This is a genomic window from Paenibacillus sp. FSL W7-1088 (genome assembly GCF_037969855.1).
Classification (GTDB): domain Bacteria; phylum Bacillota; class Bacilli; order Paenibacillales; family Paenibacillaceae; genus Paenibacillus.
The window spans coordinates 288,357-519,042 of sequence record NZ_CP150216.1; the positions used below are offsets into that span (position 1 = coordinate 288,357).

Genomic DNA, 230,686 nt, shown 5'->3' on the forward strand with positions numbered 1-230,686 from the left:
GTGTACTTGAACATCCTTCGTCTGTCCCATCCGATAGGCACGGTCTGTAGCCTGATTTTCCACGGCAGGGTTCCACCAGCGGTCAAAGTGGAATACATGATTCGCTGCGGTCAGGTTCAAGCCCACGCCGCCTGCTTTGATGGACAGAATAAAGACCGAAGGCTGCTCTGCGGCAGGCAGCGTCCGGGACTGAAACTCGTCAATCATGCGATCCCTGGCTGTCTTGGACGTACCCCCATGCAGATACAGTACAGGCTCCTGCAACTCTTGTCTTAACACCTGCTGCAGCATCTGTCCCATGCCGATGTATTGTGTGAAAATCAGGCAACGTTCGCCCTCATCCCGTAGTTCACGGACCAGTTCCATCAGTCGTTCCAGCTTTGCGGAGCGGCTGATCAGCATGGCCATGTCCTGCGGACTGTACAGGTCATACTCTGTTACAGAGCCTTCCGAGGAGATCGTTTCCGGCAAGGCTTCTTTAGTCAGCAGCAGGGGATGATCACACAACTGCTTGAGCTGGGTTAAGGCAGAGAGAATCGCACCTTTGCGCTTGATGCCTTCCAGCTCTTTCATCTTGTCCATCAGTTCCTGAACGGACTGATCATACAGTGCACTTTGTTCACCCGTAAGGTGAATGTAAGTTTTCATTTCATTTTTGTCCGGCAGATCGAGTTGAATATTCGGATCTTTTTTCTTGCGGCGCAGCATGAATGGCTTCACTAACTGCTGCAAATCCTGCATGCGCTGCTCGTCCTTATCCTTCTCGATCGCACTGATAAAGCGAGTCTGGAATGCTCGTGCGCTGCCCAGATAGCCTGGATTAATAAAATCATAGATGGACCACAGCTCGGACAGCCGATTTTCAATCGGCGTACCCGTCAGTGCAATACGGTGTTTTGCCGGGAAGCTGCGTACCGCCATGGACTGCTTCGTTTGGGCATTTTTAATATTTTGCGCTTCATCCAGACAGATCGATGCCCACGTATAGGACTGTAACATCTCCTGATCGAGAGTAGCTGTTGCATACGAGGTAATGATAATATCCACCTGTTCAGTTTGTTCCCGGAACGCTTCTCCGCTCAGTCTTCGTGCTCCGTAGTGCAAACTGACGTTAATTGAAGGCGCGAAGCGACTGATTTCCTTTTGCCAGTTCCCCAATACGGAAGTGGGGCAGACGAGAAGGGCCGGGGCCTGCCCAGGCAAGCGCTGCTCATGCTCTTTGAGATGAAGTAAATACGTAATGAACTGTATCGTTTTTCCCAGTCCCATGTCATCCGCAAGACAAGCACCGAGACCGAATCTACGCAGGAATCCAAGCCAAGCGAAACCTTCCTTTTGATAAGAACGCAGCTCAGCATGCAACCCTTCCGGAATAGGCAGGGAAGGAGCGCCGCCTTGCCCTCCGCCAAGCTGTGCGATTATCCGGTTCAGGTGTTCGTTCAGTTCCACCTCAAGTCGAATGTTCTCGTTGGATTGTGGCTGTTCTTCTTCCTCTTCCTGTCCTTCCTTGCGTTTCTGGTTGCGATATTCCCGCTGCTCATTATGAAGTAGATGCAGGTGCAGAATATCCTGAAAAGACAGCCCCTGTTCCTGATCCACACCGCCCATGGCCCGGCGGATCTGCTCAAGCAAGGCCGGATCAAGGGGAACCCATTCTCCACGGAAGCGGACCAGCCGTTCATTACGGGCCACGAGGTCAGCGAATTCTTCCTCACTGAGATCCGTATCCCCAATCGCAATACGCCAGTCAAAATGAATGATCGAGTCCAGTCCAAAGAACGACTGTCCCCGTTCACTGCCTTCCTCCGGTTTCACCTTGGCACGCAGCTTGGGTTTCTTCTTGCGTGCAGCTTCCCACCAACCCGGAAGCAGCACTTGCCACCCGGCCTCGAGCAGTCGTCCGCTGTCTTGCGTCAGGAACAGCCAAGCATCCTGATCTCCCAATGGATCACTGAGCACATCCCGGCTGCCGCTGATAGCGCGGCGAATTCGGGGCAGATGTGCACGCAGCTGCTCCAGCCATCCTGCGGAACGATCAAGGATGAACGGCGTCCATACGTCCGGCCATTCACCTTCCAACCGGCCACGTGAATCCAGGCGTACGGGAACCAGAACAGCTGCATCCAGTTTGTTCTGCAATACCAGCCGTAGTCGCCATGCTGGTTCATCATCTTCCGGCTCCAGCAATTGCAGGAGCGGACGGAATGGGGCTGCGTCTGCTTTCCAGCCGATGGACACGAGCCAGGATTGGGCATCCATGCCGGCCGTTTGCGGAGCTGTTCCGCTTTGTGGAAACAACTGCGGGAACTCGCGCCGCAGATCGGTGGCCGCTTCCTCCGTACTGTACCATCGTTGGAACACGGAAGCCGAATAGGCAGCACTCAGTCCTTCGGCGTAGCTCTCATCCGTTTGTTCCAGGGCTTTGCCAAGAGCGGTTCGATCCTGCTTTTTCAAGCTGTCGGGGTCCCAGGTCCATTGCAGTTGTCCGGTACGAAATGCGGTGAAGCTGGGGATGTATTTACGATTCTCAATCGATGCTGCAAGTACCGGGGCCAACCGGATTAAATGCTCTGCCTGCTCGTCCCATTTCCATTCAATGTGCAGAAGGGTGTTCATTTCGCTGAAGAAAGGAATCACTTCTTCCGCAGGCAGGACGACGAGTTCAATTTCTTCGATCTGTCTTGTTTCCAGTTCTGTTCCGTAGAAGGAAGGGGCATGCCATGCAAATAATCGCTGCTTGAGCGATTGTCCCGATACAAAGTGATGGGTGTTCAACGCTCCATAGAACAAAGCATCCCCGTATCCTGTCAATGCAACATGGACCTCAATCGTTTCGGTGTAAGGGTGCATTAGGCTCATGAGATCAACTTACCTTTCCGAAGCTCTTCCTGCAGGGCGCGCAGTCGGCTGTTGCGGACAGCCAATGTGGTGATAAACTGCTCCCAATGCTCTTCCTGCTTCAATTTTTTATAAATTTTGGACAGACGCTTCAACAGTTTCACTGCTGCTTTGTATCCGTCCCTGTTTTTGTGTCCGATATAACGATCCACAGCCTGATGGTAGAAAGGCAATAGCAACTCGGGTGCATCCTTTTCAATCGGCTGTAGCACCGCTACCCGGAATTCAAGCGGCTCCGTCTCCGTGCTCAGTTGAAAATCAATCCACCGCCGCCACTGTCCCCGGGAATGCATTGCTTCCTCATAAGCCGGACGGGAATGAGGAAGCATGCTGACCAATGTGTCCCACATGCGGTGCTCTACATCAGGCAGATGATGAATGGCTGTGTCCCACAACTGCATGTAATCATTCAAAGGGGAGTTCCGTCGGTTCGCCAGCAAAGGTCCGAGCTGCACTAACCACTCGCTCAGCCGCTTCCAGTCGGAAGAATCTGCAAGAACGTGAAGAAAATGCAGCAGATGCTCCGGCGGGATGCCATATGCCGAGCTTCCGCTGATTAATCGCTGCCAAGCCTGTTCATCTTGCCCCAAATGGAAATACATCCAGCTCTGCGCCAATACCAGCGGTAAGGGCAGCGTGACAGATTTAATCGGCCCACGGCTCCCGTTTTCCGTCAGATTTGCTACACTCAGCACGCTCTCACCAGGTTTGACGGGTTTGGACGCAGCAGCCAGGCCATTCTCTATTTCCTGTAGAAATGCCAGCTCTGACTCCAGCGTTTCCCGGTTCCCCTGAAGATTTGGCACGATCCAGTTTAACCAAAGCTCCCGATAAATCGGGGTGAAGAACATCATGCTGGACGTCTCGGAGATCATCTGCGTACGCAGGTAAGCCGAGGTTTCCTCAAGCCTGTTCCAAAGTTGTTCAAGCCTCGTGCCCTTCAGACCAGAGAGTTCCAACGGACGGCTAAAGATCTGTTCCAGCCCTTTCTGGAGCGCATCCACGGCAAGTTGAGCAGGATAGCTCAGATACACCGGTGTATGTGTGATTGAATTGCGGCCAGGCACACAGAAGCGAATCAGGTATAACTGAACATGCAGCTCAAATAACTGGTCCATGCCAGCGGACAACTTAGGTTTGATGGAATAGAGCTCGTCCGCTGCGGCCTGCACGTATGATGTACTTGGCGTGCCTATCCCGAGTCGTTTCAGGCATGCTCGAAACAGCTCATGCCACTCCGTGATTTCAAGTTCTGCAAGTTCCGTTGCACGTTCCTTGATCTGGCTATACTGGTTATCAGGGATAGTGAGATCCTCTTCGTGCGCTGCGTAATCCGAACGTCCAGAAGGCGCAATAGCAGCAGGTTTTGGAGCCTGTTTCAGTGCCGTACTGGAGTGGGCGTTCACAATGCCATGTACGGGTCGGCCCAGTTGCTCCGCATAACTCATTAGAACCGCTATCATATGTTTGCAATGAGAACCAACCGGACAGGTACAGTGACTGGTGTTCAACGATTGCAAACTCAGCGTTACCTCATAATCATCGGAGCCTTGTACTTTAGCCAAAATTCCGTTTTGTTCGGTGTAGGTTAATGGGCCGACACGTTTCTGTTTATAATATTGGAATCCACGCATAATCGTCAGGTTGTTAAAATATTCAGCGACCTGCCTGATCAGCTGTTGCCACTGCGCATCATCCATGTTCATGTCATTAGGTATGTTCATCATTCCATCTCCTGGGGAAATCATAGGTTCAGTAATCACCACGTCTTGACGTAATGGTGTTCATTTTATGTATCCATCATATCAGTTATCGTGTGCTCCGTGCATCGGTTCTGAGAACTTGGACCATGCATAATAGGCTCGTCTTGTGTATGCTTAGCGTATGTATTCCTTTCAGGAACGATGCAGGCCGGGATTCGGCTTAATTTCAAACAACAGGAGAGTGCATAATGAAAATACTTACGTTAAATACACACGCTTGGGCAGAAGAAGACCAACTGAACAAGATCAGTCAGCTGGCTGATTTTATCAATACACATCAATTTGATGTCATCTCCATGCAGGAGGTCAACCAATCCATGCATGAAACAGCGCTGTCCGCGGAGGAACTGAAACATTACTTTGCCACGGAATTGGATGCTGTGATCAAAAAAGACAACTACGCCTACGTTCTGCTTACGCAACTGACCGAAACCTATTACTGGACATGGATTCCGACTCATATCGGTTTCCAAAAATACGATGAAGGGCTGGCCATCCTGAGCCGGACGCCAATTACACAGGCTTTTGGTGAATATGTATCCCATATGCGAGATTACGACAACTACCGGACACGCAAAATTATGGGTATACAGACGGCCGTCCAAGGTGAAGCAACCTGGTTTGTAAATGGACACTATAACTGGTGGGATGATGAACAAGAGCCTTTCAAGGGACAGTGGGAACTAACCGAGAGCAAGCTTGCTCCATATATGGACCAGCCGCTGTATATTATGGGTGATTTCAATAATGTCGCGGAAGTACGTGGGGAAGGCTACGATTATATGATGAGCAAGGGCTGGAATGACCTGTATACGACGGCTGAGCAAAAGGATGACGGTGCAACCGTGGTCAAAGCCATTGCCGGCTGGGCGGATAACAAACGCGATCTGCGTATTGATTATATTTTCTCGAATCGTCCGGTACAGGCGAAGTCTTCGACGGTAGTTCTCAACGGAAAGAACGGCCCTGTGGTCTCTGACCATTACGGCGTAGCTGTGGAAATTTAACACTTGGTCATCCTTGTACACATTGTTATAGTGCCAGCCACATCTGTATATGAAGAAACCGAGAAGCTATTCATTAAATTTGACATCTTCGGATAATTTTAATTTACATGAGACGGACTACAACGATGTAGTCCGTTGTTTTGTCTTATCGTCAGACTGACAATACAATTATTTATTTGTAAGCGCAAACAAAAACCTGTAGCCACCGGGAAGCAGGTCAGTTATACTTGGTTTATTATTCGGCTGTTCCAACGATAAACGAGGTTCTTCAACGTTAGCCAAAAAGGGATTTTCTCACAAAGGTTAAGCGCTATACCTATATAATCCATCGGGAAAGGAATGTGGGCATTCAATGACAACGTATTTCAGTGAACCGCAGAGCATGTATTATCGATTCGGAGAAGATCAGGATCAGGTGCTGAAGGTGCTGGCTGAGAGGTATATAGGCGCCAATGCGCAGGCTGGTTTTGTATATCGGGTATTTCAGAAGTCTGGTATTTTGCAAAATGAGAAGGGTCTGTATGATCTGAATTTGAGTAAACGTTTCCCTGATGCACATAAAGGGCAGACTTCCTATGCCGCAGCGCTGGTCTGGGGAGATGAAGATCGAAATCTGGATGTGCTGGTCCGCTGTTATGGACCGGTTCGCTTCTATTTTAACGAGCAATTGGTATATCGCTCCACGGTCATGGATGAGATCAACCTGGACGCGACTATAAAGCTGGGAATCGACATAAAGCCGGGATGGAATACGTTGCTCCTGGAGATGAAGTATACACCTGCGGGATTTGGATGCCAGTTTGGCTCGGACGAGGGGAAAGTACGAATTCTGAATGTGCTTGCTCCTTTCCAGGAGAGACAGGGACAGGCCGGATGGGTATATTCCAAACCTGTGAGTTCGGAGGACAGTCATCCGGAATGGAATCTGCTCGGGTCAGAAGAGGATCACAGACTGGAGTGGCTGCCTGATGCGCTGTGGTCAGAGGAAAAGCAGATGCAACCGTCTTTGGAGAGAATGTACGGACATCTTCCTGGTCAGCAAGTCTATGCGTGGACACGGTTGATGAACAGGGATTTAAGCGATGGTCCAATCCGTTTGTCTGGTCAATCTTCCGGGCCGCTGACTATATGGATGAACGGCGTATCGGCAGTGCAATTAAAGGAAGCGGGTCCATTCGAGGTGAACATACCCGCATCTTTTGGACGGAACGACCTGTTGGTTCGCAGTGAATGTAGTGATACGGATGAGCCATGGAGTTTTGTGATAAACGCAACGGTGAATGGAGAGCAACTGGAGATGGAGCTTCCCCAACGTGTGCACGGAGCTTCTGGAGAGTCGTGGCTATATCTTGGACCTTTTGCATCGGAGGACGTCGAACCTGATTTGCAGGATCTAATGCGTATAGATCGAGTCTATAAAGGACGGAAGGAACGCATATATTGGCGATTGGACAGACCGGATGCGTGGATACGTCCATATTATGAAAATGCAATGCTCAGTAACAAATGGACAGTAGGCAGTGTAACCAACTATGGTCGCTGGGACTATCCTTTAGGTGTCACCGTGTATGGTTTGTTGCAGACTGGACGTTATTTGCAGCGACCTGACATTACACGTTATGCGTCAGAACACGTGCAGTTGTGTACCCGTATGGATGAATACTCATTATGGGATCGGGAGCAGTACGGTTTTCCGGCAATTAACCAGCAGCTGGTTATGATGAAAATGCTGGATAACTGTGGCTCTTTTGGCTCCGCAATGCTGGAGGCCTACTCCGAATGTCAGGAGCCGACGTTCTTGCCGATTGCCGAACGAATTGCAGATTTTATGCTGACTCGGTTGGAGCGACAGGAGGACGGTGCATTTTACCGCGAGTGTATCGGTGAGTTTGCCGAGAATACGATGTGGGCCGACGACCTTTATATGAGCACTCCGTTTCTTGTGCGGTATGCCCGACTGAAGGGGAATAATTCAGCACTGGACGAAGCAGCCAGACAATTTTTATTGTATCGGAAGTATCTGTTCATGCCTGAATTCAAGATCATGTCCCACGTATTCGATTTCAAATATGGACAGGCGACACAGATTCCGTGGGGACGGGGAAATGGTTGGACGCTCTTTTCACTGTCTGAGGTATTGGAAGCTTTGCCAGCAGAGCACCCGGATCGCCCGGCTTTAATTGGCTTCTTTAATGAAATATGTGAAGGATATGCAGCTCTGCAAGGAGAGGGCGGATTGTGGCATCAGGTATTGAATGATTCGGAAACATACCAGGAAGCCTCCTGTACAGCGATGTTTGCATATGGTTTTGCACGGGGAGTGCGGTTTGGCTGGTTAAATCAACCTGCACGTTACTTTGAAGCAGCTGAACGGGCCTGGAGCGGATTAACCCGTAAAGCGATTGACCGTCAGGGCAATGTACATGGTGTATGCAGTGGGTCGAGATATGCCTTTACCGCAGAATATTACAATAAAGACCTGCTCACAGTAACGAATGACAATCACGGTATTGGCATTATGATGCTGGCAGGAACCGAAGTAGCGAAGATGAAGAAACATCTGGCCCAGCCTAAGGTGTCATCAACTGTTGTGACGCAATCCTGAAAGTGTCAGTAAAACCACAGGATACCTTGATCGAAATCTTACATGGTATCTACTTTAACGTTTCAATGCAGACGTCAGGATGACTACCGTTGAGATGGAGCGAGGCACAGTGCGCCGCACGAAGAATGCTGTATATATGAATAACCACCAGGTGCATCAATTCTGGTGGTTATTTAATCACTGGATTATCGATGACAATTGAATGGACACTTGTCCCAACCCCTTACTTTTTTGACAGGAAAGCTTACTTTTGTTTATGTCATGAGCAGCCATAGGCCGTTACAATAGTTTTTGTAAGCGATTCCATAAAAGCAAAAGGGGAGGAAATTCATTCATGTTGAATACCAAAAAGTGGGTAACCTTGTTCTGCCTATCCCTGTTAATGTTTGCTACAGCCTGTTCCGGAGGATCATCAGCCCCGTCTGCTTCAACCAATGAAGGAGAAGAAGGAGACACTTCCGGCAAAATTGAACTTCGTATGACCTGGTGGGGATCACAGACTCGCCACGATCTCACGACCAAAGTGATTAAGCTGTTTGAAGAGAAGCACCCTGGCATTACCATTAAGCCGGAATATTCCGGTTGGGACGGATACTTTGACAAGCTGACTACACAGGTAGCCGGTTCAAATGCACCGGATATCATACAGATGGATTACGCTTTTCTAACCGACTTTGCCCGGCGTGGTGCATTGCTTGACCTGACCCCATATGCAGAGAGCAAAGAGCTGCGCACAGAAGACCATGACAAGAGCATGCTCAAAGCCGGATCGATTGACGATAAATTATACGCCATTACATTGGGTGTAAATGCGCCAGGTGTCATCTATGATGCCACCGTATTCCAGGAGCTCGGGATCGAGGAGCCGCAGGAAAGCTGGACGTGGAAGGATTTTAGCGACATAGCGGCCAAGATTGCAGCAGAGAAAGGTGACGGTTTCTACGGTTCGGCGGATGTATCAGGAACCACGAACATGTTTGAGGTATTTATCCGGCAAACAGGCAAGGGACTATTTGATGGCGGGACGTTGACAGCTACCAGCGAGGAGCTCCAGCAATGGTTTGACATGTGGGGGGCGCTTCGTGAGAACGGGGGGGCAACCTCTGCGGAAGTGACGGCATCCACTACGAATGCACTGGAGACACGCCCGATCTCGCTTGGTACAGCCGCCATGGACTTTGCCTGGTCTAATCAATTGCTGACGTTCCAGCAGGTGAACAAAAACCAGGATCATAAGCTTGGGATACAAGTGCTTCCGCACGGTGTGGGTGAAAAGCAAATCGGTGAATACCTGAAAGCAGGTCAGTTCCTGTCCGGTTATGCCAAAACAAAACATCCGAAGGAAGTGGCGATGTTTATCGACTTCATGGTCAATGATCCCGAAGCTACCGCCATTCTCGGCTCGGAGCGCGGCGTACCCGTCAATGCCAGCATCCGTGAGAAGATGCAGCCTACGCTACCAGAAGCGGAGCAAGCCATCTTCCAATTTATCGATGTGGTATCGAAAAACTCCAGTGAAATTGATCCGCCATACCCACAAGGATTTTCCGAAGTGGATACCAGCTTCAAGAGTGCAAGCGAGCAGATCGCCTTCGGTCAAGGCAATACACCGGATGTGATTGCCCAGTTCATTGAAGGGGCCAAGGCGACACTTGCATCAAGTCAATAACACTTGAATGGTTCCAGACTTCATATTCCGCGGGGAGGTTGCGAAGATGAGTACAACACAGATCAGTCAAGCACGAACCGAGCGTGTAACAGCCCGGCGGGTGAAGCGGAGATATGCCCATAATGGAGCAGCGCTTCTGTTTCTGGCCCCATGGCTGGTTGGTTTATTGTTTCTGACACTTGGGCCGATGCTCGTTTCCTTATACATTTCGTTCACCGACTACAGTATCCTGGCCGCCCCTTCCTGGGTCGGTCTGGATAACTACACCACGATGTTTACATCGGATAAACTGTTTATCCAATCGCTCAAAGTCACATTTACGTATGTCGCTGTCTCCGTACCGATCAAGCTGATTTTTGCCCTGCTGGTGGCGATGCTGTTGAACAAAGGCATTCGTGGGCTCGGCATTTACCGTACGGTGTATTACATCCCAACCCTGCTTGGGGGCAGTGTCGCAATTGCGATGCTGTGGCGCAAAATGCTGGGCGGTGACGGACTGCTTAATGGGGTACTTGCCATGATCGGCATTAAGGCACCCGATTGGGTCGCCAACCCGAAATATGCCCTGTATTCAATCGTACTGCTGTCCGTATGGCAGTTCGGATCGTCGATGATTATTTTCCTGGCAGGCTTGAAACAGATTCCACCTGAGTATGACGAAGCTTCCTCGGTAGATGGAGCAGGACCGCTCCGGAGATTCTTTTATATCACACTGCCGATTCTGTCACCGGTGATCTTTTTCAATCTCGTGATGCAGCTGATTACCTCCTTCCAGTCATTTACTCAGGCTTTTGTCATCAGTAACGGCAGCGGGGGGCCAGTCAATTCAACTTTAATGTACTCTTTATACCTGTACAAAAAAGGGTTCTCGTTCTTCCAGATGGGTTATGCGTCCGCGATGGCCTGGGTGCTGGTGATCCTGATCGGTGTCTTTACATTGCTGGTATTCCGCAGCAGCAAGCTGTGGGTGCACTATGAGGATGGTGGAAAATCATGATTGGACAACGAAATGCTGCTACGTGGGTAGTCGCCAAACATGTACTGATCTCGGTTATTGCCTTTGTCATGCTGTATCCGGTGCTCTGGATGCTGGGCAGTTCATTCAAACCGGGACATATGATTTTCACCGAGACTTGGTTTTGGCCGCGAGAATGGAACTGGCAAAATTACATCAATGGCTGGACGGGCATTCAGGGCAATCCCTTCTCCCGTTTTCTGACCAACTCCGTCGTCCTGTCGCTGGGCGCTGTGCTTGGCAATGTCATCTCTTGCTCGATGGCGGCATATGCCTTTGCCAGATTGAATTTTCGGTTCAAAGCGATTTGCTTTGGCTTAATGCTAATGACGATCATGCTGCCGCACCATGTGACGCTGATCCCTCAATATATTCTGTTTAACCATCTGGAATGGGTGAATACGTATCTGCCGCTGGTGGTGCCGAAATGGCTGGCGACCGATGCCTTCTTCATTTTCCTGATGGTCCAGTTCTTCCGGGGATTGCCCAAAGAGCTGGATGAAGCGGCGACGATTGATGGATGTGGTCCTGTACGAATTTACACCAGAATTATCATTCCGCTGGCCTTTCCGGCGCTGGTGACGACGATGATCTTTACCTTTTTGTGGACATGGGATGACTTCTTCAGTCAGTTGATCTATCTGAGTGATGTCAGCAAATACACGGTGCCGCTGGGCTTACGCCTGTTCCTCGATTCCAGTTCTCAATCGGATTGGGGACCGATGTTTGCAATGTCAGTGCTGTCACTGGTGCCTTGTTTTATCGTATTTATCGTGTGTCAAAAGTATTTCGTGGAAGGAATCGCGACCTCTGGGCTCAAAGGGTAATTCCAAGACGAAACGAGTTGATTCCATGCGGAAACGAAGATTATCGTTATTCCTAAATCATAAGCTGCAACAAAGCAAGCTCTCCACGTTGATGGTGACTTGCTTTATTGCGTTTAATCTACTTCTCGTCTCGGTTATTGTTTGGCTGGCATACCAGTCGTTCTCTGCCGTCACGTTTACCGAGATTAGCAAAGCACGACTTGCTCTTCTGAATGAGAGTACACGCCGCGGGTTTGATTTTATTACAGGTGTGACAGGCACGGCTTATTCTTTGGCGAGCAACCGTGAGCTGTCGAGTCTGCTTGAAACGAAAGGAGCGGGAAGGCTGACACAGATCCACCAACGGCGTGAGGTATCCAAAATACTGGATCATACGGTGGTAGTCAGTGAAGGTATTACCTCCGTGGAGCTGTATACGGATGCCTTCAACGGTGTCGCTGTCACGATGGCCGACCGCATTTATCCAGTGGATACGATTGCCGGTGATTCATGGTTTGCTGCACTGGAGCATGCGGATGCGGCTTGGGTACCTCTGCGGGAAAACGAATCAGGCCAATCGCTAATCGGATACGCCCAGCGAATCTTTGACAGCCGGGGTGGTACGGTAGCCTACGTGCTCATCCGCCTGAGTCGCGCCGATATTGTACGTAGATTTGCGGATATGCCGATGGTGCTGGATGGACAGGTACTGTTGGTGGATACCGCAGGTAACGTCGTCATGCAGATGGGCGATGACAATTTAGAGGTGAATTCTGGTGAGGATTTGAGTTCAATTCATGGAGCCTCGGGAATTTTTCCTTCTATTAGTGTATCTGCTAATTTCGCTGCTGCTGGGGAAAGCGAACCAGTCGTCGATCGTGCATGGATTCAGGAGCATGTTGAACATGGGGAGGACGGCTTTGAAGTGGTTTCCGGCAAGCCTGGTGGAGCGCAGCTTGTACTGTATTCAAGACCTGCCATGCTTCAGTGGCGATTGGTACAGACCATCCCTGTTCACACACTATTATCTCCTGTGAGGCAGGCCGGATGGCAGGTCCTTGGAATAGCTGTGCTGGGGTTACTATTTTCGGCGGTACTTGCGTATCTGTTCGTTTGGCGGATTGTTCGTCCTTTACGTCAGCTGATCAAGCGGATGAGGCAATTGGAGAAGGGGGATTTCAATACCCGGGTTCAGCTTTCGTTTACCGAGGAATATGCCCATTTGGCGTATGGATTCAATCATATGGCATCACAATTGACGGAGTTGATGGAGCGGGTCAAAGAAGAGAGCCGAGCGAAGCGTGAAGCACAGACCGGTTTACTGGAGGCGCAAATCAAACCGCATTTTTTGTACAACACACTCGACATGATCCACTGGCGTGCTCTCGATTATGAGGCCAAGGACATCAGCCGCATGATTGTACAACTCAGCAAACTGCTGCGTATCGGATTGAGCGGCGGCAGACTATTCATCCGGGTACGGGATGAGTTGGAGCATGCTCGTTGTTACGTCAGCATTCAGTCAGAGCGTCTTCCGTTCTCTATTGATTATCAGGAACAGATTGATCCGAGAGTGCGAGGCTGTTACATTCCCAAAATCATTTTACAGCCTTTTATCGAGAATGCAGTCATGCATGGGCATCCAAAGGAAGGAAAACTTCGCATACAGGTGGATATGCGCGAATTGGAGGGCATCGATCCACCATCCAAAATCATCATTTGCATAAGAGATAACGGACAGGGCTTGCCTGAGGGCTGGAAGCTGGAGGAGACAACGGGCATTGGGATACGTAATGTACATCAACGCATTCAACTGTATTGTGGCATGGGGTATGGCATTGATATATGCGCAGGTGAATTGGGCGGAGTAGGAGTGACCATTACGCTGCCGCGTATCGAGACGGAAGAACAATTAAACTTATGGCTGGGCGGTGAAAATGAATGAAAAGCATTATGCTCATAGACGATGACCCGCATATTGTAAAAGCATTGACCGACCATATTGATTGGCCATCCATTGGCCTCCGCATTGCAGGAACTGCTTCCAATGGCGTGGATGCACTGGAGATGTTCCAACAGCTGCGCCCCGATCTTGTGATGACGGACGTCTATTTGCCAGGAATGACAGGACTTGAGCTCACGCAGGCGTTGCGGCGGGACCATCCCCATCTGCCGATCATCATTCTTAGTGGATATGACGAATTCGAGAATGCCCGGGCGGCCATGCGTTGGGGCGTGAATCATTTTTTGCTGAAGCCTGCGGAAGTGGAGGAGATTGAGTCTGTTCTGCGTGAGGTGTTACTGGAACAGGATGTGCGTGAGCGGCATGAGCAGCTAGAGCGGACATACAAACAGGAGATTGGACGGGTGGTTCCTTATCTTCGCAAACTATTTCTTCACGAGCTGTTAACCACGCGCTATCGGGAAGAGGAGCTGCCTGCGGAGCGTATGGATTATGTGGGTATTCGCATACCCTCTCAAGTGCGCGCAATAAGTCTACAGTTGTACCGGCCTGCATTTCTAACAAAGATGAAAGAGCGGGACTGGCAGCTATTAAGATATGGGGCAGCAGATATAATTCAGGAGACCGTCAAAGAGCAGACTTCGCAAATAAACGACTGCCAGGTGGAGATCGTGGATTACTCGGATCAGGTGTTTGTGCTGCTTCTATTTGACGAGAGGGACCCGCTAGAGCAATTTGAGTCCATTGTTGAACGGATGATTGATCAGATTTTTACGTACCTCAAGATCGAAATGAGCGCAGGTATTGGAACGTCCAAAGGGCACTTATGCGAAGTGATGGACTCTTATCTGGAGAGCAGGGAGGCGCTGGAGAAAGCAGAGTTTCAGGGCGGGAGTCGTGTATATCGATATGATTCATCTGCTGCTTTAACGCCGAGCGCAACGGATTACTCGCTATTGCTGCGACAATGGAATGAGTCATGGGCAGATATGAGGACTGATCTGGCAGAGGAGATATGGGTTCAGCTTCGCAATCTGTTGGAGGAAGGGGGTGGTGCCAGTATTCAGGATGTGCAAGTTGTGGCCGTGAGCCTGTTCGACACGTTAATTCATAGTTGGAACCGACATTATCCCATGCTGGCACCGCCGCTCGCGATGAGCCATTTTTTGCGGGAAATCCAATCGAAATATGGGCTGCAGGATCTGATATGCTGGATGGATGGTATTATTCGAAACTGGATGGAACAGATACGTAAAGAAATGGGCGAGAAAAAAACCAATAAACTAGTGGAGCAGGTGAAACAGTACGTGGAAATGCATTATGCTGAAGAAATCAGTTTTGAAGCCATTGCCAAGGGACTGTTTGTGCACCCCAAATATTTGAGTCAGCTGTTCAAGAGAGTGACCGGAGAGAACTTTGTGAGTTATGTAAACGGGTATCGGATTCAACGTGCGTTGGAGCTATTACAGTCAGGGCATTACATGGTCTACGAAGTTAGCGAGATGACAGGGTTCCGCAACGCGACGTATTTCAGTCAGGTGTTCAAGATGCTTACGGGCAAGAGTCCGTCTGAGGTGGGGTAGAGCCATGAATAGGATATGCAAAATAAAATAGAATGGAGGGATTATGGCGTATGATCATCGATCAACAGGAGTTTAATGTAAAAGGATTGACCTATTCGATTAGGTCCGCAATTGAAAAGGATGCTGAGGTATTGTCTTCACTTCGTGTACAGATGGATGGAGAAACCGAGTATATGGATCGTGAGCAAGGTGAAGGCTTTATTGATCCAGCTGGATTTGAACACATAATTCGGTCGGACTCGGAAAAAGAGAGAAACCTGTTTCTCGTTACTGTCGTAAAGGAACAAATCGTCGGGTATTCCAGATGTGAAGGAGTTGATCTAAAGCGATTTTCTCATAAGGTTGAATTTGGTGTTTGTGTAGCGAAAGAGTTCTGGGGATACGGGATCGGCGAGAAACTACTCGAACTATCGATAGATTGGGCAGATACGAATGGAATTGAGAAAATGACCTTGAACGTGGTGGGGACGAACGATAAGGCGATGGAGCTTTACAGAAGAATGGGCTTCGAGATAGAGGGAACTTTGAAAAAGGATCGGCGACACGCGGACGGTCGGTATTACGATACAGTTATGATGGGAAGGTTCAGGGGCTGAGGGGAGAAGGGGATGCTGAGAAGTTTGGCTAGCCATACGCCACTCCTTTTTTGTATCAATGAGTATATATTAGAGAACAGATACTAGAGTCACTACGCATCTTTTATGGAGAGAGTAAGTATCTATTCATTGCAGGTTTATTAAAATTTGATTTCATATATTGCTATAGAAGCTATTGGATAATCGATATAAAACTAAGCATCCCTTTAGCTGCTAGTTAGTGTTTCTTCAAAACGAATAGAATATCAGTTTGCTATGAACAGTAACTATTACCCTTTCTCAATAAGTTAATGATAATTAGTATTGTCATATCTATAGAGTGTAGCAGATAGGGTCTGATTTCAAGACTATGACTTAGTATGATATAGAAGGGGAATATAACGGTTCTATTGTTCTCATAAAACGAGGATAGAGAAATATTAATTAAGGGTTGCAATTTATTTTTGTACATGGTATATTCTAATTCCGGCCAAGAAAACACGAGAAACACGGTGCGGCAAGCAAATGAAATAAGCTTCGAAAGAAACTTAAAAAAGAGCTTGCAAAGTTGGTTCGGATGTGATAAGATATAAAAGTTGCTGAGGTGAACAACACACGGCAATGAAACAAGTTTGATCTTTGAAAACTGAACAACGAGTGAGTAAACATTCTGCTTGCAGAGTGAACGCGAAAGTTTGAGACAAGCCTTGGCTTGGATCGACTGGAGCATAAAATGAGATTTTTAATCTCGTCAGTTTCAAAATGAGCTTATCGCTCTTTTCAATACTTTATTGGAGAGTTTGATCCTGGCTCAGGACGAACGCTGGCGGCATGCCTAATACATGCAAGTCGAGCGGACTTGATGAGAAGCTTGCTTCTCTGATGGTTAGCGGCGGACGGGTGAGTAACACGTAGGCAACCTGCCCTCAAGCTTGGGACAACTACCGGAAACGGTAGCTAATACCGAATAGTTGTTTTCTTCTCCTGAAGAGAACTGGAAAGACGGAGCAATCTGTCACTTGGGGATGGGCCTGCGGCGCATTAGCTAGTTGGTGGGGTAACGGCTCACCAAGGCGACGATGCGTAGCCGACCTGAGAGGGTGATCGGCCACACTGGGACTGAGACACGGCCCAGACTCCTACGGGAGGCAGCAGTAGGGAATCTTCCGCAATGGGCGAAAGCCTGACGGAGCAATGCCGCGTGAGTGATGAAGGTTTTCGGATCGTAAAGCTCTGTTGCCAGGGAAGAACGCTTGGGAGAGTAACTGCTCTCAAGGTGACGGTACCTGAGAAGAAAGCCCCGGCTAACTACGTGCCAGCAGCCGCGGTAATACGTAGGGGGCAAGCGTTGTCCGGAATTATTGGGCGTAAAGCGCGCGCAGGCGGTCATTTAAGTCTGGTGTTTAATCCCGGGGCTCAACCCCGGATCGCACTGGAAACTGGGTGACTTGAGTGCAGAAGAGGAGAGTGGAATTCCACGTGTAGCGGTGAAATGCGTAGATATGTGGAGGAACACCAGTGGCGAAGGCGACTCTCTGGGCTGTAACTGACGCTGAGGCGCGAAAGCGTGGGGAGCAAACAGGATTAGATACCCTGGTAGTCCACGCCGTAAACGATGAGTGCTAGGTGTTAGGGGTTTCGATACCCTTGGTGCCGAAGTTAACACATTAAGCACTCCGCCTGGGGAGTACGGTCGCAAGACTGAAACTCAAAGGAATTGACGGGGACCCGCACAAGCAGTGGAGTATGTGGTTTAATTCGAAGCAACGCGAAGAACCTTACCAGGTCTTGACATCCCTCTGACCGGTACAGAGATGTACCTTTCCTTCGGGACAGAGGAGACAGGTGGTGCATGGTTGTCGTCAGCTCGTGTCGTGAGATGTTGGGTTAAGTCCCGCAACGAGCGCAACCCTTGATCTTAGTTGCCAGCACTTCGGGTGGGCACTCTAAGGTGACTGCCGGTGACAAACCGGAGGAAGGTGGGGATGACGTCAAATCATCATGCCCCTTATGACCTGGGCTACACACGTACTACAATGGCCGGTACAACGGGCTGTGAAGCCGCGAGGTGGAACGAATCCTAAAAAGCCGGTCTCAGTTCGGATTGCAGGCTGCAACTCGCCTGCATGAAGTCGGAATTGCTAGTAATCGCGGATCAGCATGCCGCGGTGAATACGTTCCCGGGTCTTGTACACACCGCCCGTCACACCACGAGAGTTTATAACACCCGAAGTCGGTGGGGTAACCGCAAGGAGCCAGCCGCCGAAGGTGGGATAGATGATTGGGGTGAAGTCGTAACAAGGTAGCCGTATCGGAAGGTGCGGCTGGATCACCTCCTTTCTATGGAGAATCGTTTCCCGCGTGGAAACATTCAAATACGCAGCTTAGCTGCAAAAATTACTCACTCGTTGCTCAGTTTTGAGAGCTCAAACTCTCAAACAGCTTGCTTTTGCATGGAGCTTGTTCTTTGAAAACTAGATATCGAAACGAAATTTTGCGATTTAGAACATTCCTTTTTAAGCTGAACTTGTGTTAAAACAAGTTTCAATAAATAGTGAAAACTGCATTGCGATGGTATCGAATGGGAGTGACTTTTGGCTTTGCGTAAGCAAAACAAGGGAAGCGAGCAGTCGAAACCGGAGCAATTATGGTTAAGCTACTAAGAGCACACGGAGGATGCCTAGGCGCTAGGAGCCGATGAAGGACGTGGCGAACAACGAAACTGCCTCGGGGAGCTGTAAGCAAGCTTTGATCCGGGGGTGTCCGAATGGGGAAACCCAGCTGGGGTAATTTCCAGTTACTCATAACTGAATACATAGGTTATGTAGAGGCATACCAGGGGAACTGAAACATCTAAGTACCCTGAGGAAGAGAAAACAATAGTGATTCCGTCAGTAGCGGCGAGCGAACGCGGAGAAGCCCAAACCAGAGAGCTTGCTCTCTGGGGTTGTGGGACATCTCACATGGAGTTACAAAGGAGCCGGTTAAACGAAGAGGTCTGGAAAGGCCCGCCAAAGAAGGTAAAAGCCCTGTAGTTGAAAGTTGGCTCTCTCCGAGATGTATCCCGAGTAGTGCGGGGCACGTGAAACCCCGTATGAATCCGGCAGGACCATCTGCCAAGGCTAAATACTTCCTAGCGACCGATAGTGAAGCAGTACCGTGAGGGAAAGGTGAAAAGCACCCCGGAAGGGGAGTGAAATAGAACCTGAAACCGTGTGCTTACAAAAAGTCAGAGCCCGTTTTAGGGGTGATGGCGTGCCTTTTGTAGAATGAACCGGCGAGTTACGTTCCCGTGCAAGGTTAAGGTGAAGAGCCGGAGCCGCAGCGAAAGCGAGTCTGAATAGGGCGATGTAGTACGTGGACGTAGACCCGAAACCGGGTGATCTACCCCTGTCCAGGGTGAAGGTGCGGTAACACGCACTGGAGGCCCGAACCCACGCACGTTGAAAAGTGCGGGGATGAGGTGGGGGTAGCGGAGAAATTCCAATCGAACTCGGAGATAGCTGGTTCTCCCCGAAATAGCTTTAGGGCTAGCCTCGGAAAACAGAGTCGTGGAGGTAGAGCACTGATTGGGTGCGGGGCCCGCAAGGGTTACCAAGCTCAGTCAAACTCCGAATGCCATAGACTTACTTCCGGGAGTCAGACAGTGAGTGCTAAGATCCATTGTCAAAAGGGAAACAGCCCAGACCATCAGCTAAGGTCCCCAAGTGTGTGTTAAGTGGGAAAGGATGTGGAGTTGCACAGACAACCAGGATGTTGGCTTAGAAGCAGCCACCATTGAAAGAGTGCGTAATAGCTCACTGGTCGAGTGACTCTGCGCCGAAAATGTAACGGGGCTAAACACACCACCGAAGCTATGGCTTGATGCTTGCATCAGGGGTAGGGGAGCGTTGTATAAGGGTTGAAGGTGTACCGTAAGGAGCGCTGGACATTATACAAGTGAGAATGCCGGTATGAGTAACGAAAAGATCAGTGAGAATCTGATCCGCCGAAAGCCTAAGGGTTCCTGAGGAAGGCTCGTCCGCTCAGGGTAAGTCGGGACCTAAGGCGAGGCCGAAAGGCGTAGTCGAAGGACAACAGGTCGAAATTCCTGTACCACCGTAAGCCGTTATGAGCAATGGGGGGACGCAGCAGGGTAGTGACGCGGACTGATGGATGTCCGTCTAAGCAGTGAGGCTGATGTGTAGGCAAATCCGCACATCGTAAGGCTGGGCTGTAATGGGGAGCGAAAATTATAGTAGCGAAGGTCATGATCTCACACTGCCAAGAAAAGCCTCTAGCCAGGTGATGGTGCCCGTACCGCAAACCGACACAGGTAGGCGAGAAGAGAATTCTAAGGCGCGCGGAAGAACTCTCGTTAAGGAACTCGGCAAAATGACCCCGTAACTTCGGGAGAAGGGGTGCCCCGGTAGTGTGAATAGCACGAGGGGGCCGCAGTGAAAAGGCCCAAGCGACTGTTTAGCAAAAACACAGGTCTGTGCGAAGCCGTAAGGCGAAGTATACGGGCTGACGCCTGCCCGGTGCTGGAAGGTTAAGGGGAGCGGTTAGGAGCAATCCGAAGCTGTGAACCGAAGCCCCAGTAAACGGCGGCCGTAACTATAACGGTCCTAAGGTAGCGAAATTCCTTGTCAGGTAAATTCTGACCCGCACGAATGGCGTAACGACTTGGGCGCTGTCTCAACGAGAGATCCGGTGAAATTTTAATACCTGTGAAGATGCAGGTTACCCGCGACAAGACGGAAAGACCCCATGGAGCTTTACTGCAGCTTGATATTGAATTTGGGTACGATCTGTACAGGATAGGTGGGAGCCTTTGAAGCGTGAGCGCCAGCTTGCGTGGAGGCACCGTTGGGATACCACCCTGATCGTATCTAGGTTCTAACCTGGTACCGTAATCCGGTGCGGGGACAGTGTCAGGTGGGCAGTTTGACTGGGGCGGTCGCCTCCTAAAGAGTAACGGAGGCGCCCAAAGGTTCCCTCAGAATGGTTGGAAATCATTCGAAGAGTGCAAAGGCATAAGGGAGCTTGACTGCGAGACCTACAAGTCGAGCAGGGACGAAAGTCGGGCTTAGTGATCCGGTGGTACCGCATGGAAGGGCCATCGCTCAACGGATAAAAGCTACCCTGGGGATAACAGGCTTATCTCCCCCAAGAGTCCACATCGACGGGGAGGTTTGGCACCTCGATGTCGGCTCATCGCATCCTGGGGCTGAAGTAGGTCCCAAGGGTTGGGCTGTTCGCCCATTAAAGCGGTACGCGAGCTGGGTTCAGAACGTCGTGAGACAGTTCGGTCCCTATCTGTCGTGGGCGTAGGAAATTTGAGAGGAGCTGTCCTTAGTACGAGAGGACCGGGATGGACGTACCGCTGGTGTACCAGTTGTTCCGCCAGGAGCACCGCTGGGTAGCTATGTACGGAAGGGATAAGCGCTGAAAGCATCTAAGCGTGAAGCCCCCCTCAAGATGAGATTTCCCAGTATGTAAGACCCCTTGAAGACGACGAGGTAGATAGGCTGGGGGTGGAAGTGCAGCAATGCATGGAGCTGACCAGTACTAATCGGTCGAGGGCTTATCCAAGATATGCAGGTTCTAACTCGCAAAGTTCGTTTCGGATCTAGTTTTCAGAGAATACACTCTGAAATGTAAGCTAAGCTATGCGTTTGGTGGCGATGGCGGAGGGGTTCCACACGTACCCATCCCGAACACGACCGTTAAGCCCTCTAGCGCCGATGGTACTTGGACCGCAGGGTCCTGGGAGAGTAGGACGCCGCCAAGCGAAACCCCTTTGGGGTATTTTTTTTCGATTTTTCATACGGGCCCTTAGCTCAGTTGGTTAGAGCGCACCTCTGATAAGGGTGAGGCCGGTGGTTCGAGTCCACCAGGGCCCATAGTAATACCAGATAGACTAAAATGTATGGGGCCATAGCTCAGCTGGGAGAGCGCCTGCCTTGCAAGCAGGAGGTCAGCGGTTCGATCCCGCTTGGCTCCACCATTCCCTGATAGCTCAGTTGGTAGAGCACTCGACTGTTAATCGAGTTGTCACAGGTTCGAGTCCTGTTCGGGGAGCCATTAAGGCCCGTTGGTCAAGGGGTTAAGACACCTCCCTTTCACGGAGGTAACAGGGGTTCGAATCCCCTACGGGTCATATATACATGGAGGCTTAGCTCAGCTGGGAGAGCATCTGCCTTACAAGCAGAGGGTCGGGGGTTCGATCCCCTCAGCCTCCACCATATAACTTTTAATAATGACGCGGGGTGGAGCAGCCCGGTAGCTCGTCGGGCTCATAACCCGAAGGCCGCAGGTTCAAATCCTGCCCCCGCAATTAATCTTTCTTTCAAGAAAGTGATCTGGAACCGTGGTGTAGTTGGCCTAACATGCCTGCCTGTCACGCAGGAGATCGCGGGTTCGAATCCCGTCGGTTCCGCCATTAATCTAAAAATTAATTAAGGCTCGGTAGCTCAGTCGGTAGAGCAGAGGACTGAAAATCCTCGTGTCGGCGGTTCGATTCCGTCCCGAGCCACCATTTTCACCACTTAATATGCCGGTGTAGCTCAACTGGTAGAGCAACTGACTTGTAATCAGTAGGTTGGGGGTTCAAGTCCTCTCGCCGGCACCATGTAATCCTGGAGGATTAGCGAAGCGGCCAAACGCATCAGACTGTAAATCTGCTCCCGTACGGGTTCGGTGGTTCGAATCCATCATCCTCCACCAGTTTTTTGAGTCATTAGCTCAGTTGGTAGAGCACCTGACTTTTAATCAGGGTGTCGAAGGTTCGAGCCCTTCATGACTCACCATCATATGCGCGTGTGGCGGAATTGGCAGACGCACTAGACTTAGGATCTAGCGTCTTTGACGTGGGGGTTCAAGTCCCTCCACGCGCATCCTTTATAAGCGGACGTGGCTCAGCGGTAGAGCATCGCCTTGCCAAGGCGAGGGTCGCGGGTTCGATTCCCGTCGTCCGCTCCAATATTTTGCGCCCTTAGCTCAGCTGGATAGAGCGTTTGACTACGAATCAAAAGGCCGGGAGTTCGAATCTCTCAGGGCGCGCCATTTATAACTTCATATGCCGGCGTGGCGGAATGGCAGACGCGCTCGACTCAAAATCGAGTGGGAAACCGTGGAGGTTCGAGTCCTCTCGCCGGTATTAAAATAAAAAAGTTCATTAGAGACTATCTCTATATAATCTGGACCCCATGTCAAGGACACTAAAAAAAAGAGTGGCAATGATCGTTTAAGAAGCGGACAATAGATGATTCCTGTATTGAACAGGGGTCATCTTTTTTAATCCCCATTGATATCTGTGGTTGTTGTAATAGCGAATATAACGATCAATTTCATGTTTGACCTCATATAACGAGTTACAGTTGCGGTAATCTACGTGGTCCTTCATGTGGCCGAAGAATGATTCTTGAGGGGCGTTATCCCAACAATTCCCGCGTCTGGACATCGACTGGCCTAATCCATTCTGCTTTAGCAACGCTTGATACGTGGGGCTGGTATAATGGCTGCCTTGATCGGAGTGGATGAACGCATCTTTATGAAGCTTTAGACGCTTTTGTTTCTGGAGAGCGTCCACTGTATCTGTGGCAATATCTAGTGTGAGTCGGTTGGATACGTTGTAAGAAAGGATTTCACCCGTCGAGGCATCCAATATGGTCGACAAATAGGCCATCTCCGAGTGACCGTATGGAAGGTGTGTGATATCCGTAAGCAAAGCCAAACCCGGAATCTCCCTCTTGAAGTCTCTCTGCAGCTTGTTGGGCAGGGTTCGGTGTTCCAATGTAGCTTTGGCCATACGTTTATAGGGGTTGGGTTTCCTGTGCGGACATACGATGTTAAATTTCTTCATGAGCCTACGGATTTTCTTCAGATTATAGATGACACCAAACTCATGTTCAAGAACCATCTTGATGGAGCGTGATCCTTTCTTGTAACCCTTTCGCTTGAAAGCCTTCTGAATGAGCAGTCCTGCCTCGGTATCCAAACGAGTCTGCTTTAAGCGTGATTCTTCGGCGCGCACGTAGCTGTAATATCCCGAACGGGATACATTAAGTATCGAGCAGAGGTACCTCGTCCTACGCCCCAGACCTTGATCCACGGCGTCCTTAATGAGTTCGAATAGTTTATTCTTGCTTAGATTCATTCCTTGCGCTACCAGCAACCTTTCGTTCACATCTAGCTTTTTTAACAGTTCGATTTGAGATTCAAGTAAATGAATTCGCGCTTCTTGCTTGGCAATGATTTCATCCGGAGATAACTCTCTGCACAATGGACGCCCCGATGCTTCTTTTCGGGAATCCAATAATCCAATGATACCATTCTGGTTGTAGGCTCTCTTCCAGCGTTCAGCAGACTGCTCTACTCGCTTGATTCCGAGTACGGTAATGTCAAATCCATGAGCTTCGAATTTGTTCTTTGACATCTGTTCACGTTCTTCTACTGTAAACCGTTTCTTGCTCATGATGTCATCCCCTCCATTGCTTCCTCCAGTATACAAAAAGGTACCCACAGCCCGCAAACCTTTTTTCTAAGTGTCCAGTCTATGGGTACCAGTGTACTAATGGGCTTTTTTTTATTCCGGTTTTAGTACCTGATTCAATAAGGTGTATGAACATTTGTGAAATTTCAAAAGTTTCGACTAGATGATAGAAATGGATTATCTGATTTCCAATGAAGTTCAGCACTAAGAGCCTATCCGAAAGCTAATTATAACGAGTAGAAAAACCGTGGGAAATGTCGAAGTACTTCAAGAGAAATATTTGGAGGAGATCTAAATGACAAATACACCGAAACCACACTTTACGGTTCCCGATGAGTTGTGGGAAAGAATACAACCCTTGCTGCGGTGCTAAAACCGAAAGGCGGTCGCCCCCGGATGGATGATTGCCAGGCGATGAACGCGATCTTTTATGTGCTGCGAACCGGAATTCAGTGGAAGGCACTGCCCCGTGAAATGGGGCCAGCAAGTACGGTTGTGACCGCTTTCAATATTGGCAGGGCCACGGCGTGTTTAAGCGCATGTGGGAAGCTGGGACGGCAAGCTTACGACGAAGCCAAAGGCATCGAATAGACCTGGCAAGCGCCGCTTTGGGAAAAAAACCGGACCTAACCCAACAGATCACGGCAAGCGCGCCACGAAACGAAGTCTGTGGACGGATGGAAGAAGCATGCCCATTGGCAGTCGCGATCGACGGGGCAAACCGACACGACATGAAGCTGCTTGAGCCTACGTTGCCCAATCCTGAGGTGGCCCGACCGGAACCGGACGAGAAGAGTCCGCAGCATTTGTGTTTGGATAAGGGATACGTACTTCATTTGCGTTTACGTGGTGAAGAAAAGGAAGAAAAAATAACAATCCCGGGATATCGCGTCAGACGGGGGGGCGTCGAACGAACTCATTCCTGGATGAACCGATTTCGTCGCTTACTCATTCTTTGGGAAAAGAGCGCAGATAACTACGAAGTCTTCATCCATTTCGCCTGCGCCTGGATTTGTTTCCGCTCTGCCGGGGTTTTCGGATAGCTCTAACTATAATATTGTATACAGGAATAAGAAGGTATGGAAAGACAGATACAGCGGTTGTTATTCAACATTCATTGAAATTGCTCTTCGAAGATGATATCGTATAGGCGTTTTTCACTATGTGGGTTTATCGAAATAAGTGCAACAGTTCCTATGAAAATGATTAGTAAGCGGTTTTCCACCCTAAAGATTTTCATTGTCTGGATCCATTCTGTGATGTGAGCGAAGTTGATACTCTTACGATAAAACTCTCACAAGAGACCATTCTTGTTCCCGTTCGAATCCGGAAGAATACGGGTTTGTGTCAGAGCCGACCATATTTAGCTCTCACTGATCAAAAGTTTCCTTAAAATGAACCTTTTTTGAAGGAGAGGTGGATCAGCAAATGGAAAACCTGCCGCCGTTGCTCGATCTTTTCGGGGGGCACAGGTGACACCAAGCTTCTCTTTAATCATTCATCCTCTCACCAGTACCGATTTCTTTATAGGAAAAGACACTAGGCGATAGTTGCTTGGGAGTATTCCGACAGACAGGCTCTGTGCCCTGATTTCGAAGCAACTCGCGGCTAATGATGGCGTGATGTTTGCCCAGTTTCTGTGGCGGTTATCTTGGTTTATTAGAGTGAGTTTACAAGTAAGCTGGTTTCAGCTCTGTTTTCGTCAATGTGAGTATCTTCTGTTTCCAAAAGTCTTAGAAGAGTGCAAGTCTAGCACATTACTGACGAATAAGATCAAAGAAGAGAAAAAATTGTATTTCAAAGGTATTTATGATAATATATGCATTGATATTGATAAAATTGTATTTTTATATAAAATTTATGATTGAAAAAGAGGTAGAAGGAAATGAAGGACATTAGTGTAACTTCTAGTGCGCATAATGGGTTGCAGCTTCATTTGTGCAATACAAATAAATTTAAGACAATTAGTGTATTATTCACGATGAAAGTACCTCTTCATAATGATTTAACAACGGCAAGATCATTAGTTTCCCATATTCTAACTGGAGGGTCGGCAGAGTATCCCAACCGTAAGCGCATACAACGATTACTTGATGAAATGTATGGGGCAACTCTCTTTTCGGATGTACATAAAAAGGGCGACGACCAGATTATTACATTTAGAATGGAAATCGCTGCTGATCAATTTCTTACTATATCTAACTCTTTACTGGAATCATCTCTTAATTTATTGCACGAGATCATTTATAATCCGTTGCTCGAGAATGGAGTGTTTAATTCCATAATTGTCGAGCAAGAGAAACGTTCTTTAAGGCAACGACTTATCTCTATGTATGAAGAGAAGGTTGTGTATGCTAATGTACGTTTGATCGAAGAGATGTTTAGAGGTGAACCGTATGAGTTTCCTGCTTCAGGGAGAGAGGAAGATATTGCAGGGTTAAATGCTTCATTTATTTATGAAGTGTATGAAGAACTACTTCGTAATAGTCGCTGTGATTTATTCATTGTTGGCGCTTTTAATGCGGACGAAGCCAAGTCGATGGTAGAGCATATTTTTTCTGAACAACACAACTACACACCTATAGAGGAGATTTCTCTACATAGAAAGGGTGGGGGCGAGGTTAAGGTTGTTCAAGATAAAATGGATGTGAATCAAGGAAAGCTTTGTTTGGGATACCGTACTTTTTGCACTATACAAGACGAGGAGTATGAAGCGACAAGAGTAGCGAATGCGATTTTTGGTAGGTTTCCTTCTTCAAAATTGTTTGTTAATGTACGTGAAAAGGAAAGTCTTGCTTACTATGTACATTCACAGATTGAAGGTTCTAAAGGTTTGCTAATAACTATGGCAGGAATTGATTTTAAAAACTACAAGCAAGCAGTCGAAATCATAAGAGAACAAGAGTATGCAATGAAACAAGGTAACTTTACTGATGGCGAACTAGAAAAAGCAAAATCGATGCTGATTAGCCTACTGCTGGAAGCAGATGATACCCCGCTGGGAATTATGGAGATCGCTATGCAGGCAGTCGATGATGGATTATCTAATAAGATAAGTAATCGGATTGAAAGACTAAGTAAGGTGTCGAGAAACGATGTCATTCAAGCGGTCAATAAGTGGGAGCTTGATACCATTTATTTTCTAAACAGAAAAGAGGAATTACAATGAAGTCAGTGACCTATAACAAATTAGGAGAGACGATATATCATGATCGACTTGCCAACGGTCTTGAGGTTTACATACTTCCCAAAAAAGGTTTTCATAAAACATTTGCGACATTTACAACGAAGTACGGATCAATAAATAACAGATTTTCGGTTCAAGGGAAAAGTGGTATCACCCAAGTTCCGGACGGAACAGCACACTTCCTAGAGCATAAAATGTTTGAAAGTGAACAGGGAGATGTCTATCATACTTTTGCAAAACAAGGGGCTTTTGTCAATGCTTTCACAGGTTTTACCCGTACATCCTACACATTGTCCGCGACTACTAATATCAATAGAAACCTGGAATCATTGTTGGACTTTGTTCAGGAACCATATTTTACAGATGAAATGGTTGAGAAGGAGAAAGGGATCATCGAGCAGGAAATCAGAATGTATCAAGATAATCCAGATTGGCGAGCTCGATTTGGAATTCTAGATAATATGTACAAAAGCCATCCAGTAAAAATTGATATAGGTGGTACAATAGCTTCGATTAATCAAATTACCAAAGCGGATTTATATTCTTGCTATAATGCGTTCTATCATCCTAGCAATATGTTGTTGTTTGTGATTGGACCTATTATACCTGAAGAAATAATGAATCTCATTCAAAATAATCAGCAGAAAAAAGATTTTTGGGAGTCTCAAAAAATCCACCGTATATTCCCTAATGAAGGAACTGAAGTGAACAGAAAGTCATCTGTTATGAGGATGTCAGTTCAGACGCCTAAAGTTTTTATTGGACATAAAGAACGTTATCCCGAAAGACAAGGTCAGCAATTGCTTAAATACGAGTTGTGTTTAAATGTTTTACTTGAGTTAATGTTCGGCAGTAGCTCTGAAGCATACGAAAAAATGCATGATGACGGTTATTTGAATAGTCCATTTACATTTAATTACACCAATGAGAAGGGGGTTGGCTATTCGGTAGTTGGCGTAGATTGCCGAGAACCAGAAATTGTGGCATCACTCATAAATGAGACTATCTTCAAATTCAAAGAGGAGTCAATACAAAAAGAAGATGCACAGCGAGTAATTAAGAAGGAAATGGGCAGTTTCTTGAGTGCAATTAACTCACCCCAATTCATTGCTAACCAATTTACAAGGTATCGTTTTAACGAGATGGATTTATTTGAGGTCTTGCCCACACTTGAAAATCTAACTGAAGAAGATCTTACAGATGCCTTGCACTTACACTTTTCGGACGAAGCAAGATCGCTATTAATTGTGAAAGAGAAATAAATTTTATCAACCATCCTTGTTCACTTAAATATTTAAGTTAGAAAGTCGATGGGAAATCTTGAAATAAATAATAATATATTGTATAGTATGAAATAAGAATGACATATTCCGAAAATTTGGTTTTTTCTTGTCGATAAATCCTTCATCATGAATACCTCATCCATTTCTTCCACAACAAGATATACTCGCTGCTCTTCATCATCTCATGAACTTCAAAGCGCAATTCTATTTTCGCAAAGTGTTCGCACTAGAACGAGTACTTCTAGCGTAAGGTAGTTTAAATACTTATTAAGGAAGTGTAGTAATGTCAAATCTGCTAGAAATCAACAATATAAAAAAAACATTTAAAGATAAAGTTGTTCTAAAAGACGTTACCTTCAATGTGCCGGCCGGATCAATAGTAGGGTTCATTGGTGATAACGGGGCAGGAAAATCAACGACATTCAAAGTTATTCTAGGATTGTTATCCCATAATGGTGGTACAGTTAAACTATTCGGTGAAGAAAATATAGAAAAGAACGTCAAGATTAAGGAAAAGATTGGGGTCGTTTTTGATGCTATGAATCTACCAGCTCATCTTACAATAAGGCAGTTAAATAACGTTTTTAATAAAATGTATGATTCGTGGGATCAAGTGAACTTTGATCGGCTGGTAACATTCTTCTCTTTACCTGTAAATAAGAAAGTGGATACATTCTCACGTGGAATGTCGATGAAGCTGTCTGTAGCGGTAGCTTTATCGCACAATGCAAAATTATTATTGCTGGATGAAGCGACGGGAGGTCTTGATTCCTCATCACGAGAAGATTTGTTAAATGAGTTAAAAGATTTTGTTAGTGATGGGAAAGGTAGTATATTGCTTTCAAGCCATATTATGAGTGACATAGAGAGTGTAGCTACACATATCGTTGTTATAAAAAATGGAGAAATTTTATTGAATGAAGAAAAATGGAATATTTTTGAAAACTATGCCATTATAGATGCTGATGAGAAGCAACTCAAATTACTTGACAAAGATATAGTTCTGGCTAAAAGGAAGCAGAACTCTTCATATAGCGTATTGGTATCTGATAAACAAAAGTTGCCAAATGGAATAGTCTTCAAAAGGATTTCAATGGAAGATATAAGCATATTGCTGGCAAGGAGTGAATAAATGAAAAGTCTATTGTTGACAAGTTATTACCTGGTTTATCGAAGTTTTATTGCATATTTAGGAATAGCATTAGTGGTATCTGGGATATTATTTTTTTTTGGAGGTCCTTCGACTCACAGTATTATTGCTATGCTGGTGATCTTGCTTACGACGACACCTGCAACTGAAGTTTTAAAACACGAGGCAAAATCGGGCTATGATAAGTTTGTGCTCACTTTACCAATTAACAGAATTCATGTTGTACAAAACCACTACCTTTTTTATATTATAATCGCAACTATTAGCTCGTTGTTAGCACCTCTACTTCTCTATGCATATGGTCTAATTTCAGGTATATCAATTAACGATGTTACTAAATTCATCTCGTTTGGGATATTCATTATTTTATTTGCTGGTGCACTGGCTTATCCGCTCATCTACGTTTTCGGCCCAGAGAAGTCTGATTCTCTTATAATTGGAAGTGGGATGATCGGAATGTTTGTTTCTTTGGGTTTACAGGGAGTAGCTAGTAATTTGGCAATATCGTTGTCAAATTCAGAGGCCGAAGCGGATTTATATTTTCGTATTATTTATATATTACTCGGTGTTATCATATTTATTCTTTCTTTTTTTATCTCAGTGTTCATATACCGTAAGAAAGAATTCTAAATTGTCCAGATATCTTTGAAGTATTAGAACGGAGGTATACTTAATGGAAGGTAACATGTTATATCATAAGTATTTGAAACCGATGTCCGAATATTATGGGGAGATGGAGATTAGTGACAAGGCGTATTCATATGAACTAGATGAAGTTCCAGATACATATACAGTGGTCACAGAAAGTGATTCTGTATGGAAGTACTACCACTTTAAAGGGGGAACTGTTCCAGATCAAGGCTGGAAAATTCATATAACAACGTTATTAGAAGATTGCCAGGATATCCTAGAGAAGGTCGCACGGATATGCATAGAAATCAATATCGATTTCAAGCATCTAAAGGATAGACGAAGTTTCTTTGAAATGAATTCAAAAAATGCGAATCGCGCTTCTTCTGGTAAGTTTATAACAATTTATCCTACGAGCAATGAAGTGTTCCTTGAATTGTTAGAAACGCTTTCCTTAGTTACTCAAGACTTTAAGAAAGGACCTTATATTCTTAGTGATAAGAGATGGCAAACTAGCAATGTATTTTATAGATATGGAGGATTCAGACGTATACTCAATGAATCTGGTCAACATTGTATCAGGGATAAGAAAGGTGATTTAATTGAGGATCAAAGAACTCCCTTTTATCAGGTTCCTGACTTTGTGAAGGATTTCGACGATTATCTCAATTCTATTAATAATTCAGGAGATATGGAGACTGAAAAAAATAAAAATTTAGCAAGGTATAAGGTTGAAGCAGCATTCAGCTATAGTAACGCTGGCGGAGTGTATCTCGCAACTCGAAAAAAGGATGGTTTGAAGGTTATTATCAAGGAAGCCAGGCCAAATGCTGGTTTAGATGGGGTTGCTCAGGATGCATTAGCAAGGCAAAAAAAAGAGTATGATGCTCTGAACAAGCTTAAAGATGTATCTGGCGTTGTCAATATAATCGATTATTTTAAGGAATGGGAGCATTATTTTTTAGTAGAGGAATTTATTGAAGGACAAGACTTAAGGAAATGGATTGCGCGAGAATTCCCTTTTTTCGGAAATGAGGGTGGTCTGAGAAATCATGCGAATCACGTTAAAAAGATATTGCTACAGATATTCACCATAATAGACGAAATGCATAGTAATGGTGTAGCTATGGGTGATTTGCAACCAGCGAATATAATGGTAGCTGAGGATCTGACCGTTAGTATCATTGATTTTGAAACCGCTACTCCTGTACATTCTGAAGAAAAGATGGGTATGGGCACAGTTGGATTTGTATCTCAGGAGATGAAGGTTAGTGGTGCAAGAGATTGGTTTGCTTTAAAGAGGCTCTCCAGGAATTTAGCTCTTCCTGTCTTGACCTCAGAGGATTTAGAAGGATATCTTCAATATAACCATCTCAATTGGATTAAAGAAAATTATGAAGCTTCATTTTATAATTTCATTTTAGATATGCAAGATAAATGTGATCAAAGAATAAGTGCTTATCAAAAGTATAGTCCTAAAAAAATTAATCTGAATGATCGGACAACTGACCTTATTGTAGAATCTATATTAAGTAAGTTAATATGTGGTATTCAAGATAACTTAACAAGTGATGAAAGGCTCATTAATGGTGACATCCGACAATTTGAGATGAATGATGGGAAATATAACTTCTTAACTGGAGGAAGCGGCGCAGCCTTTACTCTACATAAAAATAACGCCAGCACTATTGAAGTAGATAATTGGATAGAAAATTATTTGTTAGAGAATGTATCACAAATTGAAGACAATGGATTATTTACTGGGAAAACAGGAGCTTGGGCTTTGCTTTATGATAAAGGCTACAAGGAAACTGTCTTATATGAATTAAAACTTCTTAGAGACAATATTCATCAATCAAATATTTCTTTACGATCAGGTCTTTCAGGAATAGGATTGTTCATGATTAGTTTATATCTTGAAACTGGTAATAGTGAACATTTGCAATTTGCTAAAGAGATAGAAGAATTAATTGAAATTAATAGAGTCAAGGCTGAATCGTTAAAAATTAATGATTGGATGGCAGTGGAGATAGGTGCAATTGATGGCTTATCTGGTGTATCTCTGTTCTATTCAGCACTTTATTCAGTTACCCATGATCAGAAGTATTTGAATCAGGCGGAGTCATTGATCCAAGAAGATCTGGAAAAAACCCAAAAAGATAATGTGACTGGTGTATTACAAACATTGGACAAAAGAAATCGCCTATTACCATACCTTTCAGGCGGATCTATTGGAATTGCAGTTTCGATTTGGTACTTAAATCATGTGAGTGGACAAGACCTTTATAGAGAAGAAATGGATGCGATTTTACAATTATCAAAGACAATTTCCACAATCTGTGGAGGCTTATTCGATGGAGCAGGTAGCTTTCTATTGCTTCCTCCCATGGTTAAGTGCGTTGAGCAACGCAAGAAAATGATTGGCGAAATACTAAATTTACTTAATATATTCTTAATCGAGAAGAATGGATACTATGTATACCCAGGGCAGTTTTCGTATAGATTAGCTGATGACATTTATACAGGTAGTTCAGGCATTATATTAGCACTAATGGGGATTGTCAAAGAAAATCCACTTTACTGGCTGCCGTTGGTAAATTCAGATGAATTTCTGGAAAGAACAAAGTTCAACAGCAGTGGGATTCCGGCAAACATGATTGCTGAATGAATGCCTTGAATTAGAAATAGGAGGTGAAAGGATGAATGATGTCTTGGAACTGCAAAAATTAGCACATGAAGCAGATGCTAAAGTTCATGCGGTGGAAGCAATGCTTACAACACCAATAGGACCGATAACTACTATTATGACAACAAACTCAACAATCAGTATTCATAACTGCTAGATGGAAACCTTAAACTAGTACCTTGACCACGTTAAATATGAGGATTGGTTTTCAGTTAGACGATTTAATAGTACGCTTTAAGGCGAAACGAATCCTTGAATTTGATTCAGTCAGGGTACTAGGGCGTGTCTGAAAACTAATTTTAATGGAGCTTCTTTTGAAAAGGTCATCGTTGCTCCACAAACGAAATCGGGAATACACGGTTTTCCAAGGACCAAACCGTTCAGGCAAATCACGCCAAGGCGCACCTGTTTTGACTTTCCAAAGCATTCCATTAAGCATCACTCGGTTGGGTTTGGAGGGTCTGCCTTCTCCCGTGTTTTCGGGTGGCAATACATCTTGTATCCGTTCCCAGTCCTGGTCCTTGATTTCGTGGCGTCTCAGCATCTTTTTACAGGGCTCCCTCGTCATTTTGTCCTTGTAAAATTATGCTATGTTTTCGCTTTTGAAGCAATAGCTTGTTTTAAGACACGCCTTAAGAAAGGAGGTGAGAAAAATGAACGATGTACTTGAACTGCAAAAATTAGCACATGACGTAGACGGTAAAGGTCAAGCAATGGAAATAACACCTATATCTACTACAATAACATGGACGGTAACTGGAACTACAACTGTTTCTACAGCCCTTTCCACTGTCAGTCATAATAATTGTTAAGCATTCTTGATTGATGTAAAACAATGTCCAACGGTTGTTTAGCTGGCCCCAGCTAAACAACCGTTAATTCAATTGTATACACAAATGATTAAAAATACAATTAAGGGTGATAAAGATGGAAAAACTATTAGAAATAGCGCAAAACCCTGAGCCATTTGAGAAAGGGACACAAGAAATCTGGCTTGATTCAGATCGAGGTGATCTTGTCCTTAAAGCACATTTTGATGAGAATTTACCTGGAGGAAGTAGGGGAGTCGATTTCATTAATGAGACCGTTGAATTCATTAGTAAAATTGCTCCGTTAGAGAGCTATCATAAAGTTATTGATTTGGGCTGTGGCCCTGGACTGTATTCTCATAAGTTGGCTTTAAAGGGCTATGGAGTCGTTGGTGTGGATTTCAATAAAACAGCAATTGACTATGCCATCAAAGAGGCCCAAAAAAGTGACCTAGTAATAGAATATAAAAATGAAGATATTACTAACATTAATATTGACAATGAATTTGATCTAGCACTGCTGATTTATCAAATTTATAGTGTCTTCAGCCCAGAGGATAGAAGAAAAATACTTGATAACATCCACCGTGGTTTAAAACCTGGAGGATTGGTTTTGTTAGACGTCTTGTCAGATGTGAGCTTTGAAAAATTCACGAAAAACTTAGTGTGGGGTATTGCCAGAGAAGATAGTCCATTCTCGGATCAAAAGCATCTAATGTTGTACGCTTCAATGAAATACCCTGATCAAGTCTCGCTGGAGAAAACTGTTCTCGTTTTTGGGGATGGTGAGATCGTGAATTATAATTACTGGAACCAACATTTTAGCATCGAAAGTTTTGAAAAAGAAGTGAATGATGCGGGGTTTACGCTTGAAAAGGTGTATGCAGATGTCAATGGTGGGGATCACGCAAGCGATAGTGATTTCTTCGCAGCAGTGTTGAAGAAAAAATAAAGAGACCCCTAAAATGGAGACTAGGGAACTCTCCAGATATATTGCATCAAAGAAACTTTTTATTATGCATAATAGTTATTGTTAACCTCGAGCAAAGTGGACGTTTTTATATAAAGAGGGGCGAATGGGCTTCTCTTTTTGTTGTAATCTGTTGAAGGCTTATCTCGCTCACCAAGTAAGTTGATATTAATATTATGTTATAAGGTACGGTACATATCAAGGAAGAAGAACTCAACAGTGTTGGGATCAGACTAAACCTCCAATTGTTACCTAACTGATCAACAGTCTGGATGCCAAGGAAGTAGTGGATAGATTAATCACTTGCCGCCATGATTAGAATCGATTAGTTATGAACGGAGATGAGACACTTGATTAAATTATTTAAAGAACTGAAACCGTTTAGACTGGGGATTGCTGTGGTGTTGGTGCTTATTTTTTTGCAATCCATGAGCGATTTGTACCTGCCTACATTGATGGCTGATATTGTCGATAAAGGAATTGTGCAGGGTGATAGCGGATATATCCTACAGATTGGTGGCTTTATGCTGCTGGTGGCGGCGATAGGTACGTTGTGTTCGGTTATCGCTAGTTATTGGTCGGCTAAGGTAGCTGCTGGTTTTGGGAAGAATACCCGGGCGAAGATATTCAATCGTGTGGAAAATTTTACGTTACATGAGTTTGGCCAGATTGGTACTGCATCGCTAATTACTCGCACAACCAACGATATCACCCAGGTGCAGGCGGTGCTTACGACGATGTTGCGCATGATGATTAGTGCGCCAATGTTGATGATTGGCGGTATTATTATGGCCGTGTCAGAGGATAGAAAGCTGTCGCTCATTTTTGTCGTGTGTATTCCGCTGCTCGTCGGGGCGATTACATTCATTGGGCTGAAGGGGCTCCGGCTGTTTAAAGCCATGCAGATCAAGCTGGATAAGTTGAACCTTGTGCTGCGGGAACGCTTGACGGGTATTCGCATCATCCGCTCGTTCAACCGTGTTGGTCATGAGAGAGGCAGATTTAGAGAAGCCAACCGTGATTTGACGAATACGGCAATTAAGGTCAACAAGCTGATGGCTGGACTGATGCCGCTTATGATGATCATTATGGACTTTTCCATAATTGCGATCTTTTATTTTGGGGCTATACGCATTGATGACGGGAATCTGCAAGTCGGTTCGCTAATGGCTTTTACCCAGTATGCCATGCAGATCATGTTTTCGCTGATTATGGTTACTATGATGTTCGTGCTTATCCCCCGTGCATCGGCTTCCGCTGTGCGAATCAACGAAGTAATGGATATGCAGCCGGAGATTACTGACCCGAACCATAGTAAGCTTGTAGAATTGGAAGTACGTGCCGAAGGTGCCATGCGCAGTTTCGTTGAATTTGAGAACGTTTCCTTCTCCTATCCAGGCGCCGAACACCCTGCTTTGTCAGGTATTAGCTTCAGCACTCGTCCAGGTGAAGTGACGGCAATTATCGGCGGAACAGGGTCCGGCAAATCCACTCTGCTGAGTCTGCTGTCCAGATTCTATGATGTAAGTGAAGGCGCAGTGCGGATTGACAGCATTGACGTCCGGGATATGATGCAGGAGGAACTGCGGAGCAAGATTGGCTATATCCCACAAAAAGCGGTGTTGTTCTCTGGCACTATTCGGGAGAATATTCGTTACGGCAAAGAGGATGCAACCGATGATGAGATTGTTCATGCCACGAAAGTGGCTCAGGCTTACGATTTTGTCTCTACAATGAAGAAGGGCTTTGATTCTGAGATTGCCCAAGGTGGCAATAATGTGTCCGGCGGACAGAGGCAGCGTCTGTCTATTGCCCGTGCCCTAGTAAGACGGCCTGAGATCTACCTGTTCGATGAGAGCTTCTCAGCGCTTGATTTCAAGACCGAGGCAAAGCTCCGTGCTGCTCTCAGGGATGAGACAACGGAAGCAACCGTTCTGATCGTTGCGCAGCGAGTCAGCACGGTTATGGATGCGGACCGGATTATCGTGCTGGACAATGGCATGATTGCTGGAATCGGTACGCACCGAGAACTGCTGGAGAACAGTGAGGTGTACCGAGAGTTTGTATCCTCACAGTTGTCCGAGGAGGAAATAGCATGAGTGATTTCTCAAAGGAGACAAACAGTCTCCCACGGCGGGAAAGAACTGAGCCAGACACCGAAATGAAGATCCAAGACAAGAAGGCCAGAGTCTTCAAGGGAACGTTGCGCCGCCTACTCCGCTATTTGCGTCCATATCGAATACAACTGTTTATCGTGTTCATAGCTGCAATTGCCAGTACTGTATTCAGCATTTACAGCCCAAAAGTGATAGGCAATGCCACAACCGAGCTGTTCGAGGGTGCTTATGGTAAATTGATGGGTGTACCGGAAGCCGCCATAGATTTCGGATATATCAATGATATTTTGCTCTTACTGGGTTGTCTATACCTGCTCAGCGCAGTGTTCAGTTATGTTCAGCAGTACATTATGGCAGATGTAGCCCAAAAGATTGTTCTCGATATGCGTGAACAGATCAATAGCAAATTGGAGCGGCTGCCGTTGAAGTATTTTGACACTCAAACCCACGGAGAGACGCTAAGTCGTGCGATTAACGATGTTGATAATATTAGCACTACGCTGCAGCAGAGCTTAATGCAACTTATTACGTCTGTAATTACCATTATCGGCGTTATTATCATGATGTTGAGCATTAGTCCGTGGCTTACACTGATTACCATCGCTACGTTGCCGCTCAGTTTGATCTTTATTATGGCGATCAGTAAGTGGTCGCAGACTTATTATGTTATCCAGCAAAAGTCGCTTGGTGAATTAAACGGTCATGTTGAAGAGATGTACACGGGGCACCGTATTATTAAAGCCTTTGGGCGCGAGGAACAATCGCTTCGAGAATTCAATGATATTAACGACAAATTGTACGATTCCGTTTGGCGTGCCCAATTCATATCAGGAATTATAATGCCGCTGATGACATTTGTCGGCAATATTGGTTATGTGCTGATTTGTGTGGTTGGCGGTATTTTTGTTACACAAAAAGCAATAAATATCGGTGATATCCTAGCATTTATCCAATATACTCGCCATTTCATCTCTCCGATTACACAAACAGCAAATATCGCGAACATTATCCAGTCCACTATTGCCTCGGCTGAACGTGTATTTGAACTGTTGGATGAAGATGAGGAAGTCCTGGATACGGTTGCTACAGCCAAGAAAACGGGCGAAATGAACCCCGAATCGAAGGCTGTTATAACTGACAAAGAAGGCGGAGTAGAGTTCCGTCATGTGAAATTCGGATATATTGAGGATGTCATTCTCATTGAGGATATGAATATTAAAGTCAGCCCAGGGCAGACGATTGCGATTGTAGGACCAACTGGTGCAGGCAAGACGACAATGATCAATCTGCTCATGCGCTTTTATGAGCTGAACGGTGGCGAAATTGTTATTGACGGCGTCAATATTGCCGAAATGAAGCGCAGTGATTTGCGCAGCAAATTCAGTATGGTGCTACAGGATACGTGGCTCTTCAATGGAACGATCCGTGATAATATTGCTTACGGCCGTACAGGGGCGACTGAAAGCGAAATTTTGCGGGCTGCCAAAGTGGCCCATGCCGACCACTTTATTCGTACGTTACCACTGGGTTATGATACGGTGCTGAATGAAGAGGCATCCAATATCTCAGAAGGACAGAAGCAGCTTCTGACCATTGCCCGGGCGTTCCTGGCTGACCCGTCAATTCTAATTCTTGATGAGGCTACCAGTAGCGTAGACACGCGAACTGAGGTGCAGATTCAGAAAGGGATAAATACGCTGATGCATGGCAGAACGAGCTTTGTTATCGCCCATCGCTTGTCAACCATCCGCGATGCGGACCTCATTCTGGTCATGAATCAAGGCAGTGTCATCGAGAAAGGAACCCACGAAGAGCTGATGGCGAAAGACGGTTTCTACGCTGATCTTTACAATAGTCAGTTTTCGGAACAAGGGGTGGTTGAAGTTGTGTAAGGTATTCACTGTGCCATAGTCCTGCATGGTGTGCACCTCTTGAATAAAAGGCTAAAATGAATAACAATGTATATAACCGTGAGCTGCCATCTGCGCGGAAGAATTATCTAGATTTTGCTCACACAATTGGTGGGGAAATAACGGATTGATCTATCTGAAGCTTGATCTTGTATCGCAAAGACCTCTAAGAACAGAGTCATGCATTAACTAATGTTTGAGGTCAAGAAGAACAATGTTGTGGGGCAAATAAGCTATACGAACCTGACCCACAATATGGGTATACCCATACCCACCTCCCACAGGGCTAATATACTAAAGTGTCTAAAGACGTATCGTGGGAGGGAAGCGGTGTGAGAAGTGATCTTTTGGCTGTAGTACGAATAAGCATCCCGGATACTTTAGAATTGATCGGCAGGAGCTTCCGGAGGTGGACTTGGTATGTGATATCAATGAGCCGATTCCATTGCCGGATGATTCGGTGGAATTTGTGATGACTAGCCGCTCGCTGCCCCTATGTAGAGGGTATAATGAAGGTGCTGGCTGATCTGTACTGGATGTGTACGCATAAAGTAGTGATGTGCATTCTTGCTCCTTACGCTAATCATTACAATCATATTGTTAATCCTCATTTCAAACAAAAATTCGATGAATCCAGCCCCGTATACTGGGCTCCCCATTTTTATGAACCTACGTTAGGGCCAAGTTGCCCAAGCCTTCTTCTTATGCACAATATCGAGCCCACGTTTGATTTTCGTCTATTACGGATGGAGCTACAGTACCAGCCTCCCTTTGTGCCTCCCTTGTATGAACTGGAGGAGCTTGAGATGCTTCAGCGCATCCAGCCGAATGTAGTGGATGAGATCCTTTATTATGTGGTTGCCGTGGAGCAGCCGATCTCGGAGCGGGAATTGGAATGGATGAGCAGGCAGACCTATCCGCTTCCATCTGTGCTTCGTCCCCCGATAACCATCGGGAATTGAAGGACCACTCGGATAATTCTCCATGGACAGACATGGATCGGTAATTGCAGCATGGGTTAGGGTTGAGGACCGAGTTCCGCAACAAGGGACAATACATTCGGCTAAAAGGCGGGGGAATATCGCTGGCTGCAAGAGCATTGATCGTCAGTAATCCAAGCGAAGGATTGGTGTCAATGATGATGTAGTCGTAGTTCTCCTTCATCGGTTGCGGATCAAAATCGACGAGAAGAACTTTTTTCCCTTCATTAGATAAGGCGTAAGCCAGGTTGTAGGCGGTGGTCGTTTGCCTGTGCCGCCTTTCTGATTGGCAATGGTGATGACAGTTGTTTTGGACATAACATGTACCCTCCCGGGAGCATTCTCGCTCCGCTAATTTGGTCAATGGTAGGGAGCGGGCTGATTCTGCTTTAGTTCTTTCCGGGTTCTTCCTAACGTCTAAAAGAGGCTTCTTTTTCGGTGATCGCAGGGAAGTCTGACTAGCTCTGAATTCAACGAAAAAAACCTGCGAAAAACCTTGTTCTACAAGGCTTTTCGCAGGTTTTATATTCCTCTTCTTGGACTTAACTTCTGCTCATGTCGCAATAGCCTGTGCGACTCAAAATCGAGTGGGAAACCATGGAGGTTCGAGTCCTCTCGCCGGTACCATAATATATAAGTATGAGTTCATTAGATGTTACTTCTAATGAACTTTTTTATTTTCTTTCGTTTATACATTAGCTGGTAAACCTTCGGACTGTGCTCCAAATGAGGATAAACAAGGGCTGTGGTTGTGAAATGACTATGTCCAGGTTACACTTTTGAGCCTAACTCATCCTTACACCATTAGCTAACAGCAATTAGGTTGGAGTACATTAGGACAACAATAAAAACTATTTTCGATTTTTTAAAACGCTTACAAAAATATCTTGCCTAATTCACCAGCCTGTAATACTATATCAATTAAGCGCTTAACCTTAGGGGTAAGGCGCTTAAACTTAACACAGATTAAGCGCTTAACCCGTAAGGGGAAGGGAGATAGTCAATACATGAAAACAATTAGACTAACGATGGCTCAGGCACTGCTCCGATACTTGGATCAGCAATATATTTCCGTTGATGGAGTGGAAACCAAGTTTGTGAAAGGTGTCATTGGCATTTTTGGACACGGCAACGTAACAGGTATGGGAGAAGCACTGGAGCGTAGCCCAGGAAGCCTGACGTATATGCAGGGTAAAAATGAACAAGGCATGGTACATACGGCAGCAGCCTATGCCAAGCAGAAGAACCGTAGACAGATTTATGCCTGCACAACGTCGATCGGACCAGGAGCACTGAACATGATTACCGCAGCGGCAACCGCAACGGTCAATCGGATACCCGTTTTACTGCTTCCGGGTGATAACTTTGCCACGCGTGAGCCAGATCCCGTGTTGCAACAACTGGAGGTAAGCGGCGATTATACGATTTCAGCTACTGACCCGTTCAAAGCGGTCAGCAAATACTGGGATCGCATCGTACGTCCCGAACAGCTGATGATTGCCGCCACGCAGGCGATGCGCGTGCTGACGGACCCGGCGGAGACGGGCGCGGTAACGCTGGCGCTGCCGCAGGATGTGCAGGCAGAGGCGTACGATTACCCTGAATCGTTCTTCGCCCGCAAGGTGCATTACCTGGACCGTCGTCCTCCGGTCCAGGCAGCAATTGAACGGGCAGCGCAGCAGATTGCCCGTGGCAGGAAGCCGCTGATCGTAGCAGGCGGCGGCGTGTTGTATGCGGAGGCATCCACACAGCTGGCTGAATTCGCCGAGGCATTTGGCATTCCGGTTGCCGAGACGCAGGCTGGCAAGAGTGCCTTGGCGTGGGACCACCCACTTAATGTGGGAGCCATCGGCGTAACCGGCTCGCTGGCTGCCAACAGGCTTGCCAGGGAAGCGGATGTGGTAATCGGCGTCGGCACCCGGTTCTCTGATTTTACGACGGCGTCTCGTTCCGCTTTTCAGCATCCCGAAGCGGCTTTCATCAATATAAACCTGAACGGCATGGATGCCGCCAAACTGGGTGGGGAAGCGATTCTGGCGGATGCACGGGAAGGTCTGCAAGCTTTACAAACGGCGTTACAGGGACGGCAGTACCACAGTGGATACGGAACATCCGAGATCGCCGACCTGCGGGATGAGTGGAACGCCGAGGTAGATCGACTCTATGGACTGCAGCATGAGGCAGGACTGGCACAGACGACCGCGGTCGGTGTTATTAATCGGACCATTGACCCTTCTTCCGTCATTGTTTGTGCGGCGGGAAGTTTGCCTGGAGACTTGCACCGTCTATGGCGCGCGTCTGCACCGAAAACATACCACATGGAGTACGGCTTCTCCTGTATGGGTTATGAGGTGAGCGGAGCATTCGGAGCAGCTCTTGCCGAACCGGATCGTGAAGTGTATGCCATGGTGGGTGACGGTAGTTACCTGATGCTGCATTCTGAACTGGTGACGAGCTTACAGGAACAGAAGAAGATGACCATTTTACTATTCAACAACAATGGATTTCAATGTATTCATAATTTGCAACGGGAGCACGGAAGTGACGGGTTCGGCAATGAGTTTCGTTATCGAGAATCGGAGAGCGGACGACTGACCGGGGATTACATGCCTATGGATTTTGCAGCCCATGCCCGCAGCCTTGGAGCCAAAGCCTATAAGGCAGAGACGACGGAACAATTGGAGCAGGCGATCAGAGATGCCCGGAATGAAACCGTGACTACACTGATCGAAATTCCAGTCATACCCGGAACCAATGCAGGTGGGTATGAGTCCTGGTGGAATGTAGGCGTGCCAGAAGTATCCAACGAGGAAAAGGTGGTAACGGCTCACCACGCCATGCAGGCAAACCGTGCCAAAGTTAGACTCGTTTAATAGACCTTTTTGCATAAATTCAAAGAGTGTCTTTCACATCTGCATGATTCAGAGGGGAATGCTTCACGCGTATATATGTTGTATGAATCAGGGTGCTTCTTCCTCTAAATATTTTCACCCAGCAAAGAGTTACATCGAATGATGCAAAAATGTTGAACCACAAAAGGAGACGTGGAGCCATGAACAAGCTGCCATTTCAGCTCGGGATTCATCCGATCAACTGGGTCGGAGAGGATGTAAAGGAGCATGGTGATGCAACAACATGTGAACAGATTCTGGATGACATTCAGCGACTTGGTCTGACAGGTACGGAGATGGGACGCAAATATCCCACGGATCCAGACACATTGCGGGAGGAGCTGGGCAAGCGCAACATCCGCCTCGTTTCCCAGTGGAAATCGGTATTGTTCTCCGACCCGGCATATCGTCAGTCTGAACTGGACAGCTATCGCAGACACGCGGAGTTTCTGCAATCGATGGGCAGCAAGGTGATTAGCACAGCGGAAGTAGGCGGTTCCCTGCATTTCGATCCAAGGCGGACACCGCATGAAAAAGAAGTACTGAGACTCCGTGAATCAGAATGGCACATCCTTGCTGAGGGGCTGAACGAAGCAGGTGCCATCGCCCGTGAGCACGGGTTGAAGCTGACGTACCATCATCATGGTGGTACCGTTGTTGAGCAGCCGGATGAGATCGATAAATTGATGGAACTGACTGACCCATCTCTTGTTTATTTGCTCTATGACACAGGTCATGCTTACTATGGCGGAGCCGACCCGTTAGCTCTCCTACGCAAGCATTATGATCGGATTGCCTATATTCATCTGAAGGATATTCGTCCTCAAGTGCTGGAGGAAGCACGGGCGGAACAGTCTGATTTTGTAGGCTGTATTCGTAAAGGGGTTTTTACGGTTCCCGGAGATGGTTGTATTGATTTTGCACCGATTCTGCAGGAGTTGGTCACACGGGGGTATGATGGCTGGGCGATGCTTGAAGGGGAACAGGACCCTGCGATTCATAATCCGTATGAGTATGCGCGGCGATCGTTGCAATATATGGAGACCTTATACCAGCACAGCTGATAAAGCCATGGCCATCGGGAGAGAGCCATACCATGAGGTAAACCGGATTATGAGTGTGAGTTTGATGAATGTATCATTCCAAATCCCATTACAGAAAGGGGTTCAAATACAATGACTTACGTATCCTTTCCTGATTCCAGGAAGATGGATTTCACCGCGATTGGCCGTCTGTGCATCGACTTGAATGCCAATGAGATCAATCGCCCGATGGAAGAGACGATGACCTTTACGAAATATGTGGGCGGATCTCCGGCTAATATCACGATTGGCATGTCCAGGCTTGGTATGGAAACGGCATTTATCGGCAAAATCGCGAATGACCAGATGGGCAGGTTCATCAACAGTTATCTGGAGCGGAACGGGATCGATACGTCAAATGTGGTAACGGACGATACCGGAGCGGTGACAGGACTTGCTTTTACCGAGATCAAAAGTCCAACTGATTGCAGCATCCTAATGTACCGTGACCATGTGGCTGATCTGCTATTGCAGTCGAGAGAGGTTCAGGAACAGCTGATTGCCGACTCCAAAGTTTTGCTCATTTCAGGCACAGCCCTCGCCCAGAGCCCATCGCGTGAAGCGGTATTCCAGGCGCTGGCGTATGCGAAAAAGCATGGCACAATCATTGTGTTTGATCTGGACTATCGTCCTTACACATGGACATCAGCCGAAGAGACGGCGGTCTATTATAACCTCGCAGCCGAGAAATGCGATATCATTCTGGGCACACGTGAAGAGTTCGACATGATGGAGACGTTTGACCATAATCCAGACCATAGCGATCAGGTGACCGCGCAAAAATGGTTTGACTTTTCAGCTAAAATTGTCGTCATCAAACATGGCAAGGAAGGCTCCATTGCCTATACCGGCGAAGGGCTATCTCATCAAGCGGACAGCTACCCTGCGCGTGTGGTGAAGACGTTTGGAGCAGGTGATTCCTATGCGGCGGGATTCCTGTATGGGTTGATGCAGGGATGGACGATTGAACGCAGCATGGCGTTTGGCAGTGCGGCTGCGTGTATCGTTATCTCCAGCCATAGCTGCTCGGATGCGATGCCAACGGTGGAACAAGTGAATGACTATATCGAACGCTGCAATCGGGGCGAAATTACGGTGTCTTGAAGCGTGTTGAAGTACTTGGAGTACATGGAGTACATGGAGTGATTCGACGCAACGCACATATAAGCGAAGGGAGACAGGGCTATGGGAAAAGGAATTTCGGAAGCGTCAGCAACAGCGACAATGGTTCAAAACTGGATCGGGGGTGCCTGGGTGACCCCGGCGGCAACCCGTACGGAGCCGGTCGTAAATCCGGCTACGGAAGAGGTCATTGCACACGTTCCGCTGTCTGAACAGGCGGATGTGGATTTGGCCGTCCAGACGGCACGGGAGGCATTCCCGTCCTGGAGTGGCACACCGGTTCCCCGCCGTGCACGGATTCTGTTCCGCTACCAGCAGCTGCTGGTGGAGCACTGGGAAGAACTCGCACGGCTGGTTACGCTGGAGAACGGTAAAAGCTACGCGGAAGCTTACGGCGAAGTGCAGCGCGGCATTGAATGCGTCGAATTCGCGGCAGGCGCCCCGAACCTGATGATGGGCAAACAGCTGCCCGACATCGCCACGGGGCTGGAGTCAGGCATGTATCGGTACCCGATCGGTGTTATTGGGGGAATAACCCCCTTCAACTTCCCGATGATGGTACCGTGCTGGATGTTCCCGCTGGCGATTGCGTGCGGCAACACCTTTGTCCTGAAGCCGTCGGAGCGCACACCGCTGCTGGCAGGTCGTCTGGCCGAGCTGTTCAAGGAAGCAGGGCTTCCGGACGGCGTGCTCAATATCGTTCACGGTGCGCATGACGTCGTGAATGGCCTGCTTGAACACAAGGATGTTCAAGCGATCTCTTTTGTCGGATCACAGCCTGTGGCTGAATATGTATACACTACCGCATCCGCACATGGCAAACGGGTACAGGCGCTTGCTGGTGCCAAAAATCACTCGATCGTTATGCCGGATGCCGATCTCGAATTGACGGTGAAAGAAATCACCAGTGCGGCCTTCGGCTCAGCCGGAGAACGCTGTATGGCCTGCTCGGTTGTTGTCGCCGTGGGCGATGTTGCTGACACGCTGGTGCAAAAGCTGGTCGAAGCGGCAGATCGCATCACCATTGGTAACGGCATGGATGAAGGGGTATTCCTGGGTCCTGTCATTCGTGGCCCACATAAGGAACGTACACTTAGTTACATTGAATCCGGAGAACAGGAAGGCGCTGCTCTGATCCGGGATGGTCGCAAAGATGAAGCGACAGGCAAGTCCGGTTATTTCGTTGGTCCGACGGTATTTGATGAGGTGCAGAGCACCATGAAGATCTGGAAGGACGAGATTTTTGCACCGGTGCTCTCGGTAGCGAGGGTGGCTACGCTGGAGGAAGCAGTGGAACTGGCCAACCGTTCCGACTTTGCCAACGGAGCTTGCCTGTTCACCCGCAGTGGAGCAAGCATGCGCCAATTCCGTGAAACGATTGATGCAGGCATGCTGGGCATTAACCTGGGCGTACCTGCGCCAATGGCATTTTTCCCTTTTTCCGGCTGGAAGAAATCCTTCTACGGTGATTTGCATGCCAACGGTACAGACGGCGTTGAATTTTATACTCGCAAAAAGATGGTTACTGCCCGCTGGTAGTCACTCAGGGCATACCCAGCCAATGGAAGAACGTTGAGTCCACATGGACACATACAGGGAGGATAACGGAATGGGCAAGGATAAAGTGAGAATTGGCATCATCGGCGCTGGGCGGATTGGTAAAATTCATGCGGACAATCTCCTGCACAACCCGCATGCCGAGATTGTTGGCATCAGTGATTTGTTTGCAGGACCCGAGCTGGAGGCGTGGGCTTCCAGCCGTGGTATTCCGGTGGTAACGACAGATAGCAGCGAGCTGATCGCCATGCCAAATGTAGATGCAGTACTAATCTGTTCCTCAACAGATACGCATGTACCCCTGATTGAACAGGCAGCCCAGGCGGGCAAACACATTTTTTGCGAGAAGCCGGTCAGTATGGATCTTCATCAGACTCAGGCAGCTGTTGCAGCCGTGCAGAAGGCAGGGGTAAAGCTGCAAATTGGATTCAATCGTCGCTTCGACCATAACTTCAAACGGGTACGTGCACATGTGCAGGAGGGAACGATTGGTGATCCGCATATTATCAAAATCACTTCTCGTGACCCGAGTCCGCCGCCAGCGGAGTACATTCGGGTGTCTGGCGGAATCTTCATGGATATGATGATCCATGATTTCGACATGGCCCGGTATCTGTCCGGGAGTGAGGTGGAGGAAGTCTATGCCCAGGGCAATGTGCTGATTCATCCTGTATTTGCCGAACACGGCGATGTGGATACGGCCATTGTGACGATGAGTTTTGAAAATGGAGCAATTGGCGTCATAGATAACAGCCGCCAGGCGGTATATGGATACGATCAGCGAGTCGAGGTATTTGGTTCGTTGGGCAGCGCCGCAGCTGCGAACGATCATCCGAATACGGCAGAGATTAGTACAGCGACCGGATTGATGCGCGACAAGCCGCTGCACTTTTTCCTGGAGCGATACAACGAAGCGTACGTGCAGGAGACAGCTCTTTTCATCGACGCGATTCGGAATGATACACCTGTCATCGTGAACGGGAATGATGCTGTTCAGGCAGAACGCATTGCACTTGCCGCTCGCATGTCCATGGAACAAGGCAGACCTGTGAAGCTGCGGGAAGTCCCGGGGATGTCGGTGGAATCGCAGACGGTTGCCCCGTAGGGCCATTTTCGTAACAAATTCATTTCATCTAATAGACAGTCATCACGATAAAGGATAAATACCGGAAGGAGTGGAAGGAAGCATGTCAGAACGCGTAGTAAAACCTGTGTTGAATCCAAAAGCAGACGGAACGTTGTTGACGGTCACGCCAGAGTCTGCGGGATGGGAATACGTCGGGTTCCAGGTGGTGCAGCTTGCGGAGGGGCAGACTCTAACTCGTGAGAGCGGGGATCAGGAACTCTGTCTTGTGCTTCTCAGCGGTTTGGCGAATGTAAGTACTCGTGAATATACGTGGGAGAATATCGGGAAAAGAATGAGTGTTTTTGAGAAAATTCCTCCGTATTCGATTTACGTATCCAGTTCAGACCGAGTGGAGTTCACCGCTCTTACCGCATTGGAGATTGCCATATGTGCGGCACCAGGTAAAGGCACGTATCCTGCTCGTCTGATTGCCCCGGAAGATGTAGGTGTTGAGACGCGTGGTTACGGCAATCTGGAACGACAGATTCACAACATTTTGCCGGAACAAAAAGAAGCAGACAGTCTGCTCGTCGTTGAGGTGTTCACGCCAGATGGACATTGGTCGAGTTACCCGCCGCATAAACATGACCGGGATGCACTGCCTGATGAGTCGTTACTAGAGGAGACGTACTATTTCCGAGTGCAGCCTGAGCAGGGGTTTGCCATCCAACGAATATACACAGATGATCGAGCTGTAGATGAGACGATTGCAGTGAACAACGGCGAAGTTGTGCTTGTTCCGTGTGGATACCATCCGGTAGGTGCTCCTCCGGGATACGAGGTCTACTATCTGAATGTGATGGCAGGACCAACCCGGACCTGGAAGTTCCATAACGACCCGGACCATGATTGGCTGATGAATAAAAAGTAGTATCGGCTTCAAGTTGCGTATGCGGACTTCCCCCTGCATAATGAGAAGATAACGATTACCTATATATAAGGGAATTTATATATAGCACAAATGGGGAAATAATAACAATGAAAGCAACCATATATGATATCGCACGCGAGGCGGGGGTATCCATTGCAACCGTCTCACAGGTTATTAACGGCAAAGGTAAAATTAGCGAGAAGCGGCGTGCCGAGATTATGGAGATCATGGAGCGGCTTCACTACCAGCCGAGCGCTATTGCTGCTGCACTTACGGGTAAGCAGACATACACGCTCGGGCTGCTCGTGCCCGATATCTCCAATCCGTATTTTGCCGAGCTGGCCAGAGCGGTAGAAGATCGCAGTCGGCAGTTGGGTTATAGCGTCGTGATTTGCAGCACAGACAATAAGGACGAGCGGGTAGAGCGGTATTTGAATCTGCTTCAGCAAAAAAGGGTCGACGGCATGATGATCGGAACAGGTATCGACAATGCCGAGATTCTCTCTCCACTCCTGCAGCAGTCGATACCTGTTGCTCTGATTGCCCGTCATATGCCGTCGTTGTCGGTACATACCGTTGCGATCGATGACAGGCTTGGCGGCGCCTTGGCAGCACAGCATCTGCTTGAATTGGGTCATACTCACGTAGCGGTGCTATCGGAACCGTTCAAAGTCAGCAGCAGTCAGGAACGTGTACGCGGATTTCGTGAAGCATTGGAGAAGGCGGGTTATTCTCTTGAAGGCAATCGGGTGAGAGAGTCGTCTGCCGATCTGGGTTCAGCCAAAAAAGAGGCGCTCGTGCTGCTCACGGAAAAAAATCGTGCCACAGGCATCTTCTGCTGTAACGACATGCAGGCGATTGGTGCGCTTCAGGCTGCCAAAGAGTTAGGCCTGCGTGTGCCTGAAGATGTATCCATCATCGGATTCGATAATACGATTCTGGCTTCGGTAACCAGTCCGCCTCTGACGACGGTTGCCCAACCTATTGAGGATCTGGGGCGTCGTGCCGTTGATCTATTAATTGATGAGCTGAAAAATGAAGAAAATTCACCGCAGAAAATTGTCCTGAAGCCTGAATTGGTCATTAGAGACTCGACAGGGAATGTATCAGCTCAATCTGAGAACACAGTCACGTAATCGGTTACTTCAACGATTCAGGAAAGATCAACACAAAAAAGCATATGAGTATCAACAAACATATACGTCGTCCATACAAAACAAGCCGCGTGCCCCTAAGGGTGAACGCGGCTTGTTTGAGTTAAATCTTGAACTTCTTCACTTCCTCGTACAGCGTATTGGCATGCTGCGCCAGCTCATTGGAACGTTCCGAGATGCTGGTAATGTAATTGAACTGTTCCTGCGTGGAAGAAGCAACCTCTTCCGTGGAAGCCGCGCTCTGCTCCGACATGGCTGCAACACTGGAAATCACTTCGGCAATCTTACCAGAGCTATCATCCAACTCGGTCGTAGCAGAGGATACCAACTGAAGCTGGCTGTCGATGCCGTCAATGGATTGTTTGATTCGGGTAAACGACTCGCGCATCTCATGCACAGCAGCTACCTGCTGCTCAATACCTTGTTCAGCCGAAGTTACTTCACTCACGCTTTGACGACTTGCCGCCTGAATCTCATCCAGCAGGACAATGATATCCTGTGCCGAGTCCGAAGACTGCTCGGCCAGTTTCCGCACTTCTTCGGCAACGACAGCAAAGCCGCGTCCGTGTTCACCTGCTCTGGCTGCTTCAATGGAAGCGTTCAGGGCGAGCAGATTAGTCTGGGAGGCGATGCCCCGAATCATGCCGACAATATCCTCAATTTTCTGCGACTTGTCCGCCAAAAGCGTGATCGACTCACCCACCCGATCAATAGAACTCCAATTGCTGTCCGCAAGTTCCACCTGATGGTCCACGGCTTGCAATCCGGCAAGCATGGCTTCTCCTGCTTCTCGCATCATCGTTACCGATTGTTCAACACTGCGGTTAATGCCGCCAACACTATTACTCATCTCGGACAGTCGACTTGAACCGTCGTAGACCGATTCCGCCTGTTTGCTTGACCCTTGAGCGAGTTCATCTGTGGCGATGGAGATCTGTTCGGCAATACGTTTGGTATTGTCCGTATGCTCTTCCATCTCACCCGAGATGCTTTGCACCCGGTTAGCGGAGGAGGCGACCTGTTTCAGCAGCAAACTGAGTTGAGCGGACATCTGATTGAATGCCGTACCTAACTCCGCGAACTCATCTTTACCTTTGATCTGCACCCGACCGGTAAAGTCACCACTCGACATCAGTCTGGAGGTCGCCCCCAAGCTTTTCAGTGGTGTGATGAATAGTGTTGCAATCCAGTATGCTGCTGCCATAACAACGATTAGCGTAACAGCGATAATCAGAATGTAGTTATTTCGTAGTTCATAGTATTCTGAATAGGCCAATTTTTCGGAAATAACTGAACCGATCACCCAGCCCGTGCTGGGGATTTGATTATAGAACAGCAGATAATTCTCACCATTGTAGTTGAAATTCTTCTCCCCTGACGGGTTTGCCTGCATATCGGCCAGCAGTGGTTTTAATTCAGCATTGTCAGATGCCGAGGTATTCACCTGTTTCTCGTCAGGGTGAGCCAGAAGCAATCCTTTTTTATCGATTAAAAATGTATAACCTAGCCCGTCCAGATTAATTTTTTCCACCGTATCCGTAAGGGTAGAGAGCAGCAAATCTCCTGCCACTACGCCTTGCAGCTGTCCCGTTTTATTCAAGACCGGCATCGCCATGGACACCGCATATTGCTTCGACATCATATCCAGATAGGGATCAGAGAATACCAGTTGATCGGCCTGCTTCGCTTCCTGGTACCAAGGACGCTGACGTGGATCATACCCCGCATCAGGTGTCCAGTCCGAACCATTCATGAAATGACCGTCTTGTTCTGAACCAAAGTAAAGATCTGATAGACTCTCTTTGTTACTGCCCAGCTTCATGATGTCAAAATAATCTTCGTTCAGTTGTCCAGCCGGAACTCCTTCCTGAATCACAAACCCTAGTGTTTCCACAACTTTGGCATTGCTGCTGATCCAGCCATTCAGTTCGTTGGCCGACGAGGACATTAATCCAGTTAACTTGGAATCAACATTACGAGTGGCTTGTTTCTCTGTTTGGTATAAGCCAAGTGTTGCCAGTGGAATCGCCGTAATGAGTACAGCGGCCAGAAACATCATCATTAATTTCGGTTTAAGTTTCATCCAATTCTCCCCCTTCGATGTCCTGCTAGTATAGGCAAAGCCGAAAGCTTATGTAATATATCGACATTTTTTTCAAAAAGATAATATAGATATTTATCAAGTTAGTTAGCATTATATAAAATTTAAAATGAAGGATTATGAAGAGGTTTTTTCTTTATAAAGTACTTGTATTTAGTGGGTTATTTTAATGATCTAGAACAATATTTGGATGAGATGTTATACTTATAATGGAAAATTTTATTCCCTGTTTTACCCAACGGTGAAAGGAGACTTAATGAAAAAAAGAACCAAAACCATTCTTGGTGTGGTTGTTCTACTCGTGATTGCAGCTATTGTGTTACCAATGTACATTTCGAGACAACATACCACCTTTCGAGCTGAAGTCACGGATCATATGAGTATGCTGGATACACTGGAGATTCTGGTTATCAAAAAAATACCGACCACCGATCCATACGATGAAAAAGAAGTGACTATTAAAGATCCCAAAGAGATTAGAAAGGTGTTGAAGCTTGCGAAGGATATCGAATTAAGAAGACTAACGGAAACAGATATCTCAGGGCGATCCGAGGGGAAGCCGTATTACTATGACTGGCAGATTTTGACTAAGAAAGAAGATCAATTTACAGTAGGCTTTGGAATTACGTTTTATAACGAACATGCCGTCTCTATCTATAGCGGATATAAAACGAGAGACAAGCTTGAAAATTATGAAATTACCAATGATTTTAATTTAAGTGAAATGGAACGCCTATTTACTAATTTGAAGGAGGGAAAGGAATGACGGAGTATCAATTACGTCCGATTGAGGAGCAGGATATCCCTTTTCTGTGGGAGATGTTGTATGCATCCATGTTCAAGCGGGAGGGCGAAGAGCCTTTTGATCCTGAGATCATTCATAGCCCCGGCATGTCCAAGTACGTTGAAGGCTGGGGGAGAGATGGAGATTTCGGATTTATCGCCGTGGATTCTCAGGGCAAACGTATGGGTTCGGTTACGTTGCGGTTTTTTAATGATCAGAATGCGGGATATGGTTATGTAAATGAGGCTACACCTGAGATGGGAATGGCCGTGATTGAGACAGCGCGTGGCAAAGGAATAGGTACCCGTCTCATTCAGGAGGCATTAGAAGAGGCTCGAAAGCGGGGAATTGACGCCGTTTCGCTCAGTGTTGACCCGGACAATGAAGCAATTCGGCTTTATCAGCGTTTCGGATTCGTCGAACAGGGCATGTGCGGCACATCTGTAACGATGGTGTGTGTGATGAACCCATGATCTTATCGCAAACATGATAAACATATTCATTTCATATGGAGAGTTTGAAAATACAAAAGGCGTTCCCCTCATTTGCTGGGAAGCGCCTTAAGATATGACTGCATGCTCCTCACACCGTATTTCCTTTATGCTCACATAACAGCCCTTTTTTAATTAGTTTAATAAAAATGCCAAAGCGTCATCATATGTTTCCCACTGGAATTCGGTCTGATGCTGCGATTCTTTGGAGATCCGGTTTAGCTGCATTTTGGCAATCGCTCCGCCAACCGCTACACTAGCACGCTTCATGCCCCACTGTGCCAGCAGCTTCTGGTGCTCCACCATTTTCTCTTTTGTATCCTGAGGAAATGCCTTCATATTGCGCATGTCCACCAGCACATCAAATGAGTTACCCAATTGCTCCGCTATTTTTTTTATCTCAATATTTGTTTGTTCCACCTGTTCAGGAGTAACCACCCCTTCCCAAACTATTTCAATAATAGGTTTAGGTGAATTCAATCGTTTTACAGACATTTGGCAACTCCCTCGCGATAAAATATTATGTACTATATAAGTCTATTGGCCTATTAATTATACCCTCAATTTGCGGAGATGAAAACAAAGTTCACTATTTTCTAATACTTATGAACTATGTCCTCCTAGCAGATACAGTTTCAGGGAACGAATGTTGATGAGCTAAACCAGACATCAAACATAAAAAGCCGCCCAGTCACGAAGAATCTGGACGGCTCTTAACAATGTCTAAAAACCAATCTTCAAGCTGCTGCCCTCTGTCGCTATTCCTTCCGAGCGGCTGATGGGCAGCTTTTGTTCTGCGGAGAAGCCAATCGTCTCGCCGTCATGCAGAGTTACATCGTTTTCAACAACATAATTCGCAGTCATATACATCATTTCAAATACTTCACTTAAGGGCTTTTCGGATTGAGTGATTTCCATCTCCTCTTTCCCGAAGTTGCGTAGCCCATAAGTATAGGCTGATGCGCCTTCAGGACTTTGGAATAATCCGATGAAAATCCAGAGGGAGACGGGCAGTTCATCATCCTTGATTCCACGACTGATGTTAACGTACTGACCTGCTTCCACCACCAGTGGCGCCATATATATAGCCAGCGCATGGTCAAGCTGGAGCAAAGCACTCGCTGTTTGGGTGAACAGAATATGTGCCTGTATGGCGTCAGTTGCATTCAGTACAGAGACAATAATCTGAGATTGATGTCTTGAAGTGACTTGTACTGCGTCCCGCCACAGCACATTTAATTTGGCATTTTCCTCTACTTCGTGGTCAGGAATTGGAGCATTAATATGTGCACACACGACTTGCATTCCATTCACTTCGAAAAAAAGATTGCCTTCCTCCGGACGTTCCTCAATCTCAATATTCCACTCGTTTTTCATCGTGCTAATAAAGTGATCAAAATTACAATCTTCGTGCTCCAGCAAAACAAATCCGACGATAGTTTCACTATATGGAGCAGTATGTACGGCTCCACCTGCGGTCGCGTTTTCCTTTTTGCGGCGTCGAAGCTTGTCAAACAGTCCCATGAAACGTTCTCCTTTCCAGACCAATCACATGATCAGGCATATTCCGATGCCTTTATAACCATACCTTACCACATTGGAGCTTTTAATGAATCCCGGTATGGTACTGCCCATCAGGTGATCAGAGGAAAAGAACGAGAAGTAATGCAATGATCGCAGGCAGCCCTTGTTTGATAATGATGGACCGAGTAGCGGTTACACCTCCGTAGAGGGCGGCGATAATGACACATGCCAGGAAGAAGATCTGAATGTGCTGTCCGACGGATGCATCCGGATAAACGAGTCCCCAGATCAAACCTGCGGCCAAAAATCCATTGTACAGACCTTGATTGGCTGCCATGGACTTGGTGGATTCGGCTAGTTCAGGGGTAAGACCGAACGTTTTCATCGTGCGTGGACGGGTCCACAGGAACATCTCCATCGCCATGATGTAGAAGTGCTCGATGGCTACAATAGCCACGAAAATGATACTAATCAAAAGAAACACCTTGCTTTCTTATATGTCATTTATTTACTTGTCCTACTCAGTATAAATGTTTACCATCCGAACTGAAAGTATAAATTTAATTTTACACAAATTAATTGTGTAAATTGTTTATGGATTCATGATTTTCATTAATAATGACGCCACGGATTAAGTACAAAGATAAACATACGCTGATTGTCGAAAATCCATTCATTGGGTAATAATGAACAATAAAGAATATGAAATTACTCATGGAAAAGGGGGATTAGCGTGGGTGTGGGAACCGTTCAATTCGTCCTGCTGGCGGATGATCCATCAACATTTGTTACACGAGTCGTACCTTTTATTGATATTGAACTCGCTGGAATTCCGAATGACCGGCATTATGGTCTGTTGCGCCCAGCCGACTCCCGCCAGAAAATATACAAACGGGGAACGCCGGTTGCAAATCGCAGGCAAATCAGTATTGTCTCGGAAGAGGAATGTGCTCTCATAGCACAGAAGATGAATATTCCTGAAGTACGTCCGGAGTGGCTCGGCGCCAACCTATTGGTCCGTGGTGTTGAAAAGTTGACGGAGCTTCCTGTCGGGACCCGACTTCTGTTTCCGGATGGAACCGGGCTGATCTGCGAAGGGGAGAATCTGCCTTGTGTACACCCAGGGAAAATCATTGAGCAAGTCTACGAGCAGGATGGGTTGCGCAAAAAGTTCGTGCCAGCCGCCCGCAAAAAACGCGGAATCGTCTGCTCAGTCGAGCGTGAAGGCGTCATCACCACCGGAGATACCGTCGAAGTTGTTCGCCTGTCCTGAGGCTTCAGGACAGGTTTTTGCATTGCAGTCTAGTCCTTTGCTTCGACTGCAGTTCATCTCACTTTATCCTCTGGAATGGACGTAATCTTCAGGTGTGCTGCCGATGATGGACTTGAAGTCTTTGATAAAATGTGACTGATCATGATATCCAAGGTCCTGGGACAGCTTAACCAGATCGCAATTCACACCCCGCTCCATCAGCTCAGCAGCATTTTGCAGGCGGTAGAGTTTGATGACCATTTTGGGGCTGATGCCCACATACTGATTGAACAGGCGCTGGAGCTTTCTTGTGTGCATTTTCCAGGAGGCAGATAAGTCATCGACTCTTAACATATCCCGATGCTGTTCAATATACAGCACAATCTGGCTGACCAGAATGGCTTGATCATCAGGAGGAGGGAGGTGTTTACAGAGAAGCTGATCCATATAACTGACTTTGTCCGCATCACTTTCATCTCCGAGCAGACGTTCTTCGAGCAGTGGAGCATCGACACCAAGCACACCAGAGACATCCAAGGGGTTCCCATACAATGTGGAGACGGGATTACGAATGAATGGATAGAATCCGCCAGGCTTAAACTTCACCCCAAACACGGTTCCTTTTTCACGGACGAGATAGGAGAATTTCTGTCCGGATGGACCAAAGAAAAAGGTGTTTCCACGCTCTACCACCAGATTGACACATGGATTGGGAACCACATGTTGAGGATAAGGATCATGCCCGGTAAGATCCCAGGAGACGATCCAGAAATGCTTGACCAAAGAACTCAATGCCTCGGAAGGGGCATACCGTGTCAGGCAATATCTTTTGTCGCCCTCATCCAGTTTCAGAAGACCCATACTGGGTCTGATCGCATGATCCTCATGTTTCATCTTGTCGATTCCTCCAGGTATCTAGTCAATTCTGCTTCGTTACGAACCATACACAATTTATGTTGGTGAGGCTGCAAAAACGCCATGATTAGCGCCTTTTCCTTACGGTCATGATGATAGCTCCATGTATACATCTTCCAGAGCATGGTGAATGTCTGTCGGTAATTTCCCTGTTCCAGCCCGAGCTTCTGTACTGTGAAACGTTTGAGAATGCGCACATTCCTTTTCCACACGGGGGTATTTAAATAGACGATAAGATCAGCCTGCTCAAAACTGCTTGCTACCCATTTATAGTGCACACCTTCAATAATCCAATGATTGGAATCCACAGCTTTTTGCAGAAGGGTGTCCCGTGTCTCCGGACTATTGCGAATATCCTGTCCTTGAGGTACACGGTGCCACACTATGTTGTCGAGCTCATAATAAGGAAGGTCTAACCTCGCGGATAAATGGCGGGCCAGTGTAGACTTGCCGCTACCGACTGAGCCGATAATATGTATTTTGTTTGGCCTGAGTTTGATCATGGATTGTTCACCGATCATTCCGTAACCAGTCCCCTTTGTTATTTACCTTTGCTCCCTGAACAGCAACGCACGAACAGCGAAACGTGGCAAAATAAGTTGTCTGCGCCATCTGGAAGGCTGGCTGAGCAGTCGATAAAGCCATTCCAAGTTAAGCTTCTGCCATATGGCAGGTGCTCGTTTGGTTTTGCCGGCCAGAATATCCAGGCTTCCCCCGACTCCGATGGCTACACGAGCATTGAGTTGATGGCGATATTTGTTGATCCAGTGTTCAGCATGGGGTGCTCCCAGGGCCACGATAAGAAAATCAGGTTGTGCCTCGTGAATCTCTTTTACAATGTTTTGCTCCTCGCCCGTTGTGAAAAATCCATGATGTCTGCCATGAACAATGACGCCCGGATAGTTTTGCGTAATAACTTCTACAGCCCGCTTACTGACACTTTCTTCTGCCCCGAGCATATAAAAGGACCAATTCTTCCTGCGTCCTTCCTCCAACAAACGAAAAAGCAGGTCACAACCTGTTACCCGTTCGGTCAATTGTCCACCCCGAAAGCGGGATACCATAACAATGCCCGCGCCGTCAGCGGTAATAAGCCCTGCCTGATCCACGACCGAACGAAGCGCCTGATCCTTCTGGCAGGACATGACGATTTCCGGATTGCCTGTGATGACATGGAACAGTTCGGATTGTCTCTGATCGACTACATCACCAAGAATCGTAACCGTCTGATCCATAGTTATATTGGGAAAAGGAATTCCCATAATATTTGTTGTTTGGTTCATATATTTGTTCCTTTCGAGCTCGATCTATTCGTTCCTAACGGTGTCTATTTCCTGTTATTTCATTCCATTTGAGTATATCTGATCTCCTGGCATTGCACTATAGAATGTTTTCGTTGTCTATACTTGCTAGAAACAAATAAATAGATGAAGATTATCGGAATAAACACTAGAGCGTATCTGTTTTATTAACCTTTTCTTACATATATTACAACTACCCTGCCCGTTAGTACTCTCGGCATACGGTTATGCTTCCAGTTAAACTGTAATGAGGCATGAGGATCTCCCTTTAAAAAAACAAAAGCCGCTAGAAATATAGCGGCTTAAAAGGAACAAAATCTTTACTCCTACATATTTAATCGAAGGTGATTGTTTCAATAGCTCCTGCAGGGAATGAACCATATGCAGCTTCCCGAACGTCTACGCTATCTCCAGGTTGAAATGTAACTACTTGTTGTGGAACGAATTTGATCCATTCTTCACCATTCTTCGAGTACTCAATAGCTGACGTTGAAGCAGAAAGGGTATTCCCTCCTTTAAAAATGTTCACTTTAGATTTAAAAGTGAAACTTTTGGCTGGGGCTGCTGGGAGGTATTGTCCTCCTTTTTCACGAAGCAGAATGGTCAGATCCCCTGGAAACTGAGGAGGGTTGTTTTCATCATATGTTGTCCACGTCTCTCCATTATCTGATGAGTATTCCATGGCTGATGAAATGTAATTTGTATCAAAAGTATTACTTATATCATTTATGCCGGCATACATCACAACATTATCTACAAAAGAGACAGTCTTTGCTTTACCTGCAGGCACTTGATTTACTGGATCAGCCTGAACGCGTACCTGTACAAAAACGCGACCTGGGAAGATGGGAGGATTCTCTTCATCATAGTTATGCCAGTTTGTTCCTCCATCCACAGAGAACTCCATAGTTGAATCTGCTCCAATTAATATATTTTTTGCGTCATCATTATCGATGGACGGTTGTTCAGGCGCAGCTGGCAATGTATCTTTTAATGTGATATAAATTGGGGCAGTTTCTGTACCATCTTGAAGTAAGGCACGGACTAACAGTTGGGTTGCCCCTTCAGGAATCGATGTTCCTTCAGCAATCGTATATCGGTTGGATCCATCCTTATCCACTCGATTAATGGAAGCAATCTCTCTACCTTGACTTCCCCAGATAATTTCATATGAACTCACTTTGTCCTCATTTACACCAGGTGTCCAAACTACGTCTCCCCCAATAAGTCCTACTCTTGTGTCAGTATCTGAAAAATTCAGTGTAGTTGGAGCAGAGGATACAACTTCGTATGCTAGATCGTAATAGCTGCGAATTTGAGCAATGCCAGTAAACTCCCCTTGTGGCAATTGTTCTCTGTATTCTAAAATGATTTTGCCAATCTCAATTCTAGAAGCTGCGTTTAAATTATTGAATGCAGTTAAATCAATATTTAATGCTGATGCATAACGCTTGATATATGACTCCATTAAGGAAGCACTTTGCGCACTATTCAGGGAACGAATAGCAGTGGCTTCATTGGTGCTTGGTGCAGGATATTGTTGATTAACGGCTTCTACAATTTCTTTAACATCGCTGTAGGTTGTGTACTTCCCGGCTTGTTCTGCGAGAGCCTTCTGATAATGCTGAGCATTAAACTCAATCAAGCCTAATTCTTGTTTTAACGGAGAAGGGTATGCTTCAAGAAGGTGCATAACCTCTTCAGCCTGGGTTGGATCAACAATGCTTCCTATTTCGATAGCGAGCTGTTTGGTAATAAGATTCACGACTTCCGGACCTGTATAAGTCCCAAACCCACCAAACCCATGAGCAGTAGGTGTACCGTTAGAGCTTGTAAATTTAATAGACAGAGCATTTTTTACATAGGTCCAGTCTAATCTATAGGAAGTTCCATCTCCCAGTGTGACTGGGTCAAAGTTTAAATTAAGGATAGGCATATCCGGAATAGTTAAATCCCACTCTATCGAATTAATTTCAATAAAACCATAACCATAGTTTCTGAGATGCCCGCCTTCTACAATAGCAGATGGATCGGTCACACTAGTAATTGGTGGTGTAAGCACACCAGTGAACTGAATCCTAATTTGTTCAAGGTTTTTCTTTTTAAATGGCAAGATATCCTCACTATTAGGCAAGTAATTGCTTACCGACATGATATAGCTAGGTTTAGTTTCTTCACCTGTATCGCTATTTTTGAAAACGGCCCAAATACCATATGCTTTTGATTGCTCTAAGCCTTCAATTTTAAAGGTTGTTAATTGGTTAGCTGTTGCTTGTACAACGCCGTTTGCAAATGGTACATCTTCAGTAAGTGTTCCATTCTTTATTTGCTCTGCAGTAGGGCGTACATTATCATCTAACCGAACGGCCATATAATAGATCGTCCCCGTTTGGTTTACGGTGACTAGGCCATCAGCGGATGTTTCCATTCGGTTCTGATAACTAGTTCCTTCAATAAAAGGATATCCTGTTGAAGGTGTAGGCGTTGTTGGATTTGTTCCAGGGTTAGACGGGCTTGTCCCCCCTGAACTGCCTCCATTTGCTCCACTATTAGAGGAACCTCCTCCCCCGGTGACCGGTGGTGTATAGCTTGGATTCGGTGTCCCGTTAATTGTTGCAATTTGTGATTTAACTTTATCGTAATTCAAAATCACTTGTTCTGGTGAGACACCTTCTGGAAGTACAATTTTTTGGACAATTACATTCGCTGGAAGAGATACTTTTGCTGAACGTTCGTTAACGGTGACCGTACCAATCACTTTGGCGTTTTGAACGTTGATCGCTCCGGAACCTTGGATGGTCATAGAATCAATATGACCTGTCCCGGATATTGTTATTTCTTTATCACCGGCGTTAACCTCAAGATTACGAATATGTGCATATAAAGAAGCGTTCTGTACTCCTTGACCTATACTCACAGTTTCATAGGTTATGGAGTTATCTCCCCATAACCCTGAGAGCTTGGATTCGATCTGTACTTCTTTAACTACTGTCTTGTTTAAAGACTCAACACGGACATCTTCTTTGGCAATTCTCATATTTTGAAGATTCGATTGGTCAAAGACAACGGTGTTATCGTCTCCACCATTTACATATGTAGTCCCTAATACAGATATTTGTTCCGCGTAAAAATCGTTATTCACTTCAGATGATATTTCCAAGTTGCCTTTTATAGAGATATTCTTAATTGTTATATAATCTGCAGCAACAGTCAGGTCTTTTTCAACAGAGATTTTACCCCCGTCGAGTACAAGGTTTCCTGAAAATTCAGGTTTTCCTGAGACTGCAGCCTTACCTGGAGTTACAAGCTTCAATTCAAGTACTTGTGTAATAACGCCATTTTCAGCTTTAAATTGAATGCCTGCGTTTTGTAGAACAGGTTCATTCTTGGATGTGAATAATGCCTTCAAATTATCTGCTACTTGATAGGTCTTATCTCCAATAATCACATTTTCATCATTAATTTTCTGTATGAACTGAAGATTACTCACACTGTTTTGTGAATCGAGTCGAATTAAAATAGCTGCTAATTCTTGACGAAGCACATACTGTTTAGGATAGAAGCTACCATTACTACCTGTCATTAAGCCGGAAGATACAACAGAATTAACTGATTGTTTAGCCCATGTAGAGATGTTTTTTTCGTCTTTTAGATTACTTAGTTGGCGCTCTTCTTCTTTAGGATCTATATCTTTATTTTGAGTAATACGGGTTAAAATAGTTGCTAATTCTTCCCTTGTCACAGAGTTCTTTGGACGGAAGTAACCATTGTTATCTCCCAGCATCCAACCATGATTATGTACTGCATCAATAGCTTGTGCACTCCATGTTTCATTTGGAACATCAGAGAACGTTGTGGAGCTAAATTCCTGTACAGGTAGTTGCATTAATTTAGTGATGGCCATTGCAATTTCTTGTCTTGAAACTTCTTGAAGTGGATAAAACATACCCTGCCGATCTCCGCTAAGCAATCCTTTTTCTTGTGCTTCTTGAATAAAGGATTGAGCCCATGAGGATGCCTTACTCAGGTCTTTGAATGAGGTGGTACTGGATTCTGCAAAAGCACTTGAACTGCTTAATGTGAGTGCAATCGTTGCAGCAGCAGCAATACCAAATTTTTTGGGATAAATCAATGAAAATCCTCCTTAAAAATAAGACTATTTACTCATAAATGATTAAATAATACATCTAAAGTCCTGTTAATCATAATACGAAAAAAAATTTCTCACAATATTATTTTTGTTGAATGCTTCCTGCTCATACAAAAGATAGTTTGACTTTATTTATAAATGAGCATATTGGGTTATCATTTGTTTTCACTGTTGTCGCGTTTTTACAATACGCCGATTGGGGTAAACGATAGGATAGTATTGCAAGCATGTCAGTTGAGTTGTACCTTCAATACAACACATATAGGGAGTGAGTTCATGGAATTAAAATATGAGTTCTATATTAATGCCGGACAGGAAGAGGTGTGGAATGCCCTGATCTCGCCGGATGGTACACGGAGCAGCTTTTTTGGCAGCGAACTTCGTTCTAATTTCCAACCAGGTCAGCCGTTTGCCTATGTAGGGCCTGGGAATGACGGTGCAGAGACGGTTCATGTATACGGCGATATTCTGGAATTCGAACCTCTATCTTTGTTAAGTTACCTTGAGCATCCTGGACCTTCCTACCACGCTAATCACGCTGAGCTTCAATCCAGAGTAGTGTTTCAGCTGGAGAAGGTGGGGGAATGTACGAAATTAACCCTGATCAACGACCAATTTACGGACAACCATCCATCCTTTGCGAACGCACAGAGTAGCTGGTGGATGATATTGAGCAGTATCAAGACATGGGTAGAGACAGGCGAAACGCTGAATTTTGGCTGGTAAAGGTCCGATCGCGAGAAAATATATGAATATAACATCATAACAATGTGAGAAAAGCGCTGATAAGGCGTTTTTTTTTTTATGTTGTTTTTCGCAAATGGATGAAAACCCTCTACATTTAATGTCTAATGATGTCGAAATATATATAAATGACTTTAGAGGAGAAATCGATATGTTTGGTAAACGTACCCAAATGATCAAGCAAGCCCCTGCGGGTTCGCTTCAACACTTATTGGAATACAGTCGTAAACTGGTTAAAGACGCAGAGCAAGGGATATATACCAGTGAGCTGGAATTAATCAATGATTCTCAGGAAATTGTTGAAATTGCACATAATATCAATAAAGCGGTACATATGCTGAAGAAGCAAAATGAAGCAGCGGATATGCGCCTCAGAATGCTAAATCAGGCATTGAATATCGGACTCTGGGAATCCGAGATTGTAGCAGGAGATCCTCTGGATAGCAATAATATCGTTGCTTTTTCCAATGAATTTCGTCAAATGTTAGGCTTTAGCAATACGAAGGATTTTCCCGATGCTTTTGCAAGTTGGGCCAAATCCGTCCATCCTGATGACAGACCCCAGCTGGTTCAGGAGATTACGAAAAACGTTAATACAACTTCTGAGAAGGCCGCATACAATGTAACGAGCCGAATGATAACAAAGAGTGGAGAAGTGCGCTGGTTCCGGTGTCTTGGACAAGTTGTTAGAAATGATCAAGGCGTTCCGGTTAAACTTCTGGGAATCATGTTTGATATTCATGATGAGAAGAGTAAATCCGATGAGTTAGAAGCACTCGTTACCCGTTATGACCTGGTAAATCGCGCATTAGTGGAAGCGCCGTGGGATATGACCGTTGTGGCTGGAGATGTGGTTAACCCGAATAATGAATTTTGGTGGTCACCACAGTTTCGCCGAGAGCTTGGATTTACCGATGAGCAGGATTTCCCGAATGTGTTCAGCAGTTGGAGCAGCCGGCTTCACCCGGACGATCATGACCGCACGATCAATGAATTTGCCAAGCACATGAATGACTACAGTGGACGGACACCTTACGATCTGGATTACCGTCTGCAACGTAAGAACGGGGAATATCGCTGGTATCATGCAGGTGGTGAGACGGTTCGGGACAGTAACGGAGTACCGCTCCGTGTAGCGGGAACCATTCGTGACGTGACACATGAGAAGAACAAGGAACAGATCGTCGAAGCGATGAATCAGAAGACGAAGCTTTTATCCGAATCCATCGGTGAGATGGTACGTGGAATTAACTCGATTACTGATCAGGCTCAGGAACTGGTTACTGCACAAGAGTTATCCGCGGACGCGGCCATTCAGGTAAAGAGCAGTGCAGATGATACCAAAAACATTACAGCGTTTATTCGGGAAATTGCCAGCCAAACGAATTTACTGGGTCTGAATGCTGCGATCGAAGCAGCCAGAGCGGGAGAATTGGGTCTTGGTTTTGGAGTTGTGGCCGGAGAAGTTCGGAAGTTGGCTGACCATAGCTCGCAGGCTACCGTCAATATTGAAGATAGCATGCAGGCAATGAAGACCTTCATTGACCAGATTCTGGAGCACATTGGCAACATGTCCACACTGACACAGAATCAGGCTGCCCTGACACAGCAGGTAAACGCCTCGATGGATGAGATTAATATGATGTCGCAGGATTTGGTGAACTACTCACGAAATTTGTAAGATGGGATACGGTTTAACCTTGTTGATTGTTGGATGATAAAATGAATTACACAAGAAAAAACAACCGAGACGCAATTTCTGCTCTCGGTTGTTTTTTTGTATTCTCAACACACGATATATGCAAATCTATCTCTTGAATTATACTTGTTGAACTTTGATCAAGTTGGTGTTACCGGATTGACCAATCGGTACGCCAGCGGACAATACGATGATGTCGCCTTTTTCAATATAACCGGTTTTAATTGCATTGCGTGTAGCGGACTCAAACATTTCATCGGTTGTCGTTACTTTGTCGCCCATAACCGGAATGACACCGGAGAGCAGACAGATTTTCGCAAGTACTTCTTCATGCTGTGTAACCGCAATGATCGGTGCTTTTGGACGATATTTGGAGATCATGCGCGCCGTAAATCCACTCTCGGTAGATGTGATGATCGCTTTGGCATTCAGGACAAGGGAGGAACTAACTGCTCCCTGACTGATAACTTCGGTAATGTCAGCTACTTGTTGAGCGGATTTTTGGTTGAATTGTTCTTTGTAATCAATCATCGTTTCAGCACGGCGAGCAACAGCTGCCATTGTGCGCACGGATTGTACCGGGTATTTACCTGCTGCCGATTCACCAGACAACATCACAACGTCTGCGCCTTGAAGAACAGCGTTAGCAACGTCACTAACTTCCGAACGAGTTGGACGCGGATTCACTTGCATCGATTCCAACATGTGCGTTGCGACGATAACCGGTTTACCTGCGCGGTTACATTTATCGATCATTTCTTTTTGCATCATAGGAACGTCTTCGATTGGTACTTCAACCCCGAGATCTCCACGAGCTACCATGATACCGTCAGATGCTTCAATGATATCGTCCAGGTTGGTCATACCTTCCTGGTTTTCGATTTTGGAGATGATTTGTACATGATCTACACCGCGTTCTTTCAGGATGCTGCGAATTTCACGAATGTCGTCGCCTTTACGAACAAAGGAAGCAGCGATGATTTCGATACCGTTTTCGATTCCGAATCCGATGTGCATAACGTCACGTTCCGTTACACCTGGCAAAGTCGTTTTGATTCCTGGCAAGTTAACCCCTTTACGTGGTTTCAGAATGCCGCCGCTGATGATTTTACAGTGAATATCTGATCCTTCCACGGACAGTACAGTCAGATCCACCAAACCATCATCAATGAGGATGCGATCGCCAGGTTTTACAACAAGGTTCAATTCCGGATAGTTTACCGAAATACGCTCAGCGTCACCAAGAATTTCTTCGGTAGTCAGGATAAGCTCTTTACCTGCTTGCAGATGGCAGGATGCTTCTTTCAGTTTGCCAATACGAACTTCCGGTCCCTTGATATCCATCATAATCGGTACATACGTATTCAATTCGGAAGCTGCTTTGCGGATATTGTTAATCCGTGCCACGTGATCTTCCAGCTCACCATGAGCCATATTCAGACGGGCAACCGTCATCCCTTCCTGGATCATTACTTTTAACAATTCGATTGAGTCACAAGCAGGTCCCATAGTACAAATAATTTTTGTTTTCAACATGCTGTTTTCCTCCTCATATGTTTGCTTATATGTGTATTGTAGCGTTTTCTGTCGAATCAGGGTATGAACTATAGTACAATGATTAGAATATAGTCCAATAATGAGGTGTGTTATGGTCACTCCATTAGAAGTACGACACATTAATGGTGTCGGTTGGTACGAAGAAGCGGTGCAGTCACAGGCCACTTGGCGGTTAAGCCTGGTTACTTATGGAAAATGTGTATATTGGGTGAACGGAGAGAAGCAGATCATGGAGAAAGGTGAGCTGCTGCTAATTCCCGCCGGCATTCCGTATTACGGCAAAAGTATTCCTACCGTAACTCACACGCAAATTGTTGTTCAATTACAGGGGGATCATGCACAAGGTTTGCCTGCGCTGGAACGGAGTGAGGCCTTGCGACATAAGCCCGGATGTTATGAACTGATCCATGAACGTATGAAAGCTATCCAACAACAATGGCAGGAACGTCCGTCTTATTATGTCATGATGAGCCAAGCCTTATTGATGGAAGTGCTTATTTATATAAACAGGGAGCTGGACCGCGGTGTTATTCCACCGGAGAGACATCTTCATGCGGAGCGGATGAAGCGATACATTGAGCGGCATTACCGAGAGAAAGTTACGAAAGAAGAGCTCGGGGATGAGATCGGTAAAACTCCTAATTACGCAGCCGCGTTATTTAAAAGCATGACAAATCAGACGATCAGCCAATATGTTCATGATCAACGGATGAAAAGGGCAGTGTATTTGCTTACCGAGTCACAGCTCTCCATTCAGGAAATTGCAGAATTTCTCGGATACCGAGATCTGTCTTATTTTTACCGGATATTCAAGCGTTTAATGGGAAGCCCTCCATCTGATCTGCTCCATGAACGTCCACCCATTGTATGAAGGACAGGGTCCTCATGGTTGCGTCTTGAAAAGTTCTTTCATTTAAGTATTAACTAAACATCAACTTGCAATCACGCAAAAAAAGAGGGCCGAGGCCCTCTTTCTGGTTTCATGACAGTTGAATTACTCCTGCCGATGCAATATAGATCTTATACTAAGCGGTTGCTGCTTGTATTTGTAGCTGTAAGTGGTTGCTTTGTTTTTTTGCTTGCCAGTCCAGCGCGAACTGCAACTACATGCACAGCCCAGTACGCTGCTTCCGCGAACAGAATGCCGCCAGCTACATCCAGCAGCGAATGCTGCTTTACAAACACCGTCGAAGCAATAATTAGCCACAACCATATCGACCATGAGATCCGCGCCATTGGTTTGAAGTTTAAGTGTCGATTGATGATGATGAAGAGCAGATAACTTGTGAGACAGTGGATGCTTGGAAAACAGTTGTATGGAGCATCATTGGTATAGATAAACTGTACGAGCGTGCTGCTTAAACCTGTTCCGATAGCTTCCGGTCGAGGCACGTAAGTAGGGAAGACCGCAAAAACGATGTTGGCTGCGATTACTCCTACGTTATAGGTAATTATCATACGCCAGAATAGCGATTTGTTTGTTAGACCCAAATAGAGAAATCCAAGATACAGAATCGGCATCCAACTGACATAAGGATAAATAAATTCTTTGATAAAAGGAATCTGTGTATCAATCCAGGCATAATTGTAGAAGACATCACTTCCGGTGTTACTGCCTAACAAAACATAAATGGAACCTTGAAGCGGTATACATAAGATTGCCAGCAAATGTCCCCAGCGCAGAAATAATGCTTTCATAGTATCCCCCTGATTTCGTTCTTCGTTCTTCATTTCACAGCTCTCATCTTAACTCTCCATATATATGACGTTGCAGAAATGTCGTAACCCTGCACCGATTCATTCTTTTAATACTATAATAGACATTTTAGCACTTGAGCCATACCTGATTGTAAGGTAAAAGCTGTAAGAGAAATTCTCTTTTTTGTTACTTTTATAGTTTTATCCAGAAAAGGATAGCAGAATATCGAATAGATATGATAAAACTAAATTGTCATATAAGTTCATATGACAACCAATAAAAATGAAATGAGGCTATTACAATCTATGAACATCCCGCAATCCAAGCAAAACCAATCCTTTTCCACGCGCAGGCCCGTGCTGACGGTAGTCATTATTGAACTGCTCCTTTTGCTCGCGGTTTTCGCGGCAGGGGCGGTAGCTACCGTGAAGCAACTGGACTACACATCACCAGTATTGATGTCGTTTACTCCAATGGCCCTCGTGCTCATTATTTATCTCACCCTGCGACGCAAATGGAGAGAGATCGGATTTCGCTCCATAAGAACTATCCCGGCAAGTCATGCAAAGTATTATATTCCGCTACTCCTTGTACTGGGTACTCTTGCGCTGAAAGGATTTACAGAGTTAGCCTTCTCCAAGGTCGCCTTTTTTATATTTTTCACCTTGCTTGTCGCCTTTGTGGAGGAAACCATTTATCGTGGACTGATCTTCAAAACGTTGCTTCGTAAGAGTGCGGTTGCGGCAGTTGTCACTTCTAGTGTTTTATTTTCCATCACCCATATCATGAATGCATTATCCGGTCAGAGTATGGCAGACACCATTCTGCAACTAATCTATGCATTGCTGCTTGGAGCGGCGCTCGCGCTGTTAATGTTGAAAAACGGGAATATCGTGCCGCTGATCCTCTTTCATTTCATACATAATTTAATTCAATTTCTTGGGAACGACCGGCAAGACACCGGGACACTTGCCTACGATATCTTCATATTGGTTGTGTTGGTTGCTTATTGCGTATGGTTGACGTTTAACGTTCGAACGAAATTATCTTCTTCAGAGAGTACTACACAGGGGAGTTCAGTGGTTCGTTAAACGGGCGTGATAAGCCTAACTCTGTTAACCGCCAGCCATTGGAACGTGGTATACTTCAATCTGGCGGTATGGCAGGCTTGTTCATAATCAATCGGAAGTCCGTCCAACCGTACAATGGGTAGATAAATAGGTGATATTGTGGAAAAGACAGCACAGGCAGTGGCGGAATGGATGGTACAGGAGATTAAATTCACCGGTACACTTCATCAGGAAGCTGCAATTGAATATGTAAGGTCCAATTTTGGAGAAGAATTTGTATTTGTGAATGAGAATGGAAATACTTCGTTATCAAAAGAAGTGAAGAAAGCGTTCCGCAAGCTGCATCGTGGGCAGATTGCATGGGATCGGGATGCCTTTATGTGGGCATGGACCTAGAGTGTTATCCTGTGATTGATTGAGCTTTCATGGATGTGTTGGATATGCATGTCAAAATTTTTTTTAGAAAATGTATAAGTTGGTTCGGATCTGCATATCCTTTCATAAGACCGCAATGAGCGGAAGGGCAAGCGACAAACCCTGTTCCTGTGCGTGCGAATAACATGTATTTCCAAAGCTGTTTGAAAAGAAAATACAAAGATTTGCTTTTTGGTGAAAACGGAGTTATAATAAAAACAAGTTGTAGAGAGTGGAAAACCTAATTCACATATTGTAAAGGGCGATCACTTATAGGTTATGACTGGTACCTTTTTCAATGTGTGAATTTTTATTTGCTTGCTGCAAAGAACAAAGGAACATGTTAATCTTTATTTGGAGGTGTAATTCACATGCAAAACGGAACAGTAAAATGGTTCAACGCTGATAAAGGCTTCGGTTTCATCGAAGTTGAAGGCGGAGAAGATGTATTCGTACACTTCAGCGCTATTACAGGCGAAGGCTTCAAAACGCTGGACGAAGGTCAACGCGTGCAATTTAAAATTGTACAAGGAAACCGTGGTCCTCAAGCAGAAGAAGTTGTAAAACTGTAATTAAAGCATAGCTGCCTTTAACATGTTATAATGGTAAAGGCAGCTTCTTTTTTTTGAGCAGTTATAATGAAAGTCGGCCCAATAGTTGTCGAGACAGAAGTCCGGACGGGACAAAACTTCCGCTAAGTAGTGGCTTCTGTGAAATAACGTCGGATCAGATGTTTTTCCATAACAAAGGGGGTAGAAGTCATGTATAATCGCAAAAAACCGTTGGAAGAGATTCCACAAGCGGATGCGGCAATCTGGGAATGTACGAGTGATACGTGCAAAGGATGGATGCGGGACAATTTTGCGTTTGATAGCGTGCCTACTTGTCCGATATGTGCTTCTGAGATGGTTAGCACGACCAGGATGCTGCCATTGCTTGAAAATTCGAATAGTAATCTGAAAACGATGCCTAAAGGAAATCGGATTTAACATAGCTTACCCGCCTCTAACGAGGTGTTTTTTTTTAAGTTGAACCTGACATCTTGTACAAAGGTAAGGGTATTAAATAAGAAGTTCCCGGCATTCGTTTTGGCGAATGCCTTTTTTTATATCTTTTTTTTCAATTAATACATCCGATTTACAACAATGTTTTTACTTGGATCTAGGGTTTGAATTAACGATAAATGACAAACAAAGAACCTTCTTGCTTCATGCAAGAAGGTTCTTTGTTTGTTTAGAGATTTTAGATGAACAGGAATGGCAGCAGAAACAGGGTTGCTACCAGAGCCAGTTCGATCCCTGCTCCAGCTCCATAGCCGTAACGCCCGTAACCTCCGCCGTATCCTCCATATGGACCGTAGGCCGAAGATTTAACTTTCTTTGTTGCAACAGTGTTTTTCTTGCTGCTTTTTACAAGCTGCTGTTTGGATTTGACTGAACACAGCCGTGGTCCTTCGAAACATCCGTTCAAATAAATTTTACCATCACGACATTGACCAAGCGTACCATACATATGCTTACCGTCGTTCATAACGAGACAAACGGAACGTCCAACGTGCGGAGAAACCGTTTCTTCGCATACCGGATTAATTCTGTACATGCAAATCCTCCTCATTAGGTGCGGTTGCCGCTTGAATTCAACGGTTTGTATATCATAGTAAAAAGAAGACCGATTGGTATGGACGAGTACCCGGAAATTAGATGGGGAGGAGCCGTTTTTATATCTGCTCCATACACTGGAGGGAGTAAAAGGGAGGGGATCTCATGGATTATCATGATTTGCTGGCCCGGCTTGGAGAAGGGAGTGCCCATCCGGGAGGATTTACAGCAACGATGCAACTGTTGGATACGCTGTCTCTGCCTGCGCATAGCAAGGTGCTTGAGGTGGGATGTGGTACAGGGAGGACGGCTTGTTACCTCGCCCGAAAGGGCTATCGGGTAACCGCGGTTGATCTGAATCGGCAGATGTTGGAGAAAGCGGTGCGACGCGCAAGACGGGAGCGCTTGGATATTCGTTTTATTCAGGCGGATGTAAAATCCTTACCTTTTCCGGATCATTATTTTGATGTGGTATTTGTAGAGTCCGTCACCATCTTTACCCAGTGGCGAAGTACCCTTGCGGAATATAAGCGAGTATTGAAGCCAGGTGGTCTATTCATTGATCGGGAGATGGTGTTATCCGGCAGGAAGACAGAAGTGATGAGCCGTAGGTTGAAACAATTTTATGGAATAAGGACCCTGGCAACCATGACTACATGGAAGAAACGTCTCAGACAGTGTGGATTTACTGAGGTCTTGGTCAAGGAACATTCTCGTTCTATGGGAAAATGGGGCGTGGATCATGATCCTCATCGAGAGATGGATATGAGCTTGTTTGAGGATGAGCAAGTGCAGCGTATGGGACGCACCAATGATCGTTTGCTTGCAAGATACGGAAAAAGACTGGGTTATGCGGTTTTTGAAGCAAAGTCATCAATGGATAGCGGTAATAAACAGAAAGAGTAGGAATACTTTTTGGCGGAGAGGGTAGTCCAATAACGAATGTGAAAAAAATAGGCTGATGAAGTCTGGTATTCAAAAAAGCAACCCACTCTAAGTGGATTGCTTTTTCTTTGTTCTTGGACGCTCAATCCAAACCAGTGAGCGATGAATATAGTCCACGCCAGATTTTGGATGAAAGCATTACAGCATATCGTTGTCGATAATGCGCCAGTGATGCTTCAGCAGAGCTTCCAGTTGCGGTTTATCCTTGGCTCGAAAAGCGCTTACGATTTGGCGATGTTCTTCATTTACCTCATTAAGTACACTGGACAGCTTCGGCTTGTTGTCGCTGACATATGATTGGCGAATAAAGCTATTTTTTAACGTGTTTAACATCTCGATGACAGTGGCGTTGCCGCAGCGCTGGATGTACAGGTTATGAAATTGATATTGATTCTTGCTGTAAGCAGCCAGATCGAGCTGGGTGATATCTTCATCCATCCGTGCAATAAGGGCCTCCATCTCCAGGAGCTCAGACGGTTTGAGCTGGTCCGCTGCGAGTGTAGCAGCAAGTGCTTCAAGCGCACCGATGGCCTGCGAGAACTCGAGTTTTTTGCCAGCATCAAATGGAGCCACGATAAATCCCCTGCGTGGGATATATTGCAGAAGATTGTCAGAAGTGAGCTGAAATAAGGCTTCCCGAGTAGGTGTACGGCTGATGTCCAACTTTTTGCAAATCTCCGCTTCATTAATCTTCTGATTGGGGAGCAATGTCCCGTCCTGAATTTTCTGTGCGATATAATCGTAAACGTGATCTTTCAAGGACCGGTATTTGGGTGCCTCCATACCGAATCCCCCCTTCTGTATATAGTGATGATTGGATGTGTGAGGGTGTGAGCCCTGTAATGGTGCGCCGTTCGGGAGTTTCAAGTTTTTATCATCTTAACACCGAGGGGGGAGTTGGGCAAGCAATCTTAATGATCTAAATCAATGTAAGTTTTATGTTAAATAAATTACGTATTATGGAATTAAAGTGTATAAATGTGTTAAATTCATTGCCATGAAATAGATTATTTGTTAGTATTACTTACATCAAAGTCCATATATTGCCTTGTGTATATTGTATACAAGTTATATGTCTTTATCATTCCAAAACAGAACAGGGGTATGTTGAGTGAAAAGAGTGCTTTTGCCAATGATGCTGTTGTTAATGGTGGTAATCATGTCAGCTTGTGGGCAGGAACAAACGACGGGGGCCGGGTCGGAACCTTCTCCATCCTCGGAGAGTGGTAGCGCAGAGAAGAAAGTTATCGTACTTGGCACCAGTGCAGACTACGCACCTTATGAATTTCACAAAAGCATTAATGGCAAGGACACTATTGTTGGTTTTGATATTGAGATTGCCAAGGTGATTGCTGCGGACATGGGAGCTGAGCTGAAGATTGAGGATATGGATTTTGATGGCTTGCTTATGGCGCTGAGCACGGACAAGGTCGATTTTGTTATATCGGGCTTAACACCTACAGTAGAGCGAAAGAAGAACGTTGATTTTACGGATATCTACTATTATGCAGAACAGGCTGTGCTCGTTAGAGCTGACGAAGGCGACTCGATAACCTCACTGGATGATTTGTCGGGTAAGCAGGTAGGTGTGCAGAAAAGCTCCATTCAGGAAGGCATTGCTCAGGATATTCAAGGAGCCAAACTTACTTCTCTTGCCAAAATTCCCGAATTGATTCTTGAATTGCAGACCGGGCGGGTAGATGCGCTTATTCTGGAGAAGCCGGTTGCGCAGCAGTATGTAAAGAACCAGGAGGGACTGGTTGTTGCAAATGTGAAGATTGAACAGGCAGAGGATGAAGGAGGATCGGCAATCGCCGTGAAAAAAGGCAACAAGGAGCTCGTTGATCAGATCAACAGTACGCTGGAGAAGCTCAAAACGGACGGAGATATCGAACGCTTCGTTGTTGAAGCGAATGAGATGTTAGGCGAATAAACCGGGCGAGTGAGGGATATACCGTGAATTTAGATTTCTCCTTTCTATCCGAACATTGGCAGGATTATGCGCGTAGCGCGTGGGTGACGTTGGAGCTTTCCTTCTTTGGGGTGTTATTTGGTACTTTGCTGGGGGTTATGGTGGCACTGCTGCGTATATCACGAGTGTGGCCTATCAAGTTCGCAGCATCCGCGTATATCGAACTCATTCGCGGTACGCCGATGTTGGTGCAAATTCTCATTATTCATTATGGTCTGACCGTAATTGGTGTGAACCTAACCGCATTTATGTCGGGGGTGGTCGCATTGACCATGAACAGCTCGGCATACATGGCAGAGGTGTTCAGGGCGGGGATTCAGGCAATTGATAAAGGACAGACTGAAGTTTCGCGTTCTCTTGGGATGTCCCATAGCATGACGCTTCGCTACATTATACTGCCGCAGGCCTTTCGAAACATGCTTCCGGCGATCGGTAATGAATTCATTATTATCATTAAAGATTCCTCGCTTGTTTCCATGATCGGGATTGCTGAGATTATATATACGGCTAGAGCCATTCAGGGGGTTACCTTCCAGCCGCTTGCCCCGCTCCTTGTTGCTGCTGCCCTCTATTTTGTAATTACATTTACGTTGGCCAACCTGCTCACCTGGCTGGAACGCAGACTTTCCGTATCCCGATAACGGAATACGGAAAGTCTGCGAATGAAGTGAAATTAGGTGATCGCGGAAAAAGTGAGCAGGAGTCGTAAATGGTCGTGGCGAAGCATACATTGATATTGTATTTTGTATACAATATAATCAAAGAGGGGTGCTGGGAGTATATGTCAGATTCGAAAATGTTAATGGATTGGTCGGAACGTTATGCTGCACCTAATTATCATCCGCTCCCGATCGTCATTGAGCAGGCAGAGGGAGTATGGGTCGAAGATCCCGAAGGTCGCCGTTATATGGATATGTTAAGTGCATATTCGGCATTAAATCATGGGCACAGACATCCGGTAATCATTCAGGCGCTGAAAGATCAGGCAGATCGGGTAACATTAACATCACGGGCATTTCACAGCAGTGCGGCATCACTTTTTTATCAGAAGCTCTCGCAATTTACAGGCAAACCCAAAATTCTGGCCATGAACACGGGAGCTGAAGCGGTTGAAACGGCCGTGAAAGCAGTACGAAGATGGGCATATCGCTGCAAGGGTGTACCGGAAAATCAAGCTGAAATTATCGTATGCTCCGGCAATTTTCATGGAAGAACACTGACGGTCACCTCTTTCTCATCTTCAGAAGAGTACAAAAAAGACTTTGGTCCGTTTACACCCGGATTCAAAATCATTCCTTATGGTGACATTGAAGCGCTTAAACTTGCGATTACACCGCATACGGCCGCTTTTCTTGTGGAACCCATTCAGGGGGAGGCCGGTATTGTCATTCCGCCAGAAGGATATCTTGCTGAAGCCTTTACGCTGTGCAAACAGCACCGGGTGTTGACTGTGGCGGATGAAATTCAGACCGGATTCGGACGAACGGGACGCCGTTTTGCCTCTGACTGGGAGGGGGTTGAGCCTGATATCTGGATTATGGGTAAAGCGCTAGGTGGGGGAGTGATACCCATCTCGGCTATTGCTGCAAATGCAGAAATACTGGATTTGTTTGAACCGGGTTCTCATGGCTCCACTTTCGGGGGGAACCCACTTGCCTGCGCAGTGGCTGTTGCGGCACTGGAAGTTCTGGAAAATGAGAAGCTTGCAGGGCGCTCGGAGCGTCTGGGGAATTATTTTATGAAACAGCTTCAGGGAATTCGCAGTTCAGCTGTGCGTGAGGTTCGAGGCAGAGGGTTGTTCATCGGTGTTGATCTGCATGTACCTGCACGCCCATATTGTGAGAAGTTAATGTCTGTTGGACTGCTCTGTAAAGAAACCCATGAAACAACGATCCGTTTTGCACCGCCACTGACCATTACGGAGACTGAGATCGACTGGGCGTTGGAGCGAATTGCTCAGGTGCTGGGTGACTGATAAACCTTTGATTCTTTGATTACTTCATATAAGCAGCGAAGGAGCTGGCCTACATGGGAAACAATGATATGGAATCTGCAGGAACGCTGAGTGCTTCTAATGAAACGAGCCAATTACATTTGCGTCATCATGACGTTGCCGTTATTAAGGTGCCTTTTGGATTAGGCGGGGCCCGAGGTGGTGCTGAGTTAGGTCCGGATGAACTCATTACCGCAGGATTGAAACGTGAAATTGCTAGCCTTGGGTTGAAAGTATCAAAAGAGATCCGTGTAGATTGTCCCTCAGAGTCTGTAGCTCCAATTGAACGCAATCGTGTGAAATATTTATCCGAGGTTAGACAGGTGAGCGAGCGAGTGTGCAATGAAGTGTCTGGCGCGATAGCGGAAGGAGCTTTTCCACTTGTTCTGGGTGGGGATCACAGTGTAGCTATAGGTTCTCTTGCCGGGTTGTCTGCGCATTATTCCAATCTGGGTGTGATCTGGTTTGATGCTCATGCGGATTTGAATACAGAAGAGCGTAGTCTGTCTGGAAATATGCATGGGATGAGTGTTGCTGCCGCTTTGGGGCATTCTGCATTTAACTTGTCACATATTCCGGGCGCGGGGCCGTTCCTTAATCCTTCCAACCTGGTCTATATTGGCTTGCGTGATTTGGATGTATATGAGAAGGAACAGATCCGAGCACTTGGCATCAAGAGCTTTACAATGCATGATATTGACCGGATGGGTATACAACAGGTTGTTGAACAGACGCTGGCTGTAGTCGGAGAAGGAACAGATGGTATTCATATTAGCTTTGATATGGATTGTCTTGATCCGCGTGAGGCTCCGGGTGTGGGTACGCCGGTACCAGGGGGGCTGAATTACCGTGAAGCTCATTTTGCACTGGAGCTGCTCGCTTCCACCAACCAAGTCACGTCTATGGATCTGGTGGAGGTTAACCCGCTGTTTGATCAGAACAGGCATACGGCCCGCCTTGGAGTAGAGCTGATTGCTTCATTGCTGGGTAAACGGATCTTATAACGATCGGATAGCTATTTCGTGTGGGGATGAATTCATGCTTATATAGAAGGTGATGTCGAATCATATAATGTAATGTTATATAAGAGCCAGGGTCTGACTCATCCATATGATCTTCGACTGAATGAAGATAGGTATGAATGACTTCCCTGGCTATAGATGTTGGATGCACCATTTGCTTTTGAATGGATGGGGTGTGAAGTTGGCCTTATAGAGTAAGAATGTTTGGTTATGCGTTGCCTCTTGGTTCCCTTGGGAGTGATGAGTATAATTACGAGGGCCCTTCTAATAGAAGAAAGAGATTGAGATTATCTGATGGAGAATGTGCTTCTAAAGTTATTTGAAAATAAAGCTTGCATTCCAAATCTGTGCATGGTATATTCTAATTCCGGCCAAGAAAACACGAGAAATACGGTGCGGCAAGCAAAACAATTAAGCTTCGAAAGAAACTTAAAAAAAGAGCTTGCAAAGTTGGTTCGGATGTGATAAGATATAAAAGTTGCTGAGGTGAACAACGCACAGCAATGAAACAAGTTTGATCTTTGAAAACTGAACAACGAGTGAGTAAACATTCTGCTTGCAGAATGAACGCGAAAGTTTGAGACAAGCCTTGGCTTGGATCGACTGGAGCAACAATGAGATTTTTAATCTCGTCAGTTTCAAAATGAGCTTATCGCTCTTTTCAATACTTTATTGGAGAGTTTGATCCTGGCTCAGGACGAACGCTGGCGGCATGCCTAATACATGCAAGTCGAGCGGACTTGATGAGAAGCTTGCTTCTCAGATAGTTAGCGGCGGACGGGTGAGTAACACGTAGGCAACCTGCCCTCAAGCTTGGGACAACTACCGGAAACGGTAGCTAATACCGAATAGTTGTTTTCTTCTCCTGAAGGAAACTGGAAAGACGGAGCAATCTGTCACTTGGGGATGGGCCTGCGGCGCATTAGCTAGTTGGTGGGGTAACGGCTCACCAAGGCGACGATGCGTAGCCGACCTGAGAGGGTGATCGGCCACACTGGGACTGAGACACGGCCCAGACTCCTACGGGAGGCAGCAGTAGGGAATCTTCCGCAATGGGCGAAAGCCTGACGGAGCAATGCCGCGTGAGTGATGAAGGTTTTCGGATCGTAAAGCTCTGTTGCCAGGGAAGAACGCTTGGGAGAGTAACTGCTCTCAAGGTGACGGTACCTGAGAAGAAAGCCCCGGCTAACTACGTGCCAGCAGCCGCGGTAATACGTAGGGGGCAAGCGTTGTCCGGAATTATTGGGCGTAAAGCGCGCGCAGGCGGTCATTTAAGTCTGGTGTTTAATCCCGGGGCTCAACCCCGGATCGCACTGGAAACTGGGTGACTTGAGTGCAGAAGAGGAGAGTGGAATTCCACGTGTAGCGGTGAAATGCGTAGATATGTGGAGGAACACCAGTGGCGAAGGCGACTCTCTGGGCTGTAACTGACGCTGAGGCGCGAAAGCGTGGGGAGCAAACAGGATTAGATACCCTGGTAGTCCACGCCGTAAACGATGAGTGCTAGGTGTTAGGGGTTTCGATACCCTTGGTGCCGAAGTTAACACATTAAGCACTCCGCCTGGGGAGTACGGTCGCAAGACTGAAACTCAAAGGAATTGACGGGGACCCGCACAAGCAGTGGAGTATGTGGTTTAATTCGAAGCAACGCGAAGAACCTTACCAGGTCTTGACATCCCTCTGACCGGTACAGAGATGTACCTTTCCTTCGGGACAGAGGAGACAGGTGGTGCATGGTTGTCGTCAGCTCGTGTCGTGAGATGTTGGGTTAAGTCCCGCAACGAGCGCAACCCTTGATCTTAGTTGCCAGCACTTCGGGTGGGCACTCTAAGGTGACTGCCGGTGACAAACCGGAGGAAGGTGGGGATGACGTCAAATCATCATGCCCCTTATGACCTGGGCTACACACGTACTACAATGGCCGGTACAACGGGCTGTGAAGCCGCGAGGTGGAACGAATCCTAAAAAGCCGGTCTCAGTTCGGATTGCAGGCTGCAACTCGCCTGCATGAAGTCGGAATTGCTAGTAATCGCGGATCAGCATGCCGCGGTGAATACGTTCCCGGGTCTTGTACACACCGCCCGTCACACCACGAGAGTTTATAACACCCGAAGTCGGTGGGGTAACCGCAAGGAGCCAGCCGCCGAAGGTGGGATAGATGATTGGGGTGAAGTCGTAACAAGGTAGCCGTATCGGAAGGTGCGGCTGGATCACCTCCTTTCTATGGAGAATCGTTTCCTGTAACGGAAACATTCAAATACGCAGCTTAGCTGCAAAAACTACTCACTCGTTGCTCAGTTTTGAGAGCTCAAACTCTCAAACAGCTTGCTTTTGCATGGAGCTTGTTCTTTGAAAACTAGATATCGAAACGAAATTTTGCGATTTAGAACATTCCTTTTTAAGCTGAACTTGTGTTAAAACAAGTTTCAATAAATAGTGAAAACTGCATTGCGATGGTATCGAATGGGAGTGACTTTTGGCTTTGCGTAAGCAAAACAAGGGAAGCGAGCAGTCGAAACCGGAGCAATTATGGTTAAGCTACTAAGAGCACACGGAGGATGCCTAGGCGCTAGGAGCCGATGAAGGACGTGGCGAACAACGAAACTGCCTCGGGGAGCTGTAAGCAAGCTTTGATCCGGGGGTGTCCGAATGGGGAAACCCAGCTGGGGTAATTTCCAGTTACTCATAACTGAATACATAGGTTATGTAGAGGCATACCAGGGGAACTGAAACATCTAAGTACCCTGAGGAAGAGAAAACAATAGTGATTCCGTCAGTAGCGGCGAGCGAACGCGGAGAAGCCCAAACCAGAGAGCTTGCTCTCTGGGGTTGTGGGACATCTCACATGGAGTTACAAAGGAGCCGGTTAAACGAAGAGGTCTGGAAAGGCCCGCCAAAGAAGGTAAAAGCCCTGTAGTTGAAAGTCTGCTCTCTCCGAGATGTATCCCGAGTAGTGCGGGGCACGTGAAACCCCGTATGAATCCGGCAGGACCATCTGCCAAGGCTAAATACTTCCTAGCGACCGATAGTGAAGCAGTACCGTGAGGGAAAGGTGAAAAGCACCCCGGAAGGGGAGTGAAATAGAACCTGAAACCGTGTGCTTACAAAAAGTCAGAGCCCGTTTTAGGGGTGATGGCGTGCCTTTTGTAGAATGAACCGGCGAGTTACGTTCCCGTGCAAGGTTAAGGTGAAGAGCCGGAGCCGCAGCGAAAGCGAGTCTGAATAGGGCGATGTAGTACGTGGACGTAGACCCGAAACCGGGTGATCTACCCCTGTCCAGGGTGAAGGTGCGGTAACACGCACTGGAGGCCCGAACCCACGCACGTTGAAAAGTGCGGGGATGAGGTGGGGGTAGCGGAGAAATTCCAATCGAACTCGGAGATAGCTGGTTCTCCCCGAAATAGCTTTAGGGCTAGCCTCGGAAAACAGAGTCGTGGAGGTAGAGCACTGATTGGGTGCGGGGCCCGCAAGGGTTACCAAGCTCAGTCAAACTCCGAATGCCATAGACTTACTTCCGGGAGTCAGACAGTGAGTGCTAAGATCCATTGTCAAAAGGGAAACAGCCCAGACCATCAGCTAAGGTCCCCAAGTGTGTGTTAAGTGGGAAAGGATGTGGAGTTGCACAGACAACCAGGATGTTGGCTTAGAAGCAGCCACCATTGAAAGAGTGCGTAATAGCTCACTGGTCGAGTGACTCTGCGCCGAAAATGTAACGGGGCTAAACACACCACCGAAGCTATGGCTTGATGCTTGCATCAGGGGTAGGGGAGCGTTGTATAAGGGTTGAAGGTGTACCGTAAGGAGCGCTGGACATTATACAAGTGAGAATGCCGGTATGAGTAACGAAAAGATCAGTGAGAATCTGATCCGCCGAAAGCCTAAGGGTTCCTGAGGAAGGCTCGTCCGCTCAGGGTAAGTCGGGACCTAAGGCGAGGCCGAAAGGCGTAGTCGAAGGACAACAGGTCGAAATTCCTGTACCACCGTAAGCCGTTATGAGCAATGGGGGGACGCAGCAGGGTAGTGACGCGGACTGATGGATGTCCGTCTAAGCAGTGAGGCTGATGTGTAGGCAAATCCGCACATCGTAAGGCTGGGCTGTAATGGGGAGCGAAAATTATAGTAGCGAAGGTCATGATCTCACACTGCCAAGAAAAGCCTCTAGCCAGGTGATGGTGCCCGTACCGCAAACCGACACAGGTAGGCGAGAAGAGAATTCTAAGGCGCGCGGAAGAACTCTCGTTAAGGAACTCGGCAAAATGACCCCGTAACTTCGGGAGAAGGGGTGCCCCGGTAGTGTGAATAGCACGAGGGGGCCGCAGTGAAAAGGCCCAAGCGACTGTTTAGCAAAAACACAGGTCTGTGCGAAGCCGTAAGGCGAAGTATACGGGCTGACGCCTGCCCGGTGCTGGAAGGTTAAGGGGAGCGGTTAGGAGCAATCCGAAGCTGTGAACCGAAGCCCCAGTAAACGGCGGCCGTAACTATAACGGTCCTAAGGTAGCGAAATTCCTTGTCAGGTAAATTCTGACCCGCACGAATGGCGTAACGACTTGGGCGCTGTCTCAACGAGAGATCCGGTGAAATTTTAATACCTGTGAAGATGCAGGTTACCCGCGACAAGACGGAAAGACCCCATGGAGCTTTACTGCAGCTTGATATTGAATTTGGGTACGATCTGTACAGGATAGGTGGGAGCCTTTGAAGCGTGAGCGCCAGCTTGCGTGGAGGCACCGTTGGGATACCACCCTGATCGTATCTAGGTTCTAACCTGGTACCGTAATCCGGTGCGGGGACAGTGTCAGGTGGGCAGTTTGACTGGGGCGGTCGCCTCCTAAAGAGTAACGGAGGCGCCCAAAGGTTCCCTCAGAATGGTTGGAAATCATTCGAAGAGTGCAAAGGCATAAGGGAGCTTGACTGCGAGACCTACAAGTCGAGCAGGGACGAAAGTCGGGCTTAGTGATCCGGTGGTACCGCATGGAAGGGCCATCGCTCAACGGATAAAAGCTACCCTGGGGATAACAGGCTTATCTCCCCCAAGAGTCCACATCGACGGGGAGGTTTGGCACCTCGATGTCGGCTCATCGCATCCTGGGGCTGAAGTAGGTCCCAAGGGTTGGGCTGTTCGCCCATTAAAGCGGTACGCGAGCTGGGTTCAGAACGTCGTGAGACAGTTCGGTCCCTATCTGTCGTGGGCGTAGGAAATTTGAGAGGAGCTGTCCTTAGTACGAGAGGACCGGGATGGACGTACCGCTGGTGTACCAGTTGTTCCGCCAGGAGCACCGCTGGGTAGCTATGTACGGAAGGGATAAGCGCTGAAAGCATCTAAGCGTGAAGCCCCCCTCAAGATGAGATTTCCCAGTATGTAAGACCCCTTGAAGACGACGAGGTAGATAGGCTGGGGGTGGAAGTGCAGCAATGCATGGAGCTGACCAGTACTAATCGGTCGAGGGCTTATCCAATATGCAGGTTATAACTCGCAAATTTCGTTTCGGATCTAGTTTTCAGAGAATAATCTCTGAAATGAAAATCGGTACATCACAGAATGTGCGTATGATTTTCAGTTCCATATTGGATTTCAAGAAGCTATGCTTCGACAAATCGCGTTTGGTGGCGATGGCGGAGGGGTTCCACACGTACCCATCCCGAACACGACCGTTAAGCCCTCTAGCGCCGATGGTACTTGGACCGCAGGGTCCTGGGAGAGTAGGACGCCGCCAAGCGAATTCCCTTTGGGGTATTTTTTTTGCCCCCCTCGTAAGGAAAAGGGAAATATATTGGGGCCCTTAGCTCAGTTGGTTAGAGCGCACCTCTGATAAGGGTGAGGCCGGTGGTTCGAGTCCACCAGGGCCCACCATATAAGTTTTAAACCACAGTGTATGGGGCCATAGCTCAGCTGGGAGAGCGCCTGCCTTGCAAGCAGGAGGTCAGCGGTTCGATCCCGCTTGGCTCCACCATTCCCTGATAGCTCAGTTGGTAGAGCACTCGACTGTTAATCGAGTTGTCACAGGTTCGAGCCCTGTTCGGGGAGCCATTCAGGAGAGGTGTCCGAGTTGGTCGAAGGAGCACGATTGGAAATCGTGTAGGCGCCAAAAGCGTCTCGAGGGTTCGAATCCCTCTCTCTCCGCCAGATAGAATTTTGTTACTGTGGCCCGTTGGTCAAGGGGTTAAGACACCTCCCTTTCACGGAGGTAACAGGGGTTCGAATCCCCTACGGGTCATATATATGGAGGCTTAGCTCAGCTGGGAGAGCATCTGCCTTACAAGCAGAGGGTCGGGGGTTCGATCCCCTCAGCCTCCACCATATAACTTATAATAACGACGCGGGGTGGAGCAGCCCGGTAGCTCGTCGGGCTCATAACCCGAAGGCCGCAGGTTCAAATCCTGCCCCCGCAATTAACCTTTCTATTAAGAAAGTGATCTGGAACCGTGGTGTAGTTGGCCTAACATGCCTGCCTGTCACGCAGGAGATCGCGGGTTCGAATCCCGTCGGTTCCGCCATTTTTACTCAAGTAACATTTTACACCGTGCCGGTGTAGCTCAACTGGTAGAGCAACTGACTTGTAATCAGTAGGTTGGGGGTTCAAGTCCTCTCGCCGGCACCATTTATTGCATTTACCTCTGAATTTATAATAGAATGTATATTGTAGTTTCAGATGGGAATACTGAGATACTCTCAGCGAATGTAAGGGATAGCTTATGGCGATCGTGGCGAAGTGGTTAACGCACCGGTTTGTGGATCCGGCATTCGGGGGTTCAATTCCCCTCGATCGCCCCATGTTTTCTTAATGGGGATTAGCCAAGCGGTAAGGCAACGGACTTTGACTCCGTCATGCATAGGTTCAAATCCTATATCCCCAGCCATTTTAGTTTTTAGTTTGAGTCATTAGCTCAGTTGGTAGAGCACCTGACTTTTAATCAGGGTGTCGAAGGTTCGAGCCCTTCATGACTCACCATTATATTTTGCGGTCGTGGCGGAATTGGCAGACGCGCACGGTTCAGGTCCGTGTGGGCTAACCCCCGTGGAGGTTCGAGTCCTCTCGACCGCACCATATATTTTGCGGAAGTGGCTCAGCGGTAGAGCATCGCCTTGCCAAGGCGAGGGTCGCGGGTTCGATTCCCGTCTTCCGCTCCAATATTTGCGCCCTTAGCTCAGCTGGATAGAGCGTTTGACTACGAATCAAAAGGCCGGGAGTTCGAATCTCTCAGGGCGCGCCATTATTTTCATAAGTATCGGGATGTAGCTCAGCTTGGTAGAGCACCTGGTTTGGGACCAGGGGGTCGCATGTTCAAATCGTGTCATCCCGATTTTTATTTGCGGGTGTAGTTCAATGGTAGAACTTTAGCCTTCCAAGCTAATAGCGTGGGTTCGATTCCCATCACCCGCTTCATGGTAACAACAAAGAGAGCTCTTGCTTATTGCAAGGGCTCTTTTTGATATAGTAAGCTCATATCAGAAAATAGTGGGAGGACTTATGAAAAATAAAATAGAAACGCCAAAGATTCCCCTGGAACTCGAAGACTTATCGTTAACTTTAGAAACATGGGAGATTAAAGAAGAAATTAAACATGGACGATTTACCAATATCTCTGTGGAGAATCAGAGCGCCAGCAGGGTTTCATTCGATAAAGTGGTCTTTGAGAACGTGATCTTTAGCCAGTCCTCTCTCCCCGAAGTCGAGCTTACTGATGTGATTTTTGATAAATGTGATTTGTCCAATATGGACTTTAACGGTTCTTTCCTTCACCGAACAGAATTTAGAAATTGTAAATTGCTTGGTACTAATTTTTCAAATAGCAGGCTCCAAAATATAAGCTTTCAGGGCTGTGTAGCTGACCTTTCTTTATTTCGATTCTCCAAGTTTAAACAGGTGAAGTACACGGAATGTTCTCTGGTGAGTGGCGATTTCTTTCAAGCTACAGCTCAAAAACTGGAGTTTTCTGAATGCAATATAGATCAAGCTCTTTTGTCGGGTGTTAAGCTTAAAGGAATGGACCTCAGCGACTGTAGCTTTGAAAGGTTGCTCGTGGATATTGAGGATCTGGACGGATGCATCATCTCAGATGCTCAGGCCGCCTCTTTTGTTGGATTATTAGGCTTAATTGTGAAGTAGGTTTGATTATGCGAGTGATCTTTGTTTAAATGGAGAGATCAATGAATGTACAATAGCATGCTTTCACTGATAAAAAGGAGGCGTATTATGAAAAGGGCTCTCGTTATTGGAGGAAATGGAACATTAGGCAAGGCTGTTGTAGCAAAGCTTCAGGAATATTCCGTTGAGGTCATTACAGCCGGCAGGCAATCCGGAGATTACCAGGTGGATATGACATCCACAGAGAGTATTACATCCCTCTTTGAAACGGTGACTAATATAGACTATGTGATTGTTGCAGCAGGTCAGACCCATTATGCGAAGCTGGAGGAACTGACCCCTGAGAACAATATGATTAGTGTGCAGGGGAAATTACTCGGTCAAGTAAACATTGTCTTGATTGGGCAGCACTACATCAACGATAAGGGAAGTTTTACGCTGGTCAGTGGCATTATACAGGACCACCCCATTCTGAAAGGCGCGTCCAGTGCTATGGTTAACGGTGCAATCGATTCGTTTGCCAAAGCAGCAGCGTATGAGTTACCGCGAGGTATACGTCTGAATTCGGTTAGTCCTAACCTGTTTGTTGAATCCGCAGAGAAATATAAGGGTGTGTTTATCGGATTTAATCCGGTGCCGGTGGAGCGTGTCGCCAATACGTTTATCCAGAGTGCCCTTGGGATCGAAACAGCCCAAACCTTTAAAATATACTAACTGTAAGGAATATTAAATAAAGGAGATCGACAGAAAGTTCCTGTTGATCTCCTTTTGTTTTGGATGAAATGGGATTTCAGCTTGATGGCAGATAAACCAAACATATCGTTGTATGTTTAATCGATACGGGAAGGGAAGGGGAAAGACCCTGATCCTTTTCGTTTCATAAGAACATAGACATGCCCATTTTCCCCGTTGTCCCATAAACCGCTAGATACCATACTTAGACTCATACGATATAGACAGCAACAACCAATTAGTATCTTTCCAAGATGAGCTGAGTTTTCAGGCCATCGGCAGGAATGAGCCAGTTTTTGTTTTCCAGCACTTGCATCAGTTGGGTACGCAGTCCCGAAACAGCTGTAGAATCTGCTGTTTTGAACGAGATCTCCACGATATTCTCTACACCTGTGCCTGCTGCGTTGCGAATAGGCCATACTTCAAGGGTGAGTTCTTGTCCATTCCATGAGCCTTCATAACGTTGGAACGTTACCGGGCCGTACGCACGGGAGGCCGTGAGTTGTTGTTTACCCCAGTTGGAGGAGGACCAGTTTTTTAATTTGCCAGGCAGTTTGTCCAATAACATGCTCAAAGCTTCCTGCTGTGATGGAAGTTGTACGCCTGTAGCTTTGGTGTCCACCTTTTTCGTGTTGGAGAAGCTTAATGTTTGTTTGCCATATCCCCAGTCAATTTCAGCCTCGTAGTTATCATCTGACGCATCAAATCCCTCTTGGTTAGCCAGAGTCAACGCCGCATTAACATCACCATTGATAACAGGATAGCGCTTTTTATAAGTCAGTTCATAATTGTTCTTGTCATCCTTCTTCCGAAAACGGACATCCCACCCTGCTTGATTCAGATTAAGTGCGTTGGTGTCGAAATACTCTGCACTAATGTTTCTTGCTGAGGAGCTCAAGCCCAGCGTCTGAATGACTTCATTGCGTGGTGTCCCATCCGTGTTCAATACCAGCTCCGGCTTAGCCAGGAACTTCACTTCATAAGCAGGAACGGCATTGGCTGCTGCGGAAGCCTGTGGTGCTTCCAGAAACGTCAGTCCACTTCCCAATGTCACGATGCTCAGCATGAATGAGGCGGTTACCTTTTTCCATTTTTTCAAAACGAATCACTCCCTAGGCTGGATTAACGTACAGACCCACTTTATCGTCGAAGTATATGAAAGCGATTAAATGGAAGGGGGCGTTGCGTTAACCCTGCATAGATTTGATGAATGCCAAGCGATAGTTTATATGGGTTAGCGGGATCATGAATGAAAAAGAGAGAGGCTGTGGCTCATGTCCCGCAATACTTCCTTGAAGCGGTTGACCTGGACGGAAGGATGACGATCCTTGTTGTGGACGGTATAAATATGTCGCGGAGCCTGCTCCCCCGGAATGGGGAGGACCTTGATCAGTCCATGCTGCTCTTCCCACTGTACGGCCATTCGTGACATGAACGAGATATGACCACCGAGTAGAACCAACTGCTTGATCGCTTCCAAAGAGTCCATCTCAACGGTGCTTCGCAAACGAATATCATGTTGCTCCAGCCATTGGTTCGTTAAACGTCGAGTGCTGGATTCATCCCCATGCAGTGCAAAAGGAACCTGTGCCATATGCTCAGGTTTCAGCACATTCCTCTGAGCCAAGGCATGCTCTGGAGAGCAGATTAATACCAGATCGTCTTCACACAACGTCTCTGCTTGCAGCACCGGCCCTACAAACGGTTCGGAAGAGATTACACCCAGATCAATCTGGTGACGGATCAACATTTCGCGGATGACGGGTGAAGGTTTGACTGATAACATCATTCGAATACCGGGAAATTCCTGAGAAAATGTATTCAAAATAGGTGGCAGTAAATACGTTGCAGGTACATAGCTCGCTCCAATGTGCAGGGTGCCCCGATAGAGGCTGTCATATTCCTGTACTACCCGGCGCGCCTCCTGAGTGAGGGCATTGATTTTGACGGAATAGTGTAAAAGGGCTTGTCCAGCCTCGGTGAGAAATGTCTTTCCACTACGCGATTCGAATAATCGCACCCCCATCTCTTCCTCCAGAGACTTCATATGGAAGGTAACGGTAGGCTGCTTGATGCCGAGAAGCTCGGCCACGCTGGTCATATAATGATGCTTATCAATGAGTTCAACAATTTGCAGTTTAATCAGGTTCAACGAACTCAACACTCCTCTCACTTATACAGGGCCTCCATAATATAAGATGAATTAATGCTTTTTTTCATAAAGACGGAGAGTACAGGACCAATCTGAAGAAGCGGAGCTAAAAGCTTTCTGAAAGAAAGCTACTTCGGAAGCATATGCTTCGCCTTTATCCCCTGATTTCTCCCTTTGTAAAGGGGATCAAGGAAATCTGGGGATAACAGCGATCGGAAGATGGTGCTGTAATCGGAGTAGCAAAATGAAAAATTCATTTTAATCACCTTATATAGATTTAATCTATGAAGATCAACAGAATTCATCTAAAAAGTTAATTCCAATTTTACATTTCTAACATACAACTCGCGAAAGCGGACGTTAGACTGAGAACAGTACAAGAAGACAGGCAGGGATGCTTATGAAAATGGAAATTAGGGGAATTCAAAAATCATTCAATCGCACTCCCGCGCTGCTGCCCACGGATTTAACGCTTCAGCATGGACAGTTTACGACACTGCTCGGCCCATCGGGCTGCGGCAAAACGACGTTGCTGCGCATGCTGGCGGGGCTGGAGCAGCCGGATGCGGGAGAAATCGTCGCGGATGGCAAGAGTTTCTACTCGGCAACGAAGCGGATAGATGTACCGACCCATAAGCGTAATCTGGGTATGGTGTTTCAGGATTTTGCACTATGGCCGCATATGACGGTGTACGAAAATGTGGCGTTCGGCTTGAAAGCCGGAAAGCAGAAATCGGATCTGCGCCAAAAGGTGACCGAAGCACTTGGCATGGTTCGCCTGCAAGGCATGGAAAATCGTTATCCTCATCAGCTGTCGGGAGGACAGCAGCAGCGGGTTGCTTTTGCCAGAGCGGTAGCAGTAAGACCGGGGATTATCCTGTTCGATGAGCCACTAAGTGCACTGGATGCCGTGCTGCGTGAAGAGATGCGAATTGAGATGATGTCATTGGTACGGGATATGGGACTGACAGCGTTGTATGTCACCCATGATCAGGTTGAGGCGATGTCGATGTCAGATGAGATTGTAGTGATGGAGAAGGGGCGCATATTGCAAAAGGGAACTCCGGAAACGATCTACGCATCGCCAAGCGATCCTTTTGTTGCTTCGTTTATCGGAAAGTCCAACTGGCTTACGCCTAATCAGTCCATGGTGAGACCGGAACATGTCTCCTGGAGCAGAACAGGTCATGACGATCTGTGTTATCAGGCGGTAGTGCTCAGCGTCAGTTATGTAGGAGAGCGTTATGAAATTCGGGTGCAGATGGAGGGACTGGGTGTATGGACAGTCTACCTTGATCGAAGAGTACGCGTAGGGGAGAAGGTTCAGCTCTATGTAGCCCCGGAGCGGATCTGCCGAATGAACGGACAAGACACTCCGATTGTGAAGTCGAGAGAGTTCATCGCAGCAGCCAACTGATCATGATGAGCATACAGCTTGAGTTTGCAGAAATGTGAGTACAAATATAATCAGAAACCAAGGGAGATGGAATGAAATGTTGGGTATGAAAACACGGAAAAGAAGCGCAATGCTGTTATTATCAGCGGTAATGAGTATCAGTTTGTTCGGATGCAGCACAGGTAATTCAACTACCGGGAATGCGGGTCAAGCTGCTGGGGAAGGCAGTGCGGCTACTGCATCGGCGGAAACGACAAAATCAGAAGGCGGTAAGCTGGTATTGTACAGTGCAGGACCTCAGAAGCTGGCGGATAACATCATCAGCGGATTTACAGCCAAGACGGGCATTGAAGTGGAGATGTTCCAGGGCACGACAGGCAAAATTCTGGCTCGCATGGAAGCTGAAAAATCCAACCCGGTAGCGGACGTGGTTATTCTAGCCTCCCTGCCTTCGGCACAAGCACTGAAAGCAGATGGACTGACACTCCCATATCCTGATGCGGAGAATGCAGACAAGCTGAACAAGGACTGGTCGGATGCCGACGGCAACTATTTTAGCTCCAGTGCTTCGGCACTCGGAATTGTCTACAATACGAAGCTGGTGTCCGCGCCACCAACCAGTTGGGCTGAGCTGGCAACACCTGCTTGGAAGGACGCAGTCAATATTCCTGATCCTACATTGTCCGGTTCCGCGCTGGACTTCATTACGGGTTACCTGAGTGTAAATGGAGATAAAGGCTGGGACTTGCTGGACAGCTACAAAGCCAATGGTGTAGCGATGGCAGGAGCGAATCAGGAAGCACTTGACCCGGTCATTACCGGAGCGAAAAGCATCGTAGCAGCTGGTGTGGACTACATGGCGTATTCCTCCAAGGCCAAAGGTGAACCGCTGGACATCGTATATCCAGAGGAAGGAACTGTAATCAGTCCAAGACCGGCAGCGATTCTGAAATCGAGTCAGAATGTGGAGAATGCCAAGGCATTTATCGATTACCTGTTGTCTGATGAGGCACAAAAGCTTGTTGCAGATGCTTACCTGATTCCGGGTCGTGAAGACATCGAAGCGACTAACCGGGCGAATCTGAAAGATATCCCGCAGCTTAAAGTGGATTGGAACTGGATGAGTGAACACGGAGATGAGACAGCGGCACGGTTCTCCGAGACTTTTAAATAAGAATAGTGTTACGACCTAACGATTGAGTAACTAGAGCAACTAGAGTGAAGAGACGATTGTCTTGTGGAAGTCATGTGAGGTGAAATCGTAGTGAAACCTGTTGTAGTAGACAACAACCGCATTTTTCGGAGAGTGGGCGTGATTCTGGCCCTCTTTCTGCTAACGATAAGCATTGGTGTACCGCTCTTGCTGATTTTCTGGCAAAGTGTGTATCCGGATGGGCAATGGGATTGGATGGCTCCGATTCGAACCATTACCGGTCAGCATTTATCCGGGGTGCTGCTGAATTCCGTCTGGCTGGGGATCTGCGTGGTAGCTGTAACAACGCTGCTGGCATTGCCACTGGCGTGGATGATGGCGAAGACCCGCATGGGTCAGCATCGCTGGGTGGACGTGATCCTGATGATTCCGTTCATGACCCCGCCGTATATCGGCTCCATGGGATGGATTCTGTTTATGCAAAAAGGGGGATACCTGCAGCAATGGGTGCCTTCCGCTGCGAGCTGGAGTGAGTTGTTCTTCAGCTTCTGGGGCATGGTGCTCATTATGAGCCTGCATCTGTTCCCTTTCCTGTATCTGTTGCTTCGGGATGCCATCATTCGCATTGGAGGCAATTTGGAAGAAGCGGGAGCGGTGCACGGGGGACGTGCGGGATACCGATTCAGACGCATTATTTTGCCACTGCTGTTGTCTTCCTATGGCATGGGCATCATGCTCGTCTTTGTCAAAACGATTGCGGAATTCGGAACACCGGCCACCTTCGGGCGCCGTATCGGTTATTATGTCATGACCTCTGAGATCCACAAGTATATCTCCAGTTGGCCGATTGATTTTGGCAAGGCTACCTCGCTTGCATCGGTGCTGCTGTCGGTCTGTCTGGTGATGTGGTACATGCAGTCTGCCATGAGTCGAAAGTTCACGTACCGTCTGGTAGGGGGCAAGGGGCAGCGTTCCAAACGATACTCCCTACGTGGCGGAGCGGGTTGGTTGTGCGGGTTGTATCTCGCGTTGCTGCTGATTCTGTCGGTGGGCATTCCGTATTTCTCCATTATTGCTGCATCGACCATGAAGCTTCGCGGTGCGGGATTGTCCTTCGACAATCTGACGCTGGATCACTACCGGGAATTGCTGTCCTGGGGATCGGTCAGTATGAAAGCAATAGGGAACAGCCTGGGGCTGTCACTGGCAGCTTCGACGGTTGCGGTTATTATCGGTACAGGTTTGGCACTGGCCATTGGTAAATCGTCTTCCTTTATGCAGCGTGTCATTGACCTGTTCAGTCTGCTGCCGAATACGGTACCTGGCATTGTCATGGTGGTGGGTCTCATCCTGTTCTGGAATTCACCATGGATGCCGTTCACCCTGTACAACTCGTACGGAATGGTTGTTCTGACGTATGTGGTACTTTTCTTGCCGTACACGGTGCAGTATGTCAAATCAAGCTTCACCCAGATCGACGGAACGTTGTTCCAGGCGGGTCAGGTCTTTGGCGGAAGACCGTTATATATTCTGCGGCGCATTCTTCTGCCTCTGATTATCCCCGGTATGTTGGCCGGTTGGATGATGACATTCACCATTGCCACGCGGGAGCTGGTAGGTTCACTGTTGATTTTGCCTCCATCGATGCAGACATCGGCTACGTATATTTTTGCTCAATTTGAACAAGGTCAGGTGTCATTGGGAATGGCGATGGCCGTGGTTACTGTCGGTATGACAGTACTGATGCTGCTCGGCATCGAAGTTCTGAATTCGAAGAGAAAGTGGAATGCATCATGATCAAACTGAAGGTATGGGGCGGCGCCGGGGAACACGGGCGCTCTGCCTATCTCCTGAGAGGGAGCCGGGTTCAACTTTTGCTGGATTGTGGCGTGAAAAAAGAAGGAGCCGGCGAGTATCCGTTGATTGAACCGGAAATCGTTAAAGAGTTAGATGTGGTTTTGTTGTCTCACGCCCATGAGGATCATTCCGTCGCTATTCCATTGCTTTATAAGATGGGTTATCAGGGTGAAGTATGGACGACGCGTGAAACCAGAGAGCAATTGGACACCTACTTCAGAGCTTGGCGAAGAAATATGGAGAGGACAGGACACACCCTCCCATACGAAGAAGGCGATGAACAATTGATTCGCTACCGATTTTTGGAGGACGAAGCCGAGGGTGGAACCTGGTTTGAAATGGTTCCTGGCGTCTCGGTGGTGTGGGGGCGCAGTGGACACCTGGCAGGATCGGTATGGTTCGGGCTGGAAATGGAGGATAAGCGTATATTTTATTCCGGTGATTACACCTCCGAATCCATGCTTTTGCAGGAAGATTGTCCAGCGGACGTATTCTGGCAGGCAAGGGTACCACGTAACAGGCGGGGGCTTGATGCTCCAGTTAGTCAACATTGGAAATCGGATATACGAACCGTCGTGAATGGTGGGCATGCCTTGGCAGGAAAGCCATCCGCGTCGCAGACTCTCCCCTTTGCTGCATCCGAAGGGGTGTTACGATCCCACGTATCAGCAGGTAGACCTGTGGAGCAAGGGGATGCCTATGCCGTATCCAAGGGAGTAGAAGTGATCCATGCATCTTCATCCGGTCTTCTGGATTTGGCGATTATGGATGCTGCCTATGGAACAGATTGCGATACGCAGGCCAACAAGCTGGAACAGCTGGAGCAGGCCATTCATGAGACCATTGCCCGGGGTGGAAAGGTGCTAATGCCTATGCCCTCAGTGGGTCGTGGTCAGGAAATCATGCTGTGGGCACAGCAGCAGTTACCGGACGTTCCAATTGTCGTGGAACAAGGGCTGGTGGACGGTCTGAAGCAGCTTTTACGTGCTCCATATTGGCTAAAAGAAGAGGAAGAACACATATCGGGCTCTGTAAAGGAAGCAATTGAGCGTTTTTTGAGGGGTTATGGTTGGGAAATGCCTGTAACAAAGGAAGATCGAGAGCGGCTACTGCATCAACATGCTGCCTCTTTGTGGTTCATTCCGGACGGGATGATGCAGTCCTCTCTTGCTCGCTGGTACTATAGCCAGTTTGCGGACGATGAACATAATCTGGTACTGCTCACTGGGCATGTCTCTGCCGGCACCTATGCTTACAGGCTGTTGCAGAATCCTGCAAAACACGGAGCGTGCGAGGTACGGAAAATTCGTTATAAGGTGCATCAGGGTTGGAAGGATGTCGAGAGAATGCTGCATCAGGTTCCTGCGAGGCATACGGTACTTGTACATGCGGAACGGGCAGAGACGGATAAACTGAGAGAAGGCTTACTCAGCGAAAAATCGGTCTCGGGGAAAGGGATTTTGCATTCGCTATCTCCTGGAGATGAGCTGCATCTCTAATTTGAATTTCATAAAGATTGGATCTATGTAGGGCGTCCCTGGGGACGTCTTTTTGAATGTGGATTTTTATATAAAAAAAGCATGATGAGAAGTTATGCTTCTCATCATGCATGAGAGATGATTCAAGGGGAGAATCATGAGGATATCATCCAATGGCTTTTGAAATTAGATTAAGGCTCCCGCTGAATAGGATGCTCCAGTTCTGAATGGCCCATCAAGCTATCGAGGGCTTCACCGTCCACCAGAATATCGATACTTTCTACTTCATCGTATTGAAACATCGTCTGGGTCAGCGCATCCAATGCAAGCAGCTCGCCACTGGTTCCCAATTTGGCTTCATCCGGAATATGAACATCCAAAGTAACTTTGCCCTCGCCGTACTGTAAGGAGAGCAATTCGACTTTTTCCCAGAGGGATACGAGCTCCGAATCGGTATTGTTTTGTAAAGCTTCAAATGTTTTTTTGTATTTCTCGGAATCGTCTTTGTATTCAATTTCCTGCTCTTTTTTCTCAAGTTCCAGTACCTGGGCGTCTGCGAAATACACATCAACCGCTTGTATGTTCATTGTGCCCAGATCCACCTTTGTTTCGGATGGGTTTGGTGACTGTCCCCCCTGAACAGCAGGTTCGGCCGATCCGGATTCACTGACTGGCTTCTGAGCACAACCAATGCCAACTATCATTAAGAAGGATAAGACGAGTGCACATCCCAATTTCGTTTTCAATGGATCACATCCTCCAGCATATTTACATCATTTTTTATCATTTAATTTATACCCAGATATTCCTTAATCCCATCTGCTATCGCTTGAGCGGCTTTCATCTGAACAACATCGGAAGACATCAGTTCTTCATCCATAACATTACTCAGGAATCCCACTTCCAAAAGTACTGCAGCCATGGTCGTATCTCTGATCACTTCCAAGTTGCCATTTTTCACACCACGGTCTTTGAGCCCCATGGCTTTAACCAAACGTTCGTGAATAATATTGGCTAATTCCTTGCTGCTGCTGCGTTGATAGTAGAACGTCTCCGTACCTGTTGCCTGGGGTGAGGACTCCACATTATTGCCATGGATAGATACAAATACATCCGCGTTTAATTGATTGGCGAGCCGAACACGCTCCGGGCGAGTGGGATAAGTATCACCGTCACGAGTCATCACCAATTCGATATCCGGTTCATTGAGAAGCAGTGCTTGTACTTTAAGAGCCAATGCCAGATTGTATTCCTTCTCGGGTTTGTTGGTGATGCTGGTCGAACCTGGATCCTTACCCCCATGGCCTGGGTCGATGACAACGACCTTGCGTCCCGAGTCGCCTACAGGATTTACAGGAACGGGTGTGACGTTATCTCCCGAAACATTCAGATCGATAATCAGTTTATCGGCGATGATGTTCTGGCTGTACTGTACATCCTTCACCTGATTCAATTCAACGACAATTCGAACTTGACCAGGGTCTTGTTTAAAAAGAGAATATCTAACTTCCGTTACATTGGGGTATGCGTCCACATCCAATTTGCCATTCATGTTTTGATTCAACGGTTGCGATAGATCACCAAACACTGCTCCGGGCAGATCCACGACCAGACGATCGGGATTCTTCAAAGTCGTCATCACGGGTTTGGATTCGCCATCCATAGACACGACGAGCTGATTGTTGGCAAATTGGATATCGGTAACATGTGTTATTGATGTTGGGCTGCCGTTTCCTGAACCGTTGCCGGGCTCAACAGTGGGCTCTTTACTGGTGTCGGTGTTGACTAAGTATACAATCTTCTCTTTGTTGTTCCATTTCACGTTGAGTCCCATTTGTTCACTGACAAATCGAATGGGTACCACCGTGGTGTTATTTAAAATGAGTGGGGCTGTGTTCAAGGTAACTTGCTTGTCAGCAACCATGGCTTGCTTTTGATCAACGGTTAAAGAAATCGTTTTGTCATTTTGCTGGATCTTTACATTACGTGTATTTTGATTCCAATCGACTTTGAATTTCAAATTTTCGGCAACAACACGAATTGGAATCATAACATTCTTATTCACGATGGTCACCTGAACGTCACTTGGTAGGATTAATTCCTCGCCGTCCAAGAAGATTTTCGACGTGCTTGCAGCCGCATTTCCCTGATGAGGGAGTACAACCAGCAAGAACAGACTTAAAAACAGGAGTAAAATCGTTTTCTTCATTATTTGCACCTCTACTATTTATCGTTACTGTGTGGGATACTTATCCAGCTTGAACCATTCTGCAAACTCATTACGGCTAATTTTCTTAACAGGCTTCACCTTGTTAGTCTCTATGCTATACCTATAAAGTATCATTTGATCAGATGGGTACTCACTGATGTAATCTAGTATTTTTCCGTTTTTTTGCCACAAAATCAGATTGGTACTAATATAATTGGTTGCTCTTGGCAGGAATACAAAGCCCTCTTTCTGAACATTGTAGATGGCTAATGAGCTCTTGGAGGGATCTCCGTAAGAGAAGGCTATCTGATCTTCGTTGGGTGCCCAGTTATAGGTGGCAATGGTTTCTATGTTTTTCTTACCTGCTTGTTTCAATCGTTCATTTAATTCCGTCTTGTCACCTGTTTGAAGGTTAAGAAGCATCAGCGTGTTTCCTGAGCTACGTTTTGCGTGTATAGCAAGCCATGTATTGGAGTTGGAGGCAACAACACTTGTGATATCGAGCCAATTGTCCTCCAGATTACTCGTTTCAATCGTATGTTTCTGGCTCCCCTTGGAGACGACAATGGATTGGATGACGTTTTGTTCAAAAGCAGGCTTACCTTCCAACTTCAATGTAGTAGCGGTTAGAGTAATATTTCCTCCTTTCCAGATAATTTTGTTGGTACTGTTGTTCCTTTTAAACGGTTTGATGCTTGAATAAATGGAAGGAGTTACAGAAGGCGCATTAACGGAACGTTGTGAAATTTGTTCTGGTGCAGCTGGTTTGGCACCCACAACGGATGACGATGTAGTCGTCAGTCCCCCTAGTAATAAAACAGTTGAAAACCAAATAGCAGCGTTGTTCATCTGGGTATCTCCTTCCGCTGGTGACAGTTTATAACCCTCAACATGTCGATTCCAAAATATACCTTCGTTATATAAACGGTAAAATTGTAAAAATGTTTCTTTTTTGATCGTTATTTATCTGTTTTGATTCATAGAAAACCTCTTGTGAGCATGCCAGTTCGGACAAAGAGTCGCTATGGTTGGAAGATTGTAATTAAATTTCATAAAATATTTGACTTGTGAAATTTTATATCATATACTGGGTGAAATTATGGCAAGATGACGTGTTCATCGGGGCTGGCGGGAGGTTGTGAATGGATGGATACAGGCAGCTATCCGATGTGGGAGCAATATCGCTTGAAACGGGAGCATTACATCATTGGACTGATGTCAGGCACGTCCCTCGACGGGACGGATGCGGCATTGGTGCGTATTCTGACAGATGACAGCGGGGCATTGCAAAAGATCACTCTGGTTGACTTCGTCTGCGTACCGTACTCCAATGAATTGAGAGAAGTGCTGATTCGACTATGTTCACCGGAGACGGCACGTGTGGATGAGCTGACGGCTGCACATTTTGGCGTATCGGAGTGGTATGCTCACAGTGTCAGTGAGCTTATTCGATCCTCAGGAATCCGATCCGGGCAGGTGGATGCAATCAGCATGCACGGACAGACCGTATGGCACGCACCTGTAGCTTCGGCTTTTCCAGGGCCAGTAGGCGAGAGTCTTCCAGTGGTGTCCACGCTGCAGATTGGCGAATGCGCCGTTGTACGTGAACGAACGGGCCTGCCAGTGATCGGCAATTTGCGGGCACGGGATATGGCGGCTGGCGGAGAGGGCGCGCCACTTACCCCTTATGCCGATGCGTTGATGTTCCGCAGTCCGGAGGAAGGGCGACTGGTGCAAAATATCGGAGGTATTGGCAACGTTACGGTGCTGCCATCAGCGTCTTCTAATGAAGGTATCTCGGCTTTTGATACGGGACCTGGCAATATGGTGATGGACGCGATCGTACGCCAGGCGACGGGAGGGCGGCAGCACTATGATCCGAATGGAAGCATCGCCGCACAAGGAAAGTTCAATCAGGATCTGGTAGATCTGTGTTTGGACGATACCTATTTCAAAAGGCTGCCTCCCAAGAGCACCGGACGTGAAGTGTACGGTGCGGCATATGCAGCACGCTTGATGGAGATGGCCGCAGCGCGTTCCTTATCCCTTGAAGATACGCTGGCTACTGCCACCTGTCTGACCGCGGAGACGATCGTGCGAGCAGTGAAGGATTTTATCCTGCCCAAGGTGCACATCTCGGCCATGCTCGCCTGCGGTGGTGGCACTTCCAATGCCACGTTAATGGAGATGATCCGTCAGAGACTCCCGGAAGACATCCGTTTGGAGCGAACAGCGGACTATGGTATACCGGATGATGCCCGCGAAGCGATTGGATTTGCCCTCCTTGGCCATGAGGCACTCATGGGCAGAACCAATACACTCCCGGCAGTAACCGGCGCGAAACACGCCGTAATATCGGGCCACCTGACACTGTAGTGCAGCAAGGCTTTTGAATGAGTTGCATATGCAAGGGCGTGTAATCAATTAGACTCTATTGGAATTATAGGATAAAATGCTTGTACATGAAGGCAGTACGGAAAGGAGGAGCGGATGGAAGGCATGAAAGGTGGACTTGTACGTTTACGCGCATTAATGGATGACTTGACTCCGTCAGAACGGAAGATCGGAGCTTACATTCTCGATCATCCTCAAGAGACGGTTCAGTCCTCGGTGGCACAGCTGTCTGAACGGAGCGGTGGCAGCCCGGCTGCCATTATCCGTCTCTGCAAATCACTGGGTGTAACGGGTTTTCAGGAGCTGAAGCTGAAGATTGCCGGAGATTTGCAGACAGGTGAACAATACCAATATACGGAGATTCGTCCCCAGGACTCCATGGAGAGCATTATTCAGCATGTGTCCGCAAATAATATTCAATCGGTGAAGGATACCGTTCATATTTTGGACCCGCGTCTGGTGGAACAGGCAGTGGACGTGCTCCATCGGGCGAACCGGGTCTTTTTCTACGGGGTGGGGGCCTCCAACCTGATTGCGCTGGATGCACACTACAAGTTCATGCGAATCAATCGCACAAGCTTTTCGTTCGCCGATCCGCATATGCAGATTTCGTCCGCAACGACGCTTCGCGAAGATGATGCGGTGGTATGTATCTCATATTCAGGGGAGACTTCGAACGTGATTTCCTGCCTGAAGCATGCTCGTGAAGGCGGCGCTGCAACGATTAGCATTACCAAGTGGGGGAGCAATACGCTCAGCAGTCTAGCGGATGTGCCCCTGATGATTACTTCCACCGAAAGCGATATCCGAAGCGGAGCAACTTCATCACGAATTGCACAGCTGAACGTAATCGACATTTTGTATCTGGCGATTGCCAGCCGCGACTACAACCAGTCGGTGGAATATTTGGAGAAGAGCCGGCAGGCTATTCTGGAGCATAAATGAAGTAGAACCTATGAATCCCTTTCTGTTTATACAGGAGGGGATTTTTTTGGTTTTTTGACGGATTATATCCGCTTTTAGAATAAAAAAATTATAAAAAAAGCCCAGACTTATGTCGGGCTCCTCTCTTTCAACCTCTAGAAATACCCCTGTACGGCTCAGGAAGGCCCCACAATGGCGCTGCGGACAAATCCGTCAGCCAGATCCAGTCTTCGCTGAGCTTCCACCGCGTCCACGCCTGCCATCAGCATGACGATTGCCGTTTTTACATGACCGTCTGCACCGGCAAAAGCCTGTTCAATGTCCGCTTCATTCGCTCCGGTTGCCAGATGGATCATGCGTTTGGCCCGATGGACAAGCTTCTCGTTCGAAGGGTTCAGATCGACCATGAAATTACGGTAAACCTTGCCTAGACGAATCATGGCGGTAGTGGTGAGCATGTTCAGAATCATTTTCTGGGCGCTGCCGGCCTTCATGCGTGTTGATCCCATGACAACCTCCGGGCCAACAACAGCCTCGATGCTCACATCAGCCAGAAGGGTCATCGGTGTACCTGCGTTGTTACTCAGGCTGATCACCGTAGCTCCGATCTCCTTGGCGTGTCTCATCGCACCCAGCACATACGGCGTTCGCCCACTGGCTGCAATGCCAACCACGACATCGTTTTCGTCTAAGCCGTGTTCATCAAGGTCCGCAGCTCCCAATTCCTCACTATCTTCAGCACCTTCCACCGGGTCCTTCACTGCCCGGAATCCTCCTGCAATAATACCCTGCACCATGGAGGGCGGGGTTCCGTAGGTAGGCGGGCATTCCGAAGCGTCAAGTATTCCCAATCGTCCACTGGTACCTGCGCCTACATAGAACAGCCTGCCGCCAGACTGAAAGGCCTCCAAGATCAGGTCCGCCGCTTGGGCAATGACCGGAATCAAGGGCTGAATGAGCTCCGCAATCCGTTGATCCTCTTTATTAATTAGCTCCATAATTTCTGCCGAAGGTAGTTCATCTATATGATCTGTTAATGGATTGGGTTGTTCCGTTAGTAGTGAGTTTAGCATGTGATTCATCCGTATGGCCTCCTTCTCTCTTTTAAAATGATTCATTCAGGGAACAGCGTCTTCTTGCCAGTTGTGCTGCGCCAACCACTGGATCGGGGGCATCTTCACGATATACAAAATCCAACTTTCCATAATATCCCGATAACTTCTGGATAAATGTATTTCGGAAAAGTGCAGCATATCGAAACAATGATCCGGACAGGACAACCTGAGTAGATGCAAATTCGGGATGACGGGCAATCAGCGCCTTGGCGGTATCCGCCAGTTGTGAGGCTTCATCGATGATCAGTGCCCGGGCGGCCTTATCCCCGGATTCAGCTGCTTCTATAGCCAGACGGGCGATGGATGCGGTCTCGGTTTTGCCCCAATCCATCTGATACACCCGTGTCTTTAGCTCCGAGATATCCCGAAGTTTCAGTTTCTTTAGAAGAAGCGGGGTTAAACGGGTGGGAGGAAGAACACCGTCATAGCTCTGCATAACCACTTGAAGTGCACGCTGCCCAATACGATAGCCGCTCCCCTCATCTCCGAGCAGATGACCCCAGCCTCCTGCACGATATCGCTCGCCTTCCAGCGTAAATCCGTACACGATGGACCCTGTTCCAGAGATGCATAATACACCGTGAGTATGTCCGAGAGTGGCCATCAGAGCAATTTCTCCTTCGGATACAACCCAGACTGGACAGCCCTCTGATCCCCGTTGATTGCGGCTCTTCATATAATTATTTACTGTGTCGGCTATAAGTTGCCGTTCTTGAATCGTATCTACACCTGACATGCCGAGGCATATACCTTCACAATTTGTCGATAAATCACTTTTTAGATTAAATAGCTGTTCCAGCACTCGTTGCAGTTCGGAAAGGGCCTGTTCCAGTGGTACGCTGTGAGGATTCGTGGGACCGCCGCTGAGCCGGGCGACAATTTCGCCAGATTCAGAAATGATTGCTGCATCAGTATTGGTACCGCCTCCATCTACGCCTACATATACTCGCAAAGTGGCTCACCTCGATTGCTTGAGTTTTCTTTTTACATAGTATAGAGGCATAAAATGAAAAAGTAAAATTAAATTTTATAATAAAAAATAATGTTGAATTTTTATTTCATAGCTCATATAATGAACTCAATCTACAATTTTGGAAGGAATTAATACTGTTAATGTCAACTAAGTTGACGTTAATATTGCATTTAAGAGATTAATCCTGCGTACGTTCAGGTCTAATCCATAAGGGAGGTGCTTTTTCCTTACTGCCACGCTCAATAATCTGTTAAGTCGTTTAAGGATGGATGATTTCAAAAGGGGTAGCATGGTTAGGCAATGCAATTATCGGGAGACGACACGCGAAGGAGATGAAGGGATGAAAAAGAAGGGTCTGGTATGGGCAATGTTGTTGATGATGGTCTGGGTTACTGCCTGCGGGAATAGCGGGGGCGCTGCTTCAGATGATCCTAATGCGGAAGATACGGTGACCGTATGGACTTATCCAGTACATGGGACATATGAAGATGAACTGAAGGATCTGATTGTTGATTTCAATAAAGAACACCCGAATATTACCGTGAAGACGGAAATGCTCTCCTGGGCGGAAGGGCCCAAAAAATTCGATGTCGCTCTGAACGCGGGCAACCCGCCGGATCTTTACTTTCATAGTGTAGACGGGACATATGTGAATACGGGATTGGCACTTGAGCTGGACAGCTACCTGACACCTGAGATCAAGGATGACTATCTGCCAGGTACGCTTGAATTAGGTCAGATCCAAGGGAAACAGTACGGACTGCCGTTGTATCAATTCCAATGGGCATGGGGTGGCAACAAACGCATTCTCGAGGAAGCGGGCATGGACTGGAAATCCATTCAGCAAAATGGCTGGACCTGGTCCGAATTCAACGCTGCCGCAGCCAAGCTGACCAAAACGCTGGATGGTGGGGCTAAACAATATGCACTGGTTACCGACGGAACCTCGCTTGATTTCATTGAAATGCTGTCTCGAAACAACGGCATGATTGACGTTCTCGACAAAGCTGGCACGTTCCAATGGAATGATGGCCGCATTCTGGATACTCTCTCTTTTATCAAAAATCTGATGGATCAAGGTTATATGCCGAAGGAAACGGCGGCTCTTGCTCCAGCAAAACGGACGGATATGTTCTACGCGGGGGAAACGGCGATCATCTCCAAAGCGATTCCTTATTATGATGTGATGATTCAGAACCGCAACAAGGACATCGATGATGGCAAGGTACAAGGAGAGAAAATTGATTTTGTCCTGCTGCCTGTACCGCATAATGACGATCAACCTGCGGCAACAACGATGGGCGGCGAAGGGTATGTAGCCTTCAAACAGAAGAAGGACAAAGGCGAACAGCATGCCAAAAATACGTTCCTGGTCATGGAGGCACTCAGTGGTGCCAAAGCAGGGAACTCGGCCAATGAACTGGCGCTTCCATTTGTAAGACAGTCCCAGGTGGATCTGTTTAAAGGAAAAGAACTTGGTCAACCGGATAATCTGGCTGCTGCGAAAGTCATGGCAGAGAATATCGCTATGCCGGTTGTACTGGAACTGGATATCGACAAAGCATCACAGCAAAAACAATTCAAGGAACAAGTTGTGAAGCCTAACATTCAGGCGCTGTTCTCGGGTGAGAAGACACCGGAGCAGATCGCAGAAGACTTCAAGAACAAAGGCCAGCAGATGTTTGGACAATAACTCGGACCATAGAACATAACGCAAAACCACACTGATTAGGAGAGGAGGATTCGCCATGCAGACCGCCCTTGCGCCAAAACCGTCTGTGCCCCGGACTACCCGGGTTGCCCGGTTTTGGCGAGACTACGGGTGGGCGTATTTGTTTATTTTGGCGCCTGTCCTGCTGTTTCTCATTTTCACACTGTATCCCGTTCTGACGGCTCTCGTGATGAGCTTCCAGAAATACAACATTATGAATTCGACGTGGGTTGGATTGGATAACTACGAGCGACTGGTGAAAGATGAGACGTTCTGGAAGTCGATTAAAAATACACTCATCTTTACTGTGGGTACGGTACCGGTCAATATTCTCATTACATTTGTACTGTCCTACTTCATCTTCCAGATGAAAAGCAAGTGGCAGACGTTCTTCAAAGCAACATTGTACCTGCCTGCGGTAGCATCCGGGGTAACCATCTCCATCGTATGGCTGGCGATCTTTGACCCGACGGATTCGGGACTGCTGAACCGCTTCCTCGGCCTGTTAGGCCTTGATCGGGTGATCTGGCTGGGCCAATCGGGAACGGCACTCTTTTCACTCATTCTGATGAACTGGCTCGGATCGCACGGCGCGGGCATTATTCTGTATCTGGCAGCCATGGGCGGTATTCCGAAATCGCTGTACGAAGCGGCAGATATTGATCATGCCAGCGGCTGGACCCAGTTCAGCAAGATTACATGGCCGCTGCTCAAACCAACGACGCTGTATCTGCTCGTGACAGGTGTGATCACGTCTTTCCAGGTGTTCATCTCGGTGTATCTGATGACACAGGGTGGACCAAACTTTGCGACAACAACGATCGCTTATCTGATCTACGAGACTGCATTCAAGTTCTATGAGTTCGGATTGGCTTCAGCACAGTCGTTCGTACTGGCGATTATCATCATTGTCATCTCCGTCATTCAGTTCAAATATTTCTCCAGCGATATTGAGTATTAGAGGTAGTTCAAAACACGTACGATTAGAGCACGTTGCATTAAGCATCCGGGGGTGAATGAAATCCATGAAATCAACACAGAAAAAGACACTGCTTGTCGTTGCATCCATTCTGCTGGTGGTCTGGGCACTGGTGACGGTCATTCCGATGTACTGGATGCTGGTCGGTTCGGTGCAGGATAGTGCGATGTCGGCTTCCTTCAAACCGCAGATGATCCCGGAGCAGCTGTCGTTATCACCATATGAGCGCTTTTTTGCCAAAACCGATGCCTGGCGCTGGCTGTACAATTCGCTGCTCATCTCGATCATATTGACCGTGACGAATGTGTTCTTCGCCTCCCTGGCGGGATATGCATTCGCCAAACTGAAATTCCCGGGAAGTCAGGCGGTATTCTGGACCTTGCTGGGCACGATGATGATTCCGGCACAGGTGACGCTGATTCCTTTGTACATTCTGATGGTCAACGTGTTTGACCTGGGAGATACGTATACGGCCATTATTCTGCCTGCTGCGGTCAGTGTGGGCAACATATTCTTGATGAAACAGTTCATGTCAACGCTGCCCACATCGCTGATTCATGCGGCACGTATTGATGCGTGCAGCGAGTTCGGCATCTTCTGGAAAGTGATCCTGCCGATGGCGAAGCCAGGGATCGCGGTGCTGGCGATTTTCACGTTTGTAGCTTCGTGGAATGAATTTTTCTGGCCATTCCTGATCACTAATTCCAACGAGATGCGCACCGTTCAGGTGGGTCTGGCTTCGTTCGTATTTGCCGAATCAACGGACTTCGGCGCCATGATGGCAGGGGCAACGATTGGTGCACTGCCGATGATCATTCTGTTTTTCTCGCTGCAACGTTATTTCCTACAGGGCATTACGATCGGTGCGGTAAAAGGTTAATTCCTATATATGTTCAACTAAACATTTACACCATAACGGAGAGGACAGAAATAACCTGAAGAAGCGAAAGCGTTCGCCTAAAAGCTTTCTAAAAGAAAGCTACATCGGAAGCATACGCTATCACCGGATTTCCCCTTTTTATAAAGGAATCAAAGAAATCTGGGGATAACAGCGATCGGAAGGTTGTTCTGTCATCGGAGTGCCCGTGTAAATATTCGTTAGTGGAGCTTATATAGTTCAGGACAAGCGACAACGTAAAGGGGGATCTACCTATGGCACGCGTGGAGTTTCGCCAAGTGCGCAAAGAATTCAAAGACGATCATAAAGGAACGTTCACGGCTGTGGCCGGCTCGGACTTTGTTATAGAAGATAAGGAATTCGTGGTTTTTGTGGGTCCTTCGGGCTGTGGCAAGACAACGTCACTGCGGATGATTGCGGGTCTGGAAAAACAGACGAGTGGTGATATTGTCATCGGGGAACGGGTCGTGAATGATCTGCATCCGAAGGATCGCGATATCGCGATGGTATTTCAGGATTATGCGCTTTATCCGCACATGACCATCCGTGAAAATCTGTCCTTTGGCCTGAAAAATCTCAAGAAGCCAAAATCCTATATTGATGAACAGGTACAGAATGCGGCCTCCATTCTGGGGCTGGAGGCGATGCTGGAGCGCAAACCGCGCGAGCTGTCCGGTGGTCAGCGCCAGCGTGTGGCGGTAGGGCGTGCGATCGTCCGTGATCCGCAGGTGTTTCTGTTCGACGAGCCGCTCTCCAATCTGGATGCGAAGCTGCGGGTACAGATGCGAGTGGAATTGGGCGAGCTGCATAAGCGGCTCGGTGCCACAATTGTATACGTCACGCATGATCAGGTGGAGGCGATGACACTTGGGGAGCGCATCGTGGTCATGAATCATGGAGATATTCAGCAAGTGGCTTCGCCGAAAGAATTGTATGCGAGTCCCCGTAATATGTTTGTTGCCGGATTTATCGGTTCCCCGGCGATGAATTTCATTGATGCCCGGATTGAAGGCACACAGGTTGTCGTGGACGGTGCATCATTCACCTTGCCAGAAGATGTACTCGCTCGTCTTCAGAGCCATCAAGGCAAGCCGGTAATTATGGGGCTGCGTCCAGAGCATATTTTTGGTGACGATGTCGCTCCGAATATCCCGACAGATCATATGCTGCAGGCGCGGGTCCAGGTAGTAGAGCATCTGGGCTCCGAGAATCTGGTGTATTTCCATTCGGGTGCCCGTACCGTTACGGCCAAGGTTCACCCGGAAACACATGCTTATGTAGGCATGGACAAAAACTTTGTACTGGACCTGCGTAAGGCGCACTTTTTTGACCCGGAGACGGAGTTGGCGATTGGACGGGAGTAAGCGGCGCTGTCCTATAAGCAAAGAGCGTGAATTTTTAACGAACCTTACACACGTTATTCGCACCCATTTGCACCGGTTTGAAATGTAACGAATCACAGAGACGTTATATACTCGATGACGTTGTTTATTAGGCTCTGACGCCTTGTTTGTACTGAAATAACGGCACTGAAGTTCGTTAAAATTTGTATGCCTCGAAAATCCTTCGTTTAAGGTGCGGTAGATTCGTTAGCACATTGGAAGTTTGGGGCACATTGCAAGTTTGGTTGCAACATACTGACCAGCGGTGCGGCCAAGCCAATCGAAATGGGGAGACCTTTTGAGACAGTCCTTATGGGACAACACTTTCTTTTCCATTTTAGTTCTGTCTTCTCCGTTATCGTGTAAATGTGTGGGTCAACTTATATAGAGGGGAGAATGAAAATGCGTAAGCTGAGTGAAGTCTTGGTCAAGTCGGGGGCGGAAATCTATCGGGATATCATTCCGGTGGCCCTGTACAGTGTTGTCAGCTCCATCGTGCTGGTGCCCATTCTGATGTTTGCTCCGCTGCCAATCGCGGTGCTGCTTTTGGCCGTGATTTATATGCCAATCCTGTTCGGTGTCAGTTATGCCGTGCATCACAGGCTGGAACGCAAGGAACGCCGCAATGGGCTTAAGGATATCTGGAACGGAACGATGAAGGGATTCATCCCGGGAGGGGCAGTAGGTGTGCTTTTCGCCGTGCTTGGCTTCATTCTCTGGTCAACCTGGTGGTATTACGGCGGACAGGGCGGAATTACAGGTACAGCGGTGAGCATGTTCCAAACGTTCTTCGTCCTCATGGCGCTCATGTCGCAGTTCTATACCTGGCAGCTTGTTCTGCAAAAGAACATGGGCATCATTCAGGCGATGGGGGAAAGTGTGAAGCTATTCTTCCGTCATCCGGGGTACACGATGGGAGCCTGTTTTCAGGCGCTGTGTCTGACGGCTCTGCTAATGCTGACGGTTGTTGGCTTCGGAGCGCTGTTCGCGGGCATGTTTGCCATCTATCAGCATAAGGTGTCCCTTAATGTGCTGGAACCGGAAGAGGAACCTGTCACATCTGGCGGCAATGACCACCAGCATACGGGGTGGATCAGCCAAGGGAATGTGTGATGGGTGTAAAAACTGGAGTTGATCTTCTGTCGGGAGGATTCTCCCACCAATGGTTAACGGATGCGCGTATTGGATTGATGACAAACCCTACGGGTATTACGGCAAATTTTGTCTCTACGGTGGATGTTTGTGCCAGCTTGGCAGAGGCCAAGCTTACAGCGCTTTATGCGTGTGAGCACGGGCTGGAAGGTGAACTTCAAGCTGGTGTCCGATTCGGGAATACAGTGCATCCACGTCTGGGCATCCCTGTGCTCAGCCTTTATGGGGAACACAAGAAGCCTACCCCTGCGATGCTGGCTGAGGTGGATACGGTGCTGTTTGACATCCAGGATGTGGGTGTCCGTTATTACACGTATGCATCAACCTTGTTCCACATGATGGAGGCCTGTGCCGAAGCAGGCAAACGCCTGCTGGTGCTGGACCGTCCCAATCCGCTGGGCGGGGATACGGTAGAAGGCAGCCTACTAAGCGCGGGGTATGAATCACTCGTTGGCGCTTGGCGTGTTCCTGTCCGCACCGGACTGACGGTAGGTGAATTGGCCCTGTTGGTCAACAGTGAGATGGAGGTGCCCTGCGAACTGGATGTGATCGTAATGGAAGGATGGCGGCGCTCCATGGAGTTTACGGATTGTGAGCTTCCCTGGATGCTGCCCTCTCCCAATATGCCTACAATGGACAGTGTGCGGGTGTATGCGGGTACTTGCCTGTTCGAAGGCACCAATGTATCGGAAGGCAGGGGCACGACCCGCCCATTTGAGTGGATTGGAGCACCTTGGATTGAGGGTGAACGACTGGCGGAACGCTTTCGGGAACACAAACTGGAGGGTGTTCATGTGCATCCGGTGTACATGTCGCCAACCTTCTCCAAACATGCAGGTGAGCTGTGTGGAGGTGTGAGGATTTTCGTGACAGACAGCAGGGCATTCCGGGCGGTAGATACAGGTCTGGTGCTTTTACATGAACTGGCGTCGCTCTATCCGGAGCAATTTCGCTGGTTGGAGCCGCCACAGCCGGGCTCCCGTTATTTTATTGATCTGTTGACCGGAGGCAGGAAAGTCAGGGATGTCATTCATGACCGTGAAGAATTAGTACGCTTGATGGAAGATTGGAACGCAGAGGCAGAGGAATGGAAGGAACGGCGGAAGCCGTTTTTGCTATACCCATAAAGAGTGAAATTCATCAATAGAATGTCGCGTAATGTACGGATGATGTTTGTCCTGGGGAGGAGGCATGGAATGAGTGAGCCAAAAGAGATATACGCGTTGAAGCTGAAACAGATGACCTTGCGTGAGAAAATTGGACAAATGCTGCTTTGCGGCTTTCATGGCACCGAGGCTGCCGGGGAGGTGGACGCTTTTCTGCGAAAGTATCCCATTGGCGGCGTAATCTATTTTGCGCGCAACGTCGAGTCGCCGGAGCAGGTAGAGCGGTTATCGTCGGGGCTGCAACGGATTGCTGTCGATAGCGGTAATGTACCGCTTTGGATATCCATTGATCAGGAGGGCGGCATGGTGGCCCGGATTACCGAAGGGATCGCCCTGATGCCGGGACAAATGGCGATTGCGGCAGCAGGTTCCATCGAGGATGCATACCAGGCAGCCTATATCAGTGGGGTGGAGCTGAGATCCATGGGAATTAACATGAACTTTGCTCCGGTCCTGGATGTAAACAACAACGCTGCCAATCCGGTAATCGGTGTGCGTTCATTTGGGGAATCACCGCAGTCCGTGGCAGCGTATGGGGTCAGAAGCATTGCGGGAGTACAAGATGCTGGCATTTCTGCGACAGCCAAACATTTCCCAGGTCACGGGGATACGGATACCGATTCGCATCTGGATCTCCCGGTCATCACCCATGATCGGGAACGAGTAGAGCATGTCGAGCTGATTCCGTTCCGGGCTGCCATAGCGGCAGGTGTTGATGCGATGATGTCGGCACATATTTATTTTCCGGCTCTGGAACCGGAGCGTCTGCCTGTGACACTATCGCGAGCCGTGTTAAGTGGATTGCTTCGTCAGGAGCTGGGGTATGACGGCATGATAGTAACGGATTGTATGGAGATGGACGCGATTGCCGCCAACTATGGGACTGTAGATGCAGCTGTAATGGCGGTAGAGGCCGGTGCAGATCTGGTGTTGATCAGCCACACAGCTCATCTTCAGGCAGGGGCATTTGAAGCGCTGCTGGCAGCCGTGCAGAGTGGGCGAATCAGCGAGGCGCGCATTGATGAATCTGTAACTCGGTTGCTGAAATACAAGGCCAAACGGCTCGAGAATGGAGCGGGCACAGGTGATGATGGAGTGCACGGAGCGGTGTCGACTGCAATCTCCGCTGAGGCATCAATTCATCCAGCTTCATTCGAGCGCCAAGAGCGTAACCAACCGTCACATCAAGAGGTGGCTCGACGAATCAGTGAGAACAGCATCACGCTGGTGCGTGACCAACTGAACATGCTTCCTTTGAAGCCGGAACGTACACTGGTCATAACGGTTGCTACATCTGTCACAACGATTGCCGACGAACAGCTGACGCAGGCGGTTACCCTAGGCTCGGCTTTGTCGCATTGCGGTCTGGATGTGGTCGATGTAACAGTCTCGCCAGAGGAAGTTGCCATCCGTTCTGCTCGTCTGCTTCAAGCTGCGGAAGAGGATGACATTCGCCAGATTGTAGTGGGGACTTATAATGCAGGCAGTGCCGCCGGTGATCCGCAGTGCAGGTTGATCGGTTGGCTGCAGCAATTGGGCAAGCCGCTCGCTGTTGTGGCGCTCCGCAGTCCCTATGACCTGCTTGCGATCCCGGAGATAAAGGTCTATGTGACAGCGTACGAGAGCAGGCCGCTTGCCATGGATAGCGCTGCTCGGGCGCTGATGGGGCATATTCCTTTTGCTGGAAAGCTTCCTGTATCCATAAAGCAGACAGGCGTTAAATGACGAACGAAGCGAAATTATGATCCGGATTATGAAGACCAATATAGCAGAAGGGACGATCCTGTAATGGACCGTCCCTTCTGCTATATCTAATGAATAATTGCAAAATTATTGCAGATTCAGTGCCTTAGCTGTCTTAGCCTCGACTTCATCCATGAGCGAAGTCATATCCATACCCGCATGATTACCAAGCAGAATAATGGTAACATCGTCTGTTAAATTGCGTGAGAACGCTGTGGCAAAACCACCGCCGCTACCGTTATGGAAGACGGTACGATTCTGATCGTTTTCCTTGAGAATCCAGGCGTAGCCATAATTTTTATCCGAATATGGCTCATACATCTGTTCAATCGTATCCTGGCTCAGAATTTTGTCCGTGTACAGTGCCCGATCCCACTTCAGCAAATCGTCCACGGTGGAGTAGATCGTCCCTGAACCTGATTGTGAAACATAATAAGGGGCAGGTACCCACTGCTTATTCTCCGCAACAAATCCACTATTCGTATGGATCTTGCGGGAAGCTTCTCCGGAGTCCTTCATGCCGAGCGGCTTCAAAATGGTCTGTTGTACATAATCGGCATAACTCATGCCAGAAACCTGTTCAATAACATAGGCCAGCAGAACATAACCACTGTTACTGTATAAATAGGCACTACCTGGTTCGAATTTCAATGTTTTGTGCCGGATTTCCTCTACCGTTTCTTCCAATGAAGTGCCTTCACCCCGGCCAAAGGCGGACGGGAGACCTGAAGTCTGGGATAACAGCATATGGAGCGTGATCTGATCTCCCTTCGGTATACCGGAGATGTATTTGGATATTGGATCTTGCACATCGAGCTTTCCTTTTTCAACCAAGCTCAGAATGGAGGCTGCGGTGAAGGACTTGCTCAGAGAGGCGATTCTAGTCTTCTGATCCGGACGATTCAACGTTTGTTCATCCGCTAGTCCGTAGCCTTGGCGAAGCAGGACTTTTCCATTGCGGGCAATCAGAGCCATACCGGGAAAATCAATTTCGCGCAAATAGCTGTCTACACTGGCGACTTGACTATTTAATAGGCTTACTTTGTCCGTCTCGATATTAACACTCATCTGCCCTGAGGCTGTACGTTGTACTTTAATATCCGCTTTGAGTGCATTGGCAAGCGCGCGGACAGGTAACATCAGTGTGCCGTTAATGGTGCGGGACTGCACACCGGAGGACAGACGAATCTGATTAACCTGTATGAAATCACTGCCAGCCTGGTGAACCAGCTTGTCTCGACCAACGGTAATCGTAGCCGTTTTGGTACGAGCTTCCCACTTCAAGGTGCCATTTACAGAGGTAACAACATCTCGCAATGGAACATATGTTGTGCCTTTGTATACAAGGGGTGCATTTTTCCACGATTGCTCTTGACCATTCACTTCAATGTGAACTGTTTGCGTCTCTTGTGCCGCGGATGCCGTGAAACTGGCTTGTCCCATAATGGGGCCTGCACAAAGGATGAGGGCTAACAGAATACGTAACATGGATGAAAATAATCTGGTAACAGGTTGTTGCACATGCGACTTGCGTAAGATTCGAATCCTCTCCTTCCAGTCGTTTCATGGATAACCAGCTTATGAGATATTGTAAACGATCACGAAGAGGGGGTCAAAACGGGGAATGAGCATCATTTTCTATTATCCTAACAAAAATAATGTAATTTCGATTCATTTTAGTATCCATACATAATATTTTTACTACGTTTGTCCGATAAAAAAGGGTGAAGATGATGATGGGGGATATTTAAATGAAGAAAAGGATTCGCAATTGGTTTACATTAACGGTTAAGAAACGTCTGATCGCTTCGTTGCTCCTGTTCCTGATTGTACCGAGCATTAGTGTGGGATGGTTGTCTTATTTAAAAGCAGCAGATCAGGTCAACGTAGAAATTATTCATTCCGCTCAGGCCAAAACGGAAATGCTCAGTCTGCAGATTAGTCAGATGCTGGATATGGAGAAGGATAATGCAGCGCAATTCGCCGCCGGTATTACTTCAACAGATATTATCAATAAATCACCAGCCCTACAAAGACAAATGGACCGTATGTCCAAGGCTCATAAAGAACTGGGCGTATTAACTGCCGGCGCTGAAGATGGCAGCTGGATGAAATCCCCTGACCCCGGGCAGCAGATCTATGATCCACGGGAGCGCAGCTGGTACACGATGGCGATGTCATCAGATGAACCAATTATCTCAGATACGTTCCAGTCGGTAACCACGGGAGAATGGGTTGTCACCGCAGCTGCCAAGCTGGCCGATGGGAAAGGGGTATTTGGTGCCAATGTAAGTCTCAATCATTTGAAAGAATCTGTTGATAAGATACATATAGGTGAACAAGGAAAACTGTATATGCTGGATAACGGCGGGAAATTTCTTTTCCACTACAAGATTGAATCCGGTGTGCAGTCCAATGAGAGCTACATTAATGAGATGTATAAAAAAAATCAAGGAACTGTAAAGTACACGTATGATGGACAAGAATTGGAAGCCGTATTCTATACGAATCCCGAAACAGGCTGGAAAATTGTCGGTGAGATGGTTCCTTCTGAAGCAGCAGATGCGGTAAGACCGATCTTGATCCGTGCCTACACTCTGGTAGGGGCTTCATTGATTATTGGTATTATTCTGCTCGTATTCATTATTCGCAGCATTCACCGTCCATTGTTGCAATTGACCCAGGCAGCATCCAAAGTAAGCGCGGGTGATCTGACGGTTCGAGTAGGCTTGCAGCGCCGTGACGAGTTCGGACAACTCGGGGAAAGCTTCGATACCATGACATCTTCGCTGCGTAACGTTCTTGGCGAAGTGCATGATACATCAAGCCAGCTAGCGGCATCCTCTGAGGAGCTGATGGCGAGTTCTGAACAGACATCCAGAGCAACGGAACAGGTTGCTGAATTGATGCAGGATGCAGCGTCAGGAACGAACAAACAAAACGCCAGTCTTGCTGCAACGGGTCAACTCGTCAGTGAAATGTCTATTGGGGTCAAAGGAATCTCATCGAGTGCTGAAGACACTGCTCGTATAGCTGTAGAAGCATCTTCCAAGTCCGAAGCGGGTATGGTTACGGTGGAAGATGCGGTTGCTCATATTCAGAAGGTGAATGATGAGAGTGAGGCCATGGCTGTTGTCATACAGGATCTTCGTGCGAAAAATGAAGAGATTGTTGAGATTGTGGCCGAGATCACCAACATCGCCAAACAGACCAATATCCTGGCCTTGAATGCATCTATTGAAGCTTCAAGAGCAGGTGAACAGGGTCGAGGCTTTGCTGTCGTTGCCAACGAAGTGAAGTCTCTAGCTAACAATTCAGGCAGTGCTGCCGAACGTATTAATGAACTTATGCGTGAGATGCAAGAGAAAACGAATGCGGTACAGTCTACCTTTGCCCATACAGGAGAAGGTATGATTAAAAGTACGCAAATGATCACGGAGGCGGGAGAGGCCTTCAAAAATATCCGTAGTGCGGTGCAGTTGGTTGCTGCACAAGCTGGAGAAGTGTCGGCAGCTTCCCGTCAGATCGATGGAGGCATGAGTTATGTGTCCAAGGAAGTGAATGACACCATTGAATTATCCAATCAGATTGCCTCAGGAACCGAGGATGGTTCAGCTGCTGCGCAGGAGCAGCTCGCTACAATGGAAGAGGTTGCAGCTTCTTCTGCGGCATTGTCCCGTATGGCTGAAGATCTGCAAAGCCTGATTGAGAAATTCAAGTTATAGTTCAATATCCATTCTAAAAGAGACTGTGGGGTTGTAACCCTGCAGTCTTTTTCTTATTGATGTCCTTCGTTATTCAACGGTGTATGAAGGCGCGGAATGGATCTGTTCTGATCTGTTCTGATCTGTTCTGATCTGTTATGTTCTGTAAAAATGAATCTGTCTCTCCCTGAATGTCTCATCTTGTGGTATATTTCTAAATTAAAAGTAATCCGCAAGATGTGGATGAGATGGAGAGGGGATGAACCGGATTTGGATAAATCGATACCACTGACATCCGGGCCCGCAAATACCGAAGAGGTGCTGGATGATGCTACATTTATGCAAGGGGTTAAGGACTGTATCCCAACCCTGCTTGGATATTTAAGTATTGGTTTTGCAGCGGGTGTCATTGAAATGACGGCAGGCCTAAGTTTGGCGGAAACGGCACTGCTTAGTCTGATTGTATACGCTGGATCGGCCCAGTTTATTGCCGCGGGCATGCTTGCCTCGAGTGGTTCAGCGACTGCTATCATTTTCACCATATTTTTCGTGAATCTTCGCCATCTGCTGCTGAGTGCAGCCGTATCACCTTACTTTCGTCATCTGACGCCGCTTAAAAATATGTGGATCGGCTCGCTGCTTACCGACGAGTCCTTTGGCGTGGCGATGACGCGAGCGATTGGACGGAAAACGTTGAGTGAGCGCTGGATGCACGGTCTGAACATTACAGCATATCTGAATTGGTTTGTGGCGAATATGGCGGGGGCTTACTTTGGGCGCTGGATAACCAATCCCGAGCGGCTTGGACTTGATTTTGCCCTGCCTGCAATGTTTATTGGTCTGGTAGTGCTTCAACTGATGCAGCGCAAAAATAAAAAAAACCACATCAATGTGGCGATTATCGCTGTTGTCTGTGTAATCTTCGCCAGCATGGCTTCACTTGGCAGCATGAGTGTCATTGTGGCTGCGGTCATTGCGGCAACGATGGGAGTAGTGATGGAACGATGGAAGTAAGATGGGATGTATTCTGGATTATTATGGGTTCGGCTTTGTTAACGTTCATCCCGCGCGTATTGCCGCTCATGCTGTTCAGTAAAATACAGATTCCGATGTGGCTGTTACGCTGGCTTGAGTATGTACCCGTTGCGGTCATGGCGGCACTGATCGGTCAGGAACTGTTCATGGCGGATAACCAGTGGGTGCCGATTACACATAATCCAGCCCTGTGGGCAGCACTGCCTACGATTGCAGTAGCCATCTGGACACGAAGTCTGCTCGGAACCGTACTAGTCGGTATTGTTGCGATGATGATTTTGCGGTACTTGATGGGTTAATATATGGGGCCTTTATGGGATCAGGTAAATCCTTCGCTCTAACGGTTAATAATGTTCTATAAGATCGTAATAGAGCGAAGGGAGCTAAATCCATGAGCGACTCAAAGCACAGAATATTGATTACGGGAGCGGCGGGAGTCATTGGTCGCAGTCTGCTGGATGGGCTGAGGGAAAAGGGCAAGTATGACATCGTAGCTGCCGATCTTCATGAAGATCCTCAAGCAGGCATTGTAACGATGGATGTGACCGACGAAGAACGATTGAAAGAGCTGATGCAGGGTGTTCACACGGTGCTGCATATTGCATGGGCCAAGGATGAAGAAGATTTTCTGGGCAAAGTCCTACCGATCAACGTAACAGGGGCCTACCATGTGTATGAAGCTGCTCGGTTGAATGGTGTACAGCGGGTTATTTTTGCGAGTTCAAATCATGCGACAGGGTTTTATCCAACAGGAGAGGATATCGAAGTGGATGATCCATATCGGCCAGACAGTTTCTACGGGCTCAGCAAATGTTATATCGAGCTGCTTGGGCGATATTACGTGGATAAATATGACCTGTCGTCATTCAATATTCGAATAGGCAACTTCTCGGGTGATGCACATCCACACTCTGAGCGTTCCGCACATATTTGGATCTCTCCCAGAGATATGGTACAGCTTGCCGAGTGCTGCATTGAGGCGGATTCAAGCATGAAATACGTTAATCTATATGGAACTTCAGCGAATACGGACAATTATTATGATATTGGATATCTGGAACAGAAGATTGGGTACCGCCCCAAGGACGACGCGGCAGTGTTGTGGGACGAAGCGAAACGCAAGGGAGCGCCGGATAAGCAGGATGAGACGGAATATCAGGGCGGAGGATATGTCGCGAAGGACCCGAAATCCTGAAATATTAAAGACCTGAAAACGCTATTTTCTATTGCGTCCGAAAGGGATAAAATGGAGACTGAAAGGTTGAGGTTTTCATTTTACATACAGGAAGGAACGGTTTTGATTATGAGTACACATTCATCCGTTATACTTTTTCAGGGAGACTCCATTACAGATGGGGGAAGATCGCGCAATGATGATCCGAATCATTTTCTCGGGCATGGCTATGCGTATCTGATCTCAAGCAAACTGGGTGTGGAACTGGCAGCCAAGCAGCCAACGTTCTACAACAGAGGAATTAGCGGGGACCGCGCTTCCGATCTGTATGCACGTTGGAACGAGGATACCTTTAGTTTGAAGCCGGATCTGATCAGTATTCTAATTGGTGTTAATGATGCATGGCGTACCATGAATGGCGAACCTAGTGGTGTGACGGATCGTCTTGGACGTGCATATCGTCATTTGCTGGAGGAGACACGCGAAGTGATGCCGAATACTGGTTTGGTTTTAATGGAGCCGTTCATTCTTAAAACCGGAGCTACAGTGGAGCTTTGGGACACATGGCAGGAGCGTATCGGGCAGTATCAAAATCTGGTCCGTGAACTCGCAAGTGAGTTCGGGGCCGTCTGGGTACCTTTGCAGCAAACGTTCAACGATGCTCTCGAACAAGCTGACGCTGCCTACTGGTTATGGGATGGTGTGCATCCAACTGCAGCGGGTCATGAGCTGATTGCACGTCAGTGGCTGTCTGTTGTACAGAATTCTCCACTTGCGATTGGTTAATAGACATTGGATATATCAAATCTGCGCTGCAAAGCTGAATGTAACGAGGAACCCGGGGGGTTCTTCGTTTTTTTATATTTGGGGCAGGGATTCTGTGGTTAATTTGGTTGAATATGATGGATAACTCTTCAAAAGTACGGCATTATCCGGTAAAATGAAATCGGTTACATATAATGAAGTCTTCGTATTCCATATAGATTAGGGTGAATTCAATGGAAAACACCAATCAAAGTAAACCCAATTCCTTCACCATGCCGGATCCTGCAGTCATTCAACAGGCAGTACATCGGATGGTACAAGACAGAAAGAGGAGCCAGCAGGTTCTGCTTGCTTCAGCAGCACCCTCAATCTGCTCTATCGATGCCATTGGAAAGGCATTATTGCAACCAGAGCTAGCTTCTTTTTACACAGATCTGAGCAGCTATGGGGAACGTGCCCTGAACGAAAGCTTGCCTTCGCTGTCATTCGGTCTTTATCGGAAGTTTGGGGATATAGGGGAACGAAAGTTGTATGAGGATGCGTATTTTGAACGCAGGGGACGTCTTGCGGCAATAGCGCTGCTCGCTGTGGATTTGAATGCGCCGAGATGGATAGAGACATTGGAAAATATGTTGTGGGATGTATGTGGTGAGTATACATGGTGTTTGCCTGCACATTTGGGTTCGGGGGGAGTGGAACAGGTCAACGGTAATATCGATCTGTTTGCCGCGGAGACGGTACATATGCTGGCCGAAATCGTAACAATTCACGCGGATCGACTGGATCCACGTATCATCCAGCGGATTAGGTCTGAGGCCGAGCGGCGCATCTTCACACCGCTCTATCGGGAACAACGTACCTATCACTGGCAAGATGCAGAGCATAACTGGTCTGCTGTGTGCAGCGGATGCTGTGGCATGGCTGGATTATTACTGCTGGAGGAAGAAGCGATTCTGACGGAATCGGTTGGTCAGACGATTCGTTCCATGCAGGCATTTCTGAGTGGATATGGCATGGATGGCGGCTGTGCAGAAGGCATTGGTTACTGGGTGTATGGGTTCGGCTATTTCGTCTATTATGCCGACATGCTGCGTGAATACAGTGAAGGTAAGTTGGATCTGCTGAGTGGTTCGAAAATAGCGGCGATAGCAGCCTTTCCACTGCGGGTACATCTGTCAGGAGGAACCTTCGTGAATTATTCGGATAGTGCGGAGCAGCAAGAGATTCCTTCGGGCTTGCTCTCACTTCTGGCATCTCGTTTCGGTATACAGGTGGATCTTCCGTTTCATATCCCTTTGTTTATCAATGATCCCTGTCATCGTTGGGCTCACCTGCTGCGTAACGTGATGTGGAGCAGTCCGGCAATGTACCTTCAAGAAGTGGGGGCTGTTCCGGCGGAACGAGGGATCATTTTGGAAGATTTGGGCTGGATGATTGCGAAGGGAGCACTTGATTCTCCAAGCGCAGATCTTACCAGAGATGAACCTCTCGCTATTGCCTTTTCCATCAAGGCCGGGCATAACGAGGAACCCCATAACCATAATGATCTTGGGCAATTTATGATCCATTGTGGTGGCGAAAATATTCTTTGTGATCCGGGAGCAGGGCTGTATACACAAGCCTATTTTGCTCCGGGTAGAGAGCAGTTGTTCCACATTAGTTCGTCCGGGCATAGCGTGCCCCGGATTGAGGGGAAGGAACAGAGCTCAGGGCGCGAGGCGCAAGCACAGATTCTTGAGGCGAAGGTTTCGGACGATGACCGTACACTGGATGCCTGTTTGGAACTGACAGCAGCTTATCCTGAAGCAACTTCGCTCGCTTGTTATACACGCCAGCTGCATTGGAGCGTTCCTGTTAATGATGTCGGGAGCGTGGCAGAACTTCGTCTGAAGGATCGATTTCAATGGAAAAACAGAGCGGCGTCTTCATCAGGCACGTTACATTCGGTGGGAGAATTGCACCGGCCGAGTGTGACGGAGCGGTTTATGAGCAGAAAGGTACCTGAGAAGGTACATGAGGGGCAGATTCAATGGCATGGCGAGAGAGCAACGGTATGTATGACGTACGATGCAAATCAGTGGCAGGCGGATATAGAGGTCATTCATACGGTTGATCATGACAATGTGCCAGTTACATTCTATCGGACATCACTTGAATGGCGAGAGCAGTTGGATAACTCCTTTGCAGGAAGTGAGGAAATTGATCTATCGGAGACGGTGTGTGAGCTGAAGTTCACGATTGAACCAAAGTGAAAGATGGAGGTGAGCATACGTGAGTGAGTATAAAGCCGCATCAACTTATCCATGGAAAGATGTACTCGAGAATTACCGTAAACTGGCGGAAGAGGCGGGGCCTGCCTCGTCAGATGGTTGGAATCAGGCTCGCAAATTGGCCCTTGTGGAGAGTGTTGTTCGGGCTTATACACCATACCAGGACAGTAGTGGCGCCATTATTGATCCGTTCTCGGAGGCGGAGCGATATTATTCCACACCAGCTTATGCAATGGCTGCATCAGTTCTTGTTCAAGCGGGACATATGGATCTGCTTGCTTCGGCCGCCTCGGCCCTGTCACACAGCATCGATGTTGTTGTGGAGGGTTGTGCACCGGATCATCATCCGGACTTTTTTCCTGTGTTGATGATGAGAGCTTACATCCTGTTGAAGCCGCATTTGCCTGAGCAAGCAAAGGTCTGGGCAGAGGCCCTCAAGAAGATACAGCCTGAACAAGATTATGTTTTTACAATGAGCAAAATGAACAATTCCAATCGCATGATCAACTGGAACGCCATCATGATCTCCGGAGAATATCTGCGCTTGAGGGAGCAGCTTGCCAGTGAGGGTACGGATTGGATGGATCGGTATCTGAATCTGTATCATCTGCCACGATTTACGCCGCTTGGACTATATCAGGACGGGCCGCTGGACCGACCGAATTGTCCATTTTCCTATGATATTGCAACACGCTATCATCTGGATGTCATGATTGAAGCGGGATATGACGGGGCGTGTGCTGGTGAGTTGAAGGAACAATTACGTCATGGTGCATTCAGTACGCTGCTTACACTTTCACCGCTGGGGGAGATTCCGCCGCGGGGACGCAGCTCCCAACATCAATGGAATGAAGCGGCAGCAGCCTACGTATGTTCTGCCCATGCAGCACAGGCATTACAGGCTGGAGATCGGGTGATGGCTGGGGCGTTCGCTCGTGCGGCCAATTGGTGTTTCGAAGCGGTGGAGCGTTGGAAGATGGATGATGGGCGTCTGAAAATAGTTCGCAACGAGTATCCCCCTGAGGCGCGTCATGGCTACGAAATCTATACGAATCATACGGGTTATAATCTGTGGACGGCAGCAGCGCTGGCCCATGCCTGCCTTAGCGATCCTGGTGAAGATGTAACGGAAATATACCTTCCTTCTGAGATAGGAAACCGAGTGTTGCAGGCCGATGGATGGTTTGAAACGATTATCGCCTCTGTACCAGGTCAACAAATGATTCTGCATACGGCCATGAATGATCCATACACGGTTCCCGGTCTCGTGCGTATACAACAGGCGGGATTGCCGGGGCTGATCGGTCCATCGGCAGCTGGACATGTGCAATCCGGATTCACGGAGTTTGCGGAAGGGGAAGTTGGTCCGTTGAGCTATTGTCCTGTCTGGAAGACGGCAGATGGGAACTGGCACAGTCTTGCCGGGGGCATTCCGTCAGGTGCTGACTATGACAGGGATGCAGGGATTAATCCTGCCGACGGCGGAGGTTCGATTTTGCTTGAAACGCTAGATCAAGAGGTCGAAGATGTTTCTGCCTCTACAGGGGGAGATGACGGGAAGCATCTGGATCAGACCAATGCATTTACAGTGACATGGCTCGGCCCACTACCCGGGCTCAATTCACTGCGAACCCGTTATGTACAGCGGGCGGAGTTGCTTACTGTGACCTATGAATTCGACGGTGAGCTTGAGGCGGTGGGGGCACTCATTCCATTGATGTTCAATGATGGACGCGAGCAGGCTGACATCACTCATTCCAAGCAGGCTGTGCGCAGCGAGTACCGGGGAGCTTATGTGGAATCCACCGTGCTGGATGAAGGAGCCATCATTCATCTTAAGCAACAGCCGGTGGCATCCCGCAATGGGCTGCTGAAGGAAGCACGGATGGAAGTGAGCGGTGGACGAAGTATAACGTTTACGATCAGATTGGGTATCGTGCATTGATTAGAGGAGGGGTAAGTTAATGAATACATCAACATCTGTGAAATGGCTGGAGGAAGCATGGCGGCAAGGAGCAGCCAAAACGATTCGCAACGCGAAGCGCATCAAGGATACATTTCCGCACACCGCCCCGCAGGGCATATATGACCGGAATGATCCCGAATGGTGGACCGCCGGCTTCTGGCCGGGGCTGTTATGGCTTGTCTATGGCGAGTCACCGGAAAACCAAGCTGTCGCTCCGTTAACCCGCATTGCCGAAAGTTGTGAACGGCAATTGGAAGGTTGTCTGCGTGATCCCGAATCGGTGGATCACGATCTCGGGTTCATCTGGCTGCTTAGTGGCGTAGCCAACTACCGCCAGACCGGCAGCGCAGATGGTCGGCGGCGGGGCATGCTCGCCGCCAATCTGCTCGCTGCCCGCTTTAACGTGCGCGGTGAATTCATCCGCGCCTGGAACTTCAGCTCGTCAACCATGGATACGCGCGGCGTAGCCATCATTGACAGCATGATGAACCTGCCGCTGCTCTATTGGGCATCCGAGCAGAGCGGCGACCCGCGCTTCCGCTGCCTGGCGGAAGCGCATGCGGACACCGTGGCGCGCGAATTCGTCCGCGCTGACGGGTCCATCTGCCACGTGGTGGAGTTCGATCCACTCACGGGGCAGAAGCTGCAGGAGCATGGCGGGCAGGGCCATGCTCCAGGTTCAGCCTGGGCGCGGGGTACCGCCTGGGCGTTGCACGGGTTTGCGCTGTCTTTCCGGTATACGGGCGAAGCCCGCTATCTGGAGACAGCGGAGCGGGCGGCCGATTTCTTCCTCGCCATGCTTGGCGAAGAGATCGTGCCGGTGTGGGATTTCCGCGCACCTGCCGAGCATCAGGTGGCGTGGGACTCGTCCGCTTCGGCAATTGCCGCAAGCGGACTGTTGGAGCTGGCGAAGCTGTCGCCGCGCGGCGAGCAATATGCGGCCGCGGCAGAGCGAATCCTTCGCGGGCTGCATGAGAACTACAGCTCCGGTGAGACGGCCGCGGAAGAAGGTCTAATCATGCAGGGCACGGTGCATTATCCAGAGGGTCGTGGCTTGAATGTGCCGATTATATACGGCGATTATTTCTATATGGAGGCGCTGGCGAAGCTGCGTGGACGTCCAGGTTTATTTTAGAGAAACGAGTATCAGGAACATCACACGTCGAGCGGCGAGTATGAGTGAGAAGGTGCATGAGTATGCGTCCTACTCATACAGCCGTGCGAGTGTGCCTGCCTCCTAGCGGGACAGGGTATTCCTGTCTAGGAGGCGGAGCACACCCTTGGTCTCAGACCGATTTATTTTCGATGTCGGGTGTGCGTCTTAAAATGACAAAATCGGCCGAGGACTGATCGGGATATCGCTGAGGAATAATTTCATGTACCTTGAATTCGGGATAGTCAAACAGATAGTCAAAAATATTCCGGTCCTGAATGGTGCTAACCCCTGGATTACCGTTTTCTTTCAAACGAGTGTACAACACAACCCACTCTGACGTAGAGTGCAGAATGTCGTAGAGTGTATTGCGAAAATCCGTTTCATCCGTAATATGATAGAGTACATCCAGACAGACGGTGAGATCAGCTTGCAGGAAACCACGGTTAATCCATAGACCGGGTGTATATAACATGAAACTTTTGGACGTATCGTTAGCAAATTTGGAGGCGCATAGACGCACCGACGAGGCAGCTACATCGACACCTAGATACGTATTATAGTTCATATATTGCAGTTGATTGCCATCACCGCATCCAAATTCAATGACGCTGGAAATACCCACACGCTGAATCAGTCCATTTACTACCTCTGCCTTGAATTCAGCCAAAGCCCCGTAAGATCCTCTTCCGGATGTCCTGCCATTGCTATAGGTCTGTTCCCAATATCCTTTGTAATCAAAAGGCTGATTCATGTGTCTCCCCCGATCATATAAATGAATTCAAAATAGTGACTATACATAGGTTATGCGTAATATTTGCAGGTATGAACCATTTGGAAATCGATAGATCGTATGAATGAATTTCCACGAAATCCCCTGAAAATTCCCTGAAAGTCTAAACATCTGGAAAGAACTTGCCGACATTAAACTAAGGAACAAAATGAAAAGAATCGGGGGGAAATGATGTTAAAGCCAAGATTGACCAATTACATGGTGATGATGCTGGTATTGGTGCTGAGTATTTCCAACGTAGGCTTGGCCGCTGCGGCAGATAAAGAACTGTCCAAAATTGTAGTTTCCAAAAATGAGCTGTCGCTCGAAGTGGGTGATTCCAGTTCGGTTACGGTGACAGGAGTATATACCGATAATACATCGGCTAACGTAACCATCAGTTCTTCCTGGAGCAGCAGTGATACTTCGATAGCGACTGTATATAATGGTGCCATTACTGCCAAAAAGGAAGGTACGGCAACCATTACAACGTCGTATCTGACTCAGAGTCAGACGGTTCAGGTGAATGTAACCAAAAAAGTCAAAGCCCTTTCCAAGAATGTGCAGTCGCTGGACTTGCGCACAGGAGATAGCAAAGACATTATTTTGACGGCAACTTACAGTGATAATACGACGAATGCAGATGCATCCAAAGTTGCCGAGTGGTCCTCTGATGACGAGAAAGTCGCAACGGTTGTGAATGGTAAAGTTACTGGGCAAAGCGCCGGAACAGCTGTCATCACAGGTAAAGTGGGCAGCCAAAGTGTGACTGTCGATGTTAACGTTGAGGTTGTTAAACGTGTGGATGTGGACAAGAAGCAGGTCAATCTGCTCTTGAACAAAAGCGAAACTGTAAAATTGACAGCCACCTATCCAGATGGCACAACCAAAGATGTAACGGATCTGGCAGAGTGGACGTCAAGTAATGAAAAAGTAGCAGATGTATTAAAAGGTGAAATCACAGGATACTCGGCAGGTTCTACTAAGATCACAGCCAAATACGGAACGAAATCCGTATCGGTAGATGTAGATGTGGATCTGACAAGCAAACTGAGTGTGGAGAAACAGAGCATTTTCTTCCGTCTGAGCGAGTCCAATAAAACGGCAAATGTAGTATTGACTGCCTCTTATCCAAATAGCGCTGATGTGAATGTAACGGATCAAGCGACATGGACATCCAGCAACGAGCAGGTAGCGACGGTATTCAAGGGACAAGTTACAGCGATTGGTGCGGGTTCTACGACAATCAAAGCAACGTATAGCGGCAAAACTGTAGAAATCACGGTTGACGTTGATACGGCAAGATATCTGGATATTGCAGGTGTCGAAGATAAACTGGCTATGAGCGTTACAGGTGATAACAAAACCAAGAAACTGGTAGCCAATGCAGAATATATTGATGCAAGTACAGAAAACGTAACTTCCAAAGCAACTTGGACATCCAGCAATGCGGATGTTGTATATGTATCTGGCGGCGAGCTGATCGCTTATAAATCGGGTACAGCAACCATCACTGCGGCATACGGCGGCAAAACCGTTAAATTCACAGTGAATGTAGATGTTCCGGACAAGTATGAAATGGACAAGAAAAAAGGTTCTGTAGCCGTTGGTGGTACATTGTCTGTGAAAGTATTGGCCGTATATGGTGATACATCCAAAGACGTGTCCGAAGATGCGAATTGGAGCAGCAGCAGTGAGAAACTCGCTGAAGTGGACAGCAAAGGTGTCGTGACAGGTATTGCAACAGGTAAAGTAACCATCACAGCCAAAATTGAAGGTAAAACGTTAACTCTGCCTGTTGAAGTAGGCATGGCTAGTGGGCTGGAGGCAGATGTGAACTTTGTGGTGTTGTCCTCCAAGGAAACACAACAAATCGTACTCACAGCTACGGATGAAGATGGCTTGACCAAGGATGTTTCATCCGATGCAACATGGAAATCAAGCAACTCCCGGGTGGCTGATGTGAAGAAAGGGGTTATCACTGCCAACAGCAGCGGTAAAACCAATATCACGGCTGAATATGGCTCCCAAAAAGTGACGATTGCGGTTGAAGTGGACGTTATTTCACGCATTGAAGCATCCGAACCGGCTCTTTCCCTGAAAACCGGTGATTCCGCTGATCTTACAGTTACTGCTTATCTGAGCGATGGCAGTGAGCGTGATGTCACGGACAAAGCGGAATGGAAAACCAACAGCTACAAAGTAGCTCAGGTAACTAAAGGTAAAGTAAAAGCGACAGGTTCAGGTAAAGCAAAAATTACAGCGAAGTACGGCAGCAAAACGGTAACCATTGCAGTCGATGTAGATACACTGAAATATTTGCAAACCGATAAAGTAACCCTGACCATGAAGCCTGGTGACAAGGCAACCCTGGTTGCTACAGCAACGTATCTCGATGGCAGCGAAGCGAACGTATCCAAGCCGGCACTTTGGAAATCTTCCCGTATTGCGACAGCATCGGTGAAAGATGGCATCATTCAGGCCAATGGTAAGGGTAAAGCAACCATTACCGTGACTTATGCAGGTGTGAAAACCAAAGTAACTGTAGTCGTTGAAGCGAAATAATATTTTCAAGTACGAAGATAAAACAAGCAATTCTATGTACGGTGATGACAGCTTAAATGCTGGCGTCACCGTTTTTTTATAGTGGAGATTGGAAATAAAAAACTAACAATACAAAAAAAGAAACGCCCAGAAACATGTGCATATATCCACTTTGGATATAAAAACACATTGTTCCAAGACGTTCCCCGAATCTAAATAATCAATGAATTACATCGTATGAGACAGAACCAACGCTCCGTATGCAAAAGCAATGACGATGAGTATGGCTGGATGCAGCTTGGTCTTGGTCATGACCCAGAGCGAGATCCCTGCAATGATCAATGTCTGCCAAATGCCGATGGAATTGGTGGATACCTGACCGAATTCCCATGTAAGTAAGATCATAAGTACAGCAATAACCGGTTGTACGAGCAGCGTCATCCCTTTCACCTTTGGTGAAGTACGATGCTTGTTCAGTAAACGAAGCAGCAGAATTAACGCGACAGCCGAAGGTACAACGGTGGCAAAACTGGCGATGAATGCGCCAAACCAGCCAGCTACCTGATAACCGACAAATGCGGCAATTTTGGTCGCGATTGGACCGGGAAGTGCATTACCGATGGCGAGTACATCACCGAATTGCTCGGTGGTCATCCACTTGTAGTGGTTGACCACTTCTTCCTGCATTAACGGAATGGAGGCGGGGCCGCCCCCGTATCCCAAGATATTGGCTACAAAAAATCCCCAAAACAATTCCCACCATGTCTGAAGCATCGCTTAGGACACCCCCTTGTCGGAATTGCCTTTGGATTTGAAACGCTGGACCACATCCAGATGGAAGACGCCATATCCGAGGAAGACGGCAATCACAATACCGGGGTGAATATCTAGCAGCTGCAGCAGCACAAATGCAAGGACACCGAACAGGGCGGCAAAGGTTGTACCGAGTCCCTTCCATGCTTTCTTGGCGAATTCGTATGCCATCATGCCGAGCATGACAAAAATAACCGGGCGAACAGCGGCCACCATGCCTGCTACGATTTTCGATTCGCGGAGCGCGTACATGGAGCCAAGCAGCGCAATGATGGCGATGCTCGTTGGCAAAATGTGGGCCAAAACGGACACAATAGCGCCCAGCACGCCTTTGGTTTTATACCCCAGATACGCAGCCATCTTGGTGGCAATAGGACCAGGCAGGGCGTTGGCAATGGCCAAAATCTCGCCAAACTCATCATCGCTGACCCACTTATAGCGGGTAACGGCTTCATAACGGATCAGCGGAATAACCGAAGGGCCGCCGCCATATCCCAAAATTCCGGTTCGTACCATCCCAATGACGAGACCGTTGTAATCTTTCCAACTCATGCTGAATTCCTCCTAGAGTCTCATGCCCATTCGGCTTTTATATCGTTTTAACAACAACTGTGATTCTACCTTGACGATGCCGGGCATCTTGTAGAGCTTCTCCAGCAGGAACTGCTCCATCTCTTCCATATCTGCAAAAATACCATGCATGTGCAGGGTACTCGGGCCTGTCATATGATAGAGGCTGGTTACTGCTGGTTCTTCGTCCAGTTTCGCGGCCACTTCATCCAGAAATAGCGGTTCTACATCGACATTGAAAAAGGCAGAGACCTGGAGTCCAACTTTGCCCGGATTGAGAACCACAGTGAAGCGTTCAATGATTCCCTTTTCGGATAAGGCATTAATGCGAGCCTGAACGGCCACACGGGACAAACCGATCTGTGCACCCAGATCGGTGTAGGATATCCGGCTATTTTGGTGAAGGGCGGCAATGATTTTACGATCGATTGTATCCAGATTGTGCATTTGCGGAATTTCTCCCCCTTTGGAGGAGCGTTTCTCTGACATGATTGACCATCCTTTTTTTAACTATATAGAATAAAAAATTATGATAGGATCTACGTACAATTTGTATGCAGCATTCATATTTTAATGACGAATCGTAATTGGAGTCAATATATTTATTGTAAATGTTGAATTTATCCGATTCAGAGCTTTCATTTTGTCATTTTTACCAATCAGAGATGATGAATGGGAGCAGAGCAGGAGGCAAGTATGAATCGAAAAAGAGACTGTTCACGGAGCACATCCGTAAAACAGTCTTCTATATAAAGTACAGGTTGCAGCGACTTAATGAACAGTTTTGGGTAGACAAAAGGTCACGACCGTTCCTTCCCCAGGCTCCGAACACACTACGAGTGTACCTCCGGCTCCGCGGGCTCGCTCCTCCATGCTAAACAGACCAACGCCGTTACCAGCCGTCGTACTGTTGAACCCTGCGCCTTGGTCCATGATCTTCACAACGGTTGCCTCTTCCGAATCTTCCACCGTCACATGTGCTTCTGACACATCGGCGTACTTGGCCACATTGGTTAACGCCTCCTGGATAATGCGATACATGGCGATCTCCCGGTTCATCTCCAGCCGTTTTCGCAGATTACATTCCAGCTCCACTTCAATCCCGTAGTGACGGGTATAGTTCTCGATATACGTGCGAATGGCCGGAACGACACCAAGGTCATCCAGTACGGAGGGTCTCAGCTCCCATGCCATGCCGCGTACATCCTCCATAATGCCTGTAACTTGTTTCCGCAGTGCTTCTACGCCAGATTGAGGCTGATCAGCCAGCAGACGATCCATCTGAATGACGAGGGAGAAGAGACTCTGTCCAATGCCGTCATGCAGCTCGCGGGAGATGCGACGCCGTTCCTCTTCCTGAATGTTCATGACCTGGGTCATCATCGTCTGTAACTCGGCTTCGACCTGCTTCAGCTTGGTTACCTCACTACGAACGGCCAAATACTGATAGGGCTCACCATCGTTATCGAGAAAAGGCACAATCGTTGTATTCACCCAATAATGACTGCCATCTCTCGCACGGTTACGGATCTCTCCGTTCCACACTCGTCCGGAAGAGATGGTTTCCCACAGGTTCTTCATAAAGTTCTTGCCGTGATAACCCGAATTAATGATTCGATGATCCTGACCGATCAATTCTTCCCGATTATATTGTGAAATTTCGCAAAACTTATCGTTTACATACTGGATCTTTCCTTTGCGGTCCGTGAGGGCTACAATGGACGACTCATCCAGGGCAAACTTCAGATCACTGAGCTGGTGCAGGGAACCTTTCAGTCTACTGCGGAATTCAGTATCTGTAATGTGACTGTCGATTTCCTCTAATAACTGCCGTACAGGTTGATCGGCAAATCCGCTAAGTCTGTTTTTGCGTGCGCTACTCAAAGTTAAGCAACCCCTTTTTCATCGCAAACTTTACCAGTTCCGGTCTGGTTCGAAGGCCAAGCTTCTCCATCAAATTGCTTTTGTGGGATTCGACCGTTTTGACACTGATCACCAGATGTTCGGCGATCTCCTTGTTGGCGTAACCCTTGGCAATCCAGGACAATATCTCTTTCTCCCGCTCGGATAACGTGTCATATGGTCCGGCGTTCTCCTGTTTCGCTTTGTCCAGGTATTCACTCATCAGCCGCTTGGTCGCACTTGGGTACAGATAGGCGCTACCCTCTGCTACGGAACGAATAGCGGCAAGCAATTCTTCATGTGGCGCGCTCTTGAGAATATATCCGGATGCTCCAGCGTGGATGGCGCGGAACAGATATTCTTCATCGTCATGCATGGTCAGGATCAATATGGAGACATCCGGCATCAATTTCTTCAATTCAGCGGTAGCGGTCAGACCGTCTTTGCCTGGCGGCATGCTGAAATCCATTAAAACCACATCCGGCTTCAGTTCTTGTGCCTTGGCAATAGCTTCATCCCCATCGGCCGCGTCTCCAACAATATGTATATCATTTTTTCCGTCAAGCAGGGCAATCAGCCCGGAGCGTACAACTACATGATCGTCGACAACCAATAATTGAATCACATCATTTTCCTCCTGTCCGGTTCCACAGTTCTTTCTTTATCATACCAAAAAAGAAAGCCATTCAGAGGTTAATCTCTGAATGGCTTCGATTTTCTGTTAGTGCGTGTTACTCCCATAAGGAAATAACAAGACTTCTTAGCATACTCCAGACAGATGTCTTTATCCGTACACTTGTGGCTGCAGCTGTATAGCAACCTGTTCGGTCTGACGGACCATCTCCGGTGAGAACGTGCAGGGTAACCTGCTGCCAAGGAGCAGCACGGCGCCAGGAACACTTCCTTGCTGGAACACAGGCACGGCTATGGCACATACCAACCGCTCCGCAAGCATTAACGGGCAACGGCCGGGTGTATGCTCCCCGGTGGATTGTGCATCAGATAGAGCGGTGCGTCCAGTCCGAAGCGCTGTGCCAACCAGATCTTGTCCAGGGCGCATCTCCATGCGCTTCACTCGCTCGTTGCTGGCGCCGGATGTATACTTCCAGCGCAGCATCGTCCCGGACAGACAGGCCAGTCCGCAAAAATCGCTGGAGGTATTCATGCGCAGGCCGTCGATCATCTCCTGAATGCCAGATGGCAGTTCATCATGCATGAGAGGACACTTCCTTTTTTGGAATCATACCGTACGTTACGGTGTAATCAATATCGTTAACCTGTGGTCAGGGAAATCTTAAAATAAGGGTATTTCGCTGCTGTTTCTATTGTAGCCCCTTTCTTCTGGATTGTAATTCAGGGAAAACCCCTATTTCCGTTCTGCAATTTGCTGATCCTGTGTATGGACAGGCAATTAGGCCAGGAACGGCAAGGCTTTTATCGATTACGGAGTCGTAAAGGGTCCTCATAAGTGTGATTTATCTCACAGCAAATTCAGGGAGTTTCCCCGCGAGGTTCAGGTAATCCCCCGATAACCCCCACGCTATATTCGCGGTATGATGGATACATAAGGAAACACCGAGGGGGACGATGGTAATGGGTACGGTATTTACAGAAAGAACAACCCAGGCGACACAACAAGAACAGACGGAGGCGAGCAAGATGACACGGGAGACAGGTGGAATCCTTTCGTTCGTGACAGCTGAACAATGGGGCTTGATCGAAGCGAAGATGCAGCCGAAACGGGTAAAGTCGGGGTACAGTCTCTTTCTGGAAGGCGATGAAGCCGGATACCTGTACTACATTCGCTCGGGAAGAGTGAAGCTGACCAAGTCGACTGAGGATGGGAAAGAAATCATTTTATCGATTCAGCAAACCGGCGATCTGATTGGAGAGTTTGGCGGTATAGGCGGATTGACTCACAGCTACAGTGCAGAGATGGCAGGCAAAGGGGAGCTGGGGATTATCTCGCTCAGCGACTTGGAAAGTGTGCTCAGCAAACATGGTGATCTTGCCTTGAAATTCCTGCAATGGATGGCGCTCGCCCAGCGTATCACCCAGTCGCGTTTCCGTGATCTCTTGCTCTATGGCAAGGCAGGTGCGCTCGCATCGACGCTGATTCGTGCCAGCAACTCGTATGGCAGAATTACGCCGGATGGCATCGTGCTCGACATGAAGCTGAATCATACCGAGTTGTCGGAAATGATTGGTGCCACGCGGGAGAGTGTAACGCGTATGTTGGGAGCCTGGAAAGAACAGGGGACGCTGGACACCGTGGATGGAAAGCTGATGATTCGTGACCTGGCAGCCTTGCGCTGCATGTGCGGATGTCCTACATTTCCAAGCTGTCCGGTAGAGCTGTGTCGATTGTAATGAAAGCAAGTTGAATAGGGTTGTACCTTCGATGGCGATTGGGGTCGTTACGGAGAAATCAAAAAAAGCTGATGTCCGATGTACTCGGGGTCAGCTTTTTGGCGTAGTTATATGTTTTTTTGTTGTAGGCACGATTAGCGTCCAACGTTTGCACCTATATACTCCTTAGCAAGAATCGAATATAGACATGAATCATGATATTCCCCTTTGTAAAACCAATGCTCTCGCATCAGACCTTCACGCTGCATACCAATCTTCTGCATAACGTTCTCTGAAGCCTTGTTGTTCGGGCGGCATTTCGCATATATCCGGTGTACGCCAAGTGTATTGAAGCCAAAGCCAAGCATGGCTCGGGCTGCTTCGGCAGCATACCCTTTTCCCTGATAAAGGGGATTGAGCACATAACCGATCTCAGCGTTCGTCTTTTCGATGTGAAGGCCAACACCGCCGATCAGGATGCCCTCCTTTTTCAAGCATATCGCCAGTTCGAAGCCCTCTCGTGGTTGTGTTTGCTGTAAATTCATTACAAATTCCACATAAGCCCGCGTATCTTCCTCTGTATTCGGTCCCCATGCCGTGTGCTGAGTAACTTCTGTCATGGATGTGTAGCTATGTATACTTTCCCAGTCTGTCTCCAGAATATCCCGGATGATGAGTCGTTCGGTTTCCAATTGCATCGCTATTCCCTCCTATATAAAACAAAAATAGCCCAATAACCGATTCGTGTAAAGAATGGGTTACGAGCTATGTAAGTATAAGGCATGCTATTGTGGTTGTTTACATTCAACTGCGGGATAAGTATAAGCCAGCTTGCGGATAATTTCCTTTTGCCATTTGGTGTCACCCAGGTTGGTTGCCAGGTTCAGAAGATCCAAATAATCGTCAAGCTGCAGATCAGCCTTTTGCAGAGTTGTATTCATTCGATGTTCGTTCCCCTTTATCTATAAAATCGTTAAGTCATGTAAAGTAGACAGAAGACTTGAGACAAGCTCAAGAATGATAATCATTATCACAGCTATATGTTTATTATGCAATGAACGATGGCAAAATGCAATGCCAAGGCTCGAATAATCTTAACTTTTTTTCGAAAATAGGCTCAACCACAGCAGATAGGGAATGTACACACCCAGATATGCAGACGGATAAAGGAACCATCCATTCAACAGGAAATGGTGAATTTCGGTGGTGAACGTCGTCATATGGGCATTCGTAGCGTACACATCGCCTGCAATGACCGTCGCCGCACTATAGAAGCAGAGCAGGGCAAGGACATGGAAAACACGGGTCACCATCCGGGAGCGAAGTGCAACAAAAACCATAATCAGTGGAACAATCAGCAGGAGCAGAAGAAATAGAAACTTCATCGTACAGGTCTCCTTTGGGATACTTTTGTTAACCAGTATGGGCAATTGGTGTAACTTCCAAAAGTTTTTGCAAACATTTTACAAAAAGAAAGAGGAATTCAGCATATGAACGATTAAATTAAAGGTGGATAACCCATTATCAGGTAATTATGAGGAGGAGAAGGCAAGTATGAAGAAAGCGATATGGCAGCATTGGACCGGAGCATTCCTGGTCTTCATCATGATGGCAACGGCGTTGCTGGGGCCGGGTTCTTTAAGTCCGGTACAAGCTGCAGCGCCCCTTACGGTATCTCAGGCCATCGCAGCCCAGAGTGGTGGAGGCACGGCAACGGTAGAAGGATATATTGTTGGACATGCCACGGGTTCGCTTACAGCCAAATTTACATCTCCTTATGCCAATGATTTCAACTTCCTGATTGCCGATTCAGCGACAGAGAAGACCAATGCGAAACTGCTGGATGTGCAGATTCCAGCGTCGTACCGCTCGCAATATGGACTGGCTACCAACCCGAATCTTGTAGGGCAGAAGGTTATCGTAACCGGAACGCTAGGTGCATACAACAGTTATGCCGGAGTGAAGAATCCTACCTCCATCGCACTCTCCTCTGGAACAACCAATCCTGATCCTGATCCAGGCACAACGCTGCCGGATGGTACTGGAAAAAAAGTATTGTTCGACAACTCGCATGCTCAGACAGCCGGGGCTGCGGACTGGGTTATTGATGGGGCATTTTCAGACTTTGCGAATGGTTTGCGAAACGCAGGCTTTACCGTGGATCAGCTGAATCGCAGCATCCCGTATACCTTCGGTGAGCAAGCCATCACCTTTAATAAATTGAAAGACTATGATGTCTTCGTTATCGGCGAAGCGAACGTGCCTTTCAAAGCGACAGAGCAGGCTGCGCTGCTGCAATATGTACAGAATGGTGGCAGTGTCTTCTTCATTGCCGACCACTATAACGCAGACCGGAACAAAAACCGCTGGGATTCCTCTGAAGTATTCAACGGCTATCGCCGGGGTGCATTCTTGAATCCAGCCAAAGGCATGTCGTCAGCAGAAGCTGAATCTCCAGCGATGCAAGGCGTGACCAGTTCCGACTGGTTGGCATCCAACTTCGGTATTCGTTTCCGCTACAACGCACTGGGTGATGTTAATGCAACAGATATTGTCGCACCTTCGCAGTCGTTCGGCATTACCACTGGTGTGAGCGCAGTAGCCATGCATGCAGGTTCCACACTTGCCATTATTGATCCGAACAAAGCCAAAGGTCTGGTGTATGTTCCGAGCGGTGTATCTAAATGGGGCAACGCGGTAGATCAGGGCGTATACAATGGCGGCGGACGGGCTGAAGGAGCTTACGCAGCGATTGCCAAGGTCGGTGCAGGTAAAGCAGCATTTATCGGTGACTCCTCACCTGTGGAGGATGCCACTCCAAAATATCTACGTGAAGAAACAGGCGCTGCCAAAACAACGTATGATGGCTTCAAAGAAGTGAATGATGGTGTATTCCTCGTGAATACCGTGAAATGGCTTGCAGTGAAAGAAAGCTATACCAGTCTGTCTCAGGTGTCTGGACTGATATTGGATACGCCGACAAGTCTGCTTGCGATTGAAGCTCCGGCTTCATCGACTGAGCCGCAAACCGAGCCATGGGCTACACCGGCTGCAGGCTATAAATGGTACGATCCTACAACGTTTAAAGCTGGTTCGTACGGCAAAGCGCAGTAAGACAAGCAGGAAGGTAGCTATACGGAGAATCGGCCTGTCCGCAGCGATTGCGGACAGGCTTTATTTTGCATAAATGCCCGGAGTAGAGGGAAACGTATGGGTAATTATGAATGATGAGCGAGATGCCAAAGGTGAGGGGGAGGACCATGATGAATCGGCAAGCAGACTGTGACAGCTCGACCATGAGACAGAAACTCAAAGCAGACCTTCATCGTGTGGCAGAACGAATGAACCAGACGTTATCCACCTTTGATCATGACAGTGTGTGTCTGCTGGGCCAATTTGCGGAGATTCGGGCTGAGATCAAGCATATTGAGGTGCTGGCCTCTTCCTTTTATCTGGATTGTTATCTGTCTCCCTTCACGGAGAAATTTGCAGAATTGACTGCCAGTGTACAGCATTTGTCGGATCGCCGATATGGTGCTCTCATTGTAATTGAACGGGAAGTGCCGCTTGAACCGATTATCCACTCAGGGGTTGCAGTCGATGCGAGAGTCACTCATGCATTGCTGGAATCGCTGTTTATACCGGGTGCACCTCTGCATGATGGGGCTGTACTGATTCGAGGCAATCAGATTGTATCTGCGGGTAATGTCCTGCCTCTATCACAGGCCATTACGCGTGAACGGAAGATTGGCACACGGCATAGGGCTGCTCTCGGATTGAGTGAACTGACGGATGCGGTTGTGCTTGTTGTCTCGGAGGAGACTGGTCAAGCTTCATTCGCCGTGGGTGGGGATCTGCATCCCATCAACGTGGTTGAAACCTTGCCATGATCACTCGTCGCTAAATTTTTTTACCGATTCCATGCTGGAATAACGAACCTTTTTCCCTGTGAAGAGAGAAAGGTCTTTTTGTTACATCGTAATGTGATTTTGCACATACTAGATCATCATGGGTACAATAGAGGGTGGAAGACGAAATGGATGAAGGCGATTGGATCGCAAAAATGGTTGGAGGAGACGGTTACACATGAGCTGGTTTGAAGCAATGGAACATCACGATTATGAGGAACTGGTACTGTGCCAGGATAGAGCCTCTGGTTTAAAAGCAATTATTGCTATTCACGATACAACACTCGGTCCTGCGCTGGGAGGCACACGGATGTGGACTTATGCTTCTGAGGAAGCGGCCATTGAAGATGCCTTGCGCCTTGCGCGGGGAATGACATATAAACATGCGGTATCCGGACTGAATCTGGGCGGAGGCAAAGCCGTAATTATCGGAGATCCGCGCCGTGACAAAAATGAAGCGATGTTCCGGGCCTTTGGCCGATACATTCAGGGACTGAACGGACGGTATGTCACCGCAGAGGATGTGGGAACCACAGAAGAAGATATGAATCTGATCTATCAGGAGACCGACTATGTTACAGGCATATCCCCAAGCTACGGCTCCTCCGGTAACCCCTCCCCGGCAACAGCCTGGGGTGTATATCGGGGTATGAAGGCTGCGGCGAAGCAAGCATTCGGCACGGATCTGCTGGAAGGCAAAACCGTGGCTGTACAGGGCGTGGGCAACGTGGCGATGCGTCTGTGCAAATATTTGTATGAAGAAAGTGCGCATCTAATCGTTACCGATATCCATAAGGATTCCGTGAAGCAGGCTGTGGATCAATTCGGTGCTAAGGCGGTAGACCCTGCCGACATCACTGGAGTGGATTGTGATATTTATGCTCCATGTGCACTGGGCGGTACCATTAACGACGATACGTTGAAACAGCTCAAAGCCAGGGTGGTGGCAGGCTGTGCCAACAACCAGCTGCTGGAGCCGCGTCATGGTGACAAGCTGCATGAAATGGGAATTGTATACGCCCCAGACTACGTGATCAATGCAGGTGGCGTAATTAATATTGCGGATGAGCTGAACGGTTATAACGCCGATCGTGCGTGGAGCAAGGTTGGAGAGATCTACAATACTCTGGAGAAAATCTTCGACACGTCGCGCACCGAAGGCATCGCAACGTATATTGCTGCGGATCGTTTGGCTGAACGCCGGATTGAACTGATGAAGAATACACGCAGCACATTCCTGCAAAATGGTCATCACGCGCTGAGTTCCCGCAGACTGCGCGGGTAAATTTAAGGATTGCATTGAAATGGATAAGAGTGTAGTGTGTCATGAAACCTCAGTCTGAGAGCTGAAGAGTGGGTCGAGTTCGCGGCGCAAAACTCGCCAGAACGCGTGTTTTCTCCACGTGCCCTTTTTCAGACGCTATCCTGAGTCGTATCTTTCGTTTCGCTTACGACGGAGTATGGCCGGAGCGCTAACGAATCTGAGACGTGTTATTCAGGGGTTTGAAGCGTCTACAGAAGGATAAGGAACCTGAGACACGTTATATCAAAATTTGAGGCCGTTTTTAGCGTCTTTTTAGCGAGATTTTAAGCAATAACGCGTCTGGTGTTCCTTACGATTGAAAAAGAGGGCTTGAGAGCCAAATAAGACGTTCTAGGTTCCTTGGAAAAGAGCAGGCGAAGCCTTTCTGAGCCTCCTGCTCGAATGCTCCGAGAAAAGTACAGGTAAAATAAAAATACAAATAAAGGCGGGTGTCCGTGTGGATGCCCGCCTTCTTTATCAATTGTTTTACTTCAAGGCGTTCATGATGTGGTTTTGAACACCACGATCAATCAACAGGCCGATATGGGTCACCCCGAAAATGCGAATATTGTTCGCCCCGTTCAGTGGGGATAACGTATTGTTTACAATTAAGTCCGACGTACTGTAGATGGAAGTATATGCAATGCCGGTTGGTGCCGATCGGGCTACAAGCCGGTTGGGAGAGCCGAGTGTAATAACCTTGCCTATATTTTTGCCACCACCGAGGTTGTTGATATAATACAGGGTGTTGGCCCCGCCCATGCTATGGGCAATAATATCGACCTTGCTGGCGCCGGTCTTACGCAGGACATCATCAATATAGGAGGATAACTGGCGTGAATTGGTGATATTGTTTCCTGACTTGTCCAGGAAATCGATGGCGTACAGGTCACTTCGGGAATAGCCTTCGTTTATTAGTGCTCTTTCGATGCTGGCAAAGTTAAATCCCGCGCCTCCAATACCGTGTACAAGTACAATGGGATTGCGCCCATTGGCAGCCGCTGCTTGCTCCGCACCGGCAGGGATGGACAGCAAAGATAACGAACTAAGGAAGAACAGACAGGTTAAGACGCAACGTAGAACAATAGATTTACTCATTATTAATACCCTCCTTTGGAATGTATATCCATATTTTCTCTCTTAATCTATCATTATTTGTAATTAAAAGGAATAGTGTGGTAGTAATAAAATTTAAAATAAATTTTGAGGGGAATAAATACATGCTGGTTTTGGCTGGGATGGTCGCTGTAATTACGGGAATGATTTCGCTGATCCATATTCTATTTGGATTGAAGGATTTAGGGGAAGGCATGAGACTGTTGGTCAACATGTCAGAGTGTTTATTTTTTCTATCCTTGCTGTTCATCTTAGTGAAAAGTGGGAAAAAGCTTTTATAGCTAATAACGTACATAAAAATATTACCATTTCATTAATTGGATTATTAAACCATAAGTGGTAAGGTGAATGTATGGAATTTTGATTTAATTAAAAGGAGGAGTATGATGCGTAGATATTCATGGTTAGCAGGTGCGATGGTACTCTCATTCATATTGATTACAGGCTGTAGTAATTCTACTGCGGATGAAGGGACGACTGAACCGGGCGTGACTATACCATCCGGGCAGGAAGATTCATCCGGCAATGGAGGAGGAAGCACGAGTGAGGGAACAAAGGAGGTCCCACCTGCTTCGGAGAGTGATGAGAAAGCAATGCTTACAACCGCTGATCTATACAAAAAGGCTGAATTCACAGTGGACAAATATGATGAAGAGCACACAATGACTCGAGAGGCATTGGAGGCCAAAGGAGAGATTCTGAAGCCGTTCCTGACTTCAAGATATTATGTTGCAAAGATGGCTGATCGTAATATTGCACTGCCGCTTCAGGTTGCGAACAAGGAGAGCGTTACGCTGCACCCGGAAGATATGAGTTTCAGTGTGAAGGAAAATAGAGGAGACTCGCTCCTGATCACTTACACGTTAAACTTGATTCTCACCGATAAGAACGGCCAGGAATCTCGAAACATTCCACTCGAAGGAGACATTACGTTCCTCCAGGAGAATAATCAGTGGCTCATACAGGATGATACTTACAATATTAAGGAGCTTCAGAATCTGGTGTATAAGTAAGTACGAGAATAAGGATGCGGGGGAAGAAAATTGCTAACGAAACGTAGACGCGAGTTATTGCTTCACTCTGTATGTATTTCCGTAGGTTTCTACTGGAATAACGTCGTTGTGGATCATTAGCCTGTGCATTCCCGGGTAATCCTACCTAATAATGTGCAAACATTAAGTTAGCGCCGTAACATTCTGAGAGCTGATGCATTACTATACCAGAAGAGAGATGCGAAAGATCGCATCTCTCTTCTTATGTTCTCTGCCCAGATAAGCATTGAGCAGATATGGGGAAAATCGAAATGATATTTCAAAAGGTAATACACTTCTGATTCAGCAGCTTCACAAATCGATCCAGCGCGCTGCTGACGTATCGATCTTCGCCACGGACAAAGGTCGTTGTGGTATGTGTGAATCGTTCAGCCAGATCGTATACCGAGAACTCATCCGGTTTCTTGTGAATTACGCTGCAAGGCATAATGGTAAAAGCAATTCCTGACTCCACACAGCTAAGCAGGTTATCCATCGTGCTGACTTCAATCATATTGCGAGCAGACAAACCTTCTTCCTGCAAATATTCCTCCGTAATTTCACGGTAAGGGCAGCCTTTTGGGAAAACGACCCACGAAACCTGACACAGGCTTTCGGGGGGGACGTCCATCCGTTTCGAGATGATATGCACCGTGTCCTGCATTTCATATTCCACTTTCAGACCCTCTTTTACACACGCACCACTAATAAAGGCACCATCGATCTCATATTCCTGTATTTTCTTGCGCAGCACTTTGGGTGAAGTGGCATTCACAAGTGAGATGGAAACCTCGGGATAGGTCACTTGGTATTCATTGAGAATTTCCATGAATCGGCTGGATGCAGCCGTCTCCACAATCCCGATTTTTAACGTGCCTGAAGGCTCACCGGGATCAGTCATGTCCTGCTCCAGATCGTTTAGCAGGTCACGGATGCGTGTTGCATACTGGACAAACTGTTCTCCTTTGGAAGTCAGCACTACCCCTTTGGGAAAACGGTTGAACAACTGCACTTGATATTCCTGTTCCAGTTTTTTGATGCGTGTGGTGACGTTGGATTGTGCGTAATTCAATTCTTTGGCGGCCTGTGAGATTTTGCCGGACCGTGCCACCGCGAGAATAATATCGATATCCGAGAGTTCCATAGCTCTGGCCTCCTGCTTACTTTTAACTATATATAAGTTTCACTAATGAATATTTACACGGGCACTCCGATGACAGAACAACCTTCCGATCGCTGTTATCTCCAGATTGTTTAGTTAGGTATCTCTATGAGAGATACATCTATATATTTCAATCATTTTACGATATATATATGCCGGCTTACAATATCGTTATCAACAGCGCATTTTTAGAACAATGGAATGTGCAAAAATGCTGACAATGAGAATGACAATGGAGAAGGAGTAGTGATGAAGAATATGTCTACATTACTGAGCCCGGTGACGATCAACGAATGGCATTTGAGAAACAGAATAGTGATGGCGCCTCTTACCCGAGGGTTTGCCAATGATCAGGATGGGACTGCGACGGAAGAGATGGTGGCGTATTACGAGCGACGTGCCCGGGATGGTGTAGGGTTGATCATTACAGAGGGGATTAATCCCTCGTTGGCAGGCAAAGGAACCTATGGCATCCCCGGATTATATACGGCTGAACAGACCGACTCATGGAAGAAAGTAACGAATGCCGTCCATAAACACGGAGGAACCATCATCGCTCAGTTGTGGCATGTGGGCAGACTGTCTCACTCCGATCTGATCGGTACCCCGCCACTGGCACCTTCAAGCATTCCGGCTCAAGGAAGAGTCCATAAATTGCATAAGCCATATCAGATACCTCAAGCTATGAGTGTGCAAGATATCCGGGATAGCATTCAACAGTTTCAAACGGCTGCCCGCAATGCGGTACTGGCTGGATTCGACGGAATTGAGCTGCATGCAGCACATGGTTATCTGATCGACCAGTTTATCAATGAGAAGACGAACCACAGAACAGACGAATACGGAGGCGATATCCAGGGTCGATTGCGTTTTCTGAAGGAGATCATTATTGCAGTTCAAAAAGAAATCAGCGTGGATCGCATATCGGTACGATTTTCCGAGAAAAAAGATGATGACCCTTCCTATGTCTGGGCAGACAAGGCTGGAGTGCTGAACGCCTATCTGAATCTGTTCCGCGAGACAGGCATTACAATCTTGCACCCATCAACAGATCGATACACCACAGTCTGGAATGGGGAACAGAATTTCCATGAGGCAATTCGCGAGCAGTGGGACGGTATCATCATTGGCGTAGGGGACCTTGAGGCAAAAATAGCAGAGCAGGCTGTGCAGAATCGGAGCATTGATTTGGCAGCGTTCGGCAGACCGTTTATCGCCAATCCCGATCTGGTGCAAAAATTGCGTACGGGGCAGCAGTGGGTCGAGTACGATGCCAATGCACATCTGACTATGTTGGTGTGAATGTAGCAAGAAAAGGGCAGAAGCTGATCCTGTGGATCACTCTGCCCGTTGTTTCTGTTTTTGATGCTAACTATGATTAAATGTCTTCCATGCTGTAGCAACTTGCGGAGGGTTGGGTCAGATTGCTCAAACACTTTGTGATAAATCCAGCGGTTCAATTTCACTTTTTCTGGTTGAGCTTTTTTCGATATACCACAGGATGATCATGCACAACGCATAGACCAAGCTGAAGGCCAGAATAATGATCCATAAGCTCCCCATGTCCATGTTTTTGATGAAAATACCTGTCAAGTATGGGCTAAGTGTATAACCCAGACAGCCTACGAACAGCAGCAAGCCGTTAAACCGCCCCTGATGTGTATCCGGCACTCGTGAAGCGATATATAGATTGATATTGGTTTGCACCAGAATCTCTCCGACGGTCCATAGTACCGTAGAGACGGCGACGATGGCGAAATGGGGAAAATAACCCATCAGGCTCAATGCACCAAATCCAATGCCATAGAAGAGCGCACCTGTGGCAATGGAGTTTAGCGCAGTTAACTTACGTGTAACGGATAGGATCAAGGTGGTCAGGATAATGACGCTGATAGCATTAATGGTCATGACAGAGCCGTAATAGGCTGCCCCGTCTTCTCCGAACGAATCATTCATTTGTAGCGGAAGGCTAAACGAGGATTGCATATAAATAAAATAGTTGAGAAATGATACCAAGATGAACAAGGCGACGAGCGGATTTCTCATAAGAAGTGTGAATAAAGGAGTGGGAGGTTGGCTCGATTGTAGATGTGCAGAATTCTTGCTGCCCGTAGACGCCATTACCTTGCTTGTACCGATCTTTACCTGGTTGATGATAATGAAGGTGGATATCAGAAATACAGTGCTAATACTGATAAAGACGATATGGACATGATCCTTGATGAAAAAACCGGCTACCAATGGTCCGATGGCTATCCCCAAATTGGCTCCCAAATACATAAGAGAGAAGGCCGACTTTCGCTCTTTCTCCTCCGTGCACAGTTGAATGATTAATGCGTTATACGCAGGGCGGGTAATGCTGATGAAGAACATGACAGCGATCAGTAAATAGCCAACCGTAATAGTGCCCGACCAGAACGAACAGCATATTATCATTGTGGCGGACAGCAATTGCCCGGTAACGATAATTGTTTTTTTGCCCATAAGATCACTTAAATAACCGCCAAGAAGGACACCTGGTCCACTAATCAAGGCTGCCAGTGATACAAAGATACCTGCACTGACAACATTCATCCCCATCTGTAAAGTCAGGACTAAGGTAATAAGGGAAAACACAAAATCTCCTGCGCTGTTAATCGTTCTGGCTAAACAGAGGTAATATATTTCACGGCTCAAACCCGCGTATGATTTAAATAAAGACAATAATTCCAGCCCTCCCCCATACCACTGTCAATTCAAAAACAAGCCTTTATGGTCCATCCCGCGTTTTATACGGGTTCGGTAACAGTAACTTCAATCTTGAAGCGATCGTACATATTCAGCAGTGTTTGACGCAATTCTTCGAATGAATTCCCTTCCACAATGGCAAAACCCGATCTGGTCATCGTATCGCTCACGTCCCCGGCACGTTGTCCCACTTGATAGGATACATTGAAATCAATGATGCCGGAGATATCTTCATAATCTTCTATCCCTGATATGCTTTGAATCATTCCTGCGCGAGAAGGGAAGCAGATCATACCCGTATATTTATTATTCGTCTGTTGTTTGTTGAACTCATATATTCCAACTTCCAGATCGCTGACTGCCTCGAATAAATCAACACCATGTGTGTTCTTGATACAAGGAGGCATAACATGTGAACCCCCGATTCTTGCACCGATCTCTCCAAATACCACTTCTCCCTCCGAAGTTAGAAAAAGCTCGGCATGTGTTACGGAATGATTAATTCCCAGTGCAGCAATGACCTGTTCATTGACTTCCTTGATGTGGTGAATAAAGTCAGCCTCAGTGCCTTCAGGAAACGTAATGCTGGCAGGTGGCTTCTGCTTAGTAGCAATATCCAAACAGTTATACAGGTATTGGGAAACGGATGAAAATAGAACTTTCCCCTTGGAGACAATAGAATCACAGTGAAACTCTGTACCGTTGATGAACTCCTCCAGCAAGTCCCGTTGCTGCGCTTGTCTAGTATGGTGAAGATAATGGATCAGTTCTTCCATGCTGGACAGTTTGAACGTATTTATACTTCCATATCCGCTGAGTGGCTTCACAATAATCGGGAACCCGTGTATATCAGTGAAACGAATGTAATCCTGTTCATGAAGAGCGATTGCAATGTCAGACGTCCGAATTCCTCGTTGATGGAGCATCTGTTTCATAATCCATTTATTGCGGACGGCTTCAGCCTGGTTGCGCTGCATGCCGGGGATACCAAATTCGGATCGAATCTGGCCGCCGATCTCAATCGCATTCTCACCCGGAGTTAACAACGCTACGATGGAGTGGGAACGTCGGATTTCTATAATGTGTTCCCTGATGTCATCCACGGATTCCAAGTGATCCACGTATCTAATCTCATCGAAGAAATCCTCAAGCAAATCATCATGAAGCAGATTGTGACGTTCAATAATCAGAATTTTTTTGTGATCAGCAAATTTTTTCAAAGGTTTTACGAAGTTTAAGCCTGATGGAAGCCTGAAATCAGATATGTATACAATTGTTTTCATAAATCCTCCTTCAATGAAGAACAAAAATTAGAAAAAGACCATTTCATAACATTATATATAAAAATATTCCATTTTCAATACGGTTTTTGTAAAATTTTTGTTACTTTAAAGTGTTAATTGACAACAGGATTTTTTTGGTATACGATCGTACCGGATTTGAATAAAAGGGAGGAAATAGAAAAAAATGGAGATTACTGAAAGCAAATATGCCATACTGGGAACATTGGGAGACGATGAAGGATTCCTGACTTGCAGCATGCATATCGCTAAGAAACTCAACAACTCTGATATAATCAAACCGTACCCCGAATTTGAAGCGGCCGCGGAAGACTTGAAATCAGGGGAAATTTCCTGCCTATTGGTCCCCGGGGCTTATCCCAAGCTCAACAGTTTCATCATGGATTCCGAATTAGTGGTGTCTGAGAGCTTTGTAGAGAAGATTCCTGCGCTGGTTCTATCCGGATTCCATGCGGAATGTCCTGATCAGATCGACGTTATTTTTCATCATCCGGCAACTACATACTTGTTATCTGAACTCAGTATAATCTATAGAGAGAGCAGCACCGTATCGTCCAACCCCGAAGCCTGCAGGAAGGTCATGCATCACACTGAAAGGTCCATTGCGGTCACGAATCAGCTTTGTGCCGATCATTACGGGCTCGTGACCTACAAGGTATTGCGTGAGGGAATCAATATGCCGTGGGTATGTTTTACAAAAAATGTACAGAGGATGAATGCACTCGTATGAAGAGAATAGCTATTATATTGGATAAAAATTTGGAGATTGGCGCCGCAGCGAATGCAGCTGCCTTATTGATGGGACAAGCAGCCCTTAAAGAGCCGGATTTATATTCTGATACACCTGTACTGGATCTTAGCGGCGTTCAGCATGCAGGCATCCGGTATAGCACGGTTATTTTGAAGGCTGGGGAGAATCAATTGATCCAGTTGGCTAAATCCTGTTCAGCTGACAACGACGAAGTGAGCTATGTTGTGTTTTCACAGAAGGGTCAATCACTCAATAATGCATTCGAACAATATGCAGATGAGATCGCTTCGATGGAAATGGAAGTTACCAAAGTTGTAGGTGTCATTGTGTGGGGAGAGGATGACAAGGTTAGGGCCACAACCAAGAAGTTTAGTGTCATGAAATGATGATGGACAAAGGGCAGAAGCTGATCCTGTGGATCACTCTGCCCTTTGTTTACGTATGGAAGGATGGTTACGGGTTACTGACAACGGTGACTTTCTTTTCCGTTAAGTAGTATACAAGCGCCAGCAGAGGCATCACCAGACCAATCAATGTGGTGAGACTCCAACCTCCATGTGCGTAGGACCAGCTGCCAAGAGATGATCCAATTGCGCCCCCTACAAAAAAGATCGACATAAATATCCCGTTTACCCGTCCTCTTGCTTCGCTTAACGAATAAATGATGCGTTGTCCCAGCACCAGATTGCCCGAGACCGCCATATCCAATGTGATGGCAACGACCACAAGCAAAATAAGGGTAGCGGTAGAGTGACCCTGGAACAGATAGGCAAGCCCAAAAGATGCAACCGCGATCACCATGGCGAGTCCGGTTAAGATGCGGGTTAAACCTTTATCCGCCCATCTTCCGGCAATAGGTGCTGCGATGGCACCCCCAACACCAGCCAGTGCAAACCAGGCAATTCCCTGCTGGGACATGCCATATTCGTTGGCGAGCTGCAAGGGAACTGTAGTCCAGAACAAGCTGAAGGCGCCAAACAGACTGGCCTGATAGAGAGCTCGGCGGCGAAGCATGGGAAATGTTTTGAGCAGGGAACCTAATGACAAAATTAATTGTCCGTACTTCATCGCAGGTTGTGGCTGACGTGCAGGAAGTGCACGTGACAGGAGCAATGTAAGCAATCCGATAATGATTGCCGAGAAGACAAAGACCGCTTGCCAACCGAGCAGGCTTGTAATAAAACTGGCGACTGGCCGAGCCAGCATGATGCCCAGCAGCAGACCACTCATCACATTGCCGACAACCCGTCCGCGTTGCACCTCAGAAGTGAGGTAGGTGGCATAGGGAACCAGAATTTGCGCAACGACTGAACTAATCCCGATGACGAGGGAAGCAGTCAGAAATAATACGGCATGGGAAGAGAAGGCAGCGGCAATCAATGCAACGACCAGAATGATGAGGGAAAAAGTGACCAGTCGCTTATTCTCCAGAACGTCACTGAGCGGAACGATAAACAGCAGGCCAATAACATATCCGATCTGTGTTAATGTCACAATCAGTCCAGCAGCAGCAGAGGAAAGCCCTGTTGTCACGCCGATTGGTCCTATAACCGTCTGAGCATAATACAGGTTTGCCGCAATCAGCCCGCACGCCGCAGCCAAAAGCAAAATCAACCAGCTTGGAACTGAATGTGACTTCACATCAGGTTGTATATCCATGAGTATCACCCTCCACATGTTCTTAAATTATTTTTTATTCAAGTAAATTAGTATTGCAAATTTTGAATTAATAAACGGTGCGTTTACTAATTACAAACATATAATAAACTAAACGTTTAGTATTGTAAATAGGTGTGGGGATTTTTTTTGCATGTCGGAATTAAGGTAAGAACGAAATTGTTTAATGTATCGGTGTTTTAGTATAATGAACGTACAGTTTTTATGAATCACAGATGCATTTGTTGCACCAAGGAGGGCTTATGATGACAGCCAAAAGAGGGCGTCCCCGCAATGTGGAAACCCAGAATGCGATTCTTGCAGCTTCCTATGAATTATTACTGGAACACGGCTTCGGAGCGGTTACGATCGAAAAAATTGCTGAACGTGCTAAGGTGAGCAAAGCAACGATATATAAATGGTGGCCCAATAAAGGTGCTGTCATTATGGATGGGTACATGTCTGCGGCAACGGCAAGATTACCTGTACCGGATACAGGATCGGTATTTGAGGATGTGCGCATTCATGCGAGCAATCTGGTTGTTTTTTTGAGCAGCCGGGAAGGAAAAGTGATCACACAGATTGTCGGAGAGGGACAGTCTGATCCAGGGCTTGCAGAAGAATACCGAACCAGATACATTCAGCCTCGTCGGCGCGAAGCGTGGGGAATTTTCGAAAAAGGTGTAGAACGGGGAGAGTTGAAAAAGGATTGTGACATCGGACTGTGCATAGACCTCGTCTATGGAGCGATGTTCTATCGCATGCTGGTGACTGGCGAAGCGATAGATACTGAATTCGTGCAGCGTTCGTTGATTTCCTTATTTGAAGGGATTAAATCTGGATCATAGAGAAAGACATCTTGGGGGAGGGATAGGGCGATTCGCAAGAATCACCCTGGATACATAAAGGCTTGTGGATGAATGGGGAATGTGTGGAGAATTGAGAACTACACCTGGAAGATCGGTGAGATGGCTGGGGGCCATGAATCGGGAGAAGGCGAAGTGGAAGAGGGAAGAGACTGGTTCAGGATCGGGGGCTCGTTCCATATGAAACTGGGTATTTCGCGTCGTAACACGGGTGCTACATCCTGGGCGAAGCGTTCTACCTGCTCCAGCTGCTCCGCATGGCTGAGTCCATCCACGCTGATGCTCAGTACCTGATGTCCATATGCGGCATGGTAATTGAGGATCTTCTCAATGACCTGCTCTGGACTACCAATCAGTACAGGGCCATGTGCAATGTTATCTTCCAGGTCCTTAAAGGGTGACTGGTTGTGCTGCGCAGCGGCCGTAGCATGAAAGGCCTCATAATAAGGCGTATAACGACGGATCGCCTCTTCGCGTGTATTCGCGAGGTACAGGCTGCCTGCCCCGGAGCCGACCACCGCTCGGTTCGCATCATGACCATAATAATCGAGACGCTCCCGGTAATGATCAATTAACGCTTTATATTTTGCCAGCGGGTGGAAGGAATTAGAGCTAAATATCGGTTCGCCATACTTCGCTGCAAGCTCGGTAGAGCGGGTGCTCGATGCGCTGCCATGCCAGATCGGAATGGACTGCTGGAGCGGTCTCGGCTGAGTGGTAACCTCTTGAAGGGGAGGGCGATACGTTCCCTGCCAGGTTACGTTCTCTTCAGTCCACAGCCGTTTCAGCAGCTCGTAGCGTTCACCGAGTGAATCCCATTGTTCCTCTTCGCTAATGCCAAACAGGGGATAGTGCCGAGGATCATTGCCTTTGCCGATGATCATCTCCAGCCGTCCACCCGATAATTGATCCAGCGTGGCATAATCCTCGGCAACCCGTACCGGATCAAGTATACTAAGAACAGTGACTGTTGTTAGCAACCGGATACGTGAAGTCGCAGCAGCGACGGCGGTCAGCACGACGGGAGGTGAGGAAGACAGAAAAGGTGCGCCATGCCGCTCACCGATCCCATATGCATCGAACCCCAGCCGTTCGGCCAGCTTGGCTTGTTCCAGAATATTGTGGAACTTCTGTTGTGTCGTTAATGATTCACCAGTTACGGCATTTGGAAGATTCATCATGAGACTAAATAAGGCAAATTTCATCTAACCATCCCCTCGGATTGGATTGGAAAAGCACCTGGGTTGTCTAATCCTATGGAAATAGTAGGATATTCAAGCTAGAACTAACTTTACCATGTTGCCCTGCATTCTTCTAATGGATTTTTTCTATAAGGCGGATTAAAGCTGCTCAAACCTGAACAAATGGGCAGGAAATTGCCACGATTTTTATTGACCGCTGTAAAATTTAGGATTAAAATTGTGCATATCATATAAATTCAAATTTTTGGATTTTCATTGTGGAGGTGGGAGACATGGAACCTACAACTACGATACGCTCCTTTATTGAGGACTACATCAGGAAACAGGGCTATACCCTGCAATACTTTGCCGATATATCGGGTGTGAACGCTGGAACGTTAAGTGCGATCATCAAAGGAACGCGGCCAATTGCCATGGCTCAACTGGATCTGATTACCCAAGGCATGAAGCTGGAAGAAGGTCATTTCTATGAAATTTATGGCGCTGAGTGTTTTGTGGAATCTGCACCGCACTGGAGAAGACTGGAGCCTTTTCTGCAACGTTGCGCCGAGTTGGACAAGCTCGAGTGTATTCAGCGGATAATCCAGCAAGTGACGGATGACCGCTCCTATATCTCCGAATTGTTTGAAATGGCAGAAGGCATGCTTGAACGCGGACAAAAGAAAGCGGCCCGCATGTTATATGAATGTGTCGCGGAGTGTGAGAAGTACCAACACTCGGAACGTCTCGCATTGTGCCAATATCGTATTTTCACACTATCTCTGGGTCAGGATCAGCATGAAAATCTCAGGGCAGCCGTGCACTTCGAGCCATATATTAATCGGTTGGATGAAGAGCGGCAGCTGGATGCGATCAAGGACCTGGCGAATACATATTTGGCTTTGAGATATTGGGACAAGTTATTTTCCCTTTCTGATGAGCTGGATCAGAAAACGAAAATTTTACAATTGTATACAAAGAAAAAAAAGGATAAAAATGAGCGATTAACCGCATACCCATTATTTGTATATAGAGCATACTCAAATCTACTTAAATCTGCTGCTTGTGAGGGGCAGGAAAAGTATGAAGACGCACTTTATTATACAGGGGTATATACAGATGTAGTGAATATTCATAATTCTAACGAAGAAGATCGGATATATATATCTAATTTTAAGTTTTGGGCAGAAGCGAACACGTATGTCTATAAATTAATGATGGGTGATCTGAGTATTTTGCCAGCATATGTTGATTTTATCGAAATAAACGAATCAGATGTGCTTCCTGCTATGACTAATATTTTGAAAGTGGCTAATAAATTTGACCAAGATATCAATGAAATACTCCATAAATTTAATGTCCAAATCTATTCGGAAATTGATCAATTAAAAGGTTACACCGATCAGGTCAAGTCGGATATCTATATCACATTTTTATTTGGACAAAGTGTTTATTACCTCAATCGTGGTCAGTACCCTGAGGGCATGAATCAACTTTTATATTGTTTGAAAGAAGCAGTTAAAATTAATAGCCATAAAGAGACTATACATTGTGTAGCGTTATATGAGAGATATAGACACATATCCACTCCAGATCATGCACAACAATATAAAATGATAATGATGGAGGTAGAGCGTAATTATGATAAAAAAGAAAATCGTTTATTTCATCTTGCTTAGTTTACTAGTCGTTAATGTCAGCCAGTTAGGTTCATTTGATCATGGGATCCCTTTTGTAACATCGCTTACGACTACACATGGTGGTGGTATGTTATAGTCTTTAAGTAGTGAATTATCAGGTTTTATAATGGTTTATTTCCGAGATCGGAAATAAGCCTTTTTTGCGCAGATTGACCATTGTAAAATTCAGGATTAAAATTACATTTATTACGAGCTGATGAATCCTTAAGTTAGTTAGGTTGATGGGGGTGGGAGAATTGAAACTTGCACCTACGATACGCACATACATAGAGAATCACATAAGAGAAAGAGGATATAAACTACAGCAATTCTCAGATGTCACGGGTGTTAACGTTGGTACATTAAGTGCCATCCTCAAGGGCAGCAAACCTCTAGCTATGAATCAGTTGGATCAAATCACATCTGGTATGGGGCTGGAGAAGGGATACTTCTACGAAATGTACAGTGTGGAATGTTTTGTCGAAGCCGCACCTCATTGGAGGCGTCTGGAACCGTTCCTGTATCGCTGCGCTGAACTTAACAAGCTAGGTTGTATTAAAAAGGTAGTCTATCAGGTTACGGATGATCGATCGTATATTTCAGAATTGTTTGAAATGGCAGAGAATCTGTATTCCAAAGAAATGAAGGAAGCGGCGCTTATTTTATATGAATGCGTAGCCGCAGGTGAGAAATATCAGCACTCGGAACGGTTGGCGTTATGCCAGTACCGTATTTTTTTGCTTCATAAAACCATGAGCAAATTCGATAATCTGGCAGCAGCGGTCCAATTGGAACCCTATATTGAGAAATTGGATGAAGAAATACAACTGGATGCTGTTAAAGATTTAGCGAATGTTTATAATACAATACATCATTGGGATAAGGTATATGAATTGGCCGAAGAACTGGAACGAAAAGTTGATTTTCAACTTGAACTTCAATCTCGAAGACGCAAAAATAAAAAAAGAATTGCCTTTTACCCCATATTTACATATAAAGCATATGCAAATCTATTGAAGGCAAGTGTCTGCGAAGTACGTAAGGAATATGTAAAAGCTTTGGAATATACAGATGTTTACGTGAATGTTATTGAAATCTCTAATCCAACAGAAGAAGAGCAAGAATTAATAGAACGTTTCAAAGGATGGGCAGAGGGGAATCGGTATTTATACCATTTGATGAATGGGAACCATGAGGTTATTGACCCTTATCTGAATTACCTGGATGCTAATCCACATGAGATTTTAATAGCATTCGTAAATATTGCGCAAGCAGCTAACCAGCACTCACTGGATATTGATTATGCCTTGGATAGATTCGATCCTTATATTAAACAATTCAACACGGATATGCATTTAAAAGGGACGTACAATATGCAGATGTTGAATCATAGATATATACATTTTTATTATGAATTAGCGAAGTACAGGCTCAACCAACAAAGATACGCAACGGGGATCGAAACTTTGCTCACGAGCCTGGAGTTATCATCATCAAGTAACGATGACCTAATGTCCATTAAATCTATTGATTTATATGGTAAATTCAGAAGGCATGTAACGAACCAACAGGAAGAACAGTACAATAGGTTATTAGAGGGCCTGAGCTCGCAAAATTTTGGGAATAGAATTAAAAGCATATAACTACAGAGAGCTAGTATTGTTTGACGTAACCAACTTTACTATGAAGATTTAGTATACAATTTTGCAAAGCATTCTATTATGAATTTTTAGATAAATGTACCCTAAAATTGTTTGAAAAAGGGGTGCATGCTGTGAGAGAAATCAAACAGATCAAAGATCAAATCGAGCAGAATCGGCAACATTTGCGTCGGTTGGTGGAGAAGCATGGCATGCATGATGATAAGGTTCTCAAGCAGTCTATGGTGCTGGATGAACTGATTAATAAATACATTCGACTAAGAGAGAAATACTAATTTGTTAATGCTCTTATCCTCCACTATGATCCACCCACAGGTGGACCTCGTGATCCACCCGTTTGTGGACGCTAGAGCGATGTTCTCCCTGCTATGCTTAAATCATCAAATCAAGCAAATTACAGGGGGAACAACATATGACAACGAGCATGTGGATTCAGATGATCATCATGTTTGCGGTATTAGTATTTACTTCAATTGGACGAAAGCCAGTACGTTATTATCGGTTATTGCTACCTTTCGTTATTATGGGTTATTATGCAGCCAAATTTCTTAAATACATGACTTTTACAGGCAATAATGTGCTGTTTTTGTTGGTGGCTGTGATTGTAGGAGCAATGTTTGGAATGATTGTGCTGGGAATAACGCGTATGGAATTCGATGCGACGGCAGGTAAGTGGTATACCCGAGTGGGGATAGGTAGTGTGGTCGTTTGGGCGGCGGCATTCCTGCTACGCATTGTCCCGGTGGAATGGATTACGCATCATCCGCAGCAAGCATATCACTATGCAATTGAGCATCAATTGGATCTTCAGAATATCGGTCCTGCATTTATATTAATGACGGCTGCTATGGTTTTGGTGCGTGTGGCAGGGATTCTAATCCGCTCCAGAACGAGCAAAGTACAGCATACGATTGGAACATAATTTATAATGGGTTTCTGTCTTTAGTTTTTACGTTAAGGGACTCCATTTTTTCCATGAGTACGATATGTAGTTTGGCGTGAGTGAACTATATCTATATGCGGTAGTTGTGACAATTTTCACGAATTAATGCAAAATGTTGGTTATGAAAATATTATTATGTAAGCAAACATTTTATTTTGCAAAGGAATAAAATATGAATTTTTTGGCAATGTATCCTAAAATGTTTTAAAAAGAGGGGGTGCATGCTGTGAGAGAACCGAATCAGATTAGAGACCAAATCGAACAGAACAGGCATGAGTTAAGTCGATTGGCGGAATATCATGGCATGCAAGACTACAAAGTCCTTCAACAATCGATGGTATTGGACGAACTAATTAATGAATATAATCGCTTCAAATATAAAAAACACTTTATGAAAAGACAGCCGATTGCATAATGCAGTCGGTTTTTTGATGCAATAGAAGAGTAGTCGACTGTAGCGATACAGTCGGCTTTTTTGCGTTTCCCCGAAAGCTGCGCTTCAATCTTGAAATTCCGTACCAATCCCATGGTTGGCAGGATAGCCAACGATCATTAAAACTGGATATGATGACCCCAGTTATATCCAGATTGATCTGTGAAGAGGGATCATACAATGATCGGGAGAGGGGGGGATGAACGGAAATGATGGACAAGGTACAGGGTTATTTCGGAAGAAATATGAATCTGCGCACCAAGCTGCTCCTGTTGTTCCTGGCGTTGACCTTACTGCCGCTAAGCTTGCAGGGAGTGGTGAATTACCTGCATTTCTCGCAGACGATTGATCGCAAGACGGAGCAGTTCACCATTGATATTGTTCGCCAGATTAACACCAATCTGAATCGGCTGCTCAAGGACTTCGAGCGGTTGTCGCTCTTGCCGCTCTACGATCAGATGGTGCTCGGCATTCTGGGCAAATACAATGCTCCGATGGGATCGGGTACGTGGGCGAGGTCCGATGATTACCTGAAAATGAAGCTCTACACGTCCGGTCAGGCGTATGACCGACCGGAAATTCGTGGCATCCATCTGATCAGCAACAGCGGCATTTTGTTCTCCAATCTGGATTCACTGGCAGTGAATCCGGTATGGGACAGCAGGCAGGATGACTGGTTTGCAGAGCTTAACGGCTCGGAAGGCGAATGGCGTTTGCTTCCTCCGCACGAACCCAGCTATTACACGGGCATTCATGAAGAGCCGTATATATCGGTTGCCCGTGAGATTCGTGATCCGGGGACACTCCAGCGACTGGGCTACATCCTGATCGACATCCGGTTGGAAGCTTTCGGTCAGCTCTTGTCCAATCTGAATTTTGAGCAAAATGCGAGCCTGATGATTGTCGACAGCAAGCAGCGGCTCCTATTCGAACGCACCTCAGCCGGAGGCTTGTCCGCATACGACCAACTGTTAACGCATGGCCAGCTTCAAGGCTACGCAGGCAACCAGAAGGTTGTCCTTGATGGGAAGCCCTATCTCTACGTACAGCACCATTCCAGCTATTCAGGACTTTCGGTGATCAGCCTGACACCTATTGCCGTTATTCAGAAGGAATCGGGCGAGATGCTCACGTTTACGTTTGGATTCGCTGTGTTATGTATGGCGGCGGTAGCAGTTCTCGCGGTTCTCTTATCCTACCGCATAACGAGGCCGCTGATTCGATTGAAGCACAATATGATTCGGGTGGAGCAGGGAGACTTTAGCCAGCGCGTAGCGCACTTTAGCAATGATGAGTTCGGACAGATTAGCCGGGGTTTTAACCGGATGATGGAAGAGATCCATCGACTGTTCAACGAGGTATTTCTGTTGGGCATTCAAGAGCGAGAGGCGGAGTTGTCGGCATTGCAGAGCCAGATCAATCCCCATTTTATATACAACACATTAGAGTCCATCAACATGATGGCGGTCCGCCAGAAGCACGCTGAGGTGTCTGATATGGTGACGGCACTTGGTAAGCTGCTGCGTTATACGATTGATAAGGTAGATCGGAGGGTTCCACTTCAGGAAGAATTGGCTTTTGTGCAATCCTATGTACGCATTCAACAAGTACGTTATGACGGCAAGCTGGAGGTAATCTATGACATCGATGAAGCTGTTACAGATTGTCTGATTCCCAAGCTGGTATTGCAACCGCTGGTGGAGAACGCGGTCTACCATGGCATTGAAGGGCAGGCGGATGGCGGGGTGATCTGGGTATCTGCATTGAAATTTGATGATGAGCTGCTGATTATTGTACGTGACAATGGCAAAGGCATGGCTCAGGCGGAGATTGATGAATTAAATGAATCCATTGCTCGGCAGCCTTCCAATAAGGCATTGCGCTGTCATGCGGGGGACAGGCTGGGACTTAACAATATCGCCCAAAGGCTCCGCCTCATGTATGGAGAAGGTGGCAGCCTGAGCGTCGATGGCAGTCCCGGGCAGGGCCTGGCGGTGACAGTATCCATTCAACTTCAACCGAAAGGGGAATGAAGCGCATGTATAAAGTATTGCTTGTGGAGGATGAGACGGTCATCCGTCAGGGACTGAGAGAGCTGATTGTACAGGCGGCTCCTCAGTTCGAGGTAACAGGTGAAGCTTCGAGCGGAGTGGAGGCACTGGATTTTCTGAGATGTGAAGTACCGGATGTGTTGATCACGGATATTCGCATGCGTGAAATGGACGGATTGACACTGGTATCCAAAGCAAGAGATATGTACCCTGAACTGCTGATGATCATCATAAGCGGGTACGGGGAGTTTGAATATGCACGCAGGGCGATGGAGTACGGGGTGTTGAACTATCTGCTGAAGCCGATTGAACGTCATGAACTGGCGTTATGCATCCAAAAAATTCAGTTGCTGCTGGATCGCAGGTACGGCATTTCAACCCTTCCAGTCACGGAGCCATCTGGGAAAGCAGAGCACTCCGGCGGAGATGCGCGAAAGATTATCCGAGATGTGAAGGAGCACATCAAGCAGCACCCCGATGGGGACCTGCGACTTCAGACCATAGCAGCTCTGGTTCATCTGAACCCCACCTATCTAAGCCAGTTGTTCAAGAACGAAACAGGAACCAATTACTCCGAATACATCGCTGAGGCTCGTATGGAACGGGCCAAGTGGCTGCTGGTTAACACAGGACTCAAAATCTATGATGTTGCAAGGTTATCCGGGCATCAGAGTCCTAAGCACTTCATGCTGGTATTCAAGCAGCAGGTGGGATGGACAGCAGGGGAATATCGTGACCGATTCAGCATTTCTTGAAATACCATACCATTTCTGTAATTGACGTGATTTATGAGCGGGCGATGCCTTCGTTATACTTTGGTTGCACATGTATACCACTACGTCCATAAGGGGGATTTTCATGAAAAAAGCAGGACTGATAATGCTACTCTTACTCATGATGGTTGCTTCAATCGGGTGCACAAGCTCCAATTCCGGAAGTGATTCTGGGCAAGCAGCCGGGGAGAATGGAGAGGTTGAGCTGAAATTCATGATGTGGGGCAATCAGGCACATATGGATGTATACAACAAGCTGATCGATGGCTTCACGCAGGAGAATCCAGGCATCAAGGTGACGATGGAATCCGTTCCTTTCGCAGAATACCAGCAAAAAATTTCGGTGCTTGCCGCTGGAGGCTCTCTCCCGGATATCGCCTGGGTATCGGAGCGGATGGTGCCACAATTCAAATCCAATCACATCCTGGCTGATGTATCCGAGTTCAAGGATGATGCCCAGTTCAAGCTGGATGATTATATACCAAGTACACTGGATTTGTTCCGTGATGGCGATCAGCTGCTGGGGCTGCCCTTCTCCACACCTCCAGTGGTCATGTTCTACAATAAAACGCTGTTCGACAAGGCCGGCCTGACCGACCCGAATACACTTGCCAGCCAAGGGCAATGGACATGGGAACAGTTCGAGAAGTCCGCCAAGACGATTACCAGCAAGGAGGCGACCAACCGGATCTATGGCGCCAACTTTTTTCGCGACTGGAAGACCTGGGCTGTGCTCTCCTCGTATTCATGGTCCAATGGCAGCGGCCCGTTCGACGAAGGCATGACGAAGTTCACCTGGAACGATGCTTATGGCGTACAGACCTTTGAACTGCTGGAGCGCATGATGTTCACCGATGAATCGCATCCAAAAGCAGGCGAGCAGGTCAGCTTCGATGCTGGCAATGTGGGCATGTTCTTCGATAACTACAGCTATGTTTCCAAGGCAAGAGAGATTACGGATTTTGAATGGAGTATCGCTCCTATGCCTTCCGGCTCACAGGGCAGCGTACCGATGCTGGGGCAGGCTGGATATGCCATGTTCAACGACAGCAAACATCCGGAGGAAACCAAGAAGCTGTTGAAGTATTTTGCCAGTGAGCAGGGTATTCAGGCGACGGCCACCTATTTTGTGCCTCCGCGTACCTCTGTGCTGAACTCCGATGCGTTCATTAATCAGCCGAATAATCCGAGCAAGGAGCATATTGTGCAGGCGGTGATTAATGAAATGCCAAAAGCGCGCTTGATTCCCGGTCATATCCGTTGGCAGGATATCGACAATGTGGTATTGCAGGGATTTGATCGATTGTTCGCTCGTTCAGCGACACCCGAGGATAATCTGAAGCAAATGCAGGAAGAGATCCAAAGCGTACTGCAACAATAAATCATTTTATAGAAACAGGAGGTGAGCATAGTGGGCAAATTCAAGGAATTGCTTGATCGGAAATCGCTGTCACTTGTGGTCAGCCTACCCGAGAACGACCTATCTTTGGCCCGGGCAGCAATTGAAGAGGGCGCTGATGCACTGAAGGTGCATTATAATGTCGGTCATCGCGCAAGCGGGAATCATTTTGGTCCACTGGATAATTATGCCGAATTTTTTCAGGCGATTCGTAGCGAGTTTGGCGGCCCGCTTGGGGTCGTACCGTCCGGCAGTATTGATGGAGCAAGGCGAGAGGATGTGGAGCGGCTTTCCGGGCTGGGTTTTGACTTCTATTCCATCTATGCACATCACTTGCCGTCCTTCATGCTGGATGATCTGGGGTTGGACCCTACGTTTGCAATCAATGACGAATATGAACCTTCTCTCATCACGTCGGCGGCTCATTACGGCTTCACCGCCCTGGAGGCATCCATTGTGCCTGGGAATGAATATGGTACACCGCTAAGCTTTGCGGACGTGCTCAAGTACCGCCGTCTGGTCTTGCAGGCGCAAATTCCGGTATTGGTTCCTTCCCAGCGTAAACTGGTGCCGGAGGATGTTCGGGTGCTGCACGATACCGGAGTCAAGGCGATCATGCTTGGAGCGGTCGTAACAGGCAGAGCGGAGGAGGAGCTGCGAAGGGCTGTTTACGCCTTCCGTAATGCGGTGGACAATCTGAACCGTCCAGACTTTATAAGTTGAACTAAACATTTACAAGAGAACGTAGAGGACAGAAATAACCTGAAGAAACGGAGTGTTCGCCTTTATCCCCAGATTTCCCCCTTTGTAAAATTGAATCAAAAAAATCTGGGGATAACAGCGATCGGAAGGTTGTTCTGTCATCGGAGTGGCAAGTGTAAATATTCGTTTCAGGGAAGAAATTTGATAAAAGGGAGGGCCTGACTGTGACCCATTCACGCAAGCGTACAGGAAGAGGTCCGCTCGCCAGAGAGGCCCAGATCGCGGGATGGCTGTTTGTATCACCGATGGTGCTCGGGTTTACCCTGCTGCTGCTGTTTCCCATGGGTCTCGCGCTATACATGAGCCTGACCGACTGGCCGCTGCTGGGGGATCATCATTTTATTGGACTGGAGAATTACCGGAATGTGATGACAGACGCCATGTTCTGGAAAGTGCTCGCCAATACGGTTTATTTCACTGCGGGGCTTGTGCCGCTTAACATTGTGCTTGCTCTGCTGCTCGCATTGCTGTTATCCAGAAGTTTGCGCGGCATCGGGATTTTTCGAACAGCCATCTTCGTTCCGGTCATGACCTCGCTGATTGTATGGTCTATCGTATGGAAGCTGATGTATGCCACAGAGTCGGGACTGATCAATCAGCTTTTGTTAATGATAGGCATCAAGGGTCCGGCCTGGCTCTACAATCAGGATCTGGCGATGCCTGCGGTTATTGTGACGAGTGTACTGAAAAATGTGGGGCTGAACATGGTGCTGTTCATTGCAGCCATTCAGCAGGTGCCGCGTTCACTTTACGAAGCGGCAACCCTGGACGGCGCGGGCAGAAGGGGAACTTTCTTTCACGTCACGCTGCCCATGATTACGCCAACGGTGTTTCTAACCATGGTCATGACCGTGATTGGCTCGCTCAAGGTGTTTGGACAGATCTACGTCATGACACAGGGAGGGCCGAGCAACAGCACGAAGGTATTGGTCTATTATATCTGGGAAAAAGCATTCAAATTATTTCAGTTCGGCTACGCCTCTGCACTTGCATATGTGCTGTTCTTTATCGTGCTGATTCTGACACTGCTGCAATGGCAGCTTCGAAAGAGGTGGGTATTCAATGAAGGCGATGCCTAATTCTTCGATTCGCAAGACAGGCAGTGCCCTTGGGACGTATTTGCTGCTGACTCTGATCTCGCTGATCATGCTTGTTCCATTTATCTGGATGATATCGACGTCATTCAAGGAGCCTCAGAGCATATTTACCTATCCACCACAGTGGATACCGGATACCTTCCGATTTCAGAACTACATCGATGTTTTTCGATTAATTCCGTTTCATCGTTTTTATTTTAACAGTGTATATATTGCTGCTGTGGTTGTGCTGGGTACGGTGTTCTTTGCATCTCTCGCCGGGTACGCATTTGCCAAAATTCCGTTCAAGGGACGTAATGTGGTATTTCTCATCCTGCTGAGTGCGATGATGATTCCCCATGAGGTGACGGCGATTCCCATGTTTCTGTTCATGCGGCAGCTGGGGTGGATTGATACACATCTTCCGCTGATTTTACTGCCGATCTTTGGGGCGGGCGGCGTGTTTGGCATCTTTGTGATGCGGCAGTTCTTCATTACAGTACCCACCGAGCTGGAGGAAGCGGCGATGATTGACGGCTGCAACCGATTCCGGATCTATGCACGTATTATGCTTCCGATTGCCAAGCCTGGTATGGCTACGCTGACAATCTTTACGTTTGTGACGATCTGGAATGAGTTTTTCGATCCGTTGATTTTCATTAACTCGCGAGAACTGATGACGCTGCCGCTTGGGTTATCCTTGTTCACGGATGAAGTGGGAACAGCCTGGCAATATCTGATGAGTGCCACTGTTATGGCGACCCTGCCGCTGCTGATTGTCTTTTTCCTGGCACAACGGCGCTTCATTGAGGGAGTTGCCATGACAGGACTGAAAGAGTAGTCCATGCAATAGAACGGAAGGAGTGATAACTTGAGTGAACGGATAAGGATGAGGTTGAAAAGGGAAGAAGCGGATGTGGTTGTTGTGGGAGGGGGTCCGGCGGGTATAGCGGCAGCCATTGCTGCTGGACGACAAGGTGTTCGAGTAGTACTGGTGGAGCGGTACGGGTTCGTTGGTGGAATGTCGACTGCCGCCATGGTCTACCCTTGGATGACCTTCCATACGGAGAGTGGTGAGCAGGTGATTCGAGGCATCGCCCAGGAAATCGTTGACCGACTGCAGGCACGTGGCGGCTCTCCGGGGCATCTTCGGGATACGGTTGGATTTGTTCATACGGTTACGCCTTACCATCCGGCGATCTATCAGGTGGTAGCGGCAGAAATGCTGCAGGAGGCGGGTGTCCGGTTGTTATTGCACAGCTTCGTGGATGAAGTGGTTATGGTGGATGATCGGGTAGAGGCGGTACGTCTGACGAATAAATCTGGGCGAATGGAGCTAAGAGCGAACGTATTCGTGGATGCCAGCGGTGATGCGGATGCGGCTTATCTTGCGGGCGCTTCTGTTGCAAAGGGGCGAGACGGCGATCACCAATCACAGCCGATGACCATGAAATTCCGAATGCGTGGTGTGGACCTTGGACGAGTAAAACAATACATGCAGGAGCACCCGGAGGATTTCTATGCCAAGACCCCTTTCTCCGAACTGGACAGTATTCCGTTAACCGGGGTGAGCGGCTTCTATTCCCAATGGAAAAAAGCAGGTGTGCCGATTAATCGGGATCAGGTATTATTTTTTACCGGACCGGCTGAAGATGAAGTATTGATTAACTGCACCCGGGTGCAGGGGCTGGATGCTACAGATGCAGAGGATCTGACTTCTGCGGAACAGGAAGGTCGGAAGCAGGTGCTGATGATCGCTGAGTTTCTGCAGCGCGACGTGCCTGGCTTCGAAAGGGCTTCCATCTCAGCGGTAGCACCGCAGATCGGTATCCGTGAATCCAGACGAATCATCGGGCATTATGCGTTGACCAAGGACGATGTGGTTGCAGGGCGAAAGTTTGACGATGTAATCGCCAGAAGTGGCTATCCGATTGATATTCATGATCCTTCCGGTCAAGGCGTCGTAGCCGCTTTTATAGAAGGAGACGGAGCATACGATATTCCGTACCGCTCTCTGATTTCCCGCAATATTCGCAATCTGCTGGCGGCAGGACGCTGTATCTCCACCACACATGAGGCTCACGCAACGACAAGGCTGACTCCAAGCTGTATGGCTACGGGGCAGGCTGCGGGAACAGCAGCCGCTTTAGCTGTTCAGATGAAGCTAGATCCGTTGGAGCTGTCGGTAGCGGTGCTGCAAAAGGAACTACGCCGTAACGGAGCAGCGATCTAGGGGATGAGCTGATTGTGGGCGAATCATTAATAGTGGGAGTGGACTTAATTTAATCATTGGTCGTAAATTTTAACGAACCTGAGACGTCTAATTTGGGGATATCAGCTGATATGAAAAATGTAACGAATCTCAGTGAAGTTATTTCACCTCAAAACACTGAAATAGCGGGTAAAAGCAGGGGAATCAGAGGAATAGAGCGTCTACGATTCGTTAGATTAGAAACTGTCTCACAAATGGCTAAATAAGCTTCCCTCAGTTCGTTAGAAATTGGTGGGAAGTCCTAGTGAATTTATGAGCATAACTGTAGGTCCCAAAAAAACTCTAAGTCCACTGCATACGTGGATTTAGAGTCTTTGGGACGCTTTCCTTCTTTTTATCAAATTCGGTTCTTTCCTTCATATCTATTTCCATCGTATCTAATCAACCATGAAGCCTAGGTTGCTTCAAGTTACTTCAAGTTACGTTACTTCAAGTTACTTCATGTTACTTCATGTTTCATATTCCTTCTTGCCTTATTCCTTCCATGCATCAAGTCATTCGTGCTTCAAGTCGCCGTGCCACAATGGACAACGTATAGTTAATGACGAAGTACAATACGGCTGCGAGCAGCAGGGCAGGGATGACGTAATCGAAGCTCTGCCCACCAAGGATCTGCACATTGTGCATCAGTTCCGGCAGGGAGATGATGATTGCCAGTGAAGTATCCTTCAGCAAGGAGATGAACTGGCTCACCATCGGTGGCGACATGCGCCGCAAAGCCTGAGGCATAATGATGCCGCCAAGTGTCTGCATGTAGCTCAGTCCCGAGGAACGGGCGGCTTCCACCTGACCACGTTCTATCGATTTGAGTCCGCTGCGGACAATCTCTGCGATCATGGCGCCTTCGAACAGACTTAGTCCAACAACCGTGGACCAGAAGACAGACATTTTGATCCCGAGCTGGGGAAGTACGATATGAATGAAGAAAATGATCAGCAGCAGCGGCAGATTCCGAATCGTATCCACGATGACGGCCACAATCTGTGACAGGACCGGAATTCGGGTGTATCGAACGGTACCAAGCACGGTGCCGAGTACAAAGCTGAATACAATCGACAAACCTGCCACTTGCAGAGTGATCAGGAATCCGTGCAGCAGGAAACGAAGGTTGGGCCAGGCGTAGGCCCCGCTAAAGTCCATGGATCATCGGCCTCCTTCTGTGTGCGGACAGAAAATGAAATAATTTGGAAAAATTAGCTGCATAGCATAGTAGATAGTAGAGTTGCACCTTAAACTGGTGTACTAAACACAGAGAGAATATCGTTCGAATTTTACATGGTGACCTGACCCGTTGGTTTGTTCTTTTTTGGTTTGCCTTTGGTTCGGCTGGCGTCAGCATCGCTTTGTCCGAAACGGCGCTCCATATAGTGAACCAGGAAGCTGAGCGGTAAAGTCAACACCAGGTAGAATAGCGCAACAATGGTGTAGACGCTCAGTGGTAGGAATGTATCCGAGTTGATCAGATCGGCAAAATACATCAGATCCATGCCCGCTACGACCGCGAGGATGGATGAGTTTTTGACCAAATTGATAAACTGGTTGCCAATGGACGGCAATACAATCTTGATCGCTTGTGGCAAAATGATCAGGTTCATGGCCTGTACGTAGGACAGACCGGAAGATCTCGCCGCCTCTAACTGCCCGCGGGGGACTGTCTGAATGCCCGCCCGGATTGCTTCGGCAATGAAAGCGGCCGTATAGATGGTCAGACCGAGTGTACCCGAGATGAAGCCATCCAATGAAATGCCGAGTGCCGGCAAGCCAAGGTAGAAGAAAAATACGACGAGCAGCAGCGGGATGTTGCGGATAAACTCCACAAAAGCCGTGCCGATCCAGTTGAGCGGTTTAATGGGGGATATCCGAAAGATAGCCATAATTGCACCAAGAATAAAGCTGCCAATCAAGGCCATGATGCTCACCTGGATGGTGTTGAGGAACCCTTCCAGGAATCGATCCGAGTGTTTAATCAGTATACTGAAGTCCAATTTGCCCATGTAGGCGAAGCCTCCGTTCTCCAGAGGTAGAAGCGGCGATTGCGTCCTATCCATGCATGGCACAGCATAGGCGAGGTCGCCGCTTAACCATCATTAATCGGGGTTACTCGGGCTTGCTGCCCAGCCATTTCTCGTGCAACGTATCATATTCTCCGCTGTCCTTCATGCTTTTGAGCAGGCTGTTTACTTCTTCAACGAAGGCAGTGTCGCCTTTGCGAATCGCCATGCCGTAAGGTTCGCTCGTGAAATTGCCACCAACCAGCTTGAAGTTGTTATCGGTCTGCTGCATGCCGATCAGGATAATGTTATCGGTCGTCAATGCTTCGCCTTTACCCGCTTTGAGGGCTGTGAAGGCATCCTGATAATTGTCGTATTCGAGGACCTCGGCATCCGGGGCTTTTTCCCGAATATTTTGCGCAGAAGTCGAGCCTTTGACGGCAAGTACCTTCACACCGCCGAGACTTTCGAGACCGGTAATCGGGCTGTCGTTTTTCACAAGCAGGGATTGCCCGGCTTCAAAATAGACATCACTGAAATCCACTTGTTCCTTACGTTCATCCGTAATCGTCATCGTGGCGATGATGATATCAATGTCGCCGTTTTGCAGCATCGGAATGCGCGTTTTGGACGTTACTTCCTTCAGTTCTACCTTCGTTTCGTCTCCAAGAATCTGTTTGGCAAGTGCTTTGGCGATATCAATATCGAATCCTTCGACTTCGCCGCTTGCGGGGTCTTTCAAACCGAACAATTTGGTATCATATTTCACGCCGGCAATGAGCTTGCCGCGCTCTTTAATCTGTTCAATGGTGCCTTTGGCTTCGGTACTCCCACCAGAACCGCCGCTGCTGCTTTCCTCTCCAGTGCTACAACCGGACAATACAAGGGATAGAATCAAAACAAGCATAAACGACGGCCACTTTAATACATTTTTCATTTGGTAAAGACCCCTTTCAAAATGGATTATTCTCAGTGGTGAATCAGACGACTCAGGAATTGCTTGGCCCGTTCTTCTCTCGGGTTGTCGAAAAATTCAGCGGCGGAGGCTTCTTCCACAATTCGGCCTTCATCCATAAAGATGACTCGGTCTGCGACCTCGCGCGCAAATCCCATCTCATGGGTAACGACAACCATCGTCATCCCGTTGTGGGCAAGAGACCTCATAACATCCAGAACTTCCCCGATCATTTCGGGGTCCAGTGCAGAGGTGGGTTCGTCAAAAAGCATGATTTTGGGCTCCATGGCAAGACCTCTTGCAATGGCTACACGCTGCTGCTGTCCACCGGACAACTGGGAAGGATAACTGTCTGCCTTGTCGGCAATGCCTACCCGGGTCAGATACTTCATCGCCGTAGAGGCTGCCTGTGCTTTGGGCTGTTTACGCACCTTCATGGGTGCAAGGGTAATGTTATCGATGACTTTTTTGTGAGGGTAGAGATTGAAGTGTTGAAATACCATGCCGATATCACGGCGGAAGAGGTTGATGTCCACCTTTTTCTGATGTAAAGGGACACCGCTGACGACAAGTTCACCTTCGGTAATCGTCTCCAGACGATTGATGCAGCGGAGCAATGTACTTTTGCCTGAGCCGGAAGGGCCGATAATGACAACGACTTCTCCTTCTTCAATGTGAAGATGAATATCTTTGAGGACATGAAAATGGCCAAAATGCTTCTGGACACCCCTAAATTCAATCAAGAGACCCCATCCTTTCTGCAGCATCTGTGTGTAAAAGGAATTATAAGGAATAAATTGAAACTAGTTATTTAATCATACATACTCATCCTGCTAAAGGCAATTGGTTTGTAATAAAACATGACATAAGTAATGGGTTTTATAGGGCTATAGCCAGTAAATATGTTATATATTTGTTATATTACTAACCTATTTATGACGAATCCTGACAGAAAAATGCATCCATTCTCCTAGTTGTTTTACAACCATTGGAATAGATGTATAGAGTATACTGGAAGAGATGTTTACTTTATGACTCTGATCATAAAAACAAATAACATCAAATTCTGAATCGTACATGGCAAAAAAGCTCAACCCTATGCCCTATGGCATTGATATGATGGAGCGAGAATGCGCTTTCCAGTAAGTGATGCAATAGTATAAACAGTCCGATCCAATTATAGGTAGAGAGGATGTTCTGAACGATGAATACATATTACTCCCCACTGGACACAGGAGAAGGTACAGAATCTGATACGAAGGCTTATGAAGTGAGTTTACCTGTCATCCCGGCACGGGATTTTCAGATTACGGATTATGGTGCGGTAGGGGATGGCTTGACGGATAATACCGAGATGTTCCGGCTGGCTATAGCAGCTTGTGCAGAAGCGGGCGGAGGTCGAATTGTCATTCCGGAGGGTGTTTGGTTAACGGGGCCGATTGTGCTTCGCAGTCGAATTGAGCTTCATGTTCAGGCGGGTGCTCTGGTTACGTTCAGCCGTAATTTCGATCAATATCCCCTGATTGCGTCCAGCTTCGAGGGTTGGCAGGCAGTGCGGTGTCAGTCGCCCATTGATGGTGAGCAGCTGGAGGATATTGCGATCACGGGTGAGGGGATTTGGGATGGCGGTGGAGAGGCATGGCGTCCGGTGAAACGATCCAAAATGACTGCATCGCAGTGGAATCGACTGGTTTCTTCGGGCGGTGTGGTGGAGCAGGCTGACGGAGACGAAGCCATTTGGTGGCCATCGACTTTTGCCCTTGAAGGCGGTGCGATTGCGAATCGTCTGCATCTGGAGCAAGTGTGTGACGTGGCTGCTTATGAGGAAGTCAGAGACTTTTTGCGTCCTAACATGGTCAGCTTGCGTCAATGTAAACGAGTGCTTTTGGACGGCCCAACGTTCCAGAATTCGCCGGCATGGAACCTGCACCCCTGGGCATCCGAGCATGTCACGATTCGTAAAGTGAGTGTGCGGAATCCATGGTTTTCCCAGAATGGGGATGGGCTGGACATCGAATCCTGCCGTCATGTCGTTGTGGAGCAGAGTGTATTCGATGTTGGTGATGATGCGATCTGCCTGAAATCCGGCAAGGATGCAGAAGGTCGTGAACTCGGTCTGCCCTCGGAATATATTACGATCCGCAATTGCACCGTGTATCACGGTCATGGCGGTTTTGTCATTGGCAGTGAAATGTCCGGTGGCGTGCGGCATGTGCGTGTCTCGGACTGTACGTTTATTGGAACAGATATTGGGCTTCGCTTCAAAAGTGCGCGTGGGCGCGGCGGGGTCGTTGAAGATATTCAGGTGGAGCGAATCTATATGAAAGATATCATAATGGAAGCTATCTCGTTTTCCTTTTTCTATGCCAATCAGGAGGGATCAGCTCGCGGTAGCGACTTGACTCAGGAGATTAGTGAGGAGACTCCGGTGTTCCGGGATATTCGGATATCGGATGTAGTCTGTGCAGGAGCGGAAACCGCGTTATTGGTGAGTGGACTGCCGGAAATGCCGCTGGACGGTCTGGTCATTCAGGGATATACGGTGACGGCTCGTAACGGGGTGCAATGCGCTCATGCGAAGCACCTGCGAATCGCCGAAATGAACGCACATATTACCGAAGGATCGTTAATTCATTTGCATCAGTGTAAGGGTGCGGAGCTGGAATCGATTGAGGGTGTGGGCGCAGACGGTCGGCTCCTAATGGTGACAGGACATGAATCGGCAGGGATCGTATGCCGGGAAAGTGATGCAGATACAGAGGGGCGCCAAATCTCCGTTGGTCCTGAAGTAAGAAGTGGTGTAATCATCCGCAGGTAAGAAGGGTTCGACGTTGCATAGGTTTATCTTATCACCGCGGGCATATCCTGGCGCGCGATGTCATGGCAGATTGTCGTATGACAGACGTCCGGCTTCGCCAGTCGCTTTGAAGATCTATCGATGTTCTTTGCGATAGCGAAGCGGCGTAGTCCCGGTCACCTGTTTAAACGTTTTATTAAAATGGGCTGTATGCTCAAATCCTACCTTCTCCGCAATCAGCTGCACCCGTTCTTGGGTGGACAATAAACGTCTCTGTGCCTCCCGAACCCGGGTAACACGCAAATATTCGCTGAAGCGAAATCCGGTAAAACGGCTGAACATTCGGCTAAGATAAGATGGACTGATATAAAATCTCGCTGCGGCCTCTTCCAATGTAAGGGGCTCATTATAATGATTGTTCACATAAGTGACGATCTCACTGATCTTATCCTGCATGGGATGATGCGGAGCCGGAGAGGTTTGCCGAGTATTCTCTTGCACCCGGTGGATCTGAATCAGGATCTGGGCGAGCAGGCTTCTCACCACGATTTCATAATGAGGTCGGCGCTCCTTGCATTCTTTCAGCATCTGCCACAGCATTCGTTCGATCTCGGGCTGCTCCGCATCAGGAAAGTGCAGCAGCCTTGAACGATCGAAGGGAAGCAGACCGCATATTCCAAACTCCATCCCGGTGGCAAAAGAAGGCGAGAACCCGATCAGAATTCGTTCAAAGCCGGGAATGCTTCCTTTGGACGTCGTATGTACATCATGGGGATTGATCAGGATCAAATCACCTTTGCGGGCGGTAAGAAGCTGACCATTCATGGAATAGACACGTTCTCCTTCAAGCAGATAATACAGTTCGTAAAAAGGGTGTGCGTGAGGCTGTGGCATGGCGTTCCCGTTGTGTCTGCTCATGTGTTCAATGGTGAATGAACTCTCGCCAATTCGATATTTGGGTCCAATCCGATTCTCTATAACACTCATAACACGTCTCTCCTCTGCGCCAGCTGATTTACGGTTAATATCCATATCATAACGGAAAATCCAGTTTGTTGTAAACGCTATCATTTAAATGAGGGTCCGACCAGACGTAATGAATAGAATGTGGGCGGAATGATTTTCGGAAAGCTAATATAGGCTGTAAAGGTGACAAAAGTCTATTCATGTTTTACAGTAGGGGGAGTGAGGCTAACCTCTGGATAGGGGTGTCTCCAATTCGATTTGGAAGGAAGGAAACAGAATATGACGACACATGAATTATCGCCACTCGTTGCTGCATTGAATATGCAGCCACACGTTGAAGGCGGTTGGTATAAGGAAGAATGGAAGGCATCGTATCAAATTCCACAATCCGTACTGCCGGATACATACTCAGGCCCTCGATTCTCGGCAAGTTCGACATACTTCCTGCTGCACTCGCACGAAGTCTCGGAATGGCATACTGTTTTGTCTGATGAGCTTTGGTTATGGCATAGCGGCAGTCCGATTGAATTGAAATTGGGCGGCAACGGAGAAAACCCGGAAAATGAAGAAGTGCTCCTACTGGGTATGGATATTGCTGCGGGTCAATCGCCGCAGGTACTCGTTCCAGCCGGAGTATGGCAAACCGCACGCCCGCTGGGTGATGAGCCTGTACTGGTAACGTGCGTTGTAGCACCAGGTTTCCATTTTGATGATTTCAAACTGGTTTCCAAAGGCTAATATAACCATAAATTAACAAGCAAAATCCCGATTCAGGTGCGTGTGCATCCGGATCGGGATTTTTTGATGTTTTCTAGTTGTGATTATATATTGAAATTAGAAGTTAAAGTTGTCCGGATCGGAACCAAAGCGTTTATTCTCGTTCAATTGGTTAATGCGTTCGATTTCTTCCGTGGTCAACTCAAAATCATACAGGTCCGCATTATCGCGAATGCGCTGTGGTGTAACGGATTTAGGTATGGTCACAATACCATTTTGCAGATCCCAACGTAGAATGACCTGTGCCGGTGACTTGCTGTACTTGGCAGCGATCTCCAGAAGTAGCGGATGCTCCAGCAGATGTCCCTGACCCAGTGGAGACCATGCTTCAATCTGGATCTGATGTTTGTTGCAATACTCCCTTAGCTCCGTTTGGATCAACAGCGGATGCAGTTCCACCTGATTCACAGCAGGTTTAATGGTTGCATCGGTCATCAGGTCCTCCAGATGGTGAATCTGGAAGTTACTCACCCCAATGGCGCGGATGCGTCCTTCCTTATGCAGCTTCTCCAGCGCTCTCCAGGTATCCTTATACTTGCCCTTGACAGGCCAGTGGATCAGATAGAGATCCAGATATTCCAGTTCGAGTCGTTCCATACTTGCTTCAAAAGCGGCCAGTGTGGATTCGTAACCTTGATCCCCGTTCCACACTTTGGTCGTAATGAACAGATCCTCGCGGGCGATTCCGGATTCACGAATACCTTGAGCTACACCCGTTTCGTTGTTATACGCTTTCGCTGTATCAATACTGCGATAACCAGCCTGGATAGCCGTTTTGACGGCTTCAACCACTTCTTCTCCATCTTTAACTTTGAATACGCCAAAACCCAGCCAAGGCATTTTGACTCCGTTATAAAGTGTCGTTGTGTCCTGCACATGTTTCATGGTCCGAAATTCCTCCTCTGATTCATTCATTATTTCATTATGTAATTACCCTGATGATCGGCAGCCAATCGTAAATGGATGACTGTCTGTATTGATTATACTAAAACCTTTTTGGTAATGGGAAAGAATACGAGCATTTCGATAGGAAAAACCCCTCTTTTATCCTTTTTCGCCAGCCAGAGGTTTGGTTTTGACGCGTGCGGGTGATAAGATGAAGTATACGAAATATGGAAACAGAAGCTTTCCTATGGAAGGGATCACATGAAGAACAGAGGAGCACGGGAAAGTTGGGTGTCATTGAACCCGTGTGATTAACGATAAAGGAGTAAGAATACAATGGCTAAACCTAAACAAACCAAAAAAGCAGCAGCTTGGTCTCTTGTTGTTATGGGAGCGGGATTTGCCGCATCATTGCCGTTTCAGGGCGGCGTAGTAGGCAAACTGCTGGTAGGTTCATTTGAAGCGGGCTTGGTAGGTGGACTAGCGGACTGGTTTGCCGTAACAGCGTTGTTCCGTCATCCACTGGGTATTCCGATTCCCCATACGGCATTGCTGCCCAAGAATCGGGACAAATTGACCGAAGGTCTTGTTTCCGCGGTAGAAAACAACTTGCTGAACAAGGATAGCATCACCGAGAAAATTGCGGGTTTCAAGGCGGCAGAAATCGTTCTGGATACGATGACACGGGAACTTCACAACGATGGAGTCAAAACCATGATCGATACGCTCTGCAAACGAATCCTTGCAGGCCTGCCGCTCGAGCAGATTGCTCCATTGGTTGCGGGCGAGATCAAATCACAAGCGGGGGCCTTCGATCTGGGTCCGATTCTGGAACGGGCTTCGATCCAGATGAGTGAGCGTGGATATGATGCCAAAGCACTGGACTATGGTCTGAAGCAGGCAGAGGAATGGCTGGTGAAGCCGGAGACCATCATGTTTTTGGGTGAAAGTGGCTTAAAGGCGATCAGTGGCATCCAGATGAACGGATTAATGCAATTTGCGATGAATGCGTTCATGGGTTATCTGAATGAAGAGCGTCTGGGCAGCATTTTGCAAGGGTATCTGTTTGACCGAGTAGAGGACATGAAGCGTGAGGGCAGTGCTCTTCGTTACAAAGTGCTAGATCTGTTGCGAACCCAGGCTATCCGGCTGGCGATGAGTGAAAGTGTTCAGGATGGAGTCAACGGCTGGAAAAACAACATGCTGGATGGATGGAATGCAGAGGAAACCGTACTGAACAAGCTCATTGAATTGAGGGATAAGGCGCTCACTGCAATGGAAGATGGTCAGTATGTGGATACGTTTGCTCTGCCTGCGATTGAGCGGGTATTGTCCGATTTGCGGTCAGACGATGCTTTATTGGCAGGGTTGAATGCGAAGATTGTGGAAGGCGTAACGACGCTGCTGGAGAAAAACCATTCCAAGATCGGCAATCTCGTGCGCGAAAATGTCAACAAAATGGACAATGCCTCATTGATCTCCTTGATTGAGGATAAGGTTGGACAGGATTTGCAATGGATTCGGATTAACGGGGCTGTTACCGGATTTATAATCGGGATTGTGTTGACCGCCCTGCGGATGGTATTGGAGTAACTCATTGATAATGGCAAGATTAGGGCCGCTCACTGGAGTGGCTCTTTTTCGTCTGGGCAATTATAAATGGCGAACTGATGCATAATCCAGAAAATGGGGTAATGTACACCCAAATGACCGATTGGAATCATGTAGGAACAAAGTTACATAAAAACGATGCCAACAGCCGATGTGATCATGTTGATTTTGTACTATGATGCACATAACAGAAGAAAAGAGTGGATATACGAATATATTTAATGAAAAAGAAAAGGTGATTGATATGAGGTTGAAGCGGCGGTTCGCATGTATATTTTTTTTGACCATACTATCCACTTTCATTTTGGGAGGGTGTCAGAACATGAAGGAAAGTGAAAAACAGGCTTATTTTAAAGAAGCGGAAGCGGAAGCCGTAAAATATTTGAAAAATAAATATGAACTGGATGTGGTGATCACGAACAAAGAGTTGTTACCTGAGATGGCGCTTGATTCTATTGCTATGGAAGGACATGTGGTTGAACATGAAGAGCAAGAATTTACGATCTCGTATGACTATGAGGATAAAAAAATTAAAAACTTTGGCATGAGTCCAGCAATTAAGGAAGCCATTATAGCTAAGGGATATGATCCGTTTAACAAATAAATCATAATTCAGGATTGATTTTCTTGGAGGTGCGACGGCTGTGAGTAACTCACCTAAAATTGATGACGAAACATACAACAAGATGTCTGAATTAGCATATGAGAATCTGAAAGCAGGTATGGAGTTTGAGAATCTTCCTGGATGGCAAGTTCTTGAGGACACGCATGGAAACAAAAAATCCGGCTTTGATGCGGTGACCTTCTACAATCCCGAGACCAAACAGGCGATAATCGCATATCGGGGCACGGAGGGAAGTGCTTCGCTGGATCGCAGCGTTCCTGATTATTACGCGGATGCTCAAATCGGTTTGCCTGAGCTTGGCAGAAAGATCGAACAAAGTACGGATTTTACACCGGATTGGTTGGCAAATGGCATTCAGAAGGTAAGAGATGTGACCGGAATCACTACAGTCGAGAATGCTGTGGGAGAACTGGATAAAAAGCTGGATAAAACGTTCAGTCTGGGACCGAACCAGATGTATGAGGCGGAAGACTACGCCAATGATATGCAGAAAAAATACAAGGATCTGGATTTCTCGCTGACAGGGCATTCGCTTGGAGGGGGGAATGCCCAGTATGCGGCTGCATACACGGGACTCTCCGCGGTGACGTTCAGCGCGCCATCCGTAATCTCCAGTCTCACGCCAGAGGCAAAACGAAAGGCCGAAGAGGGTGGGTTTGATAGCCAAATTATCAATTATGGGCATCCGGGAGACTTTGTAACGAGCGGCTTTTTTGGTGGATACGATCGTCACGTAGGTTCCATGTATTACATCAATTCCAACTATGAGGATATGAATGATGACATGGGCATGTGGGATAAAATCAGCAACACCTTTGGTGGTAAAGAGTATCACAGTTTGAAACAGTACAAGTTTGAGAACGGCTATATATCCAACGATCTATATGATCCGGTTACAGGCGAGCAAATCCATTATTCACCACGTCAGCCGTTCAATGTCCTGTCTGATCTCGCAGCATTTATGCGGAACCTGGGTGGGCAGGCAGACAGTTTTACAAGAGGTATGGCCTCGGCAGCAGGAGCGTCTGGCCTGATTCAGGTAACGCCCGAGGAACTCAAAAGTGTCGCTGCCCGTTGGAAGCAAAATGCACAACAGTGCAATGCAGAATTGAATACGGTACGGAGCCGGATGGCTCAATACCTGCATTCCAGCCGCAGTCGCAGACTTGAACCTATCGTCACTCATCTGGATGCGTCTATTAACGAATTGAGCACATGGCATATGAAACATACGAGTCAGTTCTTGAACTTTATCGAAGAGAAGGCGGAAGCCTTCCGTCAAGCGGATGAGAGTCAGGTCAGTTTTAAATAGAGTTTTGCGTGAAGGGCCTGGCGATTGGCAATTACATAAGGGAGGGAATACGAGTGAGCGGACAATTGCTGGTAGAGCTGAATGATCTTCGGATTGCGGAAAAAGAATTGACCCAGCTGCTTGCCCGTCTCCAGGCAGATGAGCAGGAGGCGAGGAGCCTATACAATCGTCTCGACGACTGGAAGGGACAATCGGCCGATTATACAAGGCAGCAGATTGAAGCGTTCTTCGCGGGTCTGTCTGGACGAATACAGTCGATTGAACAACAGAAGAAGAGCTTGCTGCAATATATTGAAATCATGATCCAGACGGATCAGGGACGATAGAGGAAAAGTTGTATGGGAACGCTGCTCTTGAACCGGTGAACTTAAACATGAGTTTGAGTTTTGAAACCGAAGTTTGAATTCGAAGTTAGCGTAAGCGTACAGCTAACAAAAAGGAGCCTTGGCACATCGGGATAAATCCCGTTCGCCAAAGGCTCCTTTCTTTTTTGTTTACATACAAGACTGCATGTTTTGCATGTTAGCTTTTAACGTTTTTTGCGGCGTGTTGCCAGAGCGATACCCAGGAAGGATAGGATCAACGCCAGAATGGATACGATCAGGGTAGCCTGTTGCAGCTTCAATGTGCCTGGATCTGAATCCGTGTTGTTTGGCTCACCAGTAACGGTGTCGTTCAACGCGTCACCCAATGTGGTATCGTCGTTTGCCTTCGTATCGCCACCCGTTGCAGCTTCATCATCATGACCCGCATTGCCGGCTGTACCTGCGCTGTCATGACCTCCGCCTGCAGCGGCATTACCTGCAGCAGCAGGATCTTGGCTGATTGCCGTGATACTGTGCGGGTTGCTGTCACTTGGTCCGCCTGTCCATTCCACGATGCTGCCATCGCTATAATACTGGAACGCATCCCAGGCGACTTCCGTTTCCGCATCCGGATTCTGTGCTACGAAGTTGAACTGCTGGAATTGACCAGCCAGAATGCCTTCGTTATCTCCGTCCACTTCCCAAGTGATAGATGTTACTTCATTGGAATCATTTTTTTCGGTAGTGATTTTCCAGCCTGCCAGTGGTTGGTATTGCTTGAATGCAACGCCTTGCGGTACTTTCAGCGTGACTTTGGTGGTAGGCAGCTCTTTTTCGGATGGAATCTTGATGCTATACGTCTGCCATGCGCCTGTCTGTGCCACAGTTGGGTTAACGGTAACGTGAGCGCTGGCGAATCCGGCGAACAGCATCAGCGCAGCAGCTCCAGCAGCGAGGCTGGATGTCAGTTTGGAAGTCCATGATGTTTTCTTCAAAATAAATTACCCCTCTCAAATCTTATCATTTATGTTTCGGCCCATTTTCTAAAATTAGTGCCTGATGTGCTGCAAAGTCAACGTTCCGGTTACGAATCGTTCTTTCAATCGCTGTTATTCCCAGATTTTTTGATTCACTTTATAAGTGAAAATCCGGGAATAGCGTATGCTTCCGAAGCAGCTTTCTTGCAGAAAGCTTTTAGGTGAACATTACACTTCTCCAGAATCGATTTCGTCCCCTTCACTACAATTGCAGCTTGTTGAGACACTGATTTTAGGCTGAGTCGCCTTTCAAATCTGAATCGGTTTTAACCTATGGATTAGCGGTGTCGATCTCAAATTCGGTATCCAGTGAATCCAGAGATCGGGTTAGCAGATGCACCTTGATATTCCAGCGTCCTGGCATGGAGATGTATTCTTCTGCCTCATATACGCCAGTATCATTTTTCGGAATCGTGATCTCGTAAATGCCCATATCCATATCCAGGTGGGTCAGTGACAGTGTGATCTGTTCCAGATCGTTAACTGTAGTGCCGTCCGGTTTCTTCACATCGACCTTAAACTGATTCTCTCCGGTACGATTTGGGCTTACCTGAAGTGTAATTGTGGTTCCGTCGTCCATGGTCTGCGCTTCTTTATAAGGTCCTGCGGCTGCCGGTTGTCCAGGAGACAGGTGTGTCAGTACGGCGGCCAGCGCAAGCACGACGGCACCAGCAATCAGTTCCGCCTTCAGGCTGCCGGCGAGTCGGTTACCGCTGCTTGTACGTGCCATTCTGGCATGACGCCAGGCCAATAGAAGCATCACCACAAGCAAGACAACTTTAGCGATAAGCACGAGACCATACGCCGTTGTGAACAAAGACGTAAGGAGAGGTGCAGGCAAAATGATCAGGCTGCTGTATATCCCCGTAGCGACGAGAGCAGCAACAGCACCAATGCCCCATGCTGTGAATCGTCGGATCGCCGTCCAGTAGACCTCTCCTCGCACCGTGGAAGGCAGTTTATCCGCGAGCGGAGGCAGACACGCAGCCATGGCGGTTAGAGCGCCGATCCAGAAAGCGGCTCCGATCAGATGAACGAAGTCCATTGCGATGGCGAGCGCACGTTGCTCCGCCGCAGCCGGATGTCCTGTCATGGCATGGGTGAACAACCAGCCAAGAACGAGGACCAGTGATCCGTATGATGACCAGATCCGGATACGCAGCGAGCGATCCCGGTCATATCCGGAGAGGATAGTAACCGCCAGCAGCATCACAATGAGCATCTGTACCATCCAGATCTGGCCAAATGACGTCAATTTGAGTGCACTGCCCATCAGTGCCCAGCTGAACTCCCCGATGGAAACGCCTGATTCATACAATGTGTTCAGGGGCAGGCTGATCAGAGCGGCAACAGAAGCGGCACCATAATTGATCCATAACAGCCTGTAGCTCCTTGGCACTTCCAGTGGTTCTCTCGCCATGGAAGCAGGCGCAATCCGGAACAGCAGGAAAGCAAGTGTGCCTAGAATCACAGACAACCCCAGATATTGGATCCAGTCGGTCAGCGACAAAATCCATTTTAACGGTCCGCCAACCTGGCCTGAACCAGAAGTTAAATCTGCGAGACCAGCAGGAGCGCCAGATGGTTCCCCGATATGAAACACATAGGCTCCCTGAATGGGGTGACCATCCGCAGACACGGCCTTCCAATTCACGGCGTAGGTTCCGTTTCCAAGTCCGGTCCGCAGTCCGGTCTCCAGAATATGAGGACGAGCCTCATCGACGTGCACATTGCCGTCATCTGCCTGTGTTCCGTCAGGTGCGGTGATTTTAATATCATAAAAGGCCGTTTGCAAAGACTCATTGAACTCCAGAGTCAGTTGTTCAGGCGCAGTCGCAACCAGTTCATCTTCACCTGGTGAGGCCTGCACAATATAAGCATGGGCAGATGCCCATTGTGGCATAACAAGGCAACACAACAACATCAGAGCGACCATCAGTGCCCAGTGCCGTTTGCCCAATTTCATGGTGAATCTACTCAAAATCAAAAAATCATCACCCTTAGGTCTAGAATTGTAAGTCATTCTTTGTTATCTGAGCACAATCTATACCATTATAACTTTGTCCAAAATAACACCGTATGACTACATTGGGCTATAAAAAAACGAAATGATCCATGGAATTGTGACAAAAACATGAATGCCCTGCTATTTACGCAGCTTACGGCCTGCGAGTCCGCTTTCCAATGCATAGCGGGTTAATTGCACACGATTTTCGAGATGCAGTTTCTGTAAAATATTCTTCAGATGATTTTTAACCGTTTGGTCCGAAATGCCAAGTTGGTCGGCAATCTCACGGTTGGTATATCCCGCAGATACCCATTGCAGGATCTCAAGCTCCCGCGTAGTCAGCGGATTATCGGGTACATCCTCCGTGCGAGGCGCAGGGAACTCCTGGAGGATTCGATAGGCAAGCTCCTTGCTCAGGGGTGCATCATCACTGACGATGGCGCGAAGGTATTCAAGCCAGGTGGAGGGAGCCAGATTTTTGAGCAAATATCCCTGGGCCCCCTGCTTCAGCGCTTCGAACAGGTACGTGACATCATCCGATATAGTAACCATGACGATAATGACATACGGAAAGCGCAGTTTGATCTGGCGGGTGGCTTCCAGCCCATCCATATCCGGCATCTGCACGTCCATCAGAATAAGATCGGGCATCCATTGCCCGGTAAGCTCCAGCGCCTCCAGTCCAGTCGAAGCGGTACCAATAACCTCAAACAGGCTGTCCTCGGATAAAATACTGCAGATCGCCTCACGCGCATGTGCGTGATCATCGACGACCAATACCCGTACAAGTTCCATATTAAGCATGCCCCTTTCCAATGGTTATTCGTGTGTAACCAGGCCTTGAATCAAGGGCGAAAGACCAGCCCATCTGAGCTGCACGTTCCTTCGTAATTCGCAGGCCGTACCGATCCTTCAGGTGCAGTGGATCACCGCTCACACCAATACCGTTATCCTGAATGAAGATCGACCAGGCAAAAGGAGTCCCTTCTGCAATCACCCGAATATCTGTAGCCCGGGCATGTTTGCGTACATTAAGCAGTGCTTCCCGAATGCAGGCGAGCAGTTCTACCTGCTCCTTGGGGGAGAAAAAGGTGCTGTCCAGATCCCATGCCAGATGCGCCGAAGGAACCGTCTCCTCTATGAGCAATTCCACCTGTGACAGCAGGGAAGTTCCCTCCGGTACTGCCGCTTGTCCAGGGACGTAGCGGAGCTGGGCGATGGCCTGCCGTACGTAAGCGTTGACCTCGTGTACGGTTTTGCGTATTTCCTGAATTTCATTCTCGTGACCACTTCCAGCCAAACTGCGCTCGGCTTTGTCTGTTTTTACCGACAAGAGAAAAAGAGACTGCGAGATGCCGTCGTGAAGCTCGCGGGCCAGTTGGTCCCGAGCTTCGAGTGCCACTTTGGAAGCACGCTCCTGCTCCAGAGCGGCCCTGGCACTCTCCAGCATGTTGAATAAGCGACTTAGCAAGGTGACGCTTATGAGGTAAAGGATTAGAGGGGTAAGCCAGTTACCCACATCCATGGAGAGGTACGGCATCAAAAATTGGTGACGGATGTATTCCCAAAGACCAACCGTAAATGTCGGGACCAGCAGAATCATCCATTTAATCTGTTTGTATGACATGAATACAGAGCTCCTTTGATATAAGGTCCACTTATATGTATCCGTTTCAAGGGTTGGCACCATTATAACGCATGCTTGCTTCAGACCCTAGTCTGGCTTTCTTCGGAGGAACCTCGGGTGGATAAGGGAGCATTTAGAAGGATATCTAAGAACAATACGGGGTGAAATTATGTCACGCAGGGTGAGCCTTGATGAGTACTGATGAGCGGGGCTGTGTCCATTTTCCCTATTGAAGGAGGTCCTCTATACTTATATAGAACGCAAATTTATTACAAAAGATGTTAAGGAGTGAACGCAACAACATGAATCAAGAGGTATTGGAACGTCGCAGCGAGTTGCTTAAGAAGAACATTCATCAAATGCTTCTTCAAGACAATCAGCACGGAATCAGTCGTCAGGATAACATGTTTTTGCAGCAGATGATTAAAGAGCTGCATCAGACTTCACATGAGATGAATACCACTCGATAACGTATAATCTGCACAAGAATGAAGTAATCTGGTGCATGATTTACTCTATGATGAACATGAAAATGGCGCTATCCCCGATTAGGCCGGGGGTAGCGCTTTTGGCTTTTTAAGGGGGAATTCTGAGGTGTTACACAAGTTGTTGCTGCACCGTTCGTGTCTGAATATATCGGATGAACAGCTCGGCTAGCTCGGGATCGAACTGAGAACCGGAGCACATCTTCAGTTCCTTGATCGCTTCATCCACATTTTTCGTTTCCTGATACGGCCGCTCCGTCGTCATTGCATCAAAGGAATCAATGACCGTGAGCATCCGGCACAGCCTTGGAATCTCACAGCCTTTCAGACCATAAGGGTAGCCTGCCCCGTCATACCGTTCATGATGCAATTCAATATAGGGAATGAGATCGGCAAAACGCTCGTTGGTCATGGCCATTTTTTTGCCCCAGGTGACATGGCCCTTGATCGTTTCCCATTCTTCAGCGGTGAGCTTTTCTTTCTTATTCAGGATGGACCACGGAATTTCAAGCTTTCCGATGTCATGAATCAATGCGCCCAGTACAAAAGTACGCTTCTCGACATTATCGAGTTCCAGCAGCTCACTTATATCGAGAGCATACTTATATACGCGTTTGGAATGTTTGAATGTATCCATATCCTTGTATCTGAACAAGTTGAGCTGCTGCTCAATGTCGCGCACGTCCTGCACCAGATCAATCTCTTGCTCCATGCCGTCGTTACTGCCGTGGCGATGCACATTGTTTTTGCCCTGCTTTTTGGCATAATACAGCGCTTTATCCGCCTGATCCACAAGTTGTGACTTGTTGTACATATCGACCTCATAACGAGCAACACCTGCGGAGAACGAGAGGCAACCGTGCGGAAACACTTCAACTCCTTCAAAAGGTGTATCGTTCAGCTGTTTGCGCAGCTTGTTCATGAACGCATACGCCTCGTCCAGGTCCATGCCTGGCATGAGCAAGGTGAACTCTTCTCCGCCATAACGAAAGGCGGTGACCGGAGTGCCTTCCGTCTTCCGATTGAGGAAATCTCCCAGAAGAGCCAGCAGGCTGTCACCCTGGAGATGACCGAAGCGGTCATTGTATTTTTTGAAATCATCAATATCGATGAGTCCCAGTGAAAGCGGGGTTCCCTGGGAACGGGCGTTAGCAAGCTCGCTTTCCAGCATACTTTCAAAATGGCTGTGGTTAAACAAACCTGTGCGTTGATCCGTATTCGCCTTTTCCTCAATACTCTGATACATCACAAACAGCTGTTTGAACGCATGCGATAGTAGAATGCTAAGACTGAGATAGAGCAGCAGGCCGAGAACGCCGTTATGCACAACGAGAATGGTCAGCACAAGTGCCAAAATCAATGTACATAAATAGACGAGCAGTGATTCGGTAACGAACACACGCTTCATCTGCTGTAAAGCATCCTTTGTTGAGAAATGAAAGAACAGGCCGAGCGTGATTGTATTAATGATGAAGTAGGCTGCAAGTGCCGCAAAATAGGGCAGCAGGTTATATCCATCCAGTGCTCCTGGAATTCCTCCAGTCCAAGTAAATACATAAGCAGCTCCAGCAATCATAAGGCTGTAAATGCTGAAATTGACGATATGTTTCCACCAGGTGAGTTTGCGGTCCTTGATTAACAGAATGAGGGAAACGGGCAGCAGTACAGACAGACTGAATGCACCACCAAACATGAAGATAGAGGCGAGGTACACGGAAGAGTCCATGGATTGCTGATTGCCTTTGGGCGGAATTTGAAACGTGAAGTAATCCAAAATCAGCGCCGCACCGAGCATCGTGTATACCATTACCCATTCTTCAGCGGATAGATGGAGATAAGACCACTTGTTCATATACAGAAAAATACCGATGCCCGTGCAGCTAAGCAACACGACATACATGCTGCTCCGATCTGCTTTATGGATAAGGTTACGAATAAAGTTCATAAAAATTCTCCTGCTTGGTTTAGTCTGCTCTTGATGTGAATATATCGGCTTGTACTATATTGATGTATAACATAACAAGTTACCTCCCAAAAATCCAGAAAGAAAAAACAGGCCGCTGGCAGCCTGTTTGTCTTGGTTGGCGAAGTATATGTACTAGCCGCCCAACTTGTATCCCGAAGTCAATGCAACAACGACAGAAGCTACGATGATTGCGTTGATGACGAGACGGGAATATTTAATGCCTTCGAATTTTTTCATGGAAAAGACCTCCCTTCCTTGGAGTCTGTCCGAATCTCTTCAGGCCTGATTGAATTAACTGGCTGCAGAGCATCTCTGGTTCGATTCACCATCATGTACTGGATAAACAGGAATATGCCAATGTTCATGACCACATCGCCGATGCTGATTACCTGGGTCCGCGGATAAGGGCTGGACAGCGGGATGATATCACCTAGAAACGAAAGATGTGTGGAAGCATCCATCATATAATGCTTTGATACGGCTCCGCCTTCGCGCAGCATGTCCACATAATAGGGCCCAAGAACAGCCGAGGCGTCCACGGAAACAGGCATACGCCCACCGTTCACCGCCATGACGATGAAATTGAGAAAGACACCGATCCAGATCAGCGTAAAACCCTTGTAATGTCGATTAAGCCACAAAAATGCCAGACCTGTGACATAAACGGCAGCAAACAGGTATCCATTGATGGATGCAACCCAATCAAGCCTTTCCTGCAAGAAAAAGATGAAGAACTGGGCCAGCAGCAACAGCGGGAAAATCCATCCGCCTCGCAGCTTGAGTGCTGCAAACTGGTGGAGACCATACCGAAATCCTCCCCGGAACAGTCCAACGATCAAGCCGAGCAGAATGCCGTCGTATACCATGATTAACTCCTGTCTTACAGATATGTGTAAATGTGATTGCGTGTTTGTGTACCTATGTTATTCGACCTTTTACTGGTAAATCCTGCAATGAAAAATATTTTTTTAGAAGAAATTTGCAAAAAAATAAACAAAAAACCGCCTTTACGAACAAATGGGTCGAATCCATTGTAAAGTTCGGTAAAGTCGGCTTTATATTGTGTCAAAATGCGAGCTTTAATGCACTTGATATTTGTTCAGTTTATTCTGATTCTCCGTTCAGATAATTGAAGAACGGATGGTCAACCCAGAAGGTGTAACTGGATATGTCCGCATCAGGGGCGAGCTTACGGAATCCTTCCTGAATCACCTTGGAATTCTCTTTAAGGGAGAAGGATTGTGCGTAATAGTTGCCAAGTGAAATTTTATTGTTGGCAATGACCGGATATTCCGCCAGAGCAGTTGGCGAATAATACAGCGGCTGCCACCAGGAAGCATGAATCAAGGCGGAGGTGTCATCGCTATTCTTTTTGGCGTACTTCAATATAATGTCGTTGAAGCGGGCTTTGTCCGCTGTGTTATTGAACTCGAACTGAATGTCATACTCTTTGGCGTAAGCGATGTAGTTGCCATTCTCGATCTGGGTTACTTTGTAATCCGGTGTTTCCTTGGGCTCTCCCCATTCCTTCAAATAAATGAAGGCAGATGTCTTCGGCTGGAACTGTACGTCAGCATCAATGCCTTCGCTGCGCAACAGTCCAATTAACTGCACCGCGTGTTTAATATCATCATGTCCGTAAGTTAAAGTCAGTTCATCGATGAAGTTGGAATCAAAGCGACTATCCTTAAGATTGTAACCAGTGACGAGATCATTCCGCAGTGCTTGATCCACAATGGTCCGCAGTTCCGGTGCTTCTATTAAATCAGCGGTGCGATAGGCAGCGTACAATTTGGAGTAAATGTCAGCGTCGCCGGAGCGGCCAATTTCATTTTTATATTTTCCCTGACTGGTTAATACCCGTCCAAGCAAAATGTTGGCAAAATCGGAACTTGCTTCGCCGCCCTTACGGAGAGCGGGGTACAGACTTTCCGGGATCAGACCGGTATCAATGGCAGCGGCCAGTTCTTGCGCAGCTTGTCCCTGAACGCGTCCTGAGCTAATGCCAAGTTTCGCGAGTGCCTTCGCTGTTTTGTCTTCAGGGTATGTATAGGCCAGCTCTTTGAATCCGGCTGCTTTGATTGCGATGAAAACAGCGGCATAAGTGCTAAGTTTGTCATTGGCACGCACTTCCGTACCGGATAGGATGCCGTTGTTATATAAAGAAACGGCAGCTTTATACGCAGAATCACTCGAGTTCAGATCAGTGAAGGCCGGAGCCTTGACTTCACTGTCACTTGCTTCATCTGTAGCCGGAGCAGCTTGATCGGCTTCAAAAATGGAAGCAACCGCCTTGATGAAGTCCCCCTTTGTTAACTGCTTCGGCAATTGGATATTGTATTTGGCTTGCAGGAATTGGGCGTAATCGGCCGCACTCTCAGTATAGACTGAAGGAGCTTGTGCTACTGGTCCTTTAACTGCTTGCGAGGGAGTTTGTCCGGTTGGAGTGGCGGATGCTGCGGATGCCGAAGCAGGCAAGCTGAGGCTGCCGAGTGTAACCGGAGCGGCAAGCAGAGCGGCCAATGTGATCTGGGTGATTTTTTTCATATGAATAGCCTCCTCAAAATAGGGTTGGAAAATAAAGAAGATCGGGTTATAATTCTGACAAATCCTATCTGAATATAATAATTGGATTGACTTTAGCATGGAGCAGCTCTGGATGTCAACGGAAAAAACCTTGGTATAGAGAGGCTTCGGAGGCTTTATGGAAGGCAAATCAACTATTATATTCCATTTAGTGTATACGCTCAAAGATTTATTGACAAGGATCGACAGTATCCGCTAGGATTATAAAAAAAGAATAGTGAAAAGGGGAATTTTCAAAATGAAAAGAGGTTTATCGTTCGTCTTATCGATCATCATGTTGGCTATTTTACTGGCGGCTTGTGGAAATTCTGCTTCCAAAGACGAACAATCGGCCCAAGGTAGCGATAGTGAAAAATCACTGCGCATGGCGCTTGTACTTCCTGAAAAAATCGGGGTTAACCCGTTCTTCGTACAGATGGATGAGGGTTTCAAAAAAGCGGGTGAGGAATTCAAGGTAGATACCAAGACGATTGAATCGACTGACCCGGCTGCATTTGAGCAAAACCTGCGTGCTGCAGTTGCTGAAAACTATGATCTGATTATTACAGCAACGTTCCAGGCAGAAGATGCATTGAAAAAAGTGGCTGCTGAAAACCCGGACAAGTCCTTTGCTATTGTGGACACAACGGTTGATCTGCCTAACGTTCGTAGCGTTGGTTTCCATGAATATGAAGGAGCGTACCTGCTTGGTGCAGCTGCCGGACTGTCTACGAAAACAGACAAAGTCGGCATGATTGCCGCGATGGACGTTCCATTGATCAAGAAATATACAGAAGGTTTCAAAGCTGGTCTGGAATCGGTTAACCCAAAAGCGGAATTCCTCGTGAACTACGTTGGTGGATTTAATGACCCGGCCAAAGCAAAAGAGCTTGCGCTGGTGCAATTCGGCAAAGGGGCTGACTTCATCGCTGGAGCATCTGCTGTAGGCGATCTGGGCGTGTTCGAAGCTGCGAAGGAAAAAGGCTTCTATACTTCCGGTCAGGATACAGACCGTACCGTTGAAGATCCGGAGCATATTGTATTGTCTCAATTGAAGTCAACCGACACGGTTGCTTATCAGACAGTGAAGGATTTTGTAGAAGGAAACTTCAAAGCAGGTGCTGTGAACTACGGCTTGAAAGAAGATGGCGTTGGCTTGACGTATGTAACACGTGACAGCGAATCTCCATTGAATGCTTTTGTTGGACAAGAGGTTATCGACAAGGTTAAAGCGATCAAGGATGATATCGTATCCGGCAAAATCGTTGTGAAAGATCCTTTACAACAATAGTATTCTTTGTCCCATAGGATGAAGTGATGGAGTTGATCAGCCGGCTGCCCGATCAGGCAGCCGGTTTTGCTGCTATTTAAGACCGAGAGGAGAGAACGCGAGATATGCTGTTGGAGATGGAGCAGATTACGAAGAAATACGGCGGCTTCACCGCTAACCGGGACATCCGTTTTAATTTGCGAGAAGGAGAGATTCATGCCCTCGTGGGTGAGAACGGCGCTGGTAAAACAACCCTGATGCGTATGTTGTACGGAATGGAGCAGCCGACATCAGGCACAATCAAAGTTCGTGGACGCGAGGTCAGCTTCGCTACCCCGTCTCAGGCCATGGCAAGCGGTATCGGCATGGTGCACCAGCATTTCATGCTGTTTCCTTCCTTTACGGTTGCCGAGAACATCGTGATCGGGCGTGAACCGTCTGCGGCAGGTGTATTTGACCGCAAACAGGCAGCGGCCCAGGTGAATGAGTTGGGCAGAACGTATGGCATGCCGGTGGATCCGTGGAAAAAAGTATTTGAATGCCCTCTGGGCATGCAGCAGCGTGTTGAAATTCTCAAGGTGCTGCATCAGGGCGCAGATATCATTATATTGGATGAACCTTCAGCGGTACTGACACCGCTGGAAGTGAAAGAACTGCTCGCGAATATGAAGTCCCTTGCCAAGCTGGGCAAAACCTTCGTATTGATCACGCACAAGCTGCAGGAAGTTATGGATGTGGCAGACCGGATCACGGTTCTTCGGGATGGTCAGGTGACAGGTACATTGGAAGCAAAAGACACGAATGTAGAGGAATTGTCCCGCTTGATGGTAGGTCGTGAGCTGGTTCGCATGGACAAGCAGCCATCCGTTCCGGGAGAAGCGGTGCTTCAGGTGGAAGCGGTCAATCTGTCAGGGGCAGAGGATCGTTCTGCACTCAAGGATATCCATCTGCAAGTGCGGAAAGGCGAGATCGTTGGAATCGCGGGTATTTCCGGCAATGGCCAGTCTGAACTGATCCAGATCATTGCGGGTCTACGCAAGGCAGATAGCGGACGCGTCCTGCTGTCAGGGCAGGATACAACCAATTGGCCAGTGCGGCGCATTCGGGAGCATGGACTTGCCCATATCCCGGAAGACCGTTATATGTGGGGAGCGGCGAAGGATGCGAGCGTCCGTGAAAATGGACTGATGGGCCATCATCACCGGCTCCAATCACGCGGTATCATTAAAGCGAAGGCAGCACGGACCATGGTGGAGAACTGGATCAAGCAGTTCAGCATCAAAACGGGTTCTGCGGAAACAAAGGCACAGTTCCTTTCGGGCGGTAACCTGCAGAAGCTGATTGCTGCGCGTGAGTTTGCCCAGGATACGCCGTTTCTGATTGCGGCTGAACCTACACGGGGTGTAGACATCGGAGCGATGGAGACCATCCACGCTGAATTGCTGCGCAAACGGAATGAGGGTGCGGGTATTCTGCTCGTTTCCTCTGAATTGTCTGAGATTTTGCAATTATCGGATCGGATCATTGTTATGTATGAAGGCGGAATTGCCGGGGAACTGAAGGCAGATGAAGCAACAGAAGAACAGATCAGCTTGTTGATGGCAGGAGGGAAAGAGCGGATATGAATCGGGTAAAAGAAACACTTCGTGGACTCGTACAGCCGCTGCTTGCCGTATTCATCGGTTTGCTGGCAGGTGCTGTAGCCATTCTGGTCGTTGGCGGGTCTGTGGTGGATACGTATGCGGAGATGTGGAAAGGGGCCTTCGGCAACTTCTACTTCTTCACTAACACACTGGCACGTTCGACGCCCATTATTCTTGCAGGGCTGGGCGTAGCCCTGGCGTTCCGCGCCGGATTTTTCAACATGGGTGCTGAGGGGCAGATGGTTCTGGGTGGACTTAGTGCAGCGCTGACGGCGCTCTACCTGCCGGGCCCAGGCTGGTTTGTCTGTATTGCAGCCATTGTGGCGGGGATTATTGCCGGTGGAGTCTGGTCGCTGTTTGCAGGCTGGCTGGATGCCCGCTTTGGCATGAATCTGTTGATTACAACGCTGCTGCTCAACTACATTGCGATTTATTTCGGAGGGTACATGGTATCCTATCCGTTTAAAGACCGCACGGGATCGGCGGCAATGGCCCAGACGCCCATGATTGATCAGAGTGTCTGGCTGCCGAAGCTGTTCCAGGGCATGGGACTGCATGCCGGATTCATTATTGCCATCGTGGCGGCAATTCTCATCTACTGGTTCACACACAAGACGGTAACCGGTTATGAGATCCGCATGTTGGGAAGCAACCCTTCGTTTGCAACGTATGGCGGCGTGCGCCGTATCCGCATGATGATGCTGTCCATGATCATCAGTGGTGGACTTGCAGGTCTTGCGGGTGCAGGGGAAGTGCTGGGTACACAGTACCGTTTCCTTGATGGGTCGTTGTCATCTGCAAGTTATGCATGGAGCGGTATTATGGCGACATTGCTTGCCCGCTCGCATCCGCTAGGAACAGCTGTGGCGGCAATCCTGCTTGCAGCGTTGCAGACAGGTGCCATGGGGATGGAACGAAATACGGATGTGCCGCTGGAAGTGGGCAGTGTCATCCAAGCGGTATTGACGTTATTTGTATCGGCTCAGATCGGATATTCATTCCTGAAGCGGAGAAAGGAGAAAAAGTCCAATGCAACAACTGTTTGATGCAGCCATGTTTGGCTCTACCTTGCGGATTATGACGCCGATCCTGCTCGCAGCGCTCGGTGGGGCTTTATGCTCTCGTGTCGGTCTGTTCAACGTGGGTCTGGAAGGACTCGTACTGATCGGTGCTTTCTCCGCTATTGTCGGTAACTATCTGTTCGGCAATGTACTGCTGGCCGTACTATTCTCGATTGTGATCGTCATGTTGTTCTCTGCGCTATTTGCCTTCATCAGTATTAATCTGAAGGCCAACGCCATTGTGGTCGGGATCTCGCTTAACTTTCTGGCGACAGGACTGACGACTTTTGCGCTGCGGGCGATTTTTGATGTAAAAGGTGCTTACTACGACAAGGATATGGTGGGACTCCCCAAATGGGACATTCCTCTTATTAAGGACATTCCGTGGGTAGGCGATGTGATCTCAGGGCATAGCCCGCTCGTATATCTCGGGATTATTATCGTAATTGCCTTGCAGTTTTATCTGTTCAAAAGTGTCTCTGGTTTCCGTCTTCGTTCCGTGGGTGAGAATCCGGTAGCGGCACAAAGTATCGGCATCAAGGTGCGCGGCATTCAATATGGTGCAGTTCTGATGTGCGGCGTATTGTGCGCCTTGGCGGGCGCACAGTTATCGCTCGGTCAGGTTACGATGTTTACCGAGGGCATGACCGCAGGTCGCGGCTTCATCGCATTGGTAGCAACGATGCTGGGTCAAGCGAATCCGCTTGGCGTTATGGGGTCCAGTGTGCTGTTCGGGTTCATGGAAGCTCTTAGTATCCGATTGCAGGGCTTTGCGCTGCCAACCCACTTTACCATGATGCTGCCGTATATTGTGACACTGGTGGCGATGTTCTTCTTCAAGGACCGTACTTATGCACAAGACGCACTGAAAGCGGGCGGAAGCTCGCGTTAATTCCTGAGTGTTATGCTGGAAGCATATAAAGAAGGAGGAATCACACTTGCATAATAAGGCTGAACGTCTGAAAAAAACGAAAAGCCCTGCACCCAAAGCGGGTGCCGAGCACGGAGACCGGCTGCCGCCGGGGCAGGTACTGACCGAGAAATTCCCGATTCTGCACGAAGGTGAAGTGCCGGAATACGACCTTTCCACTTGGGATTTGAAAGTATTCGGCGAGGTTGAAGAGGATAAGGTATTCTCCTTCGCCGAGCTTCAGGCGATGCCTCAAGTGAACACAGTGAGCGATATTCACTGTGTTACCCGCTGGTCCAAGTTCGACACGCCGTGGGAAGGCATCCGTTTCTCGGATTTTATCAAGCTTCTTGGCGTCAAACCGGAGGCAAAATACGTCATGATCCACGCAGACCATGATTATGAGACCAATGTTCCGCTCGAAGAACTGATGCATGACGACGTATTGCTTGCTTTTAAATATAACGGTGAGCCGCTCACACCGAAGCACGGTTATCCGCTGCGTTTGGTTGTTCCACAACTCTACTTCTGGAAGAGTGCGAAGTGGATACGCGGTCTGGAATTCATGAAAGAAGATCGCAATGGCTTCTGGGAAGTCAATGGTTTCCATCATTTTGCCGATCCGTTCAAGGAGCAGCGCTTCTCGGGTGAAGATATTCCGATTCCGGAAGACGAATGGACGAAGAAGGAGTTTGATTAAGATGTTGATGCCTATTTTGCAAATTCATTCCGAGGATATGCCTGCATATGCCATCGTCTGTGGTGATCCGGCACGTGCAGAGAAGATCTCCCGTAAGCTGGAGCAGGCGAGAGAACTGGCTTTCAGCCGGGAGTATCGCACGTTTGTAGGATTGTATGAAGGTGTACAAATGGCCGTGGTCAGCCATGGCGTAGGATCACCAGGAGCAGCCGTCTGCTTCGAAGAGCTGATCCGGGCAGGGGTAACGACCCTGATTCGTGTAGGTACAGCGGGCTCGTATACCGCGGATTATCCTGCGGGCAGTGTAATCGTCAGCACGGCTGCGGTACGTACGGACGGGCTTACGCGTCAGCTCGTACCGGATGGTTTCCCTGCGGTCGCGGACCTTGGCGTTACGCAAGCGTTAATCGAGGCAACTCGTGAGCATGCAAGTGGAGTGAAAGAAGCTTCTGATGCGGGTAAAGTTGGCGTAGGCATTACCGTTACGCTGGATGCTTTCTTCACCGGGGTTGAAGAGATTCCTCATCGCAAGTACAAGCAGGCGGGTGCTCTTGCCGCTGAGATGGAAATTGCTGCACTCTACATCGTCAGCACACTGCGCGGCGCTCGTGCCGGAGCTATTGTCGCTATCGACGGATTCGCAGACAGCGACTTGGCTGCTGAATATGATCCACACACAAATGCGGTAGCTGATGCAGTAGAGCGTGAGATTGAAGCGGCGCTGCGTGCGCTGGCTGCACTCGCTCGCCAGGATCAGGCGTAAAGCTGAGATCATCAGGGTATTTTGTAGTACTACTACTGGTAAAATTGCAAAATACGCAAATGATGTCCATCTGAGGTGGACAATATAAAAGGGCGTCCCATAAGGTCATGAACATGACCTAGGGGGCGCCCTTTTGAATTTGAAATAGAAAGTGACTGGCGCTAGATTGGAAGGTGCAATCGATTCGTTAGCGTTGTCCAAACAACTGCTGCGCAGTCTCAATAAATAACCGGGAGGCGGGAGAAGCATCAACAAGTGAAGGAACGGCAATCTCAATATTGCGGTAGGCTTTCGGCTCTGTGGGGAGTGCTTTGACACCCGGTGGCAGCCAGGATAGTGAGATTGCAGGCAGCATGGCGGTTCCGAGTCCCTGTTCAATCATGCTGAGGCAAGTGTTTACGTTATACACCACAAATCCGAAATGTAATTCTGCATCTGCTCGATTGAACAGATCAACAATCGGTACCTCGTAGCCGCCTTTGCAAATAATCATGGGGTGTTTGTCCAGCATTTGTACGGGAAGTATCTCCTGATCAGCAAAAGGTTCATCGTCCCGAAACACCGCGAGCATCTCTTCGCTATAGAGTGGAAGCGTCTCATAAGCCACTTCTGCTGGCTCTTTGTCGGTTGCAATAATGAGAGCCACATCAATGGCGCGTGAGCTTAACCACTCCTGAATTTCAAGGATGTTCCCCTCGTGCAGTTCAAACTGAATCTGAGGATAGCGATCCCGAATCGAGCGGATAATTTTCGGAAGCAGATGGGCAGATGACATGGGGAAAGAGCCAATACGAATCGTACCAATCTCCAACCCTTTTTCGGCGGCAACGACCTGCTGTACCTTATCAAATTGCTGTAAAATCCGGCGGAAAATGACCAAGATTCGCTGTCCCACATCCGTAAGCACGATGCCGTTCCTGCGATCTCGTATGATTAGAGTGACATCCAGTTCATTCTCCAGCGAAGAGATGGCCCGACTGACTGCGGGCTGTGTCATATTCAGTTCCTGGCCTGCACGGGTGAAACTTCCCGTCTCTGCAATTTTCACAAATAACTGCAACTGTGAGTTGTTCATAACAAATATGGTATGCTCCTTATGATTAACATGCATTTCAATTATTTCGATCATTATTGTATCATGAAGACACGGAACGATCAAAGAACGGATGTAAAACGGGTCTGGATCGGATTCCAAATGGTTTGCAGGCATAGAAAGAGCGCAGGATAATGTACACGATTGATTAAACTGCGCCTGTAGATGTGTGCCGGATAGGAGAATAAACATATGGCTTTATCACGTGCAAAAGCAGGCTGGGTCCTGGCTTTTCTGGTGCTCATGTGGGGAGTAAACTGGCCCCTGACCAAATACGCATTAAATTTTACACCGCCGCTTATATTCGCAGGCATGCGCCTGTTAATTGGGGGTCTGGTGCTGGGGTTGTATGCTTTTCCACGCTACAAAACGCTGCGGCTGAAGCAAACCTGGCATATTTATGCCATATCTGCGGTGCTTAACATCATCTTTTTCTACGGTTTTCAGACCGTGGGGCTGACGGAAGTGCCGGCAGGCTTATTTTCATCCATCGTGTTCCTGCAGCCTGTGCTGCTCGGAATCGGAGCATGGCTGTGGCTGGGTGAGTCCATGTATGGACTGAAGATTGCCGGATTGGTGCTCGGTTTTGCAGGAGTGGCTACAATCAGTATTGGCGGCATGACAGGCAAAGTATCCCCTGAAGGGGTTATGCTTGGGCTGTTCAGCGCAATTAGCTGGGCGATCGGGACCGTATATATGAAGAGAAATTCAATGAAGGTCGATGGAATCTGGATGACAGCCATTCCGATTCTGATCGGCGGAGTTGTTCTGACGTTGACAGGAACGGTCACAGAGAGCTGGGCTGATGTGCAGTGGGTGCTTCCTTTTATACTGGATACGCTGTTTATTTCGGTGTTTGTCATTGCGTTGGGCTGGCTCGCGTTCTTCAAACTGGTCAGCTCCGGTGAAGCCAGCAAAGTAGGATCGTTTACGTTCCTGATTCCGTTGATTGCCCTTCTATGCAGTGTGCTGTTCCTCGGAGAGTCGGTGACGGTCAATTTGATCGCAGGTCTGGTCATGATTATTGCAAGCATTCTGCTTGTGAATGTTAAAGTGAAAGGCAGTAAGGTAGCGAAAATATAAAGTATGCGGTGAACTTTCTCAAATTGGCTGTTGTAGCTGAAAGGGAAGGTTCGCCGTTTTTTTTTGGTTAAACCGAGAAAAGAAGAGGGGATGCAGGTGCAACAGCGAATTGTATGTGCGTGGTATGTCATTAAATTAGGAGGGTGATTGAATATGGGCTGGAGTGAATTACGTGAAATCCCGAATGAATACAGCGATGAGGTACAGCAGATTGATGAGCAACTCTTGAAGATGGTTACAGCCAGAAAGAACATAACCGGAACTACCCAATATCAGCCCCCTAAAGATGTCATCGATAAATGGGTGAACTTACTGGATATGAAGGAGGAAGATATCCGTTATGTACTCCGTAGCGTGCAGCCGATGCCGCAAAGGCACTACTTTCCACGTGAACCCCTCCAATTGAAGAGTGTGGTGCCGATCATGAAGAAAACAATCAAAGATTCGTGTGAGTATATGATCACGCATTCGATGCAATATGAAGGAGAAAGTCTCGTCTATGTGGAGATTCAATATAAGGGGAATAATGCTGAGCGTATACAAATGGTACCACATTTAGCTCTGGAGATAATCGGTGCACAGATACATACAACCATGAGACACGGCAGTCGTGGAGGCGGTGGCGAGACACAACTCACTTTCCGAGTAATTCCTGCCCTTCCTTCTTCTCTGGAAAACGTGCGATTCTCCTTAATTCCTTCAATACCAGAGTTGGAATACAAAGTGGAGGAAGTCTTTTTGGATAAACAGGTGGACTTCGATTAACAGGAATCAGGATTTATCATGAAAAATGACGTATGGATGATGCGCATGTACTAAGGGCGCACGATCTATACGTCATTATGTTTATCACGGGAAATAATGCCTTTCTCCTTCTCATAGGCTTCAATATGCTGTTCAATCAGATACTCAATTTGCATCGCGATGGATCGTTTGTTTTTGTCAGCAATCACTTTAATTTTCTCGAAATTCTTTTCTCGCAGCCTAAGTGTAAAGACTCTTTTATCTGTAGCCATGAAATATAAAACTCCTCTAAAAATGATATTAATATTGTAGCATTACAAAATTATTCAATATACAATCATATTGACATCGAAGTGATATCACTTTAGCAGCATGCTAAATTTCATTTTTCATCAAAGTGGAATACATAAATCAGAGGATATAATTCCTCGTCAGAATGACAATGCAAAAAATGGGTAAGTTATATATAGGAACATCACCATGATATCGAAAAGGAGGACTCCAGCATGACACAGAACAATCAACCTCAGGATGAGGCGGCAATTCGCAACAAACTGGATGAAGACGGGGATTCCTTGATGGAGAAAAAGAAAATTTTGAGCGGTGTGGATATTGAGCCGCAAGCAGACGAGTGGTCTGCCAAACCTTCACCTGTAGCATTTGATGAAGGTAAATCATCCAAAGAATAAGAGGTACCAGATATAGGTTGAGAAGAAGCGGGTACCGTTAAGGTATCTGCTTTTTTTATAAAATAAGAAAAGGATTAGCTCTGGATGAGGGTCATCGTTCTGATATTTAAGGTAATTGTCCGCAACACGCAGTCGGGGTTCATGAAGCACATCGACAGATGTTTTTTTGTTGTATAATCATGGAAACGTTTTGTGAGGGGAGAATGTGAAGATGAGTGAGATTAACATTAGACGGGCTGTCATCGGAGATTATAAGGGAGTATCTGCATTAATGGACGAGCTTCATCGCCTGCATGTAGAGGCCAGGCCAGACGTATACAGAGAGCTGCAGCCGAGAATGAGTCATAAGGAATATGAACAACTACTAGAAACGGATCATCGTCATCTCTATGTTGCGGAATTGCTGGAACAGGGTGAGATTGTTGGATATGCGAGCGCACAGTTAAATGTTATTCAGAATGTGACTTTGTTAAACGATCGAAGGATGTTATACATCAATGAAATCATCGTTGGCAGCAAACATCGTGGACATGGGACAGGTAAACTGTTAATGCAGGTGTTAATTGAACTTGGTAAAGAAATTCAGGTTGACAGTGTTGAACTGACCGTGTCTACATTTAATACCGGTGCACAGGCTTTCTATGAGCAGTTGGGTCTGTCTGTACGCAGCAGCAGAATGGAATACATACTATAATGCACCTGTTCGAAGACGATTCAGATGTCTGGAAGTTAGTGTAGACGTAGGAAGCATGGAATACATCCATTTGATTTGCAGCAAAATAAAAATAAAGAAATGGTCTTGCATACCCCCATGGGGTATGTTACTCTTATAACAGAACGAAAGAAAAGGGGTGTTCGCGATGGAACATCAGAGCCATCCCAAGGAACCTTTGGAGTCATCCGTAACAGAGGTGAACGAAGTGTCACAGTCCGATGATCAGCAAGCTGATTCATGTCATACGGCAGGCAGTGATGGAAAGCATGTGCGCAAGAGCCATCACTCCCAAGAGATGAAGGGCAACCTGATTTCGCGATTGAACCGTGTTGAAGGACAGATCCGCGGGATCAAGGGCTTGATCGAAAAGGACACCTATTGTGATGATGTGCTGACGCAGATCGCGGCGGCTCAGTCTGCTCTTAATTCAGTAGGCAAGCTGTTGCTGGAAGGTCATATGAAGAGCTGTATCGTTGAGCGTATTCAGGCCGGAGAGCATGAAGTTGTGGATGAATTATTGGTAACGGTAAGGAAGTTAATGAAGTAATTATTTTTGAATGAATTCATCATTTATATATCTAAGGAGGAACTATCCATGTCTAATATTACGTTGAACGTTACAGGAATGTCTTGCAATCACTGTGTGAAATCGGTTGAAGAAGCCGTGAAGAATGCGGGAGCGAGTGGTCAGGTTGATCTGGCAGCAGGAACTGTCGCAGTTGAATATGACGAGCAAAAAGTCAATGTGGATCAGATCAAGGCAGCCATTGAAGATCAAGGGTATGACGTAGTCTAATCATCGCAGGCTTAAACTGAACTTGCCTTTGCATGGAAAGGAATTCAACAGCTCTTTTCCGATAAATAAGTTCATTGTTTAAGCCTGATTTTTCGTCTTTTATATACCCCTTGGGGGTATTGAATGAATAGAATATTTCATAGAGAAAGGAGCTAACAACATGGATAAGTCATCAACAACGGCAAACGCAACAGCATCAGAATCCGCACCATCGCCAGAAGCAGCTGGATTACAGACAACTCTGCAAATTACAGGCATGACCTGTGCTGCCTGCTCTACCCGGATTGAGAAGGGATTGTCCCGAATGGAAGGGGTCAATCAGGCGAATGTGAACCTCGCCATTGAACAAGCAACGGTATCCTATGATCCGAAGACAACGAACATCAATGCTTTGCGGGATAAGGTGGAGGCGCTTGGCTACGGTACAGTAACGGAATCCGTGGATCTGGACATTACAGGCATGACCTGTGCTGCTTGTTCTGCTCGAATCGAAAAGGGTCTTTCCCGGTTACCGGGTGTATCCCGAGCTAACGTGAATCTGGCGCTTGAGACGGGACATGTGGAGTTCGCAGCGGGAGCGTTGAAAGCATCCGATATTACGGCGAAGATCAAGCAGCTTGGTTATGGCGCGGAATTGCAGCAGACACAGGAAGATACCCAATCAGTGCGAGAGCGTGAATTACAGCGCAAAAAGTGGAAATGGATGATCTCCGCCCTGTTATCTTTGCCGCTGCTTTGGGCCATGGTGGGTCACTTCTCATTCACTTCGTGGATCTGGGTACCGGACCTGTTCATGAACCCATGGTTCCAACTGGTGTTGGCAGCGCCAGTACAGTTTGTGATCGGATGGCAATTCTATGTAGGAGCCTATAAAGCGCTGCGCAATGGCAGTGCCAATATGGATGTACTGGTTGCTTTGGGTACAAGTGCAGCGTTCTTCTACAGTCTGTATCTGACCCTGATCAGCGGCAATGCAGCTTCGACCATGATGGATCATGGCGGGGCGGGCATGGCTGCAGCAGCCATGCCAACTGTGGAACTATATTATGAGACGAGTGCAATCCTGATTACGTTGATCCTATTGGGAAAATGGTTCGAAGCCGTAGCCAAAGGGCGCTCTTCTCAGGCGATCAAGAGCCTCATTGAACTGGCTCCACGTGAAGCCAGAGTGATTCGTGATGGACAGGAGGTTATTGTACCGTCGGCATATGTTGTGGTAGGTGATCTCGTTCTGGTCAAACCCGGAGACAGCATTCCTGTGGATGGCATCGTGGAGGAGGGGCAGTCTTCTGTTGACGAATCCATGTTAAGCGGAGAGAGCCTGCCCGTGGATAAAAAACCGGGGGACACCGTTACAGGCGCTACGCTGAACAAAAATGGAGTATTACGACTGCGTGCCACCCGCGTTGGCTCGGACACGGCATTATCTCAGATTATTAAAGTAGTTGAGCAAGCGCAGGGTTCCAAAGCCCCTATTCAGCGGATTGCCGATGTGATTTCAGGCATCTTTGTTCCGATTGTTGTAGGCATCGCGGCAGTGACGTTCCTGATCTGGTATTTGTTCGCAAGTCCCGGTGACTTTGCCGGTTCGCTGGAGAAGGCGATTGCTGTTCTGGTCATTGCCTGTCCTTGCGCGCTGGGCCTTGCAACGCCAACGTCTATTATGGCTGGATCGGGACGTGCGGCGGAATACGGTGTATTGTTCAAAGGCGGCGAACATCTGGAATCGGCACAGCAGATCCAGACCGTTGTATTGGACAAAACAGGTACAGTTACCCAAGGCAAGCCCGTGCTTACAGATGTGGTGACCGCTCCAGAGTGGTCGGAAGCAGAGCTGTTGCAGCGAGTGGGGGCAGCTGAGCAGAGTTCGGAGCATCCTTTGGCTGAGGCGATTGTAGAAGGAATCCGAGCTAAAGGTCTGGAGTTAACCCAATCCGAGCAATTCGAGAACATACCGGGATATGGTGTGCGAGCTCGGGTTCAGGGACAAGAGGTCCTGGTCGGGACACGTAGACTGCTTACGGATGCGAAGGTGAATGTCTCCGAGGAAACCATGCAGCAGATGAACAACCTTGAAGAACAAGGGCGTACAGCGATGCTGGTCGCGGTAGACGGTCAATGGGCTGGGGTTGTTGCCGTGGCTGACACTATCAAGGATACTTCACGGGAAGCCATTCAGCGGCTTCATGCTATGGGAATCGATGTCATCATGATTACGGGAGACAATGAGCGGACAGCACGCGCTGTAGCGGAGCAAGCCGGAATTAATAAAGTTCTGGCTGAGGTGCTGCCAGAGGGTAAAGCGGCAGAAGTGAAAAAACTTCAGGAAAGTGGCCTCAAGGTAGCGATGGTTGGAGATGGAATCAACGATGCTCCGGCCCTTGCTACAGCCGATATTGGTATGGCGATTGGAACCGGAACCGATGTAGCGATGGAAGCAGCGGATATTACGCTAATGCGCGGGGACCTGAACAGTATTGCAGATGCGATCGAGATGAGCCGGCGCACGATGGGCAATATCAAGCAGAACCTGTTCTGGGCACTTGGTTATAACGTGATTGGTATTCCAATTGCAGCAGTGGGCTTCCTGGCTCCTTGGTTGGCAGGTGCGGCCATGGCGTTCAGCTCCGTGTCGGTTGTACTGAATTCGCTGCGTCTGCAACGAATGAAACTGAAAAGCAATGACTGATGTCCATTGAGGGACGTGATTCAACTTTTTATTATGCTCAAAAGTAAGCAAGGTGCGGTCCGCTACGATCCGCGCCTTTTTTTGTTGGGGAACGATGTTTGAGATATGTTAAAGGAGCTGTCCTTTCCTTGTTAAAAGAGGTGAGGATGTGAAGTGATGTCCTCTTATGAAATGGAATTCATTGTTTGCGAAACACATCTTTATCTTTCTGAACCTTTCAGAAATAGTTTGACAATATAGACATATAGACTTAAAATTTAAAACGATCGTTTGATTTAAACAATCGTTTACATCAAATTCGAACTAATGAGTAATGGAGGACATCATTTATGTTGCAGGCTTTACGTATATTGTTGAAAAAACCGCCAGTAATTGTGGGGATCGTGACGGCACTTATGTTCCAAGTGATCTTCAGCGTGATCTGGATGACAGCATATTCCGGAGTGAATGACCGGATGAATGAATTGACGGTTGCCGTTGTCAATGAGGATGGAGAGCAGTCCAAGGGGATCGCAGATCGTATGGCTGAGACACTTCCTTTTCATACCGTAACGAATCTCAGTGCTGCTGAAGCACTTGACCAGTTAAATCATCGCAAGATTCATATGGTGCTCAATATTCCTGCAGGGTTTAACGAGATGATTCAGACAGCCGGTTCCACTGCCGAAATCAAGTACACCATTAACGAGGCGAACCCGGTGACGATCAAAAGCATGATGCAAGGTGTATCGCAAAGTGTGACGAACACGATTAACAAGCAAGCAACCGCACAAGGTGTGCAAGCTGTGTTGACCGCTTCCGGAGCGCCTGCAGCTCAGGCAGCTGAAGCTGCTGCCAACCTGACTACACGAGTGGAAGGTACAACCACTTCCATTAATCCGGTTAACGGCATGAACAACCAAATGGTTCCGATGATGATGGTACTCGCTTCTTATGTGGGAGCCATGATTATGGGGATGAACCTGCAGACAGCGATGGGTATGCTGTCCGCTACTCACTCCCGCTGGACATTGTTCGGTGCCAGAGTGGTTATCAATCTGGGGTCTGCTCTTGTCGTTTCCCTGCTGGGATCATCACTGATAGTGTCCCTGGGCGGACAGATCGAGCAAGGATTTATCGCATTCTGGTTGTTCCAGGCGTTGTTCCTCTGCACGTTCATGTTCTTCTCCCAGTTCTTCCTGATCTGCTTTGGACCAGCGGGAAGCTTGTTCAACATCATTTCCCTGTCCCTGCAACTGGTATCCTCCGGTGCAATGGTGCCACGTGAATTGCTGAACAGTTTCTACAGTGGTATTGGCCAGTATCTGCCAGCCACATATGCCGTTCAAGGTGTTCTGAGCGCTCAACTGGGCGGTCCTGGAGTTCAAGCCGCTGCTGGCTCGATTACCATTGTATTGCTGGTTGCTGTAGCCCTTTCCCTGGTGGTGACGTTGTTGAAAAAACAACGCATGCCAGTTGGGGCACCAAGCCCGGCTCAAATGAACAGCTAATATTCCAGACGTAATGGTTGGTCTTCATAGGATATGATCAAGCACCCCGGTGATATTCACCGGGGTGCTTGGTTTAATAGTAGCTTAAGGTGGCTAGCCTTGCAGGATTGCAGGCCACACACCTTGCGCTTTGATGCACAAACTTTCATAATGAAACGATAGAGTAGTCTCGCTGCAGCCTGGTGAGCTGGAGCAAATGAATAGAACGGACAAGAGGAGCGGACGGAATGACGGAACCGGAATTGGATATAAAAACGAGGATTTTGCTTGCAGCCAAGAAGCTTTTTGCACAGCAGGGGTATGACGGGACAAGTGTTCGTCAAATCTGTGATGAGGCGGGTGCAAATGTATCGCTGGTCTCGTATCATTTTGGCGGAAAAGAAAAGGTGTTTGAAGCCTTATTTGAACACTTTTTTCCTGATCATATGATGAACGAGTTGGCTGAAGAGTCCATGTCCTCCCCCGTGGAGGGTATCCGACGAATCATAGGTGAAGTCGTAAAGTTCACGATGACGGACCGGGAGATGAGCGATATTGTGCAGCTTGAAATTACGCTGCGTACCCATCGTACAGCTACCGTGTTTCGTTTTCTGGACCCCGTCTGGACCAGAGTGAGAGAACTGCTGCAAGAAGGCAAGGAGCAGGGCGTGTTTCAGATTGAGTCCGTATCTTATGCGATGCTTCAGGTCATGGGTGTGGCTTTGGCACACAAACGGGCCAAGAATTCACGATTTAGCTTTGACTATCAGGACATGAACACAGATGAGCTGGCCGAGCAGACCATTGAATTCGTACTACGAGGATTGGGAGTGAATAGCGATGAACGAAACCATTGAATTGATGATGAAGCACCGCTCTGTGCGGAAATTCAAGTCAGACCCGGTAAGTGAGGAACAGCTGGCAGCCATCGTGGCGGCCGGGCAGATGGCTTCCTCTTCAAGTAGTGTACAGGCCTATACTGTAATTGCTGTTACCGAACAGGAGCAGAAGGCCAAATTGGCTGAATTGGCAGGCAATCAGTCTTACGTGAACGAATGCCCTGTGTTTCTCGTATGGTGTGCTGATCTATATCGGTTAAGTGATGCTGCCAAGCGTCATTTGCCTGAAAAGGAATCCTATGAGGACTCCACTGAAAACTTTATGGTGGCGACAATCGATGTAGCACTCGCATCGCAAAATGCTGCACTTGCAGCAGAGTCACTGGGTTTCGGAATTGTATATATTGGTGGGCTGCGCAATCGCATTGAGGAAGTTAGCGAAGTATTGGGCTTGCCTGAGGGAGTATATCCAGTATATGGAATGTGTATTGGTGTTGCTGATCAGGAGACGGGTATTCGTCCGCGTCTACCGCTGGATGCGGTCTTACACCATGGCCGCTATAACGCCGAGCAGACCCTCAAAGGCGTCGAGAGCTATGACGAAACGACTGCTGCATACATGAAGGAGCGCACCCAAGGGGAACGCTCTACGCCGTGGTCCGAAATGATGGCGAAACGTCTCACAGAGCCGGTACGTCTACAGATGAAGCCATTCCTCGAAGGCAAAGGATTCTTGAAACGTTAAGCGTAAATACAAAAGAAGTCAGTTCGGCGGATGCCAACTGACTTCTTTTTTGTATACTATACTGTACCCATTTAGTTGAGGAATCAGCACAAGACTGGACGCCAACTCGTCTCTAAGGGAGACCGTAGAAGCGTTTCGTATTCTGATAAAAGAGACGCGCAGCCCGCTCCGTTCCCATACCGGTCACTTCACTCCAAGCTTGAATGACCTGTCTCGTCATGGCAGGGTGCGTCATTCTTCCCTGGAAAGGTCCCTCGAAGGGCCAAGGCCCATCGGTCTCTGCCATAACCTGCTCGGAAGGATACTGGCGAGCTAATTCGCGAATTTCCTCTTCGTATATGATATCAGGTGTGAATGAGACGAAATATCCGTTGTCAGCCATTCGCTGGACGGTCCGCTTGGAACCCTTGAACCAGTGAAAATGAGCCCGGCGATGATGATATTGCTCCAGCAGATCACAGGCGATATCGGCATCCTCGTATACAGCGTGCAGTATAATCGGTTTACCGTGTCGCTTGGCTAGCTGGATAAATCGCTCCAACAGATCGATATAGCCGCGCTGATCAAAGCATTGTCCTAATTGTTCGGCTTCCTGTCGGTTGTAATAAGGCAATCCAACTTCCCCAATCGCTGTGGCTTGTTCCATATGCTTTTCGATCCAGTCGAAGAACAGATCCTGCTCTGCCAGGGACGGCAGGGGCTGCTCCGGATGGAAGCCAAAGGCCGGATATACGGTACGGGGGTATTGTGAAGCGAGTTCCAGGTTGGTCTGGGCAGATGCCAGATTCATGGAAACGGCGATGACGGCCTCAACCTGTTGGGACGGGAAGGAATGCAGCATCTCACGTTGTTCTTCAGGTGTATATTTGTCCAGGTGAAGATGGGCATCGATCAAGGGTGCAAAAGCGGTTGATTGCATGGCTGGACCCCTCCTTTTTATCTTTTACCAATGATACGCAGAGTAGTTAATCTTAGATCACCCATTTTAGGAAAATAATAACTTAAAAACCCGCACTATTTAGATAGGCGGGTTTTCTGCTGTTCTTCTCTCATCCACTGGGAAATCTGCCGTTTCCGTTCAAGAAAAGCAGACTCCTCCGTAATCGCTTCCCGACGTGGACGATCAAAGGGAACATCGACCTCGTGAAGTACAGTCGCAGGCCGATTCGACAGGACGTAGATACGGTCAGCGAGCAGCAGTGCTTCCTCGATATTATGCGTAATGAACAGCACCGAGCGGCGGTTTTGTTCCCAGATATCGAGCAGCCAGCGCTGCATATCGCTGCGGGTCAGTGCATCCAGCGCACTGAAAGGCTCGTCCAGCAGCATCAGCTCCTGCGGACTGAGTAGGGCGCGCAGAAAGGCAACCCGCTGCTGCATACCGCCCGATAACATATGCGGATAGGCTTGTTCGAACCCGGCCAGTCCGACACTGCCCAGCCACTTTCGGGCATCTGCAAGCGCCTCAGCCCGGGGGGGTGCATCCGCAGACACTTCACCTGCAAGCAGCACATTGTCCTCAATGGTACGCCATGGGAAGAGGGCAGGCTGCTGCGGCATATAGCTAATCTTGCCGCGTTGCCCGGTAACATTCTGACCATTCATCAGGATTTGTCCCTCCTGTGGTTTCAGCAGGCCGCCGATGATGTGAAACAGGGTGCTTTTGCCGCAGCCGGAAGGGCCGACGATGGCTACGAATTCTCCTTGTTCCACGGTCAGGGACAGGCCATCCAGAACAGGCAATGTGCTGCGTCGCTCGCGGAACGAAGCATGCACGTTCAGAACTTCGAGCGCTGGTGATGATTGATGTGCAGGTAAGGCCACGTTTTCTTGCTCGGGACCTCCGCTGCTCGTTGGAAGGGTTGCACCTTCATCCGGCTCAGCAGCTACCCGCTCGTTGTGTTCGGGTGTCATCTTGTCATCACTTCCTAACCTTTATAGGGTGCATATATTTCAAAGTTATCGCTTTTGTGGTCGCCAGCGTACGAGCAGCTTCTCCAGTAGCGCAATGAGCAGGAAGAGCAGCAGGCTCAGTGCTACAATAATCATGATTGCCACGAAAAGACGATCCGTCCGATAGGCTGATTTTTGCAGCATCATATAATAACCGATCCCCTTATCTGCACCGATCCATTCGGCGATAATCGCACCCATGACGCTGTACGTAGCGGCGATTTTAATCCCCGAGAATACCGAGGGCAATGCATGTGGAAGTTCGAGCTTCCAGAAGATTTGGCCGCGTTTTGCACCAGCCATGCGCATATAGTTCATCATCGCTGCATCGGTGCGGGTCAACCCGTCCATAGCAGCTACAGCCACCGGGAAGAAGCAGACCAGGATGATAGTAATCAATTTGGGCAGCAGCCCAAATCCGAACCAGATTAACAGGAGCGGCGCGAGCGCGATGGTCGGAATATTTTGACTAAGGATAAGTAATGGATAGAGTGCAGATTTCAAAAATGGAATCAAATGCAGCACCATCGCAATCAGTAATCCCACGAGCGTACCTGCTGCGAACCCAATCAATGTCAGCTGGATTGTTGCCCATGCATGCATGCCAAGTCGATCTGCTTGGGACGCTGCTTCATGGGCGATGTCCGAAGGCGCAGGCAGCATCCATTTCTCAATATGGAACAGGGAGACAGCTCCCTGCCATATCGCTATAAAGAGAATAACCGCCACAAAGGGCGGCCATACGCTTTTCCAATAGGCATGCATTAGCGATATTTCTCCGTCAGGGTGTCCATGCTGAAGCCGCTTGGGCTATGGGCGATCTTGATCTGTGAGATGATGCTTGGACTGCCGGCTTCCACGAGAACTTCGTGCATTTTGCGGACAACCTCCAGCAGTTCCTCCAGTTCACCCTCCATCGTGGTATCCAGTGGATTAACCTGATATTTCAAGCCGGACTGCTGAATCACTTCAATGGCACGGTCAACATAAGGATAGGAATTTTCCCCATTTGGCGTTTTGGGAATGACTTGAATGCTAAGTAGTGTGCTTGCCATGAGAGATCACTTTTCCTTTCGGGTTAAATTGCATGAGTTAAACCAGCTTTACACTTTACCACTCCGATTGCAGTACCCTCTTCCGATCACTGTTATCCCCGGATTTCTTTAACAATTTTTAACGGAGGAAATCCGGGGATAAAGGTGAGCGCTTCGCTTCTTCAGATGGGTTCTGCACTCTTCGTTCTGGTGTAAAAAAAAGTTAAACTTAAACCATTTTTATTGGGGTAGAAACTCGTTCGTATACGCTTTGGATACATCTACCTGCTCATCGAGCAGTTTTTTGCTAAACATCCAATCTGTATAGTTCTGCCATACTTCCTGCTTTTGCTCACCCCAGCGCGGTGCGTCATCCTGATATTTCGGACTCAGCCACTTTTGGCTTGCGAGTACAAGGTCCTTATCCAGATCCGGTACGGCCTTGATCAGAATGTTCGCAGCGTCTTCGGGATGATCAATCGCATATTGATATCCTTCGGAAGTGGCTTTCAGGAATGCTTTAACCAGCTCGGGATCGTTCTGAATCGTCTTTTCATTGGTAACGAGTACAGGAGTGTAGTAGTCCAGTGCCTCGGAATAATCCTTCACATATAACATGTCGATCGGTTCGCCGCGCAGTTCGGCTTCAATACCCGTCCACGCGTAGAAAATCCAGGCAAAGTCGATATCACGTTTCACAGCGGTGAAAAAGTCGGCGTCACCCATGTTAATGTTTTTCACTTTGGATACATCGGCGCCTTCACCTTCCATAATGGATTGCATCACGGCTTCTTCTACCGGGGAGCCCCAGCCACCATAGGTTTTGCCTTCAAAATCTTTGGGAGATTTGATGTTCCGATCCACCGGAGCAGCAAATCCCGACGTGTTATGCTGAATAACGGCTGCGATGGACACGAGCGGTACGTCTTGTGTGCGGGCCTGAGTCACACTCTCCTGATAACTTACGCCAAAAGGCACTTCGTTCGAAGCTACCATCGTATCCGCGCCTCCGGCACCTGGCTGTACAATCTCGACATTTAAGCCTTCGGCTTTGTAAAAACCTTGATCTACGGCCGCATACAGGCCGGTATGATTCGTATTTGGTGTCCAGTCCAGCACTACTTTAATGTCCTTGAGGGCTGCGTTGTCACCTTCATTGCTGTTTTCGGTATTGCTGCTGCCAGTTTCTCCTGAAGGTGCAGCTTCTTTGCCGCCACATGCGGCCACAGCCACTAGTAGTACGCACAAGAGCATTAGGCCCATCATTTTACGCCATCTCATCTTCATTTCTCTCCTTCATGTTGTCCGGCCAGTGGCACGGGGTACTCCTTGGCTTCATATCCAAGCATCTTGCATAAATCGACAGATTTATACCAGCTATGATCCGGATGACGTCATTTTTTTTAGCTCTCTGGCTATATAAAAGAACATTAAAAAAGCGCCCCGTTAATCCGGGACGCGTGCAGGCGTTAGAGATGTGGCACTCAGCAAAGAGGCTGGGCCAATTCGATATACTCCGATTCCTACGCTGGCATGATCCAGATCAGGTCTAAGGGTCAGTATCTTGGTGGGATACACTCTCAGCCGGCCTATTCCGACTCCCCTGGGAAACTATGAAGTTACGGGCATTACTATGTGTAATTATAGGCCAGAGGCCTATGCATGTCCAGTCAGGAACTGGATGGGGACACGTATGAAGTTATCAAACAGGCCGTTATACATATGTATAACAGCCTGTTAAGATGTGTGATTTTCAACAATTATCGTGGCGAATCATATAAGGAAATCTGACTGAGTGCAAAAGCATCGGATTTCGGGTCATAGCCTACCTGTTTCTGAGTGGCTTCCAGATTCAACCGTTTAAACTTATTATTCGAGATCCCATGCAGTATGGTGAAGGGCTCCAGCTCTGTAGCTGTAATTGCTTTGAACATCAAATTACACAAGTCAGCCGGACTAATATACGCGCTCATATCCCTTGCCTCCAGCACGGGTCCATCCGGTTGAAAATCATCATATGCACCGATACGTATTGCAACACTTTGTAAACCTTCGGTATACGCAAAATAGGAAGCAAGCGATTCTCCAAAACATTTGCTAACCCCGTACAAATTCCGTGGGCGTGTCGGCATGTCTGGATAGACCTGAGCATCAATGGGATACCCCTCGATCGTCTGTGCACTGCTTGCCAGAATGACTCTTTGCACACCTTGGTCCTTGGCTGCACGGAATACATTAAATGTACCTTTGATATTGATGTCCAACAACGATTCATAGAATCCGGCATGCGGGGAAGGATCTCCCGCCAGATGTACAACCACATCCATGCCTTCGCAAGCGTGCTGACAGGCTTCGGGATCTGTCACATCCAGTGTCATGATCTCATGGTCTGTCCCTTGATACGTATGCAGTCTGTCGATATTCAAATCTGTTAGTCGCAGGTGAAATGCTTCTGACAAGTGTTGGGACACGTCACGTCCAATTTTTCCGGCTGCACCGGTAATTAAAATGTTCATAAAAATCAGCTCCAATTTTTAGCGCTGGAAGAACTCAATCCATTCCTTTTCAGGTCCATAGATGAAGAAATAACGGTAACCGTTAGGCAGTGTAATCATCTCTCCATCAATAAACTCGGCCTCGGTTTCTTTAATGCGGTTATACTCGGCCTCAAGGTCATCGACATGGATGGCAAAGTGGTGCACCGTACCTTCGGAAGGCAGCTTGTCGCTGTATCCCTGAATCAACTCAATCTCGGTCTCATCGCTTCCGTTGAAGCCGAGAAAGGCGAGCTGAATGACACCGTTGGTATGGGTTACCCGGTCTTTCAATTCAAGACCAACAATCTCCGTGTAGAAACGCAGCGTGGTCTCCAGATCGCGAACGGCAATGCCGACGTGGTCAATGCGCTTTTGAAAACTCATAATCAAAAATCCTCCTTTAAATATGCAGTGGATCTTTTCTACCATTTTAAGGGATATCATAGGGCTGTACTACGGGGTTGTCAAATCCGATTTTTAATTTGGAAAAATTATAATTGTTCACAGAATGTTCACTTATGAGGAAGGCTTCATCATCTCTATAATTACGAAGGTAAACAGAGAGGATGAGAGATTTGCCAACGACGAAGAAAGAACAGATTGTTTTTGGAATGATGATGTGCACAGGAATGGTCATCGTCATGATGACTTTCAATTTATGGCACAATGGGTTATTGAGCAAGATGTCCGCGCTAGATATACTGCTTCAATTCATATTGTGTTTTATTATTGCGTTTCTGGTGGAGTTCTTCATTGTTGGACCTGTAGCGAGAAAAATTGCATTTTCCTTACCTTTTGACAAATCCAATAAAATTTTGGGCGTGCTCGCTATGTCATTTTTCATGGTCATTGGGATGGTTCTGATCATGTCCTTGTACGGAATGATTTCCGCTTATCTTGCGAATCAGTTAAATGGAGCCTCCGTACTAAGTACGTATCTTCATACGATTGCTCGTAATTTCAGCCTGGCGCTTCCTTACCAATTGATTATTCTGGGACCACTCGTTCGATATGTGTTCGGTAAATTCATTAAGGATAAGGGGAGTGTAGTCCCTTCAACCTAAATAACGTTAGTTCCGATTTAGAGCACCTGAAAGTATTTCCTGGGCAATCTTGTGCAAATAAATAGATCGTATGATCACCTTCAATGAAAGGTGATCTGAGGCAAAGGTAGGACACTTTCTACCATGATTACAGCGCTAACGAATCGAGAACATCTTATTAGGCCGGTTTTTAAGGAATGAAAAATCTAACGAATCTCAGCGGCGTTATTATGCTAAGAAACTGCAACGAGACCTTGATTTGGAGCTAATTATCTAGAATAACGTCTCTAGGATTCGTTAGATTTCAAACATGCAGAAATGGAGATGAATAGCGTGTACCAGGTTCGTTAGAACAGAATAACGCTACAACAAAATGTCCACCGCCAATTCATGGCGGTGGACATCTCAATCTCTATAATAGGTATTCTATTTCTGATTCTAATTCTCAGGTCTGCCTCGACACATAACTGTTAAGTCACTGTATCGACCACATGTTTGTTCTGCCATTGATACGCAATCACGCTGATCATCAGCAGACCAACTGCAAAAATGGCAAGCATCCATGCGGACTGGTTAACCTCCAGATGGTCCAGACTCCAGCCTGTAACCAAAGGCAGAATGGCACCACCAACCCCACCTGACGCAATCAGGATGCTGGGCGTTGATTCTTCTGTTCCAGGCAGCATTTTGCTGGCGAAGACGAGGGCAATGGAGAATACACCAGATAATGCGAGCCCGAGCAACAGAATGATCAGAAATGCCGACCAGATCTGGTTGGTAAAAGGAAAGATCATCAGCAGCACAACTGCTGCAAGGCAACTGTACAGAACGTAGACGCGATATTGGAATTTCTCCGCAATATATCCGGCAAACAGTCGTCCAACGGACATGGCGATCCAGAAGCAGGTAACACTAAGTGCAGCACCTGCTTCCTTCATGTTCATTTTCTCAATCAGAATGGCTGGCATGAAGTTGGCAAGGCTCATTTCAGTGCCGACATAGAGAAAGAAAAATAAAACAAATAAAGACAGAAGAGCCAAATTACGGCCGTGATAGGTTGAACGAGTTGGTTTAATGTCTTCAGGATTCGTTCCATTTGGCAATTCAGCAGCTTGAGTGTGTACAGGAGTCTGGTCTGAGCTGCGTCGACTCAGCTCGTTGTCCAGCTCACCGAATGAACTTTTGGCCCAGAAGATAAAAGTCATCGCTGCACAGACGGCAACCACGAGGAACGACATGCGCCAGTACTCTGCAGAAATCAGACCGCTGGCAATGAGCGGCATGACCATGGCGCCGATACCAAATAACACTTCAAGTCGGCTCATGGCAACCGCCGTATTATCTTTAATTGCTGCAATGATAATTGTACCGATGACAGCCTCGATCATGCCAAATCCAAATCCGGCTGCAGGTGCAATGATGAACATCCAGCCCCAAGGAGGCAGCAGCATATAGGATAACTCTGCAATGCAGAGCAGAGCTGCAGCAATTAATAGACCGCCTCGTTTCCCGAAGCGTTTATTCAACCATGGAGATAACAGTACACCACCCAGGAACCCGGCAAATTGGGCAAATATCAGTGTGCCTCCCTGACTATAATCCTTGCCATAATGTTCAAGAGCAACGGGCAGGATGGAGCCGAGAACCACATGGGCAAGTCCGATGAGGAAATAGGACAAGCATCCAATCCAAAGCAATTTTTTCATGAAGAAAAACTCCTTCTAGATATTATGTTATGTAGTAAGTCTGCCATTCAGGAGTATTTCCTAAAAACAAACAATCTCTATCATAACAGGACATGTAAGGGTATGCACGGATAACTTGCAATGGAGACTAAAGTTCGTATATACTGAAAAACAACAATTACAGATCGGACCATGCCGTTGAAGAGCATCCAACTCGGAGGCGTTTTCGCCAGGGGAGCGAACCATTCCCCAAGTTAACCGGAACCGCCCGTTATCGCGGACCAAGAGGCCGAATCAGAATATTCTGGTTCAGCAAGTTGGGTGGCACCGCGAGCAGAGCGCTCCTCGTCCCAAGGGATGAGGGCGCTCTTTGTATTTTTACAGCCAAAGGAGACGGTGACCATGTTGGAAATGAAGTGGATTCGGGAGCATGCAGAAGAGGTGCAAGCTGCGGCAGTCGGCAAGAGAATGGATATCAGTATTCGCGAATTGTTGGAACGGGACGAAGAGCGCAGAGCTCTTTTACTGGAAACGGAAGAAGGGCGTAGAGTACGTAATTCGTTATCTGCGGATATCGGCAGACTGATGCAAGCTGGTGAGCGTGAGCAAGCCGAGGGTTTAAGGGGACAGGTGAAACAGCTGAATGATCAGTTGGCGCATGTTGAAGCCAAGCTTGCCGTTGTGCAGGAGGAAGTGACAAGGCTGCAATGGTTGGTACCCAATGTTGTATCGCCGGATACGCCATTGGGCGTATCGGATGAGGATAATGTGGAGCTGAGACGTGTGGGTGAGCTGCCGGTATTCGATTATGAGCCCAAGGATCACGTGGAACTCGGTGAACGGCATGATCTAATCGACATCCCACGTGGGGTGAAAATCGGCGGAACACGAAGCTATGTGCTCAAAGGAGCAGGGCTGCTCCTGCACCGGGCTGTACAGCAACTTGCGCTTGATCTGCTGCTGAAGCATGGATTTACGCCAATGGAAGTTCCTCTGATGGTGAGGGAGAATACACTTTTGAACACGGGGTTCTTCCCCACAGGACGGGATCAGGTCTATGAATTACAAGGCGAGAACAAGTGGCTGGTGGGAACATCGGAAGTGCCGCTGGTTTCGTATTATGCGGATGAGATTGTGGATGTGCAGGAGCCAATCAAGCTGGCTGCCACATCGACATGTTTCCGCAGTGAGGTTGGCTCAGGCGGGCGGGACGTACGCGGATTGTACCGGGTGCATCAATTTGCCAAAGTGGAACAAGTCATTCTCTGTGCACCGGATGCGAAAGAATCGGAGCGAATGCTGCAGGAAATTACAGGACACGCCGAAGAATTACTGCAATTGCTGGAACTGCCTTATCGAGTAGTTGCTGTGTGTACAGGGGATATGTCGCAGAAAACGTACAAACAGTACGATATTGAGACCTGGATGCCAAGCCGCAATGCGTACGGGGAGACACATTCGTCGTCGAATCTGCATGATTTCCAGGCTCGGCGTTCGAATATTCGTTGTCGCGATGCCCAAGGCAAGCTTGCATACTGCCATACGTTGAACAATACGGCTGTGGCTTCGCCACGTATACTGATCCCATTGCTGGAGAATCATCAGCAGGCGGATGGAAGCATTCGTATTCCAGCCGCACTTCAGCCCTATATGGGCGGTGCCGAATATTTGATTTTGCCGCACGAAGATGAAGAGATTTAAAAGGATTACACGCTGTGTTGAGAAGTAAAAAGGGAACCCTTGTGGGGGTTCCTTTTTGTTTTGCCTGTGATGTTGGGACCAGTGAAGAGTGTTCAGCGCTTTTGTGTTACGAAGGCCACAGTATAGAGATGTGGGAAATGGCCAAACCAGACGGGTATGTCACACAGCTGTAACGTACAGATTGTATAGTAGAATCCAGTTTGGAAAGGAGGTGCAGATATGAACCTGCTGCTGGCGGATGATGAACCGCTGATGCTGCAAATATTGAAGGCCTATTTTGTTAAAGAGGGCTTTCAGGTGTTTTTAGCCGAGGATGGGGAAGCAGCCCTGAATCTCTTTTATAATAATCAAATCGATTTGGCGGTTTTGGATTGGATGATGCCAGGACACAGCGGTGTCGAGGTGTGCCGGGAAATCAAGCGTACGAGTCGGGCGAAGGTACTGCTGCTGACAGCCAAAGGCGAATCGGATGATGAGTTTGTTGCCTTGAAGGCTGGGGCGGATGATTATCTACGCAAGCCGTTTGATTCGCGTATCCTGCTGTTGCGTGTAAAGAAGCTGCTGCAACTATCCTCCAAGATCATGGTGGGAGAACTGACCGTCGATCTGGAAGGCCAGAAGATCTACCGTGGTGGAGTGGATGTAGGGGCTACCCATAAGGAATTTGAATTAATGAGGGTTCTGGGAATGAACAAGGGGCAGATCGTAACCCGTAAAATTTTGCTGGATCAGGTGTGGGGTTTCGATTATTTCGGTGAGGAACGCACCGTAGACACTCATATCCGCAGACTGCGTGAGAAAATTGGAGAAGATTCGATCAAAACGTACCGGGGAATGGGCTACTGCCTAGAGGATCAAAATGAGTAAACTGACCCGAAAACTGCTCGTGCGCATTATCGGTGCATTGTGTGTTGTCTTTTTCCTATCCTTTATCGTCAATACGTTTTTCCTGCCTAGCTATTTTTTGTATCAAAAAAAGCAGAAATTGGCCGAGTTAACGACTGAAATCTCTGCTTCAGAACATGGCGTTCAGCTGCCACGGATTGAGGGCCTTGAAAGGCAATACGAGGTCGCTATCGCTTATGCTTCGTTGAAGGATAGCGTGAATGATATTAACGATCAATTGTTATTGCAATATAACCGCAAGGGGATTGCCCTCAGTAAATTTTGGCTGACAGAGGAGAGTATCTCTGCGCTGCGTGAGGGTGCCCGGGTTAATAAATTCTATGATCAGACCAAGTTGAAATCAAGCTTTCTGGTGAACTTTGTGAAGGTGGGGGGTTCCGTATTTGCTGTTGGCGAATCCATCTCCCATTCAGCGGAGACGATTCGAATTATTAATCAGTTCAATGCGTACATATGGCTCGGCATGCTGCTGTTGCTTATCCTGCTTTCCGTGCTGTATACCGCCAGAATCGTTAAACCGCTCGCAAAACTAAGCGAAACGGCTGAAGCCATTTCCAATTTATCGTTTGCGAAGGTGGATATAAAGACAGGTGATGAGATTGAGACTTTAGGACGCAGCATCAATGTGATGAGCGACAAATTGCAGCAGGCGCAACATTCTTTAGAAATAAAAAACGCCAATCTGCGAACGTTCATCTCGGATATCTCGCATGAATTGAAAACACCGCTCTCTCTGATTCGAGTTTATGCCTCTGGCATTCAGGATGGCCTGGATGACGGAACCTATGCTGGAGTTATCCAGCAACAGAGCGAAGAGCTGGCTGGTTTAATTGACCGTCTTTTGGAGCTATCCCGTCTGCAGGCCGAAGTATATGATTTTGAACCTGTTGATCTTCGCCAACTGCTCATGGAGACACTTCATACCTATGAAACCGTATTTCAGCAGCATGGCTTGCATGTGGAAGTGGAGGATGGATGGACTGCCGAGACCTGGGTGCTGGCTGATCGACGAAAGCTGGAGTCTGTTCTGCACAATTGGATGACCAACGCGGTGAAATATACAAGCGGTGACCGAATAACCATTACACTTGAACTGAAAGAGGAAGCGGCATATTTCGGTATCGCCAATGAAACGGATAAGGAAGAGCATGAACAGTGGGATCAGGTTTGGGAGCCCTTCTATGTAATGGATAGTTCGCGCAGCAAAAAGTTTAGCGGGACGGGACTGGGCTTGTCTATTGCCCAGACGATTCTGGAGAATCACCATGCCGACTATGGCCTTAGCGTAGCCGATGGAAAAGTTATGTTTTATTTTTCTTTACCTTTAATACAACGTTAATGAAGGAGCCGCCATGCAAATGGTGGTTTTTTTGTGTGTGAGAAGCAACCTGAATTAATGTATGTTCACGTTGGGAAAAGCCGATTGTTTCCCCTGTCATACTGATGTAACACAATTGCCTTAGGATAGGCCTATCACCAAATCAGAACTTAATTCATGGAGGGATATCCGATGTTCAATAAAACCTTTTTAATAACGGGAGGCACTGGCTCATGGGGAGAAGAGTTGGTCAAACAATTGCTCGTTCAGGAGCCAAAAGAGATACGTATTTTCTCACGAAATGAATCGCTTCAGGCTCAAATGAGACAAGCCATCCCTGACCCGAGAGTGAAGTTTGTACTGGGGGATATCAGAGACCGCTGGGAGCTGGCAGGTGCCTGCAAGGATGTAGATGATGTCTTTCATCTTGCGGCGCTTAAACATGTTCCGGTCTGCGAGGACCAACCGGATTGTGCAGTCAAGACCAATATTATCGGAACGCAGAACGTCATTGATGCTGCAATCGAGAATGGCGTGCGGAAGGTGGTATATGTCTCTACGGACAAGGCAGCGAATCCTTCCAGCATGTACGGGATGACCAAAGCCATCGGGGAAAAATTGATTTTATTAGCTGACACCCGTTCCGCTACAAGCTTTGTTTGTGTACGAAGCGGGAATGTTCTTGGTTCCACGGGCAGCGTAGTACCGTTATTCAAACGCCAGCTTGAGTTGAAGCAGCCACTTAGCGTTACCGATTCCAGAATGACACGTTTTTTTCTTCCCCTTGGAGACGCCGTGGAAATTATCCTGTCGGCCATGGAGCAATGCAAGGGCGGCGAGATTATTGTACCCCGAATGCCATCCTGCAAAATAACGGATATCGCACAGGTTTTGGCAGAGGATGCTGGGCAAAAGGATGTTCCGATACAGTTCATCGGTGCCCGTCCGGGTGAACGGCTTTATGAAACGCTGATTTCAGATTGGGAAAACGTTAAGGAAGCGGAGGAGGAGAAGTCCTACTTTGTTGTTACGACCTCCCCTTCAGCCAAATTAGCGGATAAAGAGGGTTGTGGGACATATGTTCTTCCTGGCAGAGGATATCATTCGGAGGATGTCATCATGACCAAGGCGGAAGTACGCGATATGCTGTGGAGAGGGGGATTTCTGTGTTCAAACGGAGGATCATATTTACAGGAGGCGGCTCCGCCGGTCATGTGACAGCCAATCTCATTCTGATCTCCAGATTGCTTCAGGAGCAATGGGAAATCCATTATATCGGTTCCAAGCATGGCATCGAGCGTCAATTAATCGGCAAAATCCCGGCTGTTCACTATCATGCGGTTGCAACAGGCAAGTTGAGAAGGTATTGGGCATGGGCGAACGTTTCCGATGTATTCAAAATTATACTTGGAGTGCTGCAAGCTTATCTGCTCATTTTACGAATTAAACCTCATGTTTGCTTTTCGTTAGGGGGATTCGTAGCTGTTCCTGCTGTAGTGGGTGCCAGGTGGAACCGGGTTCCGGTGCTGATTCTGGAGCCGGATCTACATCCGGGTCTGGCCAACAGGCTGTCACGGCGATACGCCCAAATGATGTGTACTACGTTTATGGATACCGCGACGTTCGCCTCCACGAAAGGTTCAGGAAAGACGATGTACGTGGGACCTGTAATCAGGGAGGAGTTGAAGCTTGGCAGCCGAGCACGGGGGATTCATTTTTGCCGATTTGTCTCCGACAGACCTATTCTGTTGATTATGGGTGGCAGTCAGGGCTCGGAAAAGCTTAATCGTATGGTACTTGAAACACTGCCGGAACTGCTCAAGCGTTATCAAATCATTCATATATGTGGTACAGGTAAATTGAACTCATCCTTCCCAAGTTTTGCAGGCTACAAGGCATTTGAATATGTGCATGAAGAACTTGCGGATTTAATGGTTATGGCGGATATGGTCGTGTCACGTGCTGGCTCCAATGCGATCCATGAGTGGTTGTTGCTGCGGAAGCCGATGCTCCTGATTCCCCATGCCAACGGCGGGTCACGTGTTGGACAGACGCTGAACGCGAAGTATTTTCAGGAGCGAGGTTATGCAAGGGTCCTCCAGGAAGAGGAGTTGACTGCTCAGACATTCCTGCGAGATATTAACCTTGTATATATGGAGAGGGATCATATGGCAGGCCATATGAAGGCGAGTGGAACGGACAACGCCGTTGACAAGGTTCTGCAGCTTATTCGTACAACGGTTTCTTCGGTAGAAAGAGCTGAACATGAGTAAAAGATTTCCCGAACTGCTGCTGGTCATGTTCTTTTTGCTCATCGTATCTATCCTGATTATCTCAAAACGTTTATTGTATTAAACTATATAAGCAGAACTAAAGATTTTACACTGAACACTCCGATGACAGAATAACCTTCCAATCGCTGTTATCCCCAGATTTTTAAAATTTCCTTTTCTCAAGGGGAAAATCCGGTGATAAAGGCGAACGCTTCGCTTTTCCAGGTTTTTTCTGTCCTCTCCGTTTCTGTGTAAATGAATAGTTTAATTTATATAGGATTGCAACCTGTTACAATCCCGTTCTTCTTTTAAATAAGGAGGCATTTTTCAGTCACTTCCTAGTGACTTGAAGAATGCCTCTACTTATTTGGGATATTCACTTTTATGTAATGAGTTTCCGATATAATATAATAGAAGTAAAATATTGGATTACAGGAGATGAAGATTGCAATGAATGGAATGAAATTAGCAATACGAGGCACCTTGGCCTTTATTTTAGTATTGGCAGCATTGGCTCCTTCGCTTGCCCTAGCAGCCACGGGTGACGTGACATCTATCGAGATTACCAACAGTAGTCCGCAACAGATGAGTGTATCCCAGACAACTACGCTTCAGGTGATGGCGGTTATTGAAGGATTTGATAACAAGCAGGATGTTACGGGAGGCGTCACATGGTCCACGAGTAACGAAGCTGTTGCTACCATTATTAAAGGCAAAGTGAAGGCTGTTGCAGCGGGAGAAGCAACGATATATGCACAGGTAGATGGAGCCAAAGCGCAATTGGTGGTTAAGGTTCAGGATAAAATTAAAAGCATCAAAGCTTCGCCAAGTTCCTATAATTTTGTCAAAGGTAGTGAAAGTACGCTGCCCAAAGTAAGCATTGTGCGTGCAAACGGCAAGGAAGAAGACGTGACATCCGAGATTGTATGGACGGTATCGAGTGCTTCCGCGGTGCTGGAGAGTGGCAAAATCAAAGGAATTACGCCTGGCAGAGTGATGTTACAAGGCAAATATGGCTCAGAGACGGTTAAAGTTCCCGTAGCGATTACGGACCAGATTACCAAAGTCGAAGTGACTCCTGCTGTCATGCAGCTGAATATTAAGAAATCGAAAGCGTTGAAGGTCATCGGTACATATGCCAATGGGAAAACGATTAATCTTTCGAAACAGGTAACGTGGACCTCTTCCAACAATAATGTAGCCATCGTCAAGAATGGTACAGTCAAAACACTGACGGAAGGACAAGCCACCTTGACAGGAACTTATCAAAATCAGACAATAAAGGCAGAGGTTACCGTTGTTCCTTTGCTCAAGAAGCTGATCACAGGCCAGAAAACACTCGTCTTATCGCCACAGGCAAGTACAACACTGAGTGTGATGGCGCAGTATGATACAGGCAAAACCACGGTTGTAACGAGCAGTGCGGTATGGAGCAGCACCAAACCAAGTGTAGCCACAGTAACGGGCGGCAAGATTGTGGCCGTGGGTAAAGGCAAAACATCCATCACTGCCAAGTGGGGCAATAAAAAAGTTACTATACCGGTAACGGTAAAATAAAATTTTCAACGAATGAAGTATATCCATTAAGGTCATTTCATCATCGTGAACAGAAACAGATGGGGCGTAGACATACGCCCCTTTTAAGTATAAAAAAATTGGATGTGATGAAACTGAATTCTTCAATTATAAGCTCAGATAACAATTTCTATGGTTTGACTTACATAAAGTATCTTCTTCTCATCCTACTTTCGATACTGACACTCGGGATGATTACCACAGTGGAGGACACGAAGAAACGAGCCCATCTGAAGTACCTGGAACAATACCGATTGAAATTCAATCCTGCAAAGGAGGATGCATCCGAATGACAGATCATCTGCAACCGGAAAATTGGCCTGCGTGGGCGACAGAATCGGTAGAGATTGTTGAGGCTAACCCCATGTGGAACCTACAGGCTCAGGAAGAGATTCGCCAGCTCAGAGAATTATTAAAGCAGCTCAATATTCATAAGTTTGAACATATCGGAAGCACGTCCATTCCGGGATTGCCCGCAAAGCCCATTATTGATTTGATGGGAGAGGTGCAGTCATGGGAGGACATGGACTTGATTGCCGATCAGCTGAATCCGGTCGACTGGAACTACGTTCCACCTGAACTGGATGGTCGGGAATATAGACGTTTCTGGGTCAGAGTGAAAGATGGCAAGAGGGCTGTACATCTTCATCTGATGCGCCCAGGCGAAGAACGTTGGGATCGCCAAATCCAGTTTCGGGATGTGCTAAGACAGCGGCCGGATCTGGTAGAGGTTTATGCGGCTTTGAAAGCTAAACTTGCTAATAAGAATAAGGATGACAGAGAAGCATATACCGCTGCCAAAACGGATTTTATTTTACAAGTGCTTGATGAAGGCATTTGATCCATGATGAAGGCGTTTTTCAAAGAGAGGCTGATTTATTTCTTCGCAGTGATCATAACCATGGCGGCAGGACTGGCGTCCAGACACTTTGGTGAACTTTTACCGGATTTTGTACGTGAGCATTTTGGTGATGCCTTGTGGGCAGCGATGATTTATTTTGGGGTACGGATGGTTTGGATTAATCGCAGCAAAGAGTTGGCGCTGATGGTGAGCCTGCTTTTTAGCTGGGCCGTCGAATGTTCGCAAATGATTCAGACTTCTTGGCTGAACGAAGTGCGTTCAACGGTGCTGGGTGCGCTTATTTTGGGACGTGGATTTCTGGTAATGGATCTGTTGAGGTATGGTGTCGGCATTCTGTGTGTGTATGGGATTGATCGTTATTTCCTAAGAAATAAGAAGGCTAGATGATGGGGAGGGACTTAAGTGAAGGTAGAGAAGCTTTTTACGGAATCACCTGAGTTTGAGACAGATCGCTTGGTACTGAGACGTCTTACGCTTAACGACCTCGATGATTATTTTATGTTTGCCTCCGATCCCAACGTGAGTCAGCAAAGTCTGTGGAACTGTCATGAAACGTTGGACGACTCCGTTCAATATATTCAAAGGGTGTTGGACAATTATGAGAAAAAGACGGTCTATATATGGGCCTTTATTCTGAAGGAAACGGGGAGGCTGATCGGGCGAGGTGGCATTTTTCATCTCAATGAATCCATGCAAAGTGCTGAACTGGGGTACGCGATTGCCAGCAGTTGCTGGGGCAAAGGCCTTGCGGCAGAAGCGATGCAGCCGATTGTTGCGTACTGTTTTCAGGAATTGGACTGCAATCGGCTGGAGGGGAAATGCAATGCAGGCAACATCGGCTCTGCACGAGTGATGGAGAAGCTGGGCATGTCATATGAAGGTTTGCTGCGTAAACAATTGAAGATTAAAGGTGTGTTTACAGATCAAAAATTGTACTCCCGTATCCGGGATGATCTATAATACTTCCAATGACATGCAGGATACATAGAAGAAATTGAAGGAGGCGGAACAATGATCTACAGTATTATTTCCCAAGCGGTATGGGAGCAGGTGTCCAAACAGAGCGTGTATGCACCGGATAGCCTGGAGACGGACGGTTTCATTCATTGTTCCACTAAAGAACAGATTCCATGGGTAGCGGCTCAATATTATCAAGGGCGTACGGATTTGTTATTGCTTGGCATTGATGAGAGGGCCTTGAAACCGGAACTGGTGTATGAGGACCTGTATGAGTTGAATGAACTATTTCCGCATATCTATGGTGAACTTAATTTGGATGCTGTACGGAAAGTCATTTCCTTTGAACCGAATGAGGACGGGACGTTTTCTTTTCCTGAATAAATACATTTTGTGAAGGGTTGTGGACGTGTGGATATGAATCAGGTATTTCTGGATACAGCCGAGAAGCAATTTTTGTATTACAAGCAGCTTGGGGAAAAGGCCATGGAGCAACTGGAATCCGAGCAGCTGTTTCAATCCTGGAATGAAGATGCCAACAGCATTGCGGTTATTGTGAAGCATCTATGGGGCAATATGCTGTCCCGTTGGACGGATGTGCTGACGACCGATGGAGAAAAGCCATGGCGTGAACGTGATGCGGAATTTGTGAATGATATTTCTACCCGGGAAGAGCTGCTCGCCAAATGGGAGGAAGGCTGGAACTGTCTGCTTGGAGCCATTCGTTCTTTTACACCGGAGCAACTGTCTCATATTATATATATTCGCAATGAAGGACATACCGTCATGGAAGCAATTATCCGGCAATTGGCGCATTACCCCTATCATGTGGGGCAGATTATCTATGCGGCCAAAATGCTCAAAGAAACCTCATGGAACAGTCTTTCCATTCCGAGAAATGGTTCGGATCAATATAATGGTGGCAAATTTGCCAAGCCGAAGGCACGAAAACATTTTACAGATGATGAATTACACATAGAAAAAGGTAAAGGTGAGGAACAGCAATGACACAGATCGCATTGATTCGCCATGGAAGCACGGCGTGGAATAAGGAAAAACGTTCACAGGGACAAACGGATAATCCGCTGGATCAGGAAGGAAGAGAACAGGCACTATTGCTTGCTGCAAGACTGAGTGAGGAAACGTGGGATGCCATCTATGCAAGCGACCTGGAGCGTGCAAGTGAGACGGCTCGCATCATTGGAGATCGTTTGGGAATACAGGAGATTCATTTGGACCCGAGGTTGCGTGAAATGGGCGGTGGGCAGGTGGAAGGTACGACCGAGGCTGAACGTGTAGCCAAATGGGGAGCAGATTGGAACACTCTGGATTTAGGCCGAGAGCTTGCGGATGCAGGTACAATTCGAGGCATTGCCGCGTTAGAAGATATTGTACGGCAGCATCCCAATGGAAAAGTGATTGTTGTCAGCCATGGCGCTATTCTCCGGAATACATTGCGAGGTCTGGTGCCTGAAATTGATGTGAGCGCAAAGCTGTCCAACACGTCGATCACCCGGATTTCTTGGGAAGCGGAGTCCTGGCAATGCGAGCTATACAATTGCAGCGCACATCTTGATTCCTACAAGGAGTTGTGATAGATAGAAGACGCAGAGCCCTTTCCCGCTGTTCATTCACTTATTTTGCAGGCTTTGGAGAAAAAAATGATCAAGGGATTATAAACTTGTGGACAAGGAGGGTGATAGCATGACTAAACTGCCATATTCATGGACTGAGGATGCGCTGTCTCCTCTGGGCGAAACAGGGGTTATGATCCGTTGTGGGGACACCATATCTGAAGCGGTGCACCAGAGGGTGATGTCGGTATGTGCTTTGCTGGAAAAGAGCCGGCTGCCGGGCATCTTGGAGTGGCTACCTTCATTTGCATCGGTCACACTGTTCTATGATCCATTGCTCTCCCCATACCACGAGGTATGCGGGATGCTGCTTCATGAGTTGAATAAGATGCAAGAGGTGACGCTAATTCAACCCAGAACGATCATTATTCCTGTATGTTATGGTGGTGAATTGGGTCCTGACCTGGAATACGTCGCTACTGAACATGGGCTTACGCCAGATGAGGTCATAGCTATTCACACATCCGGAGATTACCTGGTTCACATGATCGGATTTGCGCCGGGTTTTCCGTATCTGGGCGGATTAGCGGAGAAGATCGCTACGCCCAGACGCTCTACACCTCGGCTTCGGGTTGAAGCGGGAACGGTAGGCATTGGTGGAAAACAAACGGGAGTTTACCCGGTAACGACCCCAGGGGGATGGCAGTGCATCGGGCGTACGCCACTAGCGTTGTTTCGTCCGATGGAAAATCCGCCAAGTCTGCTGGCAGCTGGTGATCGGGTTCGTTTTGCATCGATATCTCATCAGGAGTATCTAGAACAAAAGGAGGGCGAACGATGAGTATTGAATTCATTCGTCCAGGATTGTTATCCACCGTTCAGGACGAAGGAAGAACTGGATTTCGCCGGTATGGAATTCATCCGGGCGGGGTTATGGATACCTTTGCGGCCAGAGCAGCCAATGCACTGGTTGGGAATTCCCGTAATGCAGCTGTGCTGGAGATGACGATGACGGGACCGGAGCTTCGTTTTCATGACAATCGACTGATCTCTCTATGTGGGGCGGATCTGACGGCAACTGTGGATGGCCTGCCTGTTCCGCTATGGCGTCCGGTCGTGCTGCTTGCTGGAAGTGTGCTGAGATTTGGGCGATGCCGTTCCGGTTTGCGGACTTATATGGCGATTGCTGGTGGAATCGCAGCACCTGAGATCATGGGCAGTCGAAGCACAGATCTTAAGACAGGTTTTGGTGGGTTTGAAGGACGTGCCTTAAAGGTGGGAGACAGGTTGTCTGCGGGAGAAGCTTCTCGGGAAGCGCAAGCGGCGTTGCATCGATTGAGTGTAGAAGCCGAAAAGAACAGCCGACGGATGCATGCACCTGCCTGGTATTTGTCCAGCAGGGAATGGCCCGCCTACCATGCTGAACCTGTTATTCGTGTCATGCCGGGCAAAGATATTGCAGCGTTTGATGAAGATAGCCTGGAACGATTCCATAAAGAACGATATGTGATCTCTCCCCAATCGGATCGAATGGGGTATCGCTTGGAAGGTGCGAAGCTGGAACTCGGTCAATCAATGGATCGGCTGTCTGAAGCCGTCACCTATGGCACAGTTCAGGTGCCAGCAGACGGTCAGCCCATCATATTGATGGCGGATCATCAGACCATTGGGGGTTATCCAGTGATTGCACAGGTGGCCCGGGTAGATTTGCCGATACTTGCACAGGCTAGGCCGGGTGCACGGGTTGCTTTTGAACGGATTACATATGAAGAAGCACAGCAGCTATTCCTGGAGCAGGAGTTGGAGTGGCGGCTAACCGATCAGCTGATTCGCAGGAGATTGGCAGAAATGGGGGACCATTAATGAACACGGTGGATATCAACTGTGACCTTGGTGAAAGTTACGGGGTGTACCGGATGGAGTCGGAGGAGTCGATTCTGCCGCTAATCACTTCAGCCAACATCGCTTGTGGGTTTCATGCGGGTGATCCGGCAACGATGCGACAAACGGTGCAGCAAGCATTGGAGCATCAGGTCGCTATAGGCGCCCATCCCGGTCTGCCGGATTTACAGGGTTTTGGCAGAAGACGTATGGACATTACACCCCGGGAAGCCTATGACATGGTAGTGTATCAAATGGGTGCGCTGAATGCTTTTGTCCGTTCATACGGAGGGCGCATGCATCATGTGAAACCTCATGGAGCCTTGTATAACATGGCTGCTGAAGATGATCGTCTCGCTGAGGGAATCGCCGAGGCGATCTATAAAGTACAACCGGAACTGTATCTCTATGGCCTGGCCGGCAGTGCAATGATACAGGCAGCAGATCGCATTGGACTGCGCAGTGTCAGTGAAGTTTTTGCAGATCGAACCTACGGACCGAATGGGGGATTGACCCCACGCAGTCATCCGGGGGCTGTCATTCAGCAGACGGAACAAGCTCTTGCTCAAGTGCTGCGTATGGTGAAAGAGGGCATTGTTGTGTCGACGGGAGGTACACCTGTATCCATAAAGGCAGAAACCATTTGCATCCACGGTGACGGAGCGCATGCCCTTGCATTTGCTCAAGAGATACGTACGTTGCTTGAATCTGAGGGAGTTAGGCTGTCTGCACCTGGAGATGCTGGATGATTGCTATAGTATCCGAGGGCCAGAGGTTGAAATATACGAGTTTGTAAGGAGTGAAAGTAGAGCATGAAACCGATACGTAATTCGGCGAAGGCTGTTATTGTACAGGATGGACGTTTGCTGGTGATCCGGTTGGAGGATCAATATGGGGACGCTTATGTTTTCCCCGGCGGAGGACAGGAGAAAGGCGAAGAACTCAAGGATGCCGTTGCGCGTGAATGTCTGGAGGAGATTGGACAGGCGGTGACGGTGGGAGAACTGCTGCATATCCGGGAGTATATCGGAAAAAACCATGAATTTGCAGAGTGGGATGCTGATGTCCACCAGGTTGAATTCTATTTTGAATGCAAGTTAGTTGACCCAAAAGCTACGATCTTTGAAGGCTCCAGTCCAGACGACCATCAGGTCGCTGTAGAATGGATTCCTATCGAAGAGCTGTCCAAGGTTCGCTTATATCCGAAAACCATTGGTGAGTTGCTGCAGAATAAGAATTCATTTCGCATTTATCTTGGAGATTTGAATTAAAACGGTCACGTTTACGAACAGGTTCATGGATTCACCATAGATGAGGTGGGTACACTATAAGTACAGGCTTATATATAAAATCTTAATATAAGCGGAACCAAGAGTTACACGGCAACGAAGTGGACAGAAGTCTAATTAAGCGAAGCATTTCTATCTAAACTTTGGCTTAGCATCTTAATTGGAAGAACTGTAGAAGTAGTGGAGGGGACGGAATCGATTCTGGAGAAGCGGTAGCGTTCGCCTTTATCCCCGAGATTTTATCCTATGAAATAGGATTTCAAAAAAAATCTGGGGATAACAGCGATCGAAAGAACGATCCGTACCCGTAACGGCTACCCACGCAGGTCGTCTGTCAGTGGAGTGCTTCAGTGTAATGATAGTTAGTTCAGCTTATATACCCCCAAATCGAAAGGAGCATTTCCCATGAACCAGACTGAACTGGAACAAAACATTGTAAAAGCATTGGAAAACAACCCTTTTTGCAGTTTCTCCACGGTGGAGAACGGTAAACCGAAATCCCGCTATATGGCGCTTTTCAACGATGGAATGAACATTCATCTGGCGACAAACCGCCGTACACACAAGGTAGAGGAGCTGGAGAATAATCCGAACGTCAGCCTTTTGTTAGGTTATGAAGCGGGCGGCTCCAAGGAAGTGGTCGAGATTGAAGGAACGTGCGAAGTGACGAAAAATGAAGGTTTGCGCGAACAGGTATGGAATGATGAACTAAAAGCTTGGTTTGACGGCCCGAACGATCCCAATTATGTCATTCTGGACATCACCCCAAATCGGATTGAATACACCGGCAAAGATCATGAGCATCAGGTGTGGGAGAAGTAATTTCGCATATTGAAAATCACCTTTTCTGAGTGGAGGCTGTGCCAACGATTCGGAAAAGATACAGCCAACCGTGAACGCCAGAAGGCTTCACGGTTTTTTGATATGAAAAGATTCAGCTAATATGGATATAGATGTAAGACACATGTAATATACGTTTTTGACAGCCTAAGTAAACTATTTTCATCCAAAAACATGCAAAAGATGTCGAAATCACGCATGTTATTGTAAACTGGGGCAGGTATGTGCGGATAACGTAAAAAATAATGCTTTTCAATGTCTGAACATTGCGTTATGATTTGGAATGTAAACGATACGCACAGATATGAATAGATGTTCATGTGAGATAAACTAACCTGGAATTCTGAACCTTAGGATCAGAAAATCAGTACGCACAACCCATGAGATCTTTCGCATTTCTGCGCTTATTCGTTTGCTCACTAATGCATGATTCAATGTACATAACCGGGAGGGGTTATTTTGAGAAAGAGTAAAAAAGTATTATCAAGCCTGACTGCCGCTTTGGTTGCATTAAACGTGCTTGCGGTATTTCCGGTACCTGTATCGGCTGCGGACGCAACCAAGGTTAAATTGCGGATCATGGAAACAACGGACATTCACGACAACCTGATTAACTATGATTACTATTCCGACAAAGAGACAGACCAGTATGGTCTGGCGAAGACAGCTACACTGATCAAAAAAGCCCGTGACGAAGCGAAGAACAGCCTGCTGTTCGACAACGGTGACCTGATCCAGGGTAACCCGCTCGGGGATTATGTAGCGAAGATTGATCCACTCAAAAAGGGTGAGACTCACCCCGTATATAAAGCGATGAACCTGCTCGATTATGATGCAGGAAACATCGGTAACCATGAGTTTAACTATGGTTTGGATTTCCTTGACATGACGCTGGAAGGTGCAAACTTCCCTTACATCAATGCCAACGTATATGTAGATGACGGTGACGACGATGAGACGAATGACAAGAACTATTTTACCCCGTATAAAATTCTAGACAAAAAAGTTACCGATGAGAGTGGCAAAGAGCACACCATCAAGGTGGGTGTCATCGGATTTGTACCACCACAAGTGATGCAGTGGGACAGCGCTAATCTGGAAGGCAAAGTCATTGCCAAAGACATTATCGCTACTGCGAAAAAATTCATTCCTAAAATGAAGGCTGAAGGTGCCGACATTATTGTGGCTATTCCTCACTCCGGTTTTGAAGATATTCCGCAAACGGATCTGATGGAAAACTCGGTATTGTATCTGAGCCAGGTTGAAGGCATTAATGCCATCCTGTTTGGACATGCCCATAAAGTATTCCCGAGCGCTGATTTTGCCGGTAAAAAAGGTGTAGACCTTGAAAAAGGTACAATCAATGGCGTTCCTGCTGTAGAGCCTGGTTTCTGGGGTGACCACCTTGGTATTATCGATTTGGATCTGGAACTGGTAGACGGTAAGTGGAAAGTGGCAGACTCCAAAGTGGAAGCACGCCCTATCTATGACACAGCCAACAAAAAAGCTCTGGTAGATGCTGATCAAGAGATCGTTGATGCTGTTCATGACGAACATGAAGGTACGCTTGAGTATGTGCGTGGCCCAGTCGGCGAAACGACAGCTCCAATCAACAGCTTCTTTGCACTGGTTCAGGATGATCCATCCATTCAGATCGTAACGAATGCACAGAAATGGTATGTTGAAAAACATATGCAAGGAACAGAATACGAAGATATTCCAGTCTTGTCTGCAGGAGCTCCGTTCAAAGCAGGCGGACGTTCAGGTGCTTCGTATTACACGAATATTCCTAAAGGCACCATTGCGATCAAAAACGTAGCTGACTTGTACGTGTATCCAAATACGGTACATGCCGTGTTGGTTAATGGCGCTGAGCTGAAAGAATGGTTGGAATGGTCTGCTGGCCAATTTAACCAGATCGACCCGGCAAAAGGCGGACAACAGCAGTTGGTTAATATGGACTTCCCAACGTATAACTTTGACGTTATCGATGGTGTTACGTACCAGATTGATGTAACTCAACCAGCGAAATACGATAGCAAAGCAACGATTGTGAATGCTTCGGCTAACCGGATTAAAGACCTGAGCTTCAATGGCAAACCAATTGATCCGGCACAAAAATTCATCGTGGCAACGAATAACTATCGTGCTTCTTCGTCCAAACTGGCTAACCCGGACGGTAAACGCATCGTCTTGGCTGCACCGGATGAGAATCGTCAAGTAATCATTGATTATATCCGTGAGAACAAAACGATTAACCCGGCAGCAGATGGCAACTGGTCGCTTGCGCCAATTAAGCCTTCTGCAGGTGTAACGGCAGCTGCACTTAACGATCTTGAAGTGGTGTTCGCGTCTTCCCCAGATGCCAAAGCATTGGTTGAAGCGAACCCGGCGATGTCCTTCATTGGGACAAACGATGATGGTTTTGCTGAGTATGGCTTGAAATTGACAGGAGAAGCAACAACGACTCCTGAAACAGGTACGGAGCCTGCTCCAACGCCTACGAAGCCAGACCCAACTCCAACTAAACCTACAACCAAGCCACAACCTGAGAAACCAACAGGCAGCAAAGTGGTATATGTAGTGAAAAAAGGAGATAACCTCTACCGCATCGGTTTGAAATACGGGGTGGACTGGCGTAAGTTGGTTTCCGCAAACAAAATTACAAATGTGCACAATCTTAAAGTTGGACAGAAAATCGTAATTCCCGCTTCTTAAGATGAATTAGCGGTAAATGAAGACCGACAGTCAGCAGACTGTCGGTCTTTTTCATGCTATGCTGATCCGTTAATGCATCAGTAACCGTCATAGTTGAAGTCATCAAAACAGTAGAGATAAATTTCAATACCCATGCTATAATATTTACAAACTTTGGGTATATACCAGTAAACATTAATGAGATAGAATCACAAACTGGCAAGGGGGTTCTACATGAATTGCAGTGGCTGCAGCCCAATTCATCCTATAGAGGATCAAGGTACCCTGTATTTGCGTCCCATCTCCCCCGCTTTGCTCGAAGCACTGCAAGTGCAGGGAAGATATGTCGAACATTCGGATGAACTCGTCTGGATGCATTTTTTGAATCTTGAATCTGCACAGCAATGTATTGAGGATATTCGGAAGATTGAAGCGACCCTGCCGGATAAGTTAACGGTTCAGGTCACTCAACTATATGGTCAGGCTGATGCGGATAGCTGGATCAGTCTCTCCATGCAGGAAGCTCGCCTCAAACATGCCGATCTGGTTTCCGTTATCCTGGAGCATCAATTTAGCAGTCATATGCAGCCGATCGTAGATGCATCGGAGCAGATCATCGGATTTGAGTTTTTACTTCGTCCTGCTGAACAGGGCAGATCGTTCAGTGCTTATGAATTATTTGAAGTTGCACGGGATACCGGATTGCATTCTTTTCTGGATCGGACAGCACGTATTGCTGCCATTGAGACGAGTGCCGTTCTTTTACCGCATGGTGTCAAACGTTTCGTGAATTTCCTTCCTTCTTCCATCTATAACCCCGAATTTTGCCTGACGCACACCTTTGAAGCGATTGAACGCCTTTCGCTAGACCCTAAGGATTTTGTGTTTGAAGTGGTGGAAACGGAACAGATTCAGCATATGTCCATTTTGCAGCGTATTTTTGAGGTGTATCGTTCTCATGGGATGTCGGTTGCCTTGGATGACGTGGGAGCCGGATTCTCGACGATCGAAGTAATGAATCGGCTGGAGCCGGATTTTGTCAAAATAGATCGGAGTCTCATTGATCATTGTGATCATGATCTAAACAAACAGCAGCAAATTATCGATATTGTTGAGAAGTCGCGTCGATTTGGCGGGCGAGTACTTGCTGAAGGCATTGAACGAATCGAGGAATTTGAATTCTGTCGATCCGTGGGTATTGATTTGGCACAAGGATATTATTTTGGTAAGCCAACCGCATATCCGCCACAAGGTCCTTACGGAAAAACCTCTGCGTGAATGTAATAAAATATGGATGTACCCACAAGTCACTTCGCATGATCGGAGTGGCTTGTTTGACATGCCATGGAATTTTTTCAATCAAATAAATACGCTCATTCAGCCGATATATAGGATAGGCCTTTAGATTAGATCGGCGTCTATATGACACCTTATTTAATCAGGTAAAGAGGTCCTACATAAAAAAAGAAAAAGGGCAGATTTATATTTGGAGGGGGAGAAGCAAGATGGGTAACATTCGGGGGAACGAGCAAGAAAAGGCAACAACCAAGCCGGTCAAAGCAAAAGACAATAAAACGAAAAAGAAAAACAAAAAGAAAAAAGGCTTCGTCTGGAGTATAAGGAACAAATTATTGGTATCCTTCCTGGCTGTTCTGCTCTTGCCGAGTCTAACCATTGGGATCGTTACGCTGGTTATCGCTGATGATACAGTGGAAGACCAACTGATGGACAGTGCCAAACAAAGTGTAGACACAACGAATTCAATCATTGGCACACATGTGGATGCGAAGATTCATGATATCAATTATTTTGCCAGTCTGATTGTGACTGACATGATAAAAGGGCAAAATGAAAGCCCTGAGCTTGAGCTGAAATTGAAGCAGTATCTTGGATTGCATCCGGATGCTTTAAATATCTTTGTGGGAACCAAAGAGGGAGTCATGGTCCGAGGTAAGGAGTCTGCGGGAAGCTCACAAGGGTCCGCTTATGATCCCCGGGAACGAGAATGGTATAAGCTTGCGATGGAGAAGCCAGGTGCTCCAGTAGTTTCACCTGTATCCAAGAACACGGACGGCATTGCTGTTGTCTTTGTCTCCAAAACGCTTGATGATCAATCGGGTGTCGTTGGTTTGTCCATGGATCTAACAAAGCTGCGAGAACAGGCATCCATTAAGGTTGGCAAAGAAGGGTATGTCATTATAATGGATGCGGACAAAAATTATATTGTATCTCCAGTCGCGGATGCTGGTACAAAAGAACAAACAACAGCGCTGGATCCAATGTTTGAGAGCAAGGAAGGCGAATTCAGTTATATCTATAATGATGATCCAAAGACCATGATTTTCTCTACTAATGAGGAAACCGGGTGGAAGATTGGCGGTACAATGTTCAGAAGTGAAGTATTAAATGCAAGTAAAGACATTCGGATGGCTACCCTGTTGGTCATTCTGACGGCAACCTTCTTAACGCTGATATTTATTATCTGGTTTACACGTTCGATGCTACGTCCGATTAAACGTCTGCAGGAATCCGCTAGAGCAGTGAGCAAAGGCGACCTTACGGTAAAATTGGACACAGGGCGCAAAGATGAGGTAGGCGATCTGGCGAAATACTTTGAACGGATGGTCGACAATCTGCGCATGATGATTCTGGGTGTGCAGGAAACGGCAGAGCAGGTGTCTGCCTCCTCGCAGGAATTGTCCGCTAGTGCGGATCAAACTACCAAGGCCATTGAGCATTCAACGATGGCGATTCAGGAACTTGCCGAGGGTGCGGAGCAGCAAGTGAAGAGTGTAACCGATGGATCAGGACAAATGAGGCAAATCGCGGAAGATGTTCGCATGATGTCTGAGCGTGTGCAATCCATTACAACGAATATGCGACATACATCTGGAGCGGCCTATTCAGGCAACGAGGCAGCAGGTCAGGCAGTTGAGCAGATGAATAGCATTCAGGAAACGGTGGAACAGCTCGCGACGGTGGTTCAGTCACTGAATGCACGGTCCGTTGAGATCGGCAGCATGGTAGATGTGATTGCCACAATCTCGAAACAGACCAATCTGCTGGCACTGAACGCTTCCATTGAAGCGGCAAGAGCGGGTGATGCTGGCCGTGGCTTCGCAGTCGTAGCGGGTGAGGTGCGGAAGCTTGCAGAGGAATCGGGAAGCTCGGCTGCGCAGATCGGTGAACTCGTTCATAATATTCGTCAGGATATGGATGCTGCTCTGAACGCTATGAATGCAGCCCAGACTCGGGTTGGAGACGGAATTCAGGCCGTGAATACGTCTGGACAATCCTTTGCACAGATTCGGGAGGCTGTAGAGGATGCTGTTCATACGCTGGACAATTTGTCCGAAACAACGAAACAGTTGGAGAGTGGTGCTTCCCACGTTGCCAAAGCAATGAACGATATATCGACCGTGACCCAAGAATCTGCTGCGAATACGGAATCCGTCTCGGCATCTTCTCAGGAACAGCTGGCATCTGTGGAGGAGATCGCTTCGTCTTCAGCACATCTGAACAGTATGGCGGAGCAACTGCAAGGATTGTTGGGTATGTTCAAAATGGTGGAGGACACGCCGAAGGATAAGGACAATTCTAACCATTAGACGATATCTTTTACCGCAGTTTCTATAGAGATAGAAGGAAATAAAGATAGACATTTCTCCTGAAGCCCTGTATAACTATAGCGTCTGGTTTATCCGCAAGAATTGCGGTGTAATCATATCGCACAGGCCATTCTCATATCATGCTCC

At 47.5% G+C, this 230,686-nt stretch carries 193 protein-coding genes, 32 tRNA genes, 6 rRNA genes, 2 pseudogenes and 1 riboswitch (1 of these 234 running past the window's edge); of the genes and pseudogenes, 170 read left to right on the forward strand and 63 right to left on the reverse strand.

Translation table 11 applies throughout. The features are described 5' to 3' along the window. Positions 1-2,850: the 5' portion of a DEAD/DEAH box helicase gene (locus tag MKY42_RS01330; protein ID WP_339852665.1), read on the reverse strand. 165 nt of this gene lie to the left of the window's left edge; only the first 2,850 of its 3,015 coding nucleotides appear in the window; its start codon is at positions 2,848-2,850; its stop codon lies beyond the left edge, outside the window. 5 nt (positions 2,851-2,855) lie between these two features. Next, entirely contained in the window at positions 2,856-4,625 is a 1,770-nt protein-coding gene (locus tag MKY42_RS01335) for an SWIM zinc finger family protein (protein ID WP_177185931.1), read from the reverse strand. A 224-nt stretch (positions 4,626-4,849) separates the two neighbouring features. Here MKY42_RS01335 and MKY42_RS01340 point away from each other — a divergent pair, with 224 nt between their 5' ends. The 27 genes from MKY42_RS01340 to MKY42_RS01470 all read left to right on the forward strand — a co-directional run bounded on the left by MKY42_RS01340 (position 4,850) and on the right by MKY42_RS01470 (position 23,025). After that, positions 4,850-5,668 carry an endonuclease/exonuclease/phosphatase family protein gene (locus MKY42_RS01340; protein WP_339848149.1) on the forward strand — a complete coding sequence of 273 codons (819 nt, stop codon included), beginning with the start codon at positions 4,850-4,852 and terminating at the stop codon, positions 5,666-5,668. A 352-nt stretch (positions 5,669-6,020) separates the two neighbouring features. Beyond that, the gene (locus MKY42_RS01345) at positions 6,021-8,273 is read left to right on the forward strand and encodes a glycoside hydrolase family 88 protein (protein ID WP_179262120.1); all 2,253 of its coding nucleotides are present in this window, start codon (positions 6,021-6,023) and stop codon (positions 8,271-8,273) included. Positions 8,274-8,352: 79 nt separating this feature from the next. Further along, positions 8,353-8,475, forward strand: a complete 123-nt coding sequence (locus tag MKY42_RS01350; RefSeq protein WP_256222540.1) for a hypothetical protein — start codon at positions 8,353-8,355, stop codon at positions 8,473-8,475. A 132-nt stretch (positions 8,476-8,607) separates the two neighbouring features. After that, positions 8,608-9,942, forward strand: a complete 1,335-nt coding sequence (locus MKY42_RS01355) for a sugar ABC transporter substrate-binding protein (protein WP_090905126.1) — start codon at positions 8,608-8,610, stop codon at positions 9,940-9,942. Positions 9,943-9,988: 46 nt separating this feature from the next. Then, positions 9,989-10,939, forward strand: a complete 951-nt coding sequence (locus MKY42_RS01360) for a sugar ABC transporter permease (RefSeq protein WP_257031684.1) — start codon at positions 9,989-9,991, stop codon at positions 10,937-10,939. Continuing rightward, entirely contained in the window at positions 10,936-11,784 is an 849-nt protein-coding gene (locus MKY42_RS01365) for a carbohydrate ABC transporter permease (RefSeq protein ID WP_339848153.1), read from the forward strand. Before MKY42_RS01360 ends, MKY42_RS01365 begins: the two co-directional genes overlap by 4 nt. Positions 11,785-11,809: 25 nt before the next feature. Then, positions 11,810-13,708: a histidine kinase gene (locus MKY42_RS01370; RefSeq protein WP_179262116.1), complete on the forward strand. Its 1,899-nt coding sequence runs from the start codon at positions 11,810-11,812 to the stop codon at positions 13,706-13,708. Next, positions 13,705-15,309, forward strand: coding sequence for a response regulator (locus tag MKY42_RS01375; protein WP_339848155.1), 1,605 nt, complete (start codon positions 13,705-13,707; stop codon positions 15,307-15,309). The genes MKY42_RS01370 and MKY42_RS01375 overlap by 4 nt, the downstream gene beginning before the upstream one ends. A 50-nt stretch (positions 15,310-15,359) precedes the next feature. After that, the gene (locus MKY42_RS01380; RefSeq protein ID WP_179262112.1) at positions 15,360-15,905 is read left to right on the forward strand and encodes a GNAT family N-acetyltransferase; all 546 of its coding nucleotides are present in this window, start codon (positions 15,360-15,362) and stop codon (positions 15,903-15,905) included. A 767-nt stretch (positions 15,906-16,672) separates the two neighbouring features. Further along, positions 16,673-18,224 (forward strand): 16S ribosomal RNA (locus MKY42_RS01385). 309 nt (positions 18,225-18,533) lie between these two features. After that, positions 18,534-21,458: ribosomal RNA gene (locus tag MKY42_RS01390) — 23S ribosomal RNA — on the forward strand. A gap of 82 nt (positions 21,459-21,540) precedes the next feature. After that, positions 21,541-21,657: ribosomal RNA gene (gene rrf, locus MKY42_RS01395) — 5S ribosomal RNA — on the forward strand. The 16S, 23S and 5S rRNA genes sit together here with 15 tRNA genes alongside, the layout of an rRNA operon. Positions 21,658-21,695: 38 nt before the next feature. Next, positions 21,696-21,769 (forward strand) — tRNA-Ile (locus MKY42_RS01400). 28 nt (positions 21,770-21,797) lie between these two features. Continuing rightward, positions 21,798-21,873 (forward strand) — tRNA-Ala (locus MKY42_RS01405). A gap of 1 nt (position 21,874) precedes the next feature. Beyond that, positions 21,875-21,950: transfer RNA gene (locus tag MKY42_RS01410), tRNA-Asn, on the forward strand. Positions 21,951-21,954: 4 nt separating this feature from the next. Further along, a tRNA-Glu gene (locus MKY42_RS01415) sits at positions 21,955-22,026 on the forward strand. A gap of 9 nt (positions 22,027-22,035) precedes the next feature. Then, positions 22,036-22,111 (forward strand) — tRNA-Val (locus tag MKY42_RS01420). 18 nt (positions 22,112-22,129) lie between these two features. Then, positions 22,130-22,203: transfer RNA gene (locus tag MKY42_RS01425), tRNA-Met, on the forward strand. Positions 22,204-22,230: 27 nt separating this feature from the next. After that, positions 22,231-22,308 (forward strand) — tRNA-Asp (locus MKY42_RS01430). A 20-nt stretch (positions 22,309-22,328) separates the two neighbouring features. Further along, positions 22,329-22,404 (forward strand) — tRNA-Phe (locus MKY42_RS01435). Between the two features lie 17 nt (positions 22,405-22,421). After that, positions 22,422-22,497 (forward strand) — tRNA-Thr (locus MKY42_RS01440). A gap of 9 nt (positions 22,498-22,506) precedes the next feature. Then, positions 22,507-22,592, forward strand: a tRNA-Tyr gene (locus tag MKY42_RS01445). A gap of 7 nt (positions 22,593-22,599) precedes the next feature. Next, positions 22,600-22,675 (forward strand) — tRNA-Lys (locus MKY42_RS01450). Positions 22,676-22,681: 6 nt separating this feature from the next. Further along, positions 22,682-22,762, forward strand: a tRNA-Leu gene (locus tag MKY42_RS01455). Between the two features lie 10 nt (positions 22,763-22,772). Further along, positions 22,773-22,847, forward strand: a tRNA-Gly gene (locus MKY42_RS01460). Between the two features lie 7 nt (positions 22,848-22,854). Then, positions 22,855-22,931, forward strand: a tRNA-Arg gene (locus tag MKY42_RS01465). A 15-nt stretch (positions 22,932-22,946) separates the two neighbouring features. Continuing rightward, positions 22,947-23,025 (forward strand) — tRNA-Leu (locus MKY42_RS01470). 87 nt (positions 23,026-23,112) lie between these two features. Here MKY42_RS01470 and MKY42_RS01475 read toward each other — a convergent pair. Next, a complete protein-coding gene (locus MKY42_RS01475) occupies positions 23,113-24,342 on the reverse strand; it encodes an IS3 family transposase (RefSeq protein ID WP_339848157.1) in 1,230 nt (409 codons plus the stop codon). A 313-nt stretch (positions 24,343-24,655) separates the two neighbouring features. On the opposite strand from MKY42_RS01475, the pseudogene MKY42_RS01480 reads away from it, so the two are divergent. From MKY42_RS01480 to MKY42_RS01535, 12 genes and pseudogenes are all read left to right on the forward strand, one after another. Then, positions 24,656-25,403: pseudogene (locus MKY42_RS01480) on the forward strand (IS5 family transposase). Positions 25,404-26,245: 842 nt separating this feature from the next. Beyond that, positions 26,246-27,529, forward strand: a complete 1,284-nt coding sequence (locus MKY42_RS01485; RefSeq protein WP_339848159.1) for a pitrilysin family protein — start codon at positions 26,246-26,248, stop codon at positions 27,527-27,529. Then, the gene (locus MKY42_RS01490) at positions 27,526-28,809 is read left to right on the forward strand and encodes a pitrilysin family protein (protein ID WP_339848161.1); all 1,284 of its coding nucleotides are present in this window, start codon (positions 27,526-27,528) and stop codon (positions 28,807-28,809) included. The genes MKY42_RS01485 and MKY42_RS01490 overlap by 4 nt, the downstream gene beginning before the upstream one ends. 304 nt (positions 28,810-29,113) lie before the next feature. Then, entirely contained in the window at positions 29,114-29,962 is an 849-nt protein-coding gene (locus MKY42_RS01495; RefSeq protein ID WP_339848162.1) for an ABC transporter ATP-binding protein, read from the forward strand. Beyond that, positions 29,963-30,610 (forward strand): ABC-2 transporter permease, encoded by a 648-nt coding sequence (locus tag MKY42_RS01500; RefSeq protein WP_339848164.1) that lies wholly within the window; start codon positions 29,963-29,965, stop codon positions 30,608-30,610. It begins immediately after the preceding gene. 43 nt (positions 30,611-30,653) lie between these two features. Continuing rightward, positions 30,654-33,278: a class III lanthionine synthetase LanKC gene (lanKC, locus tag MKY42_RS01505; RefSeq protein WP_339848166.1), complete on the forward strand. Its 2,625-nt coding sequence runs from the start codon at positions 30,654-30,656 to the stop codon at positions 33,276-33,278. Positions 33,279-33,309: 31 nt separating this feature from the next. After that, positions 33,310-33,453 carry a class III lanthipeptide gene (locus MKY42_RS01510; protein ID WP_339848167.1) on the forward strand — a complete coding sequence of 48 codons (144 nt, stop codon included), beginning with the start codon at positions 33,310-33,312 and terminating at the stop codon, positions 33,451-33,453. A gap of 496 nt (positions 33,454-33,949) precedes the next feature. Then, complete coding sequence (locus tag MKY42_RS01515; RefSeq protein WP_339848168.1) at positions 33,950-34,108, forward strand: class III lanthipeptide; 159 nt, start codon at positions 33,950-33,952, stop codon at positions 34,106-34,108. A 115-nt stretch (positions 34,109-34,223) separates the two neighbouring features. Beyond that, positions 34,224-35,057 (forward strand): class I SAM-dependent methyltransferase, encoded by an 834-nt coding sequence (locus tag MKY42_RS01520; protein WP_339848170.1) that lies wholly within the window; start codon positions 34,224-34,226, stop codon positions 35,055-35,057. A 368-nt stretch (positions 35,058-35,425) separates the two neighbouring features. Next, the gene (locus tag MKY42_RS01525; protein WP_339848172.1) at positions 35,426-37,174 is read left to right on the forward strand and encodes an ABC transporter ATP-binding protein; all 1,749 of its coding nucleotides are present in this window, start codon (positions 35,426-35,428) and stop codon (positions 37,172-37,174) included. A 62-nt stretch (positions 37,175-37,236) separates the two neighbouring features. Then, the gene (locus MKY42_RS01530) at positions 37,237-39,084 is read left to right on the forward strand and encodes an ABC transporter ATP-binding protein (RefSeq protein WP_339852667.1); all 1,848 of its coding nucleotides are present in this window, start codon (positions 37,237-37,239) and stop codon (positions 39,082-39,084) included. A 527-nt stretch (positions 39,085-39,611) separates the two neighbouring features. Continuing rightward, positions 39,612-40,064, forward strand: coding sequence for a hypothetical protein (locus MKY42_RS01535; RefSeq protein WP_339853217.1), 453 nt, complete (start codon positions 39,612-39,614; stop codon positions 40,062-40,064). Between the two features lie 118 nt (positions 40,065-40,182). Here the strand turns inward: MKY42_RS01535 and MKY42_RS01540 are convergent. Further along, positions 40,183-40,400, reverse strand: a pseudogene (locus MKY42_RS01540) (ParA family protein); the annotation flags it as partial. A 689-nt stretch (positions 40,401-41,089) separates the two neighbouring features. On the opposite strand from MKY42_RS01540, the gene iolD reads away from it, so the two are divergent. The 7 genes from iolD to MKY42_RS01575 all read left to right on the forward strand — a co-directional run bounded on the left by iolD (position 41,090) and on the right by MKY42_RS01575 (position 49,867). Beyond that, on the forward strand, positions 41,090-42,955 hold the full coding sequence (gene iolD, locus MKY42_RS01545; protein ID WP_339848174.1) for a 3D-(3,5/4)-trihydroxycyclohexane-1,2-dione acylhydrolase (decyclizing): 1,866 nt from the start codon (positions 41,090-41,092) through the stop codon (positions 42,953-42,955). Between the two features lie 179 nt (positions 42,956-43,134). Continuing rightward, positions 43,135-44,037, forward strand: a complete 903-nt coding sequence (iolE, locus tag MKY42_RS01550) for a myo-inosose-2 dehydratase (protein WP_179262108.1) — start codon at positions 43,135-43,137, stop codon at positions 44,035-44,037. 111 nt (positions 44,038-44,148) lie between these two features. Beyond that, positions 44,149-45,159, forward strand: coding sequence for a 5-dehydro-2-deoxygluconokinase (iolC, locus tag MKY42_RS01555; protein ID WP_064642883.1), 1,011 nt, complete (start codon positions 44,149-44,151; stop codon positions 45,157-45,159). Positions 45,160-45,240: 81 nt separating this feature from the next. Continuing rightward, positions 45,241-46,716 (forward strand): CoA-acylating methylmalonate-semialdehyde dehydrogenase, encoded by a 1,476-nt coding sequence (locus tag MKY42_RS01560; RefSeq protein ID WP_305729145.1) that lies wholly within the window; start codon positions 45,241-45,243, stop codon positions 46,714-46,716. Positions 46,717-46,786: 70 nt separating this feature from the next. Then, entirely contained in the window at positions 46,787-47,839 is a 1,053-nt protein-coding gene (gene iolG, locus MKY42_RS01565) for an inositol 2-dehydrogenase (RefSeq protein WP_339848180.1), read from the forward strand. An 82-nt stretch (positions 47,840-47,921) separates the two neighbouring features. Continuing rightward, positions 47,922-48,731 carry a 5-deoxy-glucuronate isomerase gene (gene iolB, locus MKY42_RS01570; protein WP_110002482.1) on the forward strand — a complete coding sequence of 270 codons (810 nt, stop codon included), beginning with the start codon at positions 47,922-47,924 and terminating at the stop codon, positions 48,729-48,731. A gap of 107 nt (positions 48,732-48,838) precedes the next feature. Next, positions 48,839-49,867, forward strand: a complete 1,029-nt coding sequence (locus tag MKY42_RS01575) for a LacI family DNA-binding transcriptional regulator (RefSeq protein ID WP_179262104.1) — start codon at positions 48,839-48,841, stop codon at positions 49,865-49,867. Positions 49,868-49,988: 121 nt separating this feature from the next. Here MKY42_RS01575 and MKY42_RS01580 read toward each other — a convergent pair whose 3' ends face one another. Continuing rightward, positions 49,989-51,968, reverse strand: a complete 1,980-nt coding sequence (locus MKY42_RS01580) for a methyl-accepting chemotaxis protein (protein ID WP_339848183.1) — start codon at positions 51,966-51,968, stop codon at positions 49,989-49,991. 274 nt (positions 51,969-52,242) lie between these two features. Here MKY42_RS01580 and MKY42_RS01585 point away from each other — a divergent pair, with 274 nt between their 5' ends. Beyond that, entirely contained in the window at positions 52,243-52,752 is a 510-nt protein-coding gene (locus MKY42_RS01585) for a hypothetical protein (protein ID WP_090905413.1), read from the forward strand. Next, on the forward strand, positions 52,749-53,243 hold the full coding sequence (locus tag MKY42_RS01590) for a GNAT family N-acetyltransferase (RefSeq protein ID WP_090905411.1): 495 nt from the start codon (positions 52,749-52,751) through the stop codon (positions 53,241-53,243). The genes MKY42_RS01585 and MKY42_RS01590 overlap by 4 nt, the downstream gene beginning before the upstream one ends. Before the next feature lie 153 nt (positions 53,244-53,396). On the opposite strand, the gene MKY42_RS01595 is transcribed toward MKY42_RS01590, so the two are convergent. The 3 genes from MKY42_RS01595 to MKY42_RS01605 all read right to left on the reverse strand — a co-directional run bounded on the left by MKY42_RS01595 (position 53,397) and on the right by MKY42_RS01605 (position 55,260). After that, complete coding sequence (locus MKY42_RS01595; protein ID WP_090905409.1) at positions 53,397-53,756, reverse strand: hypothetical protein; 360 nt, start codon at positions 53,754-53,756, stop codon at positions 53,397-53,399. A 228-nt stretch (positions 53,757-53,984) separates the two neighbouring features. After that, positions 53,985-54,785: a DUF4261 domain-containing protein gene (locus MKY42_RS01600; RefSeq protein WP_339848186.1), complete on the reverse strand. Its 801-nt coding sequence runs from the start codon at positions 54,783-54,785 to the stop codon at positions 53,985-53,987. Between the two features lie 118 nt (positions 54,786-54,903). Continuing rightward, positions 54,904-55,260 (reverse strand): DUF1304 domain-containing protein, encoded by a 357-nt coding sequence (locus MKY42_RS01605; protein ID WP_181458580.1) that lies wholly within the window; start codon positions 55,258-55,260, stop codon positions 54,904-54,906. A gap of 264 nt (positions 55,261-55,524) precedes the next feature. Here MKY42_RS01605 and MKY42_RS01610 point away from each other — a divergent pair, with 264 nt between their 5' ends. Then, positions 55,525-56,058 (forward strand): MOSC domain-containing protein, encoded by a 534-nt coding sequence (locus tag MKY42_RS01610; RefSeq protein WP_091002222.1) that lies wholly within the window; start codon positions 55,525-55,527, stop codon positions 56,056-56,058. Positions 56,059-56,121: 63 nt separating this feature from the next. On the opposite strand, the gene MKY42_RS01615 is transcribed toward MKY42_RS01610, so the two are convergent. The 4 genes from MKY42_RS01615 to MKY42_RS01630 all read right to left on the reverse strand — a co-directional run bounded on the left by MKY42_RS01615 (position 56,122) and on the right by MKY42_RS01630 (position 62,385). Continuing rightward, the gene (locus MKY42_RS01615; RefSeq protein ID WP_090905403.1) at positions 56,122-56,931 is read right to left on the reverse strand and encodes a helix-turn-helix domain-containing protein; all 810 of its coding nucleotides are present in this window, start codon (positions 56,929-56,931) and stop codon (positions 56,122-56,124) included. Further along, positions 56,928-57,473, reverse strand: a complete 546-nt coding sequence (locus MKY42_RS01620; protein WP_339848188.1) for a DNA topology modulation protein FlaR — start codon at positions 57,471-57,473, stop codon at positions 56,928-56,930. Before MKY42_RS01620 ends, MKY42_RS01615 begins: the two co-directional genes overlap by 4 nt. A 24-nt stretch (positions 57,474-57,497) precedes the next feature. Further along, a complete protein-coding gene (locus MKY42_RS01625; protein ID WP_339848189.1) occupies positions 57,498-58,235 on the reverse strand; it encodes a WecB/TagA/CpsF family glycosyltransferase in 738 nt (245 codons plus the stop codon). Positions 58,236-58,587: 352 nt separating this feature from the next. Continuing rightward, positions 58,588-62,385, reverse strand: coding sequence for a DUF4073 domain-containing protein (locus MKY42_RS01630; RefSeq protein WP_179262094.1), 3,798 nt, complete (start codon positions 62,383-62,385; stop codon positions 58,588-58,590). 294 nt (positions 62,386-62,679) lie between these two features. Here MKY42_RS01630 and MKY42_RS01635 point away from each other — a divergent pair, with 294 nt between their 5' ends. Both MKY42_RS01635 and MKY42_RS01640 read left to right on the forward strand, forming a co-directional pair. Further along, on the forward strand, positions 62,680-63,129 hold the full coding sequence (locus MKY42_RS01635; RefSeq protein ID WP_179262092.1) for an SRPBCC family protein: 450 nt from the start codon (positions 62,680-62,682) through the stop codon (positions 63,127-63,129). A gap of 169 nt (positions 63,130-63,298) precedes the next feature. Continuing rightward, a complete protein-coding gene (locus MKY42_RS01640; protein WP_090905396.1) occupies positions 63,299-64,828 on the forward strand; it encodes a PAS domain-containing protein in 1,530 nt (509 codons plus the stop codon). Between the two features lie 138 nt (positions 64,829-64,966). Here MKY42_RS01640 and pyk read toward each other — a convergent pair whose 3' ends face one another. Then, entirely contained in the window at positions 64,967-66,382 is a 1,416-nt protein-coding gene (gene pyk, locus MKY42_RS01645; protein WP_076292255.1) for a pyruvate kinase, read from the reverse strand. 112 nt (positions 66,383-66,494) lie between these two features. Here pyk and MKY42_RS01650 point away from each other — a divergent pair, with 112 nt between their 5' ends. Then, complete coding sequence (locus MKY42_RS01650) at positions 66,495-67,274, forward strand: AraC family transcriptional regulator (protein ID WP_090905394.1); 780 nt, start codon at positions 66,495-66,497, stop codon at positions 67,272-67,274. Between the two features lie 149 nt (positions 67,275-67,423). Here the strand turns inward: MKY42_RS01650 and MKY42_RS01655 are convergent, their stop codons facing one another. Continuing rightward, positions 67,424-68,101: a phosphatase PAP2 family protein gene (locus MKY42_RS01655; protein WP_177185941.1), complete on the reverse strand. Its 678-nt coding sequence runs from the start codon at positions 68,099-68,101 to the stop codon at positions 67,424-67,426. A gap of 306 nt (positions 68,102-68,407) precedes the next feature. On the opposite strand from MKY42_RS01655, the gene MKY42_RS01660 reads away from it, so the two are divergent. From MKY42_RS01660 to MKY42_RS01675, 4 genes are all read left to right on the forward strand, one after another. After that, positions 68,408-69,193 (forward strand): CPBP family intramembrane glutamic endopeptidase, encoded by a 786-nt coding sequence (locus MKY42_RS01660; protein ID WP_090905390.1) that lies wholly within the window; start codon positions 68,408-68,410, stop codon positions 69,191-69,193. 138 nt (positions 69,194-69,331) lie between these two features. Then, on the forward strand, positions 69,332-69,568 hold the full coding sequence (locus tag MKY42_RS01665) for a hypothetical protein (protein WP_090905388.1): 237 nt from the start codon (positions 69,332-69,334) through the stop codon (positions 69,566-69,568). A 389-nt stretch (positions 69,569-69,957) separates the two neighbouring features. Further along, on the forward strand, positions 69,958-70,158 hold the full coding sequence (locus MKY42_RS01670) for a cold-shock protein (protein WP_024633772.1): 201 nt from the start codon (positions 69,958-69,960) through the stop codon (positions 70,156-70,158). 189 nt (positions 70,159-70,347) lie between these two features. After that, positions 70,348-70,575: a cold-shock protein gene (locus MKY42_RS01675; protein WP_024633773.1), complete on the forward strand. Its 228-nt coding sequence runs from the start codon at positions 70,348-70,350 to the stop codon at positions 70,573-70,575. 253 nt (positions 70,576-70,828) lie between these two features. On the opposite strand, the gene MKY42_RS01680 is transcribed toward MKY42_RS01675, so the two are convergent. Continuing rightward, the gene (locus MKY42_RS01680) at positions 70,829-71,185 is read right to left on the reverse strand and encodes a hypothetical protein (RefSeq protein WP_090905386.1); all 357 of its coding nucleotides are present in this window, start codon (positions 71,183-71,185) and stop codon (positions 70,829-70,831) included. A 164-nt stretch (positions 71,186-71,349) separates the two neighbouring features. Here MKY42_RS01680 and MKY42_RS01685 point away from each other — a divergent pair, with 164 nt between their 5' ends. Continuing rightward, entirely contained in the window at positions 71,350-72,090 is a 741-nt protein-coding gene (locus MKY42_RS01685; protein WP_339848199.1) for a class I SAM-dependent methyltransferase, read from the forward strand. A gap of 177 nt (positions 72,091-72,267) precedes the next feature. On the opposite strand, the gene MKY42_RS01690 is transcribed toward MKY42_RS01685, so the two are convergent. Further along, positions 72,268-72,912, reverse strand: a complete 645-nt coding sequence (locus tag MKY42_RS01690; RefSeq protein WP_090905382.1) for a GntR family transcriptional regulator — start codon at positions 72,910-72,912, stop codon at positions 72,268-72,270. 328 nt (positions 72,913-73,240) lie between these two features. On the opposite strand from MKY42_RS01690, the gene MKY42_RS01695 reads away from it, so the two are divergent. From MKY42_RS01695 to MKY42_RS01820, 26 genes are all read left to right on the forward strand, one after another. Further along, positions 73,241-74,062 (forward strand): transporter substrate-binding domain-containing protein, encoded by an 822-nt coding sequence (locus tag MKY42_RS01695; protein WP_339848202.1) that lies wholly within the window; start codon positions 73,241-73,243, stop codon positions 74,060-74,062. A gap of 23 nt (positions 74,063-74,085) precedes the next feature. Next, positions 74,086-74,742: an amino acid ABC transporter permease gene (locus tag MKY42_RS01700; protein WP_090905378.1), complete on the forward strand. Its 657-nt coding sequence runs from the start codon at positions 74,086-74,088 to the stop codon at positions 74,740-74,742. A 140-nt stretch (positions 74,743-74,882) separates the two neighbouring features. Next, complete coding sequence (locus tag MKY42_RS01705) at positions 74,883-76,076, forward strand: ornithine--oxo-acid transaminase (protein WP_179262086.1); 1,194 nt, start codon at positions 74,883-74,885, stop codon at positions 76,074-76,076. Between the two features lie 53 nt (positions 76,077-76,129). Then, on the forward strand, positions 76,130-77,098 hold the full coding sequence (gene rocF / locus MKY42_RS01710) for an arginase (protein ID WP_257031670.1): 969 nt from the start codon (positions 76,130-76,132) through the stop codon (positions 77,096-77,098). A gap of 687 nt (positions 77,099-77,785) precedes the next feature. Then, a 16S ribosomal RNA gene (locus MKY42_RS01715) occupies positions 77,786-79,337 on the forward strand. Between the two features lie 310 nt (positions 79,338-79,647). Next, positions 79,648-82,572 (forward strand): 23S ribosomal RNA (locus MKY42_RS01720). 144 nt (positions 82,573-82,716) lie between these two features. Continuing rightward, positions 82,717-82,833, forward strand: a 5S ribosomal RNA gene (gene rrf, locus MKY42_RS01725). Positions 82,834-82,890: 57 nt separating this feature from the next. Next, positions 82,891-82,967 (forward strand) — tRNA-Ile (locus tag MKY42_RS01730). Between the two features lie 24 nt (positions 82,968-82,991). Beyond that, positions 82,992-83,067: transfer RNA gene (locus MKY42_RS01735), tRNA-Ala, on the forward strand. 1 nt (position 83,068) lies between these two features. Continuing rightward, positions 83,069-83,144 (forward strand) — tRNA-Asn (locus MKY42_RS01740). Positions 83,145-83,148: 4 nt separating this feature from the next. Next, positions 83,149-83,240: transfer RNA gene (locus MKY42_RS01745), tRNA-Ser, on the forward strand. A 19-nt stretch (positions 83,241-83,259) separates the two neighbouring features. Continuing rightward, a tRNA-Glu gene (locus tag MKY42_RS01750) sits at positions 83,260-83,331 on the forward strand. A gap of 7 nt (positions 83,332-83,338) precedes the next feature. After that, a tRNA-Val gene (locus MKY42_RS01755) sits at positions 83,339-83,414 on the forward strand. A gap of 18 nt (positions 83,415-83,432) precedes the next feature. After that, a tRNA-Met gene (locus tag MKY42_RS01760) sits at positions 83,433-83,506 on the forward strand. 27 nt (positions 83,507-83,533) lie between these two features. Next, positions 83,534-83,611 (forward strand) — tRNA-Asp (locus tag MKY42_RS01765). 28 nt (positions 83,612-83,639) lie between these two features. Next, positions 83,640-83,715: transfer RNA gene (locus MKY42_RS01770), tRNA-Thr, on the forward strand. Positions 83,716-83,812: 97 nt separating this feature from the next. After that, positions 83,813-83,888 (forward strand) — tRNA-His (locus MKY42_RS01775). Positions 83,889-83,899: 11 nt separating this feature from the next. Then, positions 83,900-83,974, forward strand: a tRNA-Gln gene (locus tag MKY42_RS01780). 16 nt (positions 83,975-83,990) lie between these two features. After that, positions 83,991-84,066, forward strand: a tRNA-Lys gene (locus tag MKY42_RS01785). Positions 84,067-84,075: 9 nt separating this feature from the next. After that, a tRNA-Leu gene (locus MKY42_RS01790) sits at positions 84,076-84,162 on the forward strand. Positions 84,163-84,170: 8 nt separating this feature from the next. Beyond that, positions 84,171-84,245, forward strand: a tRNA-Gly gene (locus MKY42_RS01795). Between the two features lie 6 nt (positions 84,246-84,251). After that, positions 84,252-84,328 (forward strand) — tRNA-Arg (locus MKY42_RS01800). 16 nt (positions 84,329-84,344) lie between these two features. Further along, positions 84,345-84,418 (forward strand) — tRNA-Pro (locus tag MKY42_RS01805). A 9-nt stretch (positions 84,419-84,427) separates the two neighbouring features. Further along, a tRNA-Gly gene (locus tag MKY42_RS01810) sits at positions 84,428-84,498 on the forward strand. An 87-nt stretch (positions 84,499-84,585) separates the two neighbouring features. After that, on the forward strand, positions 84,586-85,224 hold the full coding sequence (locus MKY42_RS01815; protein WP_179262084.1) for a pentapeptide repeat-containing protein: 639 nt from the start codon (positions 84,586-84,588) through the stop codon (positions 85,222-85,224). 87 nt (positions 85,225-85,311) lie between these two features. Next, positions 85,312-85,917 carry a short chain dehydrogenase gene (locus MKY42_RS01820; protein ID WP_053780037.1) on the forward strand — a complete coding sequence of 202 codons (606 nt, stop codon included), beginning with the start codon at positions 85,312-85,314 and terminating at the stop codon, positions 85,915-85,917. Between the two features lie 256 nt (positions 85,918-86,173). On the opposite strand, the gene MKY42_RS01825 is transcribed toward MKY42_RS01820, so the two are convergent. After that, positions 86,174-87,034: a CYTH domain-containing protein gene (locus tag MKY42_RS01825; protein ID WP_179262082.1), complete on the reverse strand. Its 861-nt coding sequence runs from the start codon at positions 87,032-87,034 to the stop codon at positions 86,174-86,176. Positions 87,035-87,178: 144 nt separating this feature from the next. Then, entirely contained in the window at positions 87,179-88,087 is a 909-nt protein-coding gene (locus MKY42_RS01830) for a LysR family transcriptional regulator (RefSeq protein ID WP_179265731.1), read from the reverse strand. A gap of 400 nt (positions 88,088-88,487) precedes the next feature. Here MKY42_RS01830 and MKY42_RS01835 point away from each other — a divergent pair, with 400 nt between their 5' ends. The 4 genes from MKY42_RS01835 (at position 88,488) to MKY42_RS01850 (ending at position 93,992) form a co-directional block, all read left to right on the forward strand. Then, the gene (locus tag MKY42_RS01835; RefSeq protein WP_339848207.1) at positions 88,488-89,504 is read left to right on the forward strand and encodes an ABC transporter ATP-binding protein; all 1,017 of its coding nucleotides are present in this window, start codon (positions 88,488-88,490) and stop codon (positions 89,502-89,504) included. A 76-nt stretch (positions 89,505-89,580) separates the two neighbouring features. Continuing rightward, positions 89,581-90,657: an ABC transporter substrate-binding protein gene (locus MKY42_RS01840; RefSeq protein ID WP_339848208.1), complete on the forward strand. Its 1,077-nt coding sequence runs from the start codon at positions 89,581-89,583 to the stop codon at positions 90,655-90,657. A gap of 90 nt (positions 90,658-90,747) precedes the next feature. After that, on the forward strand, positions 90,748-92,433 hold the full coding sequence (locus MKY42_RS01845) for an iron ABC transporter permease (protein ID WP_090904035.1): 1,686 nt from the start codon (positions 90,748-90,750) through the stop codon (positions 92,431-92,433). Beyond that, entirely contained in the window at positions 92,430-93,992 is a 1,563-nt protein-coding gene (locus MKY42_RS01850) for an MBL fold metallo-hydrolase (protein ID WP_257031666.1), read from the forward strand. Before MKY42_RS01845 ends, MKY42_RS01850 begins: the two co-directional genes overlap by 4 nt. 170 nt (positions 93,993-94,162) lie before the next feature. Here the strand turns inward: MKY42_RS01850 and MKY42_RS01855 are convergent, their stop codons facing one another. From MKY42_RS01855 to MKY42_RS01865, 3 genes are read right to left on the reverse strand one after another with little or no spacing between them, the layout of a single operon-like run. Continuing rightward, a complete protein-coding gene (locus MKY42_RS01855; protein ID WP_090904036.1) occupies positions 94,163-94,717 on the reverse strand; it encodes a GerMN domain-containing protein in 555 nt (184 codons plus the stop codon). Between the two features lie 41 nt (positions 94,718-94,758). Continuing rightward, positions 94,759-96,180: an N-acetylmuramoyl-L-alanine amidase family protein gene (locus MKY42_RS01860; protein ID WP_090904037.1), complete on the reverse strand. Its 1,422-nt coding sequence runs from the start codon at positions 96,178-96,180 to the stop codon at positions 94,759-94,761. Between the two features lie 24 nt (positions 96,181-96,204). Beyond that, a complete protein-coding gene (locus MKY42_RS01865; RefSeq protein WP_090904038.1) occupies positions 96,205-97,029 on the reverse strand; it encodes a hypothetical protein in 825 nt (274 codons plus the stop codon). 297 nt (positions 97,030-97,326) lie between these two features. Between MKY42_RS01865 and MKY42_RS01870 the strand changes: the two genes are divergently transcribed. Then, positions 97,327-98,556: an anhydro-N-acetylmuramic acid kinase gene (locus MKY42_RS01870; RefSeq protein WP_090904039.1), complete on the forward strand. Its 1,230-nt coding sequence runs from the start codon at positions 97,327-97,329 to the stop codon at positions 98,554-98,556. Between the two features lie 123 nt (positions 98,557-98,679). Next, a complete protein-coding gene (locus MKY42_RS01875) occupies positions 98,680-99,519 on the forward strand; it encodes a MurR/RpiR family transcriptional regulator (protein WP_090904342.1) in 840 nt (279 codons plus the stop codon). A gap of 155 nt (positions 99,520-99,674) precedes the next feature. Here the strand turns inward: MKY42_RS01875 and murQ are convergent, their stop codons facing one another. Continuing rightward, complete coding sequence (gene murQ / locus MKY42_RS01880; RefSeq protein ID WP_090904040.1) at positions 99,675-100,580, reverse strand: N-acetylmuramic acid 6-phosphate etherase; 906 nt, start codon at positions 100,578-100,580, stop codon at positions 99,675-99,677. Positions 100,581-100,602: 22 nt separating this feature from the next. After that, on the reverse strand, positions 100,603-101,565 hold the full coding sequence (locus MKY42_RS01885; RefSeq protein ID WP_090904041.1) for a BadF/BadG/BcrA/BcrD ATPase family protein: 963 nt from the start codon (positions 101,563-101,565) through the stop codon (positions 100,603-100,605). 361 nt (positions 101,566-101,926) lie between these two features. Here MKY42_RS01885 and MKY42_RS01890 point away from each other — a divergent pair, with 361 nt between their 5' ends. The 7 genes from MKY42_RS01890 (at position 101,927) to nagZ (ending at position 110,599) form a co-directional block, all read left to right on the forward strand. Then, a complete protein-coding gene (locus MKY42_RS01890; RefSeq protein ID WP_339848209.1) occupies positions 101,927-103,279 on the forward strand; it encodes an extracellular solute-binding protein in 1,353 nt (450 codons plus the stop codon). 55 nt (positions 103,280-103,334) lie between these two features. Beyond that, a complete protein-coding gene (locus MKY42_RS01895; RefSeq protein ID WP_339848210.1) occupies positions 103,335-104,258 on the forward strand; it encodes a sugar ABC transporter permease in 924 nt (307 codons plus the stop codon). A 64-nt stretch (positions 104,259-104,322) separates the two neighbouring features. Then, entirely contained in the window at positions 104,323-105,156 is an 834-nt protein-coding gene (locus MKY42_RS01900) for a carbohydrate ABC transporter permease (protein ID WP_339848211.1), read from the forward strand. A 272-nt stretch (positions 105,157-105,428) separates the two neighbouring features. Continuing rightward, complete coding sequence (gene ugpC / locus MKY42_RS01905) at positions 105,429-106,538, forward strand: sn-glycerol-3-phosphate ABC transporter ATP-binding protein UgpC (RefSeq protein ID WP_090904044.1); 1,110 nt, start codon at positions 105,429-105,431, stop codon at positions 106,536-106,538. 420 nt (positions 106,539-106,958) lie between these two features. After that, positions 106,959-107,669, forward strand: coding sequence for a hypothetical protein (locus MKY42_RS01910; RefSeq protein ID WP_090904045.1), 711 nt, complete (start codon positions 106,959-106,961; stop codon positions 107,667-107,669). Next, complete coding sequence (locus MKY42_RS01915; RefSeq protein ID WP_090904046.1) at positions 107,669-108,835, forward strand: DUF1343 domain-containing protein; 1,167 nt, start codon at positions 107,669-107,671, stop codon at positions 108,833-108,835. Before MKY42_RS01910 ends, MKY42_RS01915 begins: the two co-directional genes overlap by 1 nt. A gap of 69 nt (positions 108,836-108,904) precedes the next feature. Next, the gene (gene nagZ, locus MKY42_RS01920; protein ID WP_090904047.1) at positions 108,905-110,599 is read left to right on the forward strand and encodes a beta-N-acetylhexosaminidase; all 1,695 of its coding nucleotides are present in this window, start codon (positions 108,905-108,907) and stop codon (positions 110,597-110,599) included. A gap of 105 nt (positions 110,600-110,704) precedes the next feature. On the opposite strand, the gene MKY42_RS01925 is transcribed toward nagZ, so the two are convergent. Next, positions 110,705-112,138 (reverse strand): serine hydrolase, encoded by a 1,434-nt coding sequence (locus MKY42_RS01925; protein ID WP_090904048.1) that lies wholly within the window; start codon positions 112,136-112,138, stop codon positions 110,705-110,707. Positions 112,139-112,368: 230 nt separating this feature from the next. Here MKY42_RS01925 and MKY42_RS01930 point away from each other — a divergent pair, with 230 nt between their 5' ends. The 8 genes from MKY42_RS01930 to MKY42_RS01965 all read left to right on the forward strand — a co-directional run bounded on the left by MKY42_RS01930 (position 112,369) and on the right by MKY42_RS01965 (position 122,666). Next, the gene (locus MKY42_RS01930) at positions 112,369-114,342 is read left to right on the forward strand and encodes a methyl-accepting chemotaxis protein (RefSeq protein ID WP_179262070.1); all 1,974 of its coding nucleotides are present in this window, start codon (positions 112,369-112,371) and stop codon (positions 114,340-114,342) included. 318 nt (positions 114,343-114,660) lie between these two features. Then, a complete protein-coding gene (locus MKY42_RS01935) occupies positions 114,661-115,335 on the forward strand; it encodes an AzlC family ABC transporter permease (RefSeq protein WP_339852672.1) in 675 nt (224 codons plus the stop codon). After that, the gene (locus tag MKY42_RS01940; RefSeq protein ID WP_090904050.1) at positions 115,326-115,655 is read left to right on the forward strand and encodes an AzlD domain-containing protein; all 330 of its coding nucleotides are present in this window, start codon (positions 115,326-115,328) and stop codon (positions 115,653-115,655) included. Before MKY42_RS01935 ends, MKY42_RS01940 begins: the two co-directional genes overlap by 10 nt. A 92-nt stretch (positions 115,656-115,747) precedes the next feature. Next, positions 115,748-116,551, forward strand: coding sequence for an NAD(P)-dependent oxidoreductase (locus tag MKY42_RS01945; RefSeq protein ID WP_339848212.1), 804 nt, complete (start codon positions 115,748-115,750; stop codon positions 116,549-116,551). 108 nt (positions 116,552-116,659) lie between these two features. Further along, positions 116,660-117,316 carry an SGNH/GDSL hydrolase family protein gene (locus MKY42_RS01950; RefSeq protein WP_090904344.1) on the forward strand — a complete coding sequence of 219 codons (657 nt, stop codon included), beginning with the start codon at positions 116,660-116,662 and terminating at the stop codon, positions 117,314-117,316. Positions 117,317-117,528: 212 nt separating this feature from the next. Further along, positions 117,529-119,547, forward strand: coding sequence for a heparinase II/III family protein (locus tag MKY42_RS01955; protein ID WP_339848213.1), 2,019 nt, complete (start codon positions 117,529-117,531; stop codon positions 119,545-119,547). 19 nt (positions 119,548-119,566) lie between these two features. Next, positions 119,567-121,510: a glycosyl hydrolase gene (locus tag MKY42_RS01960; RefSeq protein WP_090904053.1), complete on the forward strand. Its 1,944-nt coding sequence runs from the start codon at positions 119,567-119,569 to the stop codon at positions 121,508-121,510. Between the two features lie 19 nt (positions 121,511-121,529). Beyond that, the gene (locus tag MKY42_RS01965) at positions 121,530-122,666 is read left to right on the forward strand and encodes a glycoside hydrolase family 88 protein (RefSeq protein ID WP_339848214.1); all 1,137 of its coding nucleotides are present in this window, start codon (positions 121,530-121,532) and stop codon (positions 122,664-122,666) included. 151 nt (positions 122,667-122,817) lie between these two features. Here MKY42_RS01965 and MKY42_RS01970 read toward each other — a convergent pair whose 3' ends face one another. After that, positions 122,818-123,438: a class I SAM-dependent methyltransferase gene (locus MKY42_RS01970; protein WP_179262068.1), complete on the reverse strand. Its 621-nt coding sequence runs from the start codon at positions 123,436-123,438 to the stop codon at positions 122,818-122,820. Positions 123,439-123,645: 207 nt separating this feature from the next. Here MKY42_RS01970 and MKY42_RS01975 point away from each other — a divergent pair, with 207 nt between their 5' ends. Further along, positions 123,646-126,021, forward strand: coding sequence for an Ig-like domain-containing protein (locus MKY42_RS01975; protein WP_339848215.1), 2,376 nt, complete (start codon positions 123,646-123,648; stop codon positions 126,019-126,021). Positions 126,022-126,228: 207 nt separating this feature from the next. Here the strand turns inward: MKY42_RS01975 and MKY42_RS01980 are convergent, their stop codons facing one another. The 6 genes from MKY42_RS01980 to MKY42_RS02005 all read right to left on the reverse strand — a co-directional run bounded on the left by MKY42_RS01980 (position 126,229) and on the right by MKY42_RS02005 (position 130,501). After that, positions 126,229-126,774: a chromate transporter gene (locus MKY42_RS01980; RefSeq protein ID WP_053780063.1), complete on the reverse strand. Its 546-nt coding sequence runs from the start codon at positions 126,772-126,774 to the stop codon at positions 126,229-126,231. Positions 126,775-126,777: 3 nt separating this feature from the next. Then, positions 126,778-127,365 (reverse strand): chromate transporter, encoded by a 588-nt coding sequence (locus tag MKY42_RS01985; protein WP_090904057.1) that lies wholly within the window; start codon positions 127,363-127,365, stop codon positions 126,778-126,780. Positions 127,366-127,377: 12 nt separating this feature from the next. Beyond that, a complete protein-coding gene (locus tag MKY42_RS01990) occupies positions 127,378-127,872 on the reverse strand; it encodes an Lrp/AsnC family transcriptional regulator (protein ID WP_090904058.1) in 495 nt (164 codons plus the stop codon). Positions 127,873-128,154: 282 nt separating this feature from the next. Next, a complete protein-coding gene (locus MKY42_RS01995) occupies positions 128,155-129,267 on the reverse strand; it encodes a PAS domain-containing protein (protein ID WP_179262066.1) in 1,113 nt (370 codons plus the stop codon). Beyond that, on the reverse strand, positions 129,260-129,910 hold the full coding sequence (locus MKY42_RS02000) for a response regulator transcription factor (RefSeq protein WP_053780067.1): 651 nt from the start codon (positions 129,908-129,910) through the stop codon (positions 129,260-129,262). Before MKY42_RS02000 ends, MKY42_RS01995 begins: the two co-directional genes overlap by 8 nt. A gap of 159 nt (positions 129,911-130,069) precedes the next feature. Beyond that, entirely contained in the window at positions 130,070-130,501 is a 432-nt protein-coding gene (locus MKY42_RS02005) for a GAF domain-containing protein (RefSeq protein WP_090904060.1), read from the reverse strand. 377 nt (positions 130,502-130,878) lie between these two features. On the opposite strand from MKY42_RS02005, the gene MKY42_RS02010 reads away from it, so the two are divergent. After that, positions 130,879-131,655 carry a Crp/Fnr family transcriptional regulator gene (locus tag MKY42_RS02010; RefSeq protein WP_256222398.1) on the forward strand — a complete coding sequence of 259 codons (777 nt, stop codon included), beginning with the start codon at positions 130,879-130,881 and terminating at the stop codon, positions 131,653-131,655. 134 nt (positions 131,656-131,789) lie between these two features. On the opposite strand, the gene MKY42_RS02015 is transcribed toward MKY42_RS02010, so the two are convergent. From MKY42_RS02015 to MKY42_RS02025, 3 genes are all read right to left on the reverse strand, one after another. Beyond that, entirely contained in the window at positions 131,790-132,332 is a 543-nt protein-coding gene (locus MKY42_RS02015; protein WP_090904061.1) for a GNAT family protein, read from the reverse strand. Between the two features lie 87 nt (positions 132,333-132,419). Further along, positions 132,420-132,575 (reverse strand): hypothetical protein, encoded by a 156-nt coding sequence (locus MKY42_RS02020; RefSeq protein WP_162842450.1) that lies wholly within the window; start codon positions 132,573-132,575, stop codon positions 132,420-132,422. Positions 132,576-132,728: 153 nt separating this feature from the next. Further along, positions 132,729-133,019 (reverse strand): hypothetical protein, encoded by a 291-nt coding sequence (locus tag MKY42_RS02025; protein ID WP_339848227.1) that lies wholly within the window; start codon positions 133,017-133,019, stop codon positions 132,729-132,731. 220 nt (positions 133,020-133,239) lie between these two features. Here MKY42_RS02025 and MKY42_RS02030 point away from each other — a divergent pair, with 220 nt between their 5' ends. From MKY42_RS02030 to MKY42_RS02040, 3 genes are all read left to right on the forward strand, one after another. Next, on the forward strand, positions 133,240-134,748 hold the full coding sequence (locus MKY42_RS02030) for a DUF6359 domain-containing protein (RefSeq protein WP_257031974.1): 1,509 nt from the start codon (positions 133,240-133,242) through the stop codon (positions 134,746-134,748). Positions 134,749-134,894: 146 nt separating this feature from the next. After that, positions 134,895-135,524 carry a sporulation-specific diadenylate cyclase CdaS gene (gene cdaS / locus MKY42_RS02035; protein WP_179262056.1) on the forward strand — a complete coding sequence of 210 codons (630 nt, stop codon included), beginning with the start codon at positions 134,895-134,897 and terminating at the stop codon, positions 135,522-135,524. 196 nt (positions 135,525-135,720) lie between these two features. Further along, positions 135,721-136,827 carry a Glu/Leu/Phe/Val dehydrogenase gene (locus MKY42_RS02040; RefSeq protein WP_179262054.1) on the forward strand — a complete coding sequence of 369 codons (1,107 nt, stop codon included), beginning with the start codon at positions 135,721-135,723 and terminating at the stop codon, positions 136,825-136,827. 504 nt (positions 136,828-137,331) lie between these two features. Here the strand turns inward: MKY42_RS02040 and MKY42_RS02045 are convergent. Further along, complete coding sequence (locus tag MKY42_RS02045) at positions 137,332-137,943, reverse strand: alpha/beta fold hydrolase (RefSeq protein WP_179262052.1); 612 nt, start codon at positions 137,941-137,943, stop codon at positions 137,332-137,334. A 401-nt stretch (positions 137,944-138,344) separates the two neighbouring features. Here MKY42_RS02045 and MKY42_RS02050 point away from each other — a divergent pair, with 401 nt between their 5' ends. Continuing rightward, positions 138,345-138,974 (forward strand): hypothetical protein, encoded by a 630-nt coding sequence (locus MKY42_RS02050; RefSeq protein ID WP_179262050.1) that lies wholly within the window; start codon positions 138,345-138,347, stop codon positions 138,972-138,974. Positions 138,975-139,272: 298 nt separating this feature from the next. On the opposite strand, the gene MKY42_RS02055 is transcribed toward MKY42_RS02050, so the two are convergent. After that, complete coding sequence (locus MKY42_RS02055) at positions 139,273-140,136, reverse strand: LysR family transcriptional regulator (protein WP_064642768.1); 864 nt, start codon at positions 140,134-140,136, stop codon at positions 139,273-139,275. Between the two features lie 276 nt (positions 140,137-140,412). Here MKY42_RS02055 and MKY42_RS02060 point away from each other — a divergent pair, with 276 nt between their 5' ends. Beyond that, on the forward strand, positions 140,413-141,456 hold the full coding sequence (locus tag MKY42_RS02060; protein WP_339848233.1) for an alkene reductase: 1,044 nt from the start codon (positions 140,413-140,415) through the stop codon (positions 141,454-141,456). Between the two features lie 126 nt (positions 141,457-141,582). On the opposite strand, the gene MKY42_RS02065 is transcribed toward MKY42_RS02060, so the two are convergent. Next, positions 141,583-142,857, reverse strand: a complete 1,275-nt coding sequence (locus tag MKY42_RS02065) for an MFS transporter (RefSeq protein ID WP_179262048.1) — start codon at positions 142,855-142,857, stop codon at positions 141,583-141,585. 65 nt (positions 142,858-142,922) lie between these two features. Beyond that, positions 142,923-144,164, reverse strand: coding sequence for an ATP-grasp domain-containing protein (locus MKY42_RS02070; RefSeq protein ID WP_339848236.1), 1,242 nt, complete (start codon positions 144,162-144,164; stop codon positions 142,923-142,925). Between the two features lie 184 nt (positions 144,165-144,348). Between MKY42_RS02070 and MKY42_RS02075 the strand changes: the two genes are divergently transcribed. Next, positions 144,349-144,912, forward strand: coding sequence for a hypothetical protein (locus tag MKY42_RS02075; protein ID WP_090904072.1), 564 nt, complete (start codon positions 144,349-144,351; stop codon positions 144,910-144,912). Further along, positions 144,909-145,319, forward strand: a complete 411-nt coding sequence (locus tag MKY42_RS02080) for a DUF2000 family protein (RefSeq protein WP_339848238.1) — start codon at positions 144,909-144,911, stop codon at positions 145,317-145,319. Before MKY42_RS02075 ends, MKY42_RS02080 begins: the two co-directional genes overlap by 4 nt. A gap of 67 nt (positions 145,320-145,386) precedes the next feature. Here the strand turns inward: MKY42_RS02080 and MKY42_RS02085 are convergent, their stop codons facing one another. Then, positions 145,387-146,592, reverse strand: a complete 1,206-nt coding sequence (locus tag MKY42_RS02085; RefSeq protein WP_339848240.1) for an MFS transporter — start codon at positions 146,590-146,592, stop codon at positions 145,387-145,389. A 263-nt stretch (positions 146,593-146,855) separates the two neighbouring features. Between MKY42_RS02085 and MKY42_RS02090 the strand changes: the two genes are divergently transcribed. Next, complete coding sequence (locus tag MKY42_RS02090) at positions 146,856-147,437, forward strand: TetR/AcrR family transcriptional regulator (RefSeq protein WP_109999324.1); 582 nt, start codon at positions 146,856-146,858, stop codon at positions 147,435-147,437. A 98-nt stretch (positions 147,438-147,535) separates the two neighbouring features. Here the strand turns inward: MKY42_RS02090 and MKY42_RS02095 are convergent, their stop codons facing one another. After that, complete coding sequence (locus MKY42_RS02095) at positions 147,536-148,660, reverse strand: LLM class flavin-dependent oxidoreductase (RefSeq protein ID WP_339848242.1); 1,125 nt, start codon at positions 148,658-148,660, stop codon at positions 147,536-147,538. A 269-nt stretch (positions 148,661-148,929) separates the two neighbouring features. Here MKY42_RS02095 and MKY42_RS02100 point away from each other — a divergent pair, with 269 nt between their 5' ends. From MKY42_RS02100 to MKY42_RS02155, 12 genes are all read left to right on the forward strand, one after another. Continuing rightward, positions 148,930-150,315 (forward strand): transcriptional regulator, encoded by a 1,386-nt coding sequence (locus tag MKY42_RS02100; RefSeq protein WP_339848243.1) that lies wholly within the window; start codon positions 148,930-148,932, stop codon positions 150,313-150,315. A 257-nt stretch (positions 150,316-150,572) separates the two neighbouring features. Next, positions 150,573-151,958, forward strand: coding sequence for a transcriptional regulator (locus MKY42_RS02105; protein WP_339848244.1), 1,386 nt, complete (start codon positions 150,573-150,575; stop codon positions 151,956-151,958). Positions 151,959-152,089: 131 nt separating this feature from the next. Next, the gene (locus tag MKY42_RS02110; protein ID WP_111620111.1) at positions 152,090-152,251 is read left to right on the forward strand and encodes an aspartyl-phosphate phosphatase Spo0E family protein; all 162 of its coding nucleotides are present in this window, start codon (positions 152,090-152,092) and stop codon (positions 152,249-152,251) included. Between the two features lie 137 nt (positions 152,252-152,388). After that, positions 152,389-152,898 (forward strand): DUF1453 family protein, encoded by a 510-nt coding sequence (locus tag MKY42_RS02115; protein ID WP_090904080.1) that lies wholly within the window; start codon positions 152,389-152,391, stop codon positions 152,896-152,898. A gap of 247 nt (positions 152,899-153,145) precedes the next feature. Continuing rightward, a complete protein-coding gene (locus tag MKY42_RS02120) occupies positions 153,146-153,334 on the forward strand; it encodes an aspartyl-phosphate phosphatase Spo0E family protein (RefSeq protein ID WP_339848247.1) in 189 nt (62 codons plus the stop codon). Positions 153,335-153,561: 227 nt separating this feature from the next. Beyond that, positions 153,562-155,385, forward strand: coding sequence for a sensor histidine kinase (locus MKY42_RS02125; RefSeq protein WP_339848248.1), 1,824 nt, complete (start codon positions 153,562-153,564; stop codon positions 155,383-155,385). Between the two features lie 5 nt (positions 155,386-155,390). Continuing rightward, entirely contained in the window at positions 155,391-156,158 is a 768-nt protein-coding gene (locus tag MKY42_RS02130; protein ID WP_339848250.1) for a response regulator, read from the forward strand. Positions 156,159-156,261: 103 nt separating this feature from the next. Further along, positions 156,262-157,557, forward strand: a complete 1,296-nt coding sequence (locus MKY42_RS02135) for a sugar ABC transporter substrate-binding protein (RefSeq protein WP_339848251.1) — start codon at positions 156,262-156,264, stop codon at positions 157,555-157,557. A gap of 30 nt (positions 157,558-157,587) precedes the next feature. Next, complete coding sequence (locus MKY42_RS02140; protein WP_339848253.1) at positions 157,588-158,298, forward strand: hypothetical protein; 711 nt, start codon at positions 157,588-157,590, stop codon at positions 158,296-158,298. 203 nt (positions 158,299-158,501) lie between these two features. After that, positions 158,502-159,416: a sugar ABC transporter permease gene (locus tag MKY42_RS02145; protein ID WP_339848255.1), complete on the forward strand. Its 915-nt coding sequence runs from the start codon at positions 158,502-158,504 to the stop codon at positions 159,414-159,416. Then, positions 159,400-160,254, forward strand: coding sequence for a carbohydrate ABC transporter permease (locus MKY42_RS02150; protein ID WP_090904085.1), 855 nt, complete (start codon positions 159,400-159,402; stop codon positions 160,252-160,254). Before MKY42_RS02145 ends, MKY42_RS02150 begins: the two co-directional genes overlap by 17 nt. Before the next feature lie 48 nt (positions 160,255-160,302). After that, the gene (locus MKY42_RS02155; protein WP_090904086.1) at positions 160,303-161,646 is read left to right on the forward strand and encodes an FAD-dependent oxidoreductase; all 1,344 of its coding nucleotides are present in this window, start codon (positions 160,303-160,305) and stop codon (positions 161,644-161,646) included. Positions 161,647-162,174: 528 nt separating this feature from the next. Here MKY42_RS02155 and MKY42_RS02160 read toward each other — a convergent pair. The 4 genes from MKY42_RS02160 to MKY42_RS02175 all read right to left on the reverse strand — a co-directional run bounded on the left by MKY42_RS02160 (position 162,175) and on the right by MKY42_RS02175 (position 165,398). Then, positions 162,175-162,825, reverse strand: a complete 651-nt coding sequence (locus tag MKY42_RS02160) for an amino acid ABC transporter permease (protein ID WP_063566273.1) — start codon at positions 162,823-162,825, stop codon at positions 162,175-162,177. 131 nt (positions 162,826-162,956) lie between these two features. Next, entirely contained in the window at positions 162,957-163,679 is a 723-nt protein-coding gene (locus MKY42_RS02165; protein WP_090904088.1) for an amino acid ABC transporter permease, read from the reverse strand. A gap of 103 nt (positions 163,680-163,782) precedes the next feature. After that, on the reverse strand, positions 163,783-164,613 hold the full coding sequence (locus tag MKY42_RS02170; protein ID WP_090904089.1) for a transporter substrate-binding domain-containing protein: 831 nt from the start codon (positions 164,611-164,613) through the stop codon (positions 163,783-163,785). A gap of 32 nt (positions 164,614-164,645) precedes the next feature. Continuing rightward, complete coding sequence (locus MKY42_RS02175) at positions 164,646-165,398, reverse strand: amino acid ABC transporter ATP-binding protein (protein WP_079695864.1); 753 nt, start codon at positions 165,396-165,398, stop codon at positions 164,646-164,648. 437 nt (positions 165,399-165,835) lie between these two features. Here MKY42_RS02175 and MKY42_RS02180 point away from each other — a divergent pair, with 437 nt between their 5' ends. Next, a complete protein-coding gene (locus MKY42_RS02180) occupies positions 165,836-167,449 on the forward strand; it encodes a glycoside hydrolase family 28 protein (protein WP_339848264.1) in 1,614 nt (537 codons plus the stop codon). A gap of 114 nt (positions 167,450-167,563) precedes the next feature. Here the strand turns inward: MKY42_RS02180 and MKY42_RS02185 are convergent, their stop codons facing one another. Continuing rightward, a complete protein-coding gene (locus MKY42_RS02185; RefSeq protein ID WP_090904091.1) occupies positions 167,564-168,415 on the reverse strand; it encodes an AraC family transcriptional regulator in 852 nt (283 codons plus the stop codon). A gap of 258 nt (positions 168,416-168,673) precedes the next feature. Here MKY42_RS02185 and MKY42_RS02190 point away from each other — a divergent pair, with 258 nt between their 5' ends. Next, the gene (locus tag MKY42_RS02190) at positions 168,674-169,132 is read left to right on the forward strand and encodes a cupin domain-containing protein (protein WP_339848266.1); all 459 of its coding nucleotides are present in this window, start codon (positions 168,674-168,676) and stop codon (positions 169,130-169,132) included. Between the two features lie 96 nt (positions 169,133-169,228). Here the strand turns inward: MKY42_RS02190 and MKY42_RS02195 are convergent, their stop codons facing one another. Next, positions 169,229-170,056, reverse strand: coding sequence for an aldo/keto reductase (locus tag MKY42_RS02195; RefSeq protein WP_179262023.1), 828 nt, complete (start codon positions 170,054-170,056; stop codon positions 169,229-169,231). Positions 170,057-170,392: 336 nt separating this feature from the next. On the opposite strand from MKY42_RS02195, the gene MKY42_RS02200 reads away from it, so the two are divergent. From MKY42_RS02200 to MKY42_RS02215, 4 genes are all read left to right on the forward strand, one after another. Further along, positions 170,393-171,649 carry a DUF445 domain-containing protein gene (locus MKY42_RS02200; RefSeq protein WP_090904093.1) on the forward strand — a complete coding sequence of 419 codons (1,257 nt, stop codon included), beginning with the start codon at positions 170,393-170,395 and terminating at the stop codon, positions 171,647-171,649. A gap of 340 nt (positions 171,650-171,989) precedes the next feature. Next, positions 171,990-172,271 (forward strand): hypothetical protein, encoded by a 282-nt coding sequence (locus tag MKY42_RS02205; RefSeq protein WP_063566264.1) that lies wholly within the window; start codon positions 171,990-171,992, stop codon positions 172,269-172,271. A 40-nt stretch (positions 172,272-172,311) separates the two neighbouring features. Further along, positions 172,312-173,604, forward strand: coding sequence for a hypothetical protein (locus MKY42_RS02210; protein ID WP_339848271.1), 1,293 nt, complete (start codon positions 172,312-172,314; stop codon positions 173,602-173,604). Between the two features lie 53 nt (positions 173,605-173,657). Beyond that, a complete protein-coding gene (locus MKY42_RS02215; RefSeq protein ID WP_053780102.1) occupies positions 173,658-173,930 on the forward strand; it encodes a hypothetical protein in 273 nt (90 codons plus the stop codon). A gap of 203 nt (positions 173,931-174,133) precedes the next feature. Here MKY42_RS02215 and MKY42_RS02220 read toward each other — a convergent pair whose 3' ends face one another. From MKY42_RS02220 to MKY42_RS02235, 4 genes are all read right to left on the reverse strand, one after another. Next, on the reverse strand, positions 174,134-174,904 hold the full coding sequence (locus tag MKY42_RS02220) for a YcnI family protein (RefSeq protein ID WP_339848275.1): 771 nt from the start codon (positions 174,902-174,904) through the stop codon (positions 174,134-174,136). A 313-nt stretch (positions 174,905-175,217) separates the two neighbouring features. Then, positions 175,218-176,933 carry a copper resistance protein CopC gene (locus tag MKY42_RS02225; RefSeq protein WP_339848277.1) on the reverse strand — a complete coding sequence of 572 codons (1,716 nt, stop codon included), beginning with the start codon at positions 176,931-176,933 and terminating at the stop codon, positions 175,218-175,220. Positions 176,934-177,092: 159 nt separating this feature from the next. Then, positions 177,093-177,749 carry a response regulator transcription factor gene (locus MKY42_RS02230; RefSeq protein WP_179262017.1) on the reverse strand — a complete coding sequence of 219 codons (657 nt, stop codon included), beginning with the start codon at positions 177,747-177,749 and terminating at the stop codon, positions 177,093-177,095. A 1-nt stretch (position 177,750) separates the two neighbouring features. Then, a complete protein-coding gene (locus tag MKY42_RS02235; protein WP_090904096.1) occupies positions 177,751-178,581 on the reverse strand; it encodes a histidine kinase in 831 nt (276 codons plus the stop codon). A gap of 302 nt (positions 178,582-178,883) precedes the next feature. Here MKY42_RS02235 and MKY42_RS02240 point away from each other — a divergent pair, with 302 nt between their 5' ends. After that, positions 178,884-179,051, forward strand: coding sequence for a hypothetical protein (locus MKY42_RS02240; RefSeq protein WP_162842449.1), 168 nt, complete (start codon positions 178,884-178,886; stop codon positions 179,049-179,051). A 127-nt stretch (positions 179,052-179,178) separates the two neighbouring features. Here MKY42_RS02240 and MKY42_RS02245 read toward each other — a convergent pair whose 3' ends face one another. The 3 genes from MKY42_RS02245 to MKY42_RS02255 form a co-directional block, all read right to left on the reverse strand. Continuing rightward, positions 179,179-181,011 carry a diguanylate cyclase gene (locus MKY42_RS02245; protein WP_339848281.1) on the reverse strand — a complete coding sequence of 611 codons (1,833 nt, stop codon included), beginning with the start codon at positions 181,009-181,011 and terminating at the stop codon, positions 179,179-179,181. 254 nt (positions 181,012-181,265) lie between these two features. Continuing rightward, on the reverse strand, positions 181,266-181,898 hold the full coding sequence (locus tag MKY42_RS02250; protein WP_177185871.1) for a DUF5317 domain-containing protein: 633 nt from the start codon (positions 181,896-181,898) through the stop codon (positions 181,266-181,268). 238 nt (positions 181,899-182,136) lie between these two features. Continuing rightward, the gene (locus tag MKY42_RS02255) at positions 182,137-183,579 is read right to left on the reverse strand and encodes a hypothetical protein (protein ID WP_339848283.1); all 1,443 of its coding nucleotides are present in this window, start codon (positions 183,577-183,579) and stop codon (positions 182,137-182,139) included. Positions 183,580-183,856: 277 nt separating this feature from the next. On the opposite strand from MKY42_RS02255, the gene MKY42_RS02260 reads away from it, so the two are divergent. The 6 genes from MKY42_RS02260 to MKY42_RS02285 all read left to right on the forward strand — a co-directional run bounded on the left by MKY42_RS02260 (position 183,857) and on the right by MKY42_RS02285 (position 189,944). After that, the gene (locus tag MKY42_RS02260) at positions 183,857-184,888 is read left to right on the forward strand and encodes a BMP family protein (protein WP_090904099.1); all 1,032 of its coding nucleotides are present in this window, start codon (positions 183,857-183,859) and stop codon (positions 184,886-184,888) included. 104 nt (positions 184,889-184,992) lie between these two features. After that, a complete protein-coding gene (locus MKY42_RS02265) occupies positions 184,993-186,492 on the forward strand; it encodes an ABC transporter ATP-binding protein (protein WP_179262011.1) in 1,500 nt (499 codons plus the stop codon). Then, the gene (locus MKY42_RS02270; RefSeq protein WP_024632283.1) at positions 186,489-187,556 is read left to right on the forward strand and encodes an ABC transporter permease; all 1,068 of its coding nucleotides are present in this window, start codon (positions 186,489-186,491) and stop codon (positions 187,554-187,556) included. Before MKY42_RS02265 ends, MKY42_RS02270 begins: the two co-directional genes overlap by 4 nt. Next, positions 187,540-188,463: an ABC transporter permease gene (locus MKY42_RS02275; RefSeq protein WP_076290669.1), complete on the forward strand. Its 924-nt coding sequence runs from the start codon at positions 187,540-187,542 to the stop codon at positions 188,461-188,463. The genes MKY42_RS02270 and MKY42_RS02275 overlap by 17 nt, the downstream gene beginning before the upstream one ends. Before the next feature lie 46 nt (positions 188,464-188,509). Then, entirely contained in the window at positions 188,510-189,181 is a 672-nt protein-coding gene (locus MKY42_RS02280) for a sulfite oxidase-like oxidoreductase (RefSeq protein WP_179262007.1), read from the forward strand. Position 189,182: 1 nt separating this feature from the next. After that, the gene (locus tag MKY42_RS02285; RefSeq protein ID WP_090904101.1) at positions 189,183-189,944 is read left to right on the forward strand and encodes a nucleoside phosphorylase; all 762 of its coding nucleotides are present in this window, start codon (positions 189,183-189,185) and stop codon (positions 189,942-189,944) included. A gap of 187 nt (positions 189,945-190,131) precedes the next feature. Here the strand turns inward: MKY42_RS02285 and MKY42_RS02290 are convergent, their stop codons facing one another. Further along, positions 190,132-191,019, reverse strand: coding sequence for a LysR family transcriptional regulator (locus MKY42_RS02290; protein ID WP_090904102.1), 888 nt, complete (start codon positions 191,017-191,019; stop codon positions 190,132-190,134). 210 nt (positions 191,020-191,229) lie between these two features. On the opposite strand from MKY42_RS02290, the gene MKY42_RS02295 reads away from it, so the two are divergent. Both MKY42_RS02295 and MKY42_RS02300 read left to right on the forward strand, forming a co-directional pair. After that, positions 191,230-192,120, forward strand: coding sequence for a DMT family transporter (locus MKY42_RS02295; protein WP_109999283.1), 891 nt, complete (start codon positions 191,230-191,232; stop codon positions 192,118-192,120). A gap of 153 nt (positions 192,121-192,273) precedes the next feature. After that, on the forward strand, positions 192,274-192,885 hold the full coding sequence (locus MKY42_RS02300; RefSeq protein ID WP_339848287.1) for a hypothetical protein: 612 nt from the start codon (positions 192,274-192,276) through the stop codon (positions 192,883-192,885). Between the two features lie 65 nt (positions 192,886-192,950). Here MKY42_RS02300 and MKY42_RS02305 read toward each other — a convergent pair whose 3' ends face one another. Then, positions 192,951-193,136, reverse strand: coding sequence for a hypothetical protein (locus MKY42_RS02305; protein WP_090904105.1), 186 nt, complete (start codon positions 193,134-193,136; stop codon positions 192,951-192,953). A 234-nt stretch (positions 193,137-193,370) separates the two neighbouring features. On the opposite strand from MKY42_RS02305, the gene MKY42_RS02310 reads away from it, so the two are divergent. The 8 genes from MKY42_RS02310 to nfsA all read left to right on the forward strand — a co-directional run bounded on the left by MKY42_RS02310 (position 193,371) and on the right by nfsA (position 200,806). Continuing rightward, positions 193,371-193,553 (forward strand): hypothetical protein, encoded by a 183-nt coding sequence (locus MKY42_RS02310; protein WP_063566250.1) that lies wholly within the window; start codon positions 193,371-193,373, stop codon positions 193,551-193,553. A gap of 211 nt (positions 193,554-193,764) precedes the next feature. After that, positions 193,765-194,247, forward strand: a complete 483-nt coding sequence (locus MKY42_RS02315) for a GNAT family N-acetyltransferase (protein WP_090904106.1) — start codon at positions 193,765-193,767, stop codon at positions 194,245-194,247. Positions 194,248-194,413: 166 nt separating this feature from the next. Next, a complete protein-coding gene (locus MKY42_RS02320; protein ID WP_090904107.1) occupies positions 194,414-194,815 on the forward strand; it encodes a metal-sensitive transcriptional regulator in 402 nt (133 codons plus the stop codon). 48 nt (positions 194,816-194,863) lie between these two features. Next, positions 194,864-195,064 (forward strand): copper ion binding protein, encoded by a 201-nt coding sequence (locus tag MKY42_RS02325; protein WP_090904108.1) that lies wholly within the window; start codon positions 194,864-194,866, stop codon positions 195,062-195,064. Between the two features lie 160 nt (positions 195,065-195,224). Continuing rightward, a complete protein-coding gene (locus MKY42_RS02330) occupies positions 195,225-197,753 on the forward strand; it encodes a heavy metal translocating P-type ATPase (protein WP_256222413.1) in 2,529 nt (842 codons plus the stop codon). A gap of 329 nt (positions 197,754-198,082) precedes the next feature. Further along, complete coding sequence (locus MKY42_RS02335) at positions 198,083-199,243, forward strand: ABC transporter permease (RefSeq protein WP_090904109.1); 1,161 nt, start codon at positions 198,083-198,085, stop codon at positions 199,241-199,243. A gap of 227 nt (positions 199,244-199,470) precedes the next feature. Then, on the forward strand, positions 199,471-200,079 hold the full coding sequence (locus MKY42_RS02340) for a TetR family transcriptional regulator (protein WP_090904110.1): 609 nt from the start codon (positions 199,471-199,473) through the stop codon (positions 200,077-200,079). Then, positions 200,063-200,806 (forward strand): oxygen-insensitive NADPH nitroreductase, encoded by a 744-nt coding sequence (gene nfsA, locus MKY42_RS02345; protein ID WP_090904111.1) that lies wholly within the window; start codon positions 200,063-200,065, stop codon positions 200,804-200,806. The genes MKY42_RS02340 and nfsA overlap by 17 nt, the downstream gene beginning before the upstream one ends. Before the next feature lie 112 nt (positions 200,807-200,918). On the opposite strand, the gene MKY42_RS02350 is transcribed toward nfsA, so the two are convergent. From MKY42_RS02350 to MKY42_RS02380, 7 genes are all read right to left on the reverse strand, one after another. Then, on the reverse strand, positions 200,919-201,725 hold the full coding sequence (locus MKY42_RS02350) for a TatD family hydrolase (protein WP_090904112.1): 807 nt from the start codon (positions 201,723-201,725) through the stop codon (positions 200,919-200,921). Positions 201,726-201,820: 95 nt separating this feature from the next. Then, positions 201,821-202,720 (reverse strand): ABC transporter ATP-binding protein, encoded by a 900-nt coding sequence (locus MKY42_RS02355; protein ID WP_090904113.1) that lies wholly within the window; start codon positions 202,718-202,720, stop codon positions 201,821-201,823. A gap of 45 nt (positions 202,721-202,765) precedes the next feature. Then, on the reverse strand, positions 202,766-203,524 hold the full coding sequence (locus MKY42_RS02360; protein ID WP_090904114.1) for an ABC transporter permease: 759 nt from the start codon (positions 203,522-203,524) through the stop codon (positions 202,766-202,768). Next, the gene (locus MKY42_RS02365) at positions 203,524-203,814 is read right to left on the reverse strand and encodes an MTH1187 family thiamine-binding protein (protein WP_024632265.1); all 291 of its coding nucleotides are present in this window, start codon (positions 203,812-203,814) and stop codon (positions 203,524-203,526) included. The genes MKY42_RS02360 and MKY42_RS02365 overlap by 1 nt, the downstream gene beginning before the upstream one ends. A gap of 219 nt (positions 203,815-204,033) precedes the next feature. Continuing rightward, a complete protein-coding gene (locus MKY42_RS02370) occupies positions 204,034-205,074 on the reverse strand; it encodes an ABC transporter substrate-binding protein (RefSeq protein WP_339848295.1) in 1,041 nt (346 codons plus the stop codon). Positions 205,075-205,295: 221 nt separating this feature from the next. Next, a riboswitch (TPP riboswitch) is annotated at positions 205,296-205,408 on the reverse strand. A gap of 145 nt (positions 205,409-205,553) precedes the next feature. After that, positions 205,554-206,309 carry an NAD(P)-dependent oxidoreductase gene (locus tag MKY42_RS02375; RefSeq protein WP_179261994.1) on the reverse strand — a complete coding sequence of 252 codons (756 nt, stop codon included), beginning with the start codon at positions 206,307-206,309 and terminating at the stop codon, positions 205,554-205,556. 18 nt (positions 206,310-206,327) lie between these two features. After that, the gene (locus MKY42_RS02380) at positions 206,328-206,714 is read right to left on the reverse strand and encodes a VOC family protein (protein ID WP_090904118.1); all 387 of its coding nucleotides are present in this window, start codon (positions 206,712-206,714) and stop codon (positions 206,328-206,330) included. 191 nt (positions 206,715-206,905) lie between these two features. Between MKY42_RS02380 and MKY42_RS02385 the strand changes: the two genes are divergently transcribed. Beyond that, complete coding sequence (locus MKY42_RS02385) at positions 206,906-207,394, forward strand: hypothetical protein (RefSeq protein ID WP_339848300.1); 489 nt, start codon at positions 206,906-206,908, stop codon at positions 207,392-207,394. Between the two features lie 449 nt (positions 207,395-207,843). Here MKY42_RS02385 and MKY42_RS02390 read toward each other — a convergent pair whose 3' ends face one another. Continuing rightward, positions 207,844-209,079: an MFS transporter gene (locus MKY42_RS02390; RefSeq protein WP_339848302.1), complete on the reverse strand. Its 1,236-nt coding sequence runs from the start codon at positions 209,077-209,079 to the stop codon at positions 207,844-207,846. A 381-nt stretch (positions 209,080-209,460) separates the two neighbouring features. Here MKY42_RS02390 and serS point away from each other — a divergent pair, with 381 nt between their 5' ends. From serS to MKY42_RS02490, 20 genes are all read left to right on the forward strand, one after another. Further along, positions 209,461-210,759, forward strand: a complete 1,299-nt coding sequence (gene serS / locus MKY42_RS02395) for a serine--tRNA ligase (RefSeq protein WP_339848304.1) — start codon at positions 209,461-209,463, stop codon at positions 210,757-210,759. Positions 210,760-210,978: 219 nt separating this feature from the next. Further along, a complete protein-coding gene (locus tag MKY42_RS02400; RefSeq protein ID WP_339848306.1) occupies positions 210,979-211,626 on the forward strand; it encodes a response regulator transcription factor in 648 nt (215 codons plus the stop codon). Next, positions 211,619-213,004, forward strand: coding sequence for a HAMP domain-containing sensor histidine kinase (locus tag MKY42_RS02405; protein WP_339848308.1), 1,386 nt, complete (start codon positions 211,619-211,621; stop codon positions 213,002-213,004). Before MKY42_RS02400 ends, MKY42_RS02405 begins: the two co-directional genes overlap by 8 nt. 171 nt (positions 213,005-213,175) lie before the next feature. After that, complete coding sequence (locus tag MKY42_RS02410; protein WP_179261982.1) at positions 213,176-214,201, forward strand: polysaccharide biosynthesis protein; 1,026 nt, start codon at positions 213,176-213,178, stop codon at positions 214,199-214,201. Beyond that, positions 214,150-215,256, forward strand: coding sequence for an undecaprenyldiphospho-muramoylpentapeptide beta-N-acetylglucosaminyltransferase (locus MKY42_RS02415; protein ID WP_339848311.1), 1,107 nt, complete (start codon positions 214,150-214,152; stop codon positions 215,254-215,256). The genes MKY42_RS02410 and MKY42_RS02415 overlap by 52 nt, the downstream gene beginning before the upstream one ends. Positions 215,257-215,715: 459 nt before the next feature. Further along, entirely contained in the window at positions 215,716-216,813 is a 1,098-nt protein-coding gene (locus tag MKY42_RS02420) for an Ig-like domain-containing protein (RefSeq protein WP_339848313.1), read from the forward strand. A 307-nt stretch (positions 216,814-217,120) separates the two neighbouring features. Further along, a complete protein-coding gene (locus tag MKY42_RS02425) occupies positions 217,121-217,672 on the forward strand; it encodes a GrpB family protein (RefSeq protein ID WP_179261978.1) in 552 nt (183 codons plus the stop codon). 3 nt (positions 217,673-217,675) lie between these two features. Further along, complete coding sequence (locus tag MKY42_RS02430; RefSeq protein ID WP_090904129.1) at positions 217,676-218,080, forward strand: DUF2809 domain-containing protein; 405 nt, start codon at positions 217,676-217,678, stop codon at positions 218,078-218,080. Between the two features lie 15 nt (positions 218,081-218,095). After that, positions 218,096-218,653, forward strand: coding sequence for a GNAT family N-acetyltransferase (locus MKY42_RS02435; protein ID WP_090904130.1), 558 nt, complete (start codon positions 218,096-218,098; stop codon positions 218,651-218,653). A gap of 51 nt (positions 218,654-218,704) precedes the next feature. Continuing rightward, entirely contained in the window at positions 218,705-219,034 is a 330-nt protein-coding gene (locus MKY42_RS02440) for a DUF952 domain-containing protein (RefSeq protein WP_090904131.1), read from the forward strand. A gap of 33 nt (positions 219,035-219,067) precedes the next feature. Next, a complete protein-coding gene (locus tag MKY42_RS02445; protein ID WP_306459226.1) occupies positions 219,068-219,658 on the forward strand; it encodes a DUF1572 family protein in 591 nt (196 codons plus the stop codon). Further along, positions 219,655-220,245, forward strand: coding sequence for a histidine phosphatase family protein (locus MKY42_RS02450; RefSeq protein ID WP_090904133.1), 591 nt, complete (start codon positions 219,655-219,657; stop codon positions 220,243-220,245). Before MKY42_RS02445 ends, MKY42_RS02450 begins: the two co-directional genes overlap by 4 nt. 109 nt (positions 220,246-220,354) lie before the next feature. Next, positions 220,355-221,065 (forward strand): 5-oxoprolinase subunit PxpB, encoded by a 711-nt coding sequence (gene pxpB / locus MKY42_RS02455; protein WP_339848318.1) that lies wholly within the window; start codon positions 220,355-220,357, stop codon positions 221,063-221,065. After that, the gene (locus MKY42_RS02460; RefSeq protein WP_339848320.1) at positions 221,062-222,087 is read left to right on the forward strand and encodes a biotin-dependent carboxyltransferase family protein; all 1,026 of its coding nucleotides are present in this window, start codon (positions 221,062-221,064) and stop codon (positions 222,085-222,087) included. Before pxpB ends, MKY42_RS02460 begins: the two co-directional genes overlap by 4 nt. Next, the gene (locus tag MKY42_RS02465; RefSeq protein ID WP_339848322.1) at positions 222,087-222,854 is read left to right on the forward strand and encodes a 5-oxoprolinase subunit PxpA; all 768 of its coding nucleotides are present in this window, start codon (positions 222,087-222,089) and stop codon (positions 222,852-222,854) included. The genes MKY42_RS02460 and MKY42_RS02465 overlap by 1 nt, the downstream gene beginning before the upstream one ends. Before the next feature lie 63 nt (positions 222,855-222,917). Beyond that, positions 222,918-223,376: an NUDIX domain-containing protein gene (locus tag MKY42_RS02470; RefSeq protein ID WP_339848324.1), complete on the forward strand. Its 459-nt coding sequence runs from the start codon at positions 222,918-222,920 to the stop codon at positions 223,374-223,376. Between the two features lie 423 nt (positions 223,377-223,799). Continuing rightward, entirely contained in the window at positions 223,800-224,216 is a 417-nt protein-coding gene (locus MKY42_RS02475) for a pyridoxamine 5'-phosphate oxidase family protein (RefSeq protein WP_024632241.1), read from the forward strand. A gap of 477 nt (positions 224,217-224,693) precedes the next feature. Beyond that, positions 224,694-226,952: a bifunctional 2',3'-cyclic-nucleotide 2'-phosphodiesterase/3'-nucleotidase gene (locus MKY42_RS02480; protein WP_090904138.1), complete on the forward strand. Its 2,259-nt coding sequence runs from the start codon at positions 224,694-224,696 to the stop codon at positions 226,950-226,952. A 213-nt stretch (positions 226,953-227,165) separates the two neighbouring features. Beyond that, positions 227,166-228,209, forward strand: coding sequence for an EAL domain-containing protein (locus tag MKY42_RS02485; protein ID WP_339848327.1), 1,044 nt, complete (start codon positions 227,166-227,168; stop codon positions 228,207-228,209). A gap of 227 nt (positions 228,210-228,436) precedes the next feature. After that, complete coding sequence (locus MKY42_RS02490) at positions 228,437-230,539, forward strand: methyl-accepting chemotaxis protein (RefSeq protein ID WP_339848329.1); 2,103 nt, start codon at positions 228,437-228,439, stop codon at positions 230,537-230,539. The last annotated feature ends 147 nt before the right edge of the window (positions 230,540-230,686 follow it).

Bases quoted from the DNA above. Each gene is read 5' to 3' on its own strand.
- MKY42_RS01335 (WP_177185931.1), bottom strand. From the start codon at position 4,625: ATGATGAACATACCTAATGACATGAACATGGATGATGCGCAGTGGCAA.
- MKY42_RS01340 (WP_339848149.1), top strand. From the start codon at position 4,850: ATGAAAATACTTACGTTAAATACACACGCTTGGGCAGAAGAAGACCAA.
- MKY42_RS01345 (WP_179262120.1), top strand. From the start codon at position 6,021: ATGACAACGTATTTCAGTGAACCGCAGAGCATGTATTATCGATTCGGA.
- MKY42_RS01350 (WP_256222540.1), top strand. From the start codon at position 8,353: ATGACTACCGTTGAGATGGAGCGAGGCACAGTGCGCCGCACGAAGAAT.
- MKY42_RS01355 (WP_090905126.1), top strand. From the start codon at position 8,608: ATGTTGAATACCAAAAAGTGGGTAACCTTGTTCTGCCTATCCCTGTTA.
- MKY42_RS01360 (WP_257031684.1), top strand. From the start codon at position 9,989: ATGAGTACAACACAGATCAGTCAAGCACGAACCGAGCGTGTAACAGCC.
- MKY42_RS01365 (WP_339848153.1), top strand. From the start codon at position 10,936: ATGATTGGACAACGAAATGCTGCTACGTGGGTAGTCGCCAAACATGTA.
- MKY42_RS01370 (WP_179262116.1), top strand. From the start codon at position 11,810: ATGCGGAAACGAAGATTATCGTTATTCCTAAATCATAAGCTGCAACAA.
- MKY42_RS01375 (WP_339848155.1), top strand. From the start codon at position 13,705: ATGAAAAGCATTATGCTCATAGACGATGACCCGCATATTGTAAAAGCA.
- MKY42_RS01380 (WP_179262112.1), top strand. From the start codon at position 15,360: ATGATCATCGATCAACAGGAGTTTAATGTAAAAGGATTGACCTATTCG.
- MKY42_RS01475 (WP_339848157.1), bottom strand. From the start codon at position 24,342: ATGAGCAAGAAACGGTTTACAGTAGAAGAACGTGAACAGATGTCAAAG.
- MKY42_RS01485 (WP_339848159.1), top strand. From the start codon at position 26,246: ATGAAGGACATTAGTGTAACTTCTAGTGCGCATAATGGGTTGCAGCTT.
- MKY42_RS01490 (WP_339848161.1), top strand. From the start codon at position 27,526: ATGAAGTCAGTGACCTATAACAAATTAGGAGAGACGATATATCATGAT.
- MKY42_RS01495 (WP_339848162.1), top strand. From the start codon at position 29,114: ATGTCAAATCTGCTAGAAATCAACAATATAAAAAAAACATTTAAAGAT.
- MKY42_RS01500 (WP_339848164.1), top strand. From the start codon at position 29,963: ATGAAAAGTCTATTGTTGACAAGTTATTACCTGGTTTATCGAAGTTTT.
- lanKC (WP_339848166.1), top strand. From the start codon at position 30,654: ATGGAAGGTAACATGTTATATCATAAGTATTTGAAACCGATGTCCGAA.
- MKY42_RS01510 (WP_339848167.1), top strand. From the start codon at position 33,310: ATGAATGATGTCTTGGAACTGCAAAAATTAGCACATGAAGCAGATGCT.
- MKY42_RS01515 (WP_339848168.1), top strand. From the start codon at position 33,950: ATGAACGATGTACTTGAACTGCAAAAATTAGCACATGACGTAGACGGT.
- MKY42_RS01520 (WP_339848170.1), top strand. From the start codon at position 34,224: ATGGAAAAACTATTAGAAATAGCGCAAAACCCTGAGCCATTTGAGAAA.
- MKY42_RS01530 (WP_339852667.1), top strand. From the start codon at position 37,237: ATGAAGATCCAAGACAAGAAGGCCAGAGTCTTCAAGGGAACGTTGCGC.
- MKY42_RS01535 (WP_339853217.1), top strand. From the start codon at position 39,612: ATGAAGGTGCTGGCTGATCTGTACTGGATGTGTACGCATAAAGTAGTG.
- iolD (WP_339848174.1), top strand. From the start codon at position 41,090: ATGAAAACAATTAGACTAACGATGGCTCAGGCACTGCTCCGATACTTG.
- iolE (WP_179262108.1), top strand. From the start codon at position 43,135: ATGAACAAGCTGCCATTTCAGCTCGGGATTCATCCGATCAACTGGGTC.
- iolC (WP_064642883.1), top strand. From the start codon at position 44,149: ATGACTTACGTATCCTTTCCTGATTCCAGGAAGATGGATTTCACCGCG.
- MKY42_RS01560 (WP_305729145.1), top strand. From the start codon at position 45,241: ATGGGAAAAGGAATTTCGGAAGCGTCAGCAACAGCGACAATGGTTCAA.
- iolG (WP_339848180.1), top strand. From the start codon at position 46,787: ATGGGCAAGGATAAAGTGAGAATTGGCATCATCGGCGCTGGGCGGATT.
- iolB (WP_110002482.1), top strand. From the start codon at position 47,922: ATGTCAGAACGCGTAGTAAAACCTGTGTTGAATCCAAAAGCAGACGGA.
- MKY42_RS01575 (WP_179262104.1), top strand. From the start codon at position 48,839: ATGAAAGCAACCATATATGATATCGCACGCGAGGCGGGGGTATCCATT.
- MKY42_RS01580 (WP_339848183.1), bottom strand. From the start codon at position 51,968: ATGAAACTTAAACCGAAATTAATGATGATGTTTCTGGCCGCTGTACTC.
- MKY42_RS01585 (WP_090905413.1), top strand. From the start codon at position 52,243: ATGAAAAAAAGAACCAAAACCATTCTTGGTGTGGTTGTTCTACTCGTG.
- MKY42_RS01590 (WP_090905411.1), top strand. From the start codon at position 52,749: ATGACGGAGTATCAATTACGTCCGATTGAGGAGCAGGATATCCCTTTT.
- MKY42_RS01595 (WP_090905409.1), bottom strand. From the start codon at position 53,756: ATGTCTGTAAAACGATTGAATTCACCTAAACCTATTATTGAAATAGTT.
- MKY42_RS01600 (WP_339848186.1), bottom strand. From the start codon at position 54,785: ATGGGACTGTTTGACAAGCTTCGACGCCGCAAAAAGGAAAACGCGACC.
- MKY42_RS01615 (WP_090905403.1), bottom strand. From the start codon at position 56,931: ATGAAACATGAGGATCATGCGATCAGACCCAGTATGGGTCTTCTGAAA.
- MKY42_RS01620 (WP_339848188.1), bottom strand. From the start codon at position 57,473: ATGATCGGTGAACAATCCATGATCAAACTCAGGCCAAACAAAATACAT.
- MKY42_RS01625 (WP_339848189.1), bottom strand. From the start codon at position 58,235: ATGAACCAAACAACAAATATTATGGGAATTCCTTTTCCCAATATAACT.
- MKY42_RS01635 (WP_179262092.1), top strand. From the start codon at position 62,680: ATGGAATTAAAATATGAGTTCTATATTAATGCCGGACAGGAAGAGGTG.
- MKY42_RS01640 (WP_090905396.1), top strand. From the start codon at position 63,299: ATGTTTGGTAAACGTACCCAAATGATCAAGCAAGCCCCTGCGGGTTCG.
- pyk (WP_076292255.1), bottom strand. From the start codon at position 66,382: ATGTTGAAAACAAAAATTATTTGTACTATGGGACCTGCTTGTGACTCA.
- MKY42_RS01650 (WP_090905394.1), top strand. From the start codon at position 66,495: ATGGTCACTCCATTAGAAGTACGACACATTAATGGTGTCGGTTGGTAC.
- MKY42_RS01655 (WP_177185941.1), bottom strand. From the start codon at position 68,101: ATGAAAGCATTATTTCTGCGCTGGGGACATTTGCTGGCAATCTTATGT.
- MKY42_RS01660 (WP_090905390.1), top strand. From the start codon at position 68,408: ATGAACATCCCGCAATCCAAGCAAAACCAATCCTTTTCCACGCGCAGG.
- MKY42_RS01670 (WP_024633772.1), top strand. From the start codon at position 69,958: ATGCAAAACGGAACAGTAAAATGGTTCAACGCTGATAAAGGCTTCGGT.
- MKY42_RS01675 (WP_024633773.1), top strand. From the start codon at position 70,348: ATGTATAATCGCAAAAAACCGTTGGAAGAGATTCCACAAGCGGATGCG.
- MKY42_RS01680 (WP_090905386.1), bottom strand. From the start codon at position 71,185: ATGTACAGAATTAATCCGGTATGCGAAGAAACGGTTTCTCCGCACGTT.
- MKY42_RS01685 (WP_339848199.1), top strand. From the start codon at position 71,350: ATGGATTATCATGATTTGCTGGCCCGGCTTGGAGAAGGGAGTGCCCAT.
- MKY42_RS01690 (WP_090905382.1), bottom strand. From the start codon at position 72,912: ATGGAGGCACCCAAATACCGGTCCTTGAAAGATCACGTTTACGATTAT.
- MKY42_RS01705 (WP_179262086.1), top strand. From the start codon at position 74,883: ATGTCAGATTCGAAAATGTTAATGGATTGGTCGGAACGTTATGCTGCA.
- rocF (WP_257031670.1), top strand. From the start codon at position 76,130: ATGGGAAACAATGATATGGAATCTGCAGGAACGCTGAGTGCTTCTAAT.
- MKY42_RS01815 (WP_179262084.1), top strand. From the start codon at position 84,586: ATGAAAAATAAAATAGAAACGCCAAAGATTCCCCTGGAACTCGAAGAC.
- MKY42_RS01820 (WP_053780037.1), top strand. From the start codon at position 85,312: ATGAAAAGGGCTCTCGTTATTGGAGGAAATGGAACATTAGGCAAGGCT.
- MKY42_RS01835 (WP_339848207.1), top strand. From the start codon at position 88,488: ATGAAAATGGAAATTAGGGGAATTCAAAAATCATTCAATCGCACTCCC.
- MKY42_RS01840 (WP_339848208.1), top strand. From the start codon at position 89,581: ATGTTGGGTATGAAAACACGGAAAAGAAGCGCAATGCTGTTATTATCA.
- MKY42_RS01850 (WP_257031666.1), top strand. From the start codon at position 92,430: ATGATCAAACTGAAGGTATGGGGCGGCGCCGGGGAACACGGGCGCTCT.
- MKY42_RS01860 (WP_090904037.1), bottom strand. From the start codon at position 96,180: ATGAAGAAAACGATTTTACTCCTGTTTTTAAGTCTGTTCTTGCTGGTT.
- MKY42_RS01865 (WP_090904038.1), bottom strand. From the start codon at position 97,029: ATGAACAACGCTGCTATTTGGTTTTCAACTGTTTTATTACTAGGGGGA.
- MKY42_RS01870 (WP_090904039.1), top strand. From the start codon at position 97,327: ATGGATACAGGCAGCTATCCGATGTGGGAGCAATATCGCTTGAAACGG.
- MKY42_RS01875 (WP_090904342.1), top strand. From the start codon at position 98,680: ATGAAAGGTGGACTTGTACGTTTACGCGCATTAATGGATGACTTGACT.
- murQ (WP_090904040.1), bottom strand. From the start codon at position 100,580: ATGAATCACATGCTAAACTCACTACTAACGGAACAACCCAATCCATTA.
- MKY42_RS01890 (WP_339848209.1), top strand. From the start codon at position 101,927: ATGAAAAAGAAGGGTCTGGTATGGGCAATGTTGTTGATGATGGTCTGG.
- MKY42_RS01895 (WP_339848210.1), top strand. From the start codon at position 103,335: ATGCAGACCGCCCTTGCGCCAAAACCGTCTGTGCCCCGGACTACCCGG.
- MKY42_RS01900 (WP_339848211.1), top strand. From the start codon at position 104,323: ATGAAATCAACACAGAAAAAGACACTGCTTGTCGTTGCATCCATTCTG.
- ugpC (WP_090904044.1), top strand. From the start codon at position 105,429: ATGGCACGCGTGGAGTTTCGCCAAGTGCGCAAAGAATTCAAAGACGAT.
- MKY42_RS01910 (WP_090904045.1), top strand. From the start codon at position 106,959: ATGCGTAAGCTGAGTGAAGTCTTGGTCAAGTCGGGGGCGGAAATCTAT.
- MKY42_RS01915 (WP_090904046.1), top strand. From the start codon at position 107,669: ATGGGTGTAAAAACTGGAGTTGATCTTCTGTCGGGAGGATTCTCCCAC.
- nagZ (WP_090904047.1), top strand. From the start codon at position 108,905: ATGAGTGAGCCAAAAGAGATATACGCGTTGAAGCTGAAACAGATGACC.
- MKY42_RS01930 (WP_179262070.1), top strand. From the start codon at position 112,369: ATGAAGAAAAGGATTCGCAATTGGTTTACATTAACGGTTAAGAAACGT.
- MKY42_RS01935 (WP_339852672.1), top strand. From the start codon at position 114,661: ATGCAAGGGGTTAAGGACTGTATCCCAACCCTGCTTGGATATTTAAGT.
- MKY42_RS01940 (WP_090904050.1), top strand. From the start codon at position 115,326: ATGGAAGTAAGATGGGATGTATTCTGGATTATTATGGGTTCGGCTTTG.
- MKY42_RS01945 (WP_339848212.1), top strand. From the start codon at position 115,748: ATGAGCGACTCAAAGCACAGAATATTGATTACGGGAGCGGCGGGAGTC.
- MKY42_RS01950 (WP_090904344.1), top strand. From the start codon at position 116,660: ATGAGTACACATTCATCCGTTATACTTTTTCAGGGAGACTCCATTACA.
- MKY42_RS01955 (WP_339848213.1), top strand. From the start codon at position 117,529: ATGGAAAACACCAATCAAAGTAAACCCAATTCCTTCACCATGCCGGAT.
- MKY42_RS01965 (WP_339848214.1), top strand. From the start codon at position 121,530: ATGAATACATCAACATCTGTGAAATGGCTGGAGGAAGCATGGCGGCAA.
- MKY42_RS01970 (WP_179262068.1), bottom strand. From the start codon at position 123,438: ATGAATCAGCCTTTTGATTACAAAGGATATTGGGAACAGACCTATAGC.
- MKY42_RS01975 (WP_339848215.1), top strand. From the start codon at position 123,646: ATGATGTTAAAGCCAAGATTGACCAATTACATGGTGATGATGCTGGTA.
- MKY42_RS01980 (WP_053780063.1), bottom strand. From the start codon at position 126,774: ATGCTTCAGACATGGTGGGAATTGTTTTGGGGATTTTTTGTAGCCAAT.
- MKY42_RS01985 (WP_090904057.1), bottom strand. From the start codon at position 127,365: ATGAGTTGGAAAGATTACAACGGTCTCGTCATTGGGATGGTACGAACC.
- MKY42_RS01990 (WP_090904058.1), bottom strand. From the start codon at position 127,872: ATGTCAGAGAAACGCTCCTCCAAAGGGGGAGAAATTCCGCAAATGCAC.
- MKY42_RS02005 (WP_090904060.1), bottom strand. From the start codon at position 130,501: ATGCATGATGAACTGCCATCTGGCATTCAGGAGATGATCGACGGCCTG.
- MKY42_RS02010 (WP_256222398.1), top strand. From the start codon at position 130,879: ATGGGTACGGTATTTACAGAAAGAACAACCCAGGCGACACAACAAGAA.
- MKY42_RS02015 (WP_090904061.1), bottom strand. From the start codon at position 132,332: ATGCAATTGGAAACCGAACGACTCATCATCCGGGATATTCTGGAGACA.
- MKY42_RS02020 (WP_162842450.1), bottom strand. From the start codon at position 132,575: ATGAATACAACTCTGCAAAAGGCTGATCTGCAGCTTGACGATTATTTG.
- MKY42_RS02025 (WP_339848227.1), bottom strand. From the start codon at position 133,019: ATGAAGTTTCTATTTCTTCTGCTCCTGCTGATTGTTCCACTGATTATG.
- MKY42_RS02030 (WP_257031974.1), top strand. From the start codon at position 133,240: ATGATGGCAACGGCGTTGCTGGGGCCGGGTTCTTTAAGTCCGGTACAA.
- cdaS (WP_179262056.1), top strand. From the start codon at position 134,895: ATGATGAATCGGCAAGCAGACTGTGACAGCTCGACCATGAGACAGAAA.
- MKY42_RS02040 (WP_179262054.1), top strand. From the start codon at position 135,721: ATGAGCTGGTTTGAAGCAATGGAACATCACGATTATGAGGAACTGGTA.
- MKY42_RS02045 (WP_179262052.1), bottom strand. From the start codon at position 137,943: ATGAGTAAATCTATTGTTCTACGTTGCGTCTTAACCTGTCTGTTCTTC.
- MKY42_RS02050 (WP_179262050.1), top strand. From the start codon at position 138,345: ATGATGCGTAGATATTCATGGTTAGCAGGTGCGATGGTACTCTCATTC.
- MKY42_RS02055 (WP_064642768.1), bottom strand. From the start codon at position 140,136: ATGGAACTCTCGGATATCGATATTATTCTCGCGGTGGCACGGTCCGGC.
- MKY42_RS02060 (WP_339848233.1), top strand. From the start codon at position 140,413: ATGTCTACATTACTGAGCCCGGTGACGATCAACGAATGGCATTTGAGA.
- MKY42_RS02070 (WP_339848236.1), bottom strand. From the start codon at position 144,164: ATGAAAACAATTGTATACATATCTGATTTCAGGCTTCCATCAGGCTTA.
- MKY42_RS02075 (WP_090904072.1), top strand. From the start codon at position 144,349: ATGGAGATTACTGAAAGCAAATATGCCATACTGGGAACATTGGGAGAC.
- MKY42_RS02080 (WP_339848238.1), top strand. From the start codon at position 144,909: ATGAAGAGAATAGCTATTATATTGGATAAAAATTTGGAGATTGGCGCC.
- MKY42_RS02085 (WP_339848240.1), bottom strand. From the start codon at position 146,592: ATGGATATACAACCTGATGTGAAGTCACATTCAGTTCCAAGCTGGTTG.
- MKY42_RS02090 (WP_109999324.1), top strand. From the start codon at position 146,856: ATGACAGCCAAAAGAGGGCGTCCCCGCAATGTGGAAACCCAGAATGCG.
- MKY42_RS02095 (WP_339848242.1), bottom strand. From the start codon at position 148,660: ATGAAATTTGCCTTATTTAGTCTCATGATGAATCTTCCAAATGCCGTA.
- MKY42_RS02100 (WP_339848243.1), top strand. From the start codon at position 148,930: ATGGAACCTACAACTACGATACGCTCCTTTATTGAGGACTACATCAGG.
- MKY42_RS02115 (WP_090904080.1), top strand. From the start codon at position 152,389: ATGACAACGAGCATGTGGATTCAGATGATCATCATGTTTGCGGTATTA.
- MKY42_RS02125 (WP_339848248.1), top strand. From the start codon at position 153,562: ATGATGGACAAGGTACAGGGTTATTTCGGAAGAAATATGAATCTGCGC.
- MKY42_RS02130 (WP_339848250.1), top strand. From the start codon at position 155,391: ATGTATAAAGTATTGCTTGTGGAGGATGAGACGGTCATCCGTCAGGGA.
- MKY42_RS02135 (WP_339848251.1), top strand. From the start codon at position 156,262: ATGAAAAAAGCAGGACTGATAATGCTACTCTTACTCATGATGGTTGCT.
- MKY42_RS02150 (WP_090904085.1), top strand. From the start codon at position 159,400: ATGAAGGCGATGCCTAATTCTTCGATTCGCAAGACAGGCAGTGCCCTT.
- MKY42_RS02155 (WP_090904086.1), top strand. From the start codon at position 160,303: ATGAGGTTGAAAAGGGAAGAAGCGGATGTGGTTGTTGTGGGAGGGGGT.
- MKY42_RS02160 (WP_063566273.1), bottom strand. From the start codon at position 162,825: ATGGACTTTAGCGGGGCCTACGCCTGGCCCAACCTTCGTTTCCTGCTG.
- MKY42_RS02165 (WP_090904088.1), bottom strand. From the start codon at position 163,679: ATGGGCAAATTGGACTTCAGTATACTGATTAAACACTCGGATCGATTC.
- MKY42_RS02170 (WP_090904089.1), bottom strand. From the start codon at position 164,613: ATGAAAAATGTATTAAAGTGGCCGTCGTTTATGCTTGTTTTGATTCTA.
- MKY42_RS02175 (WP_079695864.1), bottom strand. From the start codon at position 165,398: ATGCTGCAGAAAGGATGGGGTCTCTTGATTGAATTTAGGGGTGTCCAG.
- MKY42_RS02180 (WP_339848264.1), top strand. From the start codon at position 165,836: ATGAATACATATTACTCCCCACTGGACACAGGAGAAGGTACAGAATCT.
- MKY42_RS02185 (WP_090904091.1), bottom strand. From the start codon at position 168,415: ATGAGTGTTATAGAGAATCGGATTGGACCCAAATATCGAATTGGCGAG.
- MKY42_RS02190 (WP_339848266.1), top strand. From the start codon at position 168,674: ATGACGACACATGAATTATCGCCACTCGTTGCTGCATTGAATATGCAG.
- MKY42_RS02195 (WP_179262023.1), bottom strand. From the start codon at position 170,056: ATGAAACATGTGCAGGACACAACGACACTTTATAACGGAGTCAAAATG.
- MKY42_RS02200 (WP_090904093.1), top strand. From the start codon at position 170,393: ATGGCTAAACCTAAACAAACCAAAAAAGCAGCAGCTTGGTCTCTTGTT.
- MKY42_RS02205 (WP_063566264.1), top strand. From the start codon at position 171,990: ATGAAGGAAAGTGAAAAACAGGCTTATTTTAAAGAAGCGGAAGCGGAA.
- MKY42_RS02230 (WP_179262017.1), bottom strand. From the start codon at position 177,749: ATGGAACTTGTACGGGTATTGGTCGTCGATGATCACGCACATGCGCGT.
- MKY42_RS02235 (WP_090904096.1), bottom strand. From the start codon at position 178,581: ATGTCATACAAACAGATTAAATGGATGATTCTGCTGGTCCCGACATTT.
- MKY42_RS02240 (WP_162842449.1), top strand. From the start codon at position 178,884: ATGAATCAAGAGGTATTGGAACGTCGCAGCGAGTTGCTTAAGAAGAAC.
- MKY42_RS02245 (WP_339848281.1), bottom strand. From the start codon at position 181,011: ATGAACTTTATTCGTAACCTTATCCATAAAGCAGATCGGAGCAGCATG.
- MKY42_RS02250 (WP_177185871.1), bottom strand. From the start codon at position 181,898: ATGGTATACGACGGCATTCTGCTCGGCTTGATCGTTGGACTGTTCCGG.
- MKY42_RS02255 (WP_339848283.1), bottom strand. From the start codon at position 183,579: ATGAAAAAAATCACCCAGATCACATTGGCCGCTCTGCTTGCCGCTCCG.
- MKY42_RS02260 (WP_090904099.1), top strand. From the start codon at position 183,857: ATGAAAAGAGGTTTATCGTTCGTCTTATCGATCATCATGTTGGCTATT.
- MKY42_RS02265 (WP_179262011.1), top strand. From the start codon at position 184,993: ATGCTGTTGGAGATGGAGCAGATTACGAAGAAATACGGCGGCTTCACC.
- MKY42_RS02270 (WP_024632283.1), top strand. From the start codon at position 186,489: ATGAATCGGGTAAAAGAAACACTTCGTGGACTCGTACAGCCGCTGCTT.
- MKY42_RS02275 (WP_076290669.1), top strand. From the start codon at position 187,540: ATGCAACAACTGTTTGATGCAGCCATGTTTGGCTCTACCTTGCGGATT.
- MKY42_RS02285 (WP_090904101.1), top strand. From the start codon at position 189,183: ATGTTGATGCCTATTTTGCAAATTCATTCCGAGGATATGCCTGCATAT.
- MKY42_RS02290 (WP_090904102.1), bottom strand. From the start codon at position 191,019: ATGAACAACTCACAGTTGCAGTTATTTGTGAAAATTGCAGAGACGGGA.
- MKY42_RS02295 (WP_109999283.1), top strand. From the start codon at position 191,230: ATGGCTTTATCACGTGCAAAAGCAGGCTGGGTCCTGGCTTTTCTGGTG.
- MKY42_RS02300 (WP_339848287.1), top strand. From the start codon at position 192,274: ATGGGCTGGAGTGAATTACGTGAAATCCCGAATGAATACAGCGATGAG.
- MKY42_RS02305 (WP_090904105.1), bottom strand. From the start codon at position 193,136: ATGGCTACAGATAAAAGAGTCTTTACACTTAGGCTGCGAGAAAAGAAT.
- MKY42_RS02310 (WP_063566250.1), top strand. From the start codon at position 193,371: ATGACACAGAACAATCAACCTCAGGATGAGGCGGCAATTCGCAACAAA.
- MKY42_RS02315 (WP_090904106.1), top strand. From the start codon at position 193,765: ATGAGTGAGATTAACATTAGACGGGCTGTCATCGGAGATTATAAGGGA.
- MKY42_RS02320 (WP_090904107.1), top strand. From the start codon at position 194,414: ATGGAACATCAGAGCCATCCCAAGGAACCTTTGGAGTCATCCGTAACA.
- MKY42_RS02325 (WP_090904108.1), top strand. From the start codon at position 194,864: ATGTCTAATATTACGTTGAACGTTACAGGAATGTCTTGCAATCACTGT.
- MKY42_RS02330 (WP_256222413.1), top strand. From the start codon at position 195,225: ATGGATAAGTCATCAACAACGGCAAACGCAACAGCATCAGAATCCGCA.
- MKY42_RS02335 (WP_090904109.1), top strand. From the start codon at position 198,083: ATGTTGCAGGCTTTACGTATATTGTTGAAAAAACCGCCAGTAATTGTG.
- MKY42_RS02340 (WP_090904110.1), top strand. From the start codon at position 199,471: ATGACGGAACCGGAATTGGATATAAAAACGAGGATTTTGCTTGCAGCC.
- nfsA (WP_090904111.1), top strand. From the start codon at position 200,063: ATGAACGAAACCATTGAATTGATGATGAAGCACCGCTCTGTGCGGAAA.
- MKY42_RS02350 (WP_090904112.1), bottom strand. From the start codon at position 201,725: ATGCAATCAACCGCTTTTGCACCCTTGATCGATGCCCATCTTCACCTG.
- MKY42_RS02355 (WP_090904113.1), bottom strand. From the start codon at position 202,720: ATGACACCCGAACACAACGAGCGGGTAGCTGCTGAGCCGGATGAAGGT.
- MKY42_RS02360 (WP_090904114.1), bottom strand. From the start codon at position 203,524: ATGCATGCCTATTGGAAAAGCGTATGGCCGCCCTTTGTGGCGGTTATT.
- MKY42_RS02365 (WP_024632265.1), bottom strand. From the start codon at position 203,814: ATGGCAAGCACACTACTTAGCATTCAAGTCATTCCCAAAACGCCAAAT.
- MKY42_RS02370 (WP_339848295.1), bottom strand. From the start codon at position 205,074: ATGAGATGGCGTAAAATGATGGGCCTAATGCTCTTGTGCGTACTACTA.
- MKY42_RS02375 (WP_179261994.1), bottom strand. From the start codon at position 206,309: ATGAACATTTTAATTACCGGTGCAGCCGGAAAAATTGGACGTGACGTG.
- MKY42_RS02380 (WP_090904118.1), bottom strand. From the start codon at position 206,714: ATGAGTTTTCAAAAGCGCATTGACCACGTCGGCATTGCCGTTCGCGAT.
- MKY42_RS02390 (WP_339848302.1), bottom strand. From the start codon at position 209,079: ATGAAAAAATTGCTTTGGATTGGATGCTTGTCCTATTTCCTCATCGGA.
- serS (WP_339848304.1), top strand. From the start codon at position 209,461: ATGTTGGAAATGAAGTGGATTCGGGAGCATGCAGAAGAGGTGCAAGCT.
- MKY42_RS02400 (WP_339848306.1), top strand. From the start codon at position 210,979: ATGAACCTGCTGCTGGCGGATGATGAACCGCTGATGCTGCAAATATTG.
- MKY42_RS02405 (WP_339848308.1), top strand. From the start codon at position 211,619: ATGAGTAAACTGACCCGAAAACTGCTCGTGCGCATTATCGGTGCATTG.
- MKY42_RS02410 (WP_179261982.1), top strand. From the start codon at position 213,176: ATGTTCAATAAAACCTTTTTAATAACGGGAGGCACTGGCTCATGGGGA.
- MKY42_RS02420 (WP_339848313.1), top strand. From the start codon at position 215,716: ATGAAATTAGCAATACGAGGCACCTTGGCCTTTATTTTAGTATTGGCA.
- MKY42_RS02425 (WP_179261978.1), top strand. From the start codon at position 217,121: ATGACAGATCATCTGCAACCGGAAAATTGGCCTGCGTGGGCGACAGAA.
- MKY42_RS02430 (WP_090904129.1), top strand. From the start codon at position 217,676: ATGATGAAGGCGTTTTTCAAAGAGAGGCTGATTTATTTCTTCGCAGTG.
- MKY42_RS02440 (WP_090904131.1), top strand. From the start codon at position 218,705: ATGATCTACAGTATTATTTCCCAAGCGGTATGGGAGCAGGTGTCCAAA.
- MKY42_RS02445 (WP_306459226.1), top strand. From the start codon at position 219,068: ATGAATCAGGTATTTCTGGATACAGCCGAGAAGCAATTTTTGTATTAC.
- MKY42_RS02450 (WP_090904133.1), top strand. From the start codon at position 219,655: ATGACACAGATCGCATTGATTCGCCATGGAAGCACGGCGTGGAATAAG.
- pxpB (WP_339848318.1), top strand. From the start codon at position 220,355: ATGACTAAACTGCCATATTCATGGACTGAGGATGCGCTGTCTCCTCTG.
- MKY42_RS02460 (WP_339848320.1), top strand. From the start codon at position 221,062: ATGAGTATTGAATTCATTCGTCCAGGATTGTTATCCACCGTTCAGGAC.
- MKY42_RS02465 (WP_339848322.1), top strand. From the start codon at position 222,087: ATGAACACGGTGGATATCAACTGTGACCTTGGTGAAAGTTACGGGGTG.
- MKY42_RS02470 (WP_339848324.1), top strand. From the start codon at position 222,918: ATGAAACCGATACGTAATTCGGCGAAGGCTGTTATTGTACAGGATGGA.
- MKY42_RS02475 (WP_024632241.1), top strand. From the start codon at position 223,800: ATGAACCAGACTGAACTGGAACAAAACATTGTAAAAGCATTGGAAAAC.
- MKY42_RS02485 (WP_339848327.1), top strand. From the start codon at position 227,166: ATGAATTGCAGTGGCTGCAGCCCAATTCATCCTATAGAGGATCAAGGT.
- MKY42_RS02490 (WP_339848329.1), top strand. From the start codon at position 228,437: ATGGGTAACATTCGGGGGAACGAGCAAGAAAAGGCAACAACCAAGCCG.